Below are 225,876 nucleotides of genomic sequence, written 5' to 3' on the forward strand. Positions count from 1 at the left end.
CTGGGCCTCACTCGTCGACAACCCCGAACCCGTCACCAGCACCGTCAGCGAACTCACCGGCCGCCCCGCGCTCACCTTCGCCGAGTGGGCCCGCGAGCACGCCGCCGAGTTCCGCGTTCCGTCGACGGCCGAGGTCGCCCGCCGGTACGTCGACGCGCTGACTACCGGCCGCCTCGACCAGGCACTCGCCCTGTCCGCACCCGAGGTCGTCCGCATCGCCCCGCTCGAGACCGGCGGCGAGGAGATCGAGATGAAGGGCGCCGACGCGATCCTCGAGAACGCCCGCCGCCTGAACGCCGACATCGAGTACCTCGGCGTCGACGTCGTCGGCCCGCTGCTCCTCGACGACCGCTTCGCCGTCCGGTTCGCGTTCGATCAACTCAACGTCCGCACCGGCGCCCGTTCCCGCACCACAAAACTGTCCCTCTACACCCTCACCGCCGGCCAAATCACCCGCGAGGAGGTCTTCTACCACACACCCCCGAGCGCTTGATATCATGAGATATCAGACAGGAGGTGACGGCATGAGCGACGTTCTCATTCGCGATGTCCCGGACGAGGTGCTCGCGGTGATCGACCACCGGGCCGCCGGGCTGGGACTGTCCAGGAGCGAGTATCTGCGCCGGCAGCTCAGTCAGGAGGCCGGGCGTTCGGAGGTCGCCGTGACCGTTGCCGACCTGGAGCGCTTCTCGAACCTTGCCCGCGACCTCGACGACCCTGACGTCATGGACAAGGCCTGGTCGTGATGCCGACCGCCGACTCCCGGCGCTGGCTGATCGACAAGTCCGCCTTGGTGCGCCTGAGCACGGCGCCCGACCGAGAGGACTGGGCGAACCGCATCAATCGCGGGCTCGTACACATCGCCACAGTGACGTTGCTCGAGGTCGGCTTCTCAGCGCGATCCGCGGACGAACATCGCTCGTTCCTGCAGCAGCCGCCGATCGCGGCGATGCCGGTGGAGAACGCAACTCCTTCGATCGAGCGTCGCGCCGTTGTCGTGCAGTCCCAACTCGCGGCTTCCGGTCAGCATCGAGCGCCTTCGGTGCCTGATCTGCTGATCGCCGCCACGGCGGAGCAGACTGGTTTGATCGTCCTGCACGTGGACAAGGACTTCGAACTCATCGCCAACCTCACCGGGCAGCCGACGGAACGACTGGGTCAGGGCTGACCGAGCGGGAGTTGAAGCCAGCCGCCGATGTCTTGGCGGCCGGCGGTGAGGGCTGCGGTGCGGGCGCCGTGGTTGGCGGAGTGGATGGTGCCGATCAGGATGCGGGTCGGGTCCGGGAGGGCCTGGGCGAGCAGGGTGGTGAGGTGCCGGCCGTAGCCGCGGCCGCGGTACCGCTTCGCGAGGATGACCTCGCGGACGACGTACGCGGGCAGGCCGAGGGCGTCGTCGGGTTTGATCACCGCGGCGACGTACCCGGCCCACTCGCCGTTCACGGTGACGTCGAACAGCAGCCCGTCGTCCGCCGACTCCTGCAGATCGTCGCGGTCCTGGAGCGCCGCTTCCTCGGTGTGGTGCGGGTGGTCGGCGTCCACCGCGTCGTACGCGCGAGCCGCCTCCTCGTAGTGGTCGACGCTCCTCGTCCCCCGCAGCGCCAGACCAGGTGGTACGTCGTGTCGCCGCAACTCGCTGATCGGCGCGGCGAGGAACCGTCGGTCGGGCTCGGTGCCGGCGACGCTCGCGTCCGCGCTCCACAACCGGAGGTAGAGCGGGTGATGGATGCCGTAGTGCTCTTGCGCGGCGGTGGCGAGCGCGGGCAGGTCCGGCGGTTGGGGTGAGCGGGTCATCGGGGTCGCGTCGACGAACGGTCTCTCGAGGTTCATGTTCTCGAAGCGCATGCTGAACATCGCGGAGAGATCGTTGCTGATGGCAACCCATCGGTTGAGCATCGACTCTGCCGGTTTGCCCGGGGCGAGGCGCTTGGCGCGCTGCGCGGCGATGTCCAGGTCCTCGGCGAGCAGGATGTCGAGCGCCGCGTGCTCTTCGGTGAGCGTCGTGAGGCGGGTCCGGTCGTCCACCCAGGTGCGCGTGATGGGGTGCTGACGGGCCAACGTGTACCGAGCCAGCTCCTCCGCCGACGGAATCACGAGGTACCGGCCGGCGGCTGAGCGTCCGGCTTCTCGCCACCAGCATCACCCGCAGAAGGCGGCTCCGCAGGCGGGGCGGCGTGCTCTGCGCCGGGCGCCGGGGCTGCAGGCTCGGCGGGGGTGGCGGCCGGCGATGGGCTTTGGCGGCGGGTGCGGCGTTCGGCTCCGGCGGCGCCGCGGCGGGGGCGGGCGGGGGTGGCGGCGGCTTCGGCGGGGGCCAGGGGGTCGGGGTCGGGCGAGCCGGCCGGGCGCGGGCCCCAGGTCTCCGGATCGGGTACGCCGGGTGGCAGCGTCCGGCGGCGGCTCGGAGCGCCCGCCGGAGCGTGGTCGGACTCGCCGGGCTCCTTCGCCCCGGGCCACGGTTTCGCGACCCGCGACGCGAGCACGAACTCCTTGCGCAGCGGATGCCCCTCGAACTCGTCCGGGAGCAGCAACGTGGTCAGGTTCGGATGCCCGTCGAAGCCGATCCCGAACATCTCGTACGTCTCACGCTCGTGCCAGTTCGCCCCGGCGTACAGCTCGCTCAGCGTCGGGAGCACCGGGTTGTCGCGCGGCACGAGCGTGCGGACGAGCACGTGGTCGACATGCGATCCGCCCCAGAAGTCCGCAAGGTGCGTGACCACCCGGAAGCCGTCCTTGAGCTCGTCCGAGGCGCTAAGAAAGTCGAAGAACGTGAGCCCGACGGCATCCCGCAGTACCTCGTGGGCCGCGACCCAGGACTCCGCCGGTACGTCGATCGCGGTCGGGCCGAAGCTGTCAGACGACGTCGCAGCGATCCCGGCGCCAGTCAGCGCCTCAAGAGCGTCGCTGCTCACGGCTGCACCAGACCGCGCGTGAGGGCCGCCGCCGAGGGCTCGTCGTACCGGCTCGCGACGTGCTCGCCGGCGATCTTCTCCTGCAGTTTGAGGATGCCCTGCAGCAACGCCTCGGGCCGCGGCGGGCAGCCGGGGACGTACACGTCGACGGGGATGATCTGGTCGACGCCCTTCGTCACGCAGTACGAGTCCCAGTAGGGACCGCCGGAGTTCGAGCAGGAGCCGAACGAGATCACGTACTTCGGCTCCGGCATCTGGTCGTAGAGCCGCTTGATCGCCGGCGCCATCTTGTCGGTGACGGTGCCGGACACCACCATCAGGTCGGCCTGCCGCGGCCCGGGCGCGAACGGGATCACGCCGAGCCGGATGAAGTCGTGCCGCCCCATCGACGCCGCGATGAACTCGATCGCGCAGCACGCCAGCCCGAAGTTGAAGACCCAGAGCGAGTACTTCCGGCCCCAGTTCAGCAGGTACCGCACCGGTTCCGGCGCGAGCTTCGCCAACGCGCCCACGGCCGGCCGTACGGTCGGCATCCCCAGCTCGGTCTCGGCCATGTGGTCAGCCTAGGGCATGTCTGACGACCCAGCGCCGTAGCGAGCAGGTGCTCGGTGCGGTAGCTCGGTGCGCGGCCGAGTGCCGCGCAGTAGGTGCTGGGTCGTCAGACATGCCCTAAAGTCCGACTATCTCCTCGGCGAGGATCTCCGGGTATTCGAGTGGCGCGTAATGACCGACGCCGTCGACCGGGCGGACGCGGACATCGCTGAAGAAGTCGTCCACCCGATCGGACCACGCCCGCGGGAACAGCGGGTCGAACTCGGGCCACAGCACCACCGTCGGTACGGCGATCCGGTCGTACGACGGTGGCGCGGTCTCGGCCGCCGACACGGCCACCGCACCCGCGCCCGCGCGGTACCAGTTGAGCGACGCCGTGAACGCGCCCGGCGCGGAGTACACCTCGACCAGATGGTCGAGCTCCGGCTGGAAGCCTGGCCCGGACCAATGTGTCCAGAAATGGGTCAGGTACGCGCGGACCGCGTCGGGCTTCCCGTCGATCAGCTCCTCGATCACCGGCAGCCGATGGAACGCCTGGTACCAGAACTCCGCCTGCGCCTGCTCGGAGAACACCCGCTTCCCGATCCCTGGCAGCGGCGGTGCGATGACCAGTCCCTCCACCAGCTCGGGCGTGGTCCGCGCGATCCGCTGCGCGATCCGGCTGCCGATGTCGTACCCGGCGAGCACCGGTCGGTCGAGGCCGAGCTCTTCCATCAGCGCCACCACGCTCCGCGCCTGCGCGTCGGCGCCGTACTGCGCCGGGTCGGGGGCCGATCCGATCGAAGACCCGAGGCCGCGCAGGTCCGGCACCACCACGTCACATCCGCGCTCCACCAGCAGTGGCGCGAGCCGACGGTTGTCCGTGCGGTCTCCAGGCCAACCGTGCAACAGCACCACGGGCGGGCCTTCGCCGTCCCGGTCGTACGCCAGCCTGAATCCGTCGACCTCCGCGCTGAGCTCCATGCGGTTCATTGTTGACCACCCGACCGGCCGGACTTACCGTGATTGAACAGGACTGAACAGGTCCATTTCAGGGGTGGGAGTCAGCATGACGGACCAGCTCGACACGCAGCAGACCCGCGCGCTCTCGGTGGAGAGCAACGGCCTCAACGTGATCGCCGACGCGGATCGGAAGGGCCGCCCGAGCCAGCTGTTCTGGCCGTGGTTCGGCGCCAACGTCTCCGTCCTCGGACTGAGCTACGGCGCGTTCGCCCTCGGGTTCGGGATCTCGTTCTGGCAGGCGGTGATCGCCGGGCTGATCGGCGTGGTGTTCTCCTTCCTGCTGTGCGGGCTGATCGCGCTCGCCGGCAAGCGCGGGTCGGCGCCGACGATGGTGCTCAGCCGCGCCGCGTTCGGTGTCCGGGGCAACAAACTGCCGTCGCTGGTGTCGTGGCTGCTGACCGTCGGTTGGGAAACCGTGCTGACGATCCTGGCGACGCTCGCCACCGCGACCGTGTTCGAGCGACTCGGCTGGGGCGGCGGCACGCTGACCAAGGTGATCGCGCTGGTCGTGGTCGGCGCGCTGACCGTGGCCTGCGGGGTGCTCGGGTTCGACCTGATCATGCGGGCGCAGACAGTGATCACGGTGGTGACCGGCGTACTCACGGTCGTCTACATCATCCTGGTCGCCGACCAGATCCACTGGAGCACGGTGTCCGCGCTGCCGAGCGGGTCCACGCAGGCCGTGATCGGCGCACTGGTGTTCCTGATGACCGGGTTCGGGCTCGGCTGGGTGAACGCGGCCGCGGACTACTCGCGGTACCTCCCGCGGCGGGCGTCGAGTCGTGGCGTGGTCGGCTGGACGACGTTCGGTGGCTCGGTGGCTCCCGTCGTACTGCTGATTTTCGGTCTGCTGCTGGCCGGGTCGTCGGCGGACCTGAGCAAGGCGATCGCCGCGGACCCGATCGGTGCGCTCGCCGAGGCGTTGCCGACCTGGTTCCTGGTGCCGTTCGTGATCGTCGCGGTGCTCGGGCTCGTCGGCGGGGCGGTGCTCGACATCTACTCGTCCGGGCTGGCGCTGCTGTCGCTCGGCCTGCCGGTTCCGCGGTACGTCGCCGCGTTCATCGACGGTGTGGTGATGATCGGCGGGACCATCTACGTGGTGTTCTACGGCGGCGAGTTCCTCGGACAGTTCCAGGGTTTCCTGATCACCCTCGGCGTACCGATCGCGGCCTGGTGCGGGATTATGCTCGCCGACATCGCCTCGCGCCGGCGCGACTACGCGGAGGACGATCTCTACCGGCCGAGCGGGCGGTACGGCGACATCCGCTGGTTGCCCGTGGCGACGATGATTGTTGCTACCGGCATCGGTTGGGGGCTCGTCACGAACACGCTTGCGTCCTGGCTGACATGGCAGGGCTACTTGCTCGGGGCGTTCGGTCTCGGTGGCAAGGAAGGCGCGTGGGCGTTCGCGAACCTCGGCGTACTGGTCGCGCTGGTGCTCGGGTTCGCCGCGCAGTGGTTCGGCGGGCGGGCCGCCGTACGCCGCCAGGAGGCCTGATGGTGCTCGCACTCATCGACCTGCAGCGGATCTTCGCCGACCCGTCGTCGGGCTGGGCCACGCCAGGCTTCGAGCGCGTGATCGAGCCGGCGCGGGAACTGATCAAGTTGTTCACACCGGAAATCGTGTTCACTCGGTTCGTTGCGCCGGAGCGGCCGGATGGCGCGTGGATTCCTTACTACGAGGCGTTTCCGTTCGCGCTGCAGCCGCCGGATGCCGACGACTACCAGCTGGTGGACGAGTTCCGCGGGGAGCCGACGCTGGACAAGACGACGTTCAGTGCCTGGGGCCCCGAACTGGCGGCGCGGGTGGGGAGCGATGGTCGGCTCGTACTGGGCGGCGTGACGACGGACTGCTGCGTGATCAGTACAGCGCTTTCCGCGGTGGATGCGGGCGTCCACGTCCAGGTCGTCGAGGACGCGTGTGTCGGCTCGACCGAGGAGAGCCATCAGAAGGCGCTCCACATCCTGCGGCTGTACGCACCGATGATCGAGATCGTCCGGCTGGAGCAGCTGCGGTGATCTCGTTGAAGCACGAGCGGGTCGCCCGGGTCCTCGCCCGGGAGATCCGGTCCGGCGTCGTACGGCGAGGATCGCAACTGCCCGGTGAGGTGGAGTTGGCGAAACGTTTTTCGGTCAGCCGGAACACGGTTCGCGCCGCGCTCGCCGTACTCGCCGAGGACAACCTGATCGCGACACACACCGGCAAAGGCTCGTTCGTTCTCTTCGACGGGCGGCCGTTGGACGGGCGGCTGGGGTGGACGCACGCGCTGTCGGAAAACGGTGTCGAAACGCGGATGCGGACGGTACGGGTCGAGCGCGAGGAGGATCCCGCCCTGGCCGCACGACTGGGTCTCGAATCGCCCGAGGTCGTGGTCATCGAACGTGTCCGCCAACTCACCGACGGTACGGCGATCTCGCTCGAACGCAGCCGCATCCCCGCCCTCGAGCCGCTCCGCGACCTACCCGAACGCGGCCTCGACAACGGCTCGATCAGCGTCACCCTCAACCGCGCCGGCCTCTACCTCGACCACTGCGAACAACGCCTCCGCGGCCGCCCCCTCACCCCCACCGAAGCCGGCCACCTCGACCGCCCCCACGGCACCTGGTTCCTCCACACCACCCGCACCAGCTGGACCGCCACCAACCACTTCGCCGAACACGCCGACGAACTCCTAGACCCCAACCACTACGAACTAAACCTCACCTACCCCACCTAGCCCCACACCTGCTCGCCCCTCACCCAGCCGCAAACCAAGCCCCACGCCCACACGCGACCTCCCCGTCCATCACCCGCACCCCGCCGCTCGCCCCCCTCGCCTTCGCCACCACCCCTCGCCACCACCCCACGCCGTTCCGGCACACTCGCCCCTCGGCACTTCGCCACCACCCCACGTCATTTCGACCCCGTCACCCTCGGCACCGCCCCTCGGCACCGCCACACTCGCCACCATCCCGCGCCACCATCCCGCGCCACTGCCCCTCGCCGCCTCGCCACCATCCCGCGCCACCGCCCCTCGCCGCCCGCGCAACCGCCCGCGCCACCGCCCCGCCGCCACCCCGCCTCGCAACGGCGACCCTCGCCGCCGCCCCACCTCATCTCCACCCCGCCACCCTCGCTGCCACCTGTCGAGTCGTGGCGAATGGCTGGTGAACCGGTACGCGAGTCGTGGCTCGCGGTTGTATAAACCGCGCCGAACCTCACGACTCGACGGAAGAACGGGGTCAGACGGGCCGCCCGGGTGGGGATGGGGCGTTGCGGCGATTTGGCGGCTGTCGCCGGTACCCGCCGCCGCGCTCATCGTCTGACCCGCCGGGCGGCGTACTCACGGGGCGGCGTACCCACGGAGCGGCGTACTCACGCGGTGGCGTACTCGCGGAGCGGCGTACCCACGGAGCGGCGTACCCACACAGTGGCGTACCCACGGAGCGGCGTACCCACGCGGTGGCGAGCTCGCGGAGCGACGTGCTCGCGGCCGGCGTGCTCGGGGTGATCGGGTGGCGGGGCTGGGGGTTGCGCTGGCTCGGGGTGGGGCCTGCTCGCGGGGACTTGGCGAGTCGTGGCGGGGGTTGGTGGGGCGGTGTGCGAGTCGTGGGTCGGGGTTGGGTGAAGGGGGCCGGAATTCACGACTCGGCGGGGGGAATTCGGCATCTAAGGGGGTGGGGCGGGTGGGGATAGGGAGATGTGCGGATGTGGGGGTGGTCCTCAGGCGCGGAGAGTCGGGGCAACGACAGGAGGACGTCATGTTGTTCTACTCGACCGACGCGGTGCGGGCAGAGATGAAGTACCGGCAGGAGCGGATTCGGCGGGACTTCCAGCGGCCGTTCTGGTTCCAGCGGCCGGAGAAAACGGTACCGCCGCAGCAATGCGCGCCCGAGCTGCGTGCTCGTCCCGCGATGTGACGGCACGTTCACCGCCACCAGACCCCCTTCCCACCCGGCGCGGCCGGCTCCCCGGAGCCGACCGCGCCGCCGTCATTTCCGCCCCACCGTCTCCCGCTCCACCGGCTGCCACGGCCGCTTCGGGCCCGTCCCAGCCCGTCGTTCCCGCCCCTTCGGCCCGTCCCAGCCCGTCGTTCCCGCCGCTTCGGCCCGTCCCAGCCCGTCGTTCCCGCCGCTTCGGCCCGTTTCTTCCCCGCCATTTCCGGCGTTAGTTCCCGCCATGTCTCGGTCGTCGTTTCGGCGGTCGTTCAGCCGGTGGTTGGGGGGCCTTAGGTGGGTTCTAAGGCGGGGTCCGGATGCCTAAGGCCTCGGGGGCGGTGGGGATAGGGAGGAGTTCCGATGTGCGGGGGTACCTCAGGCGAGCAGATTTAGCGGTGTCGGCAGAGAGCCGGCATCGCACAACGGAGGAACACATGTTCACCAACGCATCGGTCAAGGCAGAGGTCGACTACCGCAGGGAGCGCCTCAGCCGCGACTTCCGGCCGCACCGGAGCACCCGGGGCCGCCGGAGCATCACCCACCTGTTCGGCCGGAAAGCCTGAGGGGAGGAAAACCATGTTCAACACTCCACTGAGCCAAGATCTCGTCAAGGCGGAGTCGGCCTACCGGCTGGAGCGGAACCGGCGTAGCTGGTCCGTACCGCGCCGGGAGCGCGCGGAGCGGGCCACGCAGCCCGAGTCGCGCCACGCGCGCCGGACCCTCCGACCCACCACGGCCGCATGACCGCCCGGCTCGCCGTCCCTGATTCCGCACTCGCGATCAGGGACGGCGTTCTACTTTCCGGCGGAAAGTCCACGGAAACCGCGGAAACGACGGAAACCGCAGACCGCACGGCCGACAGCACCGCGGACAGAACAACCAGCGGAACGGCGCGCGAAACAACCGGCGGCACAACCGGCGGCACAACCGGCGGAACGGCGCGCGAAACAACCGGCGGCACAACCGGCGGAACGGCGCGCGGAACAACCGGCGGCACAACCGGCGGAACGGCGCGCGGAACAACCGGCGGCACAACCGGCGGAACGGCGCGCGGAACAACCGGCGGAACGGCGCGCGGAACGACCGTTGGGAGGGCGGGAAACGCCGGCGAAAGAGCGGTAAGCGGTACCGCCGGCAGTGGGTCTTGCGGTCCGCGGACGGGATGCCGTCGATTTGTGTCGGCGCCAGGGGCGAAAATGGACGACGTGCCCTGGATCTCGACACCTCTCGTCGGCCGCTCGTCCGAGATGGCCGCCCTCCTCAGCGCGGTGGACGACGCCCGTACGCGTCGCGCCGGCGCCGTGGTGCTGTCCGGCGACGCCGGGGTCGGCAAGACCCGGTTGCTGGACGAGATCGCCACGGGAGCGCATGAGCGCGGTTTCGGCGTCCTGGTCGGGCACTGCACCGACTTCGGCGACGCCGGCCTGCCGTACCAGCCGTTCTCCGAGATCTTCGGCCGTCTAGCGGGCGACCGGCCGGATCTGGTCGAGAGCGTGCTGACCAACTTCCCCGCGATCGGCCGCCTGCTGCCGGCGCACCGGATGCTCAGCGCCCAGCCCGTTCCGCAGGAGGGGCAGCTCGACCGGGCCGCACTGTTCGATGCCGTGCTCGGCGCGTTCACCGCGCTGTCCACCAGCGAGCCGATCCTCGTGATCATTGAGGACGCCCACTGGGCCGACGACTCGACCCGGGACCTGATCGGTTTCCTGATCACCCGGCTGACCTCGCAGCGCCTCGCCCTCGTGGTCTCGTACCGCAGCGACGACCTGCACCGTCGGCATCCGCTCCGCCGCCCGATCGCCGAGTGGACCCGCAACCCTCGGGTACGCCGGGTCAACCTGCTCCCCCTCGACGCCGACGAGGCCCGCACGCTGCTGCATTCGCTGCTCAGCACGCCGCTTCCGGAGGCCGAGGAGCGCCGAATCCTGGAGCGCGCCGGCGGCAACGCCTTCTTCACCGAGGAGCTAGCGGCTGCGGCATCGCTGGGTGACGGCGACGTCGTCCCGCCGGATCTCGCCGACCTGCTGCTGGTCCGTCTCGACCCGCTGTCCGACGACGCCCGCCAGGTCGCACGGGTGATCGCGGTCGCCGGCCGCCGCGTCCCGCACACGTTGCTGACCGGAGTCGCCGGCCTTCCCGACCGTGAACTCGACGAGGCGCTCCGCGAGCTGATCGACGCCCACATCATCGACGTACCGACCAGTGATCGCTACTACTTCCGGCACGCCCTGCTGGCCGAGGCGGTGTACGACGATCTGCTCCCGGGCGAGCGCGTTCGCCTGCACGCGTCGTACGTCCAGGCCCTGAAGGACCAGACGGTTGCAGGTACGGCGGCTGAGCTCGCGGGGCACGCCACTCGGTCGCACAACCTGCCGGTCGCGTTCGAGGCGCGGGTCCGCGCGGGTGAGGAGGCCATCTCGGTCGCTGCTCCGCAGGACGCGCTGAAGCACTACGAGCTGGCGCTGGAGCTGCTCCCGAACCGCTCGGCCGACAGCCCGACCGGCAAGACCTGGCTGATCGTCCAGACGGCGACGGCCGCGACGCTGTCCTCGCAGCACCTGCGCGCGGTGAAGATTCTCCGCAAGGCGCTCGCCGACCTGCCGCCCGAGGCGCCGCAGCTGGAGCGGGCGCAGCTGCTGCTCCCACTCGCCGACATCGCGTTGGTCATCGATCAGGACCAGGAGGCCAACGAGGCGGTTTCGCAGGCGCTCAAGCTGGTCCAGGACGAGCCCGCCAGCGTCTTCAAGGCGCAGGTCGCGTCGCTGTACGCGCGGGTGTCCGACGCGCTCGGCCGGCCGATGGAGGCGGAGCGCTGGGCGCACAAGGCGCTCGAGATCGCCCGCGAGGCCGGTCAGGAGTCCGCGGCCAGCGACGCCGGGATCACGTTGGCTCAGCTGCGCCGCCGGGCCGGCGATCCGGAGACCGCCGCGAAACAGCTCGAGGAGGCGGCCGTCCGGGCGCAGCTGATCGGGGATCCGGCGTCCGAGGTGCGGAGCCGGTTCCTGCTCGGCTCGACGCACTACGAGCAGGGCGACCTGCTGAACGCGAAGGCGGCGCTGTCGTTCGCGACGAAGCGCGCCGGTGAGCTCGGGCGGCAGTGGGCGGCGTACGGGTTCGACGCGCGCCGGATGCTGGCGTTGACCCAGTTCATGCTCGGTGAGTGGGACGCGGCGGTCGCGACCGCACGCACCGACGCGATGACGCCCGCCGCGGCGGCTGCGGCGCTGCGGGCCGTCGAGTTCTCGGTCCGTGGCGGGCGTGGTGACACCGCGGTCGCCGAGGAGTTCGAGATGTCCCGCAAATGGTGGGACCTGGACGTGATGCTGCCGATCATCGGGCTGCAGCCGGCCGTCGACGCGTACCGCGAGCTCGACAAGCCGGCGGCGGCGGAGAAGCTGATCAGCGACGTCTCCACGCTGTGCGCCGACGTCTTCCAGACCGAGTGGTTCCTCGGCCGGATCCGGTTCGCCACGCTCGGGCTGCAGTTGCTGTGTCACCGCGCCGTAGGTGAGCCGTCGGCCGCCGCGGAGCTGGTCGAGCGCGGCGCCGAGCTGGTGTCACTCGGGCAGACGACCGCGGAGAAGGGACTGCCGCCGGGCCGGTTGATGGGCGTCGAAGGGCTCGCCTGGCTGGCGCGGCTGGAAGCGGAGTGGGATCGGCTGCGCTGGCTGACCGGGATCGACCCGCCGACGCCCGAAGACCACGTCGCCGCCTGGACGCGGACCGCGGAAGCCTTCGGGTACGGGTATGTCCTCGAGCAGGCGTGGTCGCGGGTCCGGCTGTCGGCCGCGCTCCGAGCCGCCGGCCGGGTGTCCGAGGCGAACGAGCAGACCGCGCTGGCCGCCGACGTCGGACGTGAGCTCGGCGCACAGCCGCTGCTGACGGAGACCGGCGGTGTCGACACCGGCGGCGCCAGTGCGCTGACGTCCCGAGAAACCGAGGTACTGCGGTTGCTCGCGGAAGGTCGCACGAACCGGCAGTTGGCGCGCGAGCTGTACATCAGCGAGAAGACGGTCAGCGTGCACGTGTCGAACATCCTGGCGAAGCTGGGTGTTCGCTCCCGCACCGAGGCCGCGGCCGTAGCCCGCCGGGACGGTCTGCTCGACTAGGCCGAGTCAGCTCCTGACTGTGCTTGTCAGCCGTGTCGGCGGTGGCGGCCGGGCTCGGGTTCGGCGGCGCGGGCTCGGGCCCGGGCGCGCGCCAACTCATCGGCCGCCACTGAGCCCGCCGAGTCGGCCGGGATGCGTTTCGTCGGGCGCTCCAGGTCGGTGATGTCGTCGAAAACCCTGCGGGCATGGCGCATCCGCGCCGCCGCCAGCAACAACACTCCGGCCGCAGCGAGTGCGATCAGCACCCACAGTTGCCACGACATAGCCTCACCGCCATGTACTCGCCCCGTTCCCCCGAGTAATCACCATAACTCTGAACGCAGCGCTTGGCGACCGTCTGTGCGCTTTCCGTCAACACACACACACACACACACTTCAAACCGTCGTTCGTTGCCGAATGCAATCACAAACGGTGATCAGGCAACGGCTGTGAGATCTCGCGACTGACGCTCAGTCACGACGCGGCGTGAGCCGGCCGCCGCGGAACAGGTACGCCGCGCGACCGTCCACCGGCTCCCGGAACGCCAGTACCTCGTACACCCCGCGCTCCGGCTCGGCCGCGATCAGCCGCGACTCGTCGAGCGGGACCAGCCGGGTCCGCCGCGGCTCCGGCATCAGCAGCCGCGCCTCGTCACTGACCGCCTCGTCGAGAACCCAGAACTCCCCGTTCTCGAAAGTGATCGTGGCCTGCATCAGTACGCCGGTGTACCGGCCCGTCACCAGCTCGGGCGCGATCCGGACCGCCTCGGTCGGCGGCTCCGGCCGGGTCGGCAGCTCGACGCCCGCAGTCTCGCGGAGCAGGTGGCCGACCAACTCGTCGTACAGCGCCGGGGTGTCGCCGCCGTTTGTGAGCAACGCGACCGCGACGCCCTTGTCCGGGACGAGGCGGAAGAACGCCGACTGGCCGACCGTCCCGCCGTCGTGACCGTAGAGCCGCCCGCCCTCGACGTCGAAGATCATCCAGCCGAGCCCCCAGTGCTGGGCGAACCCGCCGATCGCCGGTACGTCGACTTGCGGCTCCCACAACCGGTCGATCGTGGCCAGGTCGAACAACGTCGCGTCCAGGTACCCGCGGCCGAAGCCGATCAGGTCGCGCGCACTCATCGCCAGCAACGACCCGGCCGGCGCCATCGCATGCACCAGACTCCACACCGGCGCCGCCTGCAGCGGCGCCCCGGGCGTCGGCGACACGTGCCCGAGCGCAGCCCGATACAGCAACGCCTCGTCGGGAAGCGTCGCCACACGCTCCAACTCCAGCGGTACGACGATGCGCTCGCGCAGCAACTGGTGGTACGGCTTCCCGAGCAGCACCTCCGCGATCCGCCCGAGCACGACGAACCCGGCGTTGTTGTACGAGAACCCGGCACCCGGCCGAACCTCCTGCGCCAGCCCGGGGATCACGTCGCGGACGAACAACTCGACACCGTCATCACCGCGGGAGGTCGGCGTGAACGCGTCACCGGAGAATCCGCTGGAATGCGTGAGCAGGTGGCGCGGCGTGATCACCGCGGCCGCCTCCTCGTCGGCGAGCTTGAACTCGGGCAGGTAGTCCCGCACGGGACGGTCGAGGTCCACCGTCCCGTCGGCCACGAGCTGCATGATCAGCGTGGTCGTCCACAACTTGGTGATCGAACCGATCTGGAACACCGAGTCGACGGTCGCCTCGACGCCGGTGTTCAGGTTCAGTACGCCCGCGGCCGCCGTACTCACCTCGCCGTCGGCCAGGACGGCGACCGAGGCGGCGGGCACGCCGTGCTTGGTGATCAGATCCGCGAGGAAGGTGTCGAGCCAGCTCTGCACGTCGTCACTCCTTGGATGTCAGGACTCGGACCAGGTTCTCGCCGAGGACTTTCCGGATGGTTGCTTCGGGCAACCCTCGGCGCTGCAGTGCGTCGGTGACCAGGGGCAGGCCGGCCGGGCCTTCGAGGCCGGGGACGTACAGCTCGGCGTCCAGGCCCTGGATGACCACTGGCCGGTCGCAGGCCGGGATCTTCTCGCCGAACACCTCCGCGACGAAGTCGCTGCCGAGCCCGACGGCGTTCTCGCCGGCGACCTCGAGAATGTGCACGAGGTGGTCGGCCAGGTGGTCGACGGTCGGTTTCTCGGCGGTGGTCAGGAAACCGGCGAAGAAATTCACGCACACCACCCCACCTGTCGCGGCGATCGCGCGCAGCTGGTCGTCGGTCAGGTTGCGATGGTGCTCGCGCAGCGCGTACGCGCTCGAATGCGAAGCGACCACCGGCTTGGTGGCGAGCTCCAGGATGTGCTCGGTGCCGGCCCGACCGACGTGCGAGACGTCGATCAGTACGCCGAGCTCCTCGAGCAGGCCGACCGCTTCGACACCGGCGTGCGTCAGGCGGCTGCCGGTGGCGTCCTCGCCCGAGCCGTCGCCGAGTGCGCTGCGCCCGAAGTGCGTGAACGAGACCATCCGGACACCGAGCCGCTGCAGGGTCTGCAGGAGCTCGAGATCGGTGTCGATCTGCGGGCAGCCTTCGAGGGCGAGGACGAGCGCGATCTTGCCGGCCGCGGTCGCGACCTCGATGTCACCGGGCGCGGTGCACAGGGCGACCTGGTCGGCGTTCGCCTCGGCGACGCGGTGCGCGGCCTCGATCATCCGGAGCGTCTCGCGGAGCGCACCCTCGGGCAGGAACTCGGAGTCGATGAACACCGGCAGTACCTGGACGTCGATCCCACCGTCCCGCAGCTGCGGGATCCAGCGGTCCCGGAAGTACGCCGGCCACACCTGTTTCGGGCGCCGGGCCACCAGCATCAACAGGTCGTTGTGCGCGTCGGCCACGATCGCGTCCTGGTGCAGGTTCATTCGATCCCCCTGAAGGTCGGCGGAAACCAGAATATGCTCGGCGTGGTGAAGGTGCTCTCAGCGGAAAATGTCCGGCACGCCGTTCCGATGCCGGTCGCGGTCGACGCGGTCCGGAACGCGTTCCGCGAGCTGGCGGCCGGAAACTTCGTGCTGCCGCCGCGGCAGATTTTCGGAAACGGTGCGGTGCTGGTGATGTCGGCGTACCACTCGCCGAGCGGGACCGCGGTGGTGAAGAAGATCGGGATCGCGCTCGACCAGGCGCCGGCGATTCGCGCGACAGTGATCTGGACCGGCGACGGCGAGCAACTGGTGGCCGAAGGCAGTTCGATCACCACCTTGCGCACCGGTGCGGTCGTCGGCGTCGCGACCGACCTGCTCGCACCGGCCGACGCCACCCGGCTCACGGTGATCGGGACCGGCGCTCAGGCTCCGGACCAGGTCCGCGCGGTCCTCGCCGTACGCCCGATCGCGGATGTCGTCGTCACCGGGCGCTCGGCCGACCGCGCCGGGGCGCTCGCGCAGGATCTCGCCGCGGAGTTCGCCGACGTGAAGTTCACCGCGAGTACAAGCATCCAGGAAGCGGTCGCCGACGCGCACGTGGTGTGCTGCGCGACCTCCAGCAGTACGCCGCTGTTCACCGCCGACGACCTTCCGGCCGAGGTGCACGTCAACGCGATCGGCGCCTTCCGGCCGTCCATGCGCGAACTCCCCCGCGACCTCCTCGCCACGGCCGGCGTCGTCGTGGTCGACCAGGAGGAGGCGGCGATGGAGGAGTCCGGCGAGATCATCGACGCCGTCACGTCGGGCGCGCTGCAGCACTTGGTCGAGCTCGGTCCAGCGCTGTCCGACCCGCCCCGCCGTACCGGCCGGACCGTCTTCAAGTCCGTCGGCGTCGGACCGCAGGACTGGGCGATCGCCGCCGAACTGGCGAGGTCCTGATCCCCGCGCGGGGATCAGGACCCCGATTGTCAGTCGCTCACATCGTGTCGCACGGCAGGCCCCAGCTGTCGTAGCCGCCGCCCGGCTTGTGCCGCCACAGCTGCGCACACACGTTCGTCCCCGCCGCCGCCGGCCAGCTCACCGAGAAGTTCCGGATCGACCCGTTGTAGCTGTACGCCGGCCGGTTCTGGTGCCGCCCCGGGCTCCACACCTCGATGTGGTACGTCCCGCTCGGACCGCAGCCGTGGATGTGCTGGAGCTTCACGTACCCGTTCTGCGCCCAGATCCCGACGCACCGGCTGATCCCCGCCGACGCCGGCTCTGCCGCCACCAGGGCGCCACCCGCGAGCGCCCCCGTCGCGACCAGTGCTGCCCCGACCCGCCGGACCACCGTCGATCGTGCTGTCCCCATGGTTCCCTCCTGAGTGTGGACTGCGGGAGCGTCGAACCGCCCCCGTCGCCCACGACCGTAGGAAACCGGACTTTCAAAGGGCTTTCAGCGACTCAGGTCCAGCGGAGGACGCCCTTGCGGTAGGCGTAGAGGAGGCCTACCGCGACGAAGGCGAGGAAGACGAACATCTCGATCAGGGTCGCGAAGCCGAGCGTCGCGAAGATCGTGGCCCACGGGAAGAGGTAGATCGCGTCGACCGCGAAGATCACGTACAGGTACGCGAACAGGTAGTACCGGATGTGGACCTGCGCCCAGCCCTCGCCGACCGGGTCGACGCCGGACTCGTAGGTCTTGAGCTTGCCCTCGGTCGGATACGTGACCGTCAGCGCCTTGTTCAGCGCGAACGCGCCGATCAGCCCCACGAGGCCGAGCGCGACCACCGCGGCGACGACGCCATAGCTGTCCGACACGGGCAGCAGTCTAATTGGTGCAGAGCAGCAAAGAGTTGATCGAGACGTACGGGCCGTAGCCGGACTGGATGTCGGCGACCTGGAGCCGGAGCCGCGTCACGCCGGTGATGTCCTGGTTCAGCCAGGTCTCGGTCTCCTGCTTCATCCGGACCGACGTCAGCGCCGTCGTCCCGTTGTGCAGCGAGACCCGCACCGTGCCATCCGTCAGGTTGCCCAGCCAGTTCCGCGAGTAGCGGCAGCCGGTCGAGTCGACGTCGCCCCAGACGTACCCACCCTGGTTCGCCAGCAGGTCGGCCTCGGCCCGCCGCGGCCCTTCATTCGGCGGTACGACGGTGAACTGCGGCTGCCCCACGCCACCGCTCGCGAGCAGTCCCTTCTTGAAGATCCCGCGCCACACGTAGTGCTTGAAGCTGATCATCGGCGAGATCCCCGCGGTGTACGGCGCCTGCGCCGCGACCGCGATCCGGTACGTCCGGACCGACCCGGGCTGGACCGTGGTGATCGTCACGCTGCTGCCCGTCGAGTACCCGTGCGCGATCTCCTGCCAGCGCTTCTGCGACGGGATCCACTGGTGCAGCGGGATCCGGCTCCCGGCCGCGGGCGCCGGCGACAGCGTCCCGACCACCGTGATCACACCCTTGGTCGCGTCGGTCGTCCGGATGCTCGCGATCGTCGCGGTCCGGGTGGGAGTCGTCACCGACGCCGGCGCGGCGGCCGCCGTACTGCCGAGACTGAGGGCGCTGTTCGCCGGCGCCGCCGGGGCCGCGCACCCCACCATCGTCAACGTCAGCAGACCGACCAGTAAACGCACACGGCGCATGAAACAACTCCCTGAGGACCCCGAGTGTCACAGCTTGATGACGACACCCTGCCGGTTCTCCCTGCTGATCGCAAGCGAGCGCTTGCGCAGTGTGACACTGGGAGGTTTCGCCCTTACCGGAACAGATCGGCTTCTAACACCCCGTCCCAGGCTGTGGACCACCGGGGCTTCCGCATGGTTCCGTTCTAAGGGCGAACTAATATTGGGGTTATCACCCTGACGGGGGGATCGACCTGTTGCCCACGACGCGGCAGGGACGACCCAAGCTTCGACTTGGAGATGAACAGAACAGTGACCATCGAGGTCAAGCAGCTCGACCGCGTGGTGATCCGCTTCGCCGGCGACTCCGGCGACGGGATGCAACTCACGGGGGACAGGTTCACAGCGGAAACGGCATCGTTCGGCAACGACCTGTCGACGTTACCCAACTTCCCCGCAGAGATCCGGGCACCTGCCGGGACCCTGCCCGGGGTGTCGTCCTTCCAGCTCCACTTCGCCGATCACGACATCCTCACGCCGGGTGACGCGCCCGACGTGCTGATCGCGATGAACCCGGCGGCGCTGAAGGCGAACCTCAAGGACGTGCCGCGCGGCCGGACCCTGATCGTCGACACCGCCGACTTCACCGCGCGGAACCTGAAGCGGATCGGGTACGACGCGAACCCGCTGGAGACCGGCGAGCTGGACGCGTACCACGTCGTACCGCTGAACCTGACCGGCATGACGGTGGAGTCGGTCAAGGAGTTCGGACTCAGCCGCAAGGACGCGTCCCGGGCGAAGAACATGTACGCCCTCGGTCTGGTGTCCTGGCTGTTCCAGCGGCCGGTCGACTCGACGATCACGTTCCTGGAGACCAAGTTCGCGAGCAAGCCGGACATCCGGGACGCGAACATCGCGGCCTTCCGGGCGGGCTACAACTTCGGCGAGACCGCCGAGGAGTTCTCGGTCCGCTACGAGGTGAAGCCGGCCAGCATGGCCAGCGGTACGTACCGGAACATCTCGGGCAACCTCGCGCTGGCCTACGGCCTGGTCGCGGGCGCCCAGCGGGCCGGCCTGCCGCTGGTCCTCGGCGCGTACCCGATCACCCCGGCGTCCGACGTACTGCACGAGCTGTCCAAGCTCAAGCGGTTCAACGTCACCACGATCCAGGCCGAGGACGAGATCGCCGGTGTCGGCGCCGCGCTCGGTGCGTCGTTCGGCGGTGCGCTCGGGGTCACCACGTCGTCCGGCCCGGGCATCAGCCTGAAGTCCGAGACCATCGGCCTCGGCGTGATGCTCGAGCTGCCGCTGGTGGTCTGCGACATCCAGCGCGCCGGTCCGTCGACAGGTATGCCGACCAAGACCGAGCAGGCCGACCTGCTGCAGGTGATGTTCGGGCGCAACGGTGAGGCGCCGCTGCCGGTGCTCGCCGCCCAGTCCCCCGCGGACTGCTTCGCGATCGCGATCGAGGCGGCGCGGATCGCCATCACCTACCGCACGCCGGTGATCGTGCTGTCCGACGGCTACCTGGCGAACGGGTCCGAGCCGTGGCAGATCCCGGTCGTCGACGAACTGCCGACGATCGAGCCGAACTTCACCGTCGAGCCGAACGCGACCGACGACAACGGCGCCGCGAAGTACCTCCCGTACCTGCGTGACCCGGAGACCCTCGCCCGCGCCTGGGCGATCCCCGGTACGGCGGGCCTGGACCACCGGATCGGTGGCCTGGAGAAGGAGGACAAAACCGGCAACATCTCCTACGACCCGGCCAACCACGACCTGATGATCCGCACCCGCCAGGCCAAGGTGGACGCGGTCGCCCGGTCGATCCCGCCGGTCGAGGTCGACGACCCGGACGGTACGGCGAAGGTGCTGGTGCTCGGGTGGGGCTCGACGTACGGCCCGATCGGGGCCGGTGTCCGCCGGGTCCGCAAGGTCGGCGGCAAGGTCGCGCAGGCGCACCTGCGGCACCTGAACCCGTTCCCGTCGAACCTCGGGGACGTGCTTCGCAGCTACGACAAGGTCCTGGTCCCCGAGATGAACCTGGGCCAGCTGGCGATGCTGCTGCGCTCGAAGTACCTGGTCGACGTCGTCTCCTACGCGCAGGTCCGCGGGATGCCGCTGGGCGCCGCGGAGCTCGCCGAGGTGATCGGCAACCTGGTCGAGGAGACAGCCGGCATCGACGACGACGCCCGCCACCTCGGGACGGCCGCGGCCGCCCTGAAGCACGGCGAGGCACTGGCCGACCAGAACGGCCACCTGAAGGAGGGAGCACGATGAGCACCGTGGAGCTCGGCATGCCGAGCCTGCCCAACGGTCTGCAGGGCGTCCCGGCCGCGACCGAGCCGCAGAACCGCAAGGAGTACGTGTCGGACCAGGAGGTCCGCTGGTGCCCCGGCTGCGGTGACTACGCGGTACTCGCGGCCTTCCAGGGGTTCCTGCCCGACCTGGGGATCAAGCGCGAGAACGTGGCGATCGTCTCCGGCATCGGCTGCTCGTCCCGCTTCCCGTACTACCTGTCGACGTACGGCATGCACTCGATCCACGGCCGCGCGCCGGCGATCGCGACCGGTCTGGCGACCGCGCGGCCGGACCTGAGCGTCTGGGTGATCACCGGTGACGGCGACGCGCTGTCGATCGGCGGCAACCACCTGATCCACACGCTGCGGCGGAACGTGAACCTGAAGATCCTGCTGTTCAACAACCGGATCTACGGCCTCACCAAGGGTCAGTACTCGCCGACGTCGGAGCCGGGCAAGGTGACGAAGTCGACGCCGATGGGCTCGGTGGACAACCCGTTCAACCCGGTCTCGCTGGCGCTCGGCGCGGAGGCGACGTTCGTGGCCCGGACGGTCGACTCCGACCGCAAGCACCTGACCTCGGTACTGCGGGCCGCGGCCGAACACCGCGGTACGGCGTTCGTGGAGATCTACCAGAACTGCCCGATCTTCAACGACAACGCGTTCGAGGCGTTCAAGGACCCGGAGACCCGGGACGACGCGATCATCCCGCTCGTCCACGGCGAGCCGATCCGTTTCGGCACGGACGGCCGCCTCGGCGTCGTCCGGGACGGTTTCGCGTCGCTCGCCGTGCGCGAGATCGCGGACCTGCCGGGTGGCGAGGCGGACCTCGTGGTCCACGACGCCCACACCGAGGACCCGGCGTACGCGTTCGCGCTCTCCCGGCTCACCGACGGCGGCGTCCTGCACCGGGCTCCGGTCGGCGTCTTCCGGTCGGTCGAGCGCCCGGCGTATGACGACCTGGTGCGCCAGCAGATCACCACGGCGCAAGAGGCCCAGGGCACCGGCGACCTGCAGTCCCTGGTCACCGGCGCCGACACCTGGACGATCGACTAGAGCAGGTCCAAAAGGGTTTGGCCGGCCGCGCGGTCGAGATGACGCGCGGTCAGGCCGGCTGCTTGGGCTGCGATGACGTCCAGTTCGAGGTTGTCGCCGATCATCAGGGTCTCGGCCGGCTGGGCTCCGAGCGCTTCGCAGGTGCGCAGGTAGACCGACGGGTCCGGCTTGCTCGCGCCCAACTCCTCCGAGCAGCACACGGCGTCGACGAGATCGGCCAGTCCGATCGCCTGGAGCTTCAGGTTCTGCTGCCTGGTGCTGCCGTTGGTGAGGATTCCGATCCGCCAGCCGTTGCCCTTCGCAACTTCGAGCGCCGGCCGGGCGTCCGGGTAGGCGATCCAGTTGTTCAGGTAGTTCTTCAGATAGCCCTCGAAGATCTCGTCCAGCTCGGCGTCGGTCTCCGGAACCTCGCGCCCGAGTAGCGGGAGGAACGCCTGGAGCCGGCACCTGCGCTGCCCCTGGTGCGTGAGCTCCCCCGCCAGGAACCGGCCGAAGCAGTCCTCCTCGATCACAAACCACTCGGCGACCAACGCCTCCGTCGGCAGGACCCCGAGGTCCGTGAGCCAACTCCGGAGCCCGAGCTCCGCGGCGCCGCTGTGGTCGAACAACGTGTTGTCGAGGTCGAAAACAATGGCCTTCATGGGCGCCATCCTCTCCCGGCGTACCGAACAACGGGTAGTGGTCTGTCCATTGCCACCGCGGACAGCCGCAGTCCGCCTGCCGACGCAGCTGGCATGCCCACCACTACCCGTGCTTCGGTACAGCGATCAGCTCCGCACCACCGAGTCGCGATTGAGTTCGCGGTGGTTGGCGTACCCCGACAGCGCCAGCGTCAGGTCGAGTTCGGCGAGAAAGCAGCGCAGTACGTGCTCGACACCTGCCTGGCCGGCGAGTGCGAGGCCGTAGAGCAGCGGGCGGCCGAGCAGGACCGCCTTCGCGCCGAGCGACAGCGCCTTGGCTGCGTCGGATCCCGTGCGTACGCCGGAGTCGAACAGGACCGTCAGCTGTTCACCGACCGCGTCGGAGATCGCCGGGAGCGCGTCCAGCGCGGCGACGGCACCGTCGACCTGACGGCCGCCGTGGTTCGAGACCACGAGGCCGTCCACGCCGTGCTCGGCGGCGAGCTTGGCGTCCTCGACGTGCGTGATGCCCTTGAGCACGATCGGGCCGTCCCAGTTGTCGCGCAGGAACGAGAGGTCGTCCCACGACAGGCCGACGTTCGGGAACATCTGCGCCCAGTGCATGACCGCGGCGCCCGGGTCCTCGGCGATCGGCTTCGCGAGCTTCGCCTGGAACGCCGGGTCGCTGAAGTAGTTCGCGAGCCCTTCGCCCTTCAGGAACGGGAGGAACCCGCGGTCCAGGTCGGCCGGTCGCCAGCCGATCGTTCCCGTGTCGAGGGTGACGACGAGGACGGCGTACCCGGCGGCTTTGGCGCGCTGCAGGAAGCTCAGGCAGACGTCCTTGTCGGTCGGGTAGTACAGCTGGAACCACTTGCTGGTGGCCTCGATCTGCTCGATCGCGTGGCTCGCCTGGGTCGAGTGCGTGTAGGTCAGGCCGAGGGTGCTCGCGGCGCGGGCGGTGGCCAACTCGCCGTCCGGGTGCGCGAGGGTCTGGACACCGATCGGTGCGACCAGGACCGGGGCGGGCATCGCCGTACCGAGGATGGTGCAGGACAGGTCCCGGTCGGTGCTGCCACGCAGCATCCGCGGCACGAGGCGCCAGCGGTCGAACGCCGCCTGGTTGGCGCGCGCGGTCGCGCCGCCGCCGGCGCTCGGCACGATGTACCCCATCGCCTCGACCGGCAGCTTGCCGGCCGCCTGCGACTCCAGCCGCGCCAGGTCGGTGGTGATCTCCGGTGTCGTCCCCTGCAGCATGCCCTGCAGGTAGATCTGCAACTGGTAGTCCCCGAAGTTGGCCATGCCGGATGCTAACGGCAAGCCATGACATCCGTCAGCGTGCGGGCCCGACGTCCGTCAGCGTGCGGGCCCGACGTCCGTCAGCGTGCGGGCCCGACGTCCGTCAGCGCGGGAACCGGACGGATCGCATCCGTACGAGCGTCCGTTCGCGGCCAGAGTGATGGGCATGACGAACACGAACGTGGCGACCGCCCCCACGCAGTACGGCGTGCGGCGGAGCCTGCCCGCCCTCGGCCTGTTCTTCCTGTCCCCACTGGTCGGCGAGTTCCTGCTCGGGAACATCCCGATCAACGCGCTCTTCGCGCTCCTGACCCTGGCCCCGCTGTACGGCGGTGGCGCGGTCCTGATCCGCGAGATCGTCCGCCGGCAGGGCTGGGGCTACCCCAGCGTGCTGATCCTCGCCCTCGCGTACGGCGTGATCGAGGAAGGCATCACCACCCAGTCCCTGTTCAACCCGAACTACGCGCACCTGCGACTGCTCGATCCCGGCCACCTCTCGGCCCTCGGCATGGGCGCCCCGTGGACCCTGCTCGTCCTCAGCCTGCACACGGTCTGGAGCATCACCGTCCCGATCGTGCTGATGGAGTCGCTGTCCCGCCGCCCCCGCGAACCCTGGCTCGGCAAGATCGGCCTCAGTGTGTACGGCGCACTCTTCGTCGTCGGCGTCATCGCGACGACCGCGTTCGGCTACGGGCAGGACCCGTTCCGCGCGTCCGCCGGCCAGAACATCGGCGTCGGGGTCGCGATCGTCGTCCTTGTGGCGCTGGCCGTCCGGGTCGGCCGGAAATCTCTGCGGACGGCCGGAAACGCGCCGGCTGGAAATGTTCCGTCGGCGTGGATCGTCGGTGTGACCGCGCTGGTGCTGAGCTCGGCCTGGATGGTCGTCAACGACCAGATCAAGAACGGCTGGCTCGACGCCGTCGTCATGCTGGCACTCCAGATCCTCGCGGTCCTCGTCTTCGTGACCTGGTCCCGGCGGACCGGCTGGACCCGGCTGCACTCACTCGCGGCCGCGGGTGGCGCGCTGCTCACCTACGCGTGGCACGCCTTCCCGGAATCACCGGTCTTCGACACCTCCCGGACCGTCGATCTGATCGGGAACGCGGTGTTCGCCCTCGTCGCGGTGGCCGTCCTGATCTCTGCGACAATCAGGTGTGAAAAGTTCGGTGACTCCTGACACGACCGTGAGCGCGCGGCACGTCAACCTGGCGTTGTTCGCACTGGCGACCGGTGGTTTCGCGATCGGGACGACCGAGTTCGTCACGATGGGGCTGCTGCCGCAGATCGCGGACGGCGTCCGGATCTCGATCCCGACGGCCGGTCACGTCATCTCGGCGTACGCGCTGGGTGTCGTGGTCGGCGCTCCGGTGATCGCGGCGCTCGGCGCGCGGACCGGACGGAAACGGTTGCTGCTCGGGCTGATGGCCGTGTTCGTGGTCGGAAACGTGCTGTCGGCGATGGCCTCCAGTTACGAGTTCCTGATGGCCGCGCGGTTTCTGTCCGGCGTGCCGCACGGCGCGTTCTTCGGGATCGGCGCGGTCGTCGGTGCCTCGATGGTGCCGACCGGCCGGCGGGCGTGGGCGGTGTCGATGACGATGGTCGGGCTGCCGGTCGCGAACATCATCGGCGTACCGCTGACGACGCTGCTCGGGCAACGGCTCGGATGGCAGATCCCGTTCCTCGCGGTCGCCGTCCTCGGCCTGCTCACGCTGGTCGCGGTCTGGTTCTGGGTGCCGCCGCAGCCAGTCGGCAACGACGTGAACGTCCGGAGCGAGCTGAGCGCGCTGGCCCGGCCGCAGGTGTGGATGGCCCTGCTGGTCGGGATGGTCGGCTTCGGCGGCATGTTCGCGACCTACTCCTACATCACCCCGACGATGACTGAACTGGCCGGTTTCTCGGAATCCGCCGTCACGATCGTGCTCGCCGTGTACGGCGTGGGCATGACGGTCGGAACCGTTCTCGGCGGCCGGCTCGCCGACCGTGCATTGATGGGAAGCGTGTACGGCGGACTCGTCGCGGTGGCCGTCGTCCTCGGGACGTTCGGCTGGCTCGCGCAGACGCGGACCGGCGCGCTGATCGCGGTGTTCGCGATGGGCTGCTCCGCGAGCATCCTCGTACCGGCGCTGCAGACCCGCCTGATGGACGTCGCGCACGAGGGCCAGTCGCTGGCCGCGTCGCTGAACCACTCCACACTCAACATCGCCAACGCGCTCGGAGCCTGGCTCGGCGGCGTCGTCCTGGCCGCGGGGTACGGCTACGAGTGGCCGAGCCGCCTCGGCGCCGGGCTCGCCGTGGCCGGTCTGGTCCTGGCGGCGATTTCCGGTCTGATGGAACGCCGGGGGTCGACTCAGGTGCTTGCCTGAGGGTGTGATCACCGCCGACTTGGTTAGATCGGGGTATGGCGACCTTGACGTTGGGCGCGGCCGATCTGGTACGGCGGCGTGGGCTGCGGCGGATGCGGTCGGTGGCACTGGGCCTCCTGGTGCTCGCCGCCGTGATCTACGTGGCGACGCTGCACCGGGAGGGCGGCTGGGCGTACCTGAACGCGGCGGCCGAGGCAGCAATGGTGGGTGCGCTGGCGGACTGGTTCGCGGTCACCGCGCTGTTCCGGCACCCGCTCGGACTGCCGATTCCGCACACCGCGATCGTTCCGACCCGGAAAGACAGTCTGGCGGAAAGTCTCGAGCAGTTCGTCACCGAGAATTTCCTGTCCGAGGACGTGGTCGCGGAGAAGATGCACACCGCGCAGGTCAGCCGCCGGGTCGGTGAGTGGCTTGCCGACGGCAACCATGCCGAGCGGATCGTCGCGGAGGGCGCGCGCACCGTCGGGGCGGCGTTGCCGCGGCTCGGCGACGAGGACGTGGCGGCGTTCGTGCGCGGGTCGTTGCTGCCGCGGTTCGTGAAGGAACCGTTGAGCCCGATCGCCGGACACTTCGTCCAGTCGGTGGTCGAGGACGGCGCCCATCACGCGTTGTTCGACCTGCTGATGGTGGAGGCGTACGACTGGCTGGCGAACAACCGCGAACTGCTCGCGGACGTGGTCGGACCGCGGGCGCCGCGCTGGTCACCGCAGTGGGTGGACCGGTTGGTGATCGACCGGATCCACCGCGAGGCGCTGACCTGGCTGGGCGAGGTACGGGACAACCAGTCGCACCCGGCGCGGAAAGCGGTTGACCGGCTGCTGGCGCAGCTCGCGGACGATCTGCAGCACGACCCGGAAACGATGGAACGGTTCGAGGCGTGGAAGGCGCGGATGCTCACGCATCCGGACATGGGCAACAGCCTGACCGCGGTCTGGGACGCGATGCGGACGGCGCTCATCGACTCGATCAACGACCCGACCAGCACGCTGCGGGTCCGCGGCATCAAGTTCCTGCACGATCTCGGCCACCGTCTCCAGGACGACGAGGCGCTGCGCGACAAGGTCGACGCCCGCGCCGCCGAGGCCGTCGGGTACGTCGTGCGCACGTACGGAACCGAGATCGTTTCCGTCATTTCCGACACGATCGAACGCTGGGACGGCCACGAGGCCGCTGCCCGGATCGAGCTGCACGTCGGCCGCGACCTCCAGTTCATCCGCATCAACGGCACCGTCGTCGGCGCCCTCGTCGGTCTCGCGATCCACACCTTGAGCCAGCTCCTGTGACTCCGACGTACATCCGGAAACGGAAACGCCCGGCAGGCTGCGGCCTGTGGCCGTCGTACCTGATGGACACGGATGCCTTCGGCACCTGGTTCTACACACCCGCGCACTCGCTCGTCACCGAGGACGAGCGTGCGGCGGCTGTGGACGCGGCGGAAATGTTGGAACACGCGTTCCGGACCGGGGCCGAGCCGTTCGGCCGCGCCGGGTGGGAGCAGTTGGCCGCGGCGGTAGCGCTTGGGCTACCGCCGCTGACCGACTTCGCGGATCGTCCGCTGGGCTAAGACCTTGGGCTAGACGCCGCAGTTCGGGGCGCTCCACGTGTTGGAGGTGCGGATGTCCACGTGGGTGTGGTCGTTGTGGTCCGGGTACCCGGGCCCGAAGATGCCGCCGAAGCCGTGGTTGCGGGCTTCCTTGGCCATCGTGCAGAACGAGTGCACGCCGGTGAGGTCGGCCGAGCGGCCGTAGAGGTGCTCGCTGTTGCTGGCGCCACCGACCGCGCGGTTACACGGAATGCTGCGGAAACCGCTGGAAATACTGAGCGGCTGGTCACCGAGCGCGTGGCGCAGCGCCTCCAGCTGCCACATCGTCTGCAGCGCGTTCGCCTTGGTCGCGGCCGCTGACAACGGACCACCGTCGTACCCGGAACCGCCGCAGCCGTCGTCCAACTCGGCGTACGTGAAGTGGATCGGGGTGCAGTCGTCGTCCTGCAGGGCGTAGATCTTGCTGAACGTGGCCTGCCCGGCGATCCCGTCCGCCGCCAGTCCGTACGCCGACTGGAACCGCTGCACCGCGGCCTTGGTCGCCGGCCCGAACGCGCCGTCGGTCGCGAGATGAGCGCCGTACCCGGGGTACCCGGCGACGCGGATCTGGAGTTGCCGGACGTCCTCGCCGCTCGCGCCCTGGCTGAGCGTGCGGCCCCACGTGTAGCAACCGTCCGCATGCGCCACCGTCGTGGCGACGACCTGCGAAGCGGTCAGGGTTGCGGAGAACAACAGCAGTACGGCGAGCAGCCGCGGAAACGGTCGAGTGATGGACATCGGAACAACCTCCGGGGCGGTGAAGGGAACCTGTCCCGGCCCAGCATTCCGGGATATTCCGCCGCTTGGCCAGTACTCGGCGAAACTTTCCGACAACCCGCTGTTCATCTTCACGATCCCGCGGACCTGCATGATGTTGATCGGAACTGCCACCGACCACGGCTGCGGGGATGACGATGAAGGGCTTCGCGCGCCCGAACATGCTGGACGCGTTCGTGCGGGTCTGCACGCTGGCCGAGGGCCAGCACGGACTCGTGGCCATCGCCCAACTCCGCGGGGAGGTGACCGAGCAGATCCTCGCGCAGTGGGAGGAAGCCGACGTCGTCGAGCCGGTCATCGACGGCGTGATCCGGGTCCGCGCCGGCGCGAGCCACCCGCACCCGGCCCTCTACGCGACCTGGCTGCTCGCCGAACCCACGCCCGCGTGGGAACGGTCCCTGACCACCCTGGTGGTCTCCCACCAGTCCGCAGCCCTGCTGTACGGCGCCGGCACGGCGGCCCCCACCGGGATCGAGTTCTCCGGCCGGGCCCGGAACACCCTGCCCAGCGGGGTCACGGTGCATCCGCGCTCGGTCCCCGAAGCGGAGTGCAACGTCGTCGAGGGCATGCCGGTCACCGGTCCGGCGCGGACGCTGGCCGACCTCGCCGACGGCCAGGGCTTCGACCTGTCCGACCTCGGCCGGCTGGCCCGGTCGTTCATCGGCCAGGGCTGGGCGACCGACGAGAGCCTCGGCGCCGAGCTCACCGAGCAGTTCGCCGACCGCGATCCCGCACACGACGGGCCCGCCTGGCTCGAAGCCGCCCTCGACGCCGCCGCCAAGGGCTGACGGCATGAGGGCTGACGGCATGAGGGCTGACGGCATGAGGGCTGACGGCATGAGGGCTGACGGCATGAGGGCTGGCGGCATGAGCGGGTACGTCGGGCACCTCGACATCAGACTGTTCCGCGGTGCGTTCCGCCGGTGGCGTCACCTCACGGCCGAACTCGCGCGGATCAGCACGCCACGGTTTCCGGCCGACCGCGGCAGACGGCAGGTGGCCGCCGGTGACCTCCTCTGCCAGCTGAACCAGGGCGGCGACGCCTGGGAGCCAACAGGTTCGTTCCCGCTCCCTGGGTACGCCGAGGAATGGGCCGGTGCCGGCGAGTCCACGGGCGAGATCGACGCCGTGTACGAGCTGGCGCGCACGGCCAACGATCTCGACGTCTACAACAGCGCGTTCGGGCACCTGCCCGACGACGAGTACGTGGCCCGGGTGCGCGACGCCGTACTCGCGGTCGCTCCCGCCGGGCGCGACCCACTCGACGGTGGCGTGGGACTCGGCGGGCTGGTGCGGTACACGACCCGCTCGGTCGAGGTCGCGGGCAGCGGGCATCTTGTCTTCACCATCGACGTCCAACCGGTCGACGACAGCCGGGGGCCACTCGGCGTCCGGCCCGACGGCGACCGGTTCTCGATCGAGCTCGACGTGAAGATGCCGACGATGATCCAGCGAACCAGCGAGTCCCAGCGGGCCCGGCGATCGGTCGTCGGCGCCAAGCTCGCGGGCCTGCGGCCGATCACGCCGTTGCAGCGGCCGGTCGAGGACCTGGCGGCCGACAAGATGGCGGCCCTCGCCTGCAAGCCGGGCGTCGGCGACGGGATCGCCGCGCCGCGCTTCAAGGACATCGCGGATCTGTACTACATCGCGCGGACCTGCCCCATGGACGGCGACAAGCTGCGCAAGGCGCTCGCCGAGAACTGGCACTGGCGCGAGGCGGGCCGCAGCGGACCGCCGTACCCCTATCGGTTCTACGGGCAGGCGCCGGCGCGGGACGACGAGACCGAGATCCTCTGGGACCAAGGCTTCGCGCAGTTGCGGGAGCGGATCACGCAGCTCCAGGACTATCCGGAGTTCGCGGAGATGACGGCCACGATCAACACCTTCCTGGACGGTGCGGCCGATCGGTCGAACGGGGTGTGGGACCCGAGCCGTGGCCAGTGGGCGCCGTCGGTGCGCAGCGAGGTCGAGTCGGCGATCGGGCACGCGCTGGCACCGGCGAACCGCGAGGCCGACACCGCGCACGAGCCGATCGTGCCGATGCAGAAGCACCTGTTCGTGTTCGACGTCGATCAGACGATCAGCAAGCACGACACGCTGCACACGTTGGCCGAGCGGGCAGGGCGGCTGGCCGAGGTCGACGCGGCCCGGGATCCCGATTACGAGACGTCGATCCGGGCCAAGGTCGCCGCGCTCCGCGGGGTCGACGCGTCGCTGGTGCGCGACGTCGCGGACTCGATCCAGCTCAACGAGGGTGTCGAGGAGCTGATCCACGGCCTGAAGGCGGCCGGCCACGAGGTCGCGATCGCCAGCGGTGGCTTCGACGCGATCGTCGGACCGCTCGCGGAACGCCTCGGTGTCGAGCGGTACGCCGCTGGCACGCTCGGGATCGATCACGAACGCGGCGTACTGACCGGTGAAGTGAGCGGGCTCGTCGACGGGCCGGGCAAGGCGACCGCCATCCGCCGGTGGAACGAGGAGCTCGGGATCCCGCGCGAACGGACCATCGCGATCGGGGACGGCAGCAACGACGTGGACATGTTCAAGGCAGTCGGATTCGCGGCGGGCTTCCAGCCGGGCGCCGCGGCCGCAGCCGCGTCCCACACGCACATCCAGGACATGGGCCAGCTCAACCGCGTCGTCAACCTACCGCCACCCGACCGCCTCACCGGCCGCCGCAGCACCTCCGAACGCGCCACCTGACCCGCCACCTGCATCGGCCGCTGCCGTCAGCCGACACGCTCCGATCGCGGGGCGAGGCAACCATTCGCGGGACCCAGCCGGTCCTGCAGGATGTGAGCATCGACGACGGTGTGTTGACAGTGCGAGAGGTGGCGGCCGTGGCGACCGTGGACAGCTTCGACGCGTTCGTCGCCGCACGCTCCCCCGCCCTGCTCCGGACCGCGTACCTGCTGACCCAGGACCACGCGCTCGCCGAGGACCTGGTGCAGACCGCGCTGGCGAAGGCGTGGTTCCACTGGTCGCGGATCCGCGAGGACAACCCCGAGCCGTACGTCCGGCGGATCCTCGTCACGACGTACTCGTCCTGGTGGCGACGGAAGTGGAACCACGAGATCCCGACCGAGGACCTGCCCGAGGGGCCCGCCCCGGACGGCGCGGACCGCCTCGACCTGTGGGACGCGATCGGCCGGCTCCCCCGCCGGCAACGCTCGGTCGTCGTACTGCGCTTCTACGAGGACCTCAGCGAGTCCGAAACCGCCCGGCTGATGGGCAGCAGTGTCGGCACCGTGAAGAGCCAGACCGCCAAGGCCCTCGCGAAGCTCCGCGTCGACCCGTCCCTGACCCCGAGTACTCCGGCAGACCTGGAGACCCCGCGATGAACCTCCAAGACCTGCGCGACGAACTCAGCACCCGCGCCACCGATCAGCGCCCAGTCGACGTACTCCCGGGTGTCCAGCAGCGGATCCGCCGCACCAAGCAGCGCCGTACCGCTGGGGCTCTCGGCGTGGTCGCCGTACTCGCCGCCGTCGCCGTCGGCCTCGTGCCGACACTGCGCTCGACGCATCCGGCCCCCGCTGACGACTCGCCACAGGACTACACCCGCGACGGCCTCACGGTTCCCGGTACGGTCGGCAGCGACAAGTTGCTCAAGGCATGGATCGGCGACCGCGGCCAGGACAGCGCCGCATTCTCCTGGACACCGACCACGAACTCGATCACCGTGCACGCCAACTGCACAGCGGACGGTGGCGAGTACGCCATCCGCTTCAAGATCAACGGCTGGTACGTCGGCGACGCGAGCTGCCTCAGCGGGCCCGACTCCTGGGCGCTGGGGAGCAGCGTGTCGCTCGGTCCGGACTCGCCCTTCTGGCTGACCTCCCCGGTCGGAAAACCGGCTCAGGTGTCCGCCGACCTGATCGATCTGGCGACGCGCAAGGTGGTCACGCCGCACGCCCGGATCGCGTTCGGCCTCTACTCCACGCCGGCCATGGCGCCCGCGGCCAACGGCGCACCGACCCGCTGGCCGGTGGGCGGACCGGACGACTACACCAAGGACGGCGTCGTCTACCGGCACCAGATCGGCGGCGACACGCTGGCCGCCGCGACGGTCGCCGACCCCGGCCGGAACGAGGTCCGCTTCAGCTTCACCTCCACCGGCCGCCCACTCGTCCTGCATGACTTCTGTACGGCGAACGCGGGCTCCGACGGCCAGGACCAGCCGTACTCCGTGTCGATCCGCGTCGGCCCGGGGGCACCGCACCAGTCCACGTGCGAGGCGAACTCGACCGATGCAGGTGCCGGCAGCAGCCTGACGGTCGCCACTCCAGTGCCGGCCGGGCAGCAGGTCGACGTGGTCGCGCAGGTCGTGCAGGCCAAACCGAACGGACCCGCCGTCCCGCCCGATGTCCGACTAGGTCTCGGGGTCTACTTCCAGGGCGCTCAGCGGACAGTCGACGGCGTACAACTGCCGGAGCGGATCGAGCGCGGCGGGTACGACTACCGCCTCACCGACGTCCGAACGGCGGCCGGCCCGACCAAGCGACTGACCATGAACACGCCCGCCGGCACCCCGTACGTCGTCGCGTACAGCAGCTCGCCGCTCGGTGACTCCGGCGAGCTCATCGGCACCCTCCAGGTCGGCAGAACCGAGAGCGCGAGCGGCTCCGGATCTGACAGCGGCGGGAGCTTGGGGACCAGCTACGAAACACACGCCGCCGGCCCGGCCGACCACGCCACTCTGATCGTCACGACGGGAGAACCGACCAAGGGCCGGCTGATCCTGGCTGTTTACCTACCTGCTTAGACCCAGCTGTGCAGGTCGGCGGCGTCCTTGGTGAACTGTTCGGGTGAGTCGTCCGCGACGAACTCGAGCAGGGCGTTGATGTCGCGCGGCTCGGCGGCGAGGCGGTCGAGGACCGGGCGCCACAGCGACTCCCGGGCCGCGAGCGGCAGCCGGTTGTTCGACGGCCACCAGGAGAACACGTGCACCGTGCTCAGCCAGGGCATCAGTGACTCCAGTTGCTGCAGGCACTGCGCGTCGTCGAGGTCCACCGGCGGCTGCCAGTACGTCGTGAGGTTCGGCGCGCCCACGTCAAGCAGCAGAGTGATCGTCGAGTCGACCTCATCGGTGAGCGTGTTGCGGTGGAACTCCATCGCGATCTCGATCCCCGCACCGGCTGCCATGTCGGCCAGTTCGCTGAGCCCGCGGGTCACGGCCATCCGGTCGCCGACGCCCGCTTCCGCCGTACCGACGTTGCCGGCCCAGACGCGGATCCGGGGCGCACCGAGCGCCTGGGCGGTGGCGACCGCGGACCGCATCTCCTCGCGGTCGACGTTGCCGGCCCGCAGGTACGAGCCGTACGCCGCGACCTGGAGCCCGTGCACCTCGGTCAGGTTCCGGACGCGCTTCGCGTTCACCAGGTTGCCGAGCGGGACGTGGATGTCACCGCCCCACTCGATCGCCGAGAGCCCGGACTTCGCCGCTACCTCCACCACCTGGTCGACCGGCAACTGGCGGAACGTCACCGAGACCAGACCGGTCCTCACACCCACGCGGGCCTCCTCGTCTGCACCCCTCTATCCAACCGCATCGCACCAGCCATCCCACACCGGCGAGACATCGTGGGACAGCACTCAGCCAATGGCCGGTCCGCGCCGCGCCGGAGACGTCGACCCGGAGGCCGCAGCGACCACCGGTGCGGACGCCGGGCCAGCGGCCGCCGCGGGCGCCTGGGACGGGCCCCCCGGGCTCTTCCGCACCTGGGCCTCGGCCGCGACAGTCGCCGCATGCGCGATGTAGAACTCGGCCCGCCGTTTCAGCTCCGGGGCGTACCTGTTCATCGCGTCGTCTGAGGCGACGATCTCGGCAGCCATCCTGCGCGCCGCCGAGGTTTCGCCAGCCGGTCGGGCCTGGTCTTGTGCGTCCTGCTCCCGATAGGTGTTGTCCAGGTAGTCGACGAACCGGTCCGCAGCAGGCCCCTCAGGATGGTCGGACGCCAGCGCGGCCACATCTACGCGCGCCTGCCCCACCGCGTCCTTGATCGCCTTCTGCATCCGTTGCCCGGCAAGCGCCCGGTCCTCGGGCGTGAGACCGGCCGATCCGGCCGTCTCCCGGCTGATCTGCGCGACCAGCGTGTCGAGCAACTCGCGGCGGGACGCCGACGACTCCACCATCCAGCACCTCCTACAGGTTGCCGGACAGCGTAGCGACGGAGGAGGGCGCGGCAGGGTGTCTCACGTCATGAGCAAACCGTTTGGATGCGACTGTCGCGCAGGCTTACGCTGGCTGCCGTGCCAGAACAGCGAAAAGGATTCACCTACGGATTCGCCGCGTACCTGATCTGGGGTCTTTTCCCGCTGTACTGGAAGCTTCTCGACCACTCCGGCGCGATCGAGCTGCTGGCCCACCGAGTGCTCTGGTCACTCGTCACGATCGTGATCCTGGTCGCCGTACTGCGGAAGTTCGGGCGGGTGAAGGCGCTGCTCGCGGAGCCGCGGCGGCGCTGGCCGTTGATCGCGGCGGCGTTCCTGATCTCGGCGAACTGGGGCACCTACATCTGGGCCGTCGGTCACGGGCATGTCGTGGAGACCTCGCTCGGGTACTTCATCACGCCGCTGTTCACCGTCCTGCTCGGCGTGTTCGTCCTGAAGGAGCGCCTGCGCCCGGTCCAGTGGACCGCGTTGGCGATCGCGTTCGTCGCGGTCATCGGCCTGGCGATCGAGAACGGGAAGCCGCCGTGGGTCGCGATCATCCTGACGTTCTCGTTCGGGTTCTACGGGCTCACCAAGAAGCAGGCCGGCGCCGGCGCAATCGAGGGTATGGCGATCGAGTCCGGCACCGTCGCACCGCTGGCGCTCGCGGCGATCGTCATCCTCGGGATGCAGGGCGACGCCACGGTCACGCACCACGGCACGGCGTACCTCGTGCTGGTGCTGCTCACCGGTCCGATCACCGCCGTACCGCTGCTGCTGTTCGGGGCGGCGGCGACGCGGGTGTCGCTGACGACGCTCGGGCTGCTGAACTACATCGCGCCGATCATGCAGTTCATCTGTGGTCTGGTGATCTTCCACGAGCAGATGACGCCGATGCGCTGGGCGGGCTTCGGGCTGGTGTGGGTCGCGCTGGCGCTGTTGACCTTCGACGGCATGCACAACCGGCGCCGGACGATCGCCCTCGAGCGCGCCGCGGTCACCGCTTCGGCCGTCTGAGTCCACCTCGGCAGCGCACCACGATTCCTCTTGACGGCAGCTATTCAGGACATCTAGTATCCAGGTTATGAAGATGAACGAGGGGGTCGAGTGGGCACTGCACAGCTGCGTGAATCTCAGCTGGATGCCCGGTGCGGCGGTCACCGCCAAGCGCCTCGCCGCCTTCTACGACCTGCCGACGGCGTACCTGAACAAGCAGCTCCAGGCGCTCACCCGGGCCGGCATCCTCACGTCGGTCTCCGGGCCGAAGGGTGGCTTCCAGCTCGCTCGCGATCCGCGCAACATCTCGCTGCTGGACATCGTGGTCGCGATCGACGGGCCGGACGAGGCGTTCCGCTGCACGGAGATCCTCAAGGCCGGCCCCGGCGCTGACCAGAAGGCCGACTACACGAAGGCCTGCTTGATCTCCCAGGCGATGCGTACGGCGGAACTCGCGTACCGCCGCGAACTCGCCGGCCAGAGCATCGCGGACATCGCCGGACGGGTCCTGCGCCAGACACCGGAGGCGCCGGAAAACACCCGGAACCATTTCGCGAACCTGAAGACCTGACCGCCACCACCGTTTCCGAAACCGTTTTCCGACACCGTTTTCCTGCGGTGTTGATTCTGGACATTGAACGTCCACGACAAGGAGTTTCCGATGACTGTTCTGATCCGGGCCGCCGAGGCCGAGGTGCTGTCCGCGAGTGGCGTGACGTTGCTGGCCGACGTACCCGAGACCGGTGGGCACCTGACCAGCCACCGCTCGGTCTTCCAGGCCGGCAAGGAAGGTGCTCCCCCGCACCAGCACCGCGAGGCCGCCGAGCTGTTCTTCGTCTTCAAGGGCTCACTGCGCGTGCTCGTCAGCGAGGAGCTCGTCACCCTGCACCAGGGCGATTTCCTCCTCGTCCCGCCGAACACGCCGCACGCCTTCGAGGCAGCCGGTGACGAGCCCGCCGAGGTGCTCTTCGTCCTCACCCAGGCCAAGCCGCGCTTCGGTTACTACCGCCTGCTCGAAGGCGCGTACCGCGGCGAGACCGACTGGTCCGAGGTCGCCGCGACCAGCGATCTCTACGACAACCACTACGTCGAGAGCGAGGTCTGGCAGACGCGCGACTCATGACCTGACCGTTTTCTGGGCATCATGGACAGATGCAGCACGATTGGTTCCTCGGCCCGGGCGAAAGGGGCAACCCTTCGACCGGCATCGACTCCGACGGGCCCTGGTCCGAAGGAAACCTGGTCCGGCCGCTGGTGCACGGTGCGACGTACTTCCAGCGTTTGTACGACGAACTGTGCACCCTGCGGCCCGGAGATCGGGTCTACTTCACCGACTGGCGCGGTGACCCGGACGAGAAGCTGCGCGACGACGGCCCGGCGATCGGCGACGTACTGTGCGATCTCGCCCGGGCCGGCGTCGAGGTCCGGGCGCTGCTGTGGCGCTCGCACTCCGATTTTCTGAACTTCAACGCGAAGCAGAACCGGCATTTCGGCACCGAGCTGAACGAGGCCGGCGGCGAGGTCCTGCTGGATCAGCGGGTCCGTTTTATTGCGTCGCATCATCAGAAGCTGTTCGTGATCAGGCATCGCGACGACCCGGCCGCCGACGTCGCCTTCGCCGGCGGTATTGACCTGTGTCACGGCCGGCGCGACGACGTACGGCACCAGGGCGATCCGCAGACCGCGCCGATGGATTCGCGGTACGGGCCGCGGGCACCGTGGCACGACGTGATGCTCGAACTCCGTGGACCGGTCGTGGGCGACCTGCTGCGGACGTTCGTCGAACGCTGGGACGATCCGCATCCGCTGGACCGGCGGACGCCGTACCGGATGGTCCGGCAACGGCTGGCCCGGATGCCGCGGCACCCCGAGAAACTGCCGGAGGCGATGCCCGACCCACCACCCGCCGGGCCGCACGCGGTCCAGGTGTTGCGGACGTACGCCGCGAAGCACCCGGGGTTCCCGTTCGCGCCGCAGGGCGAACGCAGCGTGGCCCGCGGCTATCTGAAGGCGTTCGCGCGGGCGCAGTCGCTGATCTACGTGGAGGACCAGTACCTGTGGTCGGCCGCGGTGGTCAGGAGCCTGCGTGCGGCATTGGTCCGCTCACCCGAGCTGCGGATCGTCGCCGTCGTACCGCGGTACCCCGATCAGGACGGCCGACTCAGCGGACCGCCGGCTCGCTACGCCCAGCTCGAGGCTCTACGACTGCTGGACACGGACCGGGTGACCGTCTGCAACCTGGAGAACGAGGCCGGCGTACCGATCTACGTGCACGCGAAGATCTGCATCGTCGACGACACCTGGATGACCTGCGGATCCGACAACTTCAACCGCCGGTCCTGGACGAACGACAGCGAACTGACCTGCGCGATCGACTCCCCCGACCTGGCCCGGTCGTTGCGGGCCGAGCTCTGGTCGGAGCACCTCGGCCGTCCCGATCCCGACCTCGACGACATCGCCCAGTGGCGTACGACGGCCGCGGTCCTGGACGACTGGCACGCCAATGGTTGCCATGGGCCACGACCATCCGGCCGGATCCGTGCCCACCACCCGCAGCCCCTCACCCGGCTGGAGTCCCTCTGGGCAGGCCGACTGGCCAAGCACCTCTACGACCCCGACGCCCGCTCCCGCACAGCCCGCCGTCAGAACACTTTCTGATGGATCGACTCAGGACACTAGCGGTGCGGCTGCACGTTCTCGAGCTTGCTGGTCAGCTCATCGGCCACAGACTCGATGTCGCTGGTGGAGGGAGCGCCGCGAGACTCCGACTGGTCGAGCGCGACCTCCAGGACGATGTTCTCGATCCGGACGTACACGGATCGGCCGAGCGTGTCCTCGCTGTCGATCGAGCCGTCGTACGGCCGGCTGAAGGACTCGTCGCCGAGTGAGAGCTCGGCGACGGTCTTGCCGAGCTCAGCCGCCGTCTCCCGGCTTTGCTGCAGGGTGCGCTTCGCGGAGCTCACGTCCTCGTACTTCGTGAGCTCGACTTCGAGCTCCGCGGAGTCGTCGTCGCCGACCCGTTTCCAGTCGCAGTCGACCCAGCTGTCGGAGGCGTCGTTGTCCGCTTCCGGCGAGCCGCCTGTCAGTTCCCTGACCTGGTCCTCGGAGAGGGTGTCCCAGCCGCAGATGTCCGGCAGGGTGGTGAAGTCGTTCATCCGCGCGACGTAGCCGATGCCGAACACGATGGCGACGACGACCGGGATCACGAAGAGAACCGAGGTCAGGACACCTGGCGGTCGCGCGTCCTCCGCCGTCCGCGCAGAACGGATGGCGGAGATCGTCAGCAGGGCAGCTACGACGACGATCGCGCCACCGGCGGTGAGGATGACTTGGACGTAGTTGATGTCGTGGAGGCGGATGCGGTGGTCGTAGACGCCCCAGAAGAAGATGACCGCCAGCAGAGCGCCGAACAGGAAACCGGCGAAACCGATCAGCCGGAAGGTCATGGTCACACGTTTGAGCAGCTCCGGCGGGACCACCCGACCGCGCGCTGCTCGCGAGAGCCGCTGGCAGATCGCGAAGGTCAACAGCGCGAGGCCGACCAGGACGATCGTCGAGATCGGGAGTCGAGGATTCACCACCAGACCGGCCCCGGCGATCGCCTCGCCCGTCACCACTGCTGCTCCCGAGAGCGCGGCGGGCAGGCCGATCCACCGCACGAGTCGCGGAGCCAACCGTGCACCGAGCGCGGCGCCGGCAGCACAGACCACTGCCAGTGCGGCGAGGATCCAGAGCGGCATCCCGTAAATGACGGAGTTCCCCAGGAGCGCCAGGAACCCCCCGAGCGCAGCATTCGACGCGAACAGCAGCACGCCGAGCGCACGCAGTACCCGCCCGCCTCCGGCTGGGCCGTCCGCGTTCCCCCACCCGGCGTCGCCATGGACCGCGCCGGGAACCCCCGGGCCGGGTCCGCCGGCGGGCGGCATCAGCTTTGTGCCGTTGCGGAGCTTCTCGGTCTGGCGGTTGTGATCGGCAACGACGGTGGGGTTCTCGAAGGTGGGGTAGCCGCCGGCGACGGCGAGGAGTTGCTCGCGGGCGGTCCTCGCGTCGAGGCGGTGGGCCGGGTCGCGGTGCATCAAGCCGGCGATGATCGGGGCGAGCGGGCCGGCCAGGCGCACCGGGTCGGGGTCGCGGGTGAGGACCGCACCGATCATCGCGGGAAGGTCGTCGAAGTCGTACGCGTGCCGTCCTTCGACAGCGAAGTACAGCGTCGCGCCGAGGGCCCAGAGGTCAGCGGGTGCGCCGGGTTCGGCGCCGGACAGTCGCTCGGGGGCGACGTACCCGAGGGTGCCGGTCACGATGCCGGTACCGGTCAGGGTGCGCGTGGCGCCGGCGACCGAGGCGATCCCGAAGTCGGTCAGCATCCAGCGCTCGTCACCACCGAGCATCACGTTCTGCGGTTTCACGTCCCGATGGAGTACGCCGTTCGCGTGCGCCGCGGCCAGTCCCTCGAGCAACCGCACCCCGAGCTCCGCCGTACGGCGCGGGCTGAGCGGACCGTTCGCGCGCACGGCCTGGTCGAGCGTTCGGCCGGGCAGCAGCCGCATCACGATCCACGGCCGCTCGCCGTCGTCCACCACATCGTGGATCGTCACGATCGCCGGATGATCCAGGCCGGCCGCGGCCCGCGCCTCACGCAGCGCCCGCGACCGCAGCTTCGCGCGCTCGTCCGGGATCAGCCCGTCCGGGATCCGCAGCTCCTTCACGGCGACCTCACGCTGCAGGACCGTGTCGAACGCCTTCCAGACCGTCCCCATCCCGCCGACGCCGAGCGGTTGATCTCCCAGGACATACCTGCCGTTGGCGAGTGTGCGGTCGGTCACCAGAGGACCCTAGCCGCGCGCGGTACCACCGAACGCGGACCAGCAGCTTGCGGTCATCCGGATGTCACGATGAGGACGGCTACGGCTGCTGACTCTTGATCTCGCGGCTCAACTCGTCCGCCAGCGCCTCGACCTTGGCCGGGTCGGGAGAGTCGAGATCCTCGCCGTGTTCGAGCGTCACCTCGAGGACGACGTTCTCGATCCGAACCTCCACCGAGAGACCGGTCGAGTCGTGGGACGCGATGGAACCCGCGTAGCCCCGGCGGAAGGACTCGTCGCTGAGCTGCAGCTCGGCGAGGCTCTTTCCGTCCACTGTCGTCCGCGTCCGGTGCCGCTGCATCACCTGCTTGGCCTCCGCCACCCCGTCGTACCGGTCGACATCGACCTCGAGTTCGGTCGAGCTGTCACCGTCCAGGTTCTCCCAGCTGCAGCGGACGTAGTCGTCGCCGTCATACCCGTCTTCCCCGCCCGAGCCACCCAGCACTGCCTGGACGCGCTTGTCCGACAGGATCGCCGAGCCGCACGTGTCCGGCGTCGACGTGAAGTCGTTCAGGCGGGCGACGAACCCGATCCCCCAGACGATCGCCACGACGACCGGGATCACCACCGCGGCGGGGACGAGTACCGCGGGCGGAGGCCGCCGGTCGTTCGGGGTCTGCGCGCCGCGGATCGCCGGGATCGTCAGCAACGCCGTCAGGACGATGAGTACGCCGCCGGCGGCGAGGATGGCCTCGACGTAATTGAAGTCGTTGAACTTGTGGTTCTCCTCGATGAACCCGAGGAACCCGCCCGCCGCGAGCGCGCCGAACAGGAAAGCGGCGAAACCGAGCCACCGGACCTTCCTGGTCGCCCGTTTGAGCTCCTCGGCCGGGACCAGCCGACGGCGGGCCGCCTTGCAGAGCCGTTGGCAGATCGCGAAGGTCAACAAGGCGATGCCGAACAGGATGATCGTTGCGATCGGGAGCTGGGGAACCACCACCAGACCGCCGCCGGCCATCGCCTCGCCGGTCACGAGCGCAGTTCCCGACAAGGCGGTGGGTAGTCCGATCCAGCGGGCGAGACGGGGCGTCACTTGAGCGCCGAGTGCAGCGCCCGCGGCGCACACGAGGCCCAGAGCGGCCAAGATCCAGACCGGCATCCCGTCACTCAACGAGTAGACGAGAAGGGCCGTGAACGCTCCTACCGCAGCGTTCAACGCGAACAGCAGCGCACGGAGTGCTCGCAGTACCCGTACGCCCGAGTCGAGTTGGGGGAAGTCTTCCGGGACGACCCGCTCAGGAGGTTCGTTCATCAGCTTGGTGCCGCTGCGGACCTTGTCGGTGGGTTTGTTGTTGTCGGCAACGACCGTCGGGTTCTCGAACGTCGGGTAGCCGCCGGCGATCGCGAGTAGCTGTTCCCGGGCCGTGCGAGCGTCCAGGCGGCGGGCCGGGTCGCGTTGCATCAGGCCGACGATCACCGGTGCGAGCCGGCCGGCCAGGCGCATCGGTTCGGGGTCGCGGGTGAGGACCGCCCCGATCATCGCAGGCAGGTCGTCGAAGTCGTACGCGTGCCGTCCTTCGACAGCGAAGTACAACGTGGCCCCGAGTGCCCAGAGGTCAGCGGGTGCCCCGGGCTCGGCGCCGGACAGTCGCTCGGGGGCGACGTACCCCAGCGTCCCCGTGACGAGCCCGGTCCCGGTCAGTGTCCGAGTGGCGCCGGCGACCGAGGCGATCCCGAAGTCGGTCAGCATCCAGCGGTCGTCGCCGCCGAGCATCACGTTCTGCGGCTTCACATCCCGGTGCAGTACGCCGTTCGCGTGCGCGGCCGTCAGCGCCTCGATGAGCCGTACGCCGAGCTCGGCCGCCCGGCGTGGGTTGAGCGGACCGTTCGTTCGCACCGCCTGGTCGAGCGTCCGGCCCGGCAGCAGCCGCATCACGATCCACGGGCTACCCGCTTCGTCCACGACGTCGTGAATCGTCACGATCGCCGGATGGTCCAGCCCGGCCGCCGCCCGCGCCTCGCGTACGGCGCGCATCCGCAGCTTCTCCTGCTCCTCGGGGTTCAGCCCGTCCGGGATCCGGAGCTCCTTCACCGCGACCTCGCGGTGCAGGACCGTGTCGAACGCCTTCCACACCGTCCCCATCCCGCCGACACCGAGCGGTGGTTCGTTGAGGACGTATCGGCCGTTGGCGAGGGTGCGGTCGGTCACCGGATCGACCCTAGCCGTGACGGGGTGCCACGCAGGGCGGAGCAGCAGCTAACGGTCAGCGAATGTCACGATGAGGACGGTCGCGGCCAGGACGGTGTCCAGCACGCAGCAGAACTCCGACATCGACCGGACGACGACCCGGTCGACGCGATGGTGGTACACGTCCCACCCGGCGTGCACCAGTAGCCCACCGGCGACCAGCAGCCCCGCCACCGTCTGGTTCACCTCGAGCGCTACCAATGCAGCCGCGGCCAGAACGATCATGGCCACGGACTGCACTGGCAACCCCCAGGCCGGCCGCAGTGCCCCGCGAATCACCCCGTACGCCGCGAGGACAGCGGCCAGCGCCAGCATCAGCCAGCTCGCGTTGACGGTCTCGACCCGGGAGCCGATCCCCACCAGCACGAAGCTGACCGCGAACACCGGCCACGCCGCACCCCGCCTCCGCAGCGCCGCGGCCCCGAGGTACACGAATCCGGACGCCGTCACGACCGCGGCCACGTCGGCCCCACTCGCCAGCCCCACCGACGTGAAGGCAGCCATCGCCGCCCCGGCCCCCGCCGGCCACCGCCGCACGATCCACGGCCGCCGTACCCCTGCTGTGTTCATCGGAGCAGTAAACCGACGCGGACTTTCAGATCGCTTTCAGACCGGGGCGCCGTGGATCCGGCCGGTGGTGGTGGACAGCGGGCGGGCGGTGGCGGCGGCTCGGGTGGCGATGATCTCGGCGGCGATGGAGATCGCGGTTTCCTCCGGGGTGCGGGCACCGAGGTCGAGGCCGGTCGGGGACGACATCCGGGCGAGCTCGTCCTCGGTCAGGCCGGCGGCGCGCAGCCGGGACAGCCGGTCGTGGTGGGTGCGACGCGACCCCATCGCGCCGATGTACCCGGCGTCGGTCCGCAACGCCAACTCCAGCAGCGGTACGTCGAACTTCGGGTCATGCGTCAGCACACACAGCGCCGTACGGCGATCCACCGAGTCGAGCGCACCGGCGAGGAACCGGTGCGGCCAGTCGACGACGACCTCGTCGGCCTCGGGGAACCGCGCTCGGGTGGCGAACACGCCGCGCGCGTCGCACACCGTCACGTGGTACCCGAGGAACTTGCCGACCCGCGCCACGGCCGCCGCGAAGTCGATCGCCCCGAACACGAACATCCGTGGCGGTGGGGTGAACGACTGCACGAACACCGCGACCTCGGTACGCCGGCATTCGCCGTGCGCGCCGTACTCGCGGATCGCCGTGGTGCCGGTGTCGAGCAGGCCGACGACGTCCTCGGCCACGGCCGCGTCGAGCCCTGGATTCCCGAGACTCCCGGCGACTCCGTCCGGCCCGACCACGAGACGCCGACCCAGGCCGTCGTCCGCACGCACCACTGTCGCCACCGCCACCGGTCGCCCCGAGTCGACCGCGGCGGTCACCGCCTCGAAGTCCGCGAACGAAGCCCGGTCCACCGGCTCGACCAGCACCTCGATGATTCCGCCACAGGTCAGGCCGATCGCGAACATGTCCTCGTCCGAGACGCCGTACCTGCGGACCGCCGGTACGCCGGTCCGGATGACTTCCCGAGCGACCTCGTACACGTCCGCCTCGACGCAACCGCCGGACACGCTGCCGACCGCGACACCGGTACCGGACACCGCCATCGCGGCACCTGGTTGACGCGGCGCCGAGCGGAACGTGTCGATCACCGTGGCGATCGCGAACCGCGCGCCGTCGGCGTACCACTGGCGGACGTGCGGGAGAACGTCACGCACGCATGTTCTCCGCGCCGGCCTTGACGGCGTCACGAATCCGCGAGTACGTGCCGCAGCGGCAGATGTTGCGCAGCTCGTCGAGGTCCGCCTCGGTGATGTCGCGACCCTCCGCGCGGGCCTGCTTCACCTTCGCGACCGCCGCCATGATCTGGCCCGGCTGGCAGTACCCGCACTGCGCGACGTCGTACTCGAGCCACGCCTCCTGCATCGGGTGCAGGTCCTTGCCGACGGTGTCCGGCAGTCCTTCGATCGTGGTGATCTCGTCGGTCGCCGCGATGTCCTTCACCGGCACCGAGCACGGGTTGAACGCCTTGCCGTTGATGTGCGAAGTACAGGACTTGCAGACGTTCAGCGCGCAGCCGTACTTCGGCCCGGTGACGCCGAGCAGGTCGCGAAGAACCCACAGCAGCCGCACGGAGTCCTCGGCGTCGACACTGATCTGTTTGCCGTTGAGCTTGAAAGTGTGAGTGGGCATGGGTTCCTCAGAACGTGTGGTCGAGGCCGTCGGTCGGCGACTGCGGAGTGGACGGCTGCACCGGCAACGGCTCGAACCCGAGCTTGCCGTGGTTGATCGGGAAGTACGTCGGCATCGTGCCGGTCGCCCGCGCGTAGGCACACGCGACGGCGGCGAACGCCGGAGCCACCGAGAGCTCACCGGCACCGCCCGGGCTGTCGCTCGTGTTCGGCATGATCACCACCTCGACGTCCAGCGGAGAGTTCCATTCGCGGGTGTAGAAGTAGTTGTCCCAGCTGCCTTCGAGCGGGATGCCGTTCTTGATGTGCAGGCTCGACGTGAGCGCGAGGGCGATCGCGTCCTGCAGGCCGCCGAACATCTGCGCCTCCAGACCGCGCGGGTTGATGCAGAAGCCCGGGTCGACCACGATCACCGCCTTGGTCACCCGCGGTCCGGTCACCCCCTCGCCCTCGACCGGCCGGTTCACCGTCTCGGGCCGGCAGTCGATCTCGACCAGCGTCGCGACCGCGGCCCGGTACTCCGAGTGCACGCCGACACCCTGCGCCATCCCCTTCGGCATCGTCTTGCCCCAGTTGCCGACCTCGGCCGCCTTGTTCAGCACCGCGAGCAACCGCTTGTCCTTGAGGAAGTTGCGACGGAACCGCACCGGGTCCTGGCCGAGCTTCGCGGCCAACTGGTCGACCACCAACTCCTCGGCGCACACCACGTTCGGCGAGTAGATGTTGCGCATGCTGCCGGTGTTGAACTTCAGCGGCACCTCGTTGAGCAGCTGCGTCGTGACACCGAAGTTGTACGGCGACGACTGCGTCAGCTCGAAGATCGTCTCGGCGAACGACAGGTTGCCCCCGACCGGCAGGTCCGCGGCGAACGCCGTGATCATCTCGCCGAGACCGTGACCGAAGTCGGTCTGCACGCTCGTATGCCGCTGCTCGTAGGTGAGCACGTTGCCGGCCAGATAGTTCACCCGGACCCTGGACGTGCTCATCGGGTGCGTGCGGCCCTGGCGGAAGTTGTCGGTCCGGGACCAGGACAGCTTCACCGGCTTGCCCATCTTCTGCGAGATCTCCGCTGCCTCCGCCGCCACGTCGTGGAACAGGTGCCGGCCGAACGAACCGCCGCCCTGGACGACGTGCACCGTGACCGCGTCGATCGGCAGACCGAGCTGTTTCGCGATGTCCTCCTGGGCCACGATCGGGACCTTGAGGCTCGCCCAGATCTCGGCGCTGTCCGCGCGGACGTCCGCGATCGCGCAGTCCGGCTCCAGCGGGCTGTTGCTGGCGAAGGCGAAGACGAACTCGGCATCGATCGTCTTGGACAGCAACGGCGGCACGGCCATCGGCAGCTGGGCCGCGCGCAGCTTCGCCAGCACGGTCGCATCCGACTCGTCGTCCACGGTGCCCGGTCCCCAGGTCGCGTCGACCTTCTGGATCGCGTCGATGCACTGACCGAAGGTCTCGCCGCGGATCGCGACACCGTGCGCGATCGCGACCACGTCGGTGATGCCGGGCAGCGCCCGCAGCGCCGCAAGGTTGTTGACCGAACGCAGCGTGCCGTTGATCGTCGGCGGCCGGGCCACCATCGTCGGCTTCGCGTGCGGGACCTGCATGTCCATCGCGAACTGCTTGCGCCCGGTGACGATGTCGTGCGCGTCGACCCGGCTTCGTGGCTTCCCCAGAACGGTGAACTCGGAAGCGGACTTGAGCTCCGCGGAAACCGTGATCGTCGTGGCACTCGCGGCCGCCTTGGCCAATGATCCGTACGTCGCGGTTCGCCCGCCCGGGCCACTCAGTACGCCGTTGCGGGTGGTCACCTGAGCGGCCCCGACACCCCACCGCGCGGCGGCCGTGTCGACCAGGCGCTGCCGCGTGATCGCAGCCGCCGTACGCACCGGGAGGTACATGCTGCGCATCGAGTTGGAGCCGCCGGTCAGCTGGTTCATCAACAGTTCGGGCCGGGCGTCCGCGAGACCGATCTCGACCTTCTCGATCGGCAGGTCGAGCTCCTCGGAGACCATCATCGCGAACGCGGTCGTGATGCCCTGACCGACTTCGGCCCGGGGTACCGCGAAGTACGCCGTACCGTCGGTGCGCAGCTCGACCGTGATCAGGCCGGAGGTCGGTGCGGCCGCGAGGTTCTGCAGGTCACCGAGGTCGAAAGCGTCCACCGGCTGCGGAATCGAGGGCACCGCGGCGTCGGCCGGGCGCGGGTCGTGCGAATCGGCGAGCCAGCTCACGCCGACCGCGAGCGTCGGCGCGGCGATCAGGTAGCCGAGGACGCGCCGCCGGCCCAGCAAACCGCGTCTGTCGGCCGGCGTCTCGCTTGATGGGTGCGACCAACGACGATGTTCGGCCATGAAGGTTCCTCTGCTCGAGCAATGCTGGGAACGCAGTCTGGCAGCGCCGGCGCCGCGGCGGCATGGCCAAGATGCCCATGTTTTCTCCTGCTTCGCTGTGCACAACGCACAGGCTTCGGTCAGCCGAGCGGGAACAGCCGGACCGCGCGTAACGCCAGGCCGAGCTCCAGGTGGAAGCCGTCGTCGGTCAGGTCGCGTCCGGTGATCTGATGAATCCGGTGCAGCCGGTTCAGCACCGTGTTGCGGTGGCAGTGCGCGAGCTCCGCCGTACGACGGACGGATCCGGCCGCCGTCACCCACTTGTCCAGGGTGTCGAGCAGTAGCTCACGTTCGGCCGCGGCGATCGTTGTCAGCGGCACCAACCAGGTATGGACCAGTTGCTCGGCGAGTTCCGGTGCGCTGAGCAACAACGCCTCGGGCAGCCGCTCGGTCAAGGTCACCACGTCGACCTGACCGGCCGGCAGCGTCCGCCGCGCGAGCATCGCCTGCCGGTACCCGACTTCCACCTCGGCCAGGCCGGAGACGACACCGGACAGCCCCGCAGGCGCATGTACGGCGTCGCGCAGGTTCCGCAGTACCGTTTCCGCGGATTCCGTGCCCAGAGCAAGCAGACCGACGACTGTCTGCGGTCGCACCTGCCACGCCGAACCAACGCGGACTCCAGCGAGCCGGCGCTGCAGTGAAGCCGTCGTGCACTCGTCGTCGACCAGGTTGTCGATCGCAACCACCAGGTACGGACCGGCCACCGGTACGTCGAGCACCGTGGCCGCCTCCTGCACGAACGCGCGATCCTTCGCCCGCCCGTGCAGCAATCCCTCCCAGAGCGTCGACCGCCGCCGCTCGTCCGCACGCACCGCATGCCGTTCAGCAGCGTGATAGGCGGCCGCGACCTGCGACGACGTACGGTCGACGACCTCCCAGACCTTGCTCGCAACCTCGAGCAACGCCTCGGAATCGACCACACCCTGAGCGCGGGCCTCGTCGATCAACGCCTCCCACACCAACCGCCCACCGAGCCGGAACGACTTGAGTACGTCGTCCAACGGCATCCGCTGCTCGGCACGGCGCCGCCCAGTCGCGAGCGCGGCGTCGAACAGGTGCACGCTGGGGCGATCCCCCGCGGCAACCATCTGCACGACCCGGGCCACGTTGTCATGACACGACCGCCACAGATCCTGCTGCGGCACCGAATCCAGCTCGCGGTACGCCGGGTTCTGCTCGTAGATCGTCTCGACCAGCGCATCGGTCAGCGCGGGCAGGTGCAGCAGCACGCTCTCGGCCAGCGACTCCACCGTCAGTGACGTCACCGGCAGCGCGACGTCCTGACCCGCAGCCATACTCATAGTCGGCACAGCATCGCACACCGTTGCCGTGCCGGACAGACCTCGCGTCAGACGCTGCGGGCAGCCACCAGATCGCAGAGGGCGTCGAGGGCCTGGCGGCCGGGGCCGTCGGGCAGGCTGGCCAGGAGCTTGCGGGCGTCGGCCGCGCGGCGGCGTACGTCGTCCTCGGCCTGGCGGAACGCGGCGTGCGAGCGGAGCAGCTCCAGTGTCTCGGATAACCGGGCGTCGTCGGACAGATCGGAGTCCAGCAGCTCCAGCAGACGGGCGTCGGCGGGGTCCGCCGGGTCCGCCTGGGCGCGGAAGATCAGCACCGGAAGTGTCGGTACGCCCTCGCGGAGGTCGGTGCCCGGGGTCTTGCCGGACTGGTCGGACTCCGAGGCGATGTCGAGGATGTCGTCGGCGAGCTGGAAGGCCACGCCGATCTCCTCGGCGAACGTCCGCAGCGACTCCTGGATCTCCACCGAGGCACCGGCGAAGCGGGCGCCGAAGTGGACGGACGTCGCGAACAGCGAACCGGTCTTGTCGGCGATCACCGACAGGTAGTGCTCGAGCGGGTCCTGGCCTTCGCCGACGCCGAGGGTCTCGCGGATCTGACCCTCGACCAGCCGGCCGAACGTGCGGGCCTGGATCCGGACCGCCTCCGGGCCGAGATCGGCGACCAGGTCCGAGGCGCGGGCGAACAGCCAGTCGCCGGACAGGATCGCGATCGAGTTGTCCCAGCGGGCGTTCGCCGTCGCCGAGCCACGGCGCAGCGCCGCCTCGTCCATCACGTCGTCGTGGTGCAGCGTCGCGACGTGCGTCAGCTCGACGACCGCCGCGGCCGTCACGACCTCCGGAGAGGCCGGCTCCGGACCGAACTCGGCCGCCAGCATCACCAGCATCGGCCGGAACCGCTTGCCACCGACGAACATGACGTTCTGGGCGGCGGCCGTGACGAACGGCGCCTCGGACTGGGTGGAGTCACGCAGCGCCTGCTCGACGGCCTCCAGCCCAGCACGAACCCGGGACTCGAGCGCCGCATCGGCGAACTCGAATCCCAGGCTCTCGGCCGGCAGCGGGGTCGGACTCAACGGATGAACTCACCAGCTCGGGCCGCCAGGTCCAGCACCGGTCCGGGGACCAGACCGAGGACGACAGTGGCGGCGAGACCCAGCGCCACGGCGCTCGTGGTCTGCCATCCCGGCAGGGCCACGTCCGGCGAGTCGGCCGGCAGGTCGGAGAAGAACATCAGCACGATCACGCGGACGTAGAAGAACGCGGCGACCAGGCTGGACAGCACCGCGACCACGACCAGCGGCCACGCGCCACCCGACCAGGCCGCGCTGAAGACCGCCCACTTGCCGGTGAAGCCCGCGGTCAGCGGGATGCCGGCGAAGGACAGCAGGAAGAACGCGAAGATCCCCGCCAGCAGCGGCGACTTCTTGCCCAGACCCGCCCAGCGGGACAGGTGCGTCGCCTCGCCACCCGCGTCGCGGACCAGCGTCACGACCGCGAACGCGCCGATCGTCGGGAAGCCGTACGAGACCAGGTAGAACAGCACCGCCTGGGTCGAGGTGATCCCGTTGTGGTTGCCGCTGCTCACCTGCGACAGGCCGACGAACGCGGTCAGCAGGAAGCCCGCGTGCGCGATCGACGAGTAGGCCAGCATCCGCTTCACGTCCGACTGGGTGATCGCCACGATCGAACCGACCACCATGGTGAGGATCGCGACGATCCACATCATCGGCGCCCAGTCCCAGCGGGTGCCGCCGAGGGCGACGTAGAAGACCCGCATCAGACCGACGAACGCGGCGATCTTGGTGCAGGCCGCCATGAACCCGGTGACCGGCGTCGGCGCACCCTGGTACACGTCCGGCGTCCAGGAGTGGAACGGTACGGCGCCCACCTTGAACAGCAGGCCGACACCCAGCAGACCGGTTCCGGCCAGCAGGATCGTGTCGCCACCGGTCTGCGTGGCCAGCGCGTCCGAGATCCCGCCCAGCGACATCGTGCCGGAGTACCCGTAGAGCAGCGCGATGCCGAACAGCAGGAACGCCGAGGAGAAGGCGCCGAGCAGGAAGTACTTCATCGCGGCTTCCTGCGAGATCAGCCGGCGGCGGCGCGCCAGCCCGCAGAGCAGGTACAGCGGCAGCGAGAAGACCTCGAGCGCGACGAACAGCACCAGCAGGTCGTTCGACGCCGCGAACAGCATCATGCCGCCGACCGCGAACAGCGTCAGCGGGAAGATCTCGGTGTGCTCGATGCGCGCCGCCGTACCCTCGCGCTCGGCCTCGGAGCCCGGTACGGCGGCCGCCTGGCCGGCGAACGCCGACAGGCCACCGTCGACCGAACGCTCGGCGAACAGCAGCACGCTGATCAGCGTCAGCGCCAGCAGGATGATCCAGGTGAACAGCGCCGGTCCGTCGACCGCGATCGCACCCTGGGCGGCGATCAGTTCCTTCTTACCGTCGATCAGGATGCCGGTCAGGATGCCGGCCGCGACGATCGCGACCACGGCGATCGCCAGCTGCACCAGGTGCCGCAGCTGCCGCGGCAGGAACGCCTCGACCAGCACGCCGATACACGCCGCCGCGAAGAGCACGAGCAACGGCGACAGCTCGTTGTACTCGATCTTCGGCGCTGTGAAATCCGCCAACGGCAGCAACAACGCGCTCACTTCTGTCCCTCCGTCGCGGGGATCTCCGGGGCCGGGTCGGTGACGCCCACATGCTGCATGGTCGCGTCGACCGCCGGCTTGATGATGTCGACGATCGGCTTCGGGAAGATCCCGAGCCCGATGATCAGGACGACCAGCGGTGCGATCGCGAAGATCTCACGCTTGTTCAGGTCCTTGAGCTTCTCGATCCCGTCGCGGACCGGGCCGGTCATCGTGCGTTGGTACATCAGCAGGATGTACAGCGCGGCCAGCACGATACCGAGCACCGCGATCACCGCGATCACCCGGTGCTTGCTGAACGTCCCGGCCAGCACCATGAACTCGGAGATGAACGGCGACAGCCCCGGCAGCGCCAGGCTGGACAGGCCGGCGAACAGGAACGTCCCGGCGAGCACCGGTGCGACTTTCTCCACCCCGCCGTAGTCGGCGATCCGCGCGGACCCGCGCCGGGAGACCAGGTAGCCGGCCACCAGGAACAGTGCCGCGGTGGAGAGACCGTGGTTGAACATGTACAGCGTCGATCCGGTCAGGCCCTGCGACGTCAGCGCGAAGATACCCATCACGATGAAGCCGAAGTGCGAGATCGAGGTGTACGCGATCAACCGCTTGATGTCGGTCTGGCCGATCGCCAGCAGGGCGCCGTACAGGACCGAGACCAGCGCCAGCACCAGGACCACCGGGGTGGCCCACTGGGACGCGTTCGGGAACAGGCCCAGGCAGAACCGGATCATCCCGAAGGTGCCGATCTTGTCCAGGATGCCGACCAGCAGCACCGACGTCCCCGGCGTCGCCTCACCGGCCGCGTCCGGCAGCCAGGTGTGGAACGGCACCATCGGCGCCTTCACCGCGAACGCGAACATGAACCCGAGGAACAGCCAGCGCTCGGTGTTCTGGCTCATGTCCAGCTTCATCATGTCGCTCAGCAGGTACGACGGTGCGCCCTGCTTGGCCGAGACGACGTACAGGCCGACGACCGACGCCAGCATCAGCAGACCGCCGAGCAGCGAGTACAGCAGGAACTTCACCGCGGCGTACGAACGCTGCGGGCCGCCGAATCCACCGATCAGGAAGTACATCGGGATCAGCGTGGCCTCGAACAGCACGTAGAACAGGAACACGTCGGTCGCGGAGAACACGCCGATCGACAGCGCCTCGAGGCCGAGGATCCAGGCGAAGAAGGACTTCTCCGACCAGCGGCCGTGCTGCGCGTCGTTCCAGGACGCGATGATCACGATCGGCGACAGCAGCGCGGTGAGCACCACCAGGACCACACCGACACCGTCGAGGCCGAGCGCGTAGTGCGCGCCGAAGGCCTTGATCCAGGTGTGCGTCACCGAGTAGTCCTCGGGACCGTTGCGGTGGTAGCCGATCGCGATGATCGCGGCCAGCACCAGCGTCACGAGCGAGAACCCGAGCGCGACCTGCTTGGCCGTCAGCGCCTTCGCCTTCGGCACCAGCATCGTCGCGATGGCCCCGACGAACGGCAGGAGCAGTAACAGGGTCAGCCAACCGATGTTCACGACAACCTCACCGCGAGGAGGGCGACGACCACGAATGCGGCGCCGAAGACCATGCTGAGTGCGTACGAACGGACGAAGCCCGTCTGGACCCGGCGGAGCCGGCCGGACAGACCGCCGAACAGTGCGGCCAGCCCGTTGACCAGGCCGTCGATGCCCCGGTTGTCGAGCCAGACCAGCGTCCGGGTCAGGTACTGCCCCGGGCGCATGAAGACCGCCTCGTTCAGCGCGTCGCCGTACAGGTCACGACGCGCGAACTTGGTGATCGGCGAACCGGCCGGCGCCTCGCGCGGCACCTCCCGGCGGTACATCAGCACCGAGATCGCGATTCCGACGGCGACCACCGCGAGGGTGATGATCGTCATCACCACGGCGCTCACCGGCGCGTGCGCCTCTTCGTGGCCGACCACCGGCTCGAGCCAGTTCACGATCCAGTGCCCGGCGAAGTACAGCGCACCGCCGGCCAGCGACAGCGCGGCCAGGATGATCAGCGGCCAGGTCATCAGCTTCGGCGACTCGTGCGGGTGCACGTCCTCGGCCCAGCGCTTCTTGCCGAAGAACGTCATGATCATCACCCGCGTCATGTAGAACGCGGTGATACCGGCGCCGAGCAGCGCGCACAGACCGATCACCGTGTTGTCCGCGAACGCGGCCTCGATGATCTTGTCCTTGCTGAAGAAGCCGGCCCACGGCGGGATGCCGAGGATCGCCAGGTAACCGAACGCGAACGTGACGAAGGTGATCTTCATCGGCGTCCGCAGGGCACCGTAGTGGCGCATGTTCACGTCGTCGTTCGTGCCGTGCATCACCGAGCCGGCACCGAGGAACATGTTCGCCTTGAAGAAACCGTGCGTGAGCAGGTGGAAGATCGCGAACACGTACCCGGCCGGGCCGAGGCCCGCGGCGAGCATCATGTAGCCGATCTGGCTCATCGTCGAACCGGCCAGCGCCTTCTTGATGTCGTCCTTGGCGCAACCGATGATCGCACCGGCGAGCGCGGTGACCGTACCGACGATGACCACCGCGGTCGAGGCCGCTTCGGTCTGCTGGTAGATCGCGCCCGAGCGCACCACCAGGTAGACGCCGGCGGTGACCATGGTCGCCGCGTGGATCAGCGCCGACACCGGGGTCGGGCCTTCCATCGCGTCCAGCAGCCAGGACTGCAGCGGCACCTGCGCGGACTTACCGCAGGCCGCCAGCAGCAGCATCAGGCCGAGCAGCGTGGCCCAGGTCTTGGTCAGCTGGTCGGCACCCGCGAACACGGTGCTGAAGGCCGAGGAGCCGAAGACGACCCACATGCTCATCACCGCGAGCGAGAGGCCGATGTCACCGACCCGGTTCACCACGAACGCCTTCTTCGCGGCGACCGCGGCCGAGTTCTTGTGCTGCCAGAACCCGATCAGCAGGTACGACGCCAGACCGACGCCCTCCCAGCCGACGAACACCAGCAGGTAGTCGGCCGCGAGCACCAGCAGCAGCATCGCCGCGACGAACAGGTTCAGGTACCCGAAGAACCGCCGCCGCCGCGGGTCGTGCTCCATGTAGCCGATCGAGTAGATGTGGATCAGCGAACCCACACCGGTGATCAGCAGCACGAACAGGATCGACAGCGGGTCGATCAGCAGACTGAACTCGACCTTGATGTGGCCGACCGAGAACCACTCGAACAGGTTGACCGTCTCGGACCGCTCGTCACCGGACAGGCCGCGCATCTGGAAGAACAGCACGACGCCGCAGGCGAAGGAGATCAACGGCGCCAGGGTGCCCAGCAGGTGACCCCACGCGTTGGTGGCCTTGCCACCGAGCAGCAGGATCGCCGCGGACACCGCCGGTACCGCGACCAGCAGCCACGTCAGCTCATGACTCATCGGTGCTTACCTCAGTACTTGAGCAGGTTGGCGTCGTCGACCGAGGCCGAGCGACGGGTGCGGAAGATGGCCATGATGATCGCCAGCCCGATCACGACCTCGGCCGCGGCCACCACCATCACGAAGAAGGCGGCGATCTGGCCGTCGAGGTTGCCGTGCTGGCGGGCGAAGCTGACGAACGCGAGGTTGGTCGCGTTCAGCATCAACTCGACACACATGAAGACGACGATCGCGTTCCGGCGGACCAGCACGCCGAGCGCGCCGATACTGAACAGGATCGCCGAGAGCACGATGTACGGCTCGGTACTCACTTGTCGTCCTCCTCAACCGGGTACTCGCCGTCGTTGGTGAGCTCGCGCACCTCGTCGACGTCCGCACGCTCTTCGGCTTCGGGGAACACGGTGCCACGTGCCTGGAGCACGCGCGAAACCGAGGTCGGCGCGATCGACCCGTCCGGCAGCAGGGCCGGCGTGTCGACGGCGTTGTGCCGGGCCAGTACGCCGGGAGTCGGCAGCGGACCCGGGTGGATCCCCTGGTCGGCGTACTTGCGGATCCGCTCCTCGGCGTGGTCGCGCTGCGTCTTCTTCTTGGTCAGCCGCTCGCGGTGGGCCAGCATCATGGCGCCCATCGCCGCGGTGATCAGCAGCGCCGAGGTGACCTCGAACGCCCAGACGTACTTGCCGAACAGCAGTGCCGCGATCGCCTTCGGGTTGCCGTCCGGCTGCGCGTCGGTCAGCCCCAGCGGGTTGCCGTAGACCGCGCTGCCGACCGCGGCGACCAGCAGGATGCCGAAGCCCAGGAAGGCGATGCCGGCGAGCAGTCGCTGCCCGCGGATCGTCTCGACCAGCGAGTCGGACGCGTCGACGCCGACCAGCATCAGCACGAACAGGAACAGCATCAGGATCGCGCCGGTGTAGACGATGATCTGCACCGCGAACAGGAACGGTGCGTCCTGGGCGGCGTACTGCACCGCCAGGCAGATCATCACCGTCGCCAGCAGCAGTGCCGAGTGCACCGCCTTACGGACCAGCACCATGCCGATCGCGGCCAGGATCATGACCGGAGCCAGCATCCAGAACGCGACCTGCGGGCCGGTGACCAACGGCATCATTTGGCGTCACTCCCCTCGGCCGGTGCGGCCGCGCCGGTGAGACCGAGGTAGTAGTCCTTCTCGGTCGCGCCGAGCTGCATCTCGTGCGGCGGCTCCTGCATGCCCGGGAGCATCGGCGCCAGCAGGTCCTTCTTCTCGTAGATGAGGGACTCGCGGCTGGTGTCGGCCAGCTCGTACTCGTTGGTCATGGTGAGCGCCCGGGTCGGGCAGGCCTCGATGCACAGACCGCAGAGGATGCAGCGCAGGTAGTTGATCTGGTAGACCCGCCCGTACCGCTCGCCCGGCGAGAACCGGCCGCCCTCGGTGTTGTCCGCGCCCTCGACGTAGATCGCGTCCGCGGGGCAGGCCCACGCGCACAGCTCGCAGCCGACACACTTCTCGAGCCCGTCCGGCCAGCGGTTCAGCTGGTGCCGGCCGTGGAAGCGTGGGGCGGTCGGCTTCTTCTCGAACGGGTACTCCTCGGTGAACACCTTCCGGAACATCGTCCGGAAGGTGACCCCGAACCCGGCTACCGGGTCCCAGAGGGACTCTTTGACACTAGCCACGGCTGCCTTCCTTGCTCCGGCTGTCGGTCTCGCTTCGGCTCGGGACGTTCTCGAGCGGTGGGGGCACCGGGAAGCCGCCGGCGAAGGCGTCGAACTCCTCGCCGTCCGCGACCTCGGTGTTGTCTTCCTTCGGCTTCTGCGGGATGAACATCGTGACGATCGCGATCACCAGCACCACCGCGGCGGCGACCAGCAGCGTCGTCCGGCTGAAGTTCGTCTCCCGGCCGACCGCGCGCACGGTGGCGACCAGCAGGATCCAGGCCAGCGAGATCGGGATCAGGATCTTCCAGCCGAGCTTCATGAACTGGTCGTAGCGCAGTCGCGGCAGCGTTCCGCGCAGCCAGATGTAGAAGAAGATGAAGCACATCAGCTTGCCCATGAACCACAGCACCGGCCAGTAGCCCGAGTTCGCGCCGTCCCACAGGGAGATCGGCCACGGAGCCCGCCAGCCGCCCAGGAACAGCGTGGTGGCCAGGGCCGACACGGTCGCCATGTTGATGTACTCCGCCAGGAAGAACATCGCGTACTTGATCGAGGAGTACTCGGTCAGGAAGCCGGCCACCAGCTCGCCCTCGGCCTCGGGCAGGTCGAACGGCGCGCGGTTCGTCTCGCCGACCATCGAGACCACGTAGATCACGAACGACGGGAAGAGCAGGAACGCGTACCACCCGGGCAGCGGGATCGACGCCCCGAACCAGTGCACGGTCTGGTGCGACTGCGCCGCCACGATCTCCGAGGTGGACATCGAGCCGGCGAACAGGAACACGGTCACCAGGGCCAGGCCCATGGCGACCTCGTACGAGATCATCTGCGCGCTGGACCGCAGACCACCGAGCAGCGAGTACGTCGAGTTCGACGACCAGCCACCGAGGACGATGCCGTAGATACCGATCGAGGCGACCGCCATCACGTACAGCACCGAGACCGGCAGGTCGGTGAGCTGCAGCCGGGTGTAGGTGTCGGTGAACGGGATCCGCACCGTCGGGCCGAACGGGATCACCGCGAAGGTGAGGAAGGCCGGGATGGCGACGATCGCCGGCGCCAGGATGAAGACCAGCCGGTCGACACCCTTCGGCATCAGGTCTTCCTTCAGCATCAGCTTCACACCGTCGGCCAGCGACTGCAGCAGACCCTGCGGGCCGTGCACGTTCGGGCCGATCCGCTGCTGCATCCGCGCGACCACCCGGCGCTCCCACCAGATGTTGAACAGTGTCAGCACCACGAGGAAGACGAAGATGAAGAGGACCTTGATGAGGATCACCCACCAGGGGTCGTGACCGACCCCTGCGTCGGGTACCGCCAAAGCCATCATGCCCGTCCTCGCTTCGCTGCGGGCGCGCATGATGCGGGCATGCTGGCTTGGATGATGAACTCGCTACGCTCGTTCATGAGTTCCCTCCGGCGATCGTCACGATCGAGCCATGGTCTGCGTGCAGCGACCGGCGGACGTGGGAGTCGGCCGAGTTGGTCGGCAGCCAGACCACGTTGTCGGTCATCGGGGTGACCACCACCGGCAGCCGGATGCTCCCGGCGTCGGTGCTGACCACCAGCTCGTCCCCGTCGACGACACCGGCGCGGTGCGCGGTGGTGAGCGAGATCCGGGCGACCGGCTTGCGCGCGGTCGCGGTCAGGTGTGGCTCACCGTCGCAGGCGCGGCTGTCGTCGATCAGCATCCGCCAGGTCGCGAGCCGGGTCGAGTCGAACGCCCCGAGCGCCGGAGCAGCCTGGTACGTCGGCTCCTGCGCGCGGTCGCCGTCCCAGCGCCCGAGCTCGTCGAACTCCTGCTTCGCGCCGGCCGGCGTGCTGAAGCCGAGCGAGTGGCCCATCTCCTGCGCCAGCGCGGCCAGCGCACGGACGTCCGGCATCGCGGTCGGCACCTTGAGCACCACCGGGAACGGCCGCTCGCGGCCCTCCCAGTTCACGAAGGTGCCGGACTTCTCCACCGTCGGAACGACCGGGAAGACGACATCGGCGTACTCGGTCACCTGCGAGTTGCGGACCTCGAGGCTGACCACGAACGGTGCCGCCGCCAGTGCGGCCAGCGCCGCCGCCGGGTCCGGCAGGTCGTCGATCTCGACACCCGCGACGACCAGCGCACCCAGCGCACCGGCACCCGCCAGAATCTCGGTCAGGTCCTTGCCGTTCTCGCCCGGGAGGTTGTCGATACCCCACGCGGCCTGCAGGTCGACCCGCGCGTGCGCGTCGCTGACCAGCCGGCCACCGGGCAGCAGGCCCGGCAGGCAACCGGCCTCGAGCGCGGCCCGGTCACCCGCGCGCCGCGGGATCCAGGCCAGCTGAGAACCGGTGTCGAGCGCCAGCCGCAGCGCGGCCGAGTACCCACCCGGCACCGACGCGAGCCGCTCGCCGACGACGATCACCGAGTCCGCACCGAGCGCGGCCCGGGCAGCAGCCCCAGCCTCACCGGCGTTCCCCAGATCACCGAGTACGGCAGCCTCGGTGCCCGGCGAAGTGTGGACGACGACGCCGTCCAGCTTCTCCACACCGCGGGATGCGTACGCCGCGATCGTGAACACCTTGGTGCCGTGGTTCTTCACGCCCTTGCGGACCCGGAGGAACACCGACGGCGACTCCTCCTCGGGCTCGAACCCGGCGAACAGCACCGAGTCGGCCTTCTCGAGATCCGCGAACGTCGTACCCAGGCCGGCGCCGGCCACCGCGGCGGCGAGGAAGTCCGCCTCCTCCGCGGAGTGCGGGCGGGCCCGGAAGTCGATGTCGTTGCTGCCCAGGGCGACCCGGGCGAACTTCGAGTACGCGTAGGCGTCCTCGAGCGGCAGCCGGCCACCGGTCAGCACCGCAGCGTTGCCGCGGGCCGCGGTCAGCTTCTCCGCCGTGAAGGTCAGCGCCTCCGGCCAGGACGCCGGCCGCAGCTCGCCGTTCTCGCGGATCATCGGGTGCGTCAGCCGGTCACCGGTGGTCGCGTACTGGAACGCGAAGCGGTCCTTGTCGGAGATCCACTCCTCGTTGACCTGCGGGTCGTCACCGGACAGCCGGCGCATGACCTTGCCGCGCCGGTAGTCGACCCGGATCGCCGCACCGGACGAGTCGTGCTCGGCCACCGACGGCACCGACACCAGGTCGAACGGCCGCGAGCGGAAGCGGTACGCCGCACTCGTCAGCGCACCGACCGGGCAGATCTGGATGGTGTTGCCGGAGAAGTAGCTCTCGAAGGGCTCCTTCTCGTAGATGCCGACCTGCTGCAGCGCGCCCCGCTCGATCAGCGCGATGAACGGGTCACCGGCGATCTGCTCGGAGAAGCGGGTGCAGCGCGCGCAGAGGATGCAGCGCTCGCGGTCCAGCAGCACCTCGGCCGAGATGTTGATCGGCTTCGGGTAGGTCCGCTTGATGCCGTGCGACTCGTGGAACCGGGACTCGCCGCCGCCGTTGGTCATCGCCTGGTTCTGCAGCGGGCACTCGCCGCCCTTGTCGCAGACCGGGCAGTCCAGCGGGTGGTTGATCAGCAGGAATTCCATCTGCCCGCGCTGAGCCTTCTCGGCCACCGGCGAGCTCACCTGGGTCCGGACCACCATGCCGTCGGCGACGGTGATCGTGCAGGAGGCCTGCGGTTTCGGCATCCCGCGGCCGTTCCCGGCGTCGGTGATCTCGACCAGGCACTGCCGGCAGGCGCCGACCGGGTCGAGCAGCGGGTGGTCGCAGAACCGCGGGATCTGGGTCCCGATCTGCTCCGCGGCGCGGATCAGCAGGGTGCCCTTCGGAACCTTGACCTCGATGTCGTCGATGGTCACGGTCACCAGGTCGGTGCGCTCCACCTCCGTGGAGGCCGGCGGGTTCGCTTGGATCGTCATGCGCTAGCTCCAGCAGTCGCGAAGACAGTGCTTGCCATCGGGTCGAACGGGCAGCCGCCGTTCTCGAAGTGCGCCAGGTACTCGTCCTTGAAGTGCCGGATCGAGCTGCTGATCGGCGCGGTCGCACCGTCGGCCAGCGCGCAGAACGAGCGGCCGGTGATGTTCTCGCACAGGTCCAGCAGGGTGGCCAGGTCCTCTTCGGTGCCCTGACCGCGCTCGAGGCGCTCGAGGATCTGCACCAGCCACCAGGTGCCCTCACGGCACGGGGTGCACTTGCCGCAGGACTCGTGCTTGTAGAACTCGGTCCAGCGCAGCACCGAACGCACGACGCAGACCGTGTCGTCGAAGATCTGCAGCGCCTTCGTCCCGAGCATCGAACCGACCGAGCCGACACCCTCGTAGTCCAGCGGTACGTCGAGGTGCTCCGCGGTCAGCAGCGGCGTCGACGAACCACCAGGCGTCCAGAACTTCAGCTCGTGGCCCGCGCGGACACCGCCGGCCAGATCGATCAGCTCGCGCAGCGTGATACCCATCGGGGCCTCGTACTGCCCCGGGCGGGTGACGTGCCCGGACAGCGAGTACAGCGTCATGCCCTTGGACTTCTCGGTGCCCATCGAACCGAACCAGTCCGCACCGTTCTTGATGATCACGGGAACGGATGCGATCGACTCGACGTTGTTGATGACAGTGGGGCAGCCGTACAAGCCCGCGACCGCGGGGAACGGAGGACGCAGCCGAGGTTGACCGCGACGACCTTCCAGCGAGTCCAGCAGCGCCGTCTCCTCGCCGCAGATGTAGGCGCCGGCGCCGGCGTGCACGATCACGTCCAGGTCGTAGCCGCTGCCGAGGATGTTCTGGCCGATGTAGCCGGCGTCCTTGGCTTCCTGGACCGCCTGCTGCAGCCGGCGGATCACGTGCAGGACCTCACCGCGGACATAGATGAACGCCGCGGACGCGCGGATCGCGTAGGACGCGATGATGACGCCCTCGACCAGCGTGTGCGGCGAAGCCATCATCAGCGGGATGTCCTTGCAGGTACCCGGCTCGGACTCGTCCGCGTTCACGACCAGGTACTTCGGCTTCGGGTTGTCCTGCGGGATGAAGGACCACTTCATGCCGGTCGGGAAGCCCGCGCCGCCACGGCCGCGCAGTCCCGAGTCCTTGACCGTGGCAACGACATCGGCCGGCTGCATGGTGAGCGCCTTGCGCAGGGCGTCGTACCCGCCGGTGCGCTGGTACGAGGCCAGCTGCCAGGCGTTGATCTGGTCCCAGTTGTCGGACAGCACCGGGGTCAGCACGTCGGTCATGGTCAGCCCTCCTTCGGGGTCTCGGAGCCGTTCGGGGCCGACCAGTTGCGCTCGCGGGCCAGGCGGAGGCCGGCCAGCGAGGCCTTGCCACCGGTCGGGCCCTCGTCGGCGCGGCCGTCCGGGTATCCGGCGAGCACCCGCTCGGCCTCGCGCCAGGTGCAGATCGTCGCACCGCGCGGCGACTTCACCTCGGTGCCGTCCCGCAGGTCGTCGACCAGCTGGGTGGCGCTCTCCGGCGTCATGTCGTCGAAGAACTCCCAGTTCACCATCATCACCGGCGCGTAGTCGCAGGCGGCGTTGCACTCGAGGTGCTCGAGGGTGATCTTGCCGTCCTCGGTGGTCTCGTCGTTCCCGACGTCGAGGTGCTGCTTGAGCCGCTCGAAGATCAGGTCGCCACCCATCACCGCGCACAGCGTGTTGGTGCAGACGCCGACGTGGTAGTCACCGACCGGGCGGCGCTTGTACATCGTGTAGAAGGTGGCCACCGCCGACACCTCGGCGCCGGTCAGCCCGAGCACCTCGGCGCAGGCTTCGATGCCCTCCGGGGTGACCCGGCCCTCGACCGACTGCACCAGGTGCAGCATCGGCAGCAGCGCGGACCGGCCGACCGGGTACCGGGCGGCCAGCTCGCGCATCTCTGCGATCGTGGTCTCGGTGATCTTCGAGTCGCCGGTGCTGTAGGGCACCGTCTTGTCGGTAGAAGTCGTGTGGTTCTCGGCCATTTAGCGGTCCACTCCACCCATCACCGGGTCAAGGCTGGCGACGGCGACGATCACGTCGGCGACCTGGCCGCCCTCGCACATGATCGGCATCGCCTGCAGGTTTGCGAAGGACGGGTCACGGAAGTGCACCCGGAACGGCTTGGTGCCGCCGTCGGAGACGACGTGCGCACCGAGTTCGCCACGCGGCGACTCGATCGCCACGTAGGCCTGCCCGGCCGGCACCCGGAAGCCCTCCGTGACCAGCTTGAAGTGATGGATCAGCGCTTCCATCGACTCGCCCATGATGTGCTTGATGTGGTCGAGCGAGTTGCCCATCCCGTCGGCGCCGACGGCCAGCTGGCTCGGCCAGCCGATCTTCTTGTCGGCCACCATCACCGGCTGGCCTTCCATCTTCTCCAGCCGGCTGACGCACTGCTCGATGATCTTCAGCGACTCGTGCATCTCCTGCAGCCGGACCCGGAAGCGTCCGTACGAGTCCGAGCTGTCCCAGGTGGGGACGTCGAAGTCGTAGGTCTCGTAGCCGCAGTACGGCTGGGACTTGCGCAGGTCCAGCGCGTAGCCGGTCGAGCGCACCGTCGGGCCGGAGATCCCGAGCGCCATGCAGCCGGCCAGGTCGAGGTACCCGACGTTGCCGAGCCGGTGCTTGAAGATCGGGTTCGCGTTGCAGAGCTCGGCGTACTCCGGGAGGTGCTTGTTCATCCAGGTGATGTACTCGCGGATCGAGTCCAGCGCACCCGGCGGCAGGTCCTGCGCGACGCCGCCCGGCCGGATGAACGCGTGGTTCATCCGCAGCCCGGTGATCAGCTCGAACAGGTCCAGGGTCTTCTCACGCTCGCGGAAGCCGATCGTCATCACGGTCAGCGCGCCGATCTCCATACCGCCGGTGGCGATACAGACCAGGTGGCTGCTGATCCGGTTGAGCTCCATCAGGAGCACCCGCATGACGTTGGCCTTCTCCGGGATCTCGTCCTCGATCCCGAGCAGCCGCTCGACGGCCAGGCAGTACGCCGCCTCGTTGTAGAACGGCGACAGGTAGTCCATCCGGGTGACGAACGTGACGCCCTGCGTCCAGGAGCGGAACTCCATGTTCTTCTCGATACCGGTGTGCAGGTAACCGATGCCGCAGCGGGCCTCGGTGACCGTCTCACCGTCGAGCTCCAGGATCAGCCGGAGCACGCCGTGCGTGGACGGGTGCTGCGGGCCCATGTTGACGACGACGCGCTCTTCCGGCTCCTCGCCGAGGCCGGCCACGACCGAGTCCCAGTCCTGGCCGGTGACGGTGAAGACCTTGCCCTCGGTGGTGTCCCGAGTGGTCGCGTAAGGGTCTGTAGTGGTCATCAGTTGTACGACCTCCGCGTGTCGGGCGGTGGGATGACAGCGCCCTTGTACTCGACGTCGATACCGCCGAGCGGGTAGTCCTTGCGCTGCGGGTGACCCGGCCAGTCGTCGGGCATCTGGATCCGGGTCAGCGCCGGGTGTCCGTCGAAGATGATGCCGAAGAAGTCCCAGGTCTCGCGCTCGTGCCAGTCGTTGGCCGGGTAGACCGAGACGATCGACGGGATGTGCGGGTCGCCGTCGGGCGCCGACACCTCCAGCCGGATCCGGCGGTTGTGGGTGATCGACAGGAAGTGGTAGACGGCGTGCAGTTCGCGGCCGGTCTCGTGCGGGTAGTGCACCCCGCTGACGCCCGAGCAGAACTCGAACCGCAGCGCCTCGTCGTCGCGCAGGTGCTGGCAGACCTCGACCAGCTTCTCGCGCTGGATGTGCAGCGTCAGCTCGCCGCGGTCGACGACGACCTTCTCGATCGCGCCGTCACCGACGAGCCCCTCGAGGCGCTCGGTGGCGCCGTCGAACCAGCCGCCGTACGGCTTCGGGGTCGCGCCGGGCAGGACGACGTCGCGCTTCAGACCGCCGAACCCAGAGGTGTCGCCGGTGCCGCGGACACCGAACATGCCCTCGCGCTCCTCGATGACCTCCGGCCGCGAGACCTGCGCCTCGTCCGGGGTAACCGGAAGATTTTCGGAGTCGCTCACCGCAGCAGACCCTTCATCTCGATCGTCGGCGCGGCGGTCAGGGCCGCGGCCTCCTGCTCGGTCTGCAGCGCCTTCTTGTGCGCGCCGAGCTTCATGTGCTGGATCTGGTCGTGGATCTTCAGGAAGGCGTCCAGCAGCATCTCCGGCCGCGGCGGACAGCCGGGCAGGTACATGTCGACGGGTACGACGTGATCCACGCCCTGCACGACGGCGTAGTTGTTGAACATGCCGCCCGAGGACGCGCAGACGCCCATCGCCAGCACCCACTTCGGGCCGGGCATCTGGTCGTAGATCTGGCGCAGCACCGGAGCCATCTTCTGGCTCACCCGGCCGGCCACGATCATCAGGTCGGCCTGCCGCGGCGAAGCCCGGAAGACCTCCATGCCGAACCGCGCGGCGTCGTACCGCGGGGCGCCGGTGGTCATCATCTCGATGGCGCAGCAGGCCAGCCCGAAGGTTGCCGGCCACAACGAGGCCTTACGCATGTAGCCGAGCAGTCCTTCGACGGTGCTCAGCAGGACGCCGGCCGGAAGCTGTTCCTCAAGACCCATGTCAGTCCCACTCCAGTCCGCCGCGGCGCCACACGTAGGCGTACGCGACGAAGACGGTGACGATGAAGATGACCATCTCGACCAGCCCGAACAGGGCCATCTGGTCGAACGCGACCGCCCACGGGTAGAGGAAGATGATCTCGATGTCGAACACGATGAACAGCATCGCGGTGATGTAGTACTTCACCGGGAAGCGTCCACCGCCGACCGGCTGCGGAGTCGGCTCGATACCGCACTCGTACGAGTCCAGCCTGGCCCGGTTGTACCGCTTCGGGCCGACCAGTGCACTCACGGCGATGCTGCCCGCTACGAAGAGCGCCGCGAGCACTGCCAGAGCGAGAATCGGTGTGTAGGGGTGCATCGCTGCGTGCTCCCTCCTTCAGCCGGTGGTCTTGTGTGTCGTGTCTTTCAGGACAGTCCCGTTACCAGGACTGTGTTATCAGTACCGCTGTGGCTCAGCTCACTCGCCCCGCCGGTCAGGCCGCGGGGGCGAGCTTGGTGAGGCCGTTGATGATCTTGTCCATCACGTCCCCGTCGCGCGGGTCGGTGAGGTTCGCAAGCAACTTCAGGGTGAACTTCATCAGCGTGGTGCGCGGCAGACCGTACTTGGTGCACAGCCGCATCACCTCCGGATTTCCGATCAGCTTCACGAAGATCCGGCCGAGTGTGTAGTAGCCGCCGTACTCCTGCTTCAGCGCCTTCGGGTACGCCGACAGCGCGCGCTCCCGCTGGTTCGGCTGCCGACGCAGCGCCTGGGCGGCGACCTCGGCGGCGAACGCCCCGGACTCCATCGCGTACGGGATGCCCTCGCCGTTGAACGGGTTGACCATGCCGCCGGCGTCGCCGAGCAGCATCAGGCCGCGGGTGTAGTGCGGCTGCCGGTTGAAGCCCATCGGCAGCGCCGCCCCGCGGATCGGGATGGTCTGGAACTCGTCGCGGAACTGCCACTCCTCCGGCGTGTTCTTCAGCCACGCCTTCAGCAGGTCGGCGTAGTCGACCTTGCCGAACGCGTCAGAGGTGTTCAGGATGCCGAGGCCGACGTTGACCGTGCCGTCGCCCATCCCGAAGATCCAGCCGTACCCGGGGAGCAGGACCTGCTGGCCCGGCTCCTTGGGGTCGTCGGCCCACAGCTCCAGCCAGGACTCGAGGTAGTCGTCGTTGGTCCGCGGGCTGGTGAAGTACGTCCGGACGGCGACGCCCATCGGGCGGTCGTCACGCTTGTGCAGCCCCATGGCGATGCTCAGCCGGGACGAGTTGCCGTCGGCCGCCATCACCAGGGGCGCCCGGAACTCGACGTCGTCGCCGGCCCGCCGGCCGTTGTCGTCGACCGGCTTCGCGGTGACGCCGACGATGTGGCCGCGGTCGTCCAGGACCGGGCCGCTGACGTTGGTCCGCTCGCGCAGCCGCGCCCCGGCCTTCACGGCCTGCCGGGCGAGCATGTCGTCGAAGTCCATCCGGTTCCGGGTCAGGCCGTAGTTCGGGTGGCTGGACAGGTCCGGCCAGTCGAGCTGCAACTGGTGCCCGGCGCCCTGGATGCGGAGGCCGTAGTTGCGGATCCAGCCGGCGTCCTCGGAGATGTCGATGCCCATGTTGATGAGCTGCTTGGTGCCGCGCGGGGTGAGCCCGTCGCCGCAGACCTTCTCCCGCGGGAAGGCGGTCTTCTCCAGCAGCAGGACGTCGAGACCGGCGTTCGCCAGGTGGTACGCCGCGGCCGATCCGGCCGGTCCGGCGCCGACGACGATCACATCGGCGGTCTCCGCCTGCTGCCCGCTCGGCACGCTCTGGCTCATCTCTTTCCCGGCCTGGAAGTTGGGGGCGTGTGCGCTCGTGAAGTGATTCACGAAGCCTCTACACCCGACAGTCTAGGACTGCCTGACGTGGACACGAAACTCGCCCCAACGCCCTTGTTGGCAAGCGATTTACGCTTAAATTCCGTTGCGTAATTAACTGGGCCCGTTTTCCCTTAGCGCGGCTTCACGCCGCGGTGGATGGCCACCAGACCACCGGTCAGGTTCCGCCACTGCACCCGGTTCCAGCCGGCGTCCTCGAGCGCCCGGGCCAGCGGCTCCTGCGGCAGCCAGGCGCGGGTCGACTCCGCCAGGTACTCGTACGCCTCCGGGTTGGTCGACACCACCTTCGCCACCGCCGGCACCGCCCGCATCATGTACTCCAGGTACACCACCCGGAACGGCTTCCAGGTCGGGTGCGACTGCTCCAGTACGACGAGCCGCCCGCCGGGCCGCGTCACCCGGAGCATCTCCCGCAGCGCGAGCGGTACGTCGTTCACGTTCCGCAGCGCCCAGGAGATCGTCACCACGTCGAAGGTCTCGTCGGCGAACGGCAGCCGCAACGCGTCACCGGCGATCAGGTCGAGCTCGGGGTACCGCCGCTTGCCGACCGTGAGCATGCCGACCGAGAAGTCGCACGACACCACGTCGGCGCCGGCCTCCCGCAACTTGATGCTCGACGCCCCGGTCCCGGCCGCCAGGTCGAGGATCTTCAGACCCTTCCGGGGGGCGATCTCGGCCAGCGTCGCGGGCCGCCAGTAGAGCTTCTCCAGCCCCATGGTGGCGACCGCGTTGGTCCGGTCGTACCCCTCCGCCACGTTGTCGAACATGGCGGCTACCGCCTGCGGATCCTTGGTCAAGTCGGCACGGCTCACCTGTCTAGTTGATCACGGGCTGGAGTGGCACCGAAATTCGCTGGACATCCGGCAGGCATACCCTTGCCTTTCGTGAGTGCATCTCCACGGTGGGGGACGGCCGTCGCAACCCGGGGCCGCAGCGCGAGCGAGGAGTGGTGCCGTGAGTTTGTCTGAGCCGATCCGCAGCCAGGCTCCCCGCCTGGTGATCAGGAGCCAGCCGGTCGAGGGAGTCTCGGCGGACCTGCTGGATCATCTGCCGGCCGCCGGCGGTCTGGCCTGGGTCCGGCGCGCCGACGGGCACGTCGGCTGGGGCGTCGCCGCCCGCCTCGACGTTGCTGGGAGCAACCGGTTTCAGCAGGCCCAGGCCTGGTGGCAGGAGCTCACCGCCGCCGCCGTGGTCCGCGACGAGGTCGGCGTACCAGGCTCCGGACTGGTCTGTTTCGGATCCTTCGGGTTCACCGACCAGGACCCGGGTGAGCTGGTCGTTCCCGAGGTGATCGTCGGCCGTCGCGGTGACACCGCCTGGGTGACCACGGTCTCGCCGGCCAGTTCGCTGGCCGCGGCGCCGCACCTGATGGTGCACGAGCCGTCCCCGGTGCACGACGTCGCGTTCTCGGACGGCGCCCGGACCGGGACCGACTGGTCCGGCATCGTGGCCGACGCGGTCCGGCGGATCACCGCCGGCGAGCTCGACAAGGTGGTGCTGGCCCGCGACCTGATCGCGATCGCCGACCAGCCGATCGATCTGCGCTGGCCGCTGCACCGGCTCGCGACGGCGTACCCGAACTGCTGGACGTTCTCCGTCGACGGGCTGATCGGCGCCACACCCGAGCTGCTGGTCCGCCGGGAGAAGGGCCTGATCACGTCCCGCGTACTGGCCGGCACGATCCGGCGTACCGGCGACGACGCGCACGACCTCGCGCTGGCCGCGTCGCTGGCACGGTCCTCGAAGGATCTCGAGGAGCACGAGTTCGCGGTCCGCTCGGTCGCCGACGCGCTCGAGCCGCACTGTACGTCGATGAACGTCCCGGAGACCCCGTTCGTACTGCACCTGCCGAACGTGATGCACCTGGCCACCGACGTCGCCGGCGTCGCGAACAACGGCGCCTCGGCCCTCGGACTGGCCGCCGCCCTGCACCCGTCCGCGGCGGTCTGCGGTACGCCGACCCCGGTGGCCCGCGACCTGATCGGTGAGATCGAGGGTATGCAGCGCGGCCGGTTCAGCGGACCGGTCGGCTGGATGGACGCGGCGGGTGACGGCGAGTGGTGCATCGCGCTGCGCTGCGGCCAGGCCGACCCCGACGACCCGCGCCGGGTGCGGCTGTTCGCCGGCGCCGGCATCGTGGCGGGGTCGAACCCGGACGCCGAACTGGCCGAGACGAACGCCAAGCTGGTGCCGATGAGAGACGCGTTGGGAGACTGATGGTGAAGCTCACGAAGTTCGCGCATGCCTGTGTCCGGCTGGAGAAGGACGGGAAGACGCTGCTCGTCGACCCGGGAGCGTTCAGCGAGGACGCCGCCTTCGAGAAGGCCGACGCGATCCTGGTCACGCACGAACACCAGGACCACCTCGACGTCGACCGGGTCGCGGCCCTCGACGTGCCCGTCTACACGAACGCCGGCGTCGCCGCGCAGCTGACCGCCCTGGGCGATCGGGTGCACGTGGTCGAGGGCGGGCAGTCGTTCGAGGCGGCCGGCTTCTCGGTCAGTGCCTACGGCAAGGACCACGCGGTGATCCTGCCGGAGTGGGGCGTGCCGTGCGAGAACATCGGCTTCCTGATCGACGACGCCGTCTACCACCCGGGCGACTCGTTCACCCAGCCGGACCGTGCGGTGCACACCAACCTGGTGCCGATCTCGGGCCCGTGGTTCGCCCTGCCGCCGGCTGTCGACTACGCCCGGTCCGTCCGGGCGGAGCAGCTCGTCGGCATCCACGACGGCCTGCTCAGCCAGATCGGCCTGAGCATGTTCCCGCGGTTCTTCAACTCCGACGACCGACCGTACCTGGGTCTCACCCCGGGCGAATCCGTCGAGATCAGCTGAACTCGACGTCGACGAAGTCGGCCACCGGGCGGTAGCCCGCCTGGTGGTAGATCTTGTTGGACGTCGGGTTGGCCAGGTCCGTGTACAGGCAGGCCTGGTTGCTGTCGGCAAGGATCAGCGCGCTGACGTGGCTGGTGAGCGCACCGGCGTACCCGTGCCGCCGGTGCTCCGGGGGCGTGTAGACCGGGCCGACGCGGCAGACGCCGAAGAGGGCCGTGTGGTAGCCGGCCATACTGACCGGCTTGCCGCCGGCCTCCCAGATCCACATCGTTTCGCGCTCCAGTTGGCGCTCGGCCCATTCGCGGAAGCCGCTGGACAGTTCTTCGGCGAAGCCGTCCTTGCCCCAGGCGGCGACGATGTCGACCTCGTCGGCCCGCATCGGCCGCGGGCCTCCGGCGTCGGCCAGGAGTGGCGTGAGCTCGATCAGCTTGTGCAGCCGGGTACCGCGCGTCTCGGTCGCCTGGCCGCCACGGAGCTCACACCAACGGCGGGCGAATCGCAGCGCGGCCGGGCGGTCCCCCGCGACGGCTGGCAGCTCTCCGAGTACGTCGGCGTACGCGTCGGCGATCGGCTCCGCGAGGTCGGCCGGTAGCGCACCGAGGTACACCCCGCGTCCCGGCGTACGCATCGCGACACCGACCACGTCCGGGTCGTGCACGGAGACGAAGTACGACGGCTCGGACTCGGGCCGCGCGATTGCGTTCGCGCGCTCGTGGACGTTGCTCATGATGATCGTGTGCAGCACCGGATCCTTGTGCAGGAAAGGGAACACGGTTTCTTCGAATTTCCGCGGATCACTGGTCACCCGGACGTCCATGCCCGGAGAGTACGCCTGCACGGGGCGGACGGTCGTCCGGATTTACACTGCGACCATGTCCACCACGCGGTTGTTGCTGCTCGGCGTCGTGCGGATCTTCCAGCCGGCGTACGGGTACCAGCTGCGGCGGGAGCTGATGACCTGGAACGTGCAGGCGTGGGCGAACATCAACCCGGGCTCTATCTACACCGGGCTGCGCACGCTCGCCAAGCACGGCTATCTCCAGGAGCTCGAGCAGGACGGCGTGCACCGGCCCGGCCGGACGTCGTACAAGCTCACCACGGACGGCGAGACCGAGTACTTCTCGCTGCTCCGCGGCATGCTGTGGACCGTCGACGGCTTCCACCCGGACAAGATGCAGGCCGCGCTGAGCTTCCTGTGGTCGCTGCGCCGCGACGAGGTCGTCGCCGCGCTCGAGGCCCGGATCACCCAACTGGAGGCCTGGCTGAAGGCCGAACCGTTCTCCGAGCGCCAGATCCTCGAGGACCCCGGGACGCCGAACCACGTGGTCGAGATGTTCCGGATCACCACTGCCCGGGATACCGGTGAGCTGGGGTGGACCCGGGATTTCCTCGGCCGGATCCGGGACGGCGCGTACGCGTTCGCGGGCGAACCGGCCGACTGGAAGCCGTACCCCGGCATGGTCACGCACTGGGGCGAGATCCCCGATCCACCCACCACCTGAGTGCCTCCGGAGATGTCCCCAGGGTGATTAATCAAGATTGACTAGTCAAAGTTGATCACCCACACTGTCTCGCATGATGATCGAAGCTCGCGGGCTTGTCCGCACCTTCAAGACGAAACGCGGACCGGTGCAGGCCGTGCAGGGAGTTGACCTCGATGTCGCCGACGGGGAGATCGTCGGCTTTCTCGGCCCGAACGGGGCCGGCAAGACCACCACGATGCGCATGCTGGCCACGCTGATCACCCCGACCGCGGGGACCGCGACCGTCGTCGGCTGCGATCTCGCGAAGGACCCGGTCGGCGTCCGCCGCGGCATCGGGTACGTCCCGCAGAGCGGCTCCACCCTCCCCGAGGCGGTCGCCGGTGACGAGGTGGTCGACCACGCGCGGCTGTACGGCGTACCGAAGGCGAAGGCCGCGGCGGACGGGCAGCGCCTGTTCGAGGAACTGGACCTGCCCGGACTGTGGCGGCGCCAGTGCAAGACGCTGTCGGGCGGCCAGCGGCGCCGGCTGGACATCGTGATGGGCCTGATCCACAACCCGAAGCTGATCTTCCTGGACGAGCCGACCACGGGTCTCGACCCGCAGGCCCGGGCGAACCTGTGGGACCACATCCGCGGCCTCCGCGACCGCGGCGCGACGATCTTCCTCACCACCCATTACCTGGACGAGGCGGACGCGCTCTGCGACCGGATCCTGGTCATCGACCACGGCAAGATCGTCGCCTCCGGGACGCCGGACAACCTCAAGCAGCAGGTCTCCGGTGACGCCGTCAGGCTCAGCCTCGCCGACGCGACCCAGGCGCCGGAGGTGATGAAGATCGTCCAGGAGCTCGACGGCGCGGCCGAGATCGAGGCCGACGGCGATGGGGTCGGGTTCCGGATCCCGCGCGGCGGTTCGATCCTGCCCGCGCTGCTCCGCTCGATCGATGCCCAGGGCATCGAGCTGCACGGTGTCGAGGTACACCGTCCGACCCTGGACGACGTGTTCCTGACGATGACCGGCCGCTCGCTGCGCGACGAGGACACCCCCGCCCCCACCGAGACGAAGGAAGAGGTTGTCGCATGACCGTCATGCGCGAGACCTGGATCGTGTTCCACCGCGCGATGCGGCTGTCGCTGCGGAACCCGATGTGGTCAATCCTGATGCTCAGCCAGCCGCTGATGTATCTGTTCCTCTTCGGCCCGCTGCTGAAGCCGATCACCGCCCAGATCAGCCAGGGCACGACCACGAACGCCTACCAGGTGTTCATTCCCGGTCTGATCGTCCAGCTCGGTATGTTCGGCGCGATGTTCGTCGGCTTCGGCCTGATCGCGGAGTACCGCGCGGGCGTCATCGAGGCCGACCGCGTGACGCCGGCATCCCGGATCGCTCTGATGGCCGGGCGGGTACTGCGCGACGTCGTCGTACTCGTGGTCCAGTCGGTGCTGCTGCTGGTCGCCGCGCTCCCGCTCGGTCTGCGGGCGCCGTGGGGCGGCGTACTGCTGTCGCTGGTGATCGTCGCGCTGCTCGGCGCCACGTTCGCCTCGCTGTCGTACTCGGTCGCGCTCATCACCAAGAGCGAGGACGCGCTGGCCCCGCTGCTGAACGGCATCGCGATGCCGCTGCTGCTGCTGTCCGGCATCCTGCTGCCGATGCAGATCGGTCCGACCTGGCTGCAGCGGCTGTCCGACATCAGCCCGCTGAAGCACGTGGTGAACGGCGTCCGGGCCCTGTTCCGCGGCGACATCGGCAGCGCGTCGTCGCTGTGGGGCCTGTTCTGGGTGGTGCTGCTGACGGTCGTCGGACTGGCTGTCGGCGCAAGGACCTTCCGCAAGGAATCTGCCTAGTGTTCATCGTCGTGTCGCATGGCCTCGCTACGGTGCGGCCATGCGATCGCCGATGGTCCGCGGGATCGTCGGGTCTGTCGTAGTCGCTCTGGCGAGCCTGGTGACGTCGGTGGTGCCGCCGTCCTCCTGGGTCGCCGCGCTGCCTGTCACCGGCGATCTGCGGCATTCTCTCCCCGGCCGGATGGTCGGACTGACGTTCATGGTCGCCGGGCTCGGGCTGATGGCCTGGGCCTGGCTGACCGTCGGGCGCCGGGTCATGGCCGGCGAGCGGTTCCCGCTGCTCCGCATGACGGCGTACTGGAGTGCACCGCTGCTGCTGGCTCCCCCGCTGTTCAGCCGGGACGCCTGGAGCTACGCGGCGCAGGGCGCACTCGTCGCCGAGGGCTACAACCCGTACGACGTCGGTCCGGGCGTCCTGTCCGGCCACATCATCGAGGCCGTCGACCCGATGTGGATGCAGACCCCCGCGCCGTACGGGCCGCTTCCCCTCGCGTACGGCGGTCTGGTCGCGCACCTCACCATGAACCCGTACCTGCTGATGCTGTCGCACCGTCTGCTCGCCGTACTGGGCATTGTGCTCATCGCCTGGGCCGTACCGCGCCTGGCGACCGCATGTCGGGTCGACTCGAACTTCGCGACCTGGCTGGTCGTGCTGAACCCGATGCTGATCACCCACGGCATCGGCGCGGCCCACAACGACGTACTGATGCTCGGACTGGCCTGCAGCGCGTTCGCACTCGCCCTCACCGGCCGATGGGGTACGGCGGCAGTCGTGGCCGGCGCAGCAGCCGCAGTGAAGCTCCCGGGTGGACTCGTGGCGATCGCCATCGCCGCCGTGATGAGCCCGCTGGCCGGACGGCTGCACCGGTTCGCCAGTCTGGCCATTGCCGGCGCCGTATCGGTGCTGACACTCGTCACCATCGGCGCACTCACCGGTGTGGGCTCTGGCTGGCTCGGAGCGCTCGACGTACCCGGTCTGGTCCGTTCACCGTTCTCGATCGCCAATCTGATCGGTATGGCGGCTTCCGGCGTACTGGGCTGGCTGGGTGAGGACACTGCGGCCACACAGGCACTGCAGATCGTCCGACTGGTCGGCATGCTCGCTGCGCTAGGTCTGATCGCGTGGCTGAGTCTCCGGTCGTCGATCCACTATGCCGCGCGGGCTGTCGGTGTCGCACTGCTTGCCGTGGTCGTGCTGGGGCCCAGCGCCCACGACTGGTACTTCCTGTGGTGTCTGCCGTTCCTGGCCGTCGCACGGCCCGGCCGGCGGCTGACGATGATCATCACCGCGGTCAGCCTCATCTTCACGATCGCCGCACCGCTCAACTCGTCGCTGCGCGGCGCGACGATTCCGATCCTCACGACGACCGCGCTGGTCATCGCGATGGTGGTGCCGCTGCTCAACCACCTCCGCACACTGCACCCGACCCGCAAGACCGAGCAGGCCGAGAAGGTGCCCGTTACAGCTGCTTGAGCGCGGCGACCATGGCCGCGCCGAGCGGGCGGTGGCCGTCGCGGGAGATCCGTACCTCGACCACGTCCAGTCCGGCGACGGTCAGCGCGAGCGCGGCCCGCAGTTCGTCCACGGTCTCCACCCGCGTGTACGGCGTACCGCTGGCGGCGCAGAGTGCGGCGAGATCCACGTTGTGCGGCGTACCGAAGACGCGCTCGAAGTGGGTCGCGTGGTTCGGATCGCCCTGCTCGAGCGTGGAGAAGATGCCGCCGCCGTTGTCGTTGACGACGACGATCCGCAGGTCGGGCCGCGCCTCGTCCGGGCCGATGACGAGCCCGTTGCTGTCGTGCAGGAACGCGAGATCACCGATCAGCGCGTACGTCGGTCCCGCGTTCGCCAGCGCCGCGCCGACGGCGGTGGAGATCGTGCCGTCGATACCGGCGAGGCCGCGGTTGGCGATGGTGCGGATCGGGACGACGGTCGCGAGGTCGAGGTCGCGGACCGGGTTCGAGGACGCGACGACCAGCATGCCGTCGGCGCCGACCGCTTCGCCGACGAGCGCCGCGACGCGCGGGCCGCTCAGGCCGTCCGCGAGCACCTTGTCGAGCTCGGGGCGGGCGAGCTGGTCGGCATGCTGCCAGCGCGCCAGCCAGTCGGTCGTGTCGGCCGCGGTGACCTCGAGCCCGGTCACCACCGACGCCGCGCGGCGGGCCGGGTCGGGCCACAGGCCGGTCGGCGACACGACGATCACCTCGACGTCCGAGCGGGCGAGCAGCTTGGAGATCGGCCGCGACAAGGTCGGATGCCCGAACACCAGCACCCGCTCGATCTCCCCCGCCAGATCGCTTGCCTGCAACAACAAGCGGTACGCCGAGATCACCGACGGACCGATCCGGGCCCGGCTGGACGGCTCTGCGAACAACGGCCAGTGCCCTGCCTCGGCAACCAGCCGGGCGGACTGCGACGCACCGTCGCCCGCTACGACCACCGTCTTCGGACCTGGCGACACTGCGGACGGTTGGCCGGCTGCGGCGCGGATAGCAGTCCAGGGCCCAGCGCTGCGACCCTGCAGCGGCTCCGGCCAGTCAGGTCCCTCTGTGGGGACAAGCGGCTCGTTGAGCGGGCAGTTGAGCTGCACCGGTCCTGGGTCGGCGGAGCGGGCACCAGTCGCGTTGGCCACGGCCCGCGCGACCTGTGAACGCCAGTAGGCGACCTGACCGATCTCACGGACCGGAGTGCCCATTTCGTGGAACAACCGGACCGCGGAGCCGAACACCTTCAGCTGGTCGGTCGTCTGGTTCGCACCGCTTCCCCTGAGCGCCGGCGGCCGGTCAGCGCTCAGCACGATCAGCGGCAGTCCACTGTGCGAGGCTTCGAGGACAGCGGGGTGCAGGTTGGCCACCGCAGTACCGGAGGTTGTCACGACCGGCACCGGCAACCCGCTGCCCCGCATCAGTCCGATGGCGAGGAATCCCGCCGTACGCTCGTCGATGCGGACGTGCAGCCGGAGTCGCCCGTCGCGGTCGGCGGCCGCGAAGGCGAGGGCCAGGGGTGCACTGCGCGAGCCTGGCGACACCACAGCCTCACGGACGCCGGACCGGATCAGTTCGTCAACGACCACCGTCGCAAACGCCGTGGACGGGTTCATCCGGCACTCCTTACTCGGGACAAGCGCTCTTCCCACACCTTGGTCCGGTCCGCATCCGCCCGCGCCGCCTCGAGCAGCTGGGGATCCGGTGCGAGCCGTTTGACCGGCAAGAAGCCGTTGACGGGCAGCAGCGGTTCAGCCACCACCTCTTGGGTGAACATCGACACTGTCGCGAGACCGCAGGCATACGGGAGCTCTGGAAGCGCTGCGGCGAGTGCAACGCCTCCAGCGATCCCTACCGAGGTCTCCAGCGCTGACGACACGACAACGGGCAGACCGATCTGCTCAGCGATCTCCAGACACGCGCGGACGCCACCAATAGGCTGCACCTTCAGTACGGCGATGTCCGCAGCGTCGAGCTTCTTGACCAGATATGGGTCCTCAGCTCGCCGGATGGACTCGTCTGCCGCGATTGGTACGTCGACGCGCCGCCTGACCTCGGCCAGCTCTTCCACGGTGGCTGTCGGCTGCTCGACGTACTCCAGGTCGAATCGCTGCAGCTGCCTGATGCTCTGCACCGCCTGGTCGACGGACCACGCGCCGTTCGCGTCGATGCGCACCCGCCCGCTGCCGATCGCGTCGCGCACTGCTTCGACGCGCTCCAGGTCGTCGGCCAACGTTTGACCCGGCTCAGCCACCTTCACCTTCGCCGTACCGCAGCCTGATGCTCTGACGATCTCTGCTGCCTTCTCGGGTCCGAGCGCCGGCACAGTGCAGTTGACGGGCACCCGGTCGCGCACCGGCGCCGGCCAGCCCTCATCGGCTGCCTCGCGAGCGGCCCGCAGCCAGGACACACAGGTCGCGTCGTCGTAGTCCAGGAACGGGCTCCACTCCGCCCACCCGGCCGGTCCCTCGAACAGCATGCCTTCGCGGACGGTGATGCCGCGGAACTTGTTCTTCAGGCCGAGCGAGTAGGTGATCACCGCACACCGTCCAGCAACGCCTGCCGGTCGACCTTGCCCGAGGCAAGCATCGGCAACGCCTGGAGCGCGACCACGTCACGCGGCGCCCAGGTCCGCGGCAGGGTCTGGCTGACCCAGGCACGCAGTTCGTCCCGGGCCGGCGAGCCTACGACGAACGCCACGACCCGGGTGCCCCATTCAGCGTCGGGAACGCCGAGCACCACGGCGTCCTGCACCTGCGGATGCTCCAGCAACCGCGCCTGCACAGTCGTCAGCGTGACGTTCACCCCACCTGTGATCACCACGTCGTCCACTCGACCTACTACTCGCAGGCGACCGTCCACGAACTCGCCACGGTCCTGCGTCCGGAACCACCCGTCCCGCAGTACCTCCGCGGTGAGCTCCGGCCGCAACCGGTACCCCGAGAACAGCGTGCTGCCCTTGATCCGGATCCGCCCGTCGTCCAGGTCGATCGACGTGCCGTCGAGCGGCACCCCGGCGTACACGCACCCACTCCCGGTCTCCGTCATCCCGTATGCCGGAATCGCGGTCACGCCGGCGTCCGCGGCGCGCGCCTTGAGCGGCTCGGGCGTCGAGGCGCCACCGATGATGATCGCGTCGAACGAGCGCAGCGCGTCCAGGTCTGTCTCGAGATAACGGGCCAGTTGGGTCGGCACCATCGCCGTGTACCGGCGTACCCCGGTCAGCTGAGCCGCCGCCGCGCTGAAGGTGTCTGTGAGGATGACCGGTGTAGTGCCGGCGACGAGAGAACGAGTGAGGATCTGCAGGCCGCCGACGAAGTACGGCTTCATCGGGAGCAGCCACTGACCCGGACCGCCCAGTCGATCGTGGGTGGCCACCGCGGACGCGATCAGCGCGTCCCGCGACAGCAGCACGCCCTTCGGCTCTCCGGAGGACCCGGACGTGGTCAGCACGACCGCGGTGCCGTCCTCGAGCGGCTCGTCCGGCGCCGCTGCCTGTTTCACGCGGACAGCCGCCGCCGCGTCGTCGGGCACCGGCGCGAACGGCGTGCCGGTCCCGTCGAGTACGCCGCTCAACGCGGACAGCACCGCATCCGCCGTACCGGGAACCAGCCGCAAGGTAGCCATGTCACTCTGAGCGTACGGCCCGGCCGCCGTTCCCAGACCGCATACCTGGCCGTCAGAGACCCACGCCACACCCAGCGGGTCGCAGCGCGGGCCGCTGGTGCCGGTCGCCCGTGTGACTGACAGAATCGACGCTCATGGCTACCCCTGCCCAGTGGATCGAAGGCGCCCGCCCCCGCACTCTGCCCGCCGCGATCTCCCCCGTCCTGGTCGGAACCGGTGCGGCGGCGTACCTGGACGGCTTCGTCTGGTGGAAGGCACTGCTCGCGCTCGGCGTCGCCCTGGCGCTGCAGATCGGCGTGAACTACGCCAACGACTACAGCGACGGCATCCGCGGTACGGACGAGAACCGGGTCGGCCCGCTCCGCCTGGTCGGCTCCAAGGTCGCCACGCCGCGGGCAGTCAAGACCGCCGCGTTCACCTGCTTCGGCATCGGCGCCGTCCTCGGCATCGTGCTCTGCGCCACCACGACCTGGTGGCTCCTCGTCGCCGGCGCCGCGTCCCTGCTCGGCGCCTGGTTCTACACCGGCGGCAAACGCCCGTACGGCTATCGCGCGCTCGGCGAGGTCAGCGTCTTCCTGTTCTTCGGCCTGGTCGCCGTCCTCGGTACGACGTACGTCCAGGCGGAGACCCTGAGCTGGACCGCCGTGGCCGGCGCCGTCTCGATCGGCTCCATCGCCTGCGCGCTGCTGGTCGCCAACAACCTCCGCGACATCCCGACGGACTCCGTCACCGGCAAACGCACCCTGGCCGTCGTCCTCGGCGCCGCGAACTCCCGCCGCCTGTACGCCGCCCTGACCGGCCTGGCGTTTCTCCTCGCGGCCGTCTCCGCGATCGCCACCCCCTGGACCCTCCTGGCCTTCATCGCCATCCCCCTGGCCATCAAGTCCGTCCGGATCATCCTCAGCGACGCAGTAGGCCCCGCCCTCATCCCGGTCCTCAAGTTCACCGGCCTCACCGAACTCCTGTACGCCATCGGCCTCGGCATCGGACTGGCACTGGGTAGCTGAAGGGAGTACGGGCGGAGTACGGGCAGCGGCGCGTAGCGACTGCGGCCTAGCGTGCTGCCGAAGCCCCCCGACTCTCCGAAAAGGAAAACAGATGCGTCGCGTCGTACGCCCCATCGTCCTTGCTGCGCTCGCCTTGGCGGCTGCCATCCCCGCCGCCGGCATCACCGCCCCGGCAGCTTCGGCCGCGTCCAACGCGGCCTACCTCAAGCTCGTCTTCAACTGCGCGAAGTTCGGCTCCCCCACGGTGACCGTCGACGGCCCCGGCGCCAAGACCAGCGTCCGCGATGACACCGGCACCTACTATTTCAAGGGCCGAGGCGGTATCTGGACCGTGAAGCGTCTCGCCAACGGCGTGATTGCCCCCAAGACCGCGTACCTCAACATCCCCGCCAACACCACGCGCACCGTCATCGTCTGCAACAAGAACTGGTAACCGCGCTAGGCGACGTTTTCCGTCAGGGAATCCCAGGCGGCCATTGCGCAGGTGATGACGGTCTCCAGGTCGGCGCGGGTGGCGCCGTCGCGGGCCTGGACTGACAGGCCCTGGACAACGGTCGTGTAGTAGCGGGCGATCGCGTCGAGTCGTGCATGCGGTACGTCGGCGGCCAGCCGTTCCCGGATCTCCTCGTACATGCCGTGCCGCCCGTCGGCGAGGAACTGGCGTACGGCGTGGTTCTCGACGGCGCCGGTCGGGGCGGCGAGGATCAGCATGCAGTAGTGCGGGTGCTCGGGATGCGTGATCTGGTCCGCGGTCGCGCGAAGCATCGCGTGGATCGCCTCGCGGGCGGTCGGGCCGTCCCGGAGAGCGCGGCGGGGCGGTTCGCCGGCGGTGGCGCCGTACAGGGTCATGACGTGGCGGAACAGGTCTTCCTTGCTGCCGAAGTACGCGTAGATGCTGGCCGACCGGATGCCCATCGCCGCGGCCAGGTCGCTCAGCGAGGTGCCTTCGTAGCCGCGTTCCCAGAACACGTCCAGGGCCTGGCGCAGCGCGACGTCAGGGTCGAACGTACGCGGTCTGCCGCGGGTGGCCATCGGCTCCTCCGAGGTTTGTTGGTCGATCGACCAAGTTTATCTTGACGCCCCTCACTTCGCGGTGACACGCTTTATTGGTCGATCGACCAACAAAGAGGTGTGTGGGGATGCAAACACTGGTGCAGACGTCGTCGTCCGGGCCGCAGGATCTGAAGCTGACCGACGCCCCGGTCCCCCGTCCCGGTCCGGGAGAAGTGCTCGTCCGGGTGACCGCCGCCGGGGTGAACTTCGTTGACATCTCGCAGGCGCTTGGCACCTTCGCGGGCGGCCCGCAGCCGCCGTACATCGCAGGCATCGAGGCGGCCGGCGAAGTGGTTGCCGTCGGCGACGGCGTCGACCTCACACCCGGCGTGCATGTCGTCGGCGTCTGCATCGGCGGCGGCGCGTTCGCGGAGTACGCCGTACTGCCCGCCGTCGCGACGCTCCCCGTGCCGACCGGGTGGGACGACGACCAAGCGCTGGGCCTGCTCGTCAACTGGCCCACAGCACTGGCAGCCCTCCGCCCGCTCGGGCGCCTGACGGCCGGCGAAACCGTCCTGATCCACGCCGCGGCCGGCGCCACCGGCCAAGCCGCCGTCCGCATGGCCAAGCACTACGGCGCCACGGTGATTGCCACTGCCGGGCCAGGCAAGCACGACGTCGTACGGGCGCTTGGCGCCGACCATGTCCTCGACTCGCACAGTCCTGGCCTCGCTACCGAGGTACTGCGGTTGACCGGTGGAGTCGACCTGGTGCTGGAGTCCGTCGGCGGCCCAACGCTAGAGGCGAGCCTCGCTGTCACCAAGCGGGTCACCGGGCGGGTGGTCGTCTTCGGCCTGGTCGGCGGGGAGGCCGCGATCAGCAACTGGGACCTGGTCTACAAACACCAGGTTCAGCTGATCGGGCTGAACATCGGGATTCTGATCCAGTCCGCGCCGCAACTGTTCGGCGAGGTGATGGGCGAACTGTTCGGCCTGCTCGCGGCCGGAGTCCTGGGTCCCGGGGCGCCGACGACGTACGAGCTGACCGAGGGGCCGAAAGCGCTCGCCGAACTCGAGGCCCGCGCCACGACAGGCAAGCTCGCGCTCTTGCCGTGACCTAGGACGGTTCTTTCCAGAGGCCGGTGGTGGCGAAGGTTTCGAGGGTGGTCGTGTACGGCGTGATGTCGATGCTGCTCGTCCGCAGCCAGTCGTCGTCGTAGTAGGTGTTGCCGTAGCGCTCGCCGCTGTCGCAGAGGAGCGTGACGATGCTGCCGCGGACGCCCGTACGGCGCATCTCGGCGGCCAGGCGGAGTGCGCCCCAGAGGTTGGTGCCGGTGGAGCCGCCGACCAGCCGGCCGGTGACGCGGGAGCAGAAGCGCATCGCGGCGATCGAGGCGGCGTCGGGGACGGCGATCATCCGGTCGACGACGCCGAGCACGAACGAGGGTTCGACGCGCGGGCGGCCGATCCCCTCGATCCGCGACGGACGGCCGGTGGAGAACTCGTGGTCGCCGGCTTCGAACGCCGGGTAGAACGCCGAGTTCTCCGGGTCGACGACCGCGACCGACGTGTCGAACCGCTGGTAGCGGACGTAGCGGCCGAGCGTGGCCGACGTACCGCCGGTGCCGGCGCCGACGACGATCCAGGTCGGGATCGGGTGCTGCTCCAGCGACAGCTGCCCGAAGATCGACTCGGCGATGTTGTTGTTGCCCCGCCAGTCGGTCGCGCGCTCGGCGTACGTGAACTGGTCCATGTAGTGGCCGCCGGTCTCCTCGGCCAGCCGCTTCGCCTCGCCGTAGATCTGCCCGGAGCGTTCGACGAAGTGGCAACTGCCGCCGTAGAACTCGATCAGCTCGACCTTCTCGGGGCTGGTCGAGCGCGGCATCACGGCGACGAACGGGAGGCCGAGCAGCCGGGCGAAGTACGCCTCGCTGACCGCCGTCGAACCACTCGACGCCTCGATCACCGTGGTGCCCTCGTGGATCCAGCCGTTGCAGAGCGCGTAGAGAAACAGTGACCGGGCGAGCCGGTGCTTGAGCGAGCCGGTGGGGTGCACGGACTCGTCCTTGAGATACAGGTCCACGCCGGTACCGTCCGGCATCGGGAACACGTGCAGGTGCGTGTCCGCGCTCCGGTTCGCGTCGGCGTCGACGATCCGGATCGCCTCGGACACCCAGGCCCGCGCCTTCTCGTCACGCCGATCGACCTCGCGGCACACCCCGTCAACCTCACTCATGCGGGCCAGGCTAAGACGTGGCGACCGATTTGAGTATTCCTACGCTCTGCAACCACCACCTCGTACGCCGAGGATCGGTCTCATGATCCCGCTCGGAGCCGTGGAGTTCTCGCCCGGCGACATCGCCCTGATCTTCGCCGTACTCACCCTCGGGGCGACCGCGCTCGCGCTGCCCGCCACCCTCCTGCTCGCCTGGGTCGGCCACCGCCGCGCGAGCCGCCGTCCGGGCCACCACCCGGGCTGGAACGCCACCTGGTACTGGTTCGCCGGTACGGCGCTCTGCCTAGCCACCACCGCCTTCGCCGCGAACAAGGGCCTGGGCTGGTGGTCCGTCCCCCTCGGCTGGACCCCCGCGCTGGCGCTGGCGGCAGCGCTCCGACCCCGATCGGACCCGACCGCGAGCTAGGTTGGGAACCCATGACGACTGGGCAGCAGGGGGATCGATGAGCGAGAACAGTGACCGGCCGACGCGGCAGCGGGTGACGTTGACCGACGTCAGTTCGCGGGCGTGGGAGCACCCGGCGGACCGGGGCGCGCTGGTCGCGCTGCGGCAGCTGAAGGGCTTCGACTACGTCCTGCGGAAGATGTCCGGGATGATCAACGAGCGCGCGTTCCGGCTCCAGTTCCTCGGCGGGGCGATCCGGGTCGACGACCGCCAGTTCCCGAACGTGCACCGGCTCTACACCGAGGCGGCCTCCACGCTCGACGTACGGCAGCTCCCGGAGTTGTTCGTCACCAACAGCCCGATCTGGAACGCGGTCACGATCGGCATGGACCGGCCGTTCATCGTGGTGAACAGCTCCCTGATCAAGGGCCTGGACGAGGAGGAACTGCGGTTCATCCTCGGCCACGAGCTCGGCCACGCCCAGAGCGGCCACGCCCTGTACCAGTCGCTGCTGCTCTGGCTGATGCGTCTCACCGGCGCGATCAACTGGATGCCGATCGGAGCGCTGGGCATCCGGGCCATCATCGCCGCGCTGCACGAGTGGTCCCGCAAGGCGGAGCTGTCCGGCGACCGGGCGGGTCTGCTCGCGGTGCAGGACCCGGCGGTCGCGCTGCGGGTCCAGATGAAGCTCGCCAGCGGCGGTCAGCTCAACGAGCTCGACACCACCGCGTTCCTCGCCCAGGGCACGGAGTACGAGAGCGCCGGCGACCTGCGGGACAGCGTGCTGAAGCTGCTGCTGCTCGAGGCGCAGACGCACCCGATGGCCGTCATCCGGGCCCACGAGCTGCGCCGCTGGGTCGACGAGGGCGAGTACACGACGATCGTCTCCGGCGACTACCCGAAGCGGCAGGACGACGCGAACGCCTCGATCTCCCAGGAGGCGAAGAACGCGGCCAAGTCGTACACCGAGGCGTTCAACCGCTCGCAGGACCCGCTGGCCAAGTTCCTCCGCGACCTCGGCGACGGCCTCGGCGGCGTCCGCGACTGGGTGTCCTCGAAGTTCCCGCCCCGCCCCTGACGAAAACTGAGTGGTCTCCGGTCCGGCCCGAGTGCCATCCTGTGCGCGTGATCGACGTACAAGCAATCGGGCCGGACGACTGGAAGGCCTGGCGGGAGCTGCGGCTCGCGGCGTTGAGCGAGGCGCCGTACGCCTTCGGCTCGCAGCTGGCGGACTGGATCGACGCGCCGGAGGAACGCTGGCGGGAGCGGTTGAGTGTGCCCGGCTGCTACCAGGTGATCGCGTCGCTGGACGGCGTACCCGCGGGGATGGCCGGCGGTTTCCCCGAGGAAGACCCGCGTACGGCGGAGCTGGTATCGATGTGGGTCGCGCCCGTCGGCCGCGGCAAGGGCGTCGGCAACGCACTGATGGCCGCCATCGAGGACTGGGCCCGCGGCATCGGCGCCGCCACCCTGAAACTCTCGGTTGTCCCCGGCAACGACCCCGCCCACAACCTCTACCTGCGCAGCGGTTTCACCGACACCGACGAACCGGGCGACCTGATGCTCAACGGGGTAAGCCGCGAACTCGTGATGCGCAAGCAACTCTGACCGATCAGCGCCCCAGGTCGCCGCGCCGTCCACGCGGCCCTTCGGGACGTCGCCCGGGCGCCTGTCCGTCGCCTTGCACACCGAGCGACCCCTGGTCGAGCGTCTGAGGGCCGGGAGCTTCCGGTTCGGTGGCAGGCGTCACCAGCGCGGCCGCCCGGTCACCGAGCCGGTTCTGCATCCCGGTGACGAAGTACCGGCTCGGCGCGGTCTCCCAGGTTCCCCGAGCGCGTTCGATGTCGTTGATCCGCTCGTGCAGCACCGGTTCCTGACCGCGCTGCGTGGTCTGATCGCAGAACCAGTACCGGGTCGCCTCCCGGGCGGTGTAGTCGTACCCCTTGGCCGCGACGTCGACGACCTCGATCCCCCCGTCCGGCGTCTCGTCGAAGGTGATGTACGCCGGTCCGTGCTCGTCGGACTGCGCCGCGACCGTCACCCGGTTCCCGTTCACCGGCGGGACCGGGATTTCGGACTGCTTGACCTTGTTGTCGCTCTGCACGTCCCGGACGATCTCCGCGGCCAGCTCCCGGTCCGCGTCGACCGCGTGGTCCAGCCGTCGTACGGACCCGTTGGCCTCCCGGAAGTCCGTGAGCAGTTGGGAGACCTGGTCGAGCCCACGCGCGGTCGGCCAGCCTGACTTCGCCTCCGCGGACACGATCGCGACCCGGGTGGCGTCCGGGAGGAAGACCTTTACGCGGGTCTCGTCGTCGAGCGGCCGGACGTCGGTCACCTGCAGACCGAGCGCCGGCAGCTGCTCCGACGCGGCCTCGGCGTCGGTCAGGAACATGGCGACCGGCGTCTGCCGGTACGACCGCTCGTACACGCCGTCGACGACCGCGGCGGTCAAGGCGTCGTCGGCACCCGGCACGGCACCGAACGTCCCGAGCTCCCAGCGCGGGCCGACGTTCCGGACGCTCGCCGCGGCCACGGGCGCCCCGTCGAGTACGGCGACCGCCACAAGCTGGTCGCTCTCCTCGGAGTTCAACGCGCGCCACATGCCGTCGACGCCGGGCTGCACCGATCCGTCCGCGTCTCCCGCCGCCGCCCACACTTCGTCGGACGCCCGCTCCTGCAGGTCGGCCAGCTTCGGATCGGACGACCCGAGCAGCAGCACGTCGCCGCCGGCCTCCCGGAACCGTTGCACGCCGGCCGCCAGCGCGGCCGGGTCGGCGGACGGGATGGTGGGGGTGTCCAGGACCTTCAGCACCTCCGCCAGGCGTGCCGCCGAATCCTTGTCGAGATGCCGGAGGTTGCTTTCCATCCGGGCGGTGATGGACTTGGCGTCGGCAGAGCTGACCGAGTACTCACGATTCCCCATGTACTCGATCGCACCGGCCTCGGAGAACGAGACCGCGCCGCCGCGCAGGCCGGCGCTCTCCAGCATCGCGAACTCGATCGCCCGCTTCGCGCCGACGTCGGCGGTCCCGAGGAAACGCAGTACGTGCACGTCACCGGTGGCCTTCTGCCCGGTCGTGATCAGGCCTCGTGGCCGGCCGTCCGCCATCGCGACCAGCGTCCGCACACCGGGCTTGTCCGGGAGCGGGTTCTGGGCGAGCAGGTGCGACCCGGGGACGAGCTCGAGCATGGCGAGACCGGCCGCGTCCCGATCCACCGGGTCGGCGTGGTCGTACACCTCGAGCGTGCCGCCCCGGTCGAGCCAGCCCTTCAGCTCGGTGGCCCAGCGCCGTGGCCCTTGTCCACCGGCGACCGCCGACTGCACCTGCGGGAATGGGTCCCGGCCGTCGGCCTGGCGGAGCGCCACCTGCTCGGCGATGTGCCGTACGTCGTCTGCCGTCCAGGTCTGCGCGGCCGACTTCGTGCTGCGCGCCTGCCCGTTGGACCAGATCATCCGCCGGGCCTCGAGCGCCCGCGGCCCGTGCCAGGTATCCGGCGACACCTGATGCGAGAGGTTCAGCGTCTCGCGCGCGGCGATCGATGCGAGCGCGTACTGCGTGGCGTACCCGGCCTGTTCGCCGCTCGGTAGCGAGACGTCCTCGAGCACCGCCGCCGGCGCCGACGGGAACGTCGTACCACCGCCGACCACTACCAGGTCGTCGTTGTCCCGCCGGAAGGTCACGACGGTCATCGGTCCGTCGTCGCCGACCTCGGCCACCAGCGCGTACTCCGCGTCCTGATGCGCGAGGGCGTCGACCGCGGCCCGCTGGGACCGCCAGCCGGGGCCGCGGTCGATACCGGGCAGTCCGCGGCGCAGCGTCTCGGTCAGGTGCTCGGTCTCGGCGAAGGTGTTCCCGACGCGGCGGCTGTAGCGCTGCCAGTCGGCCGCGGAGCGCTTCGCGATCACCCGCACCGTCGCGCCCGGCCGGCTCACGAACCCGCTCACTCCGGCAGCGATCGATGCCACGGTCCCCTGCTGGTGCTGATTCGGTTCGTCGGCCACCCTGTCACTCTAGGTGCGCTCGGGAGCAGACGAAGGGCCCGCTTCCCCCCTCCCGGGAAGCGGGCCCTTCGCGTTTCAGTAGGCCGGTCAGCCGATGTGGACGGGGCCACTCTCGCTGTCGGTGGCCAGGTCCTTGTGCTTGATCGACAGGCCGATCAGCGTGACCAGCCCGGCGCCGACCGCCAGGAACGCGGACCACAGGAACGCGCGGGTGAAGCCGTGCGTGGTGGCGAGCGCGGTGAACTGACCCTGCAGCTGCTTGATCTGCTCCGGCGACTGACCGGACTCGGCCGCCTTCTGCAGGCCCGGGGCCAGCTCGGCGAACTTGTCCTTGATCGCGCTGGTGGAAATCGTGCCCAGCAGCGCCAGGCCGACCGCACCACCGATCTGCTGCACCGTGTTCAGTACGGCGGAACCGACACCGGAGTCCTCGTTCGCGACGCCACTGACCGCGGTCAGCGTGAGCGGGACGAAGATCAGGCCCATACCGAACGACAGCACCAGGATGTACGGCAACAGGTGCGTCAGGTACGTCGAGTCCACCTGCAACCGGCTGAACCCGAACATGCCCGCGCCGACCAGCACGCCACCGGCACCGGCGATCCAGCGCGGGTCCATCCGCGCCACCAGCGCCGACGCGACCTGCGCCGCGACCACGATGCCGACGCTGAACGGCAGGAACGAGACACCGGTCTTCAGCGCGCTGTAGCCCATGATGCTCTGCACGAAGATGCCCAGGAAGTAGAACATCGAGAACATCGCCGCACCGACGATCAGCATCACGAAGAAGCTCACGCCGCGAGTCCGGTTCGCGAGGATCCGGAACGGCATCAGCGCGTGCCGCGAGCGCGCCTCGATGGCGAGGAAGGCGCCGATCAGCGCCAGGCCGCCGAGGATGAAGATCAGCGTCCAGGTGTCACCCCAGCCGTTCGTGGCGGCGTGCGTCAGACCGTAGACCAGCGAGGTCAGACCGACGGTGCCGGTGACCGCACCGGGGATGTCGAACTTGCCGGTCTGCCGGGCCGACTCGCCCAGGAACCGGAACGCCAGCACCGCCACGATCAGGCCGATCGGCGTGTTGATGAAGAACGTCCAGCGCCAGGACGCCTCGGTCAGCGCGCCACCCAGGATCAGGCCGACGGCCGCGCCGGCACCCGACATCGCGGCGTACACGGCCATCGCGCGGTTGCGCTCCTTGCCGGCCGGGAAGGTGGTGGTGATCAGCGCCAGCGCGTTCGGGGACGCCGCGGCGGCCGCGACACCCTGCAGGATCCGGCTGGCGAGCAGTACGCCCTCGCTCTGGGCGATACCGCCGACGAACGACGCCAGGCCGAACAGCACGACACCGACGATGAAGACCTTGCGGCGGCCGAGGATGTCCCCGATCCGGCCGCCGAGCAGCAGCAGACCACCGAACGCCAGCGCGTAGGCGTTGACCACCCACGGCAGCGAGGCGTCGGTGAAGCCGAGCGCGTCCTTGATGTGCGGCAGGGCGATGTTGACGATGGTGCCGTCCAGCACCACCATCAGCTGCGCCATGCAGATCAGCGCCAGCGCGATCCCCAGATTGCGATGACCGTGCGCATTCGGCTCGGTGGTCACCGCGTCGACCTTCCGGCCTTCCGGCGGATCGGCGTTGATGACTTCTTCGGACATGACTATTTCCCCTCTTGGGCAGACTTGCCTGGTTGAATCGCGGACCGGCCCCACACCGGTCAGCTCACCTGCGACCCCCGCGCCGCAGGCAGGATCACGTTGTCGATCACTCGGAGGATCAGGTCGTCGGTCGGCTCGACGCCGAGGATGTAGGCGTGGTGGATGATCACCGCGGGCAGCGTCACCGACAGCAGGTCGACGTCGACATCCGGCGCGATCTCGCCACGCTGGACGGCGCGCTCGTACACCTTGTTGGTGACGTCCTGCCGAGGCGCCAGGAAGCGCTCGCGGAACGCCTTCTGCAGGTCGTCGTCGCGGTGCAGGGCGGTGAGCAGGCCGGCGATCACCGACATCGGCAGCTCGTCGGTGAACCCACCGTCGCCGCAGGCCATCGAGATCAGGTCGCCGCGCAGGCTGCCGGTGTCGACGTCCTCCGGCATCGGGCAGCCCTTGGCCCGGCTGACCGCGTCCACGACCAGCTCGGCCTTGGTGGACCAGCGCCGGTACAGCGTGGCCTTGCTGGCCTTCGCCGCCGTCGCGACCGCGTCCATCGTCAGCCGGTCGTAGCCGAGCTCGGCCACCACCGCGACGGTCGCGTCGAGGATCTCCTCCTCACGCCCGCCTTCGACCCGCGGTCGCACCCGCACGCCTGCTGTATCCACCTTCATCACCCTGCGTAAGCACTAGAGCACTGATAGAACGAAACGGTTTCGTTTCATCAGTCACGGTACGACTCATGTGAAGGAATGCACAAACGATTTTGGGAGAAATTCACCAGTGGCGTAGGTCACTCTCCGTACCAGTCATCCACTGGTACGGCGTGACTCCGGCGTGTCAGGGTGACGTCAGACCGGTGTCAGGCGCGAGCGGGATGGTCTACCCATGACCAACACCAGCACCTCCCAGATCACCCTGACCGACCAGGACAAGCTCACCCTCGCCGTCGCCGCGCACGGCGCGATCGCGCTGATCACCGCCGCCGGCGTGAAGTCGGCGGGAAAGATCGCCGTCGCCGGTGCGCTCGCGCTGTCGTCCGCGACCGGCCCGGTGGGGCACGCGCTCACCGAGAAGCAGAAGAGCGTGAAGCTCAAGGGCAAGTCGACGGCCGAGCTCGCCGACACCGCGCTGCCGGCACTGACCGCCTCGATGGGCCTGCTCGGACAGCAGGACGCCGCCGAGGCCGGGAACTTCCGCAGTACCGTCCTGACCGCCGTCGAGGCCGGCGCCCGGGCCGAGCGCGGCGGTACCGGACCCGCCATGGTGGAGATGATCCGGAAGATCACCGAAGCCCTCGACGCCGCGTGACGGCGCATCCGACTGGCGCCGGCGGCGCGAACCGCTGCCGGCCCGGTCGATGCCGGTCAAACCAGGGGTCAGTCGTCGTCTTCGGCGCTGCGGGCCTGCTCGAGGCGCTCGGACATCTTCGTAGCGCGGGTCTCGATCTTGCCGGCCAGCCGGTCGCGGGCGGCGCGGAGCACGAAGATCGACAGGATCGAGGAGACGATCAGCGCCAGCAGCGCGATCGGCCAGACCGACAGCCAGGTGCGCAGCGCGAAGTACAGCACCGCCAGGCAGGCGGCGAACAGCACCGCCCGCAGGCCGGTGTAGATGCCGAACTCTTTCATCTCACACCCCAGCGTAGGAGTGCATGCCGGACACCAACAGGTTCACGCCGACGAAGTTGAAGATGAAGACGAACCAGCCGACGATCGCGATGATCGCGGCCCGGCGGCCCCGCCAGCCCGCGGTCGCGCGGGCGTGCAGGTAGGCGGCGTACACCACCCAGGTCACCAGCGACCAGACCTCCTTGGGGTCCCAGCCCCAGTACCGGCCCCAGGCGTGCTCGGCCCAGATCGGCCCGGCCACCAGTACGCCGAACGTCCAGAGCGGGAACGCGAACGCCAGCACCTTGTACGCCGTACCGTCCATCACTTCCGCGCTCGGCAGCCGCCGCAGCGAGGCCGACATCGTGCCACCGGCCAGCACCTTGCGCTCCGCCCGCGCCTTCAGCAGGTACAGCACCGAGACCAGCCCGCCGACCGTGAACGCGCCACCGGAGATCGCGGCCGCGGACACGTGGATGACCAGCCAGTACGAGTGCAGCGCCGGGACCAGCGGACCGGCCGGTGTGTACAGCGCGAGCGTCGCCAGACCGAGGACGGCGGCGATCACGAACGTCACGCCGAGCCCGAGGTACTGCAGTTTGTAGCGCTGCACGAAGATCAGGTACACGATCGCGACCGCGAGCGACGCGGTGATGGAGAACTCGTACATGTTCCCCCACGGCACCCGACCCGCCGCGAGACCACGCGTCACCACACCACCCAGGTGCAGCACGAACGCCAGCCAGGTCAGCAGCAGCCCGATCCGGCTCGCGGCATCCATCCGCTCGGTCGACGCCGGCTCCTGCACCGTGGGCACATCGGCCTTGGGTACGTCGGTGGCGCCGCCGGTGACCGTCTCGCCGTCGGAGGCGACCAGCACCTCCTGCTTCTTGGCCTTCGCCTTCGCCGGCTGCGCGACCGCCGCGCGGCCACCCGCCCACTCCATCGCGTGCGAGACCATCGCCAAGGCATAGATCACCGTGGCGGTCGGGATCAGCAAGTTGGAGACCTGTGCGTAGCTCTCCGGGGTCATGGCTGCTCCTGGTTACTCGAGCCGGCGGGTTTCAAACGCTCTGTGACGGCCTGGATCTCGTCGCCGAGGCCGCGCTCGGGGCCGCGGTCCAGACCGGCGACCTCGACAACGGTACGCCCGTCCTGCTCGCGGACCCGCACCCAGGTACGGCGGGGATGCACGAACAGCGAGCCCATCAGGCCGAGGATCGCCAGCAGGATGCCGGCCAGCGCGAGGTCGGTGCCCGGGGTGTGGCTGACCTGCAGCTTGACCCACCGGCTGTAGCCGTCGAAGGTGATCGACCCGGCCTTGTCCGGCAGCGCCACGCTCTGCCCGGGGGCCAGCTGGAACCGCCACTTGTCGCCGTTCTGCTCGAACTGCGTCAGCTTCGACTTGTCCAGCTGGTACACCGACTCCGGCTTCCCGCTCTCCGGCTGCGGGCGGCCGTAGTACCCGGTCATCACCAGCACCGGGTTGAGGTCGTCGGGGAACACCGAGACCGGACCGGTGGCCTTGTCGATCACCGCGGTCGGCAGGAAGAACCCTTCGAACCCGAGCGTCTTCGGCCTGGCGTCCGGAGCCTTGATCACGCCGAACGACGAGAAGTTCGAGTCCTGCGGCAGGAACGGCGCCGGCCCGGAGAACGCGACATTGCCCTGACCGTCGCGCACCGTCACCCGCGGCGCGTACCCGTGGCCGAGCAGGTACACGCTGCTGCCGTCCAGCTTCAGCGGGTGGTTGACCTGCAGCTCGTACGACTTCTCCGCCGCGTCCGGGGTCTCCTGGTACGTCAGCTGCGCCTTGAACTCGCGCGCCGCGCCCTTCTGCGGCCCGTCCTGCTGGAACTTCACCTGGAAGTCCTTCACCGTCAGCGAGAACGGCGGCAGGTCGTCGTCGCCGCCGAACGCGCGGCCCGGCGTGAAGTCGTCGTACTGCGCCACGGAGTTGGAGAATCCGTTGCCCACGACAACCAGCGCGGTCCCGCGGTAGCCGAACAGCGAACCCCAGGCGACGCCGACCAGCGCCAGGATCAGCGAGAAGTGGAAGAGCAGGTTGCCTGCCTCGCGCAGATAACCACGCTCGGCCGAGACCGCACCGTCGTACGTCTCGACGCGGAAACGCCGCCGCTTCAGCTCCTTGGTCGCGACCTCGAGCACGTCACCGGGCTCGTCGAGCTCGAAGCGCTGGTACCCGGGCAGGCGGTTCAGGTTCCGCGGCGGCTTCGGCGGGCGCGCCCGCAAGGCCCTGAAGTACACCGCGAGGCGGGGTACGACGCAGCCGATCAGCGAGATGAACAGCAGCAGGTAGATCGCCGAGAACCACGCGGACTTGTAGACGTCGAAGAGCCCGAGCTTGTCGTAGAGCGGGCCGAGCGTCGTGTGCGCGGTGAGGAAGTCGGACACCTTGATCGGGTCGATCGGCGTCTGCGGGATCAGCGAGCCGGGCACCGCGCCGAGCGCGAGCAGGAACAGCAGCACCAGCGCGGTCTTCATCGAGGTGAGCTGCCGCCAGGTCCAGCGCAGCCACCCGACCAGACCCATCGCCGGCGGGCCGGACGGCTCGTCCGGACCGGATGCCGCGGCGATGCGATCTTTGACTTCCGTCATCTCAGACCGCCGATCCGAAGTTGGCGACCCACTGCCGCAGGTCCGCGGTCATCGCATCCCACACTCCCGTCAGCAGCAGGAGTCCCACCGCGATCATCAGTACGCCGCCGATCCGGATCACCAGCAGCTGGTGTTTGCGGACCCAGGTCACCGCGGCCAGCATCCGCCGGAACGCCAGCGCCGCCACGATGAACGGGATCCCGAGTCCGAGGCTGAACACCAGCGCCAGCGTCGCGCCGCGCCCGGCGCTGCCCTGGGTCGTGGCCAGCGTCATCACGGTCCCGAGCGTCGGCCCGATACACGGCGTCCAGCCGAATCCGAACAGTACGCCGAGCAGCGGCGCCGCCGCGATCCCGACCGCCGGCACCCGGTGCACCCGCAGGTCCCGCTGCATGAACCCGAAGCCACCGAGGAACACCACGCCGAGGACGACGGTCAGCCCGCCGAGCACCCGGGTGATCGCCGTCTGGTGCTCGATGAGTACGTCGCCGACCGTGCCGAACACCACACCGGTGAGGATGAAGACCGCCGAGAAGCCGGCCACGAACAACGCCGTACCGGCGAGCATCCGGCCGCGCTTCTCGGAGCCGAGCTCGGCCGCGGACAGGCCGGTGACATAGGAGAGGTAGCCGGGCAGCAGCGGTACGACGCACGGCGAGAAGAACGAGATCGCGCCGGCCAGCACCGCGATCGGCAGCGCGACCAGCATCGAGCCCGTCATCGACTCGGCGAACCACTGTCCCATCAGTCTGCGCCAAACCTCATTTAGCGTCCGCCACCATGCCCAGAAGGGTTTGCTTCGTGACCTCACCGACCACGCGACCGGCGACCTTGCCGGACTTGTCGATCACCAGGGTGGTCGGGATCGCCTTGGGCGAGATCTGGCCGCGGAAACGCAGCAGTGCCTTGCCGTTCGGGTCGTAGATGCTCGGGTACGGCACCCCGAACTCCTGGACGTACTTCTTCGCCTGCGCCGGGTCGAGGTCACGGGTGTTCAGCCCGATGAACTCCACCGACGCGCCGAGCTCCTTGGCCGCGGCAACCATGTCCGGCGCTTCCTTCCGGCACGGCGGGCACCACGAACCCCACACGTTCAGTACGACGACCTTGCCGACGTGGTCGGACAACGTCCAGGTCTTGTCGTCCAGCGTTTTCCCGGTCAGCACCGGCGCCGGCTTGCGATCCGCCACCGCGAACATCGACACGTTGCCGTTCCCGCTGACGAAGCCGGCCTGGCCCTGCCGGTTCTGCGACGCCTGCTGGCCGGACGAGCAAGCGGTCACCGCAAGCATCAGTCCGGCCGCGAGAGCCATCGCGCGACGCATCAGGCCCCTCCGACGAATTTCTTGGCGTTCTTGACCGGCAACAGATCCTTCGCGGGTTCGGAGTACCCGACCGAAACGATCTGGTCGCCGTGGAAGGTGAAGGAGGTCAGACTCGCGAGGCTGCACTGCCGCTTGCGCGGGTCGTGCGCCAACCGGCGGCCCTCGATCGCGGACCGGACGATCCAGATCGGCAGCTGGTGCGACACGATCAGCGCCTCGTGCCCGGCGCCCTTCTGCCGGGCGGTCTCGATCGCGTCCCGCATCCGGCGGACGAGCTGCTGGTACGGCTCGCCCCAGGACGGCTTCAGCGGGTTCCGCAGCAGCCACCAGGCGCTCGGGTTCCGCAACGCGCCGTCACCGACGCCGAACTTCTTGCCCTCGAACAGGTTCGCCGCCTCGATCACCCGCTCGTCGATGTCCGGGGTGATCCCGAACGTCTTGGCGATCGGCTCCATCGTCTCCTGCGCCCGCTCCAGCGGGGAGCTGACCAGGTGCACGATGTCGCGTCCGGCGACGTGCTCCGCGACCCGGTCGGCCATCTGCCGGCCGAGCTCGGACAGGTGGAAGTCGGGGATCCGGCCGTAGAGCACACCGGTCGGGTTGTACACCTCGCCGTGACGCATCAGGTGCACGACCGTCGTTTCGGTCACCGCTGTCCCTTCAGTTCTGTACGGCTGCTGCCGCACGGGCCGCCGGCGCCAGCGCCGACTCCAGCTCGGCCAGCGCGTCGTCGTCGATCGCCGCACTGACGAACCAGGCTTCGAACGCGCTCGGTGGCAGGTAGACACCGGCGTCCAGCATGGCATGGAAGAACGCCGTGAACCGGGGCAGCACCTGGGCGTTCGCCCCGGCGAAGTCCCGAATCTCGGCAGGTCCCTCCGATGACTCCACGAAGAAGACGCTGAAGAGGTTCCCGGCCGCGGAGATGACGTGCGGCACACCTTCCTTGTCCAGCGCGGTCGACACCAGCCGCTGGATGGTGAGCGAGGTCTCGTCGATCTTCGCGTAGACCTCGTCGGTGGCCAGCCGCAGCGTGGTCAGGCCGGCGGTGGTGGCGATCGGGTTCCCGGACAGCGTGCCGGCCTGGTAGACCGAGCCCTCCGGTGCCAGGTGCGCCATCACGTCGGCGCGACCGCCGAACGCTGCGGCCGGAAAACCGCCGCCCATCACCTTTCCGAACGTCATCAGGTCCGGCCGTACGCCGTCCACGCCGTACCAACCGGAACGGGTGATCCGGAAGCCGGTCATCACCTCGTCGGAAATGAAAAGTGCACCGTTTTCCGTGCAGGTCCGGGCGAGGAACGCGTTGAAGTTGTCGCGTGGCGGAACGACACCCATGTTGCCGGGCGACGCCTCGGTGATCACGGCCGCGATCTGGTCGCCGTACTCGGCGAAGGCCGCGGTGACGGCCGCCTGGTCGTTGTACGGCAGCACGATCGTGTCCGCGGTGGTGGCCTCGGTGACTCCCGGCGTCCCCGGGATCCCCAGCGTGAGAACGCCGGAACCGGCCTGGGCGAGCAGTGCGTCCACATGTCCGTGGTAGCAGCCGGCGAACTTCACGATCTTGGCGCGCCCGGTGAACCCGCGGGCCAGCCGCAGCGCGGACATCGTCGCTTCGGTCCCGGAGGACACCAGCCGGACCTTGTCCACCGGCGTCCGGGCGACGATCTCCTCACCGAGCAGGACCTCGTTCTCGGTCGGCGTCCCGTACGACGTACCGCGGGCGACGGCGGCCTGGACGGCGGCGATCACCTCGGGGTGGGCGTGGCCGAGCAGCAGCGGGCCCCACGACGACACCAGGTCGAGGTAGCGGTTGCCGTCGACATCGGTCATGTGACATCCGTCACCGGATGCCATGAATCGCGGGACGCCGCCGACGGCGCGGAACGCCCGGACGGGAGAGTTGACCCCGCCCGGGGTGACGGTGGAGGCCCTGTCGAAGAGCGCGGCGGACTTGTCTGTGTGTGCGGGCACGACCGTCATTGTCCCTTGCCGGTGCTCCGGACCGAGCGGCAGGGGCGGCCGGATTTCGGACCCCGATCGTTCCCAGGGGGTTCACAGGGGCTTTGTTACGCGCCAGTATGGGTACCCGGTCACCGCACGTAGACGGTCTGGTCCGGCGCGTAACCCACGCAACGGGGCGGACGTTAGACCAGATACGACGGCAACCGGCAGTGATTACAAGACGTAGGACACAAAGACTGTCCGCAGCGTGGGGCCGGGCGAGTCGATGAGTCACGGAGGGGAATCATCGATGGCGAAGGGCAAGCGCCGCGCCACGGGTAGCGGGTGGCGTCAGGTGGCGCCGCTGATCCCGGTGGCGTTGTTCGCGAGCGCGTTCACCGTCAGCGCCACGGACGATCCGGCGATCGCGACCGCGTCGCTGGAAAATGGTCTGTCCGGGGGCAACACCCCGGTCGTCGTTCCGAAGTCGCCGATCCCCGAGCCGGCCAACGTGCCGGTGCAGGGTGTGGTCGGGCACGGAGTCGACCCGGGCGAGCAGCCGACCCAGGTGGTCTCTGGCCTGTCCCGCAACGGCATCCCGAACGCCGCCCTGAAGGCCTACTCCCGCGCGCAGCAGGTGCTGGCCCAGGCGGATCCGTCGTGTCACCTGCCATGGACGCTGGTGGCGGCGATCGGCCGGGTTGAGTCGAACCACGGCCGCTTCGGCGGAAACTCGCTGAACAGCAAGGGCGTCGCCGTCCCGGGGATCTTCGGCCCGCGGCTGGACGGCTCGTCCGGCACGGCCCGGATCTCCGACAGCGACGCCGGCGGGTTCGACGGTGACGGCGCGTTCGACCGCGCGGTCGGGCCGATGCAGTTCATCCCCGGCACCTGGCGGGCGATGGGCGTGGACGGCGACGGCGACGGCGTGCGGAACCCGCAGGACATCGACGACGCGGCGATGTCGACCGCGGTGTACCTGTGCTCCGGCAAGACCGACCTGTCCAAGGCCAGCGACCTGAACGCGGCCGTCCTGCGCTACAACCACTCCCAGCAGTACGTCGACCTCGTGGTCAGCATCGCCAAGGCCTACGCCGGTGGCAGCTGGATCGCGGTAGGCAACGGGACGTCGGGCGACGACGTGGACGAGGCCGGCGACCAGATCGACGACCCGGGGATCGACGCGCCGGCGGACGAGAACCTGCCGAAGGCGATCGACATCACCACGCCGCCGCCGAGCGTGAAGCCGACACCGACCGAGGAGCGGGACGACACCCGTCCGACGACGGTCCGGCCGACGGACCGCCCGACCTCGAAGCCGACGCCCACCAAGCCGACGCCGACGAAACCGACTCCGACCAAGCCCACGCCGACCAAGCCGACCCCGACGAAGCCGACCACCCCGGCGACCCCGCCCGCGGTGGCGACGCTGAAGACGGCCGCCGGACTGATCGTCGGCACCGTCGGCAGCACGCTGACCGAGCTGAAGACGGCCACCACGTACTGCCAGTCCGAGATGGCGAAGGTGACGATCACCAAGCCGACCCAGGCGCAGCTGCAGAAGTGCGTCTCCGCCTACCAGACCGGCGGCACGAAGGCGGTCGACCAGGTCATCCGCAACCTGCTGTCCCTGCTCGGACTGCTCGGCGTGCTGGGCGGAGGAATCCTCGGGAGCTGATCCCACCGAACCGGCGCGCCAGCCCCCACCCCTCCCTTGGCGCGCCCCTGGCGACGCCACGGAGCACCTCCCCCCGGCTTCGTGGCGTCGCCCTCTTGACGTTCAGGTGCGGCTCAGCTCCAGGCGCGATCGATCGTCTGGGTGATGCTGTTCCCGATCAGGTCGGTCGCGGTCACCCGGATGCTCGGGTAGGAACCCGCCGGAACCTGCGCCCGGAAAGTCCCGATTCCGCGCAGCGCCAGTTTCTGCCAGGTCTTTCCGTCGAAGGAGATTTCCGCCGTCGTACGGAAAAGTTCCGCACCACGGACGCCCGGCTGGTAGTGCGGCGTCAGCTCGAGCACGCCGTTCGTGTGCTTGTAGTCGACCTGCACGAGCGGCAGCACCGCCCGGCTCTTGGACGGAACGGACAGGAAATGCCATTGCGTGTGCGTCGAGGTGGACGTCTTCGCCCAGCTCGCCGGCCCGCGCTTCTGGTCCAGCGTCAGGTCGTACCACGCGGCCCGCGCCGGCACCACGAACTGTGCGACCGACCAATTCTTGCTGCCCAGCTCCACACCGTTGCTGCTCAGCTTCATGCTCGTCACGTCCCCGCGGTCACCCCAGCCGAAGACGCTCCGGTCCCCGCTGACGTACTGCGGGATCGCGATCCGCAGCGTGTTCTCGAACCGCGCCGGCGGCCACCCCTGCGCCTCGTCCCCGGCCGCGGCCGACAACCCCGGTACGGCGGGACGCGTCAACGACTCCCACCAGCCCCGCGAGACCTGCTCGCCCGGTCGGTAGGCCCGCGGGATGGTGGACTCGAACCCACTCTCGTTCCACTCCCCCGCAACCAGACTCTCGTCCCAGGTCACGCCCTTCACATCGGTGACCAGATAATCGGTTCGGGTGACCGGCCCGGTCACCTCGCGCGAGGCACCCAGTCCAGTTGCGACCCCGGGCAGGTGGGCGATCCGCTGTTCGCGGTGCAGGAACCACGTGTCGTTGCGGTGGTACGTCATCGTTACTTCGGCCGGGTGCAGCTTCGCGACGTCGTACGTCAACGGCCCATGAACCGTGGAAGGCGCCACCACCAGGTCGTACCGGTAGGTGCTGTCCAGCAGGCCGTTCAGCTTCAGAGTCACCGGGCCTTTGGCGAGCAGGTCGAGCAGTTGCTTACCCTGCGGCGCTCTCACCAAGTAGAAGGGAATGCCCTCCCAGGCGAGAGTCGACCAGAACCCGGGTTCCTCGTTGTACATCAGGACCGCCTTGGCTCCGGCGTCCTTCGCCGCCAGGACCTGCTCGGCGGTCAAGTCCTGCGCCCGGAACCGGATCAGCGCCACCTTGCCCTTGGCCCCGGTCAGCTCGGCCGCCGTGCCGTCGCCGCCGTCCACGAGCTGCAGTTGTTCGGACCCGACGTACACGGTCCGTTGGTCGCCCTCGCGCAGCGTCGGCAGCCGGAAGCTGCTGCCGGTGCCGTTGACGTCGACGGTCAGCTTCGGCTGGGCGAGGTCCCACCGCTGCACGACCTGGAAGGTGCCTTTGGCAACCTTTTCGAAGCTCTGTGCGTAGACACCGCCGGCCACCCCGCCGTCGAACGCCCAGCCGGACACCGCATCCCGGCTGCCGACCTTGCGGTGCCAGGCGATCTTGACGCTCTCCGGGTCAGCCCGCTGCGGTGTCGTGACCGTGACCTTGTGTGCCTTGCGGGCGTCGAAGACAAACGTCCGGTCACCGTCGATCCAGGCGTCCGGTTCGCCGAGCAAGGTGATCGAGTTCGTCCAGTCTGCTTCGTCGCCGCCCATCGCGAACGCCATCACGCTGTAACGCCCGGTCGGCACGTCGAGGGTCCGGCTGCCGGTGTCGTCGAAGGCGATCGCCTTGACGTCGCCGGTGTCCTGGTTCCACAACTGCACACCGCTCGAGCCGGTCTTGACGGTCGCCGGCTTGCCGTCGCGGCCGATTGCCTTCACGGTCACCTGGTTCAGTCGCCCACCGGCCGCGAACCCGAGGCCGGTCCGGTACGACGTGTTGCCGGTGCGTGCGGTCAGTACGCCGGCGTACTTGGCAGGCTCGGTCTTCGCGAGATCCACGGTCACGGTCGCGGAAGCCGTACCGCCGGCCGGAATGGTGAGACGGGCCGGGCTGACCGTGACACCGGCCTGCACCTTCGCCGGGGACTGCGCGTCGACGGAGAGGTTCAGCGTCACCGGACGGGTCGAGTTATTGCGGTAGGCAACCGTACGGGTGACCGGCGCGGGGGTGGTCGGCCCGGTCCAGGAGAGGTCGCCGAGGAACAGGTTGGCGGTGTCGGGGAGAACCTTGGGGTCGAGCGCGTTCGGGATGTCGATCCGGCCGAGGCCCTGCTGGTCGGTGCGGGCGCCCGCGGACGGGACGGCCGTCGAGGCCAGCGCAGCCTTGAGCTGCGGGCCGGTCCAGTCGGGGTGGCGCTGGGCGAGGATCGCGGCGGCGCCGGCCACATGCGGCGTGGCCATCGAGGTGCCGCTCAGCTGCGTGTAGTACTGACCGAGGATGTGGCCCTGCTCGGTGCCGGCGGCCCGGGCGGCGGCGATCTCCACGCCGGGCGCGGTCACCTCGGGCTTCAGCGCGCCGTCGCCCAGACGCGGACCGCGGCTGGAGAAGTTCGCCAGGCTGTCGTCCCGGTCGACGGCGCCGACGGTCAGTGCCTCGGACGCCGCGCCCGGAGCACCGACGGTCTCCTCGGCGCCGGAGTTGCCGGCCGCGATCACGAAGAGGGCGCCGCTCGACTTCGACAGCCGGTCGACGGCCTCGCTCATCGGGTCGGTGCCGTCGGACGGCAGACCGCCGAGGCTCATGCTGACGACCTTCGCGCCTTGCTGGACCGCCCACTCCATGCCGGCGATCGCCTCGGAGTCGTACCCGCCGCCGCTGTTGTCGAGCACCTTGCCGATCAGCAGTTCGGCGCCCGGCGCCACACCCTTGCGCTTGCCGGCTGACGCCGTACCGAGGCCGGCGACGATCGAGGCGGTGTGGGTGCCGTGGCCGTGCAGGTCCTGTACCGCCTGGTCGGGGACGAAGCTCTGCGCCGCGACGACCTGCTTGGCGAGGTCCGGGTGACCGGCGTCGTACCCGGTGTCCAGGACGGCCACCTTGACGCCGTGCCCGTCGTACCCGGCCTTCCAGGCGGTCGGGGCGCCGATCTGCTGCGTCGAGCGGTCGAGGGTGGCGTGCGTGCGGCCGTCGAGCCAGATCTTGCCGACCTGGCTGGACTTGAACGTGGTCGGTCCGCTGATTCCGTTCCAGAAAGTTTCCGCATCGGATTTCCGGACGCTGACCGCCGTGCTGCCGACGCTCGGCAGGGTACGCCGGAAACTCGCGGCGGCCGGCGTACTCGGTGTACTCCGGATTCCGCGGGCAGTTTCCGGCGCGGTGACCAGCAGCGGCAGTTGGTCGCTGCTCGCGTCGTCGTACCCCTGGGCCGCGAGCTCGGTCAGGTTGAAGAGCCGCTTGTCGAGGCGCCCCGCGGACAGCAGCGGGTACGCGTCGGCCGGGACCAGGGTGAGGTCGCCGTCGAAGGTGCCGAAGTAGTACGGCTCGTCGTCGAGCAGGCGGGCCGAGACCTGGCCGTTGGAGCTGGTGGTCAGCTCGGCGACGTCGCCGGTGACGAGCGTGATCCGCTTGCTGCTCGCACCGGGCGTCGGATTCGGTATCGCTGCGGTCGGACCGGCCGGCCCGTCAGGTGGACCGGCCGAGGCCGTAGTGGTCGCCAGCAGCAGGGGACCGGCGACCACCGCGGCCAGCAGGCCGGCCGCGGTCCGGGTCGTTCGGGACAACACAGGTGGACACCTCCCGACGCCCCGACCCATGCGAGGCCGTCGCCGGGAGCCTGACAGTTGCCGTCAGCCCGGGTCCACCGATCGAGCTGACGTACACCCGCCATGACCGGTAATGGTCAGGTCCGGCCGCCGGTCACCCAGCGGCCGGAGAGGCGGTCAGGCGAAGCGCTTGGTGACCCGCTCGACACGCTCCAGCAGGTCGAGGTCGTAGGCGACACCCGGCACGTAGAAGATCACGTAGTCGGCGCCGGCCTCGAGGACCGCCTCGACCTTGTCCGCGATCTCGTCCTCGGTGCCGATCAGGTTGTCCCGGTCGAACCGCTCGCGGTTCATCGGGCCGAGCGCCTTCTCGGTCGCCTTGGTCGGGTCGTCACCCTTGTCGATCGGGAACACGTTGAAGTTCGTCGACTTGATGATCTCGTCGTAGTCCCGGCCGACCTTCTGGCAGTGACCGCGGAGGATGTCCGCCTTCTCCTTGAAGGTCTCCGGGCTGCCGCCGCCGATGTTCGCCGCGTCGGCGTACTGCGCGACCAGCTTCAGCGTGACCTTCGGGCCGCCACCGCCGATCCAGAAGCTCGGGTGCGGCTTGCGGACACCCTTCGGCTCGTTGATCGGGGCGTCGATCGAGTAGTACTTGCCGTTGTAGACCGGCTTGTCCTCGGTCCACATCTTGTAGATGATCTCGGTCGCTTCCCGGAACGCCGCCATCCGCTGCGGGATGTCGGTCCACTCGTAGCCGTACGCCTTCCACTCGTGCTCGTACCAGCCCGCGCCGATCCCGGCGTACAGGCGGCCGTGGCTGGCGACGTCGACGGTGGACGCGATCTTGGCGTACAGAGAGGGGTTGCGGTACCCGTTGCAGCCGACCATCTGGCCGATGTTCACCCGCTGGGTGTCGCGGGCGAGCGCCGCGGTCGCGCTCCAGCACTCGAAGGTGGTGTTGTCACTCGGCTCCGGCACGGTGTGGAAGTGGTCGAAGAGCCAGATCGAGTCCCAGGACTGCTCGTCGGCCCGCTTGGCGACATCCGTCATCGCCTCCCACTGCTCGATCGGATCGGCGATCTGCGCCAGATCCATCTTCCAGCCCTGCGGTACGAAGACGCCGAATCGTGTAGTCATGCCCCCATCCTTTCCGGCCGGGACGGCCAGGGTCCATGACTACGAGTACTGAATTCGTTCTCAATCGGACCACTACTGCTTCTGAATCACCGCGTTCAGGACCTCCAACCAAGTGACCGGAGTTCGCGTCGTACCTGCCAAGGAGGCAGGATCATCGACTCGACGAAGTTCGACCAACTGTTCAGCACCGCCGTACCGCGGATCACCGCCGGAACCCACGCTCGCGACGAGCTTCCGCGCGACGGTGGGCGCTGGCCGGTGAGCGTCGTACTGCGGCCCTCGTCCGGGACCGAGCTGGCGCGCACTCTCGACGCCGTCACGCGGGAGGCGGCCGAGTTGGCGGGTCCGGGCCACTGGGAGACCGGGCAGCTCGGTTCGGCGCACCTGACCGTCCGCGCTCTGGAGCCCCGGCGTGACGTCATCCCGCCGAGCGATCCGACGATCGCCCGCTACCACGCTGCCCTCGACCGCGCGGCCGCCGGAAGCAGCTGGCCGGTCGGGTTTCGCGTCACCGGGCTCACGCTCACGCCGGGCACGGTGATGGCCTGCGCCGAGTCGCTCGACGGCAGCGCCGACCGCTTCAGCGATCTGCTGACCGCCGAGCTCGGGCCGGACGCGTGGTGGGAAACCGAGCGGCGCGACATCTGGTACCTCAACCTGCTGCATTTCACCGGCGACATCCCGGCGCCTGCCGCCTTGATCGAGTGGGTGGCGGCTCATCGGAACACCTCGCTGGGGGAGGTCGCGATCGACGCTCCGGAGCTGGTCCGGTCCGAGTACAGGGCCGGGCCGCGGCCGTACATGGGGCCGGTGGTGATGGACGGCTCCGTGAGAGCGCTCTAGTTCCGGAACCGGCGAGCTCTTGACCCGGGTCTGAGGAGGACTGAGAGTCAGGCGCAACACGGGCCGTCCCCCGTGTTGTGTCCCGTGAGGAGTCGCCCATGCTCAGGTGGACCGGTTCTGCGCTGCGGAAGCGTCGGAGGGGTACGGCTGCCGCGGTCGCGGTGACCGCCCTGTTGGCGGGGTTGCTCGCGGAAGTGCCCGCGGCGGCCGACGATCCGGCGCCGATCACGCTCGCGGCGTTCGAAGGTGGGGAGCCGTTCGCGGCGCCGCCGAACCCGGGGATCTTCACCTGGGGCAGCGACGCCGACGACCCGCCGACTCTGGAGCTGCAGACCCGCGCCGACGCTCCGGCCGGCGACAAGGTGCTGCACGGGACGTACGACATCAGCGGCTGGGGCGGTTTCAGTCACGACATCACGTACGACGTGAACCCCGGCGACTGGTCGGCGTACAGGGGGATCCGGTTCTGGTGGTACGGGCAGAACACCGCGCCGTTGCCGCCCGGGTCGGGGAAGCGGATCTTCTTCGAGATCAAGGACGGCGGCGCGAACGCCGAGGCCTCCGAGTTGTGGAACGCCAGCTTCACCGACGACTGGCAGGGCTGGCATCTGGTCGAGATCCCGTTCAGCCAGCTCGTGTACCGCGGCGACTACCAGCCGGTGGGCGGGATCGACCAGGTGCTGAACCTGACGCACATGTGGGGGTACGCGTTCACGATGCCGGTCGGGTCGCCGGGTGAGTTCGCGATCGACCAGGTCGAGGTCTACGGCAAGGCCGACCCGGCGCTGAAGGCGAGCGTGCTGACCGACGCCGGCGTGTATCCGGTCCCGGAGGGCGGAACGGCGCAGGTGAAGGTTTCCGTGGCGACCACCGACGGCGCGCCGCTCGAGGCGCCGGTGACCGTCGACTACCGGACCGGGAACGGAACGGCCGGCGCCGACGACTACACGCCCGTTTCCGGAACACTGACGTTCCCGGCCGGAACAGTTTCCGGAACCGCGCAGAGAGTTTCCGTCACGACCCGGAAAGACCGTTCCGCGGAAACTGCGGAAACCATTCCGCTGGAGCTCACCGTCACCGGCGCGAAGCCGCCGCAGACCCAGCCCGTCGTGGTCATCGACGCCCACGCCCTGCCGTACCTGAACCCGAAACTGCCGCTCCGGAAACGCGTCGACGACCTGCTCGCCCGGATGAACCTGGCGGAAAAGGTCGGCCAGATGACGCAGGCGGAACGGAACGCGCTGCGCTCCCGTTCCGACATCGCGTCGTACGCGCTCGGCTCGTTGCTGTCCGGCGGCGGGTCGGTGCCGACGCCGAACACCCCAGCGGCGTGGGCGGCGATGATCGACGGCTTCCAGCTCAACGCGCAGGCGACCCGGCTGCAGATCCCGTTGATCTACGGCGTCGACGCGGTGCACGGCCACAACAACGTGGTCGGCGCGACGATCCTGCCGCACAACATCGCGATCGGCGCCACCCGCGATCCGGACCTGGCCCGGCGGACCGGTGAAGTGACCGCGACCGAGGTGCGCGCGACCGGCATCCCGTGGGACTTCGCGCCGTGCGCGTGCGTGGTCCGCGACGACCGCTGGGGACGCGCCTACGAGGGGTACGGCGAGGATCCGGCGCTCGTGCAGTCGATGGCGACCGTGATCACCGGACTGCAAGGCAAGGCGGACGGCAGCCAGCTCGCAAGCAACAACCACGTGCTGGCGACCGCGAAACACTTCGTCGGCGACGGCGGTACGACGTACGGAACCTCGACGACCGGTTCGTACAAGATCGATCAGGGCATCACCCAGGTCACCCGGGAGCAGCTGGAAACCCTGCACCTGGCGCCGTTCCAGACCGCCGTTGACCTCGGGATCGGCACCGTGATGCCGTCGTACTCCAGTGTGGCGATCGACGGCGCGGCGCCGGTGAAGATGCACGGCAACGGCGAGTTGATCAACGGTGTGCTGAAGCAGCGGATGGGCTTCGACGGGTTCGTGATCAGCGACTGGCAGGCGATCGACCAGCTGCCCGGTGACTACGCGAGCGACATCCGGACCTCGGTCAACGCCGGGCTGGACATGATCATGGTGCCGACGAACTACCAGGGCTTCACCCAGGGCCTGACCGACGAGGTCACCGCGGGCCGGATCCCGATGACCAGGATCGACGACGCCGTCCGGCGGATCCTGACCGAGAAGTTCAAGCTCGGCCTGTTCGAGCACCCGTATGCCGACACCACCAACATCCCGACGATCGGGTCGGCCGCGCACCGGGCCGTCGGACGGGAGGCTGCCGCGAAGTCCCAGGTCCTGCTGAAGAACGACGGCAACCTGTTGCCCCTGGCATCGACCGCGAAGGTGTACGTCGCCGGTAGCAACGCGAACGACCTGGGCAACCAGATGGGTGGCTGGAGCATCAGCTGGCAGGGCGGTTCGGGTGCGACCACAACCGGGACGACGATCCTCGACGGCATCAAGCAGGTCGTCCCCTCTGCGACGTTCAGCGCCGATGCGTCCGCTCCGCTGGCAGGGCACGATGTCGGCGTCGTCGTGGTCGGCGAACGCCCGTACGCCGAAGGAATCGGTGACGTCGGCAACGGTCACGACCTGCGACTGTCCGACGCCGACCAGCCTGCGGTGGACAAGGTCTGCGGCGCGATGAAGTGCGTCGTCCTCATCATCTCCGGACGCCCGCAGGTGATCGCGGACCAGCTCGGCGAGATCAACGCGCTGGTGGCGTCGTGGTTGCCCGGCACCGAGGGCGCCGGCGTCGCCGACGTACTGTTCGGCAAGCGGCCCTTCTCCGGCCGGCTCCCGGTCAGCTGGCCGGGAGCGGAGGACCAGCAGCCGCTGAACGTTGGTGACGCCAACTACAACCCGCAGTACCCGTTCGGTTGGGGTCTCAGCACGCAAGCAGCCGCCCGGCAGGCGCTGATGGCGGCGCGCGACACCCTGCTGCGCAAGCACGATCCGTACGCCGTGGCCGCCGGGGTCGCGGCGAGTGCCGCACTGCAGGTTCGCGACTGGTCGGGTCCGCAGGCACCGATCGCCCTCGCCGCGGCGGCCCAGTCGGCCAAGCTCCTCGAGCGCACGAAGGCCGATACGTTCGGCGAGGACGATGCGGTCGTCGGGGTCGCTCGCTGGATCGCGCAGAACCACATCGGGCAGAACCTCACCGAGCCGGCGTCCAAGCTGATCTCGGACGCTGATCATGCCCTCCTCAGCGGACAGCCGAGCGCCGCGATCACCAAACTGACCGCGGCGTCGAAGCTGCCCTGACATGCGAAACGAACGGTGGCGGCCGGAGCCCCGGCTGTCACCTCCCGCTCAGCGGCTGACCTTGGCCGCTGCCTGCCGCGCGAGCTTGTCGAAGTTCGGCGCGGGCACGCCCGGCCCCATCTCGCTGAACGCCAGCACCGAGACGTTCCGGCCCTTCAGCGTGACGGCGTACGGGAAGCCGCCGGCCTCGCTGCCCGGGTCATTGGGCTTCGGGTAGTCGTACCAGCGGATCACCTGGGTGCGGTCGCCGGAGGCACCCTTCACCATCCGGTTCTCGGTGATCTTGCGGGCATGCGTCGGCGCCGGCTTGCTGTACGTGCAGCTCTTCAGCGTCGCGATGACCGAGTTGTACGCCGCCCGCGCGGTGGCCGCGTTCGCGTACTGGCTGACGTACTGCGCGCCGTACGCGTCCATCTCGTCGGTGAACCCGCGCGCCATCCGCGCCGACACGTGCTTGCCCTCGGTAGACGCCGGACCGCAGTACGTCCTGGGCAGGATTCCCCTGTCAACCTGCCGGAACCAGTTCCGTCGCGCGTCCGCCTTCTTCACCTCGCCGACCGTCAGCAGCTGCGTCCGGCTCAGCGAGGTCACCGCCGCGCTGCTCGACGTCGCGGCATCCGCTCCTTGCATCCCCACCACGCCGACCCCCGCGGCAGCCGCTCCAACGGCCACCCCGGCCGCGACCAGCGCCCGCAACTTGCCCCCAGCAACCTTCATCGTGCGTCCCCCTCGTTCGTGGTTGTGCACGAGTAGACGCGGGGTTCTCGAAAAAAGTTCGTACTGGTCTAGACAGTTGGGCGGGAGCGCAGCCTGCGGAGCATCCGGGCGTCTTCGAAGCCCACCCTGCGCGCGGCCGACTCGACCGTCGCGCCATGCCCGATCAGGTGTTCGGCGCGTTCGAGGCGAAGGACCTGTTGGTAGCGCAACGGCGTGAGACCCGTCGCGGTGCTGAAGACGCGGGTCAGGGTGCGCTCGCTGACGCCGACCTGACCGGCCAGATCGGCGAGTGGCAGCTTGTCGGCGTACCGGGAATCGATGACGTCCTGGACGCGGTGCACCACGTCGCTCAGATGGCCGCGATGCCGCAGCATCGCGGAGTCCTGGAGTTCGTCGCCGTTGCGGCGGGCGTAGACGACCATTTCGCGGGCGACTCGGGCGGCGGCCTCGGCGCCGCGGGCGATGGCGACGAGGTGGAGTGCGAGATCGATCCCGCTGGCGATCCCGGCGGACGTGATGATCCGGTCGTCCTCGACGTACAGGACGTCGCGCACGATGTTCGCTCGCGGGTACCGGGCAGCCAGTTCCTCGGTCAGATCGTGGTGGGTGGTGAAGCGCCGGCCGTCGAGCAGACCCGCCCAGCCGAGCGCGTCCGCCCCGGAACAAACGCTCGCTACCGACCCACCGCCGGCGTGATGTGCCCGCAGGCGCTGCCGCAGCCCAGGTCCGATCGGCGGCACCGGCGACAACCGTGGGGACCGCCAGCCCGGGACCAGGATCAGGTCCTCCGGACCGACCTCGGGCCACTCGATCTGGGTCCGCAACGGCACCCCCTGAGCCGTCATGACCTCCTCGGATTCGGCCACATAACTGACGGAATACGCATACCCCAGGTCATTCGCCGTGGTGAACACCTGGGCGGGCCCGGCCAAATCCAGCAAATGCACCTTCGGCACCAGTACGAAGACCACACGAGTAGGGCGCATCCGGTCAGGATGACACGGGTACGCCGGTCAGCTCGTCCAGGGTCCGGATCGTGGCGAACCGACCCGCCAGCACGTACTCCGTCCGCTCGGCGACCTGCTCCGCCGTGAGGGTCCGCGGGTCGGCCAGGATCTCCTCGACGCTCGCCTCCTCGCGGATCGTCCAGTGTGCGAGCGCCATCGTCGCGGTCGCCTCGGTGACGAACACGACGTCGTACCCGAGGTCGGAGCCGACCCGGGCCGTGGTCTCGCAGCACTGCTCGGTACGGATGCCGCAGACAACGATCTGGTCGACGCCCTGCTGCGTCAGCAACTGGTGCAGATTCGTTGTGGTGAAGGCGTTGTGCGACGTCTTGGTGAGGATCGGCTCGCCGGCCAACGGCTCCAGTCCGTCGATCAGTCGGACGTGACCCTCGGCCGGATCGAAGGCGCCATCTGTCCCCGGCTCGGTGTGCAGCACCCAGAACACGAGGTCGCCGTTCGCGCGCGTCGCACGCACCAGGCGGTCGACCCGCTCGGCGATGTCGGGGTGGTTCACCAGCTGCCAGTTCGGGCGGACCCGGAACGATTCCTGGACGTCGATCACGATCAGTGCGGTTCGGCTCATGACCTCATCGTGCCTCGCAAACGGCGTACCACTGAAGACTCGATCGGGGCGTAGAGCGGACCGATCTGGTCACCATCTAGAAGACCCTGTGTGAACCCCGGAGAGATCGGACGAATTCACACCGTTCCGAACTGTTCCAAACACTGGTCTGGCGCGCTTATCGTGCGAAGGTCCGTCTCTACAACGATTGAGGGGATTGCGATGCCCGATCATCTGCCCCGCCGTCAGGTCCTCCGGACCGCCGGCGCATTGGGCCTCGGTGCCGCCGCCGCGGGCGCTCTCAGCAGCACCGCCGACGCCAGTACCCAAACCAGTTCCGGCGCTGGTACGCCGGATAAGTTGACCGGCATGGGTGCACACCACGGCAAGCTGGAGATCCACAAGGACAAGTTCGGCACCACGCCCGACGGTCAGCAGGTGGACGTCTACACGTTCACCAACGGCGCGGTGACGATCTCGATGCTGACCTGGGGGGCCACCATCCAGCGGGTCGAGGCCCCGGACCGGCGCGGTCACACCGAGAACATCAGCCTCGGCTTCGACAACCTGCCGGACTACGCGGCGCTCAGCCCGTACTTCGGCGCCACCATCGGCCGCTACGGCAACCGGATCGCCAAGGGCAAGTTCACGCTGGACGGGACGGCGTACCAGATCCCGGTCAACAACGGCGAGAACGCGTTGCACGGCGGGACCATCGGCTTCGACAAGAAGGTCTGGAAGGCGAAGGTCGTGCAGACCGACCAGGCGGTCGGCGTCGCGTTCACCTACGTCAGCCCGGACGGCGAGATGGGCTTTCCCGGTGAGCTCACCAGCACCGTCACCTACACGCTCGACAAGCGCGACAACCTGCGGATCGACTACCACGCGACCGTGGCGGGCAAGGCGACCATCGTCAACCTGACCAACCACGTGTACTTCAACCTGCTCGGCGAGGGCAACGGCACCATCTACGATCACGTGCTCGAGCTGAACGCGCCGAAGTACACGCCGGTCGACGCGACGCTGATCCCGACCGGCGAGATCGCCCCGGTGGCCGGTACGCCGTTCGACTTCGGTAAGCCGACCGCGATCGGCAAGCGGCTGCGCGGCGACCACCAGCAGCTGATCTACGGCCGTGGGTACGACCACAACTTCGTGATCGGTGGCCAGCCGGACCACGACGGTCTCCGGCTGGCGGGCCGCTTCTGGGAGCCCGACCACGGCCGCACCATCGAGGTGCGCACCGACCAGCCGGGGGTCCAGTTCTACAGCGGCAACTTCCTCGACGGCACCTTCCTCGGCATCGGGAACAAGGCCTACCGGCAGGGCGACGCGTTCGCCTTCGAGACCCAGCACTTCCCCGACTCGCCCAACCACGCCAACTTCCCGTCGACGGTGCTGCGCCCCGGCGAGACCTACAAGTCGACCACCATCTACAGCTTCGGCACCAAGTAGCAGCCGCGCGGGCCGCCGTACCCAGGCTTCAGCCGGTACGGCGGCACGTCGCCGCGAGCCACTCCAGCGCCGGCTCGGCGTGCTCGACGATCGTGAAGTGGGACGCGCCCGCAGACTCCTGCAGCGTCGCGGTCGGGCAGTTCTCCGCGAGCCATCGCCCGTGGCTCACCGGGATGATGCGGTCCGCGGTGCCGTGCAGCAGCAGGACCGGCGCGGTGATCGCTCCCGGATCGCAACCCCACGGCCGGGTGTACGCCGCGTCGTCGTCGATCTGCCCGTACGGGCCGGCGTCGAGGCCAGGTCCCGCGACCTTGCCGAGCCAGCCCCACGGCCCGCCGAACATCGCCAGGTCGTCGTCGGTGAATCCCGCGTCGTAGTCGAAGCCGGAGTTGTGCAGCACCTCGCGGACCTCGGGCCCGGCGGCCGCGCTCGCGAGTGCGGCGATCGACGACGGCACCATCCCGTCGAACCAACTCAGCCCCTCGGCGCCGTACGGCGCGATCGCGGCCAGCGTGAGCGCTGCGCTGACCCGGTCGCCCAGGACAGCCGCCGTGCCGAGGGCGAAGGTTCCGCCGCCGGAGTACCCGGCGACCGCGAACCGGTCGATCCCGAGCGAGTCCGCGACCGCGGCCGCGTCGGTGGCGACCGAGGCGACCGTGCGTCCGCGGTGCATCGTGGAGCCGCCGTACCCAGGACGATCGAACGAGACCCAGCGCAGCCCCAGCCGGTCGGCCGCGGCGAAGAGCGGCTCGGGTGGCGCGCCGACGTTCGGGGTCCCGTGGTTCCACAGGACCGGGAAACCGTCGCCGCCGGTGTCGTAGGTGTGCAGGGTTCGCCCATCGGGCATCGGCACGTCTGTTTCCACAGTCACGTGACGAGCCTAGGCAACGCCAGCGTAAAAGTGGTGCTGCCCGGCGCGGAGAGGACCGTCAGGGTGCCGTCGTGGGCGTGGGCGACCGACTGGGCGAGGGACAGACCGAGGCCGGTTCCCGCGTTGGTTCTGGTACGGGCGGTGTCCGCGCGGGTGAAGCGGCGGAACACGTCGGGCTGGAGTTCGGCGGGGATCCCGGGTCCGTCGTCGTGAATGGTGAGGACCGCGAACCGGTCGGCGATGCGAGCGGCCACCGTCACGGTGGTGCCGGGTGGCGTGTGGCGGCGGGCGTTGGTGAGCAGGTTGGTGAGGACCTGGTGCAGCCGTTGCTCGTCGCCGATCACCACGATCGGCTCGGTCGGCAGCTCCAGCTCCCAATGGTGGCTGGCGGCAACGATCTCGGCATCGGCAACCGAGTCGCGGGCGAGCCGGGACAGGTCGACCGGGCGGCTGTCCAGCGGGCGGCCCGCGTCCAGCCGGGCGAGCAGCAGCAGGTCCTCGACCAGCGAGGCCATCCGCGTCGCCTCGATCATCACCTTGCCCATCGCGTGCGTGTACAGCTCGGGATCGCGCTGGTGCAGACTCAGCTGCGCGTAGCCGTGGATCGTGGTGAGCGGCGTCCGGAGTTCGTGCGACGCGTCGGCGACGAACTGCCGGACCTGCTGCTCGCTGCGGTGCCGCGCGTCGAGCGCATCCTCCATGTGTCCCAGCAGCGTGTTCAGCGCGACGGCGACCTGACCGACCTCGGTACGTTCGTCGGTCAGCTGCTCGGGCACCCGGGCCGTCACCCCGATCTCGCCGGTGTCGAGCGGCAGACCGGCCACCTCACGGGCGGTCTGCGCGACCCGCCGCAGTGGCCGCAGCTGACGCCGTACGACGAACACCGCGACACCGCCGGCAGTCAGTACGCCGATCCCGCCGAACAACGCTTCCCAGCCGATCAGACTGTTCACCGTGTTCTGGATGTCCTTCGTCGGCAGACCCGCGACGACGGCGATCTGGCCGATGTTCGTCGCACGCACGCGATACTTCCCGAGCCCGGGCAGCGTGACGGTCCTGTTCGCACCGGTCGGCAGGTCGTCGAGCACACCGATCGCCGCGTCGGAGAGATCGGCGAGCTTCCCGTCGTTAGTGATCACCTTGCCGACCGCGGTCGACGACCCCGCATAGACCGTCACCGTGCCGGCGTCCTGCCCGTGCGGCGAGTCCGGCGGCGGCCCGCCGTTCTGCAGCGCGCCGATCGCCCGGCCCTGCGCCGCGGTCACCTTGCCGTCGAGCTGGCTGGTCAGGTACGAGCTGATCGCGGCGGTCGTCAGCCCACCGATCACGACACTCACCACCGCGACCAGCACCACCATCGCCGCCGCGACCCGCACACTCAGAGACCGCGCCGCAACCTTCACACCCTCAGGATGCGCAGCCTGCCCGCGAGCTCGCTCCACGTTCCCTGGGACCTTGCTGTGAACCCCAGAGGAACCTCAGAGCAGTACGGCGGCTGCCGCGCGCAACCCGTCGTACTCCCCGGCCGCCCAGCCCTCGTCCCGTGACTCGTCCCCGCGGAACAGCGGCTTGTCGACGAGATGGAACCGCAGGTTGAACATCCGCCCGACAACCTGCAGGTACGGGATCATCGCCTCGTCCTCGGCGTCGATCGGCCGACGGGTGCGATACCCCGCCTTGAACGCGTCCCAGTGCGGGGTCGTCGCGACGCCGCAGAAATCCGCCGCCGGTGGACCGACCGCGGCGAGATCGAAATCAAGGAGCAGAAGTCCCTGTTCCGTCAACAAAACATTGTCCATCGAGGCATCACCATGGCAGGTTCCTGCCTTCGAGTACTGCGCGACGTTGTTCCGTACTGCGTCGGCGAGTGACCGGAGCAGGTTTTCCTCCGCGCCGTCGACGGCGAGAATGTCCGCGAGCGCTTCGTCGAGCCGTTGCGCGGCCTCGACCGGTCGGCGAAAGTACGTCGAAGTGTAGTTGTCGGCAGCATCGTGAAAAGCAGCGAGCTGGGCCCCGAAGGCGACGTACAACTCGTCGGTGAAAGGTGGGTAGAGCTTGGTGCCCTCGACGTACTCGGACAGCGTGAACGGCCGGGGCCCCTCGGGTGTCTCGAGCAGTCCGACGGTGTCACCGTCCGGCAACGACCGGAGCCGCGGGACGAGGACGCCGGCGGCGAGCAGATGCGCCGAAATCCCTGTCTCCCAACGGATCTCGTCCGGATCACGCCAGTCGCGGCGGTACAGCTTGAGGACGTAGCGAGCGTCATCGGTGGCCAGCACGTAGACGTCGTTGACCAGCGACCGGAGCAACGAGCAACCGGTGAAGCGCAGGCCGTACGCCGACCCGAGGTGGGCGGCCAGCGCGGACGGGTCGGGTAACGATCGCAGCGTCGGGATCATGCCTCGACACTATTGGTCGTTTGAAATTCGGGTGTGTGAACCCCGATGGTAGTGGGGAGGTTCGAGACGTTTCCGGATTCGCCTCCCCTTATGGGGCCGGAAACCGGTAGCCTCGTGCAGCGCGCTATGGGGGCCGCCGTACACCCACCCGACGAAACTGCCGGAGAGCCCAAACCGGTCAGGAGAGCACGTCTTGCAGGAGAACACCAGCACAACCAGTACTGGCGAACTGGTCAACGTACCCCTCACCGGTGCGGACAAAGTCGCCTACGCTTTCTACGCGACCGCGGCTGCCGCGGCTCTGGTCGGCCAGGTCTGGGCCGGCGTGACCCATATCCCCTGGCCGGACAGCGGGTTCTCGACGCTGCTCAAGATCGTCCTCGTCACCCCCGCGGTCGCGGTGCTCGAGCTCGGTGGTGTCGCCACCGCGGCGCTCGCCGACCTGCGCCGGCGCAAGGGCGAGCAGGCCTACGCCTATCGCGCGATGTCGTTCTTCGCGGCACTCGTCGCCGTCGTCTTCAACGTGGTCGGCCACTGGCGGCCGGAAGAGCGGTTCCTCGCCTTCGGCTTCGGCGGTCTGTCCGCGTTCGCCTACGTGCTCTGGCTGATCCACAGCTCGGCCCGTCGGCGCGACGCACTCCGCAAGGCCGGCCAGATGCGCGACACCGGCCCGGTGTACGGCATCGTCCAGTGGGCCCGGGAGCCGCGCGTCACCTGGCTCGCGCGCTCGCTGGCGATCGAGCACGGCTACACCTTGTACGAAAGCCTCCGGGCGGCGCACCACCAGATCCGCAACCGGAGCCGCCGCGAGGCGATCGCCGGCACCGTCGCGGAGTACATCCGCTCCGAGCACCAGGACGAGCGGCTGGCGAAGATCGCCGAGACGACGTACGACCCGGACCGATTGGCCGGGATGCTCGAGGAACGGATCAACTACGAGGTCATCACCAACAAGCTGACCAAGGCGATCTCGCCGCCGCCGGAGCAGCCCGAGGGCGGCCCCGCCGTACCGGCCGCCGTGTGGGTGCTGGAAGGCGGGCAGCCGCGGCGTGCGGACGGCGGGATGTCGCTGCGCGACGAGGACGCCTGGACCGGCGAGCTGATGGCGATCGTCGACCCGGACCCGACCGACAGCGGCAACGTGTCCGAGGCGGTCGTCGTCGAGGACGAGAGCGAGCCGCAGCACGTCGTCAACGGTTCGCTGAAGCCGTTCGCCCCGCAGCCGAAGGCCGAACCGCTGGTGGAGAAGCCGAAGCCGCCGTCGCCGTTCGCCGGCCCGACGGACCCGCAGCCGCCCGCGCTGATCACCACGCCGAAGGTCGAGCCGGTCCTGCCCGACCCGGAGTCCGTGGTCGAGGAGTCGACGACCACGGACGAGGAAGAACTGAGTCCTCTGGAAAAGAAGCGCCAACGTGCCTGGGCGCTGCTGTCCGACTGGTCGCCGGAGCGTGGTGAGCTCACCCCGAAGAAGATCGCCGACGCGATCGCGTGCAGCGAGCCGATGGCGAGCAGGTACATCGAGCAGTACCAGTCCGAGCACGGCGTCGTGCTCGTCTCGCAGACCTGATCTACCGGCTGCCGGTGGACCTCAGAGGTTGAGGTTCACCGGCAGTTCCGCGAGACCGCTGACCAGGACGCGCCGCCACTCGAGCTCTTCGGCCGGCTTCGCGAGACTCATCCGCGGGAAGCGACGTACCAACGCCAGCAGGGACTCCTGCAGCTCGATCCGCGCGAGCTGCGCGCCGAGACAGAAGTGCGGTCCGAAGCCGAAGGACATGTGCTTGTTGTCCTTCCGATCGATCCGCAGCTCGTCCGGGGCGTCGTACGCGCGCGGGTCCCGGTTGGCCGAGTTGAGAGCCGCCATCACGCCTTCACCGGCCTTGATCTGTACGCCGTGCAACTCGATGTCCTCGAGCGCGACGCGCAACTGACCGACCTCGCTGAACCGGTTGAAGCGCAGCAGCTCCTCGATCGCCGACGGGATCAAGCTGTTGTCGTCCACGAGCCGCGTCCAGTTCTCCGGCCAGCGCAGCAACGTCGCGACACAGCTCGAGATCTGGTTCGCCGAGGTCTCGTGACCGGCGACGAGCAGGTTCACCCCGAACGCGATCAGCTCCTCCTGACTGAGCCGATCCCCTTCCTCCCGAGCGCGGACGAGTTCGTCGAGCAGGTCTTCCGCCGGCGCCGAGGTGTTCGCCAGCTTCTTCGTAACCAGGTCCTCGATGTACGCCGTCAGGTTGGTCATCGCGTCCTCGACCAGGTCCTTCTCGGCCATCTTCATGCTGTACCCGAGCTCGGTCCACTCGCGGAACTGGGCGCGGTCCGCGTACGGGACGCCGAGCAGTTGGCAGATCACCTGGATCGGCAACGGCAACGCGACCAGCTGCCGGATGTCGGCGCCGTCACCGGCCCGCGCGACGTCCTCGGCGAGCTGCGCGGACAACTCGGCGACCCATGGCCGGGTCCGCTCGATCTTGCGGTGCGCGAACGTTGGCACCACCAACCTTCGGAGGCGGGTGTGCTCGGGCGGGTCGGTGGTGGTCAGGCTGTTCGGCATCGGCTTCGCGAGCGCGACCCGCGGCGCTCCCTGCTTCACCAGGGCGGCCCGCGAGAACCTGGGATCGGCGAGCACCAGTTTCACGTCGTCGTACCGCGTCACCAGCCAGACCTCGGCGCCGGCCAGCGTCCGCACCCGCGCCACCGGCCGCCCCTCCCGGAGCTCCGCGAAGGTCGGCGACGGATCGAACCGGAACGCATCGTCGAACGGGATCTGCAGCACGGGCTCGCTCATGCCCTCAACCCTAGGTTAGGTAACCCTTGGTTGCTGCGTCAGCGCGTGGCGGCGGACCCCCAGGCCATCACAATCACCGCTTGCGGCGCCCGCCAGGTGGGGCCGGGCGTCGGCGGGTGGATTGTGATGGCGTGGGGGTCCGGGGTTCAGCTCGCGAGGGCCTTCGTGGCCTGGGCGGCGAGGGTGGCGGCTCGGTCGTCGTCGGACAGGCCGTCGGCGATCAGGACGGCGTACCGCAGGCGCAGGGTCGCGCCGGCTTCCACCGGGAGTTCCTCGGAGAACCACGGGGCCGGGCAGACGGCGGCGAAGTTCGAGGAGCGGACGAACCACTCCGGTGGGTGCCGGACGTTGTCGGTCGCGTCGGCGATGATCAGGGTGGAGGCCGTGTCGGTCTCGTCCTGACGGGCGGTGAAGCCCATCCACGGCGCGCGCTGCCCCATCAGCTCGTCACGGCCCTTGCCTTGCGGGGCGAGGATCGTGCCGTTCGTGAAGCACCGCGGTCCGCGCCAGAACAGACCGCCGTACCCCGCGTTCGGCCGGCCGGCCGTGGTCGGGCTGCCGATCTGGACGGTGGCTCCCGAGACGTTCGTCATCGCGGTCTCGTAGACGAGCACCCATCCGTCGTCGGTCAGTCGTGTCGTGATCGTCCGCGACTCGTCCACCACATGCTTGCCGCCCTGGGTGTGCCAGGACAAGTGGTGTGCGAACCGGACCTCGTCGTCCGACACGTCGAGCGCGTCGACGCGGTCGTGGTCCTGCGAGCCGTTGTTGTCGCGCGGCTGGTAGCCGTCCTCCCTCGCGTACGTCGGCCCGCCCCAGAAGTTGTCCGCGCCGAAGTGCGGCAATGACCAGGCGAGACCCTTGTGCCACAAGTGATCCCACGGCCGGTACACGCTGACCAGATCGCCGGTCAGCGTCCGGATCGGGTGGAAGTAGGGTCGCGGCGACTCGTACTGCGGGTCGTCCGCGTTGTAGACATAGGTGAACAACTCGCCGTCACCCGCCGTGACCTGGATCGACCGGCCGACAGCATGGTTACAGCCGAGGTTCTGCGTCATCAGCTCTCCAGTGTTGTTTGCGTACTCCAGGGCGCCCCGATCTCGCTGAACAAGGCCAGCTCGTCCGAGGCCCGGTCGATCCACTTCTCCACGTCGAGAAGAATCGGCCGGCGTTCTAGCCCCTCCCCTTCCCAGCGCACCAGCTCCCCCGGGATCGGCAGCGGGTCGGCCGCCGTCCGCACCGCCTCGACGACCCGGGTGAACCCACCGGTCGCCTGCAACGGCACATACAGCGGTACGGCGGGATCCGCGCGATGCGCGAGCAGGTTCTCCAGCAGATCCGCCCGCCCGTACTTCGTGTCGCCGATCAGATCCGACTGGTACGTCAGTACCGCCCGCCCCTCGGACCCGTGCACGATCACCGACGCCTCGAGGTGTTCCGTCGCGCACAACGTGACCGCAATCAAGATCGGCGTACCGCGGCTGGTGGTGATCCGGACCGAGGAGGTGTCGTCGGACTCGATCGGGTTCGCGCGGTACAGCTCGGTCTCGATCGACCGGATGTCGAGGACGCCGGTCGACCCGTCCAGCAGCAGGGCCGCCGCGGTCGCGTGCGCGAGCGGGTTCGTGACGGCGCCGTCGACCACGTCGATTCCGTCGAGCCGCCGCCGGCCGGACCACCGGGCGCGCTGGAAGTACTGTGCTTTCCGCACCCATTTCCCGGTCGCGCTGATCCCACGGATCTCACCGAGCTGGCCGTCGGCGATCATCGAGGCCAGCGTCAGCGTGGCCTCCGACGCCTGCGCCTGGAAGCCGACCTGGCACGCCCGCCCGGTCTCCGCCACCACGGCCGACAGCTGCTCGAACTCGGCCAGCGACGCGGTCGGCGGCTTCTCCAGCAGTACGTCGGCTCCCGCGCGCATCGCCAGTTCGGCCAGTGGGACGTGGGTCTGGATCGGCGTACAGATCACCACCACGTCGACCGCGGTAGCAGCCAGCAGTTCGTCCAGGCCATCGAAGACCTGGACGTCCGCGGGCAGGTCGGCGGCGCCGCGCGGGTCGGCGACCGCCACCAGTTCGGCCCGGCCGGCCTCGGCCAGCCGGGCGACGTTGCGAACATGGGAGGCTCCGTGGCCGTGGATTCCCACCACGGCCACGCGGCCCCCCGTCATCGACAATCAGTTGCCATCAGCAACACTATTTGAGCTCCCCGTTGACCTCGTCCAGGAATGCCTTGGCCGCCGCGTCCGGCGCCTGCCGGCCGAACAGTACCTCGGTCGTGTACCGCTGGATGATTTTCTCCACCTGACCGCCACCGACCGGCGGCGCCGGCGACGGGTCGCCGAGGTCCGGCTTGATGTCCTGGATGAACTTCGCGGTCGCGGCGTCCACCGGCTGCAGCTTCGGCGTCACCTCGGCGCGGACCTCGGTGTTCGGCGGAACGCCCCGCTCGGCGAGCAGTACGTTACCGGCGGCGGTGTTGTTCGACAGGTAGTTCACGAACTCCGCGGCCTCCTTCTGGTGCTTCGACCGCGACGAGATCGACCAGAACATCGAGCCCTTGTAGTAGGAGCCGTTGTCGGCGGCCTTGCCGTCCGGGCTCGGGATCCGCAGCAGCTTCAGCTGCTGACCGGACGCCTTGCTGAACGCCACCAGCTGGTTGCTCCAGATGAAGCTCATCGCCAGCTTGCCGGTCGCCATCGCGGACTGGTCGAGCGAGGCGTTCATGTCCTGCGAGATCGCCTCGGCGGAAGGGATCGCCTTCTGGTCGCGCAGCTTCAGGATGTACTTGAAGAAGTCGGTGGTCTTCTCCGGCGAGACGCCGAGCTTGCCGTCCTTCGTCCAGAGCGACTCGCCGTTCTGCCGGGCCCACAGGTTCAGGCCGGCCTCGTTGGCGCCCAGCGTGCCGGTACCGGTGATCTTGCCGCCGGTCTTGGTGGTGATCTCCGCGGCGGTCTTCGCGAAGTCGTCCCAGGTCCAGGAGGTGTCGTCCGGGATCGCCACCCCGGCGGTCTTGAACGCGGCCGGGTTCACGACGATCGCGAACGAGTTGATCCCGGCGTTCAGGCCGTACAGCCCGCCGTCGAACTCACCGGCGCTCAGGGTGTCGGACTCGAACTTGCCCGTGTCCAGGCCCTGGGCCTTCTTCAGGTCGAGCAGGGCGCCGCGATCGGCGTACTCGCGCAGGTACTTCTCGTCCATCTGGATGATGTCCGGGGCGTCGTTCGCCGCGACGGTGGTGGCGAGCTTGTCCCAGTACCCCGACCAGTCGCCGAACTCACCCTTGATGGTGACGTTCGGATGGTCCTTCTGGTACGCGTCGATCACCTGCTGGGTGAGCTTGGTCCGGGTGTCCGAGCCCCACCAGGTGAATCGGAGCGTGACCTTGCCGCCGTCCGACGACGACGCCGCGCCACCGGAGTCGCCGCCGCAGGCGGCCGCCGCGAGCAGGCCGGTGGCGATCGCCGCCGCGGCGAGTGCGCGCAGGCCTCGGCCCGCGACGCGTGGGATGTGCCTCATGAGGTGCACCTTTCAGGGGAGTTACTTGATGCCGGTGGTGGCGATGCCCTTGATCAGGAACCGCTGGCCGAGCAGGAAGGCGAGGAAGACCGGGACGAGCGAGACGACCGACATCGCGAACATCGATCCCCACGACGAGCTGGAGGTCGAGTCGACGAACGACCGCAGCGCGATCGGGACGGTGTACATATGCGGGTCGGTCAGGTAGATCAACTGGCTGAAGAAGTCGTTCCAGGTCCAGATGAACGTGAAGATCGTTGTGGTGGCCAACGCCGGGACCATCAGCGGGAGGATGATCCGCAGGAAGATCGAAGCCTTCCCACAGCCGTCGATCCGGGCGGCCTCGTCCAGTTCGCGCGGGATCCCGCGGATGAACTGCACCATCAGGAAGACGAAGAACGCGTCGGTGGCGAGCAGCTTCGGCACGATCAGCGGGAGGACCGTGTTGATCCAGCCCAGCTTCGAGAACAGGATGTACTGCGGCACGATCACCACGTGGATCGGCAGCATGATGCTCAGCAGCATGATCGCGAACCAGAACTTCTTGGCCGTGAACTCCAGCCGGGCGAAGGCGTAGGCCGCCATCGAGCAGGACACCAGGTTGCCGAGGATCGAGCCGAGCACCACCACGGCGGAGTTCAGCAGGTAGCGGGTGAACGGCTCGGTCAGGGCGTGCCAGCCCACCCGGTAGTTCTCGATCCGCAGGTCCTTGATCAGGATCCCGGGGTCGCGGAAGATCTCGTTGCCCGGTCGCAGTGAGCTGACCACCATCCAGATCACCGGATAGAGCATCACCAGCGCGGAGCCGGCCAGCAGGACGTGGATCACCAGCGGCCGGATCCGGGCCCAGCTCACGGGAGCGGTCCGGCGGGCGGTGACGGCGCGGTGCAGGGTCTCAGTCGTCATAGAACACCCAGTACTTCGAGGCGAAGAAGTTCGCGGCGGTGAAGACTCCGATGATCACGAGCAGGAACCACGCCATCGCGGAGGCGTAGCCCATGTCGAAGTTCCCGAAGCCCCGGTCGTAGAGGTACAGCGTGAAGAACATCGTCGAGTCGGACGGTCCGCCGCTGCCCCCGGAGACGACGAACGCCTGGGTGAACGACTGGAACGCGTGGATGATCTGCAGCACCAGGTTGAAGAAGACGATCGGCGTCAGCAGCGGCAGCGTGATGCTGACGAACCGCCGCAGTGGGCCGGCTCCGTCGACCGCTGCCGCCTCGTAGTACATGGTGGGGATCTGCCGTAGCCCGGCCAGGAAGATCACCATCGGCGACCCGAAGGTCCAGACGTTCAGCACGACCAGCGTGCCGAGCGCCGTACTCGGGTCGGAGATCCAGCCTTTTCCGTGGATCCCGACCACGTCCAGCACCTGGTTCAGCAGGCCGGTGGTGCCGAACACCTGCCGCCAGAGGATCGCGATCGCGACACTCGAGCCGAGCAGCGACGGCAGGTAGAACACCGACCGGTAGAACGCCATCCCCCGGACGCCCCGGTCCAGTACGACGGCCAGCAGCAAGGCGATCGCCAGTTGCAGCGGCACCGAGACGAACACGTAGGTGAACGTCACCTTGAGCGAGTTGTGCAGCCGTTGGTCGGACAGCATCCGGGTGAAGTTCTCCAGGCCGATCCACTTCGGGGCCTGGATCAGGTTGTAGTCCGTGAAGGACAGGTAGAGCGAGGCCAGCATCGGCCCGATCGTGATCAGGAACAGCCCGAGCAGCCACGGGGAGAGGAAGAGGTAGCCGGCCAGATTGTCCTTTTTCTGACCTGCGGTTTTCTTCCCCCGGAGGCTGCCGAGCTCACCCAGCGCACTCATGTTCTTTCGTACCTCCGGAACGCTAAGGGCAGCCCGGAAAGCGCTTGCCTTGGCCGGTCAAACTAGTACGAGAAACCGGTTTATGCAAGGGCTCGCCAGCGTGCCGAATGTCCGGATGCGGTCGGGTTGCGCGGTCTTGACAGGACAAAGTCCGGAGGCGACAGTTCCAGGCATTTGGCAACCGCTTACCGACGGGAGAACCCGATGCTGCGACGCACGTTTCTGACTGGTTCGCTGACCACGGTCGCGCTCGGCGCCCTGCATCCGGCCGCCGCTCGTGCTGAGGTTGCGGCTGTGGACGAGGACTTCCTGACCCTGCTGACCGGCGCGAACCAGCAACAGATTCCGCTGGTGCTCGGCAACTACCAGAACCTTTCCGACAGTGTCCGGACCGTGGCGCGGAAAGCCCGCCGGCTGGTTTCCGGGTACGTCTGGGGCCGGTCGTCGTACCACCACGACCCGGCGCTGCTCGGGCCGCTGGGCTGGCTGGTCGACCAACTCGCGACGCGGCAGCACGAGGACGGTCTGTACGACGTCGGGAACCTGCACTCCCCGCCGGACAGCGCTTTCGCGATCCAGGACGTCTGCATGCTGTACGCGTTGCTCGACGCGGACGGTCAGGCGGAAACGGCGGGATTCCGCGCCACCCTCGCGTCGGTGATCAAGAAGGCCGGACCGGCGCTGGCGAATGGCGGCGTACACACCCCGAACCACCGGTGGGAGGTTTCCGCGGCGTTGTCGCGTGCGCATCACCTGTTTCCGAACCGGCGGTACGCGGCGCGGATCGACGACTGGCTGGACGAGGGCATCGACGCGACACCGGACGGGATCTACAGCGAGCGGAGTTCGACGTACGCGGCCGAGGTGACGAACCCGTGCCTGCTGACGATCGCCTGGCTGCGCGACAAGCCGGCCCTGGTGGAGTACGTCCGACGCAACCTCGACGTGACGCTGTACCTGCTCGAGCCGAACGGCGAGGTGGACACGACCGCGTCCCGTCGGCAGGACCAGAAGGGTGTGCGCGAGGTCTGGTGGTACCTCGCCCAGTTCCGCGAGCTGGCGCTGCACACCGGCGACGGACGGTTCACGACCGTGGCCAAGAGCATCGAGGCCCGCGGAACGGGTGAGCTCGGCGATTTCCTGGCAGACGTCCTCGAACGACCGGAACTTTCCGCCACCCTTCCGGCCGCCCAGCCGGCGCCGACCGACTTCGTGCAGCACTACCCGTCCCAGGCGTCGGTCCGGGTACGCCGCGACACCCGGACGGCAACCGTTTTCGGTGGCACGGACTTCGCCGACATCCCGGTGATCTCCTCGGGGCTGTCGACCAATCCGACGTTCTTCAAGCTCCGGAACGGTGCGGCGATCCTCGACTCGGTCCGGCTGTCACCGCAGTTCTTCAGCACCGGTCATTTCCGCAGCGACGGACTGCGCCGGCTCGGCCCGAACAGTTTCCGGCTCACGCAGGAAGTGCAGGTTCCGTACCACCTACCGCTACCCAAGCGTTTCCGGCGCGCGGACGGGCAGTACGCGCTCGCCCCGGACGGCCGGTTCTACGCGTCGATGGACTTCGGGCACCGACCGAAGCAGTACCGGACGTTGCGGACCGAGATCACCGTGGCCGAGGTACCGTCCGGCTTCGACCTGACGTTCGACTTCGCCGGCGACGCGACGGCGTACGCGATCGAGCTGTGCTTCCGGAACGGCGGAACATTGTCCGGGGTCGACACACTGGATGCCTCCGGCAACTATCAGCTCACGTCGGGGACCGGCAGCTACACGGTCGGCACCGACCGAATCGAGTTCGGGCCCGGAAACGGCGCCGCCCGGGTCGCGATGGACCCGGGCGAACGCTATACCTACCTCGGCGGCAGCCTCACCCCGGACGGCCTGCGCGTATACCTCACCGGCCGCACCCCCGGCCGCCAGATGCTGCGCCTGCGCACCCGTTGAGCGGGCTGTTGGGTCGGAGGTGGTCAGCCGGCGGTTCGTACGACGGTTTCCAGTGAGCCGTCGTGCGGGATGCGGAGGACGTGGATGCGGCGGCGGGCGTCGCGGAGGTACGTGCGGGACGACGTGCTGACGGTCGCCGTACGGCGGCTCGACCAGGTGATCGTGATCGTGGCCTTGCCGCGACGGATCACCAGGCCGTCCGCCGTCGCGGTCCGGCTCTGGTTGTAGGGGACTGCGGTTCCGTCGGAGAAGACGACCTCGTCGTCGGGCTGCAGTACCAGCGGGATCTGCTCGGTCGCCGCGCTGGTCGCGGTGACCCGGCGGCCGACGGACTGCGGGCCCACCAGCAGCTCGGTCGCGACCGAGCCGTCGGGGGTGTGGTAGCGGACCAGGTCTTTGGACGGGTACGAGGCGACAAGGTTGCTCTCGGCATCGGCTTTGCCGCCGAGGACCGTGCCCCAGGATCCGGTGGCCGTTTGCTGCGCGTGGATCACCGTGCCCGCCACCGGGTGCCAGAGGAATCCGGTCCCGGCCTTCACGCCGCTCCCCTGCCGGTTCCCGAAGAACGCGCCGAGGTACAGGCCGGGACGGCGTACGTAGAGGTAGTCCTGGTTGCCGTAGTCGTCGTGCCGCCGCTCGGTGAAGTTGTCGCTGCGCAGGTACGGGAGTCGCGCGATCGCGGCCTGCTTCGCGGCACGGGTCGGCATCGTCTCGCCGTACGGCGCATGCGCGACGATCCGCGGCGAGGTGTCCTGCTTGGCGAGCGCGGGCACCGGCGCCGGGTCCGCAGCCCATGCCTGCCGGGACGCCGTCTGATCCTCACGGGAGGTGAAGAACGCACCGAGGTCCGGCGCGACCGGGACGAAGTGCGAGCCGAGGATGGTGCGGTCCGGGTCCGGGATCACGTCGTCGTAGAACGCTGCCGCGGTCCGGTCCGAGACGGCGTAGTACGTCAGCCAGCCGGAGTCGTCGGGCTCCCGGAGCAGGTTGTACCCGAACCAGTCGGCGAACCGGCGCGCCATGCTCGCGAGCTGCGGGTTCCTGGTGAGCAGGTACAGCTCGGCCATCTCCGGGAGCATGACCTCGAAGTTGTAGTTGATGTCCATCCCGCGCGGGTCGTAGAAGAACCCGGCCGGGCTCTGCGCCCACTTCGCGATGAACCGGATCCGGTCCTGCAGCTTGAGCGACCGGTCGTGGTCGGGGATCAGCTTCAGCGTGAGCGCCGAGCCGGCGGCGCCCGCCGTTGCCTGGTTGGTGTACTCGAACGGGTTGTCCCAGACGACCGAGTTGTCCGGATTCAGGTACCAGTCGACTCCCTTGCGCAGGGCAACTTCCAGCTGCGCCTGCCGGCTCGGCAGCGCGTTCGTCTGCCGCAGATTGGCGAGCGTCTTCGCCAAATACCCGATTCCGAAGCCGCTTGACGCCTTTCCTTGTTCGCCGGGGTGGTACTCCGGCCAGGAGCCGTCCGGGTTCTGCAACCCGATGTAGTGCTGCAACGCGGCGTCGAGCCGGCCGAGCAGCGCGTTGTCGCGGTAGTACGGGTTCCAGGCACGCTTGTTCGCGACGAACCAGCTCAGCGTGAAAACGTGTTCCTGGACCCGCGAGTTGTACGGCTGAGCCGGCGTCCGCCACCAGCCGCCACCCATGAACCCGTACGGATCAGTGTCGACGACGTCGTTCACCATCGGCGCCAGGATCACCAGGTACGGCGCGAACCGCTGCTCCCCCGGCGCGAACAACTGTCGCTCCGGCGCCCCGGCCGGCAACCCGGCCAGCAACGGCAACCCCGCGGCGCCGGCTGACATGGACATCGACGTCATCGTAGACGCGAGCCCAGCACCAGCGGCGCCGAGCAGGACAGTACGACGTTTCAGAGACATAGCGGATCTCCTCGCTGCGATCGGACTGCGGCGAGTTTTCAGCGCGTCACCGTGACGGGTCAAGACCTTGAGCTGTGATAATTCGAATTACTGGAGGAACTGACCTCTTGACGGACGTCGGCGGACTGTTCTACGGTTCCCGGCAATCCGTATTACCGCGAAGGATCGATGATGGCAGACAAGGCGACCCGGCTCACCCAGCGCGACATCGCGCGGCTGGCCAAGGTCAGTCAGACGACGGTGTCGCTGGTGCTGAACAACCGCAGCGACGCCACCGCGCGGATCCCGGCCGAGACCCGGGACCGGGTACTCAAGGTGATCCGCGAGACCGGGTACCAGGCCGATCCGCTGGCGCGCCGGATGACGCAGCAGCGCAATCAGATCCTCGGCGTGTTCACGTACGAGTCGGTGTTCCCGAGTGCGAGCGGCGACTTCTACCACCCGTTCATGGCCGGGATCGAGGACTGCGCCGAGCGGCTCGGCTGGGACCTGCTGCTGTTCACCAGCGCGCCGGTCGCCGAAGGGCGGCGGCGGATCTTCCACGAGAACAACCGGCTCCGGATCGCGGACGGTTGCCTGCTGCTCGGTCGTGAGATCCCGAGCGAGGAGCTGGCCCGGTTGATCGCCGAGGAGTACCCGTTCGTCTCGGTCGGCCGCCGCGACGACGCCGACGGCCCGGTGCCGTACGTCGGCGCCGACTACACCAGCGCCACGCGCACCGTCGTCGAGCAGGCCCAGGCGCTCGGTCATCGGCGAATCGCGTACGTCGGACTCGGCAGCGGCGCGGAGTCGTCGGCCGACCGCATGCGCGGCTTCCGCGACGCGGCCGGTGCGCGCGCACCGCACGTACCGACGACCGACCGCTCGCCGGGTGACGTGCTCGACGACCTGCTCGAGCGCCACATCACCGCGGCCTTCGTCGAGGAGCGCGCGGACGCGATCGCGCTGTACACCGCGGCCGCCGAGCGCGGTGTCGACGTACCCGGGGACCTGTCCGTGGTCACGCTCGGCGATGCCACCCGGCCCGCGGCCAGCGACCTGGACTTCTCCGGTTTCCACGTTCCGCGGCGGGCGATGGGGCTGCGTGCGGTCGAGCTGCTCGAAGCGATCCTCAGCGGGACCGCAGACGAGCAGCAACTGCTCCTTCCCTGCGACCTGACCGACGGAATCACTCTCACGCCCAGCAAAGGTGCCTAGTGCTCCATCTCATGTGTCAGTCGAGCGATTGCGGTGTCCAGGTGCGTGCATCGAGGTGCTTGAGAGGCGTCCTCGATGCGGAGCATCGTGGACGCCTCTCAAGTGGCTCGAGGTGCGTGCATGGGCGCCGCAAGCGCCGACTGACACATGAGATGGAGCACTAAATGCAGACAGATGTTCTCGTGGTCGGCGGTGGGCTCGGCGGGGTCGCCGCGGCTCTGGCCGCGCTCCGGACCGGTCGCTCGGTGATCCTGACCGAGGAGTTCGACTGGCTCGGCGGTCAGCTGACCAGCCAGGCCGTCCCACCGGACGAGCACTCGTGGGTCGAGCAGTTCGGCGTCACCGCGTCGTACCGCGCGCTGCGCGACGGGATCCGCGAGTACTACCGCCGGCACTACCCGCTGACCGTCGCGTCCCGGGCGGACGCGCACCTCAACCCGGGCGCCGGGTACGTGTCGAAGCTCTGCCACGAGCCGCGCGTCGCAGTCGCCGTACTGGAGGAGATGCTCGCGCCGTACCGCGCCAGTCGCCGGCTCCAGGTTCTGCAGCCGTACCATCCGGTGGCCGCGGACACCGACGGCGACCGGGTCACCGCGGTGACCGTGGAGCACCGGGACACCGAGGAGCGGTTGACGCTCACGGCGCCGTACATCCTCGACGCGACCGAGACCGGCGAGCTGCTGCCGCTGACCGGGACGGAGTACGTCACCGGGTTCGAGGCGCAGAGCGAGACCGCGGAGCCGAGCGCCCCGGCTCAGGCGCAGCCGCTGAACATGCAGGCGGTGTCGTACTGCTTCGCGGTCGACCACGTCGACGGCGACCAGGTCGGTGACAAACCGGCGAACTACGCCTTCTGGCGGAACTATCAGCCCTCGTTCTGGGGCGACCGGCTGCTGTCCTGGACGGCGCCGAACCCGCGCACCCTGGAGAGCTCGGTCCGGTCGTTCACCCCGAACCCGGACGACGACCCGCTCGCCGTGGTCGCGGACCAGCGGCGCGGCGGCGGCGACACGAACCTGTGGACCTTCCGCCGGATCGCGGCCCGCCGGCACTTCGTCCCGGGGGCGTACGAGAGCGACATCTGCCTCGTGAACTGGCCGATGATCGACTACTTCGAGGGCCCGGTGATCGACGTACCGGACGCGGCGAAGCATCTCGCCGCGGCCAAGGAGCTGTCCCAGGCGGTGTTCTACTGGCTGCAGACCGAGGCGCCCCGTCCGGACGGCGGCACCGGTTTCCCGGGGCTGCGGTTGCGTGGCGACCTGGTCGGATCGGCCGACGGACTCGCGCAGGCGCCGTACATCCGCGAGTCGCGGCGGATCAAGGCGGCGTACACGATCGTCGAGCAGGACCTGTCGGTCGCGGTCCGCGGGACCCGCGGAGCGGCGGAGTACGCCGACAGCGTCGGGATCGGGATGTACCGGATCGACCTGCACCCGTCCACCGGCGGCGACAACTACATCGACGTGGCGAGCAGCCCGTTCCGGATCCCGCTCGGGGCGCTGGTCCCGCAGCGGGTGGAGAACCTGCTGCCCGCGAGCAAGAACCTCGGCAGCACGCACATCACCAACGGCTGTTACCGGCTGCACCCGGTCGAGTGGAACATCGGCGAGGCCGCGGGCCTGCTGGCCGGCTTCTGCCTGGATCGCGGTGTCAGTCCGCGCGCGGTCCACGCCACCCCTGCCCTGCTCGGCGAGTTCCAGGACCGCCTGGTTGCCCAGGGCATCGAACTCGCCTGGCCGGACATCACGGGTTATTGAGTTCCGGCTACTGATGGAGGTCCCCTGAGATGAAGAGACTGACAGCGGCGTTGTCCGCCGCGGCACTGCTGGCCGCTGCCGGATGTGGCGGCGGCTCCGGCTCCGGAGCGAGCGCCGGCGGGCCGGTCGACCTGCGGATGACGATCTGGAGCGCGAACGCCAAGCATCTGGCGTTGTTCGACCAGATCGCCGCCGACTACAAGAAGGACCACCCGGAGATCGGCAAGATCACCTTCGAGTCGATCCCGTTCGACAGCTACACGACCACGCTCACCACCCAGATCGGCGGCGGCAACGTCCCGGACCTGGCGTGGATCTTCGAGACCAGCGCACCGGACTTCGTCAGCTCCGGCGCGCTGGAGCCGATCGACAAGGACGCGGACCTGGTGCCGGGTACGACGGCCAACTGGGAGAAGGACGGCAAGCTGTATGCCTACCCACTGTCCACCTCGCCGCTGGGTGTCTTCGTCAACACCGACCTGGTGAAGGCGGCGGGGCGGCCGGCGCCCGCGCAGCAGATCGCGTCCGGGACCTGGACCTGGGACGAGGCCGCGAAGACCGCTGCCGCCGTACAGGCCAAGACCGGTAAGGGCGGTCTGGTGGTCGGCGACTTCGACTACAAGGGCTGGGACACGCTGAACGCGGTCTGGTCCGGGTGGGGTGCGCGGCCGTGGAGCGAGGACGGCAAGAGTTGCCAGTTCGACCAGCCGCAGATGGTGGACGCGATGACGTTCGTCCACAAGATGATCTTCACCGACAAGGGCATGCCGGGCCCGGGCGTCACGAAGGACTTCTTCGCCGGCGACTCGTCGATGGTGCTGACCCAGATCAGCCGGGCGGCGCTGCTCGAGAAGGCCAAGTTCCATTGGGACCTGGTGCCGCTGCCGAAGGGTCCGGCCGGTGACTACTCGGTCGTCGGGCAGGCGGGGATCGGCGTGTTCAAGCGGGGCAAGCACGCGGACGCGGCGAAGCAGTTCCTGGCGTACTTCAGCAACGCGCAGAACTCGGCGAAGCTGGCGGAGTACTTCCCACCGCCGCGGAAGTCCGAGCTGAACGCCGCCACCCTGGCGAAGGCCAACCCGCTGCTCAAGCCCGCACAGCTCGACAGCGTTGTTGTCAAGGGCATCGAAAGCGGCAAGATCAAGCCCAGCCACACCGGGTACGCCGAGCTGCAGCAGACGGTGCGCGCCGCCCTGGACCCGTTGTGGAAGCCGGACGCGGACGTGAAGACGGTACTGTCCGGCGTCTGCTCGAAGATCAACCCCCTGCTGGCGAAATGACCTTGACGCTGGAGAAGCCCGCACGGCCTGGGCGGTCGGACACCCCGGCCGCGCGGGCGCCGTACTGGACGATGCGGCGGCGCGACACCTTGGCCGGCTGGCTGATGGTCGCGCCGCAACTGGCCGGCATAGTCACGTTCGTGCTGGTGCCGCTCGGGCTCGTGGTCTGGTACAGCGTGCACGAGTGGAACGTGCTGGCCGGCACGTTCGAGTTCGTCGGCGCAGACAACTATCAGGCGCTGGCCGACGACCAGCGGCTCGGTCCGGTGCTACGGGCAACGGGTCTGTTCTCGGTCGGGCTGGTGGTGCTGAACCTCAGCCTCGCGCTGTTCCTCGCCGTACTGCTGAACCAGAAACTTCGCGGCACCGTGGTCTTCCGGACGTTGTTCTTCTCGCCGGTCGTGGTGACGCTCGTCGCATGGACGATCGTCTGGGGCTTCCTGCTACAGGACAACGGCGGCGTCAACGCGTTCCTGCACGTCTTCGGCATCACCGGCCCGAACTGGCTGCGCTCCGGCGGTACGGCGATGGTGTCGGTGATCGTCGTACAGCTGTTCAAGAACGTCGGGCTGAACATGGTGCTGTTCCTCGCGGCGTTGCAGGGCGTACCGGCGGAACTGTACGAGGCGGCCCGGATCGACGGGGCGTCGGCGTGGGCGCGGTTCCGGCGGGTGACCGTACCGTTGATCAGTCCAACGATCCTGTTGACGATGATCCTGACAATCGTCGGGTCACTGCAGGTGTTCGCGCAGATCGCCGTACTGACGCAAGGCGGTCCGGGCACGTCGACGACCGTGCTCGTGTACTACCTGTATCAGCAGGCGTTCCAGTTCCACCACTTCGGGTACGGCGCCACGCTGTCGCTGGTGCTGTTCTTGATCGTGCTGGTGCTGACGGTGATCCAGTGGCAGATGCGTAAGAAGTGGGCCTTCTATGAGAATTGACAGAGCCATGAGGCTTAAGCTGCTGGTGTACGGCGTACTGCTGGTGTGTTGTGTGCCGTTCGTGTTCCCGATCTGGTGGATGGCGACGACGTCGCTCAAGCCGGTGTCCGAGATCTTCTCGTTCCCGCCGTCGTTGCTGCCGGCGTCGCCGACCCTGGACGCGTACCGGCAGGTGTTCGCGCTGCAGCCGTTCGGGCAGCAGTACCTGAACAGTCTCTACATCGCGCTGGTGGTGACGATGGGCACGCTGGCGGTGTCGTCTCTCGCCGGGTACGCGTTCGCGCGGGTCCGGTTCCGCGGCTCCGGGGTGGTGTTCCTGATCGTGCTGAGCGGACTGCTGGTGCCGAACGAGGTGACGATCATCCCGCTGTACAAGATGTTCGACGCGTTCAGCCTGGTGGACACGCACTGGCCGCTCATCCTGATCCCGATGCTGGGCGCACCGAGCGTGCTGGCCACCTTCATCATGCGCCAGTTCTTCATCACGCTACCGGTCGAACTCGAAGAAGCCGGCCGGGTCGACGGCCTCGGCCGCTTCGGGCTCTTCTGGCGCGTCTGCCTACCGTTGGCACGACCAGCAATCGGCGCGGTCTCCATCTTCACCTTCCTGCACAGCTGGAACCTCTACCTGGAGCCGATCGTCTTCCTCTCCTCCAAACAGAAGTTCACCATCCCGCAAGCCCTCACCCAGTACGTCGACGCCTACGGCGGCCCCATGTGGAACACCCAACTCGCCGCCGCCACCCTCTCCGCCCTCCCCGTCCTCATCATCTTCGTCCTGGCCCAACGCCAATTCGTAGAAGGCCTGGCCCAAACAGGCCTCAAAGGCTGACACCGATCCAACCGGTCCGGTTGGCCGGGACGTTGATAGCGGGTTGTGTCAGCGGTTACTGGAGCTGGTCGAGTGCGAGTGGCCACCAGTTGTCCTGGGCGGCGTAGGCGTTCGGGTCGCGAGCGCCGAGGTACGCGACCAGGAGATCCTTGTAGTCGGCCTGCAGGTTCTCGTTGGCGTCGCGGCGGAACGCCTTGTAGCGACCGATCCGATAGAGGTAGTCGAGGAAGGAACCGAGGGAGGAGTTCACGGTCTCGAGCCTGGGCTGGTGACCGGCCAGGTCGGCCAGCAGGACGTGACCGTCGCGTGGGTCGAGGAAGTACCGCAGCGCCGACTCGGGATGCGGGGCGCCGAGCGTGACGAGCGTGACGAGCGTGACCTCTTGGCCGTCGACATTCACCCGGACGCCGTCGAAGGCTTCGGGTTCGGCGACCGGCTCGAGGACGAACACACCCGACAAGCGGTCCGGCAGGCCGACGTCGAACAGTTCGTCCGCGACAATGCCGGCCGACGCGAACAGCTCCCGGTCCTCGGCGTCGAGGCAGGTGATGTTGTCTGCCCCGAACAGGTCGACAAGCTGCTGCTGGTTCGCCATCGGTCCCTTCCCGCTGCGCTCGAACCACCATCCTGTCGCCCCGGAAGGTCACGCTCCGGGGAGCCGCCGAACGACTGGGTGCCCATGGGAAACTGTGGGATGTGAGCTTTCATGCGGCCGCTTTCATCGCCACCAGCCTGGACGGGTACATCGCGCGTCCGGACGGATCTATCGACTGGCTGACCACCCGCGCCGAACAGGCCGGCAGCACGGGGTACGACGAGTTCCTGGCCTCGGTCGACACCGTCGTCCTGGGGCGGAACACGTACGAGCTGGCGCGCACGTTCGCCGAGTGGCCGTACGAGTCGAAGCAGGTCGAAGTACTCAGCACCACACTCGACCCGGACGCCGACGACCGGATCCTCGTGCACCGCACGCTGAACGCGCTCGTCGAAACCCTGAACGACCGCGGCGCGCACCGCATCTACGCCGACGGCGCCGCCACCATCCAGACCTTCCTACGCGCCGGCCTGCTCAACGAGCTCACCATCACCACGGCCCCGGTCCTCCTGGGCGCGGGCATCCCGCTCTTCGGCGACCTCCCCGACGAGGTCCCCCTCACCCACAACGCCACCCGCACCCTGAACGCCGGCTTCACCCAATCCGACTACACCATCAAGCGCTAGTCACAATCTTCTCGCGCGAGGCTGATGTGGTGCGTCAGTAGTCGCGGAACGGGGAGGTGCGTTCCTGGCCGCCGAGGCGTAGGTGGAGGCGGTCCTGGGCGCCCTGGTCGGAGGACGCGGCGGGCTTGACCTGGGCCGACTTCGCGGTGGGGTTGAGGCCGGCTCGGACGGCCCGGTCGAGCTCGTCCGCTCCCCGAGCCGCCGACACGGCCTCCTCGGCGCCGAGCCGATAAGTGGCTTCGCCGGCCCTGATCTGGTTGCTCATGTGATGGGTCGCACGCCAGGGCGCGTGGCCGGCGTCCTCGATCAGTTGCGCCGACTCCTCGGGATCCCTGACCTGATAGCTCACGCTTTCCAGGTTCGTCAGGCCCTCGCGGCTCTGCTCGATCTGATGGGCGACATCTTCGGCGGACTCGGTCGCGGCCGTGAGGCTCTCCTCGAACAGCTCGATCCGCTGCCGCAGATCACTGAGCGTCGGCACGTCCTCCGGCCACGCCGGCGCCACACCCGTCTGCGCCACACCCGTCTGCGCCACACCCGTCTGCGCCACACCCGTCTGCACCGCGCCCGTCTGCACCGCGCCGGCCGGTGCCGCGCCGGTTTGTTCCGTGGCGGCGGCCGCGGTCTCCAGCTCCGCGAGCGACCTCTTGGCGGCCGTGATCGCCTTGATGCCTTCGCCCAGGCGGTCGCCGGCTTCCTCGGTCTTGTTCCGCGCCAGCTCCATCTTGAGATCGATGTCGTGGCCGTAGGACTGGGCCCGCGTCATGTAGACGTCCGGAGCGTCACCCTCCCTGACCAGGCGTGCCTGGTTGACCATGTTCGGGATGTCTTCCTGGGCGCGGGCGAGCGCATCGAGCGCCTCGCCCATGTCGTCCTCAGCGAATCCCATCCGGACCCGGGCGTACTGTGTAGCTTGCGCGATCAGGTCGGTGTGCCTGCGGATGTCTTCCTCGTTCATCGCGCGGCACCGCCCTCGGTGCGCTGCTGTCCGGTCAGGGCGTCGTCGGCCGCCAGCGCGTCACGCAGGGCTGCACGGGCCGCCTGGAGTTGGTTGCGTGCGGCACCGAGTTGCGTCATCAGCTCCGCCGCCTGCACGGCGGTCTCCTCGTTCGACGGCTGATCCGCCACCCCACGACTCCTTCTCAAACGATTGATCCGACCCACAGTAGACCTCTGACGGTCGAGCCGGCAGCGAGGTTCCTGAAGGTCAGGCGTGGTTGAGGAGGTGGACGGCCTCGGCGGCCCAGTAGGTGAGGATGGTGTCGGCGCCGGCCCGGCGGATCGACGTCAGGGTTTCCAGGATCGCCTTGTCACGGTCGATCCAGCCGTTCGCCGCGGCGGCCTCGACCATCGCGTACTCACCGGAGATGTTGTACGCCGCAACGGGCACGTTCACGTGGTCGCGGACCTGCCGGATGATGTCGAGATAGGCCAGCGCCGGCTTCACCATCACGATGTCCGCGCCCTCGGCGATGTCCAGATCGACCTCGCGGATCGCGTCGCGGGAGTTCGCGTTGTCCTGCTGGTACGTCTTCCGGTCGCCGGTCAGCGACGAGTCGACCGCCTCCCGGAACGGTCCGAAGAACGCCGACGCGTACTTCACGGCGTACGCCAGGATCACGGTGTCGATGAACCCGGCCGCGTCGAGCGCCGACCTGACCACGCCGACCTGGCCGTCCATCATCCCGGACGGGCCGACGACGTGCGCGCCGGCGGTCGCCTGCGCGACGCCCATCTCGGCGTAGATCTTCAGGGTCGCGTCGTTGTCGACCCGGCCCTCGGAGTCCAGGACCCCGCAGTGCCCGTGCGAGGTGAACTCGTCCAGGCAGAGGTCCGACATCACCAGCAGCGCGTCGCCGGCCTCCGAGACCGCGTCCCGGATCGCGACGTTCAGGATCCCGTCCGGGTCCAGCGCGCCGGAGCCGACCTCGTCCTTCTCGGCGGGTACACCGAACAGCATCACGCCGCCGAGCCCGAGCTGCGCCGCCTCGGCGATCGCCTTCCGCGCGGTGTCGCGGGTGTGCTGCACGACGCCCGGCATCGAACTGATCGCGATCGGTTCCCGCGCGCCTTCCCGGACGAACATCGGCAGGATCAGCTGCCGCGGCTCGATCGTGGTCTCCGCGACCAGCCTGCGCACCGCCGCCGACGACCGAAGCCGCCGCGGCCTGACCTCCGGGAATCCGGGCACGAGAATCAGCTCTCCATCAGCTCTTACGGCGGGAGCCCGAGCGACGCTCGGACGGACGGGTGACCGGCTCGCCGGCCTCCACCATGGTGTCACGCCGGTCCGCACCGAACCGGGCGAGAGCGTCGGCCAGCTCCTCGACGGACGGCGACTCGGCCATCGCGTCGACCCGCAGGCCGTGCTCCTCCGCGGTCTTCAGCGTGGCCGGACCGATCACGCCGATGACGGTCGACGCGTGCGGCTTGCCGGCGATGCCGACCAGGTTCCGCACCGTCGAGGACGAGGTGAACACGACCGCGTCGAACTTGCCGGACTTGATCGCCTCACGCGTCGGCGCGGGCGGCGGAGCGGCGCGGACGGTCCGGTACGCCGTGACGTCGTCGACCTCCCACCCGAGATCGGTGAGTCCGGCAACCAACGTCTCGGTGGCGATGTCGGCGCGCGGCAGGAACACCCGGTTGATCGGGTCCAGCAGCTCGTCGTACGGCGGCCAGTCCTCGACCAGCCCGGCGGCCGACTGCTCGCCGGACGGCACCAGATCCGGACGGATGCCCCAGGCACCGATCGCCTCGGCGGTCTTGTCGCCGACCGCCGCGATCTTCAGCCCGGAGAACGCCCGCGCGTCCAGCCCGTACTCGTCGAACTTCTCGCGGACCGCCTTCACCGCGTTGACCGAGGTGAACGCGACCCATTCGTAGCGGCCCTCGACCAGACCACGGATCGCCTTGTCCATCTGCTGCGGGTTGCGCGGCGGCTCGACCGAGATCGTCGGGACCTCTTCCGGCATCGCGCCGTACCGACGCAGGCGGTCCATCAGCGGGCCGGCCTGGTCCTTGGTCCGCGGGACCAGGATCCGCCAGCCGAACAGCGGCTTGGTCTCGAACCAGGACAGCGCCTCGCGCTGCTCGACGACCGCACCGACCACGACCACGGCCTCGCCGGTCACCTTGGACGCGCGCAGGTCCGCGACGATCGTCTCCAGCGTCCCGACCACACTCGTCTGCGCGGTCGTCGTACCGCCGACGGTGAGCGCGACCGGCGTACCGGCGTCGAAACCGCCCTCGACCAGGGCCGCCGCGGTCTCCTTCAGGGTCTCCACCGCGTTCAGCAGTACCAGCGTCTGCTTCGGCTGCAGGCGGGTCAGGTCGAGCTTGTTCTCGGCCAGGTCGACGACAGTGACCTCGCGGTCGCCCTTCATCGTCAGCGGGATCCCGGCGTACGTCGGGACCGCGCTCACCTCGCTGACACCCGGGACGACGTTGAACCCGATCCCCGCCTTCCGGCACGCGGCCGCTTCCTCGGCGCCGCTGGAGAAGGTGAACGGGTCGCCGGTCAGAAGCCGGACGACGTTCGCCGCGGACTTGGCGGTCTTCACCACCAGCCGCGCGCGGGCGGCCACCCGCAGCGCCCGGCTGCCCTCGGCGCCGGAACCGTCCACGACCTCGACGTCCGGCTTGCAGTAGGTCAGGAACGCGTCGTGTTCGGGGCCCTCGACAACGACCGCGTCGGCGCCCGCGAGGACGTCGCGGCCGGCCAGCGTCAGCAGCGCCGGGTCACCAGGACCGACGCCGACGAACGTGACATGGCCGAGCGGTTTGGTCTGCTTGACGGTACTGGTGGCGGCCTTCTGCGGTGCCGCGGTAGCGGCTGTCTTCGCGCTCACGTCTGCCTTCGCCCTCGTCGTTTTACTGCTCGTCTTGTGGGCCGTCTTCTTGGCCGTCGTCGTGCTCTGTGCCGGTGTCATGTTCGCTCCAGCAACTCGTTCGCCAGCGCCTTGCCGAGAGACACCGGATCGTCCACGGGCCCGTTCGCGGACAGCCGCCGTACGCCGTCCTCCTGGCCGAGCGCGCCCCGCAGCCACAGCTCCGGGCCGTCCTCGCCCTCGACCACCTCGGCGAGCGCGCCGACCGGAGCCGTGCACCCTGCCTCGAGCGTGGCCAGCAACTGCCGTTCGGCCGTGACCGCTGCCCGGGTGGCCGGGTCCTCCAGCGGAGCCAGCGCGGCGAGTACGTCGGCGTCGTCCGCGCGGCACTCGACGGCCAGCGCGGCCTGTCCCGGCGACGGCAGCATCTGGATCGGGTCCAGCGTCTCGGTCACCTCGTCGAGCCGTCCCAGCCGGGCCAGCCCCGCCCGGGCCAGCACCACGGCGTCGACCTTGCCGTCGGTGACCAGGCCGATCCGGGTGTCCACGTTGCCGCGGATCCCGGTGCACTCGATACCCAGGCCGAGCGCGTCGATCTGCGCGGACCGGCGCGGCGCACCGGTACCGATCACCGCGCCGCGCGGCAGCTCGCCCAGCGTCAGCCCGTCGCGCGCGACGAGGACGTCGCGCGGGTCCTCACGGACCGGGATCGCGCCGATCACGAGACCGTCGACCGGCGCCGTCGGGAGGTCCTTGAGCGAGTGCACCGCGATGTCGATCTCACCGGCCACCAGCGCGTCCCGGAGCGCGCTGACGTAGACGCCGGTGCCGCCGATCTGCTCGACCGGAGACACCTTGTCGACGTCGCCGGTGGTGGAGATCGGGACCAGCTCGACCTCGTGACCGAGATTCCGGAGCGCGCCCGCGACCAGAGTGGACTGTGCGATCGCCAGCTTCGAGCGGCGGGTTCCGAGCCGGATCATGCCTGCTCACTCCCCTTCGGCGTGGTGACCGCGTCGACGGTCGCCTGGTCGAGAGCGAACAGCTGCCGCAGCGCGTCGGCGTACGTCGGTCCGCCGGGATCACCGCCGAGCTCCTTCACCCGCACGGTCGGGTTGTGCAGCACCTTGTCGACGACGCGGCGGATGGTCCGCTCGACCTCGTGCCGCTCGTGGTCGCCGAGGTCCGGCAGCCGGCGCTCCAGGCGGGCCAGCTCGGTGTTCACGAGCTCGCTGGCCATCGCCCGCAGCGCGACCACGGTCGGCGCGACCGACGCGGCCCGCCGAGTGGCCTCGAACGCACCGGTCTCTTCACCGACGATCCGCCGTACCTCGTCGATGTCGGACTCGCTGCCACCCGCCGTCCCGGCCAGGTCGGCGAGCGTCACCAGCGTGACACCGGCGATCCGCACCGCTTCAGGGGCGACGTCGCGGGGCAGTGCGACATCCAGTACGCCGATCGGGCGACCGTCGGCCGCGTTCCGGACCATTTCCTCGGTGATCACGACACCGCGGGCACCGGTGCACGACACCAGCAGATCGGCCTCGGTCATCGCCGCGGGCACGTCCGCGAGCTTGATCGCCGTACCGCCGATCCGCTCCGCCAGCGCGGCCGCGCGGTCGTAGTTGCGGTTGGCAACGGTCACGCTTCGCGCACCGCCGTTCGCCAAAGTCTGTGCGGCCAGCGAGGCCATCGAGCCGGCGCCGACGATCAGCGCGCGACGGCCTTCGTACCCGCCGAGGGCGTCGAGTCCGGCCGACACGACCGAGCGGCCGGCGGCGTCGATCCCGGTCTCGGCGTGCGCCCGCTTGCCGACCCGCAACGCGTGCTGGAACAGGGCGTTCAGGTCGGTACCGACGGTTTCCAGGTCCTGGCCGACGCGCAGCGTCTCCTTCACCTGGCCGAGGATCTGGCTCTCACCGACGACCATCGAGTCCAGCCCGACCGCGACCTGGAACAGATGCGCGACGGCACCTTCCTCGAAGTGCACGTACAGGTGCTCGGCCAGGTCCAGCAGCGGTACGCCGGTGACGTCCGAGAGGATCGCGGTGACCTCGTCCATGCCGGCGTGGAACCGGTCGACGGTCGCGTACACCTCGGTGCGGTTGCAGGTCGCCAGGACGGCGGACTCCGCGACGGCTGCCGAGTTCCGCACGGCCAGCGCCAGCTTGGTCGCCGCGTCCGCGTCGAGCGCGACCCGCTCGAGCACGTCGATGGCAGCGGAACGATGACTGATACCGACCACCAGATAACTCACAGGCCGACACCTCCCCCGACGCTCGGGAGATCCGTCAGACCGTTCATCGCTGGTAGCTCGGGCACCTGGGGGAGCGCCGCCTCTCCGGACTTTCGTTGTTCGTGGTACGCCAGGATCTGAAGCTCGATCGAGAGGTCCACCTTGCGGATGTCCACGCCGTCGGGCACGGACAGCACGACGGGCGCGAAGTTCAGGATGCTGGTCACGCCGGCCGCGACCAGCCGGTCGCAGACCTGCTGCGCGGGACCCGCGGGGGTGGTGATCACGCCGATCGAGACCCGGTCGGCCTTCACGATGTCCTCGAGCTCGGCGAAGTCCCGGACCTCCATGTCGCCGATCCGCTCGCCGATCAGGTTCTCGTCGGCGTCCAGCAGCGCCACGATCCGGAAGCCGCGGGTGCCGAACCCGGAGTAGTTCGCCAGCGCGTGACCCAGGTTTCCGATCCCGACGATGACCACGGCCCAGTCCTGGGTGACGCCGATCTCGCGGGCGATCTGGTAGCGCAGGTACTCCACGTCGTACCCGACGCCGCGGGTGCCGTACGACCCCAGGTAGGACAGGTCCTTGCGGAGCTTGGCCGAGTTCACGCCGGCGGCGGTCGCCAGGTCCTCGCTCGACGCGGTCGCGATGCCGCTGTCCGAGAGCGCGGTCAGGGCCCGCAGGTAGACCGGCAAGCGCGCGACAGTCGCCTCGGGGATGCCGCGTTCGGTTCTCGTCGGCGGGCCGGGGCGACGGCTGCTGGCACGCGTCACAATTCTCCTGGGAGCGGTTGGTTCACCGCGGTCTGACGGCCGGCGGCTCTCTTACTCTAGGAGCTTGTGAACGTGAGAACAAAATCGGCGGGAGTGACCTAGGAGACAGGCACTACCTCATCAGTGCTTTTCGGAGGCGAGCGGGGTCCACTCTCCAGAAGTCGTGCTGCTTCCCGTCGACGAACGTGACCGGGATCTGCTCGCCGTACTGCGTGAACAACCGGACGTCCTGCGTGATGTCCACCTCGGTCCAGTCCACTCCGAGCTCGGCGCAGACCGCCTCGATCACCGCGCGGGCGTCGTCGCACAGATGACACCCGGGCTTGCCGTACATGGTGACTCTGCTCACCGGTCCCCCTCCCGCAGCCGCCCCTTCGCGACCTTCCCGGTCACCGAGTGCGGCAGGTGCTCCACCACGTCGATCTCCACCGGGCACTTGAACCGCGCCAGGCGGGTCCCGGCGTACTCCTGGACCGTTGCCACGTCGACCGATGTGTCCGGCAACGGTACGACGAACGCCTTGACCGCCTCGCCGGTCTCCTCGGACGGTACGCCGATCACCGCCGCCTCGCGGACGCCGGGAGCACCGACCAGCACGTCTTCCACCTCGCTCGGGAACACGTTGAACCCGGACACGATGATCAGCTCACGCAACCGGTCGACCAGGAACAGGTCACCGTCCGCGTCCAGGAACCCGACATCGCCGGTCCGGTACCAGCCCTCCGCGTCGGGGCCGTCCACGCCGTCCGGCCAGTAGCCGGAGAACAGGTTGCCGCCGCGGATCAGGATCTCGCCGGGGTCGTCCCCCTCGACGTCCTCCCCCTGCTCGTCGGCGATCCGGACCTCGACGTTCGGCAGCGGGCGGCCGACCGAGCCGGGCTTCGGCTCAGCCTCGCCGAGGGTGGTGGTGACCCCGGGGGACGCCTCGGTCAGGCCGTAGCCCTGGTGAACATGCAGGCCGGTCGCCTGCTCGAAACGGTCCGCGAGCCCACGATCGAGCGTGGACGCGCCGGTCAGCACGACCTTCACCGTCTTCAGTGCCGCCCGGAGGTCCGGCCGGGTGAGCAGCGCGTGCAGTGCCGGCGGAGCGAGCGGCAACCGCGTCACGCCGTACCTGCCGATCAGGCCGAGGGTCTGCTCGGGATCGAAGCGTTGCTCGACGATCAGTGCCGCGCCGGTCGCGACGGCCCAGCCGAGGACCGCGTTCAGCCCGAACGCGTGGAACATCGGGAGCACCCCGAGCACCACGTCCTCGGGGCCCATCCGGTCCTCACCGAGCTCGCCGAGGTTGCGGACGTTCGCCGCGAGTGCCCGATGGGTGAGCATCGCGGCCCGCGGATCTCCACTGGTTCCCGATGTGTACAGGAGCACCGCGAGCGTCTCGGGATCGATCAGCGGAAGTAACGGAGTGTCACCTTCGAGCTCGTCGGGCGCCACCGTCCGGACGCCCTCGAACCGGTCCGCGAGCCCCGGTCCGGCGACCGCCAGGCGGGCCCCGGAATGCTCCAGGACAGCCGCGATCTCGGGCTTGGTGAGCCCGGTATTGAGCGGCACGGCAACCAATCCGGCCCGGAGTATGCCCAGGTAGGACGTGACGAACTCGATGCTGTTGGCAACCAGCAGCACGACCCGGTACCCCGGCACCAGGCCGGCCGCTGCGAACCCCCGCGCGGCCCGGTCGACGGCCTGGTCCAGCTCGCTCCAGGTCAGCCGCCGGTCCCCGTCGACCAGCGCGGGACGGGCGGGGTGACGTTGCGCTGTGTCACGAAGGATGTCCGCGAAATTCACGTTCACCAGGCGAGTCTGTCACGGCCCGGAGTCGCTCCGGGAAGAACCGGCGCGCTCAGAACGGTTGCAGCAGAGCGTGACGGCCGATATACAGGTGAACTCGTGGGCGCGCTTCTGTTGAACCTCACACTGCAGAAACCCGTCCGCGCGGGGACCTCATGCGCGATGCACCACCCCCGACAGCCGGCTGCTCCGAACTCCGGAGGCAGTCCGCTGGCGCATTCGTGACCATTCGAGCGAACGGAAGGCGGCACGCCTCAGGCTGTTGACAGCATGCGTTCAACCAGTAACGCTCTGTGCTGCCTCAGCCACTGTGGCCATTCGCGGATGTGTCAGACGACGTGTCAGTTGAACGGGGAGAAATCTTGACCACGCCGGAGCCAAGCCCGGACGGGATGAGACGTGCAGAGCTCGTCGATCGCGCCCAGGCCGGGGACGTCGGTGCCTTCGGAGAGCTGTACGACGAGTACTCGCTCACCGTCTATCGCTACATCTACGCCCGAGTGTCCTCGTCGGCACTCGCCGAGGACCTGACCAGCGAGACGTTCGTCCGGGCGCTGCGCGCGCTCGACTCGTTCCGCTGGCAGGGCCGGGACTTCGGAGCCTGGCTGGTGACGATCGCCCGGAACCTGATCACCGACCACTACAAGTCCGGCCGGGTCCGGCTCGAGGTGGTCACCGACGAGATCGAGACCCACGACCGGCAGACCGAGGGTCCGGAGATCGACGTGCTGGCCGCGGCCACCGCCGAGGTACTCCGGGACGCGGTGGCCGGCCTGCCCGACGAGCAACGCGACTGTCTGACGATGCGGTTCTTCGCCGGCCTGTCGATCGCCGAGACGGCCAAGGCGCTGGAGAAGTCCGAAGGCGCCGTCAAGCAACTCCAACTGAGAGCCGTACGGCACTTGGCGAAGGTTATCCCCAAGGACTTGAGATGAGGCGGATGACAACGAACGTCTTTCGTAACCCGTCAGGGAGTTACTTCGTTTGCCTGGTGAGGACCTGTCGGTGACCCCGACTGGCCATTGAGGAGAACGAGAACTCATGAGTGACCTACACAGGGCTCGAGCGCGCGCGGAGTCATTCGCGCACGCCGTCGATCACGGGCCCCGTCACTCCACGCGACTGGGCGATGACCCCGAGTTACTGGAAGCTGTGGAACTGGTCGGACGGCTGAGGACCGCCGGCGCAGTTGCACCGCGACCGGAGTTCAGTGCCGAGCTGCGGCACCGCCTGATGGAGCAGGCGGCGGCGCGTTCGGCGACCACTGCGACTCCGCTGATGGTGCGCAGCGCACCAGATGACTCGGACGACCCGCCGGGTAGCGAGGACGTTGGCGCGTCCGTGACAGCTATTCGCCGTCGCCAGGGCCGGAGGATCCGGCTCGTGGCCTCAACTGCCGCGTTGGTCCTGCTCGGAGGTGGCATCGGTTCCGCTGCCGCTGCTCAGCAGGCGATGCCCGGCGACACTTTGTACGGAATGAAGCGCAGCATCGAGAACGTCTCGACCAACGTGAGCGTCGGTGACGACTCACGGGGCCGGCGCGATCTCGAGCACGCCATGACCCGACTGTCCGAAGTCCAGGAGCTGGCCGGTAACGGTGGCTCGGTGGGCACGATCAACGCCACGCTGGACGACTTCTCGGCGCAGTCCCGCAAGGGTGTGTCCCGATTGGTCGCGTCGTACCAGCAGGACGGCGACGAGACGTCGATCACCGCGATCACGGCCTTCATCACCAGCGCCCGCCAGGCTCTTGTGGGGCTCGCGCCGAAACTGCCGCCGGAGTCGCTGAAGTCCGGAGTGGAGGCGCTGGCAACGATCGAGCAGCTGGCGCAGCACACCTCGGCAGCCTGCCCGAAGTGCGCCGCGCCGAAGCCTGGCGCGACCACCCCGAGCACCGGTCACCAGCCGAACCGCACCACCCCCGGCACCGGCACGGAGCCGAGCGATCCGATCCAGGCGTCGACCAGCCAGAAGGCCTCGACGACGGTTCCGACGCCCGGCGCCTCGACCACCGCGGTCGAGCCGAGCACGTCGCCGACCAAACTGCCGAACACCACGATCGTGGAGGAGTCCAACACTCCCCCGCCGACGATCCTGAAGACACCACCCCGGCCGTCGCCGTCAAACTCGCCGACTACGACGCCCACCGTGCTGCCTTCCCTGACCCCGACCACACCGTCGTGGCCGTGGCCGTTCCCCACCACACCGCTGATCAACCTGCCTGGCATCATCCAAACACTCTTCCCACCCTGGAAGTAGCGAGCAGGCAACCAGAGCCCCCGGCGCACGAACCACGCGCCGGGGGCTCTGCGTTCGCCCGCCACCCTTTCGGTCCGCCGCCTTGGAGGGGTTATCCCTTGGTGTTGGGGGTTCTGCGTCGGTGTACCGGCAGAGGACCCCCAAGACGAACGGATAACCCCTCGTATGGCGAGCCACGCCAGCGCCACTCCGCGCCGCGCGCCGCGCCTGGGACCGGTGTTCCGTCACCGCGGCCGCCCGCTCGGGTTACCGCCGCGCGTTCGGGGTGCCGCCGCCCATCCGCCCACAACACCGCGCGTTCGGGGTGCCGCCGACCGGTCGGGTTCGGCGCGTTGGAGGGGTTATCCCTTGGTGTTGGGGGTTCTGGGCTGGTGTGCGGGCGGAGAACCCCCACGAGGAGCGGATAACCCCTGGTGTGGGGTGGTCCTCGTCGGCGAGTGGGAGCTGCCAACCACGTGCCCTGGTGTGGGGTGGGGTCAGAAGAAGACGCTGCGGCGTTGCATGAGGAGGGTGTAGAGGGTCTGCTGGATGGTTTCGCGGACCTGGTCGGTGACGTTGAAGACCAGCATCGGGTCGTCGGCGGCGCCGTCCGGGAACTCGTCGGTGCGGATCGGTTCGCCGAACTCGATCAGCCACTTGGACGGGAGCGGGATCAGGCCGAGGGGGCCGAGCAGCGGGAAGAACGGCGTGATCGGGATGTACGGGACGCCGAGCAGCCGGGCCAGCGACGCGATGTTGCCGACCAGTGGGTAGATCTCCTCGGCGCCGACGATCGAGCAGGGAACGATGGGTACGCCGGTCCGCATCGCGGCGCTGACGAACCCGCCACGCCCGAACCGCTGCAGCTTGTACCGCTCGGCGAACGGCTTGCCGATCCCCTTGAAGCCCTCCGGCCACACCCCGACGAGGTCGCCGCGGGCGAGCAGCCGTTCGGCGTCGTCGTTGTTGGCGAGCGTCGCCCCGCCCTTGCGGGACAGCTCACCGACGAACGGGGTCTGGAACACCAGGTCGGCCGCGAGCGTGCGCAGCGGACGGTGTGCGTGGTCGGCGACGATCAGCTGGGTGACCAGGCCGTCCAGCGGCATCGTCCCGGAGTGGTTGGCGACGATCAGCGCGCCGCCGTCGGCCGGGATGTTCTCCACCCCGCGCACCTCGACCCGGAACCACTTCTCCGCCAGCGGCCGCAGCATCGGCAGCAGCACCTGGTCGGTCAGATCGGCGTCGTACCCGAACTCGTCGATCCCGTAGTCGCCGGTCACGCGCCGGCGCATGAACGCCAGCCACTGCGCGACCCGCCGCTCGCCGTCCTCCCCGAACAGCTGCCGCACGACCCGCTCGAGTCCCGCGAAGTCCAGCTTCGGCAGCTCGGTCAGCGGTACGTCGACCTCGGGCACCGTGGCGACCGAGTCGGCCGTCGGCTCCGCCGGGGTCTCGGTACGCCGGGACTTCTTCTTGGAGCGTGCCCCGTCACCGGCAAGCGCACGGGCCGCGGCCGAGGGCGTCGTACGGCGACCGCTCCCGCGGCCAGGCCTGCCGCCGGAACCGATCGGGATGACGTCCGCGTCAGCCACGGAACGCTCCCAGCCCGGCGGACAGCAGCCCGGACATCCGGGTCACGGCGCCCGTCCCGAGCGAGGCGCGGAAGTCGTCGAACGCCGCTGCGGTGGTGTACTTCGGCTCGAATCCGAACTCGGTCCGCATCCGCGTGGTGTCCACGCCGCGGCCGAAGGTCAGGAAGGTGATCTGGTCCGGCGAGAAGTCCGCCAGCCGGGCGCGCCGGACGGCCGCCGCGGTGCTGGAGGCGGTGAACGACGGCAGCCGCAGCGTCGGCCGGCCGAGCCGGCGGATCGCCTGGGACAGCGTGAGAATGCCGTCACCGGCCAGGTTGAAGGTCCCGGCGAGGTCGTTCACGGTCGCGTGCCGGATCGCCTCGACCCCGTCGTCCTCGTGCAGGAACTGCAGGCGCGCGTCGAACCCGAAGACTGTCGGTACGACGGGAAGCCCGAAGTACCGCGTCATCGGGGAGTCGGTCTTGGGGCCGATCCAGTTCGCCATCCGGAGCGTGCTGACGCAGACGTCGGGGCGGCGCCGCGCGAAGCCGCGCACGTACCCCTCGACCTCGACCGCGTCCTTGCTCAGCCCGTGGTGATGGGTCGCCCGCGGCGCCATCTCCTCGGTGAACATCGCCGGATCACGCGGACCCGCGCCGTACACCGTGGTCGACGACTTGACCACGAGCTTGGCCACGCCGGGCGCCTTCTGGCATGCGGCGAGCAGCTGCATGGTGCCGATGACGTTGATCTCTTTCATCGACGACCGACCGCCGGCGCTGCCTGGAGTGGCCACGACGCCGGTGTGCACGACCGTGTCAACATCCTCCGCGGCGATCACCTTGGCGATCACCGGGTTGCGGATGTCCGCCCGGACGAACCGGACCCGGCCGAGCTCCGCGCGCGGCGGGACCACGTCGACACCGAGCACGGTGCCGATCGACGGGTCCTCGGCCAAGGCCCGGGCACAGCGAGCACCGGCGTCTCGCGAGACGCCGGTCACCATCACTACCTGTGCCACGAGAAACCCCCCAGCCGGACCGGGCGCGGCGAAAACTGCTTACTTGCCGAGCTTGCGGCGCTGGACCCGCGTCTTCTTCAGCAGCTTGCGGTGCTTCTTCTTCGCCATACGCTTACGGCGCTTCTTGATTACGGAACCCACGTCTGACCACCCAAACTCAAAGAGAACGTCGGCAAAGCTTACCCGTAGGTCGCTTCCCCGACCTAAAGCAGGCTCCACCACTAGAGTAGGAGCCGACCTGGGGAGGCGCCATGAGAGCTCGCTACGACGGTCTGGCGGAGTGGTACGACGAGCGGTTCGTGGCCGATGCACCGCCTCATCAGCCCGGTCTGCTGGAACTGCTCGGTCCGGGTTCCGGCCCCTGTCTGGACATCGGCTGCGGCACCGGGCGGAACTTCGCAACCATCCGCGCCAGCGGCCGCTCCGTGGTCGGACTGGACTTCTCGATCGACCAGCTCCGCCGCGCCCGGACGCGCACCACCGGTCCGCTGCTGCACGGTGACGCGGCAGCCCTTCCGTTCGCCGACGCCTCGTTCGACACCGCCGTCTCCCTGTGGATCTCCACGGACGTGGACGACTTCGGCGCGGTCCTCCGCGAGGCATCCCGGGTACTCCGTCCCGGCGGAGTGTTCGTCACGTACGGCGTTCATCCCTGCTTCAACGGACCGCATGTCGTCTACGAGGAGGACGGGCGCCGGACCGTGCATCCGACGTACCGCCAGACGGGGTGGCACACCGAGATGCCGTGGTGGGGCGAGGACGGGATCCGCCGACGGATCGGGATGTCCCACCTGACGCTGGCCGGATTCCTGAACGCCGTCGTCACGTCCGGCCTGACGGTGGAGCACTTCGAGGAGCCCACCGGCCCGGACATCCCGCACGCGCTGGCCCTGCGCGCCCGGCGGGCTGCCTGACCGCCTGATTGCCCTGACACTGTCGGTGGCGGCTGGTCTACTGGCTGCATGGTGACGCTGGATTCGTGGAGTGAGCAGGATTTCGAGCTGCTCGAGCGGTGCAACACGGCGGAGATGACGGCGTACCTCGGTGGTCCGGAGACGCCGGAGAAGCTGCGGGACCGGCACCAGAAGTACGTGCAGAACGAGTTCGTCGGGCAGATGTTCGTGATCGTCACCGAGGACGGTGAGCGGGCCGGGTCGATCGGCTACTGGGAGCACGAGGAGGGTGACGAGACCGTCTGGGAGACGGGCTGGGCGATCCTGCCGGAGTTCCAGGGGCGCGGGCTCGCGTCCGGCGCCGTGCGGGCGGTCGCGAAGGTCGCGGGGGCGGCCGGATCGCATCGGACGCTGCACGCCTACCCGGGCGTGGCCAATGCGGCGTCCAATGCGTTGTGCCGGCGAGTCGGGTTCACCTTGCTCCGCGAGCGCGATTTCGAATACCCGAAAGGGCACTGGATGCGCTGCAACGACTGGAGCCTGGATCTCTAGGCGGCCTTGCGGACGGCGACGGGGGCGACTGGCTTGGTGAGGACGGCGAGGTGTGGGGTCGCCGTCTGCTTGCTGGTGCTCGCGTAGGCGGCGGGGGTGAAGGCGACGGCCGCCAGGCCCAGGGTCGCGATGGTGCCTACGGCAACGGTCTTGACGATTCGGATCGGCATCGGGAGCCTCCTTCGGGTTGGTGTTTCCATCCTGAGCGCGCGGACTGCGACCGGCCTGGAAGAAACCTGGGAGCACGCTGGGAACGTGCGGGTACGGTGATGGCGTGGCCTACCTGGTGTTTCTCGGCGGACTCGCGGTGGTGCTCGCGGGGCTGACCTGGTTCGCGTCGTGGGCCAAGCGGCGTGGGCGCGGATCCGGGGTGGCCGGGGCGCTCGCGGCATACGAAGAGGCGTACCGAACGACGGCGCACCAGTCGCATCACGAGCTGCGCCAAGCGGCCGACCGCAAATCCGAGACCGGCTCACCGGACGACAACTAGCCCTGACAGCCGCTACCCCTCACGATCCTTCGCCCCGAGCGACAGTTAGCTCAGGTAGTCGGCGATCGGGCCGAGGGTGAGGAGGCCGCTGCCGGCCGCGTGTTCGTCTGCGGCAGGTGCCAGCGCTTCCTGCGCTTTCTTCAACAGCTCACGATCACCCGATCGGCGGGCCGCGTGCGCGGTCAGCGCCCAGTGCGCCTCGAGCAGCAGACCGGGCGGCGGATCCGGCGAACCCTGCACCCAGGGCGCATGCGGGCCGTAGTCGGCCGCGGGGATCGGCTGGTTGTGCCGTACGGCGTGCGCGGCCAGCGCGAGCGGGAGGAGACCGGCGCTCAGACCGGGCATTCCCGCGCCGTCGAGCGTCGCCGCCGCCGCGCGGTAGGAATCCGGAGTGTCTTCGCGCAGAGCGGCGTACCAGCGGGTGAAGACCGCGACGAGTGGGAGTTCGTGTCGCGCCGCGAGTGCGTCGGCGGCCGCGGCGTGCTCGTCGGCGGCCGCGTGATCGGCGTGTGCACAGGCGGACTGCAGCCGGATCAGATGGCCCAGAACCTCGTAGGTGAAGAGGTTGTGGCGCTGCGAGAGGGTGACGAGCTCGGCGCCGATGGCGTCGCGTTCAGAGGCGAGGCCGGCGCGGTGACAGGTCTGCAGGAAGACGCCGTTCAGCGTGAACGCCAGCAGCGCCGGGTCGTCGAGACCGCGGGCGAGCTGCTCGGCCTCGAGCGCCGCCTCGCGAGCGCGGGGTGCGCGCGAACCGCGGGACTCGAGCGCGATCGTCGCAAGCAGGCGGGCGCGGATACTCGGGTGGTCCTGCGTCGGCAGCACCCGTTCGGCGGCCGCCACGATCGCGGCCGCCTGCGTCTCGTCGTCCGACCGCGTCCAGATCGCCGGTACGTCGTACGCCCCGATGACGCGCGCGGTGAGGTCGGGATCGCCGAGTTCCTCCGCGGCCGTCACGGCGGCGAGCCGGTGCCGACGCGCCTCCTCGAGCCCACCGCCGCCGGTGACCGCGAGGTTGCGGAGCAGGCCGACGGTGGATTCGATCCGCGCCCGCGTGCCACCGACGGCCCGGTCGTACGCCGCAGCGGTCTCGGACCAAACGGTCCCCAACGGGGTGAGATGCGTGGCCTGGTTGAGGATGTCGTTCTCCAACCGGCTGAGCCCCGCGCCAGGGTCGACACCGAGCTGACCCACCAGGGTCTCCCGAGCACGACGCAGTACGGCGAGAGCGTCGCCCTGCCGATCGCTCCGGTACAGCGCCAGCGCGAGCAGCCGCCACGCGTCCTCACGCCACGGGTGCTCCGTCACGTGCGCGTCGAGCTCCGGCACGGCCTCGGCCGCGAGTCCAGCCGCGAGCCGCGCCTCCGCGACTCGCTCCACCGCCCGCAACCGCAGCTCGGTCAACCGCGAACGCTCCGCCAGCGCCCACCCTTCGTCGGCGAACTCCGCGTACGCCGGCCCGCGCCACAAAGCCAACCCGCGCTGCAACTCCGGCAACGACGACGAGGTCACCGTCTGCTCGAACCGCCACGCATCGACGGCCTCGGTCCGCAGGGCATAACCAGGACCCGACGTGATCAGCAACCGCGCCGGTGCCCGCGGCGCCCGATCCGGCTCGATCGCCCGCCGCAGCGCTGCCACGAAGGTCCGCAACGCGCTCAGCGCACCGTCGGGCGGATCGGCCCACAGGTCGTCGACCAGCACTCTCGCCGGTACGACGCGCCCGCGCGCCACGATCAACCGGGCCAGGACCGCGCGGTGCCGCGGGCCCCTCAGGTCGACCGGTTGACCGTCCCAGGCCACCACCGGCCCGAGCACACCGAACTCCACGTGGTCACCGTAGCGTGCTCATCGAACGCTCATCGCGCTCCGGCAGGCTGATTCGCATGAAGATCAACGGATTCGACTATCACCAGATCCGAGCGAACGGTGTGACGTCGAACGTCGCCGTCGGCGGCTCCGGTACGCCGATTGTGCTGCTGCACGGCTTCCCGCAGACCCACCTGATGTGGCGGCACGTCGCCACGGACCTGGCCGCCGACCACACCGTTATCTGCCCGGACCTGCGTGGGTACGGCGACACTGACAAGCCGCTCGACGACTACTCGAAACGGACGATGGCGGCCGACGCCGTCGCCGTGGCCCGCGAGCTCGGGCACTCCACGTTCGCACTGGTCGGGCACGATCGGGGTGCGCTCGTCGCGTTTCGCGCCGGTCTCGACCACCCGGAGGTGATCACGCATCTGATGTGCCTCGACGTACTGCCGACCCTCGACATGTGGGAGGTGATGCACGGGACCAGCGCGGCCGTCGGATTCCACCTCTATCTGATGGCGCAGCAGGCCGGGTTGCCGGAGCGGATGATCGCGGCGAGCTCGGACGAGTTCTTCGGCTACTTCCTCGACCTGTGGACCAACGATCCGGAGGCGATCCCCACCGACGTACGGGCGGACTACCTCGCCGCCTGCCGACGCGCCGTACCGTCGATCGTCGCGGACTACCGCGCCTCGGCGACCGTTGACGTCACCCACGACCAGGAAGATCTTGCCCGGGGCAACAAGCTGCGGATGCCGTTGACGGTGATCCAGCAGGACTGGGGCGCCGCCCTCGGCTTCGACGCGGCCGCCCGGTGGAAGGCGTGGGCCACCGACCTCCAGCACCAGACCACCACCGCCGGCCACTTCATGGCCGAGGAAGCTCCCAGCGAAATCACCACTGCGATCAGGACTCTCCTCAAGCGGTGAGGTACGACGTGGACTCGGCGAGTGCCGCGAGCGCGGCGGGCAACGACGTACTGACCAGCCGGCCGTCTCGCTTCACCGGCATACCCCCGACCAGGACCGTGTCGACGTTGCCCGGGTGTGCCGAGGTCACCACGGTCGCAACCGGATCATGCATCCCACCCACCAGGTTGACGTCGGTGCCGCGCAACAGCACGACGTCAGCCTGGTTGCCAACGGCCAGCGACCCAACATCGGTCAGCCCCAGCGCCTGAGCTCCTCCGACAGTCGCCAACTGCAGCACCTCGGCGGCGGAAAACGCTGTATGGCCGAGCGAAAGTACCTCGTGCATCACCCGGAACATGTCCCCGCCGGCCGTGGTCACGACATCGATCCCGAGGCTGAAATCCACCCCGGCCGCACGGAGCCGGCCGGCGAGCAGCTCCCCCATCTGCATCCGCGCCTCGACCGTCGGCGTGGTCGAGACCGCCGCCCCGGTCTCGGCGATCACCTTCAACTCGGAGTCCGGCAAGTTGTTTCCGTGCACGTACAGCGTGTTCCGCCGCGCCAACCCGGCATCGCGCAACCGCGTGATCGGATCGGGTGTGTCCGAGCTGCTGCTGATGTGCACGACCACCGGGACATCGAGCGCATCCGCCAACTCCCAGTCCGCCTGCACCGTCTCGAACGGCGCGAACGACGGCCCGATCGCCGCCACCGCCAACTCGAGACGCTCCGAGCGCCGGTCCATGATCCGCCGCATCTCCCGCGCGTCCACAGCGCCACCGCTCAACGGCGAAGGACCGTACCCGAAGACGGCCCGGATCCCGCTGCGCTGCAACGCATCCAGCGCCGCGTCGGCGTGGTCGGGCGTGCGCTGCACGTGGGAGTAGTCCTGCACCGTGGTGATCCCGGCGTCCAGGCACTCCAACGCGCCGACGAGGTTGCCCGCAGCAACGTCTTCCGCGCGAAAACGTGTTCCGTAGGTTCCGAGGACGCGCTCGAAGTACACCCCGAGATCCGCATCGACCGCGAGGCCGCGGAGCGCGGTCTGCCAGAGGTGCCGGTGGGTGTCGACGAACCCCGGGAGCACGATCCGGTCCCGCGCGTCGATCACCTCGGCGTCGGCCCGCAGTCCGGTCCCGACCGCCGCGATCCGCCCGCCGTCGATCAGTACGTCGGTGTTCCGGCGGACGACCACCTCGGGAGCGGTGTCGATCACGGTCCCACCCTGGAGCAGCAACATGGAGCAATCTCCCTCACTAGAAAGCTTTTGTGAAAGCTATAATCAAAGGAATCTAGGATGTCAACCGTGACCGACGACGCGGTGGACCGGCTGATCGCTTCCTGGGGACAGGAACTGCCCGAAGTGCTGTATCCGAGCAGCGAGCTGACGAAGCGGATCATGACACTGGCCGGCGAGCTGAACGAGACCACGCGGCGGGTGCTGCGCGATCTCGGGCTGACCACGGCGGAGTTCGACGTGATCGTCTCGTTGCGGCGCGGCGGAGCGCCGTACCGGCAGAAGCCGTCGGGTCTGAGCCGGAACCTGCTGCTGTCGTCCGGCGGCACCAGCAACGTGACGAACGGGCTGGTACGGCGGGGGCTCGTGATCCGCGAGCCGGATCCGGACGACGGGCGGGGTACGCAGATCCGGTTGACGCCCGAGGGGATCAGCCTGGCCGAGCAGGCGGTGAAGGCGAGCTCAGCCGCTCACCACGAGCTGTGGGCCGGGCTGCCGGCCGAGACCGTCGAGCAAGCAGCCAAAGCCCTCCGAGAACTCAACCGCCCCCGGGCATGACGAAGGGGCCGGTTCCTGACGGATCCGGCCCCTTCGCCTCTCGTTGTTATCCGGCCTGAAAGTAGGCGCCCTTGAGGTAGTCGTGCACGGCTTCCTCCGAGACCCGGAACGAACGACCCACCCGCACCGCGGGCAGCTCACCGGAGTGCACCAAGCGGTACACCGTCATCTTGGACACGCGCATGGCCGTGGCGACTTCCGCCACGGTCAGGAACTTCACCTCGGCGAGCGGCTGCTCACCACCGGACTTCTTTGATGCCATTGCGCACCGCACTTCCAGCACGGATCGTGCGCCGGCTTCCCCTCCGGCACCTCCGTCCGCGCATGGAACGAGCGTAGTGGCTGTTGGTACGAATGGGAAAGAGGGGGACTTCTGTGACTCAATAACTAGGATCGATACCTAAAAGAGGGAAGCTGGCGTCGCGTGTCGCCTTGATCGCGCGGTCGAGCCAGGTATCGGGGTTGTAGCCGCTGGACCAGTCGACGTACGCCGCGTCCCGGCCGTCGGTCATCCGCACCGGCGCAACTCGGCCGAACCGCATCTGGACCTCCTCGCGCCACGCCTCCGGTACCGGAGTCAGCGGGTCGATCGGGTGCCCGGCGACGATCGCCAGCAGATGCGTCCAGGCCCGCGGTACGACGTCGACGATCGCGTACCCGCCACCGCCGGTCGCGATCCACTTCCCGTCGGTCAGCTCGTGCGCGAGCTCGTGCAAGGCGAGGTACGCCGCCCGCTGCCCGTCGATCGTCTTCGTCAGGTGGGCCAGCGGATCCTCGACGTGCGAGTCGCACCCGTGCTGCGTGACCAGCACCTGCGGCCGAAATGCCTTCACCACGTCCGGGACGACCGCATGGAACGCGCGCAGCCAGCCCGCGTCCCCGGTCCCGGGCGGCAGTGCGACGTTGACCGCCGTACCCTCGGCGTTCGGGCCGCCGGTCTCGCCGGCGCTCCCGGTGCCGGGAAAGAGTGTGGTCGGCGACTCGTGCAGGCTGACCGTGAGGACCCGCGGGTCGTCGTAGAACACGGTCTGTACGCCGTCCCCGTGGTGCACGTCGACGTCGACGTACGCGACCCGGTCCGCACCATGGTCGAGCAACCACTGGATCGCGATCGCCGGATCGTTGTAGACGCAGAAACCGCTGGCCTGGTTGGGCATCGCGTGGTGCAGCCCGCCGGAGACGTTCGCCGCGTGCAGTACGTCGCCCTCCCAGACCGCACGCGCCGCCTCGACGCTGGCGCCGACGATGCGCGCCGTGGCCTCGTGCATCCCCGAGAAGCAGTACGTGTCGGTGGTCCCGAGACCGTGGATCGGGTCGGCGTCGTCCGGCTGTTCGCCCGCGCGCTTCACGGCGGCGACGTACTCGGGGGTGTGCACGGTTTCGAGCAGCGCGTCGTCCGCGATCGGCGCCGGGACCACCTTGAGCTCGTCGAGCACCCCCAGGGCGCGGGCCAGCTTGATCGTCAGCTCCACCCGGATCGGACTCATCGGGTGGCCACGGCCGAAGTCGTACGCGGTCAATCCGTCGTCGAAGACCAGCAACGCCTCACCACTCATGTCCCTGACCTTAGCCGTCAGACCTCCGGGATCGGCTTCCCGAACCTGGCGCTCAGCCAGTAGGCGCCGCGGCGCGCGTGGAAGACCGTCATCGCGACGACACCCACCGCGCCGGCGATCAGCGCCGCCCGCGGATGGCCGCCGGGGTGGGCGACGGCGAGCAGCACGCCCGCGATCAGGAACGCCGCCAGCCCGCCGAGCGCGTTGTTGGTGGCGGAGTTGCCGGTCACGTTCGGGAACTCGCGCCCGGTGATGCCCTGCACGAAATGCGGGATGCCGTTGGCCCCCCACAGCCCGGCCAGGAAGGTCAGCAGGATCGCCTGGATCATCGGAGTACCTCATTTTCAGTCTACAAGTGTTGACTGAAACCGTAGACCCGGCCGAGCCCATGAGTCAACACACGTAGACTGAACTTCGTGACGACACGGGTGGAGCAACGGCAACGGACCGAGGCGCGGATCCTGGCCGCCGCGCGGCAACTGTTCGGCGAGCACGGGTTCGACCGGACCACGATCCGCGCGATCGCGACCGCGGCCGACAGCGACCCCGGGCTGGTGATGCGGTACTTCGGCTCCAAGGAGAAGCTGTTCGCGCAGGCAGCCGCGGTCCCGGCAGACGGACCGATCGAGGGCTCGCCGGATCAGATCGCCGAACAGCTCGTCGCCGCCCTGACCGCGAAACTCGCCGACGAACCGACCGCCGCGCTCGCCGCCCTGCGCGCGATGTTCAGCCACCCGGAGGCAGCCGAAGAAGTCCGTACGGCGATGACCGCGCAGCAGCGTCAGGTCGCGGCGCAACTGCCTGGCGAGGACGCCGTGATGCGCTCCGGCGTGATCGGCGCGCTGACCCTCGGGCTGGTCATCTCCCGGCACCTTGTGAAGCTGGACGGGCTGGACGCCACGCCCGAGGAGCTGATGGCCGTCGCCGGGCCACTGATCGAGGACCTGGTGACGCGCGCCTGACGACGCGCGCTCGCGACGACGCGCTCGTGACCCAGTGGAAGGGCGGCGCGACACCCCTCCGTGGTCGCGCCGGCCCGTGACTGGTTCCAACAGTCGATTAATCGGCAGCGGACTGCAAAGCGTTACAAGATTTGCGGAATTATGCCGACGAAACCGCCGAATCCGCGGAGCGCCGACTGCAGACAGTGAGATACAGACCGAGATCCGGACTTGCAAGTCCCCCACCGCGCCCTACAGTTCTCCCGGTGAGGCTCTTCAAACCGAACCGACGGCAGCTCGTCACGGCCGGAGCGGCAGCAGCCGCCGGCCTGGCCGTCTCCCAGACCGCGTCCGCGACCACCGAATTCGCTTCGGCGACGGTCGCGTCGCCCGGACCCTACGGCTCCGGCGTTCTCGGCTCCTGGACGAACACCACCCGGGCCATCTCGACCACTACGCAGATCCACCGGGTGGTCGCGACCAGCGGTGTCTACATGTTCGGCGACAGCATCTCGGTCCAGGACGGGAAGTCGCTGGCGACCCGGCTGCTGGGCCGCGACGGCAGCCAGATGGCCGTCAACAACTGGTCCAGCCGACCCACCTCCGGCGCCGTCGACGCGCTGCAGCAGTGGGCGTCGGCGTACGGCCTGCCGCGGCGGATCCTGATGGCCAGCGGGTCGAACGACATCTTCGACCCGCCGAAGTTCGCCGCCCAGGTCGACCGGGCGATGAGCATCGCGGGCAAGAACCGGACGGTCTACTGGGTCAACCTCCAGGTCGTCCGCAAGGCCGTGACGGCCACCGTGCAACTCGCCGACCAACGCAACAGCTCCTGGCTCAACATGCAGCTGTACGACGCCCAGGAGCGGCACCCGAACCTGAAGGTGATCCGCTGGGCCGAGTGGCTCTGGGTCAAGCCGTACCGGCTGGCGAACTACCTGCGCGACGGTGTGCACCCGTCGGTTCCGCTCGGTCAGGACGCCCGTAACGAGCTGATCGTTCAGTCGCTCACCCAGTGATACGCTGACGGCGTGAACACAAACTTGCAGCTGTGGTGGGCCGCCTAGGGCGGTCCCCCTCGCGTGTTCGCACGCAGCCACTGAGGCCGCCTCTCCGAGGCGGCCTTTTTCGTGCCCTCGGTGGGGCTCCGTACACACCGAAAGGGCAACGATCATGACCTCGCTTTCCGGCATCACCCCGTCCGGCCGTCTGACGCTCGGCAACCACCTCGGCGCCCTGCGCCGGTTCACCGACCCCGACGGGTTCTACTTCGTCGCGAACCTGCACGCGATGACGACCAAGCACGACCCCCGAAGACTCGCCGCCCTGACCCGCGAGTTCGCGACGCTGATGCTCGCGGCCGGTGTCCCCGAGGGCACGGTCTTCGTCCAGTCCGACGTACCCACGCACGCGCAGCTCGCGTATCTGCTCGAGTGCACGTCGTACGTCGGTGAGCTGTCGCGGATGATCCAGTACAAGGAGAAGGGCAACGGCCGGCCGATGACACGGGCCTCGCTGTTCACGTACCCGTGCCTGATGGCCGCGGACATCCTGCTGTACGGCGCCGAGCGGGTCCCCGTCGGCGGCGATCAGGACCAGCACGTCGAGCTGGCCCGCGACATCGCGATCCGGTTCAACCGCGAGTACGGCGACACGTTCGTCGTACCGCAGCTCGCGAAGGCGGCGCTGGCCATGCGGATCAAGGACCTGGCGAACCCGACCGCGAAGATGAGCAAGTCCGACGCCGACGACGCGATCGGCACGATCCGGCTGCTGGACCCGCCGGACGTGATCCGCCGGCAGATCATGCGGGCCGTCACCGACTCCGAGAACGAGGTCCGGCACGACGAGGCGAACAAGCCCGGCGTCACCAACCTGCTGGAGATCCTGGCCGCGTGCACGGACGGCGACCCGGTGCAGCTCGCGCCCGCGTACTCGTCGTACGGCGCTCTGAAGCAGGACGTCGCGGACGCGGTTCTCACCGTCATCGAGCCGCTGCAGAAGGAGTACGCGCGGTTGACGACCGATCCCGGCGCGATCGATCAGCTGCTCGCCCAGGGCCGGGACCGAGCGCTCGACGCGAGCGCGCCCCGACTCCAGGCTGCGGCCCGAGCCATGGGTTTGGCAGGATCAGCACCATGAAGATTCGCGCCGCCACGTTCAACATTCGCAACTCGTCCGCACCCGACGGCGACAACGCCTGGCCGGTCCGGAGGAAAGCGGCGGTGGCGGCGATCGAGCACCTGGACGCCGACGTGGTCGGGCTGCAGGAAGTGCTGCCCGACCAGCTCGAGTACCTGCGCTGGCGGTTCCCGAAGCACGAGATCGTCGGCGCCGGCCGGGAGGACGGGATGAGCGCCGGCGAGCACGCCGCCGTCATGGTCCGGCCGGGCGAGTGGCGGATCGAACGTTTCGAGACCCGCTGGCTGTCCGACGACCCGGGGACGCCGGGGTCGATCGGATGGGACGCCGACCTGACCCGGGTCGCGACGCTGGTCTGGCTGCGGCACCGCGACGGTACGACGGTCGGCGTCGTGAACACGCACTACGACCACGCCGGCGAGGTCGCACAGCTGCAGTCCTCGCGGCTGCTCGCCCGCTGGATCGGCGGATCGCTGCCGTGGATCGTGATGGGTGACCTGAACGCGACACCCGACTCCCCGCCGCTCAAGACCCTCGTCGACGCGGGCCTGCGGCTCGCCGTACCGACCGAGGCCGGCGGCAGCTGGCACGACTTCACCGGCGCCGTCGACGACGACCGCATCGACCACATCCTCGTCACCCCGACGTGGACCGTGACCGACGCGGCCGTCTCGCACTGCCGTCCCGACGGACGAGTGCCCAGCGACCACTGGCCTGTGGTCGCGACACTGGAGCTTCAGTAGCCGCGACGGCGCGGCCGACTACCTGACCTGCCGAACCTCCTGCGGCCAGCCGCAGGCCTCCGCGATCTTGGCCGCCCACTTCTTGGCGGTCTCGTCGTCGGGCACGCTCACCACGGTGAACCCGCCCAGGTACTCCTTGGTCTCGACGTACGGACCGTCGGTCAGCAACACGGTGCCGCTGGTCGGGTCGGCGGCGTAGATCGGCCCGTCCTCGACCAGTCCCCCGGCGAAGACGTACGCACCGGCCTCCTTCAGCTCGTCCAGCACCACCCGGACGAGCGGACTGCGGCCGGCGAACCACTCCTCGGTGTGGTCACCCACCCACTGCTGGTTGAAGTAGATGATGTACTCGGCCACGCCTGCTCCTTCATCGGGCGGACCTGCTGGTCCGCGTTCACCTACCCCACGAACGGCACCGGACCGATCCGACACCGGGGTCAGATTTTCTCCAGAACTTCTTCCCGGAGCCGCTCCAACGCGTCGAACCGCCGATTGCCGTCACCGAGTTGTGAGTCCGGCACGAGCAGTTCGTCGATCCCGGCGTCGGGGTACTGCGCGACGACGTCGAGCACTTCCTGTGCCGATCCCATGATCACGTGCGCCCCGCGGCTCTCCAGCCGTTGCTTCCGCTCGGCCGCCTCGGTGTCCCCCGGTACGACGACCTCGATCATCGCCTGCGCGGAACGGCGTACCGTCTTCGGGTCGCGGCCGATCCGCGCGCAGTGCTCGGCGAACACCGCGCCCTTCTGCGCCGCGAGGTCCGGGCGGCCCCAGTGGTTCCACTCGTCCGCGTACTTCGCGACGATGCCGAGGGCAACCTTCTCGCCGGCGGCGCCGATCAGGATCGGGAGCTTGGCCGGCTTCGGCTCGCAGGGTGCGTCGGTCAGCTGGTAGTACGTGCCGTCGAAGGTCGTGCGGTCCTGGGTGAGCAGGCCCGTGATCACCTGACAGGCTTCCTCGAACCGGGCCAGGCGCTCGCGCACCGGCGGGAGCTCGATGCCGTACACCTCGTGCTCGTTGACCTGCCAGCCGGCGCCGATGCCGAGCACGAACCGTCCGTTCGCCATCTGGTCGATCGTCGCGGCCTGGTTCGCGACCACCGCCGGATGCCGGTAGGTGTTGCCGAGCACCATCGAACCGACCCGCACGCGCTCGGTCCGCGCGACGACGCCGGCGATCAGCGCGAGACATTCGTTGACGGGAACGGACAGGTCGTCCCCGTTCTGCATGAAGTGATCAGCGATCCAGACCCCGTGCCACCCGGTCCGCTCGGCGTACTCCGCCCCTTCGAGCACGTCCGCCCAGTCCCTGGATGCCGCAGGCCACAAAGAAAAGTCCATGCGGTCATCCTCCCTCCTGCGCCGCGAGCACCGCGTCGCCGTTCTCCTCCGCCCACTCTGTGAGCAATCGGATCGGGACCATCAGGGTTCGGCCGAGTTCGGTCAGCTCGTATTCGACGCGTGGTGGGACGCCGCCGTAGTCGGTGCGGGCGACCAGACCGTTGGTCTGCAGGCGGCGGAGCGTCTGGGTGAGGACCTTCTTCGAGATCCCGCCGATCAGCTCGATCAGCTCCGAGTGCCGTCGGGCGTGGTCGTTGAGACCCCACAGCACGACGACGGCCCACTTGTCCGCGATCACCTCGACCGCGAGGCGAGCGGGGCAGTCGGCCAGGAAGACGTCACCAGGTTCCGCACCGTACACAGCGATCAGGGTACCCAGAGGTTCCCACGGCGCTGCCTAGCGTCTGCTGCATGAACAGACTTCCCGAGAGCACCCACCGGCTCTTCGACGAGCCCAAGGACGTCACGCTGATCACCATCGACCCGGACGGGTCGCCGCACGCCTCGATGGTGTGGGTCGGGCGCGACGGCGACGAGCTGTTGATCGGGGTCGAGGAGAGGCATCGCAAGACCCGCAACCTGCGCCGCGATCCGCGGGTGACCGTGGTCGTGCAGGACGACCAGATCAGTCCGCGCGGACTGACGCAGTACCTCGTGCTGCGGGGCACGGTGACGCTCGAAGGGCCCGGGATTCCGCAGCAGTACAAGGCGTTGATGGATCGGTTGACGAAGAAGTATCTCGGTCGGGACGAGTTCCCGTTCGGCAACGAAGCCGTCTACGCGGGCGCGACGATCGTCCGGGTGTCCGTCGACCGGATCACTGGTGAGGGGCCGTGGGTCAGATGACGATGTGCCAGCGGAGGAGGAAAGCGCCGATCGAGAGGACGACGTAGAGGAGGACGAACAGGGTGCCGAGGCCGGGGCGCGGGCGGTGTCGTTGGACCGGGGCGGACAGGGCCCGCTCGCGCAGTACCTCCATGACCGCGGCGACCTCGGCGGTGCGGCCCTCCGGGATGCCGTTGATCTCGTGCTCGTCGGGACCGCGGGTCAGAACCACGTTGTCGTCGCCGATCTCGAGCTTCCCGACGTCCTGCCAGGCGAGGCTCCGGACCAGCATGCTGGTCCGCGCCTTCAGACCGCTCGGGAACAGGTCGACCCGATACAGCACGACACCACCGGCGACGCGCACGACCGACGCGCCGATGATCGTCAGCAGGCCGACCGCGAGCATGTCGCGGGCGCCCATCCACAGCCACGAGTTCAACGCGGGCACGGCAACGAACGGCAGCACGAACAGGGTCCACGCCCACCACGGCGCAGGATCCAGCGGCACCCGCCAGGGCAGCTGCGGCATCTCCTGCTGCGGCGACATCCCCTGCTGCGGCATGTCCTGCTGCTGCGCAGGCGCGGTGTCCGGCTCGACCGAACCTTTACCCATCGGCGGAATCATCCCTCGAACATGGCAGGAAAACCTGGGGGCTTTACCTTAACGCCAGCTGTGAGAGAGGTGTTACTCGGCGGCCAGGTCTCGTGACCGGTTGCGGGCGGCTTCGATCGCGGACAGGAAGGCGGCGCGGACCTTGTGGTCCTCGAGTTCGCGGACGGCGGCGGCCGTCGTACCGCCGGGGGACGTGACGCGCTCCCGCAATACCGTCGGGTGTTCGCCGGTCTCGCGCAGCAGCTTCGCCGAACCGACGACGGTCTGCACGACGAGGTCGGTCGCCGTACTGCGCGGCAGGCCCATGTGGACACCGGCCTCGATCATCGCCTCCACAACGAAGAACAGGTACGCCGGTCCGGAACCGGAGATCGCGGTCACCGCGTCCTGCTGCTTCTCCGGCACGCGGATGACCCGGCCGGTCGCGGCCAGCAGGCTCTCGGCCAGCTCCAGGTGGCTCTCGTCGCAGTGCGCGCCACGCGAGATCGCCGCCATCCCCTCGTCGACCAGGGCAGGCGTGTTCGGCATCACCCGGACGACGGCGACGCCCTCGGGCAGCCGGGACTCGACGAACCCGGTGGTGATCCCGGCGGCCAGCGAGACCACGGTCTGGGTCGGCTGCACGGCCGGCGCGATCTCGGCCAGCAGGTCCGGCATGTCCTGCGGCTTCACCACCAGGACGAGGGTGTCCGCCTGCTTCGCCGCGTCCAGGTTGGACACCACGTCGACGCCGTACCGCTCACGCAGCTCGGTGGCACGCTCCCCCCGGCGCTCCGTGATCAGGAGGTCTTCCGGTCGCCGCCCGGCCCGAATCAGCCCGGACAACAACGTCTCCCCCATCACACCGGCCCCGAGGACGGCCACCTTTGCACTCATGCCCACAGAGTACTGACGAACTGCTCAGATCCTGGTCCCACTGCCCACCAGCCGGGACATAGGCTCTCCTCCCCGCCCCTTCGGACCGAGAAGGATCCGCCCATGCGCCTTCGCCGTACCCTCGCTCTCGCCGTCGGTCTGCTCCCGCTCGCCGCCGGACTGACCCAAGCCACCGCTGCCCAGCCGCCCGCGACCAGCAGCATCGTCGCCGCGGACGAGTCGGACGCCGATACCGACACCGACGACGTCGTCGCCGCCGACGCGACCGAGACCCATCCGCTGAAGGCGACGAAGGCCTCCGGTGCACCGGACTACGACACCTGCCGGTTCGCCGGGTACTCGATCGGCTCGACCTGCTTCAAGTGGGTCGGCGACAACCAGTGGGTCTTCGACGGGTTGACCAACGGCTGGGCCCCGGTGGCACAGGTACAGACGAACTACGGCAAGAACCGCTACTGCCAGGCGCTTCCGTCGTCCGAGGGCTGGAGTTACTGCAACTACGACCACCAGGAAGGCAAGTGCGTCCGGTTCCGGATGTACGAACTGAAGGACGGCGTGACCCGGAACTGGGGAGCCTGGAGCCAGTGGTACGGCACCGGCTACGGCTGGCCGTGCTAGTGACTACTTCTTGCTGATCAGCGAGCGCGCGAAGAACTGCAGGTTGGCGGGACGCTCGGCGAGGCGACGTACCAGATAGCCGTACCAGTCCTCGCCGTACGGGATGTAGACGCGCATCGTGTGACCGAGGCCGGACAGCCGCAGCTGCTCCTCGGGGCGGATGCCGAAGAGCATCTGGTACTCGAAGCTGCCCGGCTGCCGGTTCGCACGGTCGGCGAGCGCGCCGGCGATCGAGATCAGCCGCGGGTCGTGCGACGCGATCATCGGGTAGCCGGCGCCGTTCATCAGGACCTTCATCGCCCGGACGTACGCCTTGTCGACCTGGCGCTTCTCCTGGAACGCGACCGACTCCGGCTCCTTGTACGCGCCCTTGCAGAGCCGGACCCGGGAGCCTGCGTGCGCGAGGTCGCGGCAGTCGGCCTCGGTACGGCGGAGGTACGCCTGCAGGACCGCACCGGTCTCGGGGAAGTCCTGGCGCAGCTCGCGCAGGATCCCGAGCGTGGAGTCGGTCGTGGTGTGGTCCTCCATGTCGAGGGTCACCGTCGTCCCGGCGTTGCGGGCGGCCAGACAGATGGTCCGGGCGTTCTCCAGCGCGATCTTCTCGCCGTCGCCCGGGAGCGCCTGGCCGACGGCCGAGAGCTTCACCGAGACCTCGGCATTCTTCGTCAGGCCGGCCGCGGAGAGCTTCTTCAGCAGGTCGAGGTACGCGTCGGCGGTCGCGGTCGCCGCGGCCAGATCGGTGACGTCCTCACCGAGGTGGTCGAGGGTGACGTTCAGCCCGTTGCTGACCAGTTTCTCGGTGGCCAGCACGGCCTCCGGAGCGGTCTCACCGGCCACGAACCGCGCCACGATGCCACTGGAGACCGGCAGCGACGACACGGCTTTCTTGATCTGGGGGCTGCGGGACATGCCCAGCAGGACTCGCCGAAGCACTACGTGTTCCTCCTCATCAACCCACCCATTTGCCAGTGGTGTCAGCAGGTTACGCGCCTGAACCGAGCGCTCCCTAATCCTGTGGCCGGGACCACACCAGCCCGGTCACTGGTTCGTTCACTGGGTGCGATGGTCGCACCCCTGGTTGTTAGAGGATGCGCTCATGCCCATCTTCAAGCGTCGCAAGCGGATCGTGGTGGACGCCGACCCGATCGGCGCGTTCTGGTCTTGGTGGTCCACGACCGGTGCCGCGAGCCTCGCGCACGCCGTCGCCCAGCGGCAGCCGGCCGACGCCAACGTGGAGCTGAACGAACGGATCGCCCGGATCCACCCGGACCTGGAGTGGGAGCTCGGCCCCGGACTGCTCGCCGAGCACGTCCTGATCGTCACCGCCGCCGGAAACCCCGCGCAACGCGCCGTCGCCCGCCGCTGGCTGCGTGCCGCCCCCTCCTCCGACCAGCTCTGGGAGTACGCCGACCTGCGCCGCCCGGGTCCCGCGGTGACGATCCAGTTCGACGGGCTGCCGCCGGTCGCGATCGACGAGTCCGTGGTGTCCATCGAACCCGACTCGGCCTCGGTCCACGTCGGCGTACACCATCCGGTCTTCGAATCGCTGTCGGTCGATGCGCAGCGGCGGGTGACGTTCCTGATCCTCGACCTGGTGCTCGGCGAGGAGATGGTGGAGACGTGGGTCGGCGCGATCGACACATTGGCCGCAGTGCCGTCGGACGCCGTACCTATTGGTGAACTGCTGCCGGTGGTGGCGGGGTTCGCGGCCGAGCACACGCTGGACGACGGCAGCCCCGCGTGGAAGATGCTGGAGGGTACGCGCGACGGTCAACGGGTGATCGCGACCGCGGAGTACCCCCTGCGCTCGATTCGGCGGCCGCACCTCGACACCCACGTCGCGGTGTCGATCAGCTACCCGAAGGTGCGCGACGACGGTCTCCCCGAATCCGAGATGCTCGACGAACTACGAGCCTTCGAAGACCACCTCACCGATCGTTTGGGTGGCTCCGGAAACCTCCTCGCCCACGAAACCTCCGCCGGCACCCGCATCCTGCACTACTACACCGACGGCACCACCCCCGCCGACGCCCAACTCCAAGCCGCCACCACCGGCTGGCCCCACGGCAAAGTCACCATCACCGTCGAACCAGACCCCGCCTGGCACAACGTGGCCCACCTCTCGGGCTGATGGCGGCGGCTGGCGGCTTCTGCGTCGGCTGACGTGCTGTAGCCCGCCAGCGCCCCAACAGCCCGCCAGCCACCCGCGCCACCAGCCTCGCGATACGGCGCCGGCGCCTGCTAATTGGTGGAGTTCAAGGCGACGTGCCGTGTTGGATGTGGCTGTGGGAGACGACTTGGGGATCGGGTTGCTTGCGCCGGCCGGGGAGCGGCTCGCTGGGCTGACAGACGGGGTTGGTACGTCGGACTGGAGCCGGCTGACGCCTGCTGGGTTGAATGTGCGAGACGTGCTCGACCACGTGGTCGCCGGCAACGTGTTTGCTGTGCGGCTGTTGGCCGGGGCTTCGGCGGCTGAGGCGACGGCGGGTCTGGACGGCGATCAGCTCGGTGCCGACGCGCGGACGGCTGTGGTGGACTCCTGCGCTCGGCAGCTTGCGGCTTTTGCATCGGCTGACAGGGTTCGAGCCCTGCATCATCCGAGTGGCGACATCTCCTTCGCGACGTTCCTGCGCTTCCGGCTCGGTGAACTGATGGTGCACGGATGGGACGTCGCGGTTGGCACGGAGCAGGATCCGGCGCTCGACGCGGCGGTGGTGGACGGGTTGTGGGCAATGGTCGAGCCGCATGTGGACGAGATGCGGGCCATGGGCACCTTCGGTGACGGTGCAAGTCCGGAGCTGCCGGCGGACAGCCCAGTCCTGACCCGCTTGCTCGACGCCTTCGGTCGCCGGATCTGAACCGCCGGCTCGTGCCGCGCCTCGCTCCGAGCGCGTTTGAGGGGCCGGCCCCTCAGATGGTGGGTTGCCCCCTTGAAATCCCAGGGGGCACCCCCCCGCTCGCGGGGGCGGCCCCTCAAACGCGCTGGACCGCGGGCAGGTGCAACCTGGGGGCTTGGGCTTTTCGTCTTGAGGGGGAGATGGAGAGTGGAGGGGCGGATGGCGGAGCGGGACCGGGAGTTTGTCGAGTTCGTCGAGGAGGCCGGGGCGGCCTTGCGGCGGACCGCGTTTCTGGTGGCGGGTGACCGGCATCGGGCTGACGACGTGGTCCAGGACGCGCTGTACAAGCTGTATCTGGCCTGGCCGAAGGTACGCCGGGCAGGGAACCCGTTCGCGTATGCCCGCCGGATCGTGGTGAACGCGGCGTACGACGGCGGTCGGCGACCGTGGCGGCGGGAGGTGACGATCGCCGACGTACCGGATCAGGTCGATCTGGAGGACTTCGCGAGCGGGCACGCCGAGCGGGACGAGGTACTGGAGGCGCTCCGGTCGCTCGGTCCGCGGCAGCGGGCGTGCGTGGTGCTGCGGTACTACGAGGACATGTCCGTCGAGCAGACCGCGGAGATCCTCGGCTGTTCGGAAGGCACCGTGAAGAGTCAGGCGGCGCGGGGTCTCGACACTCTCCGACGGGCCATCGATCGACGGCGTGCGAGCCAGGTGCTGTGAAGGAGAACGAGATGGAAGACGTACGTGAGGTCAGCGCCGAGCTCCACCGGCTGGCCGAGTCCGGGACAGACGAGCCCTTCGACACCGCCCAGGTCCTCGAGCGCGGCCGCAAGGGCCGGCGCCGCCGGAAGCTGTTCGGCGCGGGCGGAGCGGTCGTCGGTGTGGCGGCGATCGCGATCACGGCGAGCCTGCTGCCGAATCTCAGGTCCACGAACGAGCAGGTGGAAGTCGCCGGCAACTCGCAGTTCGGCCCGGTGCCGGGTGTCCCCCGCGGCGAGGCGGCCGCCGACCAGCGGGTCTCGATGGACGAGGCCCAGCGCCGCTGCGCCCTGAGGTACCCGAACCAGAAGCGGAAGCTGCAGGGCCGCGGCACGATCCGGGCGGGTCACCTGGCGATCTACGACATCAAGATCGGCGAGCAGCGCGCGGAGTGCATCGTCCCCGGTGGCGACAAGCCGTCGGCGGAGTTGGTCGCTGCCGCGGCGAAGGACCCGGTGCCGAAGAGCATCCCGGACAAGCTGCGGAACTGTTCGGTGATCGCCTGGATCGACCTGACCGGCTGGCAGGTGGTGGCCTCCGACGACTCGAAGACACTCGGGCAGGCGATCGTGGTCGCGATCTCCCCGTCCGGGCACAAGGTCGTGTCGTGCCAACTGATGGCGGACAGGGACGACTGGTCCCAGTTCGCGCGGACCACGACGTTCGCGACCCTGACCAACCTCAGCGGTGCCGATCCGGTGCTCGACCCCGCCGACAAATCGGCTCGGGCGGACATGTACACCGGCGGCGGTGGTGGCGGCGGCTGCACGAACGGGATCTGTACGACGTGGTCGTCGACCGGCTGGGGCCGCGTGGAGTCGAAGGCGGGCCAGACGGTCCGGCTGCGGATCGGGAAGGGACCGGTCTATCAGGTCCCGGTCGGAGAGGGCGGCTGGTTCGCCTACACCTGGTACACCCAGTCGAAGTACAGGCTGAAGGAGTTCCCGAAGGTCGCGGCGTACGACAAGAACGGAAAGGTCGTCAAGGTCTTCGAGTGATCGCGAGCGACCCTCAGGCGGTACGCCGCTTGAGGGTCGCCGCACCCAGTCCGAGTGCTGCCACGATGAACCCGACGACGACCAGTGCGTCGCCGCCGGTGCCGCTCCCGAAGCCGTTGCCCTTGGCAACCCCGATGACGGCGTCGACCGCATAGGACAGCGGCAGTACGTCGCTGATCGCGTGCAGCACCGTGGGAAGTTCGTCGCGCGGCACGAACAGACCGCAGAGCAGAAGTTGCGGGATCATCACCGCCGGCATCATCTGCACGGCCTGGAACTCGGTCGACGCGAACGCGCTCGCGAACAGGCCGAGCGTCGTACCGAGGATGCCGTCGAGGACCGCGACGACGCCCAACTGCCAGGCCGGGCCCCGGATGTCGAGGTTCAGGGCGTACAGCGAGATCGACACCACCACGAGGGCCTGGACGACCGCGATCAGCGCGAACGCGACGGCGTACCCGAGCAGGAAGTCGAGCTTGGCCATCGGCATCGTGAACAGCCGCGACAGCGTGCCGCTGGACCGCTCGCGCAGTGTCGCGACCGAGGTGACGATGAACATGATGATCGCCGGGAACACCGCCAGCAGCGGCCCGCCGATCCGGTCGAACGTCGTCGGCGAGTCGTGGAACATCCACCACATCAGGCTGACCAGGGCCGTCGGCAACACGATCAGCATCGCCACCGTCCGGTGATCCCGCCGCAACTGGGCGAGCACCCGAGCGGCGACCGCAAACGTCACCCGCGGTGTCATCGCGCACCAGCCTTCCGCTCGATCAGGGTGAGGAACGCCTGCTCGATGTCGCCCGTGCCCGCCGATTCGAGCAGCACCTGCGGCGTGTCGTCGGCGAGCAGTTCGCCGTCCCGCATCAACAACAGCCGGTCGCATCGCGAGGCCTCGTCCATCACGTGACTCGAGACGAGCAGCGTCGCGCCGGCGTCAGCGAGCCGGTGGAACAGGTCCCAGAGGTCGCGGCGCAGGACCGGATCCAGACCAACCGTTGGTTCGTCCAACACCAACAGCTCGGGGTCACCGAGCAGCGCGGCCGCGAGCGACGCGCGGGACCGCTCACCTCCGGACAGTTCGTCGACGCGCGTCCCCGCGTGACTCCGTAGATCGACGGCCTCGATCACCCGATCCACATCGGAGGCCGCGACACCGATGACCGCGGCGAAGAAGCGAAGGTTCTCGGTGACGGTCAGGTCGCCGTACACGCTGGGCTCCTGGGTCACGTACCCGATCCGCCCGCGCAGCCCCGGCGCACCGGCCGGCGACCCGAGCACCGAGATGTCACCGGTCACCCGGGCCTGCAACCCGACGATCGCGCGGATCAAGGTCGTCTTGCCGCAACCGGAGGGACCGAGCAAACCGGTCACCGTCCCGGCCCGGAGGTCGAAGTCGACGCCGTGCAGGACCTCTCGGTCGCCGCGCACCACGACGACGCCACGGCAGCTCACCGCAGTTTTCATCATATGATGAATTTAGCTCGGACGGCGTCCCGTGACAACAGCCCGTCAGATCACGGCGTACCCGGTGGCGTCGCTCAGCTCGGCCAGCGCAGGATCGCCGTACCGCGTCCGCAGTGCGCCGAACCGCCGTACCTTGTCGACGCCGAACCGGCGTACCTCCGTGGCGTACGTGTCACCGGAGAGGAACACCGGCGGAGTGCGCTTGCTGTGGAACTTGTCGGCGTACATGACCAGCTCCTCCTCCGGCGTCCGCGGCACGTAGTCGCCGACCGGGATCGGCAATGACTGGCGTACGACGTCGTCGCGGGTGATCCCGACACCCGTGTGACACGACGCGAACCGGCACAGCTCGACCGGGAAGCCGAGCGACGCCAGCAACTCGTGCCCGAGCACACCGTGCCGGACGTACGCCGTCGATTCCAGCCGGTAGACGCCGATGTCGTGCAGCAACGCCCCCGCACGAACCAGATCCGTGTCGATGTCCAAGCCGGCGAAGAACTGCGAAGCCACCGAGCACACCAACTGACAGTGCTCGTAGACGAGTTCGAACGCGGACCGGCTCGGCGCATGGTCCTTGTGCAGGACGCGGATCTCGCCGTCGGTCGGGATCTGCATCAGCCGGTCAGGTGCTGCTGGAGGACAGGCGCCAACCGGTCGATGAGCGTTTCGACGTCGAGCGACGCGACCGGCTCGAGCTCGACCAGGTAGCGGACGACCGCGGCCCCGACCAACTGTGTCGCGACGAGGCCGACCCGCAACTGCGCGTCGGGGACATCGAGCATCTGGGCGACTGGCTGGATGATCATCTGGGTGATGCCTTCGCGCATCATCCGGGCCACCTCTTCACTGCTCACCACGCTGCGGAACAGCGCCTTCATCCGCTGCTGCCCGTCCGGCGACTCCCACGCCCCGAGGAACGCGCTCGCGATCCGCCGGCCGGTCTCCTCGCGCGGTCCGTCAACGATGTACGCCGCGATCTGGCGCGGGTCGACCGGGATCGCCATCGCCTCGATGAACAGCTCGTCCTTGCTGTCGAAGTAGTGGTGCACCAGCGCCGCGTCGACACCGGCCTGGCGCGCGACCGCACGCAACGAGGTGGCCGCGAATCCCTTGTCCGCAAAGGATTCCCGCGCGGCCGCGACGATCTCTCCCCGGGTGTCCGGTCCACCGGGGCGACGGCCCGGCGTACGACGGGACGCCCGGGGGGCTGTCACGGAGTCAGCTCCGAGATCTCACCGTCCGGCGTGACCGCGAACGGCGTCTTGCGGGAGCTGGTCCGGATGAAGTGTTTGCGGGTGAACTCCAGCGACTCGACCAGGTCGACCTCGCGCTCGGACCGGCTGGTCGCGCGGCGGGTGTTGATCTCGATGATGATGTGGCCGCGGAAGTCCTGGTTCGCCAGGCTGCCCAGCAGGTCGGCCGCACGTTGGGTACCGCGGCCCGGGACCAGGTGCTCGTCCTTCGCGGAGCCGGTGCCGTCGGTGAGGTGGACGTGGGTGAGGCTCTTGCCCATCGTCGCGGCCAGCTCGACGCAGTCCTGCTCCGCGGTGGAGGCGTGCGACAGGTCGAGCGTGGTGTGCGCGTAAGTCTGCTCGGTCGGGTCCCAGCTCGGCGCGTACGCCTGCAGGTCGCGGCCGGGCGCGCGCCACGGGTACATGTTCTCGACCGCCAGCGTCACGCCCGTCTCGGCCTCCAGCCGGGCGACGCCCTCGACGAACCCGCGCGCGTAGTCGCGCTGCCAGCGGAACGGTGGGTGCACGACGACCACGTCGGCGCCCAATTCCTTCGCGGCCTCGGCGCTGCGCTCGAGCTTGCTCCACGGGTCGGTCCCCCAGACCCGTTGCATGATCAGCAGGGTCGGCGCGTGGATCGCGAGCACCGGCAGCTGGTGGTAGTCGATCAGCCGCTGGATCGCGTCGATCTGGGTACTCAGCGGATCGATCCCGATCATCACCTCGACACCGTCGTACCCGAGCCGGGCCGCGAGCTCGAAGCCGCTGGCGGTGGACTCGGGATAGACGGAGGCGGTGGACAGGCCGATCTTCGCGGTCGTGCGGGGGTTCATTGGTTCACCGGGGTTGCAGCTGGTCGAGCCGGGACAGGATGACACCCTCGCGCAGCGCCCACGGGCAGACCTCGAGCGCGGGCAGGTTGAACAGGTCGAGGACGGCGTCCGCGACGACCGCACCGGCGAGCAGCTGGGACGATCGTCCCGCCGACACCCCGGGCAGCTCGGCCCGCTCCTCGGCCGACATCTTGGTCAGCTTCGGCATCCATTCGGCCAGATCGTCGCGGCCCAACGTGCGAGGGACGTACGGCCCGTCGTCCGAAGGCGCCGCACCGGTGATCCGGGCCAGCGAACGGAACGTCTTGCTGGTCGCCACGGCGCGCTGCGGCCGGCCCGCGCGCAGCACGCCCCCCGCGACGGCCGCCATCTCCATCCGGACCCGCTTGCGCAGCGCCCGTACCTCGTCCTTGTCCGGCGGATCCGCGGTCAGGCCCTCCCGGGTCAACCGGCCGGCGCCGAGCGCAACCGAGACCGCGACCGTCGGCTCCTCGTCGGACCCGGCGGCGATCTCCAGCGAGCCGCCTCCTATGTCGAAGACCGCCAGCCGGCCGGAGGACCAGCCGAACCACCGGCGGACCGCGAGGAACGTCAGCCGGGCCTCGTCCTCGCCGCTCAGCACCTGCAGGTCGATCTCGGTTTCCTTCCGGACCCGGTCCAGCACCTTGTCGCCGTTCGGCGCCTCGCGCAGCGCGGAGGTCGCGAACGCCAGCACCGACTCACAACCCTTGTCCTCGGCCAGCACGGTCGCTTCCTTGATGAACTCGATCAGCCCGTCGGAGCCGGACTGCGCGATCTTGCCGTCCTTGTCGAGGTGCTCGGCGAGCCGCAGCTCGGTCTTGTGCGAGTACGCAGGGTAGGGCGCGGCACCACGATGCGCGTCCACCACCAGCAGGTGGACGGTGTTGGATCCCACGTCGAGTACGCCGAGCCGCATACCCTCACGCTACTGGACGGCAGGAGTAGCGGCGCGTTCCGGAGTCTTCGTTCACGGTTGTGCGGCTCGGGCGCGTACGCTTTCCAGGTGCCTGAGGTTTCTCTCGATTTCCCCCGCGCCTGGGTCGAGTTCGTCGACCCGGAAGACGCCGACCAGGTCTTCCGCTGCGACGTGACCTGGCTGACCTCCAACTGGAGCTGCATCTTCGGTGGTGGCTGCCAGGGGATCTACAAGGGCCGTCCGAACGACGGCTGCTGCACGCTCGGCGCGCACTTCTCCGACGCCGACGACGAGAAGCGGGTGAAGAAGTACGTCAAGGAGCTCGGCAAGGAGGACTGGGAGTTCCGCAAGGAAGGCCGGGCCAACGGCTGGGTGGAGACCGACGACGAGGGCGAGCGCAAGACCCGCGTCTGGGAAGGTGCCTGCATCTTCCTGAACCGCCCGGGTTTCAGCGGTGGCGCCGGCTGCGCGCTGCACGGGCTGGCCCTGAAGCGCGGCGTGCACTTCGTCGAGACCAAGCCGGACGTGTGCTGGCAGCTCCCGATCCGCCGGACGTTCCGCGAGGTCGAGCGTCCGGACGGGACGTCGTACACCGAGGTCGGGATCGCTGAGTACGACCGGCGCGGCTGGGGCCCGGGTGGGCACGACCTGGACTGGTACTGCACCGGGAACACCGAGGCGCACATCGCCGTCGAGCCGGTCTTCGAGTCCAGCAAGGTGGAACTGCAGACCCTGATGGGCCTGAAGGCGTACGACGTGCTCGCGGACCTGTGCCGTCAGCACCTGGAGGCGGCGCGTCCGCTGCTGCCGCACCCGGCGTCGAAGTAGCCGCGACACACCCCTGGGTGTGCCGCCCGTGGGCGCGGGGTCAAGAATGACAGGCATGCGTCTGGATCATCTGTCGTACGCCGCCGGGCCGGACGGTTACCGGGCCACCGTCGAGCGCTTGTCCGCGGTGCTCGGTGCGGAGTTCGTGGACGGTGGGGTGCACCCGCGGTTCGGCACCGTGAACCACATCCTGCCGCTGGACAACGACCGGTACATCGAGGTCGTCGACGTCCTGGACCACCCGGCCTCGGACAAGGCTCCGTTCGGCCAGGCGGTCCGCGCCCGTAAGGAGCTCGGCGGCGGCTGGCTCGGGTGGGTGGTGGCCATCGGCGACATGCCGGCGATGGAGAAGCGCCTCGGCCGGCAGGCGGTCCCGGGCAACCGGCACCGGCCGGACGGGGTGAACCTGACCTGGCAGCAGATCGGCGTCAAGGGCCTGATCGCGGATCCGCAGCTGCCGTTCTTCGTGCACTGGGACGACCTCGCCGAGCACCCGTCGATCGGTGGCAAGGACGTGAAGCTCACCGCGCTGGAGATCGCCGGCGACCCGGTCCGGGTCACCGACTGGATCGGCCACCCCGCCGATCACCTCCTCGACGACCTCGACGTCGCCTGGGTCGGCCCGAGCGGCCAGCCCGGCCTGGTCGCCGCCGTGTTCAACACACCGAACGGCATCGTCCGGCTGTAGTGCTCAGTGGATGTTCTCGAGCTCGAGGAGTGACGTCTCGAGGTGCCCGAGCATGCGTTGCAGGTGCGGGACGGTCCGGCGGCAGCCGATCAGCCCGAAGTGCAGCTGCTGGTCGTAGCTCGTCACGCTGATGTTCAGCGCCTGCCCGTTGAGCACGATGCTCGCCGGGTACATCCCGAGCAGCCGTGACCGGTTCCAGTACAGCGGGCTCTCGGTCGGCCCCGGCACGTTCGAGATCACCACGTTGTACGGCGGCGTCGTACGGCCCGCCACTCCCGGCAGCACCGCGGCCGGTCCGGCCACGCCGAAGCCGAGCGCGCCGACGATCAGGTTCTGCAGCGGGCTGAGCCCGGACAGTACACGCTTGGCCCGCGCGGTCGATGCCATGATCCGGCGGATCCGGCGCTCGGGATCAGCGAGGTCGGTGGCAAGGTCGGCGATCAGCGTGGACAGCGAGTTGCCCCCGCCCGGCGCGTCGTCGCGGCCGCGCAGCGACACCGGCACCATCGCCGTCAGCGCCTTGTCCGGCAGGGCGTCCAGCTCGAGCAGATAGTTGCGCAGAGCCCCTGAACACATCGCCAGCAGTACGTCGTTCAGCGTCGCGCCGGTGATCGCGCGGACCTTCTCCAGCCGCTCGATCGGCCAGGACTGCGCCGCGAACCGCCGGGCGCCGGTCACGCCCTGGTTGAAGATCGTCTTCGGGGCCTGGAACGGCATCGTCGAGTGCAGCAGGCTCTGCAGACCGGCCAGCGGCAGCCCGGCGAGATCCGTGAGCGTCCGCATCGCGCCGCCCGGGATCCGCGCCATCGACGGCAGCCACCCGGCGCCCGGGCGGGGCTCGGTGGCCTTCGGCGGCAGCGCGTAGGTGGCCGGCATCCCGATCCGGTCCGGGTCGGTGGTGAGGGTGTCCTGCATCCAGCGGAGCGCGGTGACACCGTCGATCATCGAGTGGTGGATCTTGCTGTAGATCGCGAACCGGCGGCCCTCGACGCCCTCGATCAGGTACATCTCCCAGAGCGGGCGGTGCCGGTCCAGGAGGGTGCCGTGCAGGCGACTGGTGAGCTCGAACAGTTCGCGGTATCGGCCGGGGCGGGGCAGTGCGGACAGCCGGACGTGGTACTCGAGGTCGATCTCGTCGTCCTGCTCCCAGGACCAGTACCCGAGGTCGACGGGCCGGTTGCGGACCCGGCGCGCGAACAGCGGGTTCACCTCGGGCGCCGCGACCAGGTCCTGGAACAGCCGGGAAACGAAATCCCGCGAGATCTCCGGGAACACGTGGTCCCGCCCGGCGCCTTCGGGGAGCTCGAACAGCATCAGCCCACCGACGTGCATCGGCTGCTCCCGGGTCTCACCACCGAGGAACATCGCGTCCAGGGGCCCCACCGCGGTCATCCGTCCTCCGCTCGTCGGGCCCATCCTCGCCGCTGGGTGGAGGTTCAGTCGAGGGGGCGGTAGTTCACGCCGAGCTTCGCGATCCGCGCGAGGTGCGGGCGGAGGCGGGTGACGAACTCGTCGTACGAGACCTTCGGGGAGCCCCAGGCCCGTTCGGCGAAGGCGGACAGTCGCGGCAGCAGCATGTAGCCGACCTGCTCCGGGCCTTCCATGTACTCGGTCCAGATCTGGCACTGGGTCCCGATGATCAGCGCCTGCTCCTCATCGGTGAGCGCCTCCGGGAGCACCTCGAAGTCGTACACCTTCTTCAGCGGGATGTTGCCGCCGATCGCCAGCGGCTCGGTCGCCGGGTCGTGCTGGTAGTAGTCGAAGTACACCGACTCGCACGGCGCCATCACGACCTGGTGACCGGCCTTCGCCGCGACCTCGCCGCGCTGCGCGCTCCGCCAGGCCATGATGACCGCGTCCTTCGGGCAGTCGGTCTCGACCATCTCGTCCCAGCCGACCAGCCGGCGCCCTTCCCCGGCGAGCACCTCGGCGACCTGCGCGGTGAACCAGCCCTGCAGCTGCCCGGGCTCGTCCAGCCCGAGCTCGGTCTGCCGCTTCCGCGCTTCCTCCGACTCGGCCCACTGCACCGACGGGCACTCGTCGCCGCCGAGGTGGATGTACTCGCTCGGGAAGATCTCCAGCACCTCACGCAGCACGGTCTTCACGAACTCGACCGTCGCGTCGTTCACGTTCAGCACGTCGTCGCTGATGCCCCAGTACTGCCGCACGGTCAGCTGCTGGTCCGGGTGGTTCCCCAGCTCCGGGTACGCCGCGATCGCGGCCTGCATGTGACCGGGCAGATCGATCTCCGGTACGACGGTGATCCCGCGCTCGGCGGCGTACGCGACGATCTCGCGCAGGTCGGCCTTGGTGTAGAACCCGCCGTGCCGCGTGCCGTCGTAGGTGAACTCGGTCTGGCCGTGCGACATCTTGCCGACCATGGTCTCGGCCCGCCACGCGCCGATCTCGGTGAGCCTCGGGTACGCCTCGATCTCGACCCGCCAGCCCTGGTCGTCGGTGAGGTGGAAGTGCAGCACGTTCAGCCGGTGCAGCGCGAGCACGTCGATGACCTTGAGGACGAAGTCCTTCGGCATGAAGTGCCGCGAGACGTCCAGCATCATCCCGCGCCAGGCGAATCGCGGCGCGTCCGCGACCCGAGCCAGCGGTATGGCGACCTTGCCATCCTCAGCGGGCTCAGCGGCCTCGACCAGCTGCGCGTACGTCGTCTCCGCGTGCCGCAGCGCCTCCTCGGAACCGGCCGACAGCCGGGCACCGTCGGCGGTGATGTCGATGCGGTACTCGGTCGGGTCGAGGTTCTCGACCACGTCCCGGACGGCCTCGCCGACCGGGTCGGCGCTGATCCACCGCCCTTCGTCGACGGTGAGTTCTCGCGGGGCAGGGACGATCGCGATGTCGGACATCCGGACTCCAGGGGGAAGCGCGGCTCGAATTATGTCAGGACGATCCTATATCCGTCCGGAACTGCGCAGAACCCATGATGTCGAGCACAAACAATCGATCTACCTTCGCTGTCAGGTTCATGAGAGGGTTTGCCCGTGACAAGCGAGCGGCAGCGATCAACCCTGCGGGTGCTGGTGGCGAGCAATGCGCTCGGAGGCGTCGCGACGGCGAGTGGTTTCGCGGTCGCCGCACTGCTCGCGGAGAACGTGTCCGGGTCGACGTCACTGGCCGGACTGGTGGCCACGTCGACCACGCTGGGTGCGGCCGCAGTCGCCGTACCGCTGGCTGGTCTGGCGCGGTCGCGCGGCCGACGGGTCTCGCTGGCGACCGGCTATCTGATCGCCTGTGTCGGTGCAGTGCTGACGATCGTCGCCGCGCAGGCCGGCTCGCTGCCCTTGCTCTTGCTGGCCGGTTGTCTGTTCGGGAGTGGCTCGGCCTCCAACCTGCAGTCCCGGTACGCCGCGACCGACGGCGCCGACCCGAGCCGGGTCGCCCGTTCGCTGGGCGTGGTCGTCTGGGCGACCACCATCGGCGTCATCGTCGGCCCGAACCTGACGGGTGTCGGCGGTTCGGTCGGGGCGTCGCTCGGCATCCTGGCGCTGGCGGGGCCGTACGTGTTCTCGGTGATCGCCTTCGGCCTGAGCTCCGCGACCGTGTGGGTCGGAATGCGCAGCCAGGTCCGGCCGGAGCGGGTGGAGCGCCAGCCACTCGCCCAGACCTTCCGGCAGGTGATGAGCATCCCGCACGCCCGCCTCGGTCTGCTCGCCATCGCGACCGCGCATGCGGTGATGGTCGGCGTGATGTCGATGACCTCGGTGCACCTGCGGCACCACGGCGCCTCGCTGACCATCGTCGGTTTTGTCATCAGCGGGCACGTCGCCGGGATGTACGCGCTGTCCCCAGTCACCGGCTGGATGGCCGACCGGCTCGGCCGCATCCCCACGATCGGCATCGGCCTCGGCATCCTCGCCGTCGCGATGACGCTGGCCGCGGTCGCCCCCGACGACGCCCATGCGCTCACCGGACTGGCTCTGTTCACGCTCGGCCTCGGGTGGTCGGCCTGTCTGGTCGCCGGGTCGACGCTGCTGTCCCGTTCCGTCCCGGACGGCATCCGGACGTCGGCCCAGGGTCTGTCCGACCTCACGATGGGCGTCCTGGCTTCCCTTTCGGGCACAGCTGCCGGCCCGGTCCTCGCCACCCTCGGCTTCCACTGGCTGGCGGTCTTCTGCGGCATCTTGCTCGTCCCGGCAGCCCTGCTCGCCGCTACGACCAAGCAGGTCGTAGCTAGGGTTTAGCGGGTGAGCATCGCCGAGGGTGGGATTCCGAGCCCGAACATCTGGCACCACCCGAAGGTGTACGAGATCGAGAACCGGGCGGTCGACCCGGACGGCGTGATCGAGCCGGCCATGCGGGCAATCCGGGACTGGACCGGCGCGACGGTGCTCGACATCGGCTGCGGGACCGGGTTCCATCTGCCGACGTTCGCCGCGACCGCCGGACGGGTGATCGGCGTCGAACCGCACGGTGCCCTGGCCGAGGCCGCGCAACGCCGTACGCGCGCCTTGCCGAACGTCGAAGTCCGCCAGGGTACGGCGCAGCGCCTGCCGGTGCCGGACGCGTCGATCGACGTGATGCATGCGCGCTGGGCGTACTTCTTCGGCCCTGGGTGTGAGCCCGGACTGGCCGAACTCGACCGGGTGATGCGCCACGGCGGGACCGCGTTCGTGATCGACAACGACGGGAGCCGGTCGACGTTCGGGGAGTGGTTCAGGACGTCGTACCCGATGATCAAGGCGCCCGAGGTGGAGCGGTTCTGGACCGACCGGGGCTGGCACCGGACGCCGCTGGACATGGGCTGGCGGTTCGAGTCCCGGGCCGACCTCGAAGCGGTGGTCAAGATCGAGTTCACCCCGAAGGACGCCCGCCGGATCCTCGCCTCGCACCGGGGCTCCGAGGTCGACTACGCGATCAACCTCTGGAGCAGGACCTTCTGAACGACACTCTGTGTGCCTGCGAGCGGACCTCTTGGCCTCATAGGGTTAACGAACCACTCGACGGGGCTTTCTGGGGAGGCGCCAGCCACGGATGGACGGACTGCTGCTCGAAAGCGTGCCGGGGCTGCCGGAGCGTCTCCGGATCGACGTCGGTGAGCAGCGTGCGGTCGTCGTACCCAATGTCAGCGATCGGCGCCGCCTCGCCGACATCGTGACCGGACTGGACGAGCCACCGACCGGTGCGATCGTCCTAGCTGGCGGACTGGTCCGGCTGGTCCCCGCGGAAGGCGGACTGCTTCCGCACCTCACTGTGCTCGACAACGTGATTCACGGCCACCGCACCGCGCATCCGGTCACCAAACAAGCGGCCCGAGAACAAAGCCGGGTAATGGCGACGAACTGCGGTCTCGAGGACATCCTGGACCGCTACCCCCACGAGATCACCCCTGGCCGCCGTCGACTCACCGGTGTGGCCCGGGCGCTCAGCGCCTACCCGCGGGTGATCGTGCTGGAGGACGCGACCGGCCTACCGACCTGGGGATCGCTGCTGTCCATCCGCCCGAACCCCGACCTCCCGTCCGTCGCTCTGCTGCTCATCACCACCAGCACGACCCGTACGACCGGATTCGTCGATGCGGACTAGTCGTCGGGCGTTCCTGGGGACCGCAGCCACCTTGCTGGTCGCCGGCTGTTCGAGTGACGTGCTGGGACTGCGGCGTGCGGTCCGCGTGGCCGTCAGCTGGAGTGGGCAGGAGCTGCGCGCGTTCCACAAGGTCCTCGACGGTCTCGGCTCACTGAGCTACCCGGTCGAGGTCGTACCGCTCGGCGACGACATCTCCACCGCGTTCGGCGCCCGGACCACGCGGCGACCGGACATCGTCATGCTGCCGCAGCCCGGTCTGGTCCCCCGCCACCTCAACGACCTCGAGCAGATGCCGGACGACATCGCTCCACTCGGTCGAGCACGTCTGTGGAAGGAGCTCCTGGTCCACGACGGCACGACGTACGGCGTGCCGTTCAAGACAGCGCACAAATCAGCGGTCTGGTACCGGCCCTCGGTGTTCGCGAAGGCCGGCGTACAACCGCCTCGGCAGTGGGCGGAGTGGCTTGAGCTCAACCGAACGCTGACGCAGGCCGGGATCACACCGCTGTCGCTGGCCGCGGGTGACGGCTGGGTGCTGACCGACTTCCTGGAGAACATCCTGTTGGGTATCGCGCCGTCGGTGTACGCAGGTCTTGCGACGGCCGCAGACCCGCGTCCGTCGCAGCAGCCACAGTTCGGCGCCGCGCTGCGGCTGCTCGGGACGATGTGGTCCGCGCCGGATGCGCTGGCGGGTGGAGTGAAGGGGTCACTGGTCCAGCAGTTCCCCGACGCGCTGGTGGAGGTGTTCGGCCATCGCAGGGCGGCCATGGTGCTCGCCTCCGACTTCGCCGAACCAGTGGCCCGGACGTTCGCGGCAGACCCCGAGGACATCGACCTGTTCACGTTCCCGCCGATGAATCCGGGAGCAGCAGCACCGGTGGTCGTCGGCGGCGACGTGATGGTGCTGCCGAAGCCCACCACGGACGACGCCCGCGACCTGGTACGCCGGTTGTCCGCACCAACTGCCGCGGACCCGTGGATCAAGGAAGGTGGCTTCCTGGTGGACGGCCGGACCTCCGGCTACTCCTCGGAGCTCACCCTGCTCGCCGAACAGCTGGCCGCACCTGGTGAGCAACTCCAGTTCGATCTGTCCGACCGGCTCGGCCGGATCGGCGACATCAACGGGCTGTGGCGGGTGCTGACCGACTTCCTGATCGCGGTCGGCGGGCGCGGCCCGCTCGTCGTACCTACTGCGGTGGACGACGCGATCGAAGCGCTGCGGAAGGTGGAGGAGGGCTGATGGGACTGCACACCCACGGCCTGTCTCTCGAGGTCGTCGGCCGCGAGATCACCGGCCGCCCTGTCCCTGGCAGACCACGCCGCCCGGCCGGACCGTACCTGCTCGGCCTGCCGGCGTTGCTGCTCAGCTGCCTGCTGCTCGTACCGATCGGGTTCACCGTGGCGGCGGCGTTCCGGACACCGAGTGGTTTCGGGCTCGGCAACTTCGCAGTGATGGGCGACCCCGGCGCACTGCATGCCGTGGGCAACAGTCTGCTGTGGGTCCTCGTGGCGTTCGCGACCGTGGCGGTCGGGTTTGCCCTTGCATTGTTGAGTTATCGGCTCCCTGCGGTCACCACGTTCCTGCAGCCCGCGCTGGTGATCCCGTTCGCGGTGTCGGTGCTGGTGTCCGGTGCGACGTTCCGGCTGCTGTTCGACCCGACGCCAGAGCGTGGGACGGTCACGGCGGTCTTCACGCGACTGTTCGGTTCGAGTCAGGTCTGGCTGGGCCCTGGTCTGTTCTGGCTGGTGCTGGTGTCCGCCTTCGGCTGGACCTGGCTCGGGTACGTCGTCTCGCTGTTCCGCGCCGGTCTGGACGCCATACCGGACGACGTGACCCGCACGATGACAGCGGAGGGCGTGCGCGGGTGGCGGCGAGTGCGGGCGCTGGAGATCCCGTTGCTGCGGCCCATCACCGGCGTGGTCACGCTGACAGTTGTCATCGCGGCAGTGCGGGTCTTCGACCTGGTACTGATCGTCGTACCGGGGTCTATGCAGCGGTCTGCCGACGTACTCGGGCTGAACTGGTGGCGTGCGACAACGACCGGTGGAGACACCGGACGCACGGCAGCACTGGGTCTCGTGCTGTTCGCGATCGTCGCGGCAGTCGGGCTGATCGGAGTACGCGGTCTTCGTCGGCGCCGGTGGGCGATGCCGGTGACCGTCGTCCGGCCGGATTCCTCACTGGAGCGGCCGAAACCAGGCAGAGCGGTACGCCGGTACGGCTGGCTGATCGGCTTCGCTGTCGCGCTGGTGTGGATCTTCCCGGCCGTCATCCTGGTCGCGACCGCACTGCACTCACCACGCGAGGCAGGTGTCCGCGGCTGGTGGTCGCTGTCCGGACTCGGGTTCTCCTCCTTCGCAGCGGCCGCTAACGTCGGGCTCTTCCGGGCGCTGCTGTCCACGCTGATCATCGCGGGCGCAGCGACAGCAGTCCTGCTCGTGATCGCCGTACCGACTGCTTACCTGGTCGCCTGGGGCGGTCTGCCGACCCGACTCGGCCGCGTGGTGATGGCGGTCTTCGTAGTACTCGCAGTCACGCCAGTCCAGATGTACGCCGCTCCGCTGCGAGACGCGATCGATGCGGCTGGACTGGCCGGGTCCCGGATCGCCTTGGCGCTGGTACATGCGGCCGCGGGTCTGCCGTTCGCCGTACTGCTGCTGCGGTCCGCGTTCGCGTCAGCCCCGCCGGCGTTGGTTTCTGAAGCGCTGCAGGGGCCTGTGCGGCAGAGCGCCGTACTGGCGACTGTTCAGCGCACGTATCGCCCCGCGCTGATCGCCGTAGCGGTGCTGGAGTTCGCATTGGTCTGGAACGACTTCATCGTCGGCTTCCTGATCAGCGGCCCGGGTACGACGCCTTTGTCGCTGGTGTTGTGGGGTGAGGCGCGCCAGTTCTCCGCATCGAGCGGACCGGTCGCTGCCGCGGCTGTGGTCGCTTCAATTGCGCCGGTGGTGCTGATGCTGTCGTTCTGGCGGACCGTGGTGCGCGGACTGACGACGGGGAGCCGGCCATGAGTGAAGAGCCGAAACCACCTGAAGAGCCAGCAGAACAGCCGCCTGGGCAAGAGCCAGAGCGACGGGAGGAGACGTCCCGGACTCGCCGCTTCCAGCTCATCATCGGGACGGTCGCGTCCGCGCTCCTGACCGGCCTTGCCTCGGAGCTGCTGAACCAGAGCCTCGACAGCGGTGGTGTGGTGCAGTGGGTCGGCCTCGGCATCACAGCACTGCTCGGCGTGATCACGATCGTCCAGTACGGCCCGACACTCCGGCACGCAGGACACGACGTACCAGGCACTCCTGAGCTTCGTACGGCTGCCGATGAGGCCGAGCAGTGGATGATCGCTCTCGGTTCAGAGGCCGGTGGGATGTCCGCGGCCGAGTGGTACGAGAACAACCAGGTGCAGCTCCTCAAGCTTCTGGTGGACGAGAAGGCGCGTACCGACACCATCGACGACTATGCGCGGATCTGCGACGCGCTGGAGGCCTGGTACGTACGACGTGCCGATCCGGAAGCGCTGCTGCAATTGAGCGAGCTGCTGAGCGCTGCCGCCGAAGCGTGCGCGCGCCGGGACCTGGCCGAGCTCGGTGCGGCACGCGCGGCAACGGCGTACCGGATGATGGGTGACCTGGATACGGCCAGCACGCGACTCGGCATCTCCGACAACGTCGCGACCCACAACCGGACAGCGGCCGCGCTGACGACCCGGCGCCAGGTCGAACGTGCACTGCTCCACCTGGCCCGCGCCGACCGCTCACCGGCCGGCAACGATCGCGACGAGGCCGTCCTCAACGCCCGCGACCGGCTCGACGACGCACGCCTGAGCCGGCCCGGACCCGACCTCGCCGCCGAGATCGCGATCGGCATCAACCTCGCCGTCGTGCACCTCTACCGGCAGGACGCCGAAGCGGCGCTCGACCAGCTGCGACCGGCCCTCGCTCGCGCAGCCGCTGCCGGTGACCTGAGCGCACAGGCCCACGCACTGGAGCTGATGGGTGGGGCCGCGTGGATCCAGCGCAACAAGCACGAGGCCGCCAGCCGCTGGACGCACGCGGCACACCTGTACGGCGAGGTCGACGAGCGCGAAGGCCACGCCCGATGCCTCCAGCATCTCGGCTCCGCGGAAGTCATCACCGGCCGCCACGACGCCGCTCTCGACCACCTGGAACAGAGCGCGATGCTGCGCACCTCGGAGAGCGAGATCCTGACGAAGTACCTCGCCGCCGCCCGCCAGGCCTCCGAACCACCCGTCGTCGAGGACGACCTGCCACACCTCGTGGCGGCCGGCTGGCTCAAGCGCGTGCGTGACTTCTTCACGCGATGAACCGAATTGTCGGGGCCGTCACCTAGGTTGGTCCCCATGGCGAAGGCGGCGACTCAGGCGAAGGGCAAGCCGGCGTACGCGTGCTCGGAGTGTGGCTGGACCTCCGCGCGCTGGATCGGTCGGTGTGGTGAGTGCCAGGCCTGGGGGACGGTCGCCGAGGTCGGCGCGCCGAAGGCCGCGCGGATCACCGCGGGCCCGGTGTCGTCGCCGGCGATGCCGATCGCCAAGGTGTCCGCGATCGAGGCCGAGTCCCGCCCGACCGGGATCGGCGAGCTCGACCGGGTGCTCGGCGGCGGCGTCGTACCGGGCGCGGTGATCCTGCTCGCGGGTGAGCCCGGCGTCGGGAAGTCCACGCTGCTGCTGGAGGTCGCGGCGCAGTCGGCGCGCGGCGGCCAGCGGACGTTGTACGTCTCGGGTGAGGAGTCGGCCGCGCAGGTCCGGCTCCGGGCCGGGCGGACCGACGCGCTGGTCGACGAGCTGTACCTCGCGGCCGAGACCGACCTGTCCGCGGTGGTCGGCCAGGTCGACGCGGTCGAGCCGTCGTTCCTGGTGATCGACTCGGTGCAGACCATGGCGCACCCGGAGGTCGACGGCGCCCCGGGTGGTGTCACGCAGGTCCGTGAGGTGACCGGTGCGCTGGTCCGGCTCGCGAAGGAACGGCACATCGCGGTCGTGCTGGTCGGCCACGTGACCAAGGAAGGCGCGATCGCCGGTCCGCGGATGCTCGAGCACCTGGTCGACGTGGTGCTCGCCTTCGACGGCGACCGGCACTCCGGGTTCCGGATGGTGCGCGCGACCAAGAACCGGTTCGGCCCCTCGGACGAGGTGGGCTGCTTCGACATGGTCGACACCGGGATCGTCGAGGTCACCGACCCGACCGGTCTGTTCGTCTCCGAGCACGCCGAGCCCGTCGCCGGGACGTGCGTGACGGTGATGATGGAGGGCCGCCGCCCGCTGCTCGCCGAGGTGCAGGCCCTGGTCGGCCCGTCGGCAGCGCCCCAACCACGCCGTACGACGTCGGGCCTGGAGTCGTCGCGGGTCGCGATGGTGCTCGCCGTCCTCGGGAACCGCGTCGGCCTGAAGCTGACCGACCAGGAGGTGTACGTCGCCACGGTCGGCGGCGTGAAGATCACCGAGCCGGTCGCGGACCTGTCGGTGGCGATCGCGGTCGCGTCCTCGGTGATGGACAAGCCGATCCACCCCGGGCTGATCGCGATCGGCGAGGTCGGGCTGGCCGGTGAGGTGCGTCGCGTCGGCGGTCTGGAGAAGCGGCTCGCGGAGGCGGCACGCCTCGGGTTCACCAAGGCGATCGTGCCGGCCGACATCCCGAACCGGAGCAAGGACATGAAGCCGATGGACATCCAGAAGAAGTACGGCCTGCGCACCTTCGCGGCCCCGGACCTGCCGTCCGCGCTGATGGCCGCCGGTCTCGCCTGACGGGCTGTGGTGCTCGCCACAGGTGAGACGGGGGATCACCAGCAGGCGGACCGGGAACGTACTCTGGGGACCGCCCCCGCCGGGTTCAGCGTCGAACCCGGGCGTCCCCCGGATGACTGCAGGAGCACCTGATGACCGGATCAAGAGTTGTCGCGCTCGGCCACTACCAGCCGGAACGGGTGCTCACCAACGACGAGCTCGCCACCATGGTCGAGACCAACGACGAGTGGATCCAGAGCCGGGTCGGCATCCGGGAACGCCGGATCGCGGCGCCCGACGAGTCCGTCGACGAGATGGCCTGGCGGGCCGCCGACAAGGCCGTCGCGAACGCCGGCATCGACGTCACCGAGATCGACTACGTGGTGGTCGCGACCTGCACCGCGATCGACCGGTCGCCGAACATCGCGGCCCGCGTCGCCGCCCGGCTCGGCCTCGGCAACCCGGCCGCCATCGACGTGAACACCGCCTGCTCGGGTTTCGCCTATGCGATGGCGACCGCCGACCAGGCGATCCGCGCCGGCGCCGCGAGCAAGGCGCTGGTGATCGGCGTGGAGAAGCTCAGCGACTGGACGGACTGGACCGACCGCACCACCTGCGTGCTGATCGGTGACGGCGCCGGCGCCGCCGTACTGGTGGCCAGCGACGAGCCGGAGATCGGCCCGGTCGTCTGGGGCTCGGTGCCGGAGATGTCGGACGCGGTCCGGATCGAGGGCCGCGAAGGCCCGTTCCAGCAGGAGGGCCTGAGTGTCTTCCGCTGGGCCACCACGCAGCTGCCGGAGATCGCCCAGCAGGTCTGCGCGAAGGCCGGCCTGAAGCCCGAGGAACTCGGCGGCGTCGTCCTGCACCAGGCGAACCTGCGGATCATCGAGCCGCTCGCGAAGCGCCTCGGCGCGGTCAACGCGGTGGTCGCCAAGGACGTCGTGGAGTCCGGCAACACCTCGGCCGCGAGCATCCCGATCGCGCTGTCGAAGCTGGTCGAGAAGCGCGAGATCCCGAGCGGCGCGCCGGTACTGCTGTTCGGATTCGGCGGCGGTCTGTCGTACGCCGGTCAGGTCATCCGCTGCCCCTGACGCGGCAGGCGTCGTACCGCTCCGGCCTTCGTCCACGCGGGAAAGCCGGAGTGCACGGTCCGGATGCACGGGCTGGTGCACGCGCACCGGCGGTTGCAAACCGTAGCGCGGCCGGTGCTCACGTGCGGGCAGCAGATATCCGCGCAACAGCGTCCGCAGGACCGCATAGACTCAGGTTCCGTGGCACCGAACACGGACAAGAACAGCACCGGCGCCCGGCTGCGCGCGACGCTCGCGGCGGTGGCACCCGGCACCGAGCTGCGCGAAGGCCTGGAACGGATCCTGCGCGGGCGAACCGGCGCACTGATCGTGCTCGGTCATGACAAGGCCGTCGACGCGATCTCGACCGGCGGCTTCGAGATCGACGTCGAGTTCACGGCGACCGGATTGCGCGAGCTCAGCAAGATGGACGGCGCGATCATCCTCGACCGCGACGCGACCCGGCTGATCCAGGCCGCCGTCCACCTGATGCCGGACCCGGCGATCGTCACCCAGGAGACCGGCACCCGGCACCGGACCGCCGACCGGGTCGCGCGGCAGACCGGGTTCCCAGTGATCTCGGTGTCGCAGTCGATGCACATCATCGCGCTGTACGTCGACGACCAGCGCTACGTGCTCGAGGACTCCGGAGCGATCCTGTCCCGCGCGAACCAGGCGCTGGCCACGCTCGAGCGGTACAAGCTGCGCCTCGACGAGGTGTCCGGGACGCTGTCCGCCCTGGAGATCGAGGACCTGGTCACCGTCCGCGACGTGGCCGCGGTCGCGCAGCGGCTCGAGATGGTCCGCCGGATCGCCACCGAGATCGACGGGTACGTCGTCGAGCTCGGCACCGACGGCCGCCTGCTCACTCTGCAGCTCAACGAACTCGTCGCCGGAGTCGCCGGCGAACGCGAACTGGTGGTCCGCGACTACCTCCCGCCCGCGACCGGCCGCCGCCCGAAGACCGCCGACGACGTACTCGGCGAACTCGACGCGGTCTCCCCCGGCGACCTGCTCGACATCGGCCAGGTGGCGCGGGCTCTGCAACTCGGCGGCGCCGAGCAGCTCGACGCGGCGGTCACCCCGCGCGGCTACCGCCTGCTCGCCAAGGTGCCGCGCCTGCCCGGTGCGGTGATCGATCGCTTGATCGACCACTTCGGCCACCTGCAGAAGTTGCTCGCAGCAAGCATCGACGACCTGCAAACCGTCGAAGGAGTCGGCGAGAACCGCGCCCGCACCGTCCGCGAAGGCCTCTCCCGCCTAGCCGAATCCAGCATCCTCGAACGCTACGTCTGACCCACCGAGCCGAACCGACGCTCAACCACCCCCAGCACGAGGAGGGTTATCCCCTCGCGCTGGGGGTTCTTCGTTGGTAGACGAGCAGAGAACCCCCACCACCAGGGGATAACCCCGGGTTGCGGGGACAGGTAGGTCGGGGTAATACTCCAGGTGGAACATTTCGTGTGGAACAATCCGAGTGGAGCACCATGGCTGACCTCACCCCGCTGGCGATCTCGGTGCTGGCGTTGCTCGAGGAGCGGTCGATGCACGCTTATGAGATGTACCAAGTGCTGATCACGCGCCACAACGACCGGCTGCTCAAGGTCCGCCCGGGCTCGCTCTACCACACCGTCGAGCGGCTGGCCGGCCAGAAGTACGTGCGCGCGATCGGCACCGAGCGCGCCGGCAACCGCCCCGAGCGCACGACGTACGAGATCACTCCGGAGGGCTCCGAGGCGCTGAAGTCGCGGGTGGAGACCGCGATCGAGGAGTACGCCTACGAGTACCCGCTGTTCCCGGTGGTGCTGAGCGAGGCGCACAACCTCGACCCCGAGGACGCCGTACTGCGGTTCCGCCGCCGCGTCGCGGACCTCGAGATGCAGCTCACCGAGATCGACGACGCGCTCGCCGGCGCCGCGGCCCGGTGCGTGCCCGAGCCGTACTGGATGGCCGGCAGCTACGTCCGCGGCCAGCTCGCGGCGGAGCGGGACTGGCTCGCCACCACCATCGAACGTATCGAGAGCAAGGACCTGGAATGGCAACCCCGCAGAACCAAGACGCAGTGAGGCTGGAGGTCCGGCCCTGGCCGGCCTTGTGGGCGCTGGTGCTCGGCTTCTTCATGATCCTGGTCGACTCGACCATCGTCTCGGTCGCCACCCCGGCGATCCTCGAGGACTTCGGGTCCGACGTCGGCACGGTGGTCTGGGTGACGAGCGCCTACCTGCTCGCGTACGCCGTCCCGCTGCTGATCACCGGGCGGCTCGGTGATCGGGTCGGCCCGAAGAAGCTCTACCTGACCGGGTTGGCGTTGTTCACGCTGGCGTCGGTCTGGTGCGGTCTGACCAACACCATCGAGATGCTGATCGTGGCCCGGGTCTTCCAGGGGCTCGGCGCCTCGATGATGACGCCGCAGACGATGGCGGTGATCACCCGGATCTTCCCGCCGAACCAGCGCGGCCGCGCGATGAGCCTGTGGGGCGCGACGGCCGGCGTGGCGACGCTGGTCGGCCCGATCCTCGGCGGCGTACTCGTCGACGGACTCGGCTGGCAGTGGATCTTCTTCGTGAACGCACCGGTCGGCCTGGTCGGGTTCGTCCTGGCGATGCGCCTGGTGCCGAACCTGCCGACACACAAGCACAAGTTCGACCTGATCGGTGTCGCACTGAGCGCGGTCGGGCTGTTCCTGCTGGTGTTCGGGATCCAGGAGGGACAGAAGTACGACTGGGGCCAGATCAAGGGCCCGATCTCGGTCTGGTCGCTGATCATCTCGGGCGTGGTCGTGCTGGCGATCTTCGTCTTCTGGCAGTCCCGGACCCGCGGCGAACCGTTGCTGCCGCTCGGCCTGTTCAAGGACCGCAACTTCTCGCTGGCGAACGTCGCGATCACCACCGTCGGGTTCGCGATCACCGCGATGGCGTTCCCGCTGATGCTGTGGGCGCAGGCGGTCCGCGGTCTGTCCCCGACCCGCGCGGCGCTGCTGCTGGTGCCGATGGCGGTCATCTCCGGCGCGTTGGCGCCGTGGGTCGGCCGATTGGTCGACCGGACGCCGCCGCGGTTCATCGCCGGGTTCGGACTGCTGTGCTGCTCGGTGTCGATGTTCTGGATGAGCCAGGTGATCGAGCCCGACGTACCGATCTGGGAGCTGCTGCTGCCGATCGCGCTGCTCGGTGTCGCGAACGGCTTCATGTGGGCCCCGATCGGTACGACGGCCACGCGGAACCTCCCGATGCACCAGGCCGGGGCGGGCGCCGGCGTCTACAACACGACGCGGCAGGTCGGCGCCGTCCTCGGTAGCGCGAGTATCGCCGTACTGATGGAGTCGCGGCTGGCGCACAACCTGCCGAGGCTCGCGGGCGGTGGCGCGCCGACGGGTGAGGGGTTCTCCGGTGGGAAGCTGCCTGAGGTCGTTCGTCAGGGGTTCAGTGACTCGATGGCGCAGTCGCTGATCCTGCCGGCGATCGTGTTGCTGATCGGACTCGCCGCGGCCTTGATGTTCACGGCCCCGACCTACCTGCGCAAGCAGGCCGACGCGACGCAGCCTGCCGCCGAAGCGAGCTGATCAGACGACCTGGAAGGCCTGGGCTCCGGACAGGCGCCCGTCGTACTCGGCCTTGACGACATAGGTGCCAGGCTTGGCGACCGGTTGACCCGGCAGGCAGCCAGGCCTGGACCGCTGTCCGTTCCACGGCACGGTGACCGCCGCTTGCTTGCCCTTGGCAACGACGAGGGTGGCGGTCTGGATCGCCTTCTCGCACTGCGTGGAGCTCCAGATCAGGTCGTTGCCCGAGGTCACCGTGACTGTCAGCCGGTCGGCGCCGATGGTTGCCTTGCACGCGTCGCTGACCGGGGTCAGCTGGACGACGAAGTTCAGCGCGGAGCCGGAGGCGATCTTCCGGTTCGCGGGCAGTGCGTCGATGCGGACGTCGGCGCCCTTGCACGGCTGGTCCCCGGGCGGTGTCGTCCGGGTCGGCTTCGGAGTGGACGTCGGCGTGGACGTCTGGGTGGACGTCGGCGTCGTACTGGGAGTGCTGCTGAGCGAGGTGCTCGGCGCGCTGGCCGGCGGCGCGCCCGTCGGGTTCGGCTGCGGGTCGGTCGAGGCGGCGTCCTTGGTGTCGTCGCCACCACCGGCGAACAGGCGCGAGATCAGGAAGATCAGCACAACTACGACCGCGAGCACCAGTCCCCGGCGGAACCAGTACACGCTGGCGGGCAGGTGCCCGACCGGACGGAGCAGGCTGCTCATGAAGCGCACTCTAATATCGGCTCTGTGCTGGACCACTCAGGCTCGCCGTTAGCCGGCGCTCTCCATGACCTCCATGACACAGTGCTGACCTGGTACGACGCCAACAAGCGCACCCTCCCGTGGCGGGAGCCGGACGCCGGGGCGTGGGCGGTCATGGTCAGCGAGTTCATGCTGCAGCAGACACCGGTCACTCGGGTGCTGCCGGCGTACCAGCGGTGGATGCAGCGGTGGCCGAAGCCGGTGGACCTGGCCACAGAGGCTCCTGGTGAGGTTGTGCGGGCCTGGGACCGCCTCGGGTACCCCAGGCGTGCACTCCGGCTACACGCAGCGGCTCAGGCGATTGTGGAGCGTCACGGTGGCGAGGTACCGGACGACCATGCAGACCTGCTCGCGTTGCCCGGCGTCGGCACCTACACCGCCGCCGCGATCGCGTCCTTCGCCTACGGCCAGCGGCACGCCGTCGTCGACACCAACGTCCGCCGCGTCCTCGCGCGCGCCCTGACCGGTGTCGCCCAGCCGAGCATCTCCCCCACCGCCGCGGACCAGCGCCTCGCGGTCACCGCCCTGCCGGCCGACGAACGCACCGCCGCCCGCTGGGCCGTCGCCTCGATGGAGCTCGGCGCCCTGATCTGCACCGCCCGTACGCCGCGCTGCGCCGACTGCCCGATCCAGTCCCAGTGCGCCTGGGTGCTCGCCGGCAGCCCGCCGTACGACGGCCCTCCGCGCCGCGGCCAGACCTACGAAGGCACCGACCGCCAGGCCCGCGGCCGCCTGCTCGCGGTACTGCGCTCTGCGGCAGCCACCGTGCCGAAGTCCGAGCTCGATGCCTGCTGGCCGGATGCGGTGCAACGCGAGCGCGCCCTGGACGGTCTGGTCGCCGACGGCCTCGTCGAGCCACTGGACCGGCAGATGTACCGCCTACCTGGGTAAATACCTGAGAGGCCGGCTCGTGGAGCGAGCCGGCCTCTCAGGTGGTGTTTCTTCAGTTCTTCTTGCTACCGGAGGTGGCGTCCGCGTCGTCCTCGGCCAGCAGGTCGAGCGGCATCGCCGGGCTGCCGGACAGCGTCGCCAGCATCTGGCGAACGTTGGTCAGCTGCGCGTTGATGCTGTCCCGGCGCTGGGTCGCGGCCGCGAGCTCACGCTCGGACTCGGCACGGATCCGCTCGGACTTGTCCTTCGCGGCGGCGACGATCTCCTGGGCCTGCCGGTTGGCGTCGGCCAGCTGCTGCTGCGACAACCGCTCGGCCTCGGAACGCGACCGGTCGGCCTCGCGCTGCACCTGCGCGGCGCGGTCGGTGACGGCGGCCAGCTGCTGCTCGGCCAGCGCGGTCCGGGCGGCGAACTCCTGCTCGACCTTGCCCCGGCGCTCGGCCAGGGTGGTCTCGAAGGCGGCCGCGGCCTGAGCGGACTTGGCCCGCTCCTGCTCGTACAGCGCCTGGGCCTCGCTGCGGCGCGCGGTGGCGTCGCGCTCGGCCTCGTCACGCATGTCGTCGGCCTGGGTCCGGGCCTCCTCGAGGATCCGGGCGGCCTCGGCGTCGACCTCGCTCTTCCAGTCCAGCGAGTACTGCTCGGCCTCCTTGCGGACCTTCTTGGCGTGCGACTCACCGTCGGCGACGATCGCCTCGGCATCGGTGCGCGCGCGGGTCACCAGGTCACGGGCCTCGTCGTCGGCCAGCGACAGGATCTTCGCGACCCGCTCACCGAACTCGGTGAACGTCGGGGCACGGTCCTTGGAGTCCTCCTGGGCGGAGATGACGGCCGCCTCCGCCGCGTCCGTGCGGGACTGCAGCTCCTGGACGTGCCGCTGCAGCTGCTCCGACTGCTGCTGCAGAGCGGTCAGGGAGGTGGTCAGCTCACGGATGTGCTGATCCACCTGGGCAGGCTCGTAGCCACGCAGAACGGTACGGAACGGGGTTGGGCTTTCACTGCTCATGTTTTCCGATGCTCACTTCGATGGGTGGGTGGATCACACATTGTCACTGACAAGGATCTGACTGTCACGTCCTCATCCTGATTCCCCCGTGGAACCCTCACTGGAGGACATTCCACCACCTGGGCGGAACCCCGGTACAGCGAGTGCCTCGATCACACCCGAAAGCTGGGTGAGCTCCTTGGTGATCTCATCACGGCGCTGGTTCAACGCCGCGACCCTCGCCTCGGCGTCGGCGAGAAGTTTTCGGGCCTGGGCGCGCAGAGTATCGGAGTGCTCACGCGCCTGCGCCTCGATCTGCTGCGCTTCCGCGCGGGACTTGCGGATCAGTTCGTGCGACTGGCGCTGCGCCTCGGACAGGTCGTTGGCGGCGCGCTCCCGCAGTACCTGGGTGCTGGCCTCGGCCTCGGCCTCGCGGCGGTTCGCCCGCTCGATGATCTCCCGCGCGTCCTGGGCGGCCGAGTTCTTCAGCCGGTCGGCCCGGGTCTGCGCCTGGGCGGTGACCTTCTCGGCCTCCTGCTTGGCCGACGCGAGCGTCGACTCCGCCTGCTCGCCGGCCGAGTACAGCGTTGTCTCGGCGAGCTGGGTGAGCTCGGCGTTCTCCTTCGCGATCGTTTCCTGGGTCTGCTTCAGCCGGCTGGTCGAGCGGCCGACCACGCGGCGCAGGTGCGCACGCTTCTTGCGGAGGAGCTCGGCCGCATCGGCGGCGGCCTGGTCGCGGATCGCCTGCGCCTCGGACTCGGCGGCGCTGATCAGGTCGTCGACGGTCTTCCGGCTCCACAGCGTCTGCTTCTCGGCCTCGGCCAGCGCCGCCTCGGCCGCCTGGTTCGCCTCCTCGACGATCCGCTGCGCCTCGCCGGAGGCTGCCCGGCGGTCCGCCTCGATGGAGTCCACGACCAGCTTGGCCTGCGCCCGCGCGTCGGCCATCAGCCGCTCGTTACCGGCTTCCGCCTCGGCCTTGCGCTCGGCGATCTCGGCGATCGCCTCGTTCCGCAGCTTGTCGATCTCCAGCGAGATCGCGGCCAGCTTGGCCCGCTCGGTCTCCTCGAGCTCCGCCGTACGGCGCTCCACCTCGGTACGGTTCTGGCCGCGCAGCCGCTCGATCTCGGCGTGTGCCTCGGCGATCTCCACCCGGGACTTCTCCCGCGCGGTCTCGACCTCGCGCTCGACGGCGGCCCGCAGCTCACTCGCCTCGGACTCGGCGCGGGCGATCAGATCGGCCTCGTTGCGGACCGCGGCCTGCGACACCAGCGCGGCCTGCTCGCCGGCGTCGGCGACCAGCTGCTGCGCTTCCTTGCCGGCCCGCTCGACGGTCGACTGCGCCGACTCGCGCGCCATCTGCGCCTCGTCGAGGAGCTCGTCGGCCTCGTCCTTCACCCGGCCCGCTTCGACCTCCGCCGCCGCGACCCGGCGATCCGCCGCCGCCTGCGACTCGGCCCGCAGCTTCTCGGCCGCTGCTTCGCTGTCAGCCCGCAGCTTCTCGACCGCTGCCTCGGTCTCGGCCTGCAGCTGCGCCGCGGCCGTCTCCGAATCCGAGCGGCGCTTGGCCACCTCCTCGGCGACCGCCGCCCGGAGCTGCTCGGCGGCAGACTCCGACTCGAGCTTCAGGCGCTCGGCGATCGCAGCCGCCTCGCCGCGAACCCGCTCCGCTTCGGCAGTCGACTCCGCCGTCAGCGCGTCGGCCGCGGCGGCAGCGTCACGGCGTACCCGCTCGGCTTCGGCGGTGGACTCGGCGCGCAGCCTGTCGGCGGCCTCCTCGGCCTCGGAGCGGACCCGCTCCGCCTCGGACCCGGACTCGTTCCGGAGCTGCTCAGCGGCCCGCTCCGCGTCGTTCAGCACCCGCTGGGCGGCCGCCATCGCGTCCGCTCGAAGCTTCTTCGCCGCGCTGTCCGCCTCGGCCTTCAGCCGCTCGTTCGCGGCCCGGATCCGGCCGGCCTCGTCGCGGGCCACATCGTTCTCGTGCTCGGCCTGCTCGCGCAGCGTGTCGGCGATCCGCTGGGCCCGTTCGAGCACCCCGCCCGCCTGCCGCACGCCAAAGGAACCGGTGTCGGCGACCGGTTCCTGGGTCAGGGGCAGACGCGGCGCGTCCATGCGACGAGATGATTCCATTACCGGCCCCCTTTCCGACAGTCCGGGTCCGAACAGCGTGCTCACAGGGTTACAACGCGGTAGACAGGCGGTAGGTAACTGCTTCATCAGCAATCGGGCGATCTTCCCACCGATCCGAAGGCCGACGCGAGCGGACTCCGTACCGACTTGGTCACGCTCCGCAGGACGATACGACCAATCAGTAGCCTCCGCGCAATTCCCGCGTGTCCCCCGATACGCCAGCCCCAACCGCAGTACTGACTACCCGTCCAAACCCCCATCCGGCCTGGACCATTACCCCTTCCCGCCCCAGGCCGCCGCAACTCGAGCGGTTATCCCCTGGGGTTGGGGGTTCTCTGCTGGTCTACGAACGAAGAACCCCCAACGCAAGGGGATAACCGCTCATGCGCGAGTCGCGGCTGTAGCGCCGCGGCCGACGAGTCACGGTGGGCGGATGGGTGGGGTTTGGGGAGGAACCCGGCGATGCCGGATCGGCCGCGGGGGAAACGGCGTGGTCGCCGCAACTCTTGGGGAGTTGCGGCGACCACTGGGATTGCTTGGTGTTGGCCTCCGGGGCCTGCCTGCAGGGTTAGGAGTCCTGGAGGCCGGTGCCGGGGGTGCCGCCGGCGGCGAGGTCGGTGAGTTCCAGGTCGGACTCGGTCGACTTCTGGTTGCCGGTGAAGGTGAAGTACTCGGCCAGGCCGTCTTCGTTGACGGTGCCTTCCGGGGCCGCGTCCACCAGGACGATCTGGCCGGGGCGGAGTTCCCCGAACAGGATCTTCTCGGCGAGCACGTCCTCGACGTCGCGCTGCAGGGCGCGGCGCAGTGGGCGAGCACCCAGGACCGGGTCGAAGCCACGCTCGGCGACGAGCTTCTTGGCCGCCGGGGTGAGCTCGATGCCCATGTCCTTGTCCTTCAGGCGCTGCTCGATCTGGGCGACCATCAGGTCCACGATCCGGACGATGTCGTCCATCGTGTGCTGGTGGAAGACCACGATCTCGTCGACGCGGTTCAGGAACTCGGGACGGAAGTGCTGCTTGAGCTCCTCCGTGACCTTGCCCTTCATCTTCTCGTACGAGCCGCCGACGTCGTTCGCCTGCGCGAACCCGAGGCTCACCGCCTTCGCGATGTCCTTGGTACCGAGGTTCGTGGTCATGATGATGACGGTGTTCTTGAAGTCGACCACGCGGCCCTGGGCGTCGGTCAGGCGACCTTCGTCCAGGATCTGCAGCAGCGAGTTGAAGATGTCCGGGTGGGCCTTCTCCACCTCGTCGAACAGCACCACGCTGAACGGCTTGCGGCGGACCTTCTCGGTCAGCTGGCCACCCTCTTCGTAGCCGACGTACCCAGGAGGCGAACCGAACAGCCGGGAGGCCGTGTGCTTCTCCGAGTACTCCGACATGTCGAGGCTGATCAGTGCGTTCTCGTCACCGAACAGGAACTCGGTCAGCGCCTTGGACAGCTCGGTCTTACCGACACCGGACGGCCCGGCGAAGATGAACGAGCCGCTCGGGCGGCGCGGGTCCTTCAGGCCGGCGCGAGTACGCCGGATCGAGCGGGACAGCGCCTTGACCGCGTCTTCCTGGCCGATGTAGCGCTTGTGCAGCTCCTTCTCCATGTCCAGCAGTCGCGAGGACTCCTCCTCGGTCAGCTTGAACACGGGGATGCCGGTCGCGGTGCTGAGCACCTCGGCGATCAGCTCCTCGTCGACCTCGGCGACGACGTCCATGTCGCCGGCCTTCCACTGCTTCTCGCGCTCGGACTTCGCGTTGATGAGCTTCTTCTCGTCGTCGCGCAGCCGCGCGGCGCGCTCGAAGTCCTGCGCGTCGATCGCCGATTCCTTCTCCCGGCGAACGGTCGCGATCTTCTCGTCGAACTCGCGCAGGTCCGGCGGCGCCGTCATCCGGCGGATCCGCAACCGGGCCCCGGCCTCGTCGATCAGGTCGATCGCCTTGTCCGGCAGGAACCGGTCGGAGATGTACCGGTCGGCCATCTGGGCGGCGTTCACCAGCGCGGCGTCGGTGATCGTCACCCGGTGGTGCGCCTCGTACCGGTCGCGGAGGCCCTTGAGGATCTCGATCGTGTGTGCGATCGAGGGCTCGGCCACCTGGATCGGCTGGAACCGGCGCTCCAGGGCGGCGTCCTTCTCGACGTACTTGCGGTACTCGTCGAGGGTGGTGGCGCCGATGGTCTGCAGCTCACCGCGGGCCAGCATCGGCTTCAGGATGCTCGCCGCGTCGATCGCGCCCTCGGCCGCGCCGGCCCCGACGAGGGTGTGGATCTCGTCGATGAACAGCACGATGTCGCCGCGGGTGCGGATCTCCTTGAGCACCTTCTTCAGGCGTTCCTCGAAGTCACCGCGGTAGCGCGAACCGGCCACCAGGGCACCCAGGTCGAGGGAGTAGATCTGCTTGTCCTTCAGCGTCTCCGGGACGTCACCACGGACGATCTGCTGGGCCAGACCTTCCACGATGGCGGTCTTGCCGACGCCCGGCTCACCGATCAGGACGGGGTTGTTCTTGGTACGGCGGGACAACACCTGCATGACCCGCTCGATCTCGGTCTCGCGCCCGATCACCGGGTCGAGCTTCGCCTCACGAGCGGACTGGGTGTAGTTCCGGCCGAACTGGTCGAGCACCAGAGAGCTGCTCGGCGCACCCTCGGTGGGCGCACCGGCAGTGGTCGTCTCCTTGCCCTGGTACCCGCTCAGCAGCTGGATGACCTGCTGCCGGACCTTGTTCAGGTCCGCACCGAGCTTGACCAGGACCTGCGCGGCGACACCCTCACCCTCGCGGATGAGGCCGAGCAGGATGTGCTCGGTGCCGATGTAGTTGTGGCCCAACTGCAGGGCCTCGCGCAGGGAGAGCTCCAGCACCTTCTTGGCGCGGGGGGTGAACGGGATGTGCCCGCTCGGAGCCTGCTGCCCCTGGCCGATGATCTCCTCGACCTGGGAACGTACGGCCTCGAGCGAGATACCCAGGCTCTCGAGAGCCTTGGCGGCGACCCCTTCACCCTCGTGGATCAGGCCGAGCAGAATGTGCTCGGTCCCGATGTAGTTGTGGCTGAGCATCCTGGCCTCTTCCTGAGCCAGGACGACTACCCGACGGGCGCGGTCCGTAAATCGTTCAAACATCGCCAAAGCGCTCCTTGCCTCAGAGGAGTCGGACGTGCCGTGTTGGCCGACCCCCGTACATGCATGCTAGTCCCCGGGGCCGACAGCCTCGCTCTCGGCGAACATCCGATCACGCGTCAACCAGCCTCCCGGGCGGCATCACAAGGGAACAACCGCACAGATCTCCAGCGTGTTCCCGCGCGACCGGGATGGGACAGCATGTTCGCCACCAGCGAATTCGCCGAACTACCTGTCCGGTCAGCCATCAGGCGCGACACGCCCGGTCCCACTCTGTGAAACAACCGGAATGCGGACGGTCCCGGCGCCGATTAGGGCGCCGGGACCATCAGCAACTGGAAATTACTTGGCGTCGTTGTACGCCGCCCGCACCTCGGCGGAGATCCGGCCGCGCTCGCTGACCTCGTACCCGTTCTCCTTGGCCCAGGCCCGGATGTCGGCGGAGTCCGACGCCGACCGGCCGCGGCCGCGCGCCCGGCCCGCTGCACCCCGGCGGCCGGAGACCCGGCGGCCGGAGCCGACGTAGGCAGCCAGGGCGTCGCGCAGTTTGGCGGCATTCTTCTTGGACAGGTCGATCTCGTACGTCGTTCCGTCCAGTCCGAAGGTGACGGTCTCGTCGGCCTTTCCGCCGTCGAGATCGTCCTCGAGAACCACCTGCACCCTTTGCGCCATCGATGACAACCTTTCCGCGCCCGCCATCGGGCACAATCCCCCTGCCGAATTGTTAGCACCTGATTTGTACCGCACAAACCGGCTTCGTGTCATTCATCGACGCCGCACCGTCGTTCGTGACTTTGAGTATTCATCCGATCCACAACCGGACCGACCGGAATGAATTCGACCCCGGATTTGCAGGACCCGTCCGTTGTGCTATGCAACTACCGGCCGAAGGAAATCACTCGGGCCGGAGCAACGGGAAGAGAATCGTCTCCCGGATACCGGTCCCGGTGAGCAACATCACCAGCCGGTCCAGGCCCATCCCCATACCACCGGCCGGCGGCATCCCGAATTCCATCGCCCGCAGGAAGTCCTCGTCGAGTTCCATCGCCTCCGGGTCACCCGCGGCGGCCTGCACCGACTGGGCTTCCAGGCGATCCCGCTGGATCACCGGGTCGTTCAGCTCGGAGTACGCGACCCCGAGCTCGACGCCGTTGAAGAACAGGTCCCAGGCCTCGACCAGTCCCGGAATTTCCCGGTGCGGCTTCGCCAGCGGCCGCGCGGACTCCGGATAGTCGCGGACAAAGGTGGGCTGGATCAGGGTGTGCTCGCAGAGCTTCTCGAACAAGTCGACGGCGATCTCGCCGGCATTCCGGCCGGGCTGCAGCTCGACCTCGTGCTGATCGGCCAACTTCAGCAGCGTGGGCAGGTCGGTGGTCACGTCGACACTCTCGCCGACCGCTTCGGACAGCAGCCCGAAAAGCGTCGCGTGCCGGAACGGCTGCTCCACGTCGATGGTCGAACCGTCGCGCCCGGTGACGGTCGTCCGCCCGATCGCGCGACCGGCGTTCCGGATCAGCTCCTGGATCAGCTCGGCCATCGTGTCGTAATCGCCGTACGCCTGATAGGCCTCGATCATCGAGAATTCCGCCGAGTGGGTGGAGTCCAGCCCCTCGTTACGGAACGTCCGGCCGATCTCGTAGACCCGGTCGACGCCGCCGATCATCGCCCGCTTGAGGTCGAGCTCGAGCGCGATCCGCAGCTTCATCTCCTGGTCGAACGCGTTCAGGTGCGTCGAGAACGGGCGGGCCGCGGCGCCACCGTTGGTGAGCTGCAGCACCGGCGTCTCCACTTCGACGAAGCCGTGCTCGTCGTACGTCGCGCGCAACGCCTTCAGGACGGCCGCCTTGGCGCGGACCATCTCGCGCGCCTCGGGCCGCACGATCAGGTCGACGTACCGCATCCGGACGCGCGCCTCTTCGCTGAGCGGCTTGTGCTCGTTCGGCAGCGGGCGGAGCGTCTTCGCGGCCATCTGCCAGGCGGTGGCCTGCACGGACAGCTCACCGCGCCGGCTGGTGATCACCTCGCCCTGCACGGCCAGCAGGTCGCCGATGTCGACGAGTTGCTTGAATCGGGCCAGCTCCTCCTCACCCAGGTCCGCCAGCGACAGCATCACCTGGAGCTCGGTCCCGTCGCCCTCGCGGAGCCGGACGAAGCACAGCTTCCCGGTGTTGCGCAGGAAGATCACCCGGCCGGCCACCGAGACCTGCTCGCCGGTCCGGGTGTCGGCCTCGAGGTCCTGAGCGTCGTACTTGGCCCGGAGGTCCTTCAGCAGGTGCGTCCGCGGCACCGAGAGCGGGTACGGCGGCACTCCTTCCGCCAGCAGGCGGTCACGCTTCTCCCGGCGGACCCGCATCTGCTCGGGCAGGTCGTCCTGCCCGCTGTCGGGGTTCACCGGGTCCACGTGTGCATCAGTCATGCAGCAAAGGCTAGTGACTGACTGCCTCGAGCTCCGAATCCTTTGTTCGTACGACGAGGACCCCGGCGACCGCGGCGGCCACCGCGCACGCCACTCCGCAGACCACGAAGGTGCCCCGCGGACCGAGAAGTGCGCCCGCCAGACCGCCCAGGAGCAGGGCCAGAACGCTGAACGATCGGACCGTCCCGTTGAGGGCCGCGATCACCCGGCCGCGGACACTCTCGGCGGATCTGGTGACCACCAGTGAGCTGGTCGCGGCGTTCAGCATGCCGCTCCCCAGACCGATCGTGGTCGCGCCGATCATCAGCGTGACGAAGTTGCCGGCCAGCCCCATCAGGACGCACGAGCCGCCGATCGCCGCCATCCCGGCGACGACTCCCCCGGACCGCGCTCGGTCGCTGTGCAGCCGTCCGCTGTACCAGGCACCGGCGATCGCTCCTGCCCCGGTCGCCGCCCCCGCAGCGCCGTACAGGCTGGGGCCGAGGCCGAGCTCGCCGGTGATGAGGAACACCTCGACCACGTTGACCGCCTCGCCGACCACGACGAACAGCCAGAGCGCCGGCACCAGGATCCGCAGGACGTCGTCACCGAAGATCGCCCGCAGACCGGCCATCACGGCGCCCTGTTCCTTCCCGCTCCCGCGCTCCGGCGTACGGCGGGTTCGGACCGCGCGCGCGACGATCACCAGGACCAGGAAGGTGGACGCATCCACCAGCAGCGCGCCGCGAGTGCCGGACCAGCCGACCAGGACGCCTCCGACCGCGGAGCCCGCCAGCGTGGCGACGCCGATCAGGGCCTGACTGGTCCCAGTGGCGCGGCCGATCAGTTCCTCGCCGACGATCCGCGGGATCAGCGCACCCCACGCGGGACCGGCCACGGCCTGACCGATCTGAAGCACACACACCAGCACCAGCGTGTGGACCAGGTCGTTCACGAACGCGAGACCGACGCCGGCCGCGACCTGGAGCAGCCCGGACCAGACCAGGACCGTCCGCGAGTCGTACCCGTCCACGATCCGCCCGGCGAACGGGATCATCGCGACGGTCGGTACGGCGAACGCGAGCAGCAGCGCCGTGACCGCGGCGGGACCGTGGCCGTCGGAGACCCGCAGCATCAGCGCGATCAGCGCGATGGAGTCCCCCGCGTAGGACAGCGCCCGGGCGGGCAGCACCAGCCGGGCGTCCCGGTGCGACCAGATCGAAGTCTGAAGTGTTTGCTTCATAGTTGTGAAGTAAACACTTCAGATTCCGGGCCGTCAAGCAGTAAGGTGACGGCGTGGTGAAGCAGAAACGAGTGGAGATCTCGGACCCGCGGGCGATCCGGGCGCTGGCGCATCCGGCGCGGCAGCGGATCATCGACGAGCTCTACAGCGGCCGGGTGCTGACGGCGACCGAGTGCGCGGAGCTGGCCGGCCTGACTCCGTCGGCGACCAGCTACCACCTCCGCGCGCTGGAGCGCTGGGGCATCATCGAGCGCGCCGAGGCCTCCGGCGACGGTCGCGAGCGCCCGTGGCGCGCGCTCGGGACCGGCCTCACGATCTCGTCGCAGTCCGCGGGGTCCGGCCGGCTGGCCAGTCAGGCGATGATGCGGGCGAACGTCGACCGGTTGATGGAGCAGTTCGAGGAACTCGGTGCGGACGACCCGTGGGACGCGCTCAGCAGCTTCAATCGCACCCGGCTGTGGCTGACCCACGACGAGGCGACCGAGCTGATCACTCGGCTGACCGACCTGGTCGACGAGTACCGGAAGGGCCGGACGGCGACGTCGCACCCGGCCGGCACCCGGCCGGTCACAACCCTGCTGGCCTTCGTCCCGACCGGAGCGCCACCGAAGGCGACCGAAGGCAGCTGAACCGTTAGCTACCGGAGGGCGTATCCCGGAGTACCTTCGAAGTGAGCGGTACTTTCCGCTGTCGGGTGGTTGTCATGCAGTCCTGGGTCCTGTGGTTGATCGTCGCCGCTGTCCTCGGCTCGGCCGAGTTGCTGACAGCGACCTTCGACCTGCTGCTGCTCGCCATCGCCGCGCTCGCCGCGGCCGGGACCGCCGCGCTCGGGCTCGGCGTCGGCTTCCAGGTGGTCGCCTTCGCCGTCACCGCCGCCGCGATGGTCACGCTGGTCCGGCCGGTCGCGCGCCGGCACCTCACCGGGCACCCGAAGCTGCGCACCGGGGTCGCCGCCCTGATCGGGCGCGAGGCCGTCGTGCTGGCCGCCTGTGACCGGGACGCCGGCCGGGTCCGGATCGGCGGCGAGGAGTGGAGCGCCCGCTCCTACGACCCCCACCTGCACATCCCCGCGGGCACCCGGGTCGACGTCTTCGCAATCGAGGGGGCCACCGCCCTCGTACACCCTCAGGAGGAACCATGGCCGAACTGATCATCGGACTGGTCGTCGCCCTGCTCGCCATCGTGCTGGTCGTCCGGACTGTCCGGATCGTGCCGCAGGCGCGGGCCAGCAACGTCGAACGTCTGGGCCGGTACCTGCGCACCCTCGAACCCGGGCTGAACGTCCTCATCCCGTTCGTCGACCGGCCCCGGCAACTGATCGACCTGCGCGAGCAAGTGATCTCGTTCGAGCCGCGCTCGGTGATCACCGAGGACAACCTGGTCGTCGACATCGACACGGTGCTCTATGTCCAGGTCACCGATCCCCGTGCGGCGGCGTACGAGATCGCCAACTTCGAGCAGGCGATCGAGCAGCTCACCGTCACCACACTGCGCAACGTGATCGGCAGCCTGGACCTGGAAAAGGTGCTGACGTCCCGCGAGCACATCAATTCCCAGCTCCGCGGCGTACTGGACGAGGCGTCGGGCAAATGGGGCATCCGGGTGAACCGGGTCGAGCTGAAGGCGATCGATCCGCCGCCGTCGATCAAGGAGTCGATGGAGAAGCAGATGCGGGCGGACCGTGAGAAGCGGGCCGCGATCCTCACCGCCGAGGGCGTGCGGCAGTCCCGGATCCTGACCGCCGAGGGTGAGCGGCAGGCTGCGATCCTGCGCGCCGAGGGGCAGGCGAAGGCGATCGACACCGTGTTCGAGGCGATCCACCGCAACGACCCCGACCCGAAGCTGCTCGCGTACCAGTACCTGCAGATGCTGCCCGAACTCGCCAAGGGCCCCGGCAACACGTTCTGGGTAATCCCGTCCGAGGTCACCGCCGCGCTGCAGAACGTCACCAAGGCGTTCACCGGCGAGACCCAGAACCAGACACCGGCCGAGACACTGGCCGAGACCCCGAAGATCCCGTCGGGGAACGGCCACAACCCTGAGATTCCCCGGGGATAGTTGCCCCCTCACCAAATCGGTTGTCCGACGATGTCACTATGGGTGCATGGGGGAACCTCTGCTGCTCGCTCAAGCGATCGCCATCCCGACCGGGGTGGCGATCCTCGCGTATCTGGTGGTCGGACTCGTCATCGGCGTGGAGAGCATGGGGGTGCCGCTGCCCGGTGAGACCACGCTGATCGCGGCCGCCCTGCTCGCCTCGCAGCAGCACCACCTGAAGATCGAGTACGTCATCCTCGCGGCCGCGGCCGGCGCGATCATCGGCGACTCGATCGGGTACTTCATCGGTCGCAAGGCGGGCCGCCGGCTGTTCGAACGGCTCGGCCGCCGCTTCCACCACTTCTCCGAGGACCGGATCGTCCGCGCCGAGAAGTACTTCCACAAGTACGGCGTCTGGACGGTCTTCTTCGGCCGGTTCGTCGCGCTGCTGCGGATCTTCGCGGGCCCGATGGCCGGCATGCTGCGGATGCACTACCCCCGGTTCCTGGCCGCGAACGCGGCCGGCGGCATCGCCTGGGCCACCACCATCGGCATCGTCGCGTACAAGATCGGCGACAACGCCGACAAGATCTTCGGCCGGGTCTCGGTCGGCGCCGCGATCGCGGTCGCGGTCGTCGTGGTCGGTCTGTACGTCGTCCACAAGGTCCGCAAACGCCGCCGCGCCGCCGTCACGACTCCCGAGCAGACGGCCCAGACCGCGGCCGCCGAGTCAGCGGATGTGTAGCGCCAGTTGAGCCGTGGTGGTCCCGTCCAGCGGCCGGCCGAACATCATCGCGCCCGGGATCACGAACCGGTAGACGAAGTCCCCCGGCTGCCCGGCCTTGAAGGCCAGCGCGGCGACCCCGTTCCGCATCGCCACCGCCTTCAGGTTCGTCCAGGTCCGGGTCTGCCGGTTCCAGGCCTGCAGCATCACGGTGGTGTTCATCGCCGGCTTCACGGTCGTGGACACGGTGACGGTGGTCCCGCGGGCCTTCGCCGTCGCGCCCCCGGCGAATCCGGCCGAGGCGACCCGGACGATGCTCTTCGTGTACGCCGGTTTGCTGGTCGACGGCCCCGTGATCATCCCGCCCTTGGTGTACACCGGCACGGTGATCTTGTACGGACGGCTGCCACCCGTCGGCACCGCGACGTCGTAGTACCCACCGGGCGTCGTCGTACCGCGTGCCGCCGGGGTCCAGCGTGCGCCCGGGGTGGCCTGGGTCAGCACCACGACCGGTACGCCGGCCGGGGTCGCGCGCTGGCTGGTGCAGGGCACGTCGAGGTCGCAAGCGACCTGGTGCAGGATGACCCGGCCACGGATCCGGATCGGGACACTGAACTGCGCCAGCGCCGGCACCGCCGCGTTGATCGAGCTGGTCAGTCCGAGCACCTGCCCGCCGGTCCGGGTGCTCCACTCGTTCTGCGTGCGGAGCTGGAAGACGTACGGCGGTTTGATGCTCTTGATCAACTGCTGGTTCGCGGTGGTCGCCGGACCGATCGCCTTCAGCATCTGGCCGGTCCGCCCGACCATCGGCACGTACCGCTGGGTCTTCTTGCCCTTCACGTCCAGCGGGTCGTTCGGCGTGAAGTCCTGCGGTGCCACCGGCACCGACCACTTGACGAGCACACCGCGGCCCTGCGCCGCGACCGTGGCCCCGCTCGGCCGCACCGGTCCGTCGGTGTCGAACACCGGCGACTTCGCGGGCTTGCTGGTCACGCCGCCCTGCGACGTACCGGTCGCCACCGCGACCTTGTAGTTGCCGTCCGGCGGGAACGCGGAGGTCGGGATCTCCCAACGGTTCGGGTCACCGGCCGGGATGTACTTCACGTACGACGGGCTCTCGCTGAGCACACCCTCGATCGTGATCCGGTTCGGCTGGTTGGCGTCCTTCCAGGTCACCACCACCGCGGCACGCCCCTTGGGCGCCCAGGCGACCGCGACGTCGGTGGGCGCCGGGTCCGAGGCACACGCGGTCAACGAGGTCGCCCCCGCCACCACCGCCAGCGCCACGGCGAGCAACCGCCGCACCCCCACCACCTCGTCTCAGCCGCCTCACGATGCTGTCTCGAACCGATCGGGTGAACCTTACCCAGTACGAGGTGCTGCCCTCCCACAGCCGTTGCCGGATCGGTATCGCGCCCCTACCGTGAGAGAAGCCGCAAAGGGGGGCCAGATGGCTTTCATCAGTACGCCCAGCAACCCGGAGTTCTTCGAGGCGAACCGGGCCGCGGCCGGGCACATCCCGAACTTCGTCACCACGTTCGCTGCCCGACCGGCCGTGTACGACGCGTGGAAGCAACTGAACGGCGCGATCAGGGAGTCCATGGACCTGCGCCGCTACGAGCTCGCCACGCTGGCGGCCGCGAGCGCGCTGAAGTCGAGCTATTGCTGCCTCGCCCACGGGCAGGTGCTGGCCGACAAGTTCTACACCGCGGAGGAGGTCGAGGCGCTGGTCGCCGAGCCGCCGAACGACCCGGTCGACCGCGCGGTGATGGCGTTCGCCCGCAAGGTCGCCCTCGGTGCCGACAGCGTCACGCAGGCCGATGTGGACGAGCTGAAGTCCCTCGGGCTGACCGACGACGACGTACTCGACGTCGTCCTGGCTGCCGCGGCGCGCTCGTTCTTCTCCAAGACCCTGGACGGCACCGGCACGCAGCCCGACTCGGCGTTCAACGGGTTGCCGGAGTCGCTGCGTACGGCGCTCACGGTCGGCCGCCCGATTCACTCGGGCTGATTGCCGGGGCCGCCCCCGAGGTGGAACTTCGTGCTGACGCCCGCGTACATCAGGTGGGTGACCAGCCCCTGCGCGGCGTGCGGCAGGTTGTGGCAGTGGTCCATCCAGATGCCCGGGTTGTCCGCCACGAACGCGACCTCGTAGGTCTCGCCGTCCTCGACGTTCAACGAGTCCGTCCACCACGGGCTCCCGGTCGCCTTGACCCCGTTCCGGCTCAGGACGACGACGTGGTGTCCGTGCAGGTGCATCGGGTGCACCTGTCCTGAAGTGTTCTTGATCGTCATCCGGACGATGTCGCCCTCGTTGACCACGAACATCGGTACGTCCGGGAACTGGTGCCCGTTGATCGTCCACCACAGCCCGGGTTTCCCGTCGAAGAACCCGATCCGCCGGCCGATGTCGTACCGGAACGACCGGTCCGCCTTCGCGGGATCGAACCCGAGCGGCTTCGGGGACCCGTACGTCAGCAGGTCGACCCGGTCCGTCGGCTCCGTCCCAGTCGGTGCGTCGCCGTCCCCGATCACCAGCGTCGTCGGCCCACCACCGAGCCCGATCCGCACCGCCTTCACGGTCGGTACCTCGAGATCGACCCGGCCGCCCGCGGTGACGAGTACCTTCTTCCCGCTCACCACCGTCGGCGCGTTCACGTCCCGCCCGTCGACCGCGACCACCTTGTACGACGCTCCGTCGACCCAGACCGACATTGGCCCGTTGTCGGTGTTGATCAACCGCACCCGCGCGACCGGACCCGGCGCCTTCACCCGACGTTCGCCGTACTCGCCGTTCACCGTGCGCACCTGGTCGTCCGTGTGGATCGCGGCGATCACGTCCGTCGGTGTGGGTTGCACGACGAGTACGCCGTACAGGCCCTTCCGCACTTGTTCGTGGGAGATCTGATGCGAGTGGTACCAGTACGTGCCGGCGTCCCTCGCGACGAAGCGGTACACGTGCGACCCACCGGGGAGTACCGCGTCCTGGGTCACGCCCGCGACACCGTCCTCGGCATTCGGTACGTCGACCCCGTGCCAGTGCAACGTGATTCCGTCGGTCACGTTGTCGTTGTGCAGCGTGATCTGCACCAGATCGCCTTGTTTCGCGACGATTCGCGGACCGGGCGACGTGTGGTTCAAGGTGATGCCGTCCATCGAGCCACGGCCCGGGATGTCGAAGCGTTCCTTGCGCGCGACCAGGTCGACGACGACATCCGGCTTCTGCACGGGCGGTCCGGTCAATTCGCTGACGTCCACGCCGTGGTGGAGGTGGTCGGGGACCGGTCCGCCGCCGAAGTCGGCGTACCCCATCGTCATCGGCGACAGGTTGTTCGGGACCAGGCTGCGTTGCCAGAAGAAGCCGATCGGTGCCAGCACGACGATCGTCGCCAGCACCGCGAGCAGGACACGACGCGGCGGCAGCCGCATGGTCACGACCACCGCCGTTCAGTTGCCCAAGGCATCTATGCGGCCGCTTGGCCGGACTTCGCGCCGGCCACCTCCGGCACCCCGGCGGCGCGTCTGGATGCCAGCCCCGCGACCGCCAGCAGGGCCAGCGCGTTGAGACCGTGCAACGCACCGATCACCGGCACGGCGAAGGCCAGGAACGCGAGCGCGATCTGCAGCACGACGAGGCCGAAGACGTACAGCGCCCACTTCACGCCGCCTTCGACGTGCGCGAAGAACGACACGATCAGCAACAACAGCGCGAGCAACGGGATGATGGTCGACCCGACGATGCTGTGCAGGCTGTGACCCCAGTCGCCGTTGTAGTTCTTGTCGATCACCAGTCCGTCGTCGACGTCCTTCAGCGCGATGAACCAGGCGGCCGCGATGGCCATCGCCTGCACCACCACGCCGATCGCGATCAGGCCGGCAATGATCCGATAAGCAGCTCTCATGGCTTCCCCCCAAAGTAGCTGCCTTCATGGTGGGACGGATCCCTCAAGCGCACAAGAGGAAATCACCCTCAGCTGTGGTTGCGGGCGAACGCCTGGTACAGGCCGTGCAGGGTCAGCAACGGTTCGTCGCGGACCGGCGTACTCAACTGACCGGTGAGCAGCGACGCGAGGGCGCCGGTGACGACGACCGGGGTGTCCGGGTCAAGAGACTGTTCGGTCCGGATCCGCGCGACCAGGCCGTCGACGAGCGCGGCGAAGCCGTGGATCGCACCGGATTGCAGGGCCTCCACGGTGTTCTTCGCGACCACCGACCGCGGCCGGACCAGCTCGACCCGGCGTAGTTGCGCGGCCACGGACCCGAGCGCGTCGGTCGCGGTTTCGATGCCTGGGGCAATCACTCCGCCGACGAAGGCGCCGGCCGGGTTGACCACGTCGATGGTGATCGCCGTCCCGACGTCGACGACCAGGCAGGGCGCGCCGTACGCGTGCACCGCCGCGAGCGCGTTCGCGATCCGGTCGGTGCCGACCTCGCGCGGGTTGTCCACCAGCACCGGCAGCCCCGTCTTCACCCCCGGCTCCACCACCACGCTCGGCACGTCCCGGTAGTACCGCGACACCACGTCCCGCAACTCGTGCAGCACATGCGGTACGGCGGAACACACCGCGATCCCACTGACGGGCCCTTCACCGGAGAGCAGGCCCTGCAACAAGACGGCCCACTCGTCCGCCGTACGGCGTGGATCGGTGCCGACCCACCAGTGCCGCTTGACCGTGCCGTCGAGCACCAGGCCAACCAACGTCCTGGTGTTCTCGACGGCGACGGCCAGCAACATCAGGCCTCCTGGAGATCCAACGCGATGTCGAGCACCGGCGCGGAGTGCGTGAGCGCACCGACAGCGAGGTAGTCGACGCCGGTCTCCGCGACGGCGCGGGCCACGTCGAGCGACAGGCCGCCGGAGGCCTCGAGCTTCGCGCGGCCGGCGATCTTCTCGACCGCTTCGCGCAGCAGCGGGACGTCCATGTTGTCGAGCAGGATCAGCTCGGCGCCGGACTCGACCGCGATCAGCGCGTCCTCGACCGAGTCGACCTCGACCTCGATCCCGATCTCCGGGTAGGCCTTGCGCACCAGCCGGAACGCCTCGGCGACGCCACCGGCCGCGATCACGTGGTTGTCCTTGATCAACGCGGCGTCGGACAGGCCCATTCGATGGTTCTTCCCACCACCGCAGCGGACGGCGTACTTCTCCAGCGAGCGCAGCAGCGGCATCGTCTTGCGGGTGTCCCGGATGACCGCGCCGGTGCCCTCGACCGCGTCCACCCAGCGCCGCGTCAGCGTGGCGACACCGGACAGGTGGCAGAGCAGGTTCAGCGTGGTGCGCTCAGCGGTGAGCAGCTGCCGGGTCTTGCCGCGGACCGTCATCAGCACGTCGCCCTGGCGGACGGACGCACCGTCGCGGACGCCGTACTCGATCTCGATCTCGTCCGGTGCGGCGACCTGGCGCAGTACCAGCTCGGCGATCTCCAGACCGGCCACCACACCGTCGGCGCGGGCGACCAGCTCGGCGACCGACACCTGGTCCGGGTCGACCGTGGCCGTGGTGGTCACGTCGACACCGCCGGCCAGGTCCTCCTCGATGGTCGCCCGCACGAGGTCACCGACCCACTGCCGGTCGACTGTCTCATCCATGCCGGTCATTCTCCTCGGATTCGTGCGGAACAAACGTGGCCCTCGGCACAGCGTTCTGGTCGAGTGTCAGGTCCAGGCTGCCGGACCAGTGCAGATCATCGCGGTCCGGGTGGTCCTCGCGCCAGTGCGCGCCACGGCTTTCCTCGCGAGCCGTCGCGGCCGCGATCAGGGCGGAGGCCACGGTCACCAGGTTCGTCGCCTCCCAGCCGGGCGTGCCGGGCTCGTCGTACGGCAGCTCGATCAGCTTCCCGATCGTCGCCCCGGCCTCTGCGAGCCCCGACGCGCTCCGGATCACACCGGCACCGACCGTCATCGCCCGCTGCACCTCCGGCACGATGTCCGCGTCGACGAGTCCCGGCGTACGACGGTCCTCGGCCGGCTCCCGCTGCTCGGGCAGTCCGTCCGCGAGATGCGCGGCGATCCGGCGGGCGAAGACCAGGCCTTCGAGCAGCGAGTTCGAGGCCAGCCGGTTGGCGCCGTGGACGCCGGTGCAGGCGACCTCGCCGCACGCGTACAGACCGGGCACCGAGGTCTGGCCGTTCAGGTCGGTCCGGACGCCACCGGACGAGTAGTGGCAGGCCGGCGCGACCGGGATCAGCTCGTGGACCGGGTCGATCCCGTGCGAGCGGCAGGACGCCAGGATGGTCGGGAAGCGGACGCGCCACTTCTCGTCGCCGAAGTGCCGGGCGTCCAGGTACACGTGGTCTTTGCCGGTGGCAAGCATCTGGCGCATGATCGCCTTCGCCACGATGTCCCGCGGCGCCAGGTCGGCGAGCTCGTGCTGACCCTGCATGAAACGTTTGCCGTTGTGATCGACCAGGAACGCGCCCTCACCGCGGACGGCCTCGGACACCAACGGTTGCTGGCCTTTCGCGCCCTTGCCGAGCCAGAGTACGGTCGGGTGGAACTGCACGAACTCCAGGTCGCGCACCTGCGCGCCGGCCCGCAGCGCGAGCGCCATCCCGTCGCCCGTCGACACGCTCGGGTTGGTCGTTGCCGCGTACAACTGTCCGAGACCGCCGGAGGCCAGGATCACTGCGCGCGCCCGGATCGCGCCGACGCCGTCCAGCTGACCTTCACCCATCACGTGCAGGGTGACGCCGGCGACGGCACCGTCGTCGGTGGTCAGCAGGTCGAGTACCAGGGCGTGCTCGATCAGCCGGATGTCCTTGGCCCGCTTGACCGCGGCGACCAGGGCCCGCTCGATCTCGGCGCCGGTCGCGTCACCGCCGGCGTGGGCGATCCGGTTGCGGTGGTGCCCGCCTTCGCGGCCGAGCGAGATCTCGCCGTCGGCCATCGTGTCGAAGCGGGCGCCCAGGTCGATCAGGTCGCGCACCGCGTCCGGGCCCTCGGTCACCAGCACCCGGACGGCTTCCGGGTCACTGAGGCCGGCGCCGGCGACGAGGGTGTCCTGCAGGTGCTCCTCGGGTGAGTCCTCCGGGTCGAGGGCGGCGGCGACGCCACCCTGCGCCCACTGCGTGGAGCCGGAGGCGACGACATCCTTCGTCACCACCAGCACCGAGCCCAGCTCGCGGGCCCTGAGCGCAGCGGTCAGCCCGGCGACGCCGGAGCCGATCACTACCACGTCGACAGAGTCGGTCCAACCAGCCTCCGGAGCAGCCAGCCGCTCGGGAACTGCGGGTGCGGTCATTCAGGGACCGTATCAACCGAATTCATCTGAGAGTGATGGAAATGTTGTCAATGAGACGGGTCTGACCAACCCGGGCGGCGATCAGCATCCGGGCCTCGCCGGGGCCGATCACCGGGCCGAGATCGGGCGCTCGCAGCGCGAGATAGTCGATCTTCACCGACGGCACCGCCTCGAGCTCCGCCTGCGCGGCCGCCAGGACGGCGTCCGGCCCGTTCATCCCCGCCTTCGCGCCGGCGCTGAGCGCGCGGTACAGCACCAGGGCCTCGTCACGCTCGGTCTCGCTCAGGTACCGGTTGCGTGAGGACATCGCCAGCCCGTCCGGCTCCCGCACGGTCGGCACCGGCACGATGTCGACATCCATGTCGAGGTCGCACACCATCTCGCGGATCAGCGTCAGCTGCTGGTAGTCCTTCTCACCGAACAGCGCCAGGTCCGGCGCGGTGAGATGCAGCAGCTTCGACACCACGGTCAGGACGCCGGAGAAGTGCCCCGGCCGGAACACGCCCTCGAGCTCGTCGGCGAGCGGCCCCGGGTGCACGGTGATCGACGGCTCGTTCGGGTACAGCTCGTCCCGGGACGGGTTGAAGACCAGGTCGACCCCCTCGTTCTTCGCGATCGCCAGGTCACTGGCCAGCGTCCGCGGGTACCGGTCGAAGTCCTCGGACGGCCCGAACTGCAGCGGGTTCACGAAGATCGTCAGGACGACGCTGCCGTCCGGTCCGACCCGTTCCCGGGCCTCACCGAGCAGCGCGGCATGGCCCTCGTGCAGGGCGCCCATGGTCATCACGACCGCCCGGGGCCGGATCGCGGCCGCGGCGCGCAGCTCGGCCTTCGTCTGAGTGAGTCTCATCGCGGTGCCTCCCCTGTCCGGTCCGGCCGCTGCCCGTTGCGGGCTTCGGCCAGTACGTCGGCGAACCGAGCGGCTGTCTCCGCGTCCAGCCGTCCGTCTTCCGCTGCCATCTCCACCGTCGCGCGGGCCAGTTCGGCGTACGTCGTCGCCGCCTGGTCCCGCAGTGCTGTCAGATGTGCTGCCACCGTGTCGACATCGCCCCGGGCGATGGGCCCGGTGAGCGCATGATGACCGGATCGCAGCGTGTTGTCGAGGGTTGCGGCCAGCAGTGGCCCGAGGGTCGCCGCCGGATCCGCGACGCCCGCTTCCCGCAGTACGCCGATCGCTTGGGCGACCAGCGTGGTCAGATGGTTCGCGCCGTGCACGAGACCCGCGTGGTACCGGGCGCGCTGGTCGTCGGCGACCCACTGCACCCGCCCGTTCACGGCCTTCACGAGCCGCTCGACGACGTACCTGGCGGCGTCCGGAGCGGTTGCGGTGAACATCACCCCGTCGAGGCTCACCGGTCCGCCCGGGAACGTCATCGAGGGATGCAGAGCGATCGGGGTCGCGGCCAGCCCGGTCAGCGGCGCCAGGCCGTGTGCGCCGGACAGGTGCACGACGTACTGCGCACTGCTCAGCGGCAGTGTCCGCGCGACCTCACCGATCAGGTCGTCCGGTACGGCGACCAGGACGACGTCGGCGCGGTTCGTGACCTCGTCGGCGGTCAGCACCGGCACAGCAGGCAGAAGCCGGGCGGCGCGTTCCTTCGACGCCTCCGACCGCGCGGTCACTCCGACCAGGGGATGCCCGGCGGCCGCCAAGGCTGCTCCCACGGCGGTCCCGGCCCGGCCGGCTCCGATCAAGCCGATCCGTTCCATCGCTCACTCTCTTCTCGTTCCAGTCCCGCAGGTGGGGTACCAGACGATCTACTTGTCAGCGTAGGTGATGAGAGCATGGGGCGGTGAGTGATGCGTGGGCTGCGGGGACCGAATTGACGGCGATTCTGATCACAGTGCCCGAGTTGGCGGCGTACACGGAGCGCTGGAGGTCGGTGTCGCGGTCCACCGCGAGACCGCAGGTCCCGTTGACCGAGCTCATCCCGCCGCACGTCTCGGTCCTGGTCCCCTGGGTCGCCGAACCCACCGACGCCGACATCGCCCGGCTGCGGTCCGCCGTCTCGTCGGTCGAGCCGTTCGATCTCAGTTTTCCGACCGCTGGTCAGTTCCCGAACGGCACCGCGTGGCTGAGGCCCGAGCCGTTCGACACGGTCCGCTCGCTGCTACAGGCCGTGTTCGCGGCCTTTCCCGAGTGCCCGCCATACGGCGGTGAGTTCCCGGACCCGCATCCGCACCTGACGATCTCGTCGTCCGCGCAGGGCGGTCCGGACGTGGTCGCCGAGGCGAACGCCGCGCTGGCGGCCGCACCGGCCCCGAGCATCAAGCTGACCGAGCTGGGACTGTGGCGCGAGAACGCCGAAGGTGTCTGGCGCCAGTTCGGCGCCGTACCGCTGGGTTCTAGTTCCTGACCTGGAAGCCCACTGCCTTCGACGCCTTCTTGCCCTGCCAGTCCTCCGGTACGTCGGCAGTCGTCAGTTCACGCAACTGGTCGACGCTGGGGTCGGTCAACGCGTTGATCCGGACGGACTGCTGCGACACCGTCGCCTCGAACAGGTTGCGGACGTCCCGCCCGTTGCCGAACTCGGGAGCCCGCCGGATCCGGTCCAGCAACGAGCCGACCCGCTCCACGACACCGTCGGCCAGCAGGTACCCCGCTTTATGGCTCTGGAACTCGAAGATCTCCTGGAGCTCGGGCAGCGAGTAGTCCGGGAACTCAACGGTCGTTGGCAGCCGTGAGCGCAGACCAGGGTTCTGCAGGAACAGCCCCTCCATCTGCTCGGTGTACCCGGCGAGGACCACGACCAAGTCGTCGCGGTGCTCCTCCATCAGCTGGATCAAGGTGGCGAGCGCGTCGGCGCCGTACGAGTGCCGGTCCGCCAGCGTGTACGCCTCGTCGATGAACAGCACCCCGCCCAGCGCCTGGTCCACCGCCCGCTGCACCTTGGGAGCGGTCTGGCCGATGTACTTGCCCATCAGCTCGTTGCCACTGGTCTCCACCAGCTGACCGACACCGAGCAACCCGAGGTCCCGGTAGATCTCCGCGAGCAGCCGGGCCACCGTCGTCTTCCCGGTGCCCGGGTTGCCGGTGAACACCATGTGCCGGGACCGCTCGGCCGGCGGCATCCCGGCCTTGGCCCGGAGCATGTCGGCCTGCGCCTCCGCGGCCAGCCGCTCAACGGTTTCCTTGACCTCGGTCAGCCCGGTCATGCCCTGCAGCTCGGAGCGTGGGTCCTCGTGCCGCGGCAGGTCGCCGATGCTCTCCTCGGCGAGATCGGCGACGTCGTCCCGCTCGATGGTCCGGACCTGTTCCATGGTCGGGGACTCGAGCGCGGCCAGCCGGACCGCCTGCAGCGTCGCGATCCGCTCCAGCATCGTGCGGACCGTGCGCGCGTTGCCGAACCCGGGCGCCCGCGGCACCTTGCGCAGGTCGGCCAGCACGAGGTCGGACACGCCCTCGCCGAGTTCGAATCCGGCCTGCCCGGCGGCCTGCAGGAAGATCTGGTGCAGCTCGCCGTCGGTGTAGTCCGGGAAGTTCACGAACGTCCGGACCCGGGACCGGATCCCCGGGTTGCTATCGACGAGCGAGTACATCTCCTTGGGGTAGCCGGCCATCACCACGATCAGGTTGTTGCGGTGCGTCTCCATCAGCTGGATCAGCGTGGCCACGGCCTCGCGGCCGAAGTCCCGTTCCGATCCGGTGAACAGCGAGTACGCCTCGTCGATGAACAGCACGCCACCCAGCGCCCGCTCGACCACCTCGGTGACCCGCGACGCGGTCTGACCGGTGAACGACGCGACCAGGTCGGCCCGTCCCACCTCGACCAGGTGACCGGACGACAGCATGCCCAGGTCCCGGTAGACCTCGGCCAGGATCCGGGCCACGGTGGTCTTGCCGGTGCCCGGGTTGCCGCTGAAGACCAGGTGACCCATCGGCTTCGGCAAGCGCAGCCCGGCCTCGGCCCGCAGCTTGGCCAGCTTCGCCTCCGCCACCAACTCGTGCACCCGGGTCTTCACCGGGCCCAGACCGGTCATCTCGTTCAGCTCGGCGATCGGGTCGCCGACGGCGGGCGCATCCGCCCGCTGCTTGTCCGGTGCGGCCGCTTCGGCCTCCACGACCGGCTTCGGCGGCCGGAACGCGTACAGGTCGCGCAGACCCTTGTAGAAGCCGGAGACGAGGTACAGCTGGTCGGAGGGCTTCGCCGTGTTGGGCATCCCGTTCAGGCTCGCGCCGACCTGGTACGTCGCGGCCAGGAACTCCCGCGCCTCGGAGTGCGCACCGGCCTCGACGGCCCGGATCATCCAGGCCTGCCGCCGGCGCCGCCACTCGGCCGGCTCCACCCGGGTCTTGGCCTGGTCCAGCGCCTGCTGTACCTCGGCGGTCCCGGACGGGCCGAGCACCGAGAACGACAGCCCGGCCGGCAGATCGGTCCGCCCGATCTGCCCGAGCAGCGAGGCCACCTCGTCGGTGAACGGCCGCTCCGCCTCCGGCGTCACCGCCGCGATCCCGTCGTACGCCGCCTGCAACCGGTTCATCCCGAACACCAGCAGGTCCAGTGGGTTGCCGGACAGGTGCGGGAACGCCTGCCGGATGTCGTCGTCGCCGAACTCCTCGACCCAGCGCTTCGTCACCGCCGGCCGGTCCTCGGTCACGTGGAAGTCGAGCAGCGCCGGGTCCCCCAGGATGCGGTCCAGCATGGTGGCCATCGCCTTCCGGCGGGCCTCCAGCCCCGGGACCCCGGCCAGCAGGTCCAACAGGTCGCGGCAGCCCCGGATGACCTCCTCCTGCGACGTGTGGTCCTGGCGCAGCGGGAACGGGATGTCGAACTTCCCAGGGGTCTCCCGCCAGTTGGCGATGTTGGTGTCGACCTCCTGCTTCTCCGCGCGCCACTCGTTCAGCAGCAGGAAGTGCAGGTTCCGCGCGCCACCGGCCAGGATGCCGATCGGCGGCCACAGACTCCGGAACATGTAGTAGAAGGTGTCGACCAGCAGCGGCGAACCCTCGACGAAGAACTTGTTGCTCGCCGACACCTGCCCCAGGACGGGCCGGTCGACCAGCTCGGCGATGTCCGCCTTCCGCGCCGCGAGCCACGCGGGAGTGACGACGTACGGCGGTTCCGCACCGACCACGTCGAACGCCGGGTCGCCCTCGAACAGGACCGCGAGCTGCTCCGGAAGATTCGCCACGCTGCCTGATCCTAGAATCAGTCCGGTCCAATGCAACCGCACGGGTAGGGCGATGACCGACACGTTCCGGCAGGCCTGGCAGCACGCTCTCTACGGCCCCGACGGCTTCTACCGCCGGGAGCGTCCGGCAGCGCACTTCCGTACGTCGGTGCACGTGTCGCCGCTGTTCGGACAGGCGATCGCCCGGCTCGCCGGTGAGCTCGGCGTGGACCAGGTCGTCGACGTCGGCGCCGGCTCCGGCGAGCTGGGCGACGTACTGCGGTCCGCTGGCCTCTCGGTGCTCGACATCGAGCTGGACGACCAGCTCCCCGATCGCCTGACCGGACTGGTGATCGCCAACGAGTGGCTCGACAACGTGCCCTGTGAGCTGGTCGAGTGGGACGCGGACGGCGTACCGCGTTATCTGACTGCCGATCTGACACCAAGTGCGGTTGTCGAAGGCAACGACCTCGCCTGGCTGCTGGAGTGGTGGCCTGGTGAGCCCGGCGATCGTGCCGAGGTCGGACTGGCCCGCGACGAGGCCTGGCAGGACGTCGTACGACGGTTGGCCGGCGGTGCGGTGGCGATCGCCATCGACTACGGACATGTACGCGACAACAGACCGCCGTACGGGACTGTGACGGGTTTTCGCGACGGGCGGGAGTGTGAGCCGGTGCTGGACGGTTCGTGCGACGTGACCGCGCACGTGGCGCTCGACTCGCTCGGCGGCACCATCGTGAGTCAACGCGACGCGCTGCGGGCGCTGGGGGTCACCGGCGCCCGTCCGAGCCTGGAGCTCGCTCAGACGGACGCACTGCGCTACCTGTCGGAGTTGTCGTCAGCCGGCGAGGCAGGTGAGCTGCTGGACCCGTCCGGCCTCGGTGCGTTCGGCTGGGTCTGGACAGCGAACGACGCGGCGACGGTACGGCGCGCCTCGCGTGCCCTCTCGGCCTGACCTTCCAGCAGCGCTGCAGCCTCGGCCTGGTCGCGATGCAACGCCACCGCGTTGGTCGGCCCCACTGGGGTGTCCACGTGCACGTTGGCGAGTCTCAGCCGGCGCTGGACCGGCCCCTGCACCATCCGGACCGACTGCGTCTTGTGGTGCAGCACGATCGACGTACGGCGGCTCACCCAGCCGCGCGTGGTGACCATGACCTGGTCGTCGACGCCGTACGCCAGGTAGCGCCAGCCGATCGGACGCAGCCACTTCGAGCGCTGCGGCGCCACATGCATCTGGATCTGGGCCAGATCGAGTCCCGGCAGGACTCTGGCGAGTACGTAGGCCATCTCCTTCAGGTCGCCGACCGGGAGCAGCTGCGCGCCCTCCAGCAGGTCGTCACCGTCCTCCTTCTGGCCCGCCACACCAGCGATGTCCAGCTCGACCCTGGCCCAGCCGATCAGCCGCCAGATCAACGGCTCGGTGATCAGCAGGCCCTGTACCCGGCCCGGCGGGATCGTCTGCCGCTGGACGTCGAACAGCCCGCGCTTGGTCCGCAGACCGTGGTTGGACTCCGACAGCGTGAACCCGTGGTTGCCCACGACCTGCTTCCAGATCGGCTGCACCACACCGAGCAGCAGCGGCACCGCCGCGAACAGCCCGATGTGGAAGTTCAGGACCATCGTCGCGATGATCACCCAAACCAGTGCGCCGGCGCTGGCGACGACGGTGGACGACAGCAACGTCGCACCGAGCAACCGATCGGTCGGGACCGTCAGCAGCGGCGGAGCCTCGGACTCGGCCAGCTGCTCGTGTTCCTGCTGCTCGGCGGCCTTCTCACCCTTGGCGCGGACCAGCAGCGTGGTGCGGAGGTCGACCGCCTCGTCGTACTTGAAGTAGCTCAGCTTGCCGTCGCTCTTGCCGCCGCCCGCCACGTCCATCCGCAGCTCCGCCATGCCGAACAGCCGCGCGACGAAGGGCTGGGCGACGTCGATCGCCTGGATCCGGTCGAACCGGATGATCCGGGACCGGCGGAACAGGAACCCGCTGTCCACCCGGATCGCCTCGGCGGTCAGCTGCCACTTGGTGAACCACCAGGACAGCGACCCGAGCAGGATGCCGCCGACGAGCACCGCTGCCAGACCGATCCCGGCGAACGTCAGATTGCTCCGCAGACCCTCGTTGTTGACCAGGGCGACCGCCGCGACGACGAAGTACCCCCAGCCCTTGACGAAGGGCGTGAGGGGGTGGAGCCGCTGGCCGGCGGTCTCCACGGCCTGCTCGGTCACAGGCCCCACGCCTGCGCCTGACCGAGGGCGGACAACCGATCCCGCAGCCGGCCTGCCTCGTCCGGATGCAGCCCCGGGATCTTCGCGTCGGTCGCCGGCGTCGCGGTGTGCAGCTCGACGGTGGCCATCCCGTACGCCCGCTCCAGCGGCCCGGCGGTCACGTCCACGAACTGCATCCGCCCGTACGGTACGACGACCAGCTCGCGGAACATGATCCCGTGCGTGACCAGCAGTTCGTCCTCCCGCTCGGCGTACTTCCAGGACCGCTGGTTCCGCCCGATCAGGACCCACGCCCAGCCGAAAACGAGCGCGATCACGACCAGCGCGAGCACGCCGTACAGCCAGTCCAGCGTCAGCCCGAGCACGATCAGCGCCGCGATCCCGACGATCCCGGCCACGATCGCCGCGTTCAACCGGCGCAGCGTCGCCAGCTTCGGCGAAACCGGCGTCCACCTGACATCCGAGGGTGCGAAGAGGTCGTCCACGCCCCCAGCCTGTCACGATAGGAGGCATGAGCACGGAAAAAGTGGTGGGAGTCGGGGCTGGTGCCGCCGGATTCGATCCTGCTTTCGAGCGGGGCGGGGCCGGTTCCGACCTGCCGACGACCGACATGGTGCTCAACATCGGGCCGCAGCACCCGGCGACGCACGGCGTACTGCGGCTGCGGCTGACGCTGGACGGGGAGCGGATCGTCGGCTGCGAACCGATCATCGGGTACATGCACCGCGGCGCCGAGAAGCTCTTCGAGGTCCGCGACTACCGCCAGATCATCGTGCTGGCGAACCGGCACGACTGGCTGTCCGCGTTCGCCAACGAGCTCGGCGTCGTACTCGCGGTCGAGCGGATGATGAACCTGGAGGTCCCCGAGCGCGCCGTCTGGCTGCGTACCCTGCTTGCCGAGCTGAACCGGGTCCTGAACCACCTGATGTTCCTCGGCTCGTACCCGCTGGAGCTCGGCGCGATCACGCCCGTGTTCTACGCGTTCCGCGAGCGCGAGACCATCCAGGCGGTGATGGAGGAACTGTCCGGCGGCCGGATGCACTACATGTTCAACCGGGTCGGCGGCCTGAAGGAGGACCTGCCGTACGGCTGGCTCGGCCGCGCGGCCGCCGCCTCCGCCGCGGTCCGCAAGCGCCTCCCCGACATCGAGGAGATCGTCCTCGGCAACGAGATCTTCCGGGCGCGCACGGTCGGCGTCGGCAAGCTGTCCCCCGAACTGATCGCCCAGTACGGCGTCTCCGGCCCGATCGCCCGCGCCTCGGGCGTGGACGCCGACCTCCGCCGCGACGAGCCGTACCTCGCGTACGGCGACCTGCAGGACGTCCTCCGCGTCGTCACCCGTCCCGAGGGCGACTGCTTCGCGCGCTTCGCCGTACTGCTCGAGCAGGTGAAGGTCTCCCTCGACCTCGTCGACGCCTGCCTCGACAAGCTCTCCACCCTGCCGGCCGGCCCGGTGAACGTCCGGCTGCCGAAGATCCTCAAGGTCCCCGAGGGCCAGACCTACGCCTGGACCGAGAGCCCACTCGGCATCAACGGCTACTACCTGGTCTCCCGCGGCGACAAGACCCCGTGGCGCCTGAAACTCCGCTCGGCCAGCTTCAACAACATCTCCGCCCTCCCGGCCCTGCTCCCCGGCACCATGATCCCCGACATGATCGCCATCCTCGGCAGCATGTTCTTCGTCGTCGGCGACATCGACAAGTAGGTCGGCTGGGAAACAAAGGTCCGCCTGGTGACCCTTTGTTTCCCAACCTCGGTCAACGAACGGGACAGGCCGGGCCGCACGGGCGGGCGCCGAGCGACGGCTCGCTGCGGCGCATCACCCGCAGCACCTGTACGGCGGCCGCGCACGGACGCCCCGTGACGTCGAGCCACCCGTACCGCAACGTCGCCTCCGACCGCAGCACGGCGCGATTGTCGCGATCGAGGTCCCGCCACCGCTGCCGCGGCGCGAAGTGCAGACGCCCGTCCAGCTCGACCACCAGCCCGTACGGCGGGTAGGCCACGTCGGTGTATTCGCCGTCGACCGCCCGCTGCCGCTGCCCGCGAGGCAACCCGTGCGCTCGCTCGACCCCACGCAGGTACCGCAGCTCGAGCAAGGAATGAGTCCCCTGCGCGACGTCCGCGAGAATCGGCCGCAGCGCGGCCCGATGGCGGAGCTGGGGGCGGGTGGCGAGCGCGGTCAGGATCTCGGCTGGCGTCACCCTGCCGCTCTGGCAAGCCTCCGCGACGACCGCGGCCGCAGCGTCCAGCGACTCGGAGATGCCGACGATCTCCAGCACGGCCTCGGCCGGCCGGCTCCGTGGTGGGATCACCGTGGCCAACCGGTCCTCCCAGTGCGAGTCCCGGGTGATCACAAGATTCGGGCGAGCGCGAACACGCCGACTCCACGGGATGCTCACGTACACACGGCGTTGTCGGTCAGGCTTGATCAGACCGGTCTGTTCCGCGGCCGTGTAATGGCTCCACGCCGCCTGCGGTCCCGCATAGAGCAGCGCCGCGACGAGGTGTTCGTCGTACCCGATCGGTCCGGTGTGGGTCACGTAGACACCGGGATGGACGGTCTGCCACCGGCGGTTGCGGAGTTTGCGGCGTACGTCGTCGACGGACCGCCCGGCCGCCAGCAACTGCACCCGGGACACCACTCGGCGCTGCTCGTGAATCAGTACCTCGAGCCCCTCGTCCGCGAGCTGTTGCCGCCACCACCAATCCATCCGCGACAGCATGACGGATTCCCGCGTCCGCCGCCGGATGCCTGTGGACAAGCGGTGGTTGGGAAAGAAAGGGGCGGATAGTGGCCAGAAGTTTCCCAGCTGCTAGGTCAGCCGAGGAGCTCCTGGAGGGGTTCTCGGAGGGCGGTGGCTACTGCGAAGACGCCGCGGGAGTCGGGGGTGTGGTTGGTGCCGTCTAGGTCGAGGACGGTGACACCGGCTTCGCGGCAGATGGCTACGCCGGCCATGGTGTCCCAGGGTTTGTTCGAGAACATGATCATCGCGTCGAAGTAGCCGTTGGCCGTCCAGGTCAGGGCGGTGGCGGCCGTGCCGATCATCCGGAGGCGTTGCACGCGCGGGTAGAGGCGCTGGGTCAGCGCGAGGCGTTCGGCGTTCGCCTGCTCGGCGTCGGGGCCGACCGCATAGTCGCCGACGGCAACCAAGGCCTCGGTCAGGTCGGTGCACTCGCTGCCCCGGATCGGCTTGCCGTTGCAGGTTGCGCCCAGTCCCTCGGCGGCGGCGTACGTCGTCCCGAGCGCCGGGTGGTCGATCACTCCCGCGACCGCGCGCCCCTCGTGGATCAGCCCCAGCGAGATGCCCCACAGCGGTACGCCGTGGATGAAGTTCACCGTCCCGTCGATCGGATCGAGCACCCAGCGCGTGCCGTCGGTCGCGCCGCCCTCCTCCTCGCCGAGCACCCCGATCTCGGGGGTCTCGCGCTCGAGGAACGCCCGTACCTCGCGCTCCACGGCGAAATCCACCTCGGAGGCCATGTCGCGGTCGCCCTTCGACGTCAGCTCCCCCGGCGCGCGCGACTCGGTCACCGCCCGCCCACGCTCGACAGCGGCACCGGCAACCTTCAACAGCTTCGCGAGATCCACACCCCGAACCTACGCGACCGGCGTCCCCGCTGACCGGAGGATCTCGATCTGCGGAGACCCGCCCAAGCGCAAGCTCAGCACGGGAACAGTCCACGCGCAGTACCGGTGAAGTGCGGGTGAAGTACGGGCAGAGCCACGGCGGTCGCCGTTCCTACGCTCGGATCGCGGTCCGGCGCTCCTGTAGCAACCGGCCGCAGCCCCCCACCCTTCCTGGAGGAATCACTCGATGCGTAAGCCCATCCTGGCCGGCGCGCTGGCGCTGGCCGTGGCCGCGACCGGTCTCGCCGTGACCACAGTCGTCGGCACCGCTCGCCCAGCCACTGCGGCGCTCGGCGACGTACCGGCCGACTGCCAGGCCAGCGCCACGGCCTACCGCTCCGACGGACAGCGTCTCCGCTACAGGTACGTCGGCGGCAAGACCAGCACCGAAGCCCTGCCCGGCGACACACTCGACTGGGTGCCGACCGCCCTCGCGGAGGCCGGCGATGCCGGTGGCGACGAATCGTTCACCAGCAGCAGCCTGATCACGCATCCGACCGACGGCTATCTCTACCGGGTGCACCGCGTCGGCCAGCGCATCGACGGCGAGATGCGGGTCACCGAGGTCACCACGAAGCGCTTGGCCTCCGGGTTCGCCGGGACCGGGATCCTCGTCAGCGGACCGGGCCTTTACTACTACCGCGTCGTGGGCAAGTCGCTGTACCGGTTCACGGTGAACTACGCCAACGAGCCGGTCGTCTCCACGCAGGTGAAGATGCCGGGCGACGCCTGGGACACCGTCACCACCCTGAAGTACCGGCGCACCGGCGGAACCGCTGCCGCCCCGGTGCACGTGCTGGTCGGCACCAAGACCAACGGGCAACTCAAGGAGTGGCGGATCTCCGAGACCACGCCGGTGAAGATCACCTCGTCCGTCCTCCGCGACTCCGGCTGGGCGCCTTTCACCAGCCTGAACATCGGTTTCTGCAACTCGCACCCGAACGGTGGCGCGCTACTCGGCATCACCGCCGTCGGCCGGGCCTCGGTGCATTTCGACGCGAACGCCAAGGACGGCAAGGGCACCGACATCAAGGGCGGCTCGCTCGGCTCCCTCGGCTGGACCGAAAAGACCTACTGAACAGCCAACCCCCGATCCTCTGGAGATTCCCCCATGCGTAAATCCATCCTGGCCGGCGCCACCGCGCTGGCCGTCGCCGCGACCGGTCTCGCCGTGACCGCGATCGCCGGAACTGCCCGCCCGGCCACCGCCGCGATCGGCGACGTCCCCGCCGACTGCAAGGTATCGACCACCGCGTACCGCGCCGACGGGCAGCGACTCACCTACTCCTTCGACGGAGGCAAGACCAGCACCACCGAGACCTTCGGCGACACGCTCCCCTGGGTGCCGTCGGCGTACCAGCAACTCGGCGCGGCCGGCGACGACACCACCGTCCGCACCACCGAGATCGCGGCGCACCCGACCAGTGGCTGGTTGTTCAAGGTGAGCCGCGAGCTGTACAAGGACGCGGACGGCACCTGGAAGATGCGGACCATGAGCGCCAGTCACCTCACCAACGGTTTCGCCGGTACCCGGATCCTCGCCACGGGCTCGCCCTACCTGTTCCGGGTGGCCGGCAGCACGCTCTACCGGTACAAGGAGAAATACGTCGACGGCGTCTTCACGTACTCGGCGCCGGTGAAGCTCGCCACCACCGGCTGGGACACGGTCAACACGCTGACCCACGAAGGCACCCGGGGAACCGGCAGCAACACCGCCGACGTCCTGATCGGCACCCGGAGCAACGGTGAACTCAGGGAGTGGTCGATCAACCGGGCCACCGGCAAGATCACCGGCAAGACGCTGCGCTCGAGCGGCTGGGCCTCGTTCACCAGCCTGAGCACCGGTTTCTGTACGGCGCACCCGAACGGCCGGCCGCTGCTCGCGATCACCGCGGACGGCAGGGCGTCGGCGCACTTCGACGCCAACAAGTCCGACGGTGTCGCGACCGACATGAAGGGCGGCTCGCTCGGTTCGCTCGGCTGGACCGCGAAGGGTTACGGCCAGTAGCCCGCTCTTGTCCGGGTGCCGACGATCCTGTCCCGGGTCGTCGGCACCCGATCCAACCTGACAGCGCACCCGCCGATCAGGCGGTGCCCAAGGTACGGCGCTTACGGCGCCAAGCGGCCGCCGCGGCGACAGATCCGATCGCCAGCACGCCGGCCCCCACCGCCTGCCCGATCTTGATCGGACAGCCGCTCGCGCACTCCGGGATCGGGTACGGCTGCTCCGGGTGCAACTCGTGGGTCTCGTCGGCGGAGACATACGCCTCGTCGGCCGGGAACGGGAAACCCTCGGGATTCAGCAGCCGGTACCAGTAGAGATCGTCCCAGGCCCTGCGTTTGCAGGTGACGTTCACCGACGGTGATTCGAACGGCGACGGCCCGAGTTGCCCGATCGGCAGATGGTCCTCGTTGTAGACCGTGACGTGCCCACTCGGGTTGTTCATCGTCACGGCCGGATAGTTCGCATCCAGCCCCATACGTCATCCCTCCCACACCGCAGTATGGGACGGGACGTCAGGATGCGGCCAGGCCTCGCAGCTTGAGGTCCACGACGGTCGGCGCGTCGGCCTGGGAGTGTTTGTCGCCGGCCGCGACCACGGTCGCGACCTCCTCGTCGATCTTGTCCAGGCGCTGATCGATCTTGTCCAGCCGGCGCTGCATCAGGTCGACGAACTCCGCGTTCTCGACGACGCGCGCGCTGGTGATCCGCGAGTACTCCTGGGCGACCTGGGCGCGCTCGTCGGAGTGCGCCAGCCGCTCGACCAGCAACTGGTGCCGGAACAGCACCGAGGCAGCGATCGCGACCAGGACAGCACCCCCGGCGGCGGCCCGGAGAATCCAGGCATTCTGCGAGAAGAGCGCGATACTCACGCCCAGGCAGACAACGATCAACAGACCGTTGGCAACGGTGAGAACTGTGGTCCTGGTTCGACGGCGGCTACCCCTTGACCCCATGGGTCGTCATGTTAGGGGGTCTCGTCGGGGTCCTCGGGAATCCGACACGCACGTTCGAGCAACAATCCGGCCGTGACGACCAGCACAGAGATCACGGCCGCGGCACCGGCCATGAGCACACGGTTACGAGGCCCGGTGGACCCCATCGCTCGCAGGAAGCTTAACGCGAACCCTGCGTAAACACCGGTGCACAACGCGCCGACGAAAGCGCTGGCTTTTCCGATCATCAACAGGAACACCGCACGGGACGCCTCGACGCGTTCCCGCCGTACCTGGATCCGCTGGTGGGTGTTGCGGGCCGCGGCGAACAGCAGCGCGGCGAGGAACGCCCAGGCGACCAGCGTCAGCCAGGACACCGCCGGCGCGACGCCGCCACCGGACTCGATCACCTGGACGATCGTCACGCCGACGGCGATGCCGAGGACGGCGATCGCGACCAGCAGCCGGCGCGACGTCGGCCGCACCGAGCCCGGGCGGGGCGGCTCCTGCTTGTCCCCGGGCGCCCGGCCGGGCTCGGTACCGCCGGACACCACTACTGCAACTCGACGTCGAGCTTGGTCACGCCCTCGGTGCCGACCTTCGCGAGCAGCTCCGCGACCGGACCGTGGCCCACCAGTACGGCGTCCCGCTCGATGTCCAGCCACGGCGCCAGCACGAACGCGCGCTCATGTGCCCGCGGGTGCGGGATCGTCAGCTCCTCGGACTCGATCGTCTTCTGCCCGTAGGTGATCAGGTCGATGTCCAGGGTCCGCGGCGCGCCCGGCACGCTGCGCTCCCGGCCGAACGCCTCCTCGACCGCGTGCGCGCGCTCGAGGAGCAGGTCGACGGCCAGCGTGGTGTCGGCGAGCAGCACGATGTTCAGGTACGGGCCGGACTCGTCCGGGCCGCCGACCGGTTGGGTCTCGTACACCGGCGACACCTCGACCACGACGACGTCCGGGGTGTCCCGCAGCGCGTCGACCGCGCCCTGCAGGTTCGCCTCACGGTCGCCGAGATTACTGCCGATCGACAAGATCATCTGGCGGATCGGCTTCAGGCCACCGCTCAGGGTGTCAGCGTCGATGACGTGGGGACTAGGGGTCTCAGTCACGGGAATCTCCGGCTCTGCGCTGCACGGTCAGGACAACGTCGTCGAACGGCACCGAGATCGGCGCCGAGGGTTTGTGGATGGTCACGGCCGTCGCTGTCACTCGCTCGTCGGCGAGACAGAGATCGGCGATGCGCTGGGCGAGGGTCTCGATCAGGTTCACGGAATCGGTCTCGATCGCCTTGTGCACCTGCTCGGCCACCACCCCGTAGTTCACGGTGTCGGCCAGGTCGTCGGAGGCCGCGGCGGACCGGGTGTCCAGCTCCAGCCGGACGTCCACGACGAACTCCTGCCCGTCGGCCCGCTCGTGATCGAACACTCCGTGGCGCCCGAACCCGCGGATGCCAAGGATCTCGATCACGTCAGGAGGAGATATCACGGCCCCGCACCTTCTTGATGGTGACCTCGCTCCGCTCGCTCACGGCGCCTCCTCCTGTCGGCCCCCAGACGACAGTACCGGGGAGGCATGGTGGATCCACAACCGCCAACCGGCAGAAGTTCGGCGGAAAACGTTCGTCGCGAGCGCCTTGCCACCTGCGAATCCTTCTTCGGGAGCACCCTCGCCCGACGACAGGACATTCTCCGTACACGTGACGTACGCCACGTCGTCATCCACCCGCACCTGCACGTCGGTGAGGAAGAACTGGATGTACGGCGTGTTCGCGAAGATCATCGCCCAGGCCCGCATCATCTCGGCGTACCCGGAGATCGCGGCGTTGCCGGGGTGGATGCAGACCGGGTCGGGCTCCGGCAGCCAGACGGCCGCCATCAGGTCCAGGTCGCCGGCCTCGAAGGCGTTGTAGAACGCGGTGTTGGCGTTCAGTACGACGTCCTCCACCGTGGCACCGGCGGGACGCTTCGGCGCACCGTCGGACCCGGCTCCCGCGCCCTGCCGCGGTCCGTCCGTCATACAGTTCCCCATCTCTTCGCCACGCGGACCGCGTCCGCGTTCGGCGCCACCACGTGTGCCCGGACACACCAGGCACCCGCTGCGGCGGCCAGGGCGGAAACAGCCACACTCGCGTCGTCTCGTCGTACGGCCGGCCGTAGTTCACCGGTCTGCTCGTCGGCGAGCAGCCTACCGAGGAACGTCTTGCGGGACGCACCGATCAGTAACGGTCTTTCCAGTACGGCGAATTCCCGCAACCGCCGGAGAATCTCCCAGTTGTGGTCCGCGTTCTTCGCGAAACCGAGCCCGGGATCGACGGCGACCCGGTTCAGATCGATGCCGGCCTGGCTGATCACCTCGAGGCGTTCGGCCAGTTCGGCGATCACCTCGGCGACCACGTCGACGTACTCCGCGCGGTTCTGCATGTCGATCGAGTGCCCCCGCCAGTGCATGCACAGGTACGGCGTCCGGCGCTCGGCGACCAGCGGGAGCATGTCCGGGTCGGACTGCCCGCCG

220 protein-coding genes and 1 pseudogene (2 of these 221 only partly in view) are annotated in these 225,876 nt (G+C 69.1%); 91 read left to right on the forward strand and 130 right to left on the reverse strand.

The genetic code is table 11. The annotated features are described in order from the left end of the window. The 3 genes in view from AC0662_RS31260 to AC0662_RS31270 are tightly spaced (at most 31 nt apart) and all read left to right on the forward strand, a layout consistent with a single transcriptional unit that may run on beyond the window. Nucleotides 1-493, forward strand: the final stretch of a protein-coding gene (locus AC0662_RS31260; RefSeq protein WP_478305146.1) for an NAD(P)H-binding protein. It extends 698 nt beyond the left edge of the window; the window shows 493 of its 1,191 coding nt (coding positions 699-1,191); its start codon lies beyond the left edge, outside the window; it ends in the stop codon at nt 491-493. Nucleotides 494-524: 31 nt separating this feature from the next. Beyond that, entirely contained in the window at nt 525-746 is a 222-nt protein-coding gene (vapB, locus tag AC0662_RS31265; protein WP_452193609.1) for a type II toxin-antitoxin system VapB family antitoxin, read from the forward strand. Further along, entirely contained in the window at nt 746-1,168 is a 423-nt protein-coding gene (locus tag AC0662_RS31270) for a PIN domain-containing protein (protein WP_478305149.1), read from the forward strand. The genes vapB and AC0662_RS31270 overlap by 1 nt, the downstream gene beginning before the upstream one ends. On the opposite strand, the gene AC0662_RS31275 is transcribed toward AC0662_RS31270, so the two are convergent. The 4 genes from AC0662_RS31275 to AC0662_RS31290 form a co-directional block, all read right to left on the reverse strand. Beyond that, on the reverse strand, nt 1,159-2,091 hold the full coding sequence (locus AC0662_RS31275; protein ID WP_478305151.1) for a GNAT family N-acetyltransferase: 933 nt from the start codon (nt 2,089-2,091) through the stop codon (nt 1,159-1,161). The genes AC0662_RS31270 and AC0662_RS31275 overlap by 10 nt on opposite strands. Continuing rightward, the gene (locus tag AC0662_RS31280) at nt 2,088-2,906 is read right to left on the reverse strand and encodes an NADH-quinone oxidoreductase subunit C (protein WP_478305153.1); all 819 of its coding nucleotides are present in this window, start codon (nt 2,904-2,906) and stop codon (nt 2,088-2,090) included. Before AC0662_RS31280 ends, AC0662_RS31275 begins: the two co-directional genes overlap by 4 nt. Continuing rightward, the gene (locus tag AC0662_RS31285; RefSeq protein WP_452193604.1) at nt 2,903-3,460 is read right to left on the reverse strand and encodes an NADH-quinone oxidoreductase subunit B; all 558 of its coding nucleotides are present in this window, start codon (nt 3,458-3,460) and stop codon (nt 2,903-2,905) included. The genes AC0662_RS31280 and AC0662_RS31285 overlap by 4 nt, the downstream gene beginning before the upstream one ends. A 115-nt stretch (nt 3,461-3,575) precedes the next feature. Then, nucleotides 3,576-4,421, reverse strand: a complete 846-nt coding sequence (locus AC0662_RS31290) for an alpha/beta fold hydrolase (protein WP_452193602.1) — start codon at nt 4,419-4,421, stop codon at nt 3,576-3,578. An 85-nt stretch (nt 4,422-4,506) separates the two neighbouring features. Between AC0662_RS31290 and AC0662_RS31295 the strand changes: the two genes are divergently transcribed. The 7 genes from AC0662_RS31295 to AC0662_RS31325 all read left to right on the forward strand — a co-directional run bounded on the left by AC0662_RS31295 (nt 4,507) and on the right by AC0662_RS31325 (nt 12,487). After that, the gene (locus AC0662_RS31295; RefSeq protein ID WP_478305155.1) at nt 4,507-5,958 is read left to right on the forward strand and encodes a purine-cytosine permease family protein; all 1,452 of its coding nucleotides are present in this window, start codon (nt 4,507-4,509) and stop codon (nt 5,956-5,958) included. Next, nucleotides 5,958-6,479: a cysteine hydrolase family protein gene (locus tag AC0662_RS31300; RefSeq protein ID WP_452193598.1), complete on the forward strand. Its 522-nt coding sequence runs from the start codon at nt 5,958-5,960 to the stop codon at nt 6,477-6,479. Before AC0662_RS31295 ends, AC0662_RS31300 begins: the two co-directional genes overlap by 1 nt. Further along, the gene (locus AC0662_RS31305; protein WP_452193597.1) at nt 6,476-7,177 is read left to right on the forward strand and encodes a GntR family transcriptional regulator; all 702 of its coding nucleotides are present in this window, start codon (nt 6,476-6,478) and stop codon (nt 7,175-7,177) included. Before AC0662_RS31300 ends, AC0662_RS31305 begins: the two co-directional genes overlap by 4 nt. Nucleotides 7,178-8,201: 1,024 nt before the next feature. Beyond that, nucleotides 8,202-8,360, forward strand: a complete 159-nt coding sequence (locus AC0662_RS31310; RefSeq protein ID WP_452193596.1) for a hypothetical protein — start codon at nt 8,202-8,204, stop codon at nt 8,358-8,360. 452 nt (nt 8,361-8,812) lie between these two features. After that, nucleotides 8,813-8,941 (forward strand): hypothetical protein, encoded by a 129-nt coding sequence (locus AC0662_RS31315; RefSeq protein WP_478305158.1) that lies wholly within the window; start codon nt 8,813-8,815, stop codon nt 8,939-8,941. Between the two features lie 13 nt (nt 8,942-8,954). Continuing rightward, the gene (locus tag AC0662_RS31320; RefSeq protein WP_452193592.1) at nt 8,955-9,122 is read left to right on the forward strand and encodes a hypothetical protein; all 168 of its coding nucleotides are present in this window, start codon (nt 8,955-8,957) and stop codon (nt 9,120-9,122) included. A 452-nt stretch (nt 9,123-9,574) separates the two neighbouring features. Continuing rightward, nucleotides 9,575-12,487, forward strand: coding sequence for a helix-turn-helix transcriptional regulator (locus tag AC0662_RS31325; protein ID WP_452193590.1), 2,913 nt, complete (start codon nt 9,575-9,577; stop codon nt 12,485-12,487). A gap of 26 nt (nt 12,488-12,513) precedes the next feature. On the opposite strand, the gene AC0662_RS31330 is transcribed toward AC0662_RS31325, so the two are convergent. The 3 genes from AC0662_RS31330 to AC0662_RS31340 form a co-directional block, all read right to left on the reverse strand. Further along, entirely contained in the window at nt 12,514-12,750 is a 237-nt protein-coding gene (locus AC0662_RS31330) for a hypothetical protein (RefSeq protein ID WP_452193588.1), read from the reverse strand. A gap of 187 nt (nt 12,751-12,937) precedes the next feature. Then, nucleotides 12,938-14,287 carry a serine hydrolase domain-containing protein gene (locus AC0662_RS31335; RefSeq protein ID WP_452193586.1) on the reverse strand — a complete coding sequence of 450 codons (1,350 nt, stop codon included), beginning with the start codon at nt 14,285-14,287 and terminating at the stop codon, nt 12,938-12,940. Between the two features lie 4 nt (nt 14,288-14,291). Next, nucleotides 14,292-15,308 (reverse strand): dipeptidase, encoded by a 1,017-nt coding sequence (locus tag AC0662_RS31340; protein WP_478305161.1) that lies wholly within the window; start codon nt 15,306-15,308, stop codon nt 14,292-14,294. A gap of 45 nt (nt 15,309-15,353) precedes the next feature. Here AC0662_RS31340 and AC0662_RS31345 point away from each other — a divergent pair, with 45 nt between their 5' ends. Continuing rightward, entirely contained in the window at nt 15,354-16,247 is an 894-nt protein-coding gene (locus tag AC0662_RS31345) for an ornithine cyclodeaminase family protein (protein WP_478305163.1), read from the forward strand. A gap of 37 nt (nt 16,248-16,284) precedes the next feature. Here the strand turns inward: AC0662_RS31345 and AC0662_RS31350 are convergent, their stop codons facing one another. From AC0662_RS31350 to AC0662_RS31360, 3 genes are all read right to left on the reverse strand, one after another. Continuing rightward, nucleotides 16,285-16,659: a hypothetical protein gene (locus tag AC0662_RS31350; protein ID WP_478305165.1), complete on the reverse strand. Its 375-nt coding sequence runs from the start codon at nt 16,657-16,659 to the stop codon at nt 16,285-16,287. A 92-nt stretch (nt 16,660-16,751) separates the two neighbouring features. Next, complete coding sequence (locus AC0662_RS31355) at nt 16,752-17,108, reverse strand: NADH-quinone oxidoreductase subunit A (RefSeq protein ID WP_387770854.1); 357 nt, start codon at nt 17,106-17,108, stop codon at nt 16,752-16,754. Between the two features lie 10 nt (nt 17,109-17,118). Then, nucleotides 17,119-17,928: a hypothetical protein gene (locus AC0662_RS31360; RefSeq protein WP_478305167.1), complete on the reverse strand. Its 810-nt coding sequence runs from the start codon at nt 17,926-17,928 to the stop codon at nt 17,119-17,121. A 279-nt stretch (nt 17,929-18,207) separates the two neighbouring features. Between AC0662_RS31360 and AC0662_RS31365 the strand changes: the two genes are divergently transcribed. Then, nucleotides 18,208-20,187, forward strand: a complete 1,980-nt coding sequence (locus AC0662_RS31365; RefSeq protein ID WP_452193576.1) for a 2-oxoacid:acceptor oxidoreductase subunit alpha — start codon at nt 18,208-18,210, stop codon at nt 20,185-20,187. Continuing rightward, nucleotides 20,184-21,263: a 2-oxoacid:ferredoxin oxidoreductase subunit beta gene (locus AC0662_RS31370; protein ID WP_452193575.1), complete on the forward strand. Its 1,080-nt coding sequence runs from the start codon at nt 20,184-20,186 to the stop codon at nt 21,261-21,263. The genes AC0662_RS31365 and AC0662_RS31370 overlap by 4 nt, the downstream gene beginning before the upstream one ends. Here AC0662_RS31370 and AC0662_RS31375 read toward each other — a convergent pair. Both AC0662_RS31375 and AC0662_RS31380 read right to left on the reverse strand, forming a co-directional pair. Continuing rightward, nucleotides 21,260-21,904, reverse strand: coding sequence for an HAD family hydrolase (locus tag AC0662_RS31375; protein ID WP_452193573.1), 645 nt, complete (start codon nt 21,902-21,904; stop codon nt 21,260-21,262). The two genes, AC0662_RS31370 and AC0662_RS31375, sit on opposite strands and share 4 nt — an antisense overlap. A gap of 126 nt (nt 21,905-22,030) precedes the next feature. Further along, the gene (locus AC0662_RS31380) at nt 22,031-23,182 is read right to left on the reverse strand and encodes a lactate 2-monooxygenase (RefSeq protein ID WP_452193572.1); all 1,152 of its coding nucleotides are present in this window, start codon (nt 23,180-23,182) and stop codon (nt 22,031-22,033) included. Between the two features lie 163 nt (nt 23,183-23,345). On the opposite strand from AC0662_RS31380, the gene AC0662_RS31385 reads away from it, so the two are divergent. From AC0662_RS31385 to AC0662_RS31400, 4 genes are read left to right on the forward strand one after another with little or no spacing between them, the layout of a single operon-like run. After that, a complete protein-coding gene (locus AC0662_RS31385) occupies nt 23,346-24,356 on the forward strand; it encodes a hypothetical protein (RefSeq protein ID WP_452193570.1) in 1,011 nt (336 codons plus the stop codon). Then, nucleotides 24,346-25,542 (forward strand): MFS transporter, encoded by a 1,197-nt coding sequence (locus AC0662_RS31390; RefSeq protein WP_452193569.1) that lies wholly within the window; start codon nt 24,346-24,348, stop codon nt 25,540-25,542. Before AC0662_RS31385 ends, AC0662_RS31390 begins: the two co-directional genes overlap by 11 nt. 35 nt (nt 25,543-25,577) lie before the next feature. Next, entirely contained in the window at nt 25,578-26,825 is a 1,248-nt protein-coding gene (locus AC0662_RS31395; protein ID WP_452193567.1) for a DUF445 domain-containing protein, read from the forward strand. Further along, nucleotides 26,822-27,106, forward strand: coding sequence for a hypothetical protein (locus tag AC0662_RS31400; protein WP_452193565.1), 285 nt, complete (start codon nt 26,822-26,824; stop codon nt 27,104-27,106). Before AC0662_RS31395 ends, AC0662_RS31400 begins: the two co-directional genes overlap by 4 nt. Before the next feature lie 9 nt (nt 27,107-27,115). Here the strand turns inward: AC0662_RS31400 and AC0662_RS31405 are convergent, their stop codons facing one another. Then, entirely contained in the window at nt 27,116-27,862 is a 747-nt protein-coding gene (locus AC0662_RS31405; RefSeq protein ID WP_452193564.1) for a D-Ala-D-Ala carboxypeptidase family metallohydrolase, read from the reverse strand. 176 nt (nt 27,863-28,038) lie between these two features. On the opposite strand from AC0662_RS31405, the gene AC0662_RS31410 reads away from it, so the two are divergent. From AC0662_RS31410 to AC0662_RS31425, 4 genes are all read left to right on the forward strand, one after another. Beyond that, nucleotides 28,039-28,689 carry a hypothetical protein gene (locus AC0662_RS31410; RefSeq protein WP_452193562.1) on the forward strand — a complete coding sequence of 217 codons (651 nt, stop codon included), beginning with the start codon at nt 28,039-28,041 and terminating at the stop codon, nt 28,687-28,689. Nucleotides 28,690-28,768: 79 nt separating this feature from the next. Next, a complete protein-coding gene (locus tag AC0662_RS31415) occupies nt 28,769-30,604 on the forward strand; it encodes an HAD-IB family phosphatase (protein WP_478305170.1) in 1,836 nt (611 codons plus the stop codon). Between the two features lie 137 nt (nt 30,605-30,741). Further along, entirely contained in the window at nt 30,742-31,242 is a 501-nt protein-coding gene (locus AC0662_RS31420; protein WP_478305172.1) for a SigE family RNA polymerase sigma factor, read from the forward strand. Beyond that, entirely contained in the window at nt 31,239-32,666 is a 1,428-nt protein-coding gene (locus AC0662_RS31425; protein WP_478305174.1) for a hypothetical protein, read from the forward strand. The genes AC0662_RS31420 and AC0662_RS31425 overlap by 4 nt, the downstream gene beginning before the upstream one ends. On the opposite strand, the gene AC0662_RS31430 is transcribed toward AC0662_RS31425, so the two are convergent. Both AC0662_RS31430 and AC0662_RS31435 read right to left on the reverse strand, forming a co-directional pair. Then, nucleotides 32,663-33,415 (reverse strand): sugar phosphate isomerase/epimerase family protein, encoded by a 753-nt coding sequence (locus AC0662_RS31430; RefSeq protein WP_452193556.1) that lies wholly within the window; start codon nt 33,413-33,415, stop codon nt 32,663-32,665. The two genes, AC0662_RS31425 and AC0662_RS31430, sit on opposite strands and share 4 nt — an antisense overlap. An 81-nt stretch (nt 33,416-33,496) precedes the next feature. Further along, entirely contained in the window at nt 33,497-34,036 is a 540-nt protein-coding gene (locus tag AC0662_RS31435) for a hypothetical protein (RefSeq protein ID WP_452193554.1), read from the reverse strand. Between the two features lie 117 nt (nt 34,037-34,153). Here AC0662_RS31435 and rarD point away from each other — a divergent pair, with 117 nt between their 5' ends. The 4 genes from rarD to AC0662_RS31455 all read left to right on the forward strand — a co-directional run bounded on the left by rarD (nt 34,154) and on the right by AC0662_RS31455 (nt 37,708). After that, complete coding sequence (gene rarD / locus AC0662_RS31440) at nt 34,154-35,071, forward strand: EamA family transporter RarD (RefSeq protein ID WP_478305177.1); 918 nt, start codon at nt 34,154-34,156, stop codon at nt 35,069-35,071. 67 nt (nt 35,072-35,138) lie between these two features. Then, nucleotides 35,139-35,621, forward strand: a complete 483-nt coding sequence (locus AC0662_RS31445) for an RrF2 family transcriptional regulator (protein ID WP_478305179.1) — start codon at nt 35,139-35,141, stop codon at nt 35,619-35,621. Nucleotides 35,622-35,711: 90 nt separating this feature from the next. Beyond that, on the forward strand, nt 35,712-36,173 hold the full coding sequence (locus AC0662_RS31450) for a cupin domain-containing protein (RefSeq protein WP_478305181.1): 462 nt from the start codon (nt 35,712-35,714) through the stop codon (nt 36,171-36,173). A 29-nt stretch (nt 36,174-36,202) separates the two neighbouring features. Further along, nucleotides 36,203-37,708, forward strand: a complete 1,506-nt coding sequence (locus AC0662_RS31455) for a phospholipase D-like domain-containing protein (RefSeq protein ID WP_478305183.1) — start codon at nt 36,203-36,205, stop codon at nt 37,706-37,708. A gap of 17 nt (nt 37,709-37,725) precedes the next feature. On the opposite strand, the gene AC0662_RS31460 is transcribed toward AC0662_RS31455, so the two are convergent. The 24 genes from AC0662_RS31460 to AC0662_RS31575 all read right to left on the reverse strand — a co-directional run bounded on the left by AC0662_RS31460 (nt 37,726) and on the right by AC0662_RS31575 (nt 66,783). Beyond that, the gene (locus AC0662_RS31460) at nt 37,726-39,873 is read right to left on the reverse strand and encodes a serine/threonine-protein kinase (RefSeq protein ID WP_478305185.1); all 2,148 of its coding nucleotides are present in this window, start codon (nt 39,871-39,873) and stop codon (nt 37,726-37,728) included. Nucleotides 39,874-39,952: 79 nt separating this feature from the next. Continuing rightward, nucleotides 39,953-42,061 (reverse strand): serine/threonine-protein kinase, encoded by a 2,109-nt coding sequence (locus AC0662_RS31465; protein ID WP_478305187.1) that lies wholly within the window; start codon nt 42,059-42,061, stop codon nt 39,953-39,955. A 48-nt stretch (nt 42,062-42,109) separates the two neighbouring features. Next, a complete protein-coding gene (locus AC0662_RS31470) occupies nt 42,110-42,670 on the reverse strand; it encodes a hypothetical protein (protein ID WP_452193541.1) in 561 nt (186 codons plus the stop codon). A 36-nt stretch (nt 42,671-42,706) separates the two neighbouring features. Further along, the gene (locus AC0662_RS31475; protein ID WP_478305189.1) at nt 42,707-43,816 is read right to left on the reverse strand and encodes an XdhC family protein; all 1,110 of its coding nucleotides are present in this window, start codon (nt 43,814-43,816) and stop codon (nt 42,707-42,709) included. Next, nucleotides 43,809-44,291 (reverse strand): (2Fe-2S)-binding protein, encoded by a 483-nt coding sequence (locus tag AC0662_RS31480; RefSeq protein WP_452193538.1) that lies wholly within the window; start codon nt 44,289-44,291, stop codon nt 43,809-43,811. Before AC0662_RS31480 ends, AC0662_RS31475 begins: the two co-directional genes overlap by 8 nt. Nucleotides 44,292-44,298: 7 nt before the next feature. Then, the gene (locus tag AC0662_RS31485; protein WP_452193536.1) at nt 44,299-46,644 is read right to left on the reverse strand and encodes a molybdopterin cofactor-binding domain-containing protein; all 2,346 of its coding nucleotides are present in this window, start codon (nt 46,642-46,644) and stop codon (nt 44,299-44,301) included. A gap of 119 nt (nt 46,645-46,763) precedes the next feature. After that, nucleotides 46,764-47,987, reverse strand: coding sequence for a PucR family transcriptional regulator (locus tag AC0662_RS31490; RefSeq protein WP_478305191.1), 1,224 nt, complete (start codon nt 47,985-47,987; stop codon nt 46,764-46,766). A 47-nt stretch (nt 47,988-48,034) separates the two neighbouring features. Next, a complete protein-coding gene (locus AC0662_RS31495) occupies nt 48,035-49,057 on the reverse strand; it encodes a polyprenyl synthetase family protein (protein WP_452193532.1) in 1,023 nt (340 codons plus the stop codon). Beyond that, nucleotides 49,054-50,643 (reverse strand): NADH-quinone oxidoreductase subunit NuoN, encoded by a 1,590-nt coding sequence (nuoN, locus tag AC0662_RS31500; protein ID WP_452193530.1) that lies wholly within the window; start codon nt 50,641-50,643, stop codon nt 49,054-49,056. The genes AC0662_RS31495 and nuoN overlap by 4 nt, the downstream gene beginning before the upstream one ends. Continuing rightward, nucleotides 50,640-52,163 carry an NADH-quinone oxidoreductase subunit M gene (locus AC0662_RS31505; RefSeq protein WP_478305193.1) on the reverse strand — a complete coding sequence of 508 codons (1,524 nt, stop codon included), beginning with the start codon at nt 52,161-52,163 and terminating at the stop codon, nt 50,640-50,642. The genes nuoN and AC0662_RS31505 overlap by 4 nt, the downstream gene beginning before the upstream one ends. Further along, nucleotides 52,160-54,028 (reverse strand): NADH-quinone oxidoreductase subunit L, encoded by a 1,869-nt coding sequence (gene nuoL, locus AC0662_RS31510; protein WP_478305195.1) that lies wholly within the window; start codon nt 54,026-54,028, stop codon nt 52,160-52,162. Before nuoL ends, AC0662_RS31505 begins: the two co-directional genes overlap by 4 nt. Nucleotides 54,029-54,039: 11 nt before the next feature. Next, nucleotides 54,040-54,339, reverse strand: a complete 300-nt coding sequence (gene nuoK, locus AC0662_RS31515; RefSeq protein ID WP_355678169.1) for an NADH-quinone oxidoreductase subunit NuoK — start codon at nt 54,337-54,339, stop codon at nt 54,040-54,042. Then, a complete protein-coding gene (locus tag AC0662_RS31520; protein WP_452193525.1) occupies nt 54,336-55,139 on the reverse strand; it encodes an NADH-quinone oxidoreductase subunit J in 804 nt (267 codons plus the stop codon). Before AC0662_RS31520 ends, nuoK begins: the two co-directional genes overlap by 4 nt. Further along, on the reverse strand, nt 55,136-55,684 hold the full coding sequence (gene nuoI / locus AC0662_RS31525; protein ID WP_452193523.1) for an NADH-quinone oxidoreductase subunit NuoI: 549 nt from the start codon (nt 55,682-55,684) through the stop codon (nt 55,136-55,138). The genes AC0662_RS31520 and nuoI overlap by 4 nt, the downstream gene beginning before the upstream one ends. Beyond that, a complete protein-coding gene (nuoH, locus tag AC0662_RS31530; RefSeq protein WP_478305197.1) occupies nt 55,677-56,993 on the reverse strand; it encodes an NADH-quinone oxidoreductase subunit NuoH in 1,317 nt (438 codons plus the stop codon). Before nuoH ends, nuoI begins: the two co-directional genes overlap by 8 nt. A gap of 76 nt (nt 56,994-57,069) precedes the next feature. After that, nucleotides 57,070-59,508 (reverse strand): NADH-quinone oxidoreductase subunit G, encoded by a 2,439-nt coding sequence (locus AC0662_RS31535; RefSeq protein ID WP_452193519.1) that lies wholly within the window; start codon nt 59,506-59,508, stop codon nt 57,070-57,072. Beyond that, nucleotides 59,505-60,815: an NADH-quinone oxidoreductase subunit NuoF gene (nuoF, locus tag AC0662_RS31540; RefSeq protein WP_452193517.1), complete on the reverse strand. Its 1,311-nt coding sequence runs from the start codon at nt 60,813-60,815 to the stop codon at nt 59,505-59,507. The genes AC0662_RS31535 and nuoF overlap by 4 nt, the downstream gene beginning before the upstream one ends. A gap of 2 nt (nt 60,816-60,817) precedes the next feature. Beyond that, nucleotides 60,818-61,537 (reverse strand): NADH-quinone oxidoreductase subunit NuoE, encoded by a 720-nt coding sequence (gene nuoE / locus AC0662_RS31545; RefSeq protein WP_452193515.1) that lies wholly within the window; start codon nt 61,535-61,537, stop codon nt 60,818-60,820. After that, entirely contained in the window at nt 61,538-62,875 is a 1,338-nt protein-coding gene (locus AC0662_RS31550; protein WP_452193514.1) for an NADH-quinone oxidoreductase subunit D, read from the reverse strand. Then, nucleotides 62,875-63,570 (reverse strand): NADH-quinone oxidoreductase subunit C, encoded by a 696-nt coding sequence (locus AC0662_RS31555; protein WP_452193513.1) that lies wholly within the window; start codon nt 63,568-63,570, stop codon nt 62,875-62,877. Before AC0662_RS31555 ends, AC0662_RS31550 begins: the two co-directional genes overlap by 1 nt. Beyond that, nucleotides 63,567-64,121 carry a NuoB/complex I 20 kDa subunit family protein gene (locus tag AC0662_RS31560; protein WP_134120407.1) on the reverse strand — a complete coding sequence of 185 codons (555 nt, stop codon included), beginning with the start codon at nt 64,119-64,121 and terminating at the stop codon, nt 63,567-63,569. Before AC0662_RS31560 ends, AC0662_RS31555 begins: the two co-directional genes overlap by 4 nt. A gap of 1 nt (nt 64,122) precedes the next feature. Then, nucleotides 64,123-64,482, reverse strand: coding sequence for an NADH-quinone oxidoreductase subunit A (locus tag AC0662_RS31565; RefSeq protein ID WP_452193512.1), 360 nt, complete (start codon nt 64,480-64,482; stop codon nt 64,123-64,125). 115 nt (nt 64,483-64,597) lie between these two features. Beyond that, nucleotides 64,598-65,911, reverse strand: a complete 1,314-nt coding sequence (locus AC0662_RS31570; protein ID WP_452193510.1) for a geranylgeranyl reductase family protein — start codon at nt 65,909-65,911, stop codon at nt 64,598-64,600. A gap of 173 nt (nt 65,912-66,084) precedes the next feature. After that, nucleotides 66,085-66,783 carry a demethylmenaquinone methyltransferase gene (locus tag AC0662_RS31575; protein WP_478305201.1) on the reverse strand — a complete coding sequence of 233 codons (699 nt, stop codon included), beginning with the start codon at nt 66,781-66,783 and terminating at the stop codon, nt 66,085-66,087. Nucleotides 66,784-66,925: 142 nt separating this feature from the next. On the opposite strand from AC0662_RS31575, the gene AC0662_RS31580 reads away from it, so the two are divergent. After that, nucleotides 66,926-68,188 carry an isochorismate synthase gene (locus tag AC0662_RS31580; protein ID WP_478305203.1) on the forward strand — a complete coding sequence of 421 codons (1,263 nt, stop codon included), beginning with the start codon at nt 66,926-66,928 and terminating at the stop codon, nt 68,186-68,188. Continuing rightward, nucleotides 68,188-68,808: an MBL fold metallo-hydrolase gene (locus AC0662_RS31585; protein ID WP_478305205.1), complete on the forward strand. Its 621-nt coding sequence runs from the start codon at nt 68,188-68,190 to the stop codon at nt 68,806-68,808. Before AC0662_RS31580 ends, AC0662_RS31585 begins: the two co-directional genes overlap by 1 nt. Here AC0662_RS31585 and AC0662_RS31590 read toward each other — a convergent pair. After that, on the reverse strand, nt 68,801-69,625 hold the full coding sequence (locus AC0662_RS31590; RefSeq protein ID WP_478305207.1) for a GNAT family N-acetyltransferase: 825 nt from the start codon (nt 69,623-69,625) through the stop codon (nt 68,801-68,803). The two genes, AC0662_RS31585 and AC0662_RS31590, sit on opposite strands and share 8 nt — an antisense overlap. 55 nt (nt 69,626-69,680) lie before the next feature. Here AC0662_RS31590 and AC0662_RS31595 point away from each other — a divergent pair, with 55 nt between their 5' ends. The 4 genes from AC0662_RS31595 to mptB all read left to right on the forward strand — a co-directional run bounded on the left by AC0662_RS31595 (nt 69,681) and on the right by mptB (nt 73,611). Further along, nucleotides 69,681-70,310 (forward strand): PadR family transcriptional regulator, encoded by a 630-nt coding sequence (locus AC0662_RS31595; protein ID WP_452193500.1) that lies wholly within the window; start codon nt 69,681-69,683, stop codon nt 70,308-70,310. A gap of 73 nt (nt 70,311-70,383) precedes the next feature. After that, on the forward strand, nt 70,384-71,376 hold the full coding sequence (locus AC0662_RS31600; protein WP_478305209.1) for an ATP-binding cassette domain-containing protein: 993 nt from the start codon (nt 70,384-70,386) through the stop codon (nt 71,374-71,376). Continuing rightward, nucleotides 71,373-72,137 (forward strand): ABC transporter permease, encoded by a 765-nt coding sequence (locus AC0662_RS31605; RefSeq protein ID WP_452193497.1) that lies wholly within the window; start codon nt 71,373-71,375, stop codon nt 72,135-72,137. Before AC0662_RS31600 ends, AC0662_RS31605 begins: the two co-directional genes overlap by 4 nt. Before the next feature lie 40 nt (nt 72,138-72,177). Beyond that, a complete protein-coding gene (gene mptB, locus AC0662_RS31610) occupies nt 72,178-73,611 on the forward strand; it encodes a polyprenol phosphomannose-dependent alpha 1,6 mannosyltransferase MptB (protein ID WP_478305211.1) in 1,434 nt (477 codons plus the stop codon). On the opposite strand, the gene menD is transcribed toward mptB, so the two are convergent. From menD to menE, 3 genes are read right to left on the reverse strand one after another with little or no spacing between them, the layout of a single operon-like run. Continuing rightward, nucleotides 73,598-75,238 (reverse strand): 2-succinyl-5-enolpyruvyl-6-hydroxy-3-cyclohexene-1-carboxylic-acid synthase, encoded by a 1,641-nt coding sequence (menD, locus tag AC0662_RS31615; protein WP_478305213.1) that lies wholly within the window; start codon nt 75,236-75,238, stop codon nt 73,598-73,600. The two genes, mptB and menD, sit on opposite strands and share 14 nt — an antisense overlap. After that, a complete protein-coding gene (locus AC0662_RS31620; protein WP_478305215.1) occupies nt 75,235-76,161 on the reverse strand; it encodes an o-succinylbenzoate synthase in 927 nt (308 codons plus the stop codon). The genes menD and AC0662_RS31620 overlap by 4 nt, the downstream gene beginning before the upstream one ends. After that, complete coding sequence (gene menE, locus AC0662_RS31625) at nt 76,158-77,249, reverse strand: o-succinylbenzoate--CoA ligase (RefSeq protein WP_478305217.1); 1,092 nt, start codon at nt 77,247-77,249, stop codon at nt 76,158-76,160. The genes AC0662_RS31620 and menE overlap by 4 nt, the downstream gene beginning before the upstream one ends. Nucleotides 77,250-77,383: 134 nt before the next feature. Between menE and AC0662_RS31630 the strand changes: the two genes are divergently transcribed. Both AC0662_RS31630 and AC0662_RS31635 read left to right on the forward strand, forming a co-directional pair. After that, nucleotides 77,384-78,256 carry a 1,4-dihydroxy-2-naphthoate polyprenyltransferase gene (locus AC0662_RS31630; RefSeq protein WP_452193488.1) on the forward strand — a complete coding sequence of 291 codons (873 nt, stop codon included), beginning with the start codon at nt 77,384-77,386 and terminating at the stop codon, nt 78,254-78,256. Between the two features lie 91 nt (nt 78,257-78,347). Next, complete coding sequence (locus AC0662_RS31635; protein ID WP_478305219.1) at nt 78,348-78,689, forward strand: hypothetical protein; 342 nt, start codon at nt 78,348-78,350, stop codon at nt 78,687-78,689. Between the two features lie 5 nt (nt 78,690-78,694). On the opposite strand, the gene AC0662_RS31640 is transcribed toward AC0662_RS31635, so the two are convergent. After that, nucleotides 78,695-79,288: a TetR/AcrR family transcriptional regulator gene (locus AC0662_RS31640; protein ID WP_478305221.1), complete on the reverse strand. Its 594-nt coding sequence runs from the start codon at nt 79,286-79,288 to the stop codon at nt 78,695-78,697. Nucleotides 79,289-79,395: 107 nt separating this feature from the next. Between AC0662_RS31640 and AC0662_RS31645 the strand changes: the two genes are divergently transcribed. Beyond that, the gene (locus tag AC0662_RS31645; protein ID WP_478305223.1) at nt 79,396-80,364 is read left to right on the forward strand and encodes an NADPH:quinone oxidoreductase family protein; all 969 of its coding nucleotides are present in this window, start codon (nt 79,396-79,398) and stop codon (nt 80,362-80,364) included. 1 nt (nt 80,365) lies between these two features. Here the strand turns inward: AC0662_RS31645 and cds1 are convergent, their stop codons facing one another. Next, complete coding sequence (cds1, locus tag AC0662_RS31650) at nt 80,366-81,484, reverse strand: L-cysteine desulfhydrase Cds1 (RefSeq protein ID WP_478305225.1); 1,119 nt, start codon at nt 81,482-81,484, stop codon at nt 80,366-80,368. Between the two features lie 82 nt (nt 81,485-81,566). Here cds1 and AC0662_RS31655 point away from each other — a divergent pair, with 82 nt between their 5' ends. Genes AC0662_RS31655 through AC0662_RS31665 form a run of 3 tightly spaced genes read left to right on the forward strand, consistent with a single transcriptional unit; the run spans nt 81,567 to nt 83,477 of the window. Next, the gene (locus AC0662_RS31655) at nt 81,567-81,890 is read left to right on the forward strand and encodes a hypothetical protein (RefSeq protein WP_478305227.1); all 324 of its coding nucleotides are present in this window, start codon (nt 81,567-81,569) and stop codon (nt 81,888-81,890) included. A gap of 37 nt (nt 81,891-81,927) precedes the next feature. Then, nucleotides 81,928-82,947, forward strand: a complete 1,020-nt coding sequence (locus AC0662_RS31660) for a M48 family metallopeptidase (protein WP_452193477.1) — start codon at nt 81,928-81,930, stop codon at nt 82,945-82,947. A 47-nt stretch (nt 82,948-82,994) separates the two neighbouring features. Beyond that, the gene (locus AC0662_RS31665; protein ID WP_452193475.1) at nt 82,995-83,477 is read left to right on the forward strand and encodes a GNAT family N-acetyltransferase; all 483 of its coding nucleotides are present in this window, start codon (nt 82,995-82,997) and stop codon (nt 83,475-83,477) included. A 4-nt stretch (nt 83,478-83,481) separates the two neighbouring features. On the opposite strand, the gene AC0662_RS31670 is transcribed toward AC0662_RS31665, so the two are convergent. The 3 genes from AC0662_RS31670 to AC0662_RS31680 all read right to left on the reverse strand — a co-directional run bounded on the left by AC0662_RS31670 (nt 83,482) and on the right by AC0662_RS31680 (nt 88,196). Continuing rightward, nucleotides 83,482-85,872 carry a hypothetical protein gene (locus AC0662_RS31670; RefSeq protein WP_478305229.1) on the reverse strand — a complete coding sequence of 797 codons (2,391 nt, stop codon included), beginning with the start codon at nt 85,870-85,872 and terminating at the stop codon, nt 83,482-83,484. Between the two features lie 87 nt (nt 85,873-85,959). Then, complete coding sequence (locus tag AC0662_RS31675; RefSeq protein WP_452193472.1) at nt 85,960-87,528, reverse strand: MFS transporter; 1,569 nt, start codon at nt 87,526-87,528, stop codon at nt 85,960-85,962. Between the two features lie 59 nt (nt 87,529-87,587). Then, complete coding sequence (locus AC0662_RS31680; protein WP_452193470.1) at nt 87,588-88,196, reverse strand: TetR-like C-terminal domain-containing protein; 609 nt, start codon at nt 88,194-88,196, stop codon at nt 87,588-87,590. Nucleotides 88,197-88,410: 214 nt separating this feature from the next. On the opposite strand from AC0662_RS31680, the gene AC0662_RS31685 reads away from it, so the two are divergent. Next, nucleotides 88,411-88,833: a hypothetical protein gene (locus AC0662_RS31685; protein WP_478305231.1), complete on the forward strand. Its 423-nt coding sequence runs from the start codon at nt 88,411-88,413 to the stop codon at nt 88,831-88,833. A 68-nt stretch (nt 88,834-88,901) separates the two neighbouring features. Here the strand turns inward: AC0662_RS31685 and AC0662_RS31690 are convergent, their stop codons facing one another. From AC0662_RS31690 to hemL, 7 genes are read right to left on the reverse strand one after another with little or no spacing between them, the layout of a single operon-like run. Beyond that, on the reverse strand, nt 88,902-89,153 hold the full coding sequence (locus tag AC0662_RS31690) for a DUF4229 domain-containing protein (protein ID WP_452193467.1): 252 nt from the start codon (nt 89,151-89,153) through the stop codon (nt 88,902-88,904). Nucleotide 89,154: 1 nt separating this feature from the next. Continuing rightward, complete coding sequence (ccsB, locus tag AC0662_RS31695; protein WP_478305233.1) at nt 89,155-90,165, reverse strand: c-type cytochrome biogenesis protein CcsB; 1,011 nt, start codon at nt 90,163-90,165, stop codon at nt 89,155-89,157. Then, on the reverse strand, nt 90,162-91,751 hold the full coding sequence (gene resB, locus AC0662_RS31700) for a cytochrome c biogenesis protein ResB (RefSeq protein WP_478305235.1): 1,590 nt from the start codon (nt 91,749-91,751) through the stop codon (nt 90,162-90,164). The genes ccsB and resB overlap by 4 nt, the downstream gene beginning before the upstream one ends. Nucleotide 91,752: 1 nt before the next feature. Further along, nucleotides 91,753-92,496 carry a cytochrome c biogenesis CcdA family protein gene (locus AC0662_RS31705; protein ID WP_452193462.1) on the reverse strand — a complete coding sequence of 248 codons (744 nt, stop codon included), beginning with the start codon at nt 92,494-92,496 and terminating at the stop codon, nt 91,753-91,755. 16 nt (nt 92,497-92,512) lie between these two features. After that, nucleotides 92,513-93,076: a TlpA family protein disulfide reductase gene (locus AC0662_RS31710; protein WP_478305237.1), complete on the reverse strand. Its 564-nt coding sequence runs from the start codon at nt 93,074-93,076 to the stop codon at nt 92,513-92,515. Beyond that, entirely contained in the window at nt 93,076-93,699 is a 624-nt protein-coding gene (locus AC0662_RS31715) for a histidine phosphatase family protein (RefSeq protein ID WP_452193803.1), read from the reverse strand. Before AC0662_RS31715 ends, AC0662_RS31710 begins: the two co-directional genes overlap by 1 nt. A gap of 37 nt (nt 93,700-93,736) precedes the next feature. Next, the gene (gene hemL / locus AC0662_RS31720) at nt 93,737-95,059 is read right to left on the reverse strand and encodes a glutamate-1-semialdehyde 2,1-aminomutase (RefSeq protein ID WP_478305239.1); all 1,323 of its coding nucleotides are present in this window, start codon (nt 95,057-95,059) and stop codon (nt 93,737-93,739) included. Between the two features lie 271 nt (nt 95,060-95,330). Between hemL and AC0662_RS31725 the strand changes: the two genes are divergently transcribed. Then, on the forward strand, nt 95,331-96,698 hold the full coding sequence (locus tag AC0662_RS31725) for a lytic transglycosylase domain-containing protein (protein WP_452193457.1): 1,368 nt from the start codon (nt 95,331-95,333) through the stop codon (nt 96,696-96,698). A gap of 113 nt (nt 96,699-96,811) precedes the next feature. Here AC0662_RS31725 and AC0662_RS31730 read toward each other — a convergent pair whose 3' ends face one another. Both AC0662_RS31730 and AC0662_RS31735 read right to left on the reverse strand, forming a co-directional pair. Then, complete coding sequence (locus AC0662_RS31730) at nt 96,812-100,492, reverse strand: S8 family serine peptidase (RefSeq protein ID WP_478305242.1); 3,681 nt, start codon at nt 100,490-100,492, stop codon at nt 96,812-96,814. A gap of 156 nt (nt 100,493-100,648) precedes the next feature. Beyond that, nucleotides 100,649-101,611 carry an LLM class F420-dependent oxidoreductase gene (locus AC0662_RS31735; RefSeq protein WP_452193453.1) on the reverse strand — a complete coding sequence of 321 codons (963 nt, stop codon included), beginning with the start codon at nt 101,609-101,611 and terminating at the stop codon, nt 100,649-100,651. A 258-nt stretch (nt 101,612-101,869) separates the two neighbouring features. On the opposite strand from AC0662_RS31735, the gene AC0662_RS31740 reads away from it, so the two are divergent. Together AC0662_RS31740 and AC0662_RS31745 are read left to right on the forward strand one after the other, a co-directional pair. Further along, on the forward strand, nt 101,870-102,454 hold the full coding sequence (locus AC0662_RS31740) for a hypothetical protein (protein WP_452193452.1): 585 nt from the start codon (nt 101,870-101,872) through the stop codon (nt 102,452-102,454). 98 nt (nt 102,455-102,552) lie between these two features. After that, complete coding sequence (locus AC0662_RS31745; protein WP_478305244.1) at nt 102,553-105,726, forward strand: glycoside hydrolase family 3 N-terminal domain-containing protein; 3,174 nt, start codon at nt 102,553-102,555, stop codon at nt 105,724-105,726. 48 nt (nt 105,727-105,774) lie between these two features. On the opposite strand, the gene AC0662_RS31750 is transcribed toward AC0662_RS31745, so the two are convergent. The 3 genes from AC0662_RS31750 to AC0662_RS31760 form a co-directional block, all read right to left on the reverse strand. Next, the gene (locus AC0662_RS31750; RefSeq protein WP_452193448.1) at nt 105,775-106,443 is read right to left on the reverse strand and encodes a hypothetical protein; all 669 of its coding nucleotides are present in this window, start codon (nt 106,441-106,443) and stop codon (nt 105,775-105,777) included. Between the two features lie 68 nt (nt 106,444-106,511). Beyond that, nucleotides 106,512-107,429, reverse strand: coding sequence for a GlxA family transcriptional regulator (locus AC0662_RS31755; protein ID WP_478305247.1), 918 nt, complete (start codon nt 107,427-107,429; stop codon nt 106,512-106,514). Nucleotides 107,430-107,433: 4 nt separating this feature from the next. Beyond that, the gene (locus AC0662_RS31760) at nt 107,434-108,033 is read right to left on the reverse strand and encodes an isochorismatase family protein (RefSeq protein WP_478305249.1); all 600 of its coding nucleotides are present in this window, start codon (nt 108,031-108,033) and stop codon (nt 107,434-107,436) included. A gap of 201 nt (nt 108,034-108,234) precedes the next feature. Here AC0662_RS31760 and AC0662_RS31765 point away from each other — a divergent pair, with 201 nt between their 5' ends. After that, the gene (locus AC0662_RS31765) at nt 108,235-109,467 is read left to right on the forward strand and encodes an aldose epimerase family protein (RefSeq protein WP_478305251.1); all 1,233 of its coding nucleotides are present in this window, start codon (nt 108,235-108,237) and stop codon (nt 109,465-109,467) included. 28 nt (nt 109,468-109,495) lie between these two features. Here the strand turns inward: AC0662_RS31765 and AC0662_RS31770 are convergent, their stop codons facing one another. From AC0662_RS31770 to AC0662_RS31780, 3 genes are all read right to left on the reverse strand, one after another. Next, nucleotides 109,496-110,338, reverse strand: a complete 843-nt coding sequence (locus AC0662_RS31770; RefSeq protein ID WP_452193441.1) for an alpha/beta fold hydrolase — start codon at nt 110,336-110,338, stop codon at nt 109,496-109,498. Continuing rightward, nucleotides 110,335-111,741, reverse strand: coding sequence for a sensor histidine kinase (locus AC0662_RS31775; RefSeq protein ID WP_478305253.1), 1,407 nt, complete (start codon nt 111,739-111,741; stop codon nt 110,335-110,337). Before AC0662_RS31775 ends, AC0662_RS31770 begins: the two co-directional genes overlap by 4 nt. Nucleotides 111,742-111,816: 75 nt before the next feature. Further along, on the reverse strand, nt 111,817-112,737 hold the full coding sequence (locus tag AC0662_RS31780; protein WP_478305255.1) for a phosphotransferase enzyme family protein: 921 nt from the start codon (nt 112,735-112,737) through the stop codon (nt 111,817-111,819). Between the two features lie 193 nt (nt 112,738-112,930). Between AC0662_RS31780 and AC0662_RS31785 the strand changes: the two genes are divergently transcribed. Next, nucleotides 112,931-114,304 carry a hypothetical protein gene (locus tag AC0662_RS31785; RefSeq protein WP_478305257.1) on the forward strand — a complete coding sequence of 458 codons (1,374 nt, stop codon included), beginning with the start codon at nt 112,931-112,933 and terminating at the stop codon, nt 114,302-114,304. A 21-nt stretch (nt 114,305-114,325) separates the two neighbouring features. Here the strand turns inward: AC0662_RS31785 and AC0662_RS31790 are convergent, their stop codons facing one another. The 6 genes from AC0662_RS31790 to AC0662_RS31815 all read right to left on the reverse strand — a co-directional run bounded on the left by AC0662_RS31790 (nt 114,326) and on the right by AC0662_RS31815 (nt 120,865). Beyond that, the gene (locus tag AC0662_RS31790) at nt 114,326-115,528 is read right to left on the reverse strand and encodes a cytochrome P450 (protein WP_478305259.1); all 1,203 of its coding nucleotides are present in this window, start codon (nt 115,526-115,528) and stop codon (nt 114,326-114,328) included. A 146-nt stretch (nt 115,529-115,674) separates the two neighbouring features. Beyond that, nucleotides 115,675-116,586, reverse strand: coding sequence for a DUF6807 domain-containing protein (locus AC0662_RS31795; RefSeq protein ID WP_478305261.1), 912 nt, complete (start codon nt 116,584-116,586; stop codon nt 115,675-115,677). Continuing rightward, on the reverse strand, nt 116,586-117,698 hold the full coding sequence (locus AC0662_RS31800; protein ID WP_478305263.1) for a Gfo/Idh/MocA family protein: 1,113 nt from the start codon (nt 117,696-117,698) through the stop codon (nt 116,586-116,588). The genes AC0662_RS31795 and AC0662_RS31800 overlap by 1 nt, the downstream gene beginning before the upstream one ends. 25 nt (nt 117,699-117,723) lie before the next feature. Continuing rightward, nucleotides 117,724-119,046 carry an ABC transporter substrate-binding protein gene (locus AC0662_RS31805; protein WP_478305265.1) on the reverse strand — a complete coding sequence of 441 codons (1,323 nt, stop codon included), beginning with the start codon at nt 119,044-119,046 and terminating at the stop codon, nt 117,724-117,726. Nucleotides 119,047-119,067: 21 nt separating this feature from the next. Then, nucleotides 119,068-119,952: a carbohydrate ABC transporter permease gene (locus tag AC0662_RS31810; protein WP_452193428.1), complete on the reverse strand. Its 885-nt coding sequence runs from the start codon at nt 119,950-119,952 to the stop codon at nt 119,068-119,070. Further along, nucleotides 119,942-120,865, reverse strand: a complete 924-nt coding sequence (locus tag AC0662_RS31815; RefSeq protein ID WP_452193427.1) for a carbohydrate ABC transporter permease — start codon at nt 120,863-120,865, stop codon at nt 119,942-119,944. Before AC0662_RS31815 ends, AC0662_RS31810 begins: the two co-directional genes overlap by 11 nt. A 204-nt stretch (nt 120,866-121,069) precedes the next feature. On the opposite strand from AC0662_RS31815, the gene AC0662_RS31820 reads away from it, so the two are divergent. Continuing rightward, entirely contained in the window at nt 121,070-122,818 is a 1,749-nt protein-coding gene (locus AC0662_RS31820; protein WP_478305268.1) for a hypothetical protein, read from the forward strand. Nucleotides 122,819-122,841: 23 nt separating this feature from the next. On the opposite strand, the gene AC0662_RS31825 is transcribed toward AC0662_RS31820, so the two are convergent. Further along, entirely contained in the window at nt 122,842-124,629 is a 1,788-nt protein-coding gene (locus tag AC0662_RS31825; RefSeq protein WP_478305270.1) for a hypothetical protein, read from the reverse strand. Nucleotides 124,630-124,869: 240 nt separating this feature from the next. Here AC0662_RS31825 and AC0662_RS31830 point away from each other — a divergent pair, with 240 nt between their 5' ends. The 5 genes from AC0662_RS31830 (at nt 124,870) to AC0662_RS31850 (ending at nt 130,711) form a co-directional block, all read left to right on the forward strand. After that, nucleotides 124,870-125,895 (forward strand): LacI family DNA-binding transcriptional regulator, encoded by a 1,026-nt coding sequence (locus tag AC0662_RS31830; RefSeq protein ID WP_452193421.1) that lies wholly within the window; start codon nt 124,870-124,872, stop codon nt 125,893-125,895. A gap of 164 nt (nt 125,896-126,059) precedes the next feature. After that, nucleotides 126,060-127,655: an FAD-dependent oxidoreductase gene (locus AC0662_RS31835; protein WP_452193420.1), complete on the forward strand. Its 1,596-nt coding sequence runs from the start codon at nt 126,060-126,062 to the stop codon at nt 127,653-127,655. A gap of 29 nt (nt 127,656-127,684) precedes the next feature. Beyond that, nucleotides 127,685-128,935 (forward strand): ABC transporter substrate-binding protein, encoded by a 1,251-nt coding sequence (locus tag AC0662_RS31840; RefSeq protein WP_452193418.1) that lies wholly within the window; start codon nt 127,685-127,687, stop codon nt 128,933-128,935. Beyond that, nucleotides 128,932-129,879 carry a carbohydrate ABC transporter permease gene (locus AC0662_RS31845; RefSeq protein WP_452193416.1) on the forward strand — a complete coding sequence of 316 codons (948 nt, stop codon included), beginning with the start codon at nt 128,932-128,934 and terminating at the stop codon, nt 129,877-129,879. The genes AC0662_RS31840 and AC0662_RS31845 overlap by 4 nt, the downstream gene beginning before the upstream one ends. Before the next feature lie 7 nt (nt 129,880-129,886). After that, nucleotides 129,887-130,711 carry a carbohydrate ABC transporter permease gene (locus AC0662_RS31850; RefSeq protein ID WP_452193414.1) on the forward strand — a complete coding sequence of 275 codons (825 nt, stop codon included), beginning with the start codon at nt 129,887-129,889 and terminating at the stop codon, nt 130,709-130,711. 55 nt (nt 130,712-130,766) lie between these two features. On the opposite strand, the gene AC0662_RS31855 is transcribed toward AC0662_RS31850, so the two are convergent. Next, the gene (locus tag AC0662_RS31855) at nt 130,767-131,306 is read right to left on the reverse strand and encodes an SUKH-4 family immunity protein (protein ID WP_478305274.1); all 540 of its coding nucleotides are present in this window, start codon (nt 131,304-131,306) and stop codon (nt 130,767-130,769) included. A 101-nt stretch (nt 131,307-131,407) separates the two neighbouring features. Here AC0662_RS31855 and AC0662_RS31860 point away from each other — a divergent pair, with 101 nt between their 5' ends. After that, nucleotides 131,408-131,932 carry a dihydrofolate reductase family protein gene (locus AC0662_RS31860; RefSeq protein WP_452193411.1) on the forward strand — a complete coding sequence of 175 codons (525 nt, stop codon included), beginning with the start codon at nt 131,408-131,410 and terminating at the stop codon, nt 131,930-131,932. A 34-nt stretch (nt 131,933-131,966) separates the two neighbouring features. On the opposite strand, the gene AC0662_RS31865 is transcribed toward AC0662_RS31860, so the two are convergent. The 9 genes from AC0662_RS31865 to AC0662_RS31905 form a co-directional block, all read right to left on the reverse strand. Then, a complete protein-coding gene (locus AC0662_RS31865) occupies nt 131,967-132,890 on the reverse strand; it encodes a hypothetical protein (protein ID WP_478305276.1) in 924 nt (307 codons plus the stop codon). Beyond that, a complete protein-coding gene (locus AC0662_RS31870; protein WP_452193407.1) occupies nt 132,887-133,060 on the reverse strand; it encodes a hypothetical protein in 174 nt (57 codons plus the stop codon). Before AC0662_RS31870 ends, AC0662_RS31865 begins: the two co-directional genes overlap by 4 nt. Nucleotides 133,061-133,139: 79 nt before the next feature. Next, nucleotides 133,140-134,123: a porphobilinogen synthase gene (gene hemB, locus AC0662_RS31875; protein ID WP_452193406.1), complete on the reverse strand. Its 984-nt coding sequence runs from the start codon at nt 134,121-134,123 to the stop codon at nt 133,140-133,142. Nucleotides 134,124-134,139: 16 nt separating this feature from the next. Then, nucleotides 134,140-135,864, reverse strand: a complete 1,725-nt coding sequence (locus AC0662_RS31880) for a bifunctional uroporphyrinogen-III C-methyltransferase/uroporphyrinogen-III synthase (protein ID WP_478305279.1) — start codon at nt 135,862-135,864, stop codon at nt 134,140-134,142. Next, entirely contained in the window at nt 135,861-136,745 is an 885-nt protein-coding gene (hemC, locus tag AC0662_RS31885; protein WP_452193403.1) for a hydroxymethylbilane synthase, read from the reverse strand. The genes AC0662_RS31880 and hemC overlap by 4 nt, the downstream gene beginning before the upstream one ends. Then, the gene (locus AC0662_RS31890; protein WP_452193401.1) at nt 136,742-138,019 is read right to left on the reverse strand and encodes a glutamyl-tRNA reductase; all 1,278 of its coding nucleotides are present in this window, start codon (nt 138,017-138,019) and stop codon (nt 136,742-136,744) included. Before AC0662_RS31890 ends, hemC begins: the two co-directional genes overlap by 4 nt. Next, nucleotides 138,016-138,771, reverse strand: coding sequence for a redox-sensing transcriptional repressor Rex (locus tag AC0662_RS31895; protein ID WP_452193400.1), 756 nt, complete (start codon nt 138,769-138,771; stop codon nt 138,016-138,018). Before AC0662_RS31895 ends, AC0662_RS31890 begins: the two co-directional genes overlap by 4 nt. 112 nt (nt 138,772-138,883) lie before the next feature. Further along, nucleotides 138,884-139,105, reverse strand: a complete 222-nt coding sequence (locus AC0662_RS31900; RefSeq protein WP_478305575.1) for a glutaredoxin family protein — start codon at nt 139,103-139,105, stop codon at nt 138,884-138,886. Between the two features lie 11 nt (nt 139,106-139,116). Continuing rightward, entirely contained in the window at nt 139,117-140,565 is a 1,449-nt protein-coding gene (locus AC0662_RS31905; RefSeq protein ID WP_452193399.1) for a class I adenylate-forming enzyme family protein, read from the reverse strand. Between the two features lie 389 nt (nt 140,566-140,954). Here AC0662_RS31905 and AC0662_RS31910 point away from each other — a divergent pair, with 389 nt between their 5' ends. After that, nucleotides 140,955-141,497, forward strand: coding sequence for a sigma-70 family RNA polymerase sigma factor (locus AC0662_RS31910; RefSeq protein WP_130384882.1), 543 nt, complete (start codon nt 140,955-140,957; stop codon nt 141,495-141,497). Nucleotides 141,498-141,945: 448 nt separating this feature from the next. Next, nucleotides 141,946-142,821, forward strand: coding sequence for a DUF5667 domain-containing protein (locus tag AC0662_RS31915; protein ID WP_452193397.1), 876 nt, complete (start codon nt 141,946-141,948; stop codon nt 142,819-142,821). A 476-nt stretch (nt 142,822-143,297) separates the two neighbouring features. Here the strand turns inward: AC0662_RS31915 and AC0662_RS31920 are convergent, their stop codons facing one another. Genes AC0662_RS31920 through AC0662_RS31930 form a run of 3 tightly spaced genes read right to left on the reverse strand, consistent with a single transcriptional unit; the run spans nt 143,298 to nt 145,533 of the window. Continuing rightward, nucleotides 143,298-144,392 (reverse strand): lysophospholipid acyltransferase family protein, encoded by a 1,095-nt coding sequence (locus tag AC0662_RS31920; RefSeq protein WP_452193395.1) that lies wholly within the window; start codon nt 144,390-144,392, stop codon nt 143,298-143,300. Further along, on the reverse strand, nt 144,385-145,392 hold the full coding sequence (locus tag AC0662_RS31925; RefSeq protein ID WP_478305284.1) for an NAD-dependent epimerase/dehydratase family protein: 1,008 nt from the start codon (nt 145,390-145,392) through the stop codon (nt 144,385-144,387). Before AC0662_RS31925 ends, AC0662_RS31920 begins: the two co-directional genes overlap by 8 nt. A 39-nt stretch (nt 145,393-145,431) precedes the next feature. Then, nucleotides 145,432-145,533, reverse strand: coding sequence for a 30S ribosomal protein bS22 (locus tag AC0662_RS31930; protein WP_008356322.1), 102 nt, complete (start codon nt 145,531-145,533; stop codon nt 145,432-145,434). Nucleotides 145,534-145,643: 110 nt separating this feature from the next. Here AC0662_RS31930 and AC0662_RS31935 point away from each other — a divergent pair, with 110 nt between their 5' ends. Together AC0662_RS31935 and AC0662_RS31940 are read left to right on the forward strand one after the other, a co-directional pair. Continuing rightward, nucleotides 145,644-146,306, forward strand: coding sequence for a class I SAM-dependent methyltransferase (locus AC0662_RS31935; RefSeq protein WP_478305295.1), 663 nt, complete (start codon nt 145,644-145,646; stop codon nt 146,304-146,306). Nucleotides 146,307-146,354: 48 nt separating this feature from the next. Further along, on the forward strand, nt 146,355-146,837 hold the full coding sequence (locus AC0662_RS31940) for a GNAT family N-acetyltransferase (protein WP_478305297.1): 483 nt from the start codon (nt 146,355-146,357) through the stop codon (nt 146,835-146,837). Here the strand turns inward: AC0662_RS31940 and AC0662_RS31945 are convergent. Beyond that, nucleotides 146,834-147,007, reverse strand: coding sequence for a hypothetical protein (locus AC0662_RS31945; RefSeq protein WP_478305299.1), 174 nt, complete (start codon nt 147,005-147,007; stop codon nt 146,834-146,836). The two genes, AC0662_RS31940 and AC0662_RS31945, sit on opposite strands and share 4 nt — an antisense overlap. A 104-nt stretch (nt 147,008-147,111) precedes the next feature. Between AC0662_RS31945 and AC0662_RS31950 the strand changes: the two genes are divergently transcribed. Next, a complete protein-coding gene (locus AC0662_RS31950) occupies nt 147,112-147,327 on the forward strand; it encodes a hypothetical protein (protein ID WP_478305301.1) in 216 nt (71 codons plus the stop codon). 45 nt (nt 147,328-147,372) lie between these two features. Here AC0662_RS31950 and AC0662_RS31955 read toward each other — a convergent pair whose 3' ends face one another. Next, the gene (locus AC0662_RS31955) at nt 147,373-149,154 is read right to left on the reverse strand and encodes an AfsR/SARP family transcriptional regulator (RefSeq protein ID WP_478305303.1); all 1,782 of its coding nucleotides are present in this window, start codon (nt 149,152-149,154) and stop codon (nt 147,373-147,375) included. A 56-nt stretch (nt 149,155-149,210) separates the two neighbouring features. Here AC0662_RS31955 and AC0662_RS31960 point away from each other — a divergent pair, with 56 nt between their 5' ends. Beyond that, nucleotides 149,211-150,068, forward strand: coding sequence for an alpha/beta fold hydrolase (locus AC0662_RS31960; protein ID WP_478305305.1), 858 nt, complete (start codon nt 149,211-149,213; stop codon nt 150,066-150,068). Here the strand turns inward: AC0662_RS31960 and AC0662_RS31965 are convergent. Continuing rightward, on the reverse strand, nt 150,058-151,290 hold the full coding sequence (locus AC0662_RS31965; protein WP_478305307.1) for an amidohydrolase family protein: 1,233 nt from the start codon (nt 151,288-151,290) through the stop codon (nt 150,058-150,060). The two genes, AC0662_RS31960 and AC0662_RS31965, sit on opposite strands and share 11 nt — an antisense overlap. 57 nt (nt 151,291-151,347) lie before the next feature. Here AC0662_RS31965 and AC0662_RS31970 point away from each other — a divergent pair, with 57 nt between their 5' ends. Beyond that, nucleotides 151,348-151,845 carry a MarR family winged helix-turn-helix transcriptional regulator gene (locus AC0662_RS31970; protein WP_478305309.1) on the forward strand — a complete coding sequence of 166 codons (498 nt, stop codon included), beginning with the start codon at nt 151,348-151,350 and terminating at the stop codon, nt 151,843-151,845. A 46-nt stretch (nt 151,846-151,891) separates the two neighbouring features. On the opposite strand, the gene AC0662_RS31975 is transcribed toward AC0662_RS31970, so the two are convergent. The 3 genes from AC0662_RS31975 to AC0662_RS31985 all read right to left on the reverse strand — a co-directional run bounded on the left by AC0662_RS31975 (nt 151,892) and on the right by AC0662_RS31985 (nt 153,730). After that, nucleotides 151,892-152,107 carry a helix-turn-helix domain-containing protein gene (locus AC0662_RS31975; protein ID WP_387770531.1) on the reverse strand — a complete coding sequence of 72 codons (216 nt, stop codon included), beginning with the start codon at nt 152,105-152,107 and terminating at the stop codon, nt 151,892-151,894. A 118-nt stretch (nt 152,108-152,225) separates the two neighbouring features. Then, nucleotides 152,226-153,401 carry an acetoin utilization protein AcuC gene (locus AC0662_RS31980; RefSeq protein WP_478305311.1) on the reverse strand — a complete coding sequence of 392 codons (1,176 nt, stop codon included), beginning with the start codon at nt 153,399-153,401 and terminating at the stop codon, nt 152,226-152,228. A 17-nt stretch (nt 153,402-153,418) separates the two neighbouring features. Further along, nucleotides 153,419-153,730 (reverse strand): hypothetical protein, encoded by a 312-nt coding sequence (locus AC0662_RS31985; RefSeq protein WP_478305313.1) that lies wholly within the window; start codon nt 153,728-153,730, stop codon nt 153,419-153,421. Between the two features lie 87 nt (nt 153,731-153,817). On the opposite strand from AC0662_RS31985, the gene AC0662_RS31990 reads away from it, so the two are divergent. From AC0662_RS31990 to AC0662_RS32005, 4 genes are all read left to right on the forward strand, one after another. Continuing rightward, nucleotides 153,818-154,363: a TetR/AcrR family transcriptional regulator gene (locus tag AC0662_RS31990; protein ID WP_452193373.1), complete on the forward strand. Its 546-nt coding sequence runs from the start codon at nt 153,818-153,820 to the stop codon at nt 154,361-154,363. Nucleotides 154,364-154,608: 245 nt separating this feature from the next. Next, on the forward strand, nt 154,609-155,361 hold the full coding sequence (locus tag AC0662_RS31995; protein WP_452193371.1) for an SGNH/GDSL hydrolase family protein: 753 nt from the start codon (nt 154,609-154,611) through the stop codon (nt 155,359-155,361). Nucleotides 155,362-155,515: 154 nt separating this feature from the next. Continuing rightward, on the forward strand, nt 155,516-156,484 hold the full coding sequence (trpS, locus tag AC0662_RS32000; RefSeq protein ID WP_478305315.1) for a tryptophan--tRNA ligase: 969 nt from the start codon (nt 155,516-155,518) through the stop codon (nt 156,482-156,484). Beyond that, a complete protein-coding gene (locus AC0662_RS32005) occupies nt 156,481-157,227 on the forward strand; it encodes an endonuclease/exonuclease/phosphatase family protein (protein WP_478305317.1) in 747 nt (248 codons plus the stop codon). Before trpS ends, AC0662_RS32005 begins: the two co-directional genes overlap by 4 nt. An 18-nt stretch (nt 157,228-157,245) precedes the next feature. Here the strand turns inward: AC0662_RS32005 and AC0662_RS32010 are convergent, their stop codons facing one another. The 3 genes from AC0662_RS32010 to AC0662_RS32020 all read right to left on the reverse strand — a co-directional run bounded on the left by AC0662_RS32010 (nt 157,246) and on the right by AC0662_RS32020 (nt 158,928). Beyond that, complete coding sequence (locus AC0662_RS32010) at nt 157,246-157,584, reverse strand: YciI family protein (RefSeq protein WP_478305319.1); 339 nt, start codon at nt 157,582-157,584, stop codon at nt 157,246-157,248. Between the two features lie 80 nt (nt 157,585-157,664). Continuing rightward, the gene (locus AC0662_RS32015) at nt 157,665-158,567 is read right to left on the reverse strand and encodes a TIGR03560 family F420-dependent LLM class oxidoreductase (RefSeq protein ID WP_452193363.1); all 903 of its coding nucleotides are present in this window, start codon (nt 158,565-158,567) and stop codon (nt 157,665-157,667) included. A gap of 4 nt (nt 158,568-158,571) precedes the next feature. Next, the gene (locus tag AC0662_RS32020) at nt 158,572-158,928 is read right to left on the reverse strand and encodes a winged helix-turn-helix transcriptional regulator (RefSeq protein WP_478305321.1); all 357 of its coding nucleotides are present in this window, start codon (nt 158,926-158,928) and stop codon (nt 158,572-158,574) included. Nucleotides 158,929-158,978: 50 nt separating this feature from the next. Between AC0662_RS32020 and AC0662_RS32025 the strand changes: the two genes are divergently transcribed. Continuing rightward, the gene (locus tag AC0662_RS32025; protein ID WP_478305323.1) at nt 158,979-159,413 is read left to right on the forward strand and encodes a PPOX class F420-dependent oxidoreductase; all 435 of its coding nucleotides are present in this window, start codon (nt 158,979-158,981) and stop codon (nt 159,411-159,413) included. Here the strand turns inward: AC0662_RS32025 and AC0662_RS32030 are convergent. Beyond that, nucleotides 159,406-160,005 carry a hypothetical protein gene (locus AC0662_RS32030; protein ID WP_478305325.1) on the reverse strand — a complete coding sequence of 200 codons (600 nt, stop codon included), beginning with the start codon at nt 160,003-160,005 and terminating at the stop codon, nt 159,406-159,408. The genes AC0662_RS32025 and AC0662_RS32030 overlap by 8 nt on opposite strands. Before the next feature lie 72 nt (nt 160,006-160,077). Further along, on the reverse strand, nt 160,078-160,881 hold the full coding sequence (gene proC / locus AC0662_RS32035; protein ID WP_452193355.1) for a pyrroline-5-carboxylate reductase: 804 nt from the start codon (nt 160,879-160,881) through the stop codon (nt 160,078-160,080). A 102-nt stretch (nt 160,882-160,983) separates the two neighbouring features. Between proC and AC0662_RS32040 the strand changes: the two genes are divergently transcribed. Next, nucleotides 160,984-161,499 carry a hypothetical protein gene (locus AC0662_RS32040; RefSeq protein ID WP_478305327.1) on the forward strand — a complete coding sequence of 172 codons (516 nt, stop codon included), beginning with the start codon at nt 160,984-160,986 and terminating at the stop codon, nt 161,497-161,499. 3 nt (nt 161,500-161,502) lie between these two features. Here the strand turns inward: AC0662_RS32040 and AC0662_RS32045 are convergent, their stop codons facing one another. Further along, a complete protein-coding gene (locus AC0662_RS32045; RefSeq protein WP_478305329.1) occupies nt 161,503-162,432 on the reverse strand; it encodes a proline dehydrogenase family protein in 930 nt (309 codons plus the stop codon). 163 nt (nt 162,433-162,595) lie between these two features. Between AC0662_RS32045 and AC0662_RS32050 the strand changes: the two genes are divergently transcribed. The 4 genes from AC0662_RS32050 (at nt 162,596) to AC0662_RS32065 (ending at nt 166,099) form a co-directional block, all read left to right on the forward strand. Beyond that, nucleotides 162,596-163,630, forward strand: a complete 1,035-nt coding sequence (locus tag AC0662_RS32050; protein ID WP_452193349.1) for a DUF695 domain-containing protein — start codon at nt 162,596-162,598, stop codon at nt 163,628-163,630. A gap of 154 nt (nt 163,631-163,784) precedes the next feature. Then, a complete protein-coding gene (locus tag AC0662_RS32055; RefSeq protein ID WP_478305331.1) occupies nt 163,785-164,357 on the forward strand; it encodes a TIGR03086 family metal-binding protein in 573 nt (190 codons plus the stop codon). Between the two features lie 198 nt (nt 164,358-164,555). Then, nucleotides 164,556-165,062, forward strand: coding sequence for a SigE family RNA polymerase sigma factor (locus tag AC0662_RS32060; protein ID WP_478305333.1), 507 nt, complete (start codon nt 164,556-164,558; stop codon nt 165,060-165,062). 11 nt (nt 165,063-165,073) lie between these two features. Continuing rightward, on the forward strand, nt 165,074-166,099 hold the full coding sequence (locus AC0662_RS32065; RefSeq protein WP_478305335.1) for a hypothetical protein: 1,026 nt from the start codon (nt 165,074-165,076) through the stop codon (nt 166,097-166,099). Between the two features lie 13 nt (nt 166,100-166,112). Here AC0662_RS32065 and AC0662_RS32070 read toward each other — a convergent pair whose 3' ends face one another. The 6 genes from AC0662_RS32070 to AC0662_RS32095 are packed head-to-tail and all read right to left on the reverse strand — an operon-like array spanning nt 166,113 to nt 170,568. After that, nucleotides 166,113-166,850: an ABC transporter permease gene (locus AC0662_RS32070; protein WP_452193342.1), complete on the reverse strand. Its 738-nt coding sequence runs from the start codon at nt 166,848-166,850 to the stop codon at nt 166,113-166,115. Continuing rightward, entirely contained in the window at nt 166,847-167,569 is a 723-nt protein-coding gene (locus tag AC0662_RS32075; RefSeq protein ID WP_478305337.1) for an ABC transporter ATP-binding protein, read from the reverse strand. Before AC0662_RS32075 ends, AC0662_RS32070 begins: the two co-directional genes overlap by 4 nt. A 42-nt stretch (nt 167,570-167,611) precedes the next feature. Next, nucleotides 167,612-168,181, reverse strand: a complete 570-nt coding sequence (locus tag AC0662_RS32080; protein ID WP_478305339.1) for an HDIG domain-containing metalloprotein — start codon at nt 168,179-168,181, stop codon at nt 167,612-167,614. Continuing rightward, complete coding sequence (locus AC0662_RS32085) at nt 168,181-168,780, reverse strand: TetR/AcrR family transcriptional regulator (RefSeq protein WP_478305341.1); 600 nt, start codon at nt 168,778-168,780, stop codon at nt 168,181-168,183. The genes AC0662_RS32080 and AC0662_RS32085 overlap by 1 nt, the downstream gene beginning before the upstream one ends. Beyond that, nucleotides 168,777-169,631, reverse strand: coding sequence for a sugar phosphate isomerase/epimerase family protein (locus tag AC0662_RS32090; protein WP_478305343.1), 855 nt, complete (start codon nt 169,629-169,631; stop codon nt 168,777-168,779). Before AC0662_RS32090 ends, AC0662_RS32085 begins: the two co-directional genes overlap by 4 nt. Before the next feature lie 4 nt (nt 169,632-169,635). Beyond that, entirely contained in the window at nt 169,636-170,568 is a 933-nt protein-coding gene (locus AC0662_RS32095; RefSeq protein WP_478305345.1) for a Ppx/GppA family phosphatase, read from the reverse strand. An 87-nt stretch (nt 170,569-170,655) separates the two neighbouring features. Here AC0662_RS32095 and AC0662_RS32100 point away from each other — a divergent pair, with 87 nt between their 5' ends. Continuing rightward, on the forward strand, nt 170,656-171,396 hold the full coding sequence (locus AC0662_RS32100) for a DUF3109 family protein (protein WP_478305347.1): 741 nt from the start codon (nt 170,656-170,658) through the stop codon (nt 171,394-171,396). Between the two features lie 55 nt (nt 171,397-171,451). After that, nucleotides 171,452-172,084, forward strand: a complete 633-nt coding sequence (locus AC0662_RS32105; RefSeq protein ID WP_452193332.1) for a VOC family protein — start codon at nt 171,452-171,454, stop codon at nt 172,082-172,084. Between the two features lie 3 nt (nt 172,085-172,087). On the opposite strand, the gene AC0662_RS32110 is transcribed toward AC0662_RS32105, so the two are convergent. Further along, on the reverse strand, nt 172,088-173,476 hold the full coding sequence (locus tag AC0662_RS32110) for a WS/DGAT/MGAT family O-acyltransferase (protein WP_452193330.1): 1,389 nt from the start codon (nt 173,474-173,476) through the stop codon (nt 172,088-172,090). A gap of 44 nt (nt 173,477-173,520) precedes the next feature. Further along, on the reverse strand, nt 173,521-174,945 hold the full coding sequence (locus tag AC0662_RS32115; protein WP_478305349.1) for a beta-N-acetylhexosaminidase: 1,425 nt from the start codon (nt 174,943-174,945) through the stop codon (nt 173,521-173,523). Nucleotides 174,946-175,080: 135 nt separating this feature from the next. Here AC0662_RS32115 and AC0662_RS32120 point away from each other — a divergent pair, with 135 nt between their 5' ends. From AC0662_RS32120 to AC0662_RS32170, 11 genes are all read left to right on the forward strand, one after another. Next, nucleotides 175,081-176,280, forward strand: coding sequence for an MFS transporter (locus AC0662_RS32120; RefSeq protein ID WP_452193326.1), 1,200 nt, complete (start codon nt 175,081-175,083; stop codon nt 176,278-176,280). 3 nt (nt 176,281-176,283) lie between these two features. Continuing rightward, nucleotides 176,284-176,979, forward strand: coding sequence for a class I SAM-dependent methyltransferase (locus AC0662_RS32125; RefSeq protein WP_452193324.1), 696 nt, complete (start codon nt 176,284-176,286; stop codon nt 176,977-176,979). Between the two features lie 91 nt (nt 176,980-177,070). Further along, nucleotides 177,071-177,622, forward strand: a complete 552-nt coding sequence (locus AC0662_RS32130) for a P-loop NTPase family protein (protein WP_452193322.1) — start codon at nt 177,071-177,073, stop codon at nt 177,620-177,622. Then, nucleotides 177,612-178,862 (forward strand): ABC transporter substrate-binding protein, encoded by a 1,251-nt coding sequence (locus tag AC0662_RS32135; protein ID WP_452193321.1) that lies wholly within the window; start codon nt 177,612-177,614, stop codon nt 178,860-178,862. The genes AC0662_RS32130 and AC0662_RS32135 overlap by 11 nt, the downstream gene beginning before the upstream one ends. Then, nucleotides 178,862-180,634: a sugar ABC transporter permease gene (locus tag AC0662_RS32140; RefSeq protein WP_452193319.1), complete on the forward strand. Its 1,773-nt coding sequence runs from the start codon at nt 178,862-178,864 to the stop codon at nt 180,632-180,634. The genes AC0662_RS32135 and AC0662_RS32140 overlap by 1 nt, the downstream gene beginning before the upstream one ends. Further along, nucleotides 180,631-181,941: a tetratricopeptide repeat protein gene (locus AC0662_RS32145; protein ID WP_478305352.1), complete on the forward strand. Its 1,311-nt coding sequence runs from the start codon at nt 180,631-180,633 to the stop codon at nt 181,939-181,941. The genes AC0662_RS32140 and AC0662_RS32145 overlap by 4 nt, the downstream gene beginning before the upstream one ends. 36 nt (nt 181,942-181,977) lie before the next feature. After that, on the forward strand, nt 181,978-183,378 hold the full coding sequence (radA, locus tag AC0662_RS32150; RefSeq protein ID WP_452193316.1) for a DNA repair protein RadA: 1,401 nt from the start codon (nt 181,978-181,980) through the stop codon (nt 183,376-183,378). Between the two features lie 131 nt (nt 183,379-183,509). Beyond that, complete coding sequence (locus tag AC0662_RS32155; RefSeq protein WP_452193314.1) at nt 183,510-184,448, forward strand: beta-ketoacyl-ACP synthase III; 939 nt, start codon at nt 183,510-183,512, stop codon at nt 184,446-184,448. Between the two features lie 180 nt (nt 184,449-184,628). Continuing rightward, nucleotides 184,629-185,723: a DNA integrity scanning diadenylate cyclase DisA gene (gene disA, locus AC0662_RS32160; protein ID WP_452193312.1), complete on the forward strand. Its 1,095-nt coding sequence runs from the start codon at nt 184,629-184,631 to the stop codon at nt 185,721-185,723. 191 nt (nt 185,724-185,914) lie between these two features. Beyond that, complete coding sequence (locus AC0662_RS32165) at nt 185,915-186,493, forward strand: PadR family transcriptional regulator (protein WP_452193310.1); 579 nt, start codon at nt 185,915-185,917, stop codon at nt 186,491-186,493. Beyond that, nucleotides 186,463-187,986: a DHA2 family efflux MFS transporter permease subunit gene (locus AC0662_RS32170; RefSeq protein ID WP_478305355.1), complete on the forward strand. Its 1,524-nt coding sequence runs from the start codon at nt 186,463-186,465 to the stop codon at nt 187,984-187,986. Before AC0662_RS32165 ends, AC0662_RS32170 begins: the two co-directional genes overlap by 31 nt. Here the strand turns inward: AC0662_RS32170 and AC0662_RS32175 are convergent, their stop codons facing one another. Next, nucleotides 187,987-188,670, reverse strand: coding sequence for a hypothetical protein (locus AC0662_RS32175; protein WP_452193307.1), 684 nt, complete (start codon nt 188,668-188,670; stop codon nt 187,987-187,989). Between the two features lie 81 nt (nt 188,671-188,751). Here AC0662_RS32175 and AC0662_RS32180 point away from each other — a divergent pair, with 81 nt between their 5' ends. After that, nucleotides 188,752-189,600: an HhH-GPD family protein gene (locus tag AC0662_RS32180; RefSeq protein WP_478305357.1), complete on the forward strand. Its 849-nt coding sequence runs from the start codon at nt 188,752-188,754 to the stop codon at nt 189,598-189,600. 52 nt (nt 189,601-189,652) lie between these two features. Here AC0662_RS32180 and AC0662_RS32185 read toward each other — a convergent pair whose 3' ends face one another. The 6 genes from AC0662_RS32185 to AC0662_RS32210 all read right to left on the reverse strand — a co-directional run bounded on the left by AC0662_RS32185 (nt 189,653) and on the right by AC0662_RS32210 (nt 199,456). Then, nucleotides 189,653-190,603, reverse strand: coding sequence for a DivIVA domain-containing protein (locus tag AC0662_RS32185; RefSeq protein ID WP_452193303.1), 951 nt, complete (start codon nt 190,601-190,603; stop codon nt 189,653-189,655). 72 nt (nt 190,604-190,675) lie between these two features. After that, on the reverse strand, nt 190,676-192,691 hold the full coding sequence (locus AC0662_RS32190; protein WP_478305359.1) for a kinetoplast-associated-like protein: 2,016 nt from the start codon (nt 192,689-192,691) through the stop codon (nt 190,676-190,678). 586 nt (nt 192,692-193,277) lie between these two features. Continuing rightward, the gene (locus AC0662_RS32195; RefSeq protein WP_452193300.1) at nt 193,278-195,821 is read right to left on the reverse strand and encodes an ATP-dependent Clp protease ATP-binding subunit; all 2,544 of its coding nucleotides are present in this window, start codon (nt 195,819-195,821) and stop codon (nt 193,278-193,280) included. A 339-nt stretch (nt 195,822-196,160) separates the two neighbouring features. Continuing rightward, nucleotides 196,161-196,490 (reverse strand): histone-like nucleoid-structuring protein Lsr2, encoded by a 330-nt coding sequence (locus AC0662_RS32200; RefSeq protein ID WP_452193298.1) that lies wholly within the window; start codon nt 196,488-196,490, stop codon nt 196,161-196,163. A 223-nt stretch (nt 196,491-196,713) separates the two neighbouring features. Further along, complete coding sequence (gene lysS, locus AC0662_RS32205) at nt 196,714-198,234, reverse strand: lysine--tRNA ligase (protein ID WP_452193297.1); 1,521 nt, start codon at nt 198,232-198,234, stop codon at nt 196,714-196,716. A gap of 10 nt (nt 198,235-198,244) precedes the next feature. Next, a complete protein-coding gene (locus AC0662_RS32210) occupies nt 198,245-199,456 on the reverse strand; it encodes an MFS transporter (protein ID WP_452193295.1) in 1,212 nt (403 codons plus the stop codon). A gap of 56 nt (nt 199,457-199,512) precedes the next feature. Between AC0662_RS32210 and AC0662_RS32215 the strand changes: the two genes are divergently transcribed. From AC0662_RS32215 to AC0662_RS32230, 4 genes are all read left to right on the forward strand, one after another. Next, on the forward strand, nt 199,513-200,085 hold the full coding sequence (locus tag AC0662_RS32215; RefSeq protein WP_452193293.1) for an ArsR/SmtB family transcription factor: 573 nt from the start codon (nt 199,513-199,515) through the stop codon (nt 200,083-200,085). A gap of 74 nt (nt 200,086-200,159) precedes the next feature. Continuing rightward, nucleotides 200,160-200,606, forward strand: coding sequence for an NfeD family protein (locus tag AC0662_RS32220; protein WP_478305362.1), 447 nt, complete (start codon nt 200,160-200,162; stop codon nt 200,604-200,606). Then, nucleotides 200,594-201,514 (forward strand): SPFH domain-containing protein, encoded by a 921-nt coding sequence (locus tag AC0662_RS32225; protein WP_478305364.1) that lies wholly within the window; start codon nt 200,594-200,596, stop codon nt 201,512-201,514. Before AC0662_RS32220 ends, AC0662_RS32225 begins: the two co-directional genes overlap by 13 nt. Nucleotides 201,515-201,560: 46 nt before the next feature. Next, the gene (locus tag AC0662_RS32230; RefSeq protein WP_478305366.1) at nt 201,561-202,238 is read left to right on the forward strand and encodes a DedA family protein; all 678 of its coding nucleotides are present in this window, start codon (nt 201,561-201,563) and stop codon (nt 202,236-202,238) included. Here AC0662_RS32230 and AC0662_RS32235 read toward each other — a convergent pair. Further along, the gene (locus AC0662_RS32235) at nt 202,224-203,522 is read right to left on the reverse strand and encodes a hypothetical protein (protein WP_452193286.1); all 1,299 of its coding nucleotides are present in this window, start codon (nt 203,520-203,522) and stop codon (nt 202,224-202,226) included. The two genes, AC0662_RS32230 and AC0662_RS32235, sit on opposite strands and share 15 nt — an antisense overlap. Nucleotides 203,523-203,667: 145 nt before the next feature. Between AC0662_RS32235 and AC0662_RS32240 the strand changes: the two genes are divergently transcribed. Continuing rightward, complete coding sequence (locus tag AC0662_RS32240; protein WP_452193285.1) at nt 203,668-204,228, forward strand: carboxymuconolactone decarboxylase family protein; 561 nt, start codon at nt 203,668-203,670, stop codon at nt 204,226-204,228. Here the strand turns inward: AC0662_RS32240 and AC0662_RS32245 are convergent. The 7 genes from AC0662_RS32245 to AC0662_RS32275 all read right to left on the reverse strand — a co-directional run bounded on the left by AC0662_RS32245 (nt 204,216) and on the right by AC0662_RS32275 (nt 211,167). Further along, complete coding sequence (locus AC0662_RS32245; RefSeq protein ID WP_478305577.1) at nt 204,216-205,646, reverse strand: multicopper oxidase family protein; 1,431 nt, start codon at nt 205,644-205,646, stop codon at nt 204,216-204,218. The two genes, AC0662_RS32240 and AC0662_RS32245, sit on opposite strands and share 13 nt — an antisense overlap. Before the next feature lie 35 nt (nt 205,647-205,681). Further along, a complete protein-coding gene (locus AC0662_RS32250) occupies nt 205,682-206,119 on the reverse strand; it encodes a hypothetical protein (RefSeq protein WP_478305369.1) in 438 nt (145 codons plus the stop codon). Between the two features lie 68 nt (nt 206,120-206,187). Beyond that, complete coding sequence (locus tag AC0662_RS32255) at nt 206,188-206,952, reverse strand: type III pantothenate kinase (RefSeq protein WP_452193281.1); 765 nt, start codon at nt 206,950-206,952, stop codon at nt 206,188-206,190. Beyond that, nucleotides 206,952-207,806, reverse strand: coding sequence for a carboxylating nicotinate-nucleotide diphosphorylase (nadC, locus tag AC0662_RS32260; RefSeq protein WP_452193279.1), 855 nt, complete (start codon nt 207,804-207,806; stop codon nt 206,952-206,954). Before nadC ends, AC0662_RS32255 begins: the two co-directional genes overlap by 1 nt. Continuing rightward, nucleotides 207,799-209,457, reverse strand: coding sequence for an L-aspartate oxidase (locus AC0662_RS32265; RefSeq protein WP_478305371.1), 1,659 nt, complete (start codon nt 209,455-209,457; stop codon nt 207,799-207,801). The genes nadC and AC0662_RS32265 overlap by 8 nt, the downstream gene beginning before the upstream one ends. Nucleotides 209,458-209,479: 22 nt before the next feature. Continuing rightward, nucleotides 209,480-210,307 (reverse strand): pantoate--beta-alanine ligase, encoded by an 828-nt coding sequence (gene panC / locus AC0662_RS32270; protein ID WP_478305373.1) that lies wholly within the window; start codon nt 210,305-210,307, stop codon nt 209,480-209,482. Next, complete coding sequence (locus tag AC0662_RS32275) at nt 210,304-211,167, reverse strand: Rossmann-like and DUF2520 domain-containing protein (protein ID WP_478305375.1); 864 nt, start codon at nt 211,165-211,167, stop codon at nt 210,304-210,306. The genes panC and AC0662_RS32275 overlap by 4 nt, the downstream gene beginning before the upstream one ends. Nucleotides 211,168-211,250: 83 nt before the next feature. Here AC0662_RS32275 and AC0662_RS32280 point away from each other — a divergent pair, with 83 nt between their 5' ends. After that, nucleotides 211,251-211,814, forward strand: coding sequence for a 2'-5' RNA ligase family protein (locus tag AC0662_RS32280; protein WP_478305377.1), 564 nt, complete (start codon nt 211,251-211,253; stop codon nt 211,812-211,814). Here the strand turns inward: AC0662_RS32280 and AC0662_RS32285 are convergent. Further along, nucleotides 211,804-214,590 carry an AAA family ATPase gene (locus AC0662_RS32285; protein ID WP_478305379.1) on the reverse strand — a complete coding sequence of 929 codons (2,787 nt, stop codon included), beginning with the start codon at nt 214,588-214,590 and terminating at the stop codon, nt 211,804-211,806. The genes AC0662_RS32280 and AC0662_RS32285 overlap by 11 nt on opposite strands. 52 nt (nt 214,591-214,642) lie before the next feature. On the opposite strand from AC0662_RS32285, the pseudogene AC0662_RS32290 reads away from it, so the two are divergent. Next, nucleotides 214,643-215,284 (forward strand): annotated as a pseudogene (locus AC0662_RS32290) (SAM-dependent methyltransferase); the annotation flags it as partial. A 104-nt stretch (nt 215,285-215,388) separates the two neighbouring features. Here AC0662_RS32290 and AC0662_RS32295 read toward each other — a convergent pair. Continuing rightward, a complete protein-coding gene (locus AC0662_RS32295) occupies nt 215,389-216,795 on the reverse strand; it encodes a PH domain-containing protein (RefSeq protein WP_478305381.1) in 1,407 nt (468 codons plus the stop codon). After that, nucleotides 216,792-217,280 (reverse strand): PH domain-containing protein, encoded by a 489-nt coding sequence (locus tag AC0662_RS32300; RefSeq protein ID WP_452193265.1) that lies wholly within the window; start codon nt 217,278-217,280, stop codon nt 216,792-216,794. Before AC0662_RS32300 ends, AC0662_RS32295 begins: the two co-directional genes overlap by 4 nt. A gap of 26 nt (nt 217,281-217,306) precedes the next feature. On the opposite strand from AC0662_RS32300, the gene AC0662_RS32305 reads away from it, so the two are divergent. After that, nucleotides 217,307-218,500 carry an NADH-quinone oxidoreductase subunit D gene (locus tag AC0662_RS32305; RefSeq protein ID WP_452193264.1) on the forward strand — a complete coding sequence of 398 codons (1,194 nt, stop codon included), beginning with the start codon at nt 217,307-217,309 and terminating at the stop codon, nt 218,498-218,500. 52 nt (nt 218,501-218,552) lie between these two features. On the opposite strand, the gene AC0662_RS32310 is transcribed toward AC0662_RS32305, so the two are convergent. Next, the gene (locus tag AC0662_RS32310) at nt 218,553-219,509 is read right to left on the reverse strand and encodes a hypothetical protein (protein WP_478305383.1); all 957 of its coding nucleotides are present in this window, start codon (nt 219,507-219,509) and stop codon (nt 218,553-218,555) included. Between the two features lie 107 nt (nt 219,510-219,616). Then, nucleotides 219,617-220,387, reverse strand: coding sequence for an inositol monophosphatase family protein (locus AC0662_RS32315; RefSeq protein ID WP_452193260.1), 771 nt, complete (start codon nt 220,385-220,387; stop codon nt 219,617-219,619). Between the two features lie 226 nt (nt 220,388-220,613). Here AC0662_RS32315 and AC0662_RS32320 point away from each other — a divergent pair, with 226 nt between their 5' ends. Together AC0662_RS32320 and AC0662_RS32325 are read left to right on the forward strand one after the other, a co-directional pair. Next, nucleotides 220,614-221,504: a hypothetical protein gene (locus AC0662_RS32320; protein WP_452193258.1), complete on the forward strand. Its 891-nt coding sequence runs from the start codon at nt 220,614-220,616 to the stop codon at nt 221,502-221,504. 33 nt (nt 221,505-221,537) lie between these two features. Continuing rightward, complete coding sequence (locus tag AC0662_RS32325) at nt 221,538-222,434, forward strand: hypothetical protein (RefSeq protein ID WP_478305386.1); 897 nt, start codon at nt 221,538-221,540, stop codon at nt 222,432-222,434. 76 nt (nt 222,435-222,510) lie between these two features. Here the strand turns inward: AC0662_RS32325 and AC0662_RS32330 are convergent, their stop codons facing one another. The 7 genes from AC0662_RS32330 to folP all read right to left on the reverse strand — a co-directional run. After that, nucleotides 222,511-222,906: a hypothetical protein gene (locus AC0662_RS32330; protein ID WP_452193254.1), complete on the reverse strand. Its 396-nt coding sequence runs from the start codon at nt 222,904-222,906 to the stop codon at nt 222,511-222,513. Nucleotides 222,907-222,943: 37 nt separating this feature from the next. After that, nucleotides 222,944-223,300: a hypothetical protein gene (locus tag AC0662_RS32335; protein ID WP_452193252.1), complete on the reverse strand. Its 357-nt coding sequence runs from the start codon at nt 223,298-223,300 to the stop codon at nt 222,944-222,946. 95 nt (nt 223,301-223,395) lie between these two features. Beyond that, entirely contained in the window at nt 223,396-223,914 is a 519-nt protein-coding gene (locus AC0662_RS32340; RefSeq protein WP_478305388.1) for a DUF3180 domain-containing protein, read from the reverse strand. A 2-nt stretch (nt 223,915-223,916) separates the two neighbouring features. Next, a complete protein-coding gene (gene folK / locus AC0662_RS32345; RefSeq protein ID WP_478305390.1) occupies nt 223,917-224,474 on the reverse strand; it encodes a 2-amino-4-hydroxy-6-hydroxymethyldihydropteridine diphosphokinase in 558 nt (185 codons plus the stop codon). Continuing rightward, nucleotides 224,467-224,832: a dihydroneopterin aldolase gene (folB, locus tag AC0662_RS32350; RefSeq protein WP_478305392.1), complete on the reverse strand. Its 366-nt coding sequence runs from the start codon at nt 224,830-224,832 to the stop codon at nt 224,467-224,469. Before folB ends, folK begins: the two co-directional genes overlap by 8 nt. A gap of 57 nt (nt 224,833-224,889) precedes the next feature. Beyond that, a complete protein-coding gene (locus AC0662_RS32355; RefSeq protein WP_478305394.1) occupies nt 224,890-225,381 on the reverse strand; it encodes a nuclear transport factor 2 family protein in 492 nt (163 codons plus the stop codon). Then, nucleotides 225,378-225,876, reverse strand: partial view of a dihydropteroate synthase gene (gene folP, locus AC0662_RS32360; RefSeq protein WP_452193797.1) — the 3' portion only. Its footprint extends 299 nt past the window's final position; 499 of the gene's 798 nt are visible here — the last part of the coding sequence; the start codon falls outside the window, past its right edge; it ends in the stop codon at nt 225,378-225,380. The genes AC0662_RS32355 and folP overlap by 4 nt, the downstream gene beginning before the upstream one ends.

Source organism: Kribbella sp. NPDC043289, from assembly GCF_056436705.1.

Excerpts from the sequence above, each read along its gene's own strand:
- vapB (WP_452193609.1), top strand. The coding sequence starts at position 525 with ATGAGCGACGTTCTCATTCGCGATGTCCCGGACGAGGTGCTCGCGGTG.
- AC0662_RS31270 (WP_478305149.1), top strand. The coding sequence starts at position 746 with ATGCCGACCGCCGACTCCCGGCGCTGGCTGATCGACAAGTCCGCCTTG.
- AC0662_RS31285 (WP_452193604.1), bottom strand. The coding sequence starts at position 3,460 with ATGGCCGAGACCGAGCTGGGGATGCCGACCGTACGGCCGGCCGTGGGC.
- AC0662_RS31290 (WP_452193602.1), bottom strand. The coding sequence starts at position 4,421 with ATGGAGCTCAGCGCGGAGGTCGACGGATTCAGGCTGGCGTACGACCGG.
- AC0662_RS31295 (WP_478305155.1), top strand. The coding sequence starts at position 4,507 with ATGACGGACCAGCTCGACACGCAGCAGACCCGCGCGCTCTCGGTGGAG.
- AC0662_RS31300 (WP_452193598.1), top strand. The coding sequence starts at position 5,958 with ATGGTGCTCGCACTCATCGACCTGCAGCGGATCTTCGCCGACCCGTCG.
- AC0662_RS31310 (WP_452193596.1), top strand. The coding sequence starts at position 8,202 with ATGTTGTTCTACTCGACCGACGCGGTGCGGGCAGAGATGAAGTACCGG.
- AC0662_RS31315 (WP_478305158.1), top strand. The coding sequence starts at position 8,813 with ATGTTCACCAACGCATCGGTCAAGGCAGAGGTCGACTACCGCAGGGAG.
- AC0662_RS31320 (WP_452193592.1), top strand. The coding sequence starts at position 8,955 with ATGTTCAACACTCCACTGAGCCAAGATCTCGTCAAGGCGGAGTCGGCC.
- AC0662_RS31325 (WP_452193590.1), top strand. The coding sequence starts at position 9,575 with ATGGACGACGTGCCCTGGATCTCGACACCTCTCGTCGGCCGCTCGTCC.
- AC0662_RS31330 (WP_452193588.1), bottom strand. The coding sequence starts at position 12,750 with ATGTCGTGGCAACTGTGGGTGCTGATCGCACTCGCTGCGGCCGGAGTG.
- AC0662_RS31340 (WP_478305161.1), bottom strand. The coding sequence starts at position 15,308 with ATGAACCTGCACCAGGACGCGATCGTGGCCGACGCGCACAACGACCTG.
- AC0662_RS31350 (WP_478305165.1), bottom strand. The coding sequence starts at position 16,659 with ATGGGGACAGCACGATCGACGGTGGTCCGGCGGGTCGGGGCAGCACTG.
- AC0662_RS31360 (WP_478305167.1), bottom strand. The coding sequence starts at position 17,928 with ATGCGCCGTGTGCGTTTACTGGTCGGTCTGCTGACGTTGACGATGGTG.
- AC0662_RS31365 (WP_452193576.1), top strand. The coding sequence starts at position 18,208 with ATGAACAGAACAGTGACCATCGAGGTCAAGCAGCTCGACCGCGTGGTG.
- AC0662_RS31370 (WP_452193575.1), top strand. The coding sequence starts at position 20,184 with ATGAGCACCGTGGAGCTCGGCATGCCGAGCCTGCCCAACGGTCTGCAG.
- AC0662_RS31375 (WP_452193573.1), bottom strand. The coding sequence starts at position 21,904 with ATGAAGGCCATTGTTTTCGACCTCGACAACACGTTGTTCGACCACAGC.
- AC0662_RS31380 (WP_452193572.1), bottom strand. The coding sequence starts at position 23,182 with ATGGCCAACTTCGGGGACTACCAGTTGCAGATCTACCTGCAGGGCATG.
- AC0662_RS31385 (WP_452193570.1), top strand. The coding sequence starts at position 23,346 with ATGACGAACACGAACGTGGCGACCGCCCCCACGCAGTACGGCGTGCGG.
- AC0662_RS31395 (WP_452193567.1), top strand. The coding sequence starts at position 25,578 with ATGGCGACCTTGACGTTGGGCGCGGCCGATCTGGTACGGCGGCGTGGG.
- AC0662_RS31405 (WP_452193564.1), bottom strand. The coding sequence starts at position 27,862 with ATGTCCATCACTCGACCGTTTCCGCGGCTGCTCGCCGTACTGCTGTTG.
- AC0662_RS31410 (WP_452193562.1), top strand. The coding sequence starts at position 28,039 with ATGAAGGGCTTCGCGCGCCCGAACATGCTGGACGCGTTCGTGCGGGTC.
- AC0662_RS31415 (WP_478305170.1), top strand. The coding sequence starts at position 28,769 with ATGAGCGGGTACGTCGGGCACCTCGACATCAGACTGTTCCGCGGTGCG.
- AC0662_RS31425 (WP_478305174.1), top strand. The coding sequence starts at position 31,239 with ATGAACCTCCAAGACCTGCGCGACGAACTCAGCACCCGCGCCACCGAT.
- AC0662_RS31435 (WP_452193554.1), bottom strand. The coding sequence starts at position 34,036 with ATGGTGGAGTCGTCGGCGTCCCGCCGCGAGTTGCTCGACACGCTGGTC.
- AC0662_RS31445 (WP_478305179.1), top strand. The coding sequence starts at position 35,139 with ATGAAGATGAACGAGGGGGTCGAGTGGGCACTGCACAGCTGCGTGAAT.
- AC0662_RS31450 (WP_478305181.1), top strand. The coding sequence starts at position 35,712 with ATGACTGTTCTGATCCGGGCCGCCGAGGCCGAGGTGCTGTCCGCGAGT.
- AC0662_RS31455 (WP_478305183.1), top strand. The coding sequence starts at position 36,203 with ATGCAGCACGATTGGTTCCTCGGCCCGGGCGAAAGGGGCAACCCTTCG.
- AC0662_RS31470 (WP_452193541.1), bottom strand. The coding sequence starts at position 42,670 with ATGAACACAGCAGGGGTACGGCGGCCGTGGATCGTGCGGCGGTGGCCG.
- AC0662_RS31480 (WP_452193538.1), bottom strand. The coding sequence starts at position 44,291 with ATGCCCACTCACACTTTCAAGCTCAACGGCAAACAGATCAGTGTCGAC.
- AC0662_RS31485 (WP_452193536.1), bottom strand. The coding sequence starts at position 46,644 with ATGGCCGAACATCGTCGTTGGTCGCACCCATCAAGCGAGACGCCGGCC.
- AC0662_RS31490 (WP_478305191.1), bottom strand. The coding sequence starts at position 47,987 with ATGAGTATGGCTGCGGGTCAGGACGTCGCGCTGCCGGTGACGTCACTG.
- nuoL (WP_478305195.1), bottom strand. The coding sequence starts at position 54,028 with ATGAGTCATGAGCTGACGTGGCTGCTGGTCGCGGTACCGGCGGTGTCC.
- AC0662_RS31520 (WP_452193525.1), bottom strand. The coding sequence starts at position 55,139 with ATGATGCCGTTGGTCACCGGCCCGCAGGTCGCGTTCTGGATGCTGGCT.
- nuoH (WP_478305197.1), bottom strand. The coding sequence starts at position 56,993 with ATGGCTTTGGCGGTACCCGACGCAGGGGTCGGTCACGACCCCTGGTGG.
- AC0662_RS31535 (WP_452193519.1), bottom strand. The coding sequence starts at position 59,508 with ATGACGATCCAAGCGAACCCGCCGGCCTCCACGGAGGTGGAGCGCACC.
- nuoF (WP_452193517.1), bottom strand. The coding sequence starts at position 60,815 with ATGACCGACGTGCTGACCCCGGTGCTGTCCGACAACTGGGACCAGATC.
- nuoE (WP_452193515.1), bottom strand. The coding sequence starts at position 61,537 with ATGGCCGAGAACCACACGACTTCTACCGACAAGACGGTGCCCTACAGC.
- AC0662_RS31550 (WP_452193514.1), bottom strand. The coding sequence starts at position 62,875 with ATGACCACTACAGACCCTTACGCGACCACTCGGGACACCACCGAGGGC.
- AC0662_RS31560 (WP_134120407.1), bottom strand. The coding sequence starts at position 64,121 with ATGGGTCTTGAGGAACAGCTTCCGGCCGGCGTCCTGCTGAGCACCGTC.
- AC0662_RS31565 (WP_452193512.1), bottom strand. The coding sequence starts at position 64,482 with ATGCACCCCTACACACCGATTCTCGCTCTGGCAGTGCTCGCGGCGCTC.
- AC0662_RS31570 (WP_452193510.1), bottom strand. The coding sequence starts at position 65,911 with ATGAGCCAGAGCGTGCCGAGCGGGCAGCAGGCGGAGACCGCCGATGTG.
- AC0662_RS31585 (WP_478305205.1), top strand. The coding sequence starts at position 68,188 with ATGGTGAAGCTCACGAAGTTCGCGCATGCCTGTGTCCGGCTGGAGAAG.
- AC0662_RS31590 (WP_478305207.1), bottom strand. The coding sequence starts at position 69,625 with ATGGACGTCCGGGTGACCAGTGATCCGCGGAAATTCGAAGAAACCGTG.
- AC0662_RS31595 (WP_452193500.1), top strand. The coding sequence starts at position 69,681 with ATGTCCACCACGCGGTTGTTGCTGCTCGGCGTCGTGCGGATCTTCCAG.
- AC0662_RS31600 (WP_478305209.1), top strand. The coding sequence starts at position 70,384 with ATGATGATCGAAGCTCGCGGGCTTGTCCGCACCTTCAAGACGAAACGC.
- AC0662_RS31605 (WP_452193497.1), top strand. The coding sequence starts at position 71,373 with ATGACCGTCATGCGCGAGACCTGGATCGTGTTCCACCGCGCGATGCGG.
- mptB (WP_478305211.1), top strand. The coding sequence starts at position 72,178 with ATGCGATCGCCGATGGTCCGCGGGATCGTCGGGTCTGTCGTAGTCGCT.
- menD (WP_478305213.1), bottom strand. The coding sequence starts at position 75,238 with ATGAACCCGTCCACGGCGTTTGCGACGGTGGTCGTTGACGAACTGATC.
- menE (WP_478305217.1), bottom strand. The coding sequence starts at position 77,249 with ATGGCTACCTTGCGGCTGGTTCCCGGTACGGCGGATGCGGTGCTGTCC.
- AC0662_RS31630 (WP_452193488.1), top strand. The coding sequence starts at position 77,384 with ATGGCTACCCCTGCCCAGTGGATCGAAGGCGCCCGCCCCCGCACTCTG.
- AC0662_RS31635 (WP_478305219.1), top strand. The coding sequence starts at position 78,348 with ATGCGTCGCGTCGTACGCCCCATCGTCCTTGCTGCGCTCGCCTTGGCG.
- AC0662_RS31640 (WP_478305221.1), bottom strand. The coding sequence starts at position 79,288 with ATGGCCACCCGCGGCAGACCGCGTACGTTCGACCCTGACGTCGCGCTG.
- AC0662_RS31645 (WP_478305223.1), top strand. The coding sequence starts at position 79,396 with ATGCAAACACTGGTGCAGACGTCGTCGTCCGGGCCGCAGGATCTGAAG.
- cds1 (WP_478305225.1), bottom strand. The coding sequence starts at position 81,484 with ATGAGTGAGGTTGACGGGGTGTGCCGCGAGGTCGATCGGCGTGACGAG.
- AC0662_RS31655 (WP_478305227.1), top strand. The coding sequence starts at position 81,567 with ATGATCCCGCTCGGAGCCGTGGAGTTCTCGCCCGGCGACATCGCCCTG.
- AC0662_RS31660 (WP_452193477.1), top strand. The coding sequence starts at position 81,928 with ATGAGCGAGAACAGTGACCGGCCGACGCGGCAGCGGGTGACGTTGACC.
- AC0662_RS31675 (WP_452193472.1), bottom strand. The coding sequence starts at position 87,528 with ATGTCCGAAGAAGTCATCAACGCCGATCCGCCGGAAGGCCGGAAGGTC.
- AC0662_RS31680 (WP_452193470.1), bottom strand. The coding sequence starts at position 88,196 with ATGAAGGTGGATACAGCAGGCGTGCGGGTGCGACCGCGGGTCGAAGGC.
- AC0662_RS31685 (WP_478305231.1), top strand. The coding sequence starts at position 88,411 with ATGACCAACACCAGCACCTCCCAGATCACCCTGACCGACCAGGACAAG.
- AC0662_RS31690 (WP_452193467.1), bottom strand. The coding sequence starts at position 89,153 with ATGAAAGAGTTCGGCATCTACACCGGCCTGCGGGCGGTGCTGTTCGCC.
- ccsB (WP_478305233.1), bottom strand. The coding sequence starts at position 90,165 with ATGACCCCGGAGAGCTACGCACAGGTCTCCAACTTGCTGATCCCGACC.
- resB (WP_478305235.1), bottom strand. The coding sequence starts at position 91,751 with ATGACGGAAGTCAAAGATCGCATCGCCGCGGCATCCGGTCCGGACGAG.
- AC0662_RS31705 (WP_452193462.1), bottom strand. The coding sequence starts at position 92,496 with ATGGGACAGTGGTTCGCCGAGTCGATGACGGGCTCGATGCTGGTCGCG.
- AC0662_RS31710 (WP_478305237.1), bottom strand. The coding sequence starts at position 93,076 with ATGCGTCGCGCGATGGCTCTCGCGGCCGGACTGATGCTTGCGGTGACC.
- AC0662_RS31715 (WP_452193803.1), bottom strand. The coding sequence starts at position 93,699 with ATGCGTCACGGCGAGGTGTACAACCCGACCGGTGTGCTCTACGGCCGG.
- hemL (WP_478305239.1), bottom strand. The coding sequence starts at position 95,059 with ATGACGGTCGTGCCCGCACACACAGACAAGTCCGCCGCGCTCTTCGAC.
- AC0662_RS31725 (WP_452193457.1), top strand. The coding sequence starts at position 95,331 with ATGGCGAAGGGCAAGCGCCGCGCCACGGGTAGCGGGTGGCGTCAGGTG.
- AC0662_RS31735 (WP_452193453.1), bottom strand. The coding sequence starts at position 101,611 with ATGACTACACGATTCGGCGTCTTCGTACCGCAGGGCTGGAAGATGGAT.
- AC0662_RS31745 (WP_478305244.1), top strand. The coding sequence starts at position 102,553 with ATGCTCAGGTGGACCGGTTCTGCGCTGCGGAAGCGTCGGAGGGGTACG.
- AC0662_RS31750 (WP_452193448.1), bottom strand. The coding sequence starts at position 106,443 with ATGAAGGTTGCTGGGGGCAAGTTGCGGGCGCTGGTCGCGGCCGGGGTG.
- AC0662_RS31755 (WP_478305247.1), bottom strand. The coding sequence starts at position 107,429 with ATGCGCCCTACTCGTGTGGTCTTCGTACTGGTGCCGAAGGTGCATTTG.
- AC0662_RS31760 (WP_478305249.1), bottom strand. The coding sequence starts at position 108,033 with ATGAGCCGAACCGCACTGATCGTGATCGACGTCCAGGAATCGTTCCGG.
- AC0662_RS31765 (WP_478305251.1), top strand. The coding sequence starts at position 108,235 with ATGCCCGATCATCTGCCCCGCCGTCAGGTCCTCCGGACCGCCGGCGCA.
- AC0662_RS31780 (WP_478305255.1), bottom strand. The coding sequence starts at position 112,737 with ATGATCCCGACGCTGCGATCGTTACCCGACCCGTCCGCGCTGGCCGCC.
- AC0662_RS31790 (WP_478305259.1), bottom strand. The coding sequence starts at position 115,528 with ATGAGCGAGCCCGTGCTGCAGATCCCGTTCGACGATGCGTTCCGGTTC.
- AC0662_RS31795 (WP_478305261.1), bottom strand. The coding sequence starts at position 116,586 with ATGACGCAGAACCTCGGCTGTAACCATGCTGTCGGCCGGTCGATCCAG.
- AC0662_RS31800 (WP_478305263.1), bottom strand. The coding sequence starts at position 117,698 with ATGACGGGGGGCCGCGTGGCCGTGGTGGGAATCCACGGCCACGGAGCC.
- AC0662_RS31805 (WP_478305265.1), bottom strand. The coding sequence starts at position 119,046 with ATGAGGCACATCCCACGCGTCGCGGGCCGAGGCCTGCGCGCACTCGCC.
- AC0662_RS31810 (WP_452193428.1), bottom strand. The coding sequence starts at position 119,952 with ATGACGACTGAGACCCTGCACCGCGCCGTCACCGCCCGCCGGACCGCT.
- AC0662_RS31815 (WP_452193427.1), bottom strand. The coding sequence starts at position 120,865 with ATGAGTGCGCTGGGTGAGCTCGGCAGCCTCCGGGGGAAGAAAACCGCA.
- AC0662_RS31820 (WP_478305268.1), top strand. The coding sequence starts at position 121,070 with ATGCTGCGACGCACGTTTCTGACTGGTTCGCTGACCACGGTCGCGCTC.
- AC0662_RS31825 (WP_478305270.1), bottom strand. The coding sequence starts at position 124,629 with ATGTCCATGTCAGCCGGCGCCGCGGGGTTGCCGTTGCTGGCCGGGTTG.
- AC0662_RS31830 (WP_452193421.1), top strand. The coding sequence starts at position 124,870 with ATGGCAGACAAGGCGACCCGGCTCACCCAGCGCGACATCGCGCGGCTG.
- AC0662_RS31835 (WP_452193420.1), top strand. The coding sequence starts at position 126,060 with ATGCAGACAGATGTTCTCGTGGTCGGCGGTGGGCTCGGCGGGGTCGCC.
- AC0662_RS31840 (WP_452193418.1), top strand. The coding sequence starts at position 127,685 with ATGAAGAGACTGACAGCGGCGTTGTCCGCCGCGGCACTGCTGGCCGCT.
- AC0662_RS31845 (WP_452193416.1), top strand. The coding sequence starts at position 128,932 with ATGACCTTGACGCTGGAGAAGCCCGCACGGCCTGGGCGGTCGGACACC.
- AC0662_RS31850 (WP_452193414.1), top strand. The coding sequence starts at position 129,887 with ATGAGGCTTAAGCTGCTGGTGTACGGCGTACTGCTGGTGTGTTGTGTG.
- AC0662_RS31855 (WP_478305274.1), bottom strand. The coding sequence starts at position 131,306 with ATGGCGAACCAGCAGCAGCTTGTCGACCTGTTCGGGGCAGACAACATC.
- AC0662_RS31865 (WP_478305276.1), bottom strand. The coding sequence starts at position 132,890 with ATGAACGAGGAAGACATCCGCAGGCACACCGACCTGATCGCGCAAGCT.
- AC0662_RS31880 (WP_478305279.1), bottom strand. The coding sequence starts at position 135,864 with ATGACACCGGCACAGAGCACGACGACGGCCAAGAAGACGGCCCACAAG.
- hemC (WP_452193403.1), bottom strand. The coding sequence starts at position 136,745 with ATGATCCGGCTCGGAACCCGCCGCTCGAAGCTGGCGATCGCACAGTCC.
- AC0662_RS31900 (WP_478305575.1), bottom strand. The coding sequence starts at position 139,105 with ATGTACGGCAAGCCCGGGTGTCATCTGTGCGACGACGCCCGCGCGGTG.
- AC0662_RS31910 (WP_130384882.1), top strand. The coding sequence starts at position 140,955 with ATGAGACGTGCAGAGCTCGTCGATCGCGCCCAGGCCGGGGACGTCGGT.
- AC0662_RS31935 (WP_478305295.1), top strand. The coding sequence starts at position 145,644 with ATGAGAGCTCGCTACGACGGTCTGGCGGAGTGGTACGACGAGCGGTTC.
- AC0662_RS31940 (WP_478305297.1), top strand. The coding sequence starts at position 146,355 with ATGGTGACGCTGGATTCGTGGAGTGAGCAGGATTTCGAGCTGCTCGAG.
- AC0662_RS31945 (WP_478305299.1), bottom strand. The coding sequence starts at position 147,007 with ATGCCGATCCGAATCGTCAAGACCGTTGCCGTAGGCACCATCGCGACC.
- AC0662_RS31960 (WP_478305305.1), top strand. The coding sequence starts at position 149,211 with ATGAAGATCAACGGATTCGACTATCACCAGATCCGAGCGAACGGTGTG.
- AC0662_RS31965 (WP_478305307.1), bottom strand. The coding sequence starts at position 151,290 with ATGTTGCTGCTCCAGGGTGGGACCGTGATCGACACCGCTCCCGAGGTG.
- AC0662_RS31970 (WP_478305309.1), top strand. The coding sequence starts at position 151,348 with ATGTCAACCGTGACCGACGACGCGGTGGACCGGCTGATCGCTTCCTGG.
- AC0662_RS31975 (WP_387770531.1), bottom strand. The coding sequence starts at position 152,107 with ATGGCATCAAAGAAGTCCGGTGGTGAGCAGCCGCTCGCCGAGGTGAAG.
- AC0662_RS31980 (WP_478305311.1), bottom strand. The coding sequence starts at position 153,401 with ATGAGTGGTGAGGCGTTGCTGGTCTTCGACGACGGATTGACCGCGTAC.
- AC0662_RS31985 (WP_478305313.1), bottom strand. The coding sequence starts at position 153,730 with ATGATCCAGGCGATCCTGCTGACCTTCCTGGCCGGGCTGTGGGGGGCC.
- trpS (WP_478305315.1), top strand. The coding sequence starts at position 155,516 with ATGACCTCGCTTTCCGGCATCACCCCGTCCGGCCGTCTGACGCTCGGC.
- AC0662_RS32005 (WP_478305317.1), top strand. The coding sequence starts at position 156,481 with ATGAAGATTCGCGCCGCCACGTTCAACATTCGCAACTCGTCCGCACCC.
- AC0662_RS32015 (WP_452193363.1), bottom strand. The coding sequence starts at position 158,567 with ATGGACTTTTCTTTGTGGCCTGCGGCATCCAGGGACTGGGCGGACGTG.
- AC0662_RS32025 (WP_478305323.1), top strand. The coding sequence starts at position 158,979 with ATGAACAGACTTCCCGAGAGCACCCACCGGCTCTTCGACGAGCCCAAG.
- AC0662_RS32030 (WP_478305325.1), bottom strand. The coding sequence starts at position 160,005 with ATGGGTAAAGGTTCGGTCGAGCCGGACACCGCGCCTGCGCAGCAGCAG.
- proC (WP_452193355.1), bottom strand. The coding sequence starts at position 160,881 with ATGAGTGCAAAGGTGGCCGTCCTCGGGGCCGGTGTGATGGGGGAGACG.
- AC0662_RS32040 (WP_478305327.1), top strand. The coding sequence starts at position 160,984 with ATGCGCCTTCGCCGTACCCTCGCTCTCGCCGTCGGTCTGCTCCCGCTC.
- AC0662_RS32050 (WP_452193349.1), top strand. The coding sequence starts at position 162,596 with ATGCCCATCTTCAAGCGTCGCAAGCGGATCGTGGTGGACGCCGACCCG.
- AC0662_RS32060 (WP_478305333.1), top strand. The coding sequence starts at position 164,556 with ATGGCGGAGCGGGACCGGGAGTTTGTCGAGTTCGTCGAGGAGGCCGGG.
- AC0662_RS32065 (WP_478305335.1), top strand. The coding sequence starts at position 165,074 with ATGGAAGACGTACGTGAGGTCAGCGCCGAGCTCCACCGGCTGGCCGAG.
- AC0662_RS32070 (WP_452193342.1), bottom strand. The coding sequence starts at position 166,850 with ATGACACCGCGGGTGACGTTTGCGGTCGCCGCTCGGGTGCTCGCCCAG.
- AC0662_RS32075 (WP_478305337.1), bottom strand. The coding sequence starts at position 167,569 with ATGATGAAAACTGCGGTGAGCTGCCGTGGCGTCGTCGTGGTGCGCGGC.
- AC0662_RS32080 (WP_478305339.1), bottom strand. The coding sequence starts at position 168,181 with ATGCAGATCCCGACCGACGGCGAGATCCGCGTCCTGCACAAGGACCAT.
- AC0662_RS32090 (WP_478305343.1), bottom strand. The coding sequence starts at position 169,631 with ATGAACCCCCGCACGACCGCGAAGATCGGCCTGTCCACCGCCTCCGTC.
- AC0662_RS32095 (WP_478305345.1), bottom strand. The coding sequence starts at position 170,568 with ATGCGGCTCGGCGTACTCGACGTGGGATCCAACACCGTCCACCTGCTG.
- AC0662_RS32105 (WP_452193332.1), top strand. The coding sequence starts at position 171,452 with ATGCGTCTGGATCATCTGTCGTACGCCGCCGGGCCGGACGGTTACCGG.
- AC0662_RS32110 (WP_452193330.1), bottom strand. The coding sequence starts at position 173,476 with ATGACCGCGGTGGGGCCCCTGGACGCGATGTTCCTCGGTGGTGAGACC.
- AC0662_RS32115 (WP_478305349.1), bottom strand. The coding sequence starts at position 174,945 with ATGTCCGACATCGCGATCGTCCCTGCCCCGCGAGAACTCACCGTCGAC.
- AC0662_RS32130 (WP_452193322.1), top strand. The coding sequence starts at position 177,071 with ATGGACGGACTGCTGCTCGAAAGCGTGCCGGGGCTGCCGGAGCGTCTC.
- AC0662_RS32135 (WP_452193321.1), top strand. The coding sequence starts at position 177,612 with ATGCGGACTAGTCGTCGGGCGTTCCTGGGGACCGCAGCCACCTTGCTG.
- AC0662_RS32140 (WP_452193319.1), top strand. The coding sequence starts at position 178,862 with ATGGGACTGCACACCCACGGCCTGTCTCTCGAGGTCGTCGGCCGCGAG.
- AC0662_RS32145 (WP_478305352.1), top strand. The coding sequence starts at position 180,631 with ATGAGTGAAGAGCCGAAACCACCTGAAGAGCCAGCAGAACAGCCGCCT.
- radA (WP_452193316.1), top strand. The coding sequence starts at position 181,978 with ATGGCGAAGGCGGCGACTCAGGCGAAGGGCAAGCCGGCGTACGCGTGC.
- AC0662_RS32155 (WP_452193314.1), top strand. The coding sequence starts at position 183,510 with ATGACCGGATCAAGAGTTGTCGCGCTCGGCCACTACCAGCCGGAACGG.
- AC0662_RS32165 (WP_452193310.1), top strand. The coding sequence starts at position 185,915 with ATGGCTGACCTCACCCCGCTGGCGATCTCGGTGCTGGCGTTGCTCGAG.
- AC0662_RS32170 (WP_478305355.1), top strand. The coding sequence starts at position 186,463 with ATGGCAACCCCGCAGAACCAAGACGCAGTGAGGCTGGAGGTCCGGCCC.
- AC0662_RS32175 (WP_452193307.1), bottom strand. The coding sequence starts at position 188,670 with ATGAGCAGCCTGCTCCGTCCGGTCGGGCACCTGCCCGCCAGCGTGTAC.
- AC0662_RS32185 (WP_452193303.1), bottom strand. The coding sequence starts at position 190,603 with ATGAGCAGTGAAAGCCCAACCCCGTTCCGTACCGTTCTGCGTGGCTAC.
- AC0662_RS32190 (WP_478305359.1), bottom strand. The coding sequence starts at position 192,691 with ATGGACGCGCCGCGTCTGCCCCTGACCCAGGAACCGGTCGCCGACACC.
- AC0662_RS32195 (WP_452193300.1), bottom strand. The coding sequence starts at position 195,821 with ATGTTTGAACGATTTACGGACCGCGCCCGTCGGGTAGTCGTCCTGGCT.
- AC0662_RS32200 (WP_452193298.1), bottom strand. The coding sequence starts at position 196,490 with ATGGCGCAAAGGGTGCAGGTGGTTCTCGAGGACGATCTCGACGGCGGA.
- lysS (WP_452193297.1), bottom strand. The coding sequence starts at position 198,234 with ATGACTGATGCACACGTGGACCCGGTGAACCCCGACAGCGGGCAGGAC.
- AC0662_RS32210 (WP_452193295.1), bottom strand. The coding sequence starts at position 199,456 with ATGAAGCAAACACTTCAGACTTCGATCTGGTCGCACCGGGACGCCCGG.
- AC0662_RS32220 (WP_478305362.1), top strand. The coding sequence starts at position 200,160 with ATGCAGTCCTGGGTCCTGTGGTTGATCGTCGCCGCTGTCCTCGGCTCG.
- AC0662_RS32225 (WP_478305364.1), top strand. The coding sequence starts at position 200,594 with ATGGCCGAACTGATCATCGGACTGGTCGTCGCCCTGCTCGCCATCGTG.
- AC0662_RS32230 (WP_478305366.1), top strand. The coding sequence starts at position 201,561 with ATGGGGGAACCTCTGCTGCTCGCTCAAGCGATCGCCATCCCGACCGGG.
- AC0662_RS32240 (WP_452193285.1), top strand. The coding sequence starts at position 203,668 with ATGGCTTTCATCAGTACGCCCAGCAACCCGGAGTTCTTCGAGGCGAAC.
- AC0662_RS32245 (WP_478305577.1), bottom strand. The coding sequence starts at position 205,646 with ATGCGGCTGCCGCCGCGTCGTGTCCTGCTCGCGGTGCTGGCGACGATC.
- AC0662_RS32250 (WP_478305369.1), bottom strand. The coding sequence starts at position 206,119 with ATGAGAGCTGCTTATCGGATCATTGCCGGCCTGATCGCGATCGGCGTG.
- AC0662_RS32255 (WP_452193281.1), bottom strand. The coding sequence starts at position 206,952 with ATGTTGCTGGCCGTCGCCGTCGAGAACACCAGGACGTTGGTTGGCCTG.
- nadC (WP_452193279.1), bottom strand. The coding sequence starts at position 207,806 with ATGGATGAGACAGTCGACCGGCAGTGGGTCGGTGACCTCGTGCGGGCG.
- AC0662_RS32265 (WP_478305371.1), bottom strand. The coding sequence starts at position 209,457 with ATGACCGCACCCGCAGTTCCCGAGCGGCTGGCTGCTCCGGAGGCTGGT.
- panC (WP_478305373.1), bottom strand. The coding sequence starts at position 210,307 with ATGAGACTCACTCAGACGAAGGCCGAGCTGCGCGCCGCGGCCGCGATC.
- AC0662_RS32275 (WP_478305375.1), bottom strand. The coding sequence starts at position 211,167 with ATGGAACGGATCGGCTTGATCGGAGCCGGCCGGGCCGGGACCGCCGTG.
- AC0662_RS32305 (WP_452193264.1), top strand. The coding sequence starts at position 217,307 with ATGAGCACGGAAAAAGTGGTGGGAGTCGGGGCTGGTGCCGCCGGATTC.
- AC0662_RS32310 (WP_478305383.1), bottom strand. The coding sequence starts at position 219,509 with ATGGATTGGTGGTGGCGGCAACAGCTCGCGGACGAGGGGCTCGAGGTA.
- AC0662_RS32320 (WP_452193258.1), top strand. The coding sequence starts at position 220,614 with ATGCGTAAGCCCATCCTGGCCGGCGCGCTGGCGCTGGCCGTGGCCGCG.
- AC0662_RS32325 (WP_478305386.1), top strand. The coding sequence starts at position 221,538 with ATGCGTAAATCCATCCTGGCCGGCGCCACCGCGCTGGCCGTCGCCGCG.
- AC0662_RS32330 (WP_452193254.1), bottom strand. The coding sequence starts at position 222,906 with ATGGGGCTGGATGCGAACTATCCGGCCGTGACGATGAACAACCCGAGT.
- AC0662_RS32355 (WP_478305394.1), bottom strand. The coding sequence starts at position 225,381 with ATGACGGACGGACCGCGGCAGGGCGCGGGAGCCGGGTCCGACGGTGCG.